The organism is Pseudomonas sp. JE3303 (assembly GCF_056312565.1).
In genome coordinates, this window is sequence record NZ_JBWGIF010000010.1 from 1 (window position 1) to 225,238 (window position 225,238).

General features: G+C 64.0%; 205 protein-coding genes, 2 pseudogenes and 1 riboswitch (1 of these 208 cut by a window edge). Of the genes and pseudogenes, 129 read left to right on the forward strand and 78 right to left on the reverse strand.

Annotation, left to right across the window (positions count from 1 at the left end; translation table 11 throughout):
- Both AC0ZZU_RS15175 and AC0ZZU_RS15180 read left to right on the forward strand, forming a co-directional pair.
- A partial coding sequence (locus tag AC0ZZU_RS15175; RefSeq protein ID WP_476341791.1) for a hypothetical protein occupies positions 1-356 on the forward strand: 356 nt, incomplete at its 5' end.
- Positions 353-631 carry a tail fiber assembly protein gene (locus AC0ZZU_RS15180; protein ID WP_476341792.1) on the forward strand — a complete coding sequence of 93 codons (279 nt, stop codon included), beginning with the start codon at positions 353-355 and terminating at the stop codon, positions 629-631. The genes AC0ZZU_RS15175 and AC0ZZU_RS15180, both read left to right, overlap by 4 nt.
- Before the next feature lie 26 nt (positions 632-657).
- Here the strand turns inward: AC0ZZU_RS15180 and AC0ZZU_RS15185 are convergent, their stop codons facing one another.
- Positions 658-1,779 (reverse strand): acyltransferase family protein, encoded by a 1,122-nt coding sequence (locus AC0ZZU_RS15185; RefSeq protein WP_476341794.1) that lies wholly within the window; start codon positions 1,777-1,779, stop codon positions 658-660.
- 101 nt (positions 1,780-1,880) lie between these two features.
- Here AC0ZZU_RS15185 and AC0ZZU_RS15190 point away from each other — a divergent pair, with 101 nt between their 5' ends.
- The 6 genes from AC0ZZU_RS15190 to AC0ZZU_RS15215 all read left to right on the forward strand — a co-directional run bounded on the left by AC0ZZU_RS15190 (position 1,881) and on the right by AC0ZZU_RS15215 (position 4,667).
- Positions 1,881-2,327, forward strand: coding sequence for a structural protein P5 (locus tag AC0ZZU_RS15190; RefSeq protein ID WP_476341795.1), 447 nt, complete (start codon positions 1,881-1,883; stop codon positions 2,325-2,327).
- Entirely contained in the window at positions 2,324-2,707 is a 384-nt protein-coding gene (locus tag AC0ZZU_RS15195; protein ID WP_476341796.1) for a hypothetical protein, read from the forward strand. The genes AC0ZZU_RS15190 and AC0ZZU_RS15195 overlap by 4 nt, the downstream gene beginning before the upstream one ends.
- A complete protein-coding gene (locus AC0ZZU_RS15200) occupies positions 2,704-2,991 on the forward strand; it encodes a hypothetical protein (protein WP_476341797.1) in 288 nt (95 codons plus the stop codon). The genes AC0ZZU_RS15195 and AC0ZZU_RS15200 overlap by 4 nt, the downstream gene beginning before the upstream one ends.
- Before the next feature lie 47 nt (positions 2,992-3,038).
- Entirely contained in the window at positions 3,039-3,326 is a 288-nt protein-coding gene (locus AC0ZZU_RS15205) for a hypothetical protein (RefSeq protein WP_476341798.1), read from the forward strand.
- A gap of 685 nt (positions 3,327-4,011) precedes the next feature.
- The gene (locus AC0ZZU_RS15210) at positions 4,012-4,371 is read left to right on the forward strand and encodes a LexA family protein (protein ID WP_476341799.1); all 360 of its coding nucleotides are present in this window, start codon (positions 4,012-4,014) and stop codon (positions 4,369-4,371) included.
- 2 nt (positions 4,372-4,373) lie between these two features.
- A complete protein-coding gene (locus AC0ZZU_RS15215; RefSeq protein ID WP_476341800.1) occupies positions 4,374-4,667 on the forward strand; it encodes a hypothetical protein in 294 nt (97 codons plus the stop codon).
- A gap of 331 nt (positions 4,668-4,998) precedes the next feature.
- Here AC0ZZU_RS15215 and AC0ZZU_RS15220 read toward each other — a convergent pair whose 3' ends face one another.
- Positions 4,999-5,448, reverse strand: a complete 450-nt coding sequence (locus AC0ZZU_RS15220; protein ID WP_476341801.1) for a response regulator — start codon at positions 5,446-5,448, stop codon at positions 4,999-5,001.
- Positions 5,449-6,045: 597 nt separating this feature from the next.
- Between AC0ZZU_RS15220 and AC0ZZU_RS15225 the strand changes: the two genes are divergently transcribed.
- Positions 6,046-6,498, forward strand: a complete 453-nt coding sequence (locus AC0ZZU_RS15225) for an RcnB family protein (protein ID WP_476341802.1) — start codon at positions 6,046-6,048, stop codon at positions 6,496-6,498.
- On the opposite strand, the gene AC0ZZU_RS15230 is transcribed toward AC0ZZU_RS15225, so the two are convergent.
- Complete coding sequence (locus AC0ZZU_RS15230; RefSeq protein WP_476341804.1) at positions 6,485-6,580, reverse strand: DUF6434 domain-containing protein; 96 nt, start codon at positions 6,578-6,580, stop codon at positions 6,485-6,487. The genes AC0ZZU_RS15225 and AC0ZZU_RS15230 overlap by 14 nt on opposite strands.
- A 508-nt stretch (positions 6,581-7,088) precedes the next feature.
- Here AC0ZZU_RS15230 and AC0ZZU_RS15235 point away from each other — a divergent pair.
- The 5 genes and pseudogenes from AC0ZZU_RS15235 to AC0ZZU_RS15255 all read left to right on the forward strand — a co-directional run bounded on the left by AC0ZZU_RS15235 (position 7,089) and on the right by AC0ZZU_RS15255 (position 11,375).
- Positions 7,089-7,448: a hypothetical protein gene (locus tag AC0ZZU_RS15235; protein WP_476341805.1), complete on the forward strand. Its 360-nt coding sequence runs from the start codon at positions 7,089-7,091 to the stop codon at positions 7,446-7,448.
- A gap of 241 nt (positions 7,449-7,689) precedes the next feature.
- Positions 7,690-7,875 (forward strand): annotated as a pseudogene (locus AC0ZZU_RS15240) (cysteine hydrolase); the annotation flags it as partial.
- A 187-nt stretch (positions 7,876-8,062) separates the two neighbouring features.
- Positions 8,063-8,596 carry a sigma-70 family RNA polymerase sigma factor gene (locus AC0ZZU_RS15245; RefSeq protein WP_476341806.1) on the forward strand — a complete coding sequence of 178 codons (534 nt, stop codon included), beginning with the start codon at positions 8,063-8,065 and terminating at the stop codon, positions 8,594-8,596.
- A gap of 149 nt (positions 8,597-8,745) precedes the next feature.
- A complete protein-coding gene (locus tag AC0ZZU_RS15250; protein WP_476341807.1) occupies positions 8,746-9,561 on the forward strand; it encodes a FecR family protein in 816 nt (271 codons plus the stop codon).
- 95 nt (positions 9,562-9,656) lie between these two features.
- Positions 9,657-11,375: a TonB-dependent siderophore receptor gene (locus AC0ZZU_RS15255; RefSeq protein WP_476341809.1), complete on the forward strand. Its 1,719-nt coding sequence runs from the start codon at positions 9,657-9,659 to the stop codon at positions 11,373-11,375.
- Positions 11,376-11,425: 50 nt separating this feature from the next.
- On the opposite strand, the gene AC0ZZU_RS15260 is transcribed toward AC0ZZU_RS15255, so the two are convergent.
- Positions 11,426-12,592, reverse strand: coding sequence for an MFS transporter (locus tag AC0ZZU_RS15260; RefSeq protein WP_476341810.1), 1,167 nt, complete (start codon positions 12,590-12,592; stop codon positions 11,426-11,428).
- Positions 12,593-12,686: 94 nt separating this feature from the next.
- On the opposite strand from AC0ZZU_RS15260, the gene AC0ZZU_RS15265 reads away from it, so the two are divergent.
- The 6 genes from AC0ZZU_RS15265 (at position 12,687) to AC0ZZU_RS15290 (ending at position 23,069) form a co-directional block, all read left to right on the forward strand.
- A complete protein-coding gene (locus AC0ZZU_RS15265; protein WP_476341811.1) occupies positions 12,687-13,580 on the forward strand; it encodes a LysR family transcriptional regulator in 894 nt (297 codons plus the stop codon).
- 177 nt (positions 13,581-13,757) lie between these two features.
- On the forward strand, positions 13,758-17,894 hold the full coding sequence (locus AC0ZZU_RS15270; protein ID WP_476341812.1) for a CheR family methyltransferase: 4,137 nt from the start codon (positions 13,758-13,760) through the stop codon (positions 17,892-17,894).
- Between the two features lie 232 nt (positions 17,895-18,126).
- Positions 18,127-19,095 carry an XdhC family protein gene (locus AC0ZZU_RS15275; protein WP_476341814.1) on the forward strand — a complete coding sequence of 323 codons (969 nt, stop codon included), beginning with the start codon at positions 18,127-18,129 and terminating at the stop codon, positions 19,093-19,095.
- Positions 19,096-19,168: 73 nt separating this feature from the next.
- Positions 19,169-19,846, forward strand: coding sequence for a (2Fe-2S)-binding protein (locus AC0ZZU_RS15280; RefSeq protein WP_476341815.1), 678 nt, complete (start codon positions 19,169-19,171; stop codon positions 19,844-19,846).
- A complete protein-coding gene (locus AC0ZZU_RS15285) occupies positions 19,846-20,841 on the forward strand; it encodes an FAD binding domain-containing protein (RefSeq protein ID WP_476341816.1) in 996 nt (331 codons plus the stop codon). The genes AC0ZZU_RS15280 and AC0ZZU_RS15285 overlap by 1 nt, the downstream gene beginning before the upstream one ends.
- A complete protein-coding gene (locus AC0ZZU_RS15290) occupies positions 20,838-23,069 on the forward strand; it encodes a xanthine dehydrogenase family protein molybdopterin-binding subunit (protein WP_476341817.1) in 2,232 nt (743 codons plus the stop codon). The genes AC0ZZU_RS15285 and AC0ZZU_RS15290 overlap by 4 nt, the downstream gene beginning before the upstream one ends.
- 86 nt (positions 23,070-23,155) lie before the next feature.
- Here AC0ZZU_RS15290 and AC0ZZU_RS15295 read toward each other — a convergent pair whose 3' ends face one another.
- Entirely contained in the window at positions 23,156-24,874 is a 1,719-nt protein-coding gene (locus AC0ZZU_RS15295) for a cation:proton antiporter (RefSeq protein ID WP_476342070.1), read from the reverse strand.
- A 252-nt stretch (positions 24,875-25,126) separates the two neighbouring features.
- On the opposite strand from AC0ZZU_RS15295, the gene ppk2 reads away from it, so the two are divergent.
- The 8 genes and pseudogenes from ppk2 to AC0ZZU_RS15335 all read left to right on the forward strand — a co-directional run bounded on the left by ppk2 (position 25,127) and on the right by AC0ZZU_RS15335 (position 31,071).
- Positions 25,127-25,948 (forward strand): polyphosphate kinase 2, encoded by an 822-nt coding sequence (gene ppk2 / locus AC0ZZU_RS15300; RefSeq protein WP_476341819.1) that lies wholly within the window; start codon positions 25,127-25,129, stop codon positions 25,946-25,948.
- 173 nt (positions 25,949-26,121) lie between these two features.
- On the forward strand, positions 26,122-26,424 hold the full coding sequence (locus AC0ZZU_RS15305) for a type II toxin-antitoxin system HigB family toxin (RefSeq protein WP_476341820.1): 303 nt from the start codon (positions 26,122-26,124) through the stop codon (positions 26,422-26,424).
- A 6-nt stretch (positions 26,425-26,430) separates the two neighbouring features.
- Positions 26,431-26,802, forward strand: coding sequence for a helix-turn-helix domain-containing protein (locus AC0ZZU_RS15310; RefSeq protein WP_476341822.1), 372 nt, complete (start codon positions 26,431-26,433; stop codon positions 26,800-26,802).
- Positions 26,803-26,998: 196 nt separating this feature from the next.
- Positions 26,999-27,895 (forward strand): serine hydrolase domain-containing protein, encoded by an 897-nt coding sequence (locus AC0ZZU_RS15315; protein WP_476342072.1) that lies wholly within the window; start codon positions 26,999-27,001, stop codon positions 27,893-27,895.
- 684 nt (positions 27,896-28,579) lie between these two features.
- The gene (locus AC0ZZU_RS15320; protein ID WP_476341824.1) at positions 28,580-28,813 is read left to right on the forward strand and encodes a hypothetical protein; all 234 of its coding nucleotides are present in this window, start codon (positions 28,580-28,582) and stop codon (positions 28,811-28,813) included.
- A 118-nt stretch (positions 28,814-28,931) separates the two neighbouring features.
- A complete protein-coding gene (locus tag AC0ZZU_RS15325) occupies positions 28,932-29,222 on the forward strand; it encodes a DUF3077 domain-containing protein (protein ID WP_476341825.1) in 291 nt (96 codons plus the stop codon).
- A gap of 148 nt (positions 29,223-29,370) precedes the next feature.
- Positions 29,371-30,252, forward strand: coding sequence for an AEC family transporter (locus AC0ZZU_RS15330; protein ID WP_476341827.1), 882 nt, complete (start codon positions 29,371-29,373; stop codon positions 30,250-30,252).
- Between the two features lie 203 nt (positions 30,253-30,455).
- Positions 30,456-31,071, forward strand: a pseudogene (locus AC0ZZU_RS15335) (GAD-like domain-containing protein).
- 114 nt (positions 31,072-31,185) lie between these two features.
- On the opposite strand, the gene AC0ZZU_RS15340 reads toward AC0ZZU_RS15335, so the two are convergent.
- A complete protein-coding gene (locus tag AC0ZZU_RS15340) occupies positions 31,186-32,334 on the reverse strand; it encodes an MFS transporter (RefSeq protein WP_476341828.1) in 1,149 nt (382 codons plus the stop codon).
- Between the two features lie 157 nt (positions 32,335-32,491).
- Here AC0ZZU_RS15340 and AC0ZZU_RS15345 point away from each other — a divergent pair, with 157 nt between their 5' ends.
- Positions 32,492-35,092 (forward strand): PAS domain-containing protein, encoded by a 2,601-nt coding sequence (locus AC0ZZU_RS15345; protein ID WP_476341829.1) that lies wholly within the window; start codon positions 32,492-32,494, stop codon positions 35,090-35,092.
- A 77-nt stretch (positions 35,093-35,169) separates the two neighbouring features.
- Here the strand turns inward: AC0ZZU_RS15345 and AC0ZZU_RS15350 are convergent, their stop codons facing one another.
- From AC0ZZU_RS15350 to ydcS, 8 genes are all read right to left on the reverse strand, one after another.
- The gene (locus AC0ZZU_RS15350; protein WP_476341830.1) at positions 35,170-36,147 is read right to left on the reverse strand and encodes a DUF3618 domain-containing protein; all 978 of its coding nucleotides are present in this window, start codon (positions 36,145-36,147) and stop codon (positions 35,170-35,172) included.
- Positions 36,144-36,578 carry a phage holin family protein gene (locus AC0ZZU_RS15355; RefSeq protein WP_476341832.1) on the reverse strand — a complete coding sequence of 145 codons (435 nt, stop codon included), beginning with the start codon at positions 36,576-36,578 and terminating at the stop codon, positions 36,144-36,146. Before AC0ZZU_RS15355 ends, AC0ZZU_RS15350 begins: the two co-directional genes overlap by 4 nt.
- Positions 36,578-37,243: a hypothetical protein gene (locus AC0ZZU_RS15360; protein WP_476341833.1), complete on the reverse strand. Its 666-nt coding sequence runs from the start codon at positions 37,241-37,243 to the stop codon at positions 36,578-36,580. The genes AC0ZZU_RS15355 and AC0ZZU_RS15360 overlap by 1 nt, the downstream gene beginning before the upstream one ends.
- A 479-nt stretch (positions 37,244-37,722) precedes the next feature.
- A complete protein-coding gene (locus AC0ZZU_RS15365; protein ID WP_476341834.1) occupies positions 37,723-39,441 on the reverse strand; it encodes an amidase in 1,719 nt (572 codons plus the stop codon).
- 136 nt (positions 39,442-39,577) lie between these two features.
- A complete protein-coding gene (locus tag AC0ZZU_RS15370) occupies positions 39,578-40,387 on the reverse strand; it encodes an ABC transporter permease (RefSeq protein WP_476341835.1) in 810 nt (269 codons plus the stop codon).
- The gene (locus tag AC0ZZU_RS15375; RefSeq protein WP_476341836.1) at positions 40,377-41,306 is read right to left on the reverse strand and encodes an ABC transporter permease; all 930 of its coding nucleotides are present in this window, start codon (positions 41,304-41,306) and stop codon (positions 40,377-40,379) included. The genes AC0ZZU_RS15370 and AC0ZZU_RS15375 overlap by 11 nt, the downstream gene beginning before the upstream one ends.
- Positions 41,306-42,337, reverse strand: coding sequence for an ABC transporter ATP-binding protein (locus AC0ZZU_RS15380; protein ID WP_476341837.1), 1,032 nt, complete (start codon positions 42,335-42,337; stop codon positions 41,306-41,308). Before AC0ZZU_RS15380 ends, AC0ZZU_RS15375 begins: the two co-directional genes overlap by 1 nt.
- Positions 42,338-43,489: a putative ABC transporter substrate-binding protein YdcS gene (ydcS, locus tag AC0ZZU_RS15385; RefSeq protein ID WP_476341838.1), complete on the reverse strand. Its 1,152-nt coding sequence runs from the start codon at positions 43,487-43,489 to the stop codon at positions 42,338-42,340.
- Between the two features lie 195 nt (positions 43,490-43,684).
- Between ydcS and AC0ZZU_RS15390 the strand changes: the two genes are divergently transcribed.
- Positions 43,685-45,658, forward strand: coding sequence for a BCCT family transporter (locus AC0ZZU_RS15390; RefSeq protein WP_476341840.1), 1,974 nt, complete (start codon positions 43,685-43,687; stop codon positions 45,656-45,658).
- 109 nt (positions 45,659-45,767) lie between these two features.
- Here AC0ZZU_RS15390 and yghU read toward each other — a convergent pair whose 3' ends face one another.
- Positions 45,768-46,607: a glutathione-dependent disulfide-bond oxidoreductase gene (gene yghU / locus AC0ZZU_RS15395; RefSeq protein WP_476341841.1), complete on the reverse strand. Its 840-nt coding sequence runs from the start codon at positions 46,605-46,607 to the stop codon at positions 45,768-45,770.
- A gap of 174 nt (positions 46,608-46,781) precedes the next feature.
- Between yghU and AC0ZZU_RS15400 the strand changes: the two genes are divergently transcribed.
- The 9 genes from AC0ZZU_RS15400 to AC0ZZU_RS15440 all read left to right on the forward strand — a co-directional run bounded on the left by AC0ZZU_RS15400 (position 46,782) and on the right by AC0ZZU_RS15440 (position 56,001).
- Positions 46,782-47,006, forward strand: coding sequence for a DUF2188 domain-containing protein (locus AC0ZZU_RS15400; RefSeq protein WP_476341842.1), 225 nt, complete (start codon positions 46,782-46,784; stop codon positions 47,004-47,006).
- Positions 47,007-47,015: 9 nt separating this feature from the next.
- On the forward strand, positions 47,016-47,750 hold the full coding sequence (locus tag AC0ZZU_RS15405) for a DUF72 domain-containing protein (protein ID WP_476341844.1): 735 nt from the start codon (positions 47,016-47,018) through the stop codon (positions 47,748-47,750).
- A gap of 85 nt (positions 47,751-47,835) precedes the next feature.
- The gene (locus tag AC0ZZU_RS15410) at positions 47,836-50,412 is read left to right on the forward strand and encodes a bifunctional diguanylate cyclase/phosphodiesterase (protein WP_476341845.1); all 2,577 of its coding nucleotides are present in this window, start codon (positions 47,836-47,838) and stop codon (positions 50,410-50,412) included.
- Between the two features lie 164 nt (positions 50,413-50,576).
- Positions 50,577-51,428 (forward strand): STAS domain-containing protein, encoded by an 852-nt coding sequence (locus AC0ZZU_RS15415; protein WP_476341846.1) that lies wholly within the window; start codon positions 50,577-50,579, stop codon positions 51,426-51,428.
- Positions 51,429-51,432: 4 nt separating this feature from the next.
- Positions 51,433-51,795 carry an STAS domain-containing protein gene (locus AC0ZZU_RS15420; RefSeq protein ID WP_476341847.1) on the forward strand — a complete coding sequence of 121 codons (363 nt, stop codon included), beginning with the start codon at positions 51,433-51,435 and terminating at the stop codon, positions 51,793-51,795.
- Positions 51,792-52,196 carry an anti-sigma regulatory factor gene (locus tag AC0ZZU_RS15425; protein ID WP_476341848.1) on the forward strand — a complete coding sequence of 135 codons (405 nt, stop codon included), beginning with the start codon at positions 51,792-51,794 and terminating at the stop codon, positions 52,194-52,196. Before AC0ZZU_RS15420 ends, AC0ZZU_RS15425 begins: the two co-directional genes overlap by 4 nt.
- Entirely contained in the window at positions 52,193-53,206 is a 1,014-nt protein-coding gene (locus AC0ZZU_RS15430; protein ID WP_476342074.1) for an ATP-binding protein, read from the forward strand. Before AC0ZZU_RS15425 ends, AC0ZZU_RS15430 begins: the two co-directional genes overlap by 4 nt.
- Entirely contained in the window at positions 53,199-54,068 is an 870-nt protein-coding gene (locus tag AC0ZZU_RS15435) for a sensor histidine kinase (protein WP_476341850.1), read from the forward strand. Before AC0ZZU_RS15430 ends, AC0ZZU_RS15435 begins: the two co-directional genes overlap by 8 nt.
- The gene (locus AC0ZZU_RS15440; protein WP_476341851.1) at positions 54,058-56,001 is read left to right on the forward strand and encodes a response regulator; all 1,944 of its coding nucleotides are present in this window, start codon (positions 54,058-54,060) and stop codon (positions 55,999-56,001) included. Before AC0ZZU_RS15435 ends, AC0ZZU_RS15440 begins: the two co-directional genes overlap by 11 nt.
- 68 nt (positions 56,002-56,069) lie before the next feature.
- On the opposite strand, the gene AC0ZZU_RS15445 is transcribed toward AC0ZZU_RS15440, so the two are convergent.
- The gene (locus tag AC0ZZU_RS15445) at positions 56,070-56,837 is read right to left on the reverse strand and encodes an NAD(P)-binding domain-containing protein (RefSeq protein WP_476341853.1); all 768 of its coding nucleotides are present in this window, start codon (positions 56,835-56,837) and stop codon (positions 56,070-56,072) included.
- Between the two features lie 253 nt (positions 56,838-57,090).
- Between AC0ZZU_RS15445 and katG the strand changes: the two genes are divergently transcribed.
- The 7 genes from katG to AC0ZZU_RS15480 all read left to right on the forward strand — a co-directional run bounded on the left by katG (position 57,091) and on the right by AC0ZZU_RS15480 (position 65,652).
- On the forward strand, positions 57,091-59,343 hold the full coding sequence (gene katG, locus AC0ZZU_RS15450; protein ID WP_476341854.1) for a catalase/peroxidase HPI: 2,253 nt from the start codon (positions 57,091-57,093) through the stop codon (positions 59,341-59,343).
- 126 nt (positions 59,344-59,469) lie between these two features.
- A complete protein-coding gene (pssA, locus tag AC0ZZU_RS15455; protein ID WP_476341855.1) occupies positions 59,470-60,798 on the forward strand; it encodes a CDP-diacylglycerol--serine O-phosphatidyltransferase in 1,329 nt (442 codons plus the stop codon).
- Positions 60,799-61,120: 322 nt separating this feature from the next.
- Positions 61,121-62,356: a Na+/H+ antiporter NhaA gene (nhaA, locus tag AC0ZZU_RS15460; protein ID WP_476341856.1), complete on the forward strand. Its 1,236-nt coding sequence runs from the start codon at positions 61,121-61,123 to the stop codon at positions 62,354-62,356.
- A 176-nt stretch (positions 62,357-62,532) separates the two neighbouring features.
- A complete protein-coding gene (locus tag AC0ZZU_RS15465; protein WP_158461741.1) occupies positions 62,533-62,997 on the forward strand; it encodes a hemerythrin domain-containing protein in 465 nt (154 codons plus the stop codon).
- A gap of 104 nt (positions 62,998-63,101) precedes the next feature.
- Positions 63,102-63,455: an NUDIX domain-containing protein gene (locus AC0ZZU_RS15470; RefSeq protein WP_476341857.1), complete on the forward strand. Its 354-nt coding sequence runs from the start codon at positions 63,102-63,104 to the stop codon at positions 63,453-63,455.
- Positions 63,456-63,552: 97 nt separating this feature from the next.
- Entirely contained in the window at positions 63,553-65,079 is a 1,527-nt protein-coding gene (locus AC0ZZU_RS15475) for an MFS transporter (RefSeq protein WP_476341858.1), read from the forward strand.
- 18 nt (positions 65,080-65,097) lie between these two features.
- Complete coding sequence (locus AC0ZZU_RS15480) at positions 65,098-65,652, forward strand: TetR/AcrR family transcriptional regulator (protein WP_476341859.1); 555 nt, start codon at positions 65,098-65,100, stop codon at positions 65,650-65,652.
- Positions 65,653-65,684: 32 nt separating this feature from the next.
- Here the strand turns inward: AC0ZZU_RS15480 and AC0ZZU_RS15485 are convergent, their stop codons facing one another.
- Complete coding sequence (locus AC0ZZU_RS15485) at positions 65,685-65,894, reverse strand: hypervirulence associated TUDOR domain-containing protein (protein ID WP_476341860.1); 210 nt, start codon at positions 65,892-65,894, stop codon at positions 65,685-65,687.
- Between the two features lie 246 nt (positions 65,895-66,140).
- On the opposite strand from AC0ZZU_RS15485, the gene AC0ZZU_RS15490 reads away from it, so the two are divergent.
- Positions 66,141-67,247 (forward strand): Gfo/Idh/MocA family protein, encoded by a 1,107-nt coding sequence (locus AC0ZZU_RS15490; protein WP_476341861.1) that lies wholly within the window; start codon positions 66,141-66,143, stop codon positions 67,245-67,247.
- Positions 67,248-67,292: 45 nt separating this feature from the next.
- Here AC0ZZU_RS15490 and AC0ZZU_RS15495 read toward each other — a convergent pair whose 3' ends face one another.
- The 3 genes from AC0ZZU_RS15495 to AC0ZZU_RS15505 form a co-directional block, all read right to left on the reverse strand.
- Entirely contained in the window at positions 67,293-69,047 is a 1,755-nt protein-coding gene (locus tag AC0ZZU_RS15495; protein ID WP_476342075.1) for a glycoside hydrolase family 15 protein, read from the reverse strand.
- 216 nt (positions 69,048-69,263) lie between these two features.
- The gene (locus tag AC0ZZU_RS15500; protein ID WP_158461747.1) at positions 69,264-69,659 is read right to left on the reverse strand and encodes a VOC family protein; all 396 of its coding nucleotides are present in this window, start codon (positions 69,657-69,659) and stop codon (positions 69,264-69,266) included.
- Positions 69,660-69,767: 108 nt separating this feature from the next.
- Positions 69,768-70,541, reverse strand: coding sequence for a ParA family protein (locus tag AC0ZZU_RS15505; RefSeq protein ID WP_476341862.1), 774 nt, complete (start codon positions 70,539-70,541; stop codon positions 69,768-69,770).
- A gap of 450 nt (positions 70,542-70,991) precedes the next feature.
- Here AC0ZZU_RS15505 and AC0ZZU_RS15510 point away from each other — a divergent pair, with 450 nt between their 5' ends.
- The 3 genes from AC0ZZU_RS15510 (at position 70,992) to AC0ZZU_RS15520 (ending at position 74,894) form a co-directional block, all read left to right on the forward strand.
- Positions 70,992-71,711 (forward strand): gluconate 2-dehydrogenase subunit 3 family protein, encoded by a 720-nt coding sequence (locus AC0ZZU_RS15510; RefSeq protein WP_476341863.1) that lies wholly within the window; start codon positions 70,992-70,994, stop codon positions 71,709-71,711.
- Between the two features lie 37 nt (positions 71,712-71,748).
- On the forward strand, positions 71,749-73,518 hold the full coding sequence (locus tag AC0ZZU_RS15515; protein ID WP_476341864.1) for a GMC family oxidoreductase: 1,770 nt from the start codon (positions 71,749-71,751) through the stop codon (positions 73,516-73,518).
- 86 nt (positions 73,519-73,604) lie between these two features.
- The gene (locus AC0ZZU_RS15520) at positions 73,605-74,894 is read left to right on the forward strand and encodes a c-type cytochrome (RefSeq protein ID WP_476342077.1); all 1,290 of its coding nucleotides are present in this window, start codon (positions 73,605-73,607) and stop codon (positions 74,892-74,894) included.
- Between the two features lie 22 nt (positions 74,895-74,916).
- Here AC0ZZU_RS15520 and AC0ZZU_RS15525 read toward each other — a convergent pair whose 3' ends face one another.
- The 3 genes from AC0ZZU_RS15525 to AC0ZZU_RS15535 all read right to left on the reverse strand — a co-directional run bounded on the left by AC0ZZU_RS15525 (position 74,917) and on the right by AC0ZZU_RS15535 (position 77,031).
- On the reverse strand, positions 74,917-75,951 hold the full coding sequence (locus AC0ZZU_RS15525; protein WP_476341865.1) for a UV damage endonuclease UvsE: 1,035 nt from the start codon (positions 75,949-75,951) through the stop codon (positions 74,917-74,919).
- Complete coding sequence (locus AC0ZZU_RS15530; protein ID WP_476341866.1) at positions 75,948-76,427, reverse strand: hypothetical protein; 480 nt, start codon at positions 76,425-76,427, stop codon at positions 75,948-75,950. Before AC0ZZU_RS15530 ends, AC0ZZU_RS15525 begins: the two co-directional genes overlap by 4 nt.
- A gap of 79 nt (positions 76,428-76,506) precedes the next feature.
- Positions 76,507-77,031 (reverse strand): N-acetyltransferase family protein, encoded by a 525-nt coding sequence (locus AC0ZZU_RS15535; protein ID WP_476341867.1) that lies wholly within the window; start codon positions 77,029-77,031, stop codon positions 76,507-76,509.
- A 183-nt stretch (positions 77,032-77,214) separates the two neighbouring features.
- Here AC0ZZU_RS15535 and AC0ZZU_RS15540 point away from each other — a divergent pair, with 183 nt between their 5' ends.
- On the forward strand, positions 77,215-77,940 hold the full coding sequence (locus tag AC0ZZU_RS15540; RefSeq protein ID WP_476341869.1) for a hypothetical protein: 726 nt from the start codon (positions 77,215-77,217) through the stop codon (positions 77,938-77,940).
- Between the two features lie 84 nt (positions 77,941-78,024).
- Positions 78,025-78,546, forward strand: a complete 522-nt coding sequence (locus AC0ZZU_RS15545; protein WP_476341871.1) for a GNAT family N-acetyltransferase — start codon at positions 78,025-78,027, stop codon at positions 78,544-78,546.
- A gap of 144 nt (positions 78,547-78,690) precedes the next feature.
- Here the strand turns inward: AC0ZZU_RS15545 and AC0ZZU_RS15550 are convergent, their stop codons facing one another.
- From AC0ZZU_RS15550 to AC0ZZU_RS15580, 7 genes are all read right to left on the reverse strand, one after another.
- Positions 78,691-79,314 (reverse strand): LysE family translocator, encoded by a 624-nt coding sequence (locus tag AC0ZZU_RS15550; RefSeq protein ID WP_476341872.1) that lies wholly within the window; start codon positions 79,312-79,314, stop codon positions 78,691-78,693.
- A gap of 252 nt (positions 79,315-79,566) precedes the next feature.
- Positions 79,567-80,916: an OprD family porin gene (locus AC0ZZU_RS15555; RefSeq protein WP_476341873.1), complete on the reverse strand. Its 1,350-nt coding sequence runs from the start codon at positions 80,914-80,916 to the stop codon at positions 79,567-79,569.
- Positions 80,913-81,347, reverse strand: a complete 435-nt coding sequence (locus tag AC0ZZU_RS15560) for a pseudoazurin (protein ID WP_476341875.1) — start codon at positions 81,345-81,347, stop codon at positions 80,913-80,915. Before AC0ZZU_RS15560 ends, AC0ZZU_RS15555 begins: the two co-directional genes overlap by 4 nt.
- Before the next feature lie 17 nt (positions 81,348-81,364).
- Positions 81,365-82,156 carry an ABC transporter ATP-binding protein gene (locus tag AC0ZZU_RS15565; RefSeq protein ID WP_476341876.1) on the reverse strand — a complete coding sequence of 264 codons (792 nt, stop codon included), beginning with the start codon at positions 82,154-82,156 and terminating at the stop codon, positions 81,365-81,367.
- Positions 82,153-83,169: a FecCD family ABC transporter permease gene (locus tag AC0ZZU_RS15570; protein WP_476341877.1), complete on the reverse strand. Its 1,017-nt coding sequence runs from the start codon at positions 83,167-83,169 to the stop codon at positions 82,153-82,155. The genes AC0ZZU_RS15565 and AC0ZZU_RS15570 overlap by 4 nt, the downstream gene beginning before the upstream one ends.
- Positions 83,166-84,179: an ABC transporter substrate-binding protein gene (locus AC0ZZU_RS15575; RefSeq protein ID WP_476341878.1), complete on the reverse strand. Its 1,014-nt coding sequence runs from the start codon at positions 84,177-84,179 to the stop codon at positions 83,166-83,168. The genes AC0ZZU_RS15570 and AC0ZZU_RS15575 overlap by 4 nt, the downstream gene beginning before the upstream one ends.
- 136 nt (positions 84,180-84,315) lie before the next feature.
- Positions 84,316-84,512: riboswitch (cobalamin riboswitch) on the reverse strand.
- 31 nt (positions 84,513-84,543) lie between these two features.
- Positions 84,544-85,710: an acetyltransferase domain-containing protein gene (locus AC0ZZU_RS15580; RefSeq protein WP_476341880.1), complete on the reverse strand. Its 1,167-nt coding sequence runs from the start codon at positions 85,708-85,710 to the stop codon at positions 84,544-84,546.
- Between the two features lie 183 nt (positions 85,711-85,893).
- Between AC0ZZU_RS15580 and AC0ZZU_RS15585 the strand changes: the two genes are divergently transcribed.
- Positions 85,894-86,637, forward strand: coding sequence for an outer membrane beta-barrel protein (locus tag AC0ZZU_RS15585; RefSeq protein WP_476341881.1), 744 nt, complete (start codon positions 85,894-85,896; stop codon positions 86,635-86,637).
- Between the two features lie 35 nt (positions 86,638-86,672).
- On the opposite strand, the gene AC0ZZU_RS15590 is transcribed toward AC0ZZU_RS15585, so the two are convergent.
- The 3 genes from AC0ZZU_RS15590 to AC0ZZU_RS15600 form a co-directional block, all read right to left on the reverse strand.
- A complete protein-coding gene (locus AC0ZZU_RS15590) occupies positions 86,673-87,419 on the reverse strand; it encodes an enoyl-CoA hydratase-related protein (protein ID WP_476341882.1) in 747 nt (248 codons plus the stop codon).
- Positions 87,416-88,708: an MFS transporter gene (locus tag AC0ZZU_RS15595; RefSeq protein WP_476342078.1), complete on the reverse strand. Its 1,293-nt coding sequence runs from the start codon at positions 88,706-88,708 to the stop codon at positions 87,416-87,418. Before AC0ZZU_RS15595 ends, AC0ZZU_RS15590 begins: the two co-directional genes overlap by 4 nt.
- Before the next feature lie 71 nt (positions 88,709-88,779).
- Positions 88,780-89,763 carry a flavin reductase family protein gene (locus AC0ZZU_RS15600; RefSeq protein ID WP_476341883.1) on the reverse strand — a complete coding sequence of 328 codons (984 nt, stop codon included), beginning with the start codon at positions 89,761-89,763 and terminating at the stop codon, positions 88,780-88,782.
- Between the two features lie 199 nt (positions 89,764-89,962).
- On the opposite strand from AC0ZZU_RS15600, the gene AC0ZZU_RS15605 reads away from it, so the two are divergent.
- The 5 genes from AC0ZZU_RS15605 (at position 89,963) to AC0ZZU_RS15625 (ending at position 97,324) form a co-directional block, all read left to right on the forward strand.
- Positions 89,963-91,399: a coniferyl aldehyde dehydrogenase gene (locus AC0ZZU_RS15605; protein ID WP_476341884.1), complete on the forward strand. Its 1,437-nt coding sequence runs from the start codon at positions 89,963-89,965 to the stop codon at positions 91,397-91,399.
- A gap of 39 nt (positions 91,400-91,438) precedes the next feature.
- The gene (locus tag AC0ZZU_RS15610) at positions 91,439-93,013 is read left to right on the forward strand and encodes an amidase (protein WP_476341885.1); all 1,575 of its coding nucleotides are present in this window, start codon (positions 91,439-91,441) and stop codon (positions 93,011-93,013) included.
- Positions 93,014-93,152: 139 nt separating this feature from the next.
- Positions 93,153-94,883: an FAD-binding protein gene (locus AC0ZZU_RS15615; RefSeq protein WP_476341887.1), complete on the forward strand. Its 1,731-nt coding sequence runs from the start codon at positions 93,153-93,155 to the stop codon at positions 94,881-94,883.
- Positions 94,870-96,555, forward strand: a complete 1,686-nt coding sequence (locus AC0ZZU_RS15620; protein WP_476341888.1) for an FAD-binding protein — start codon at positions 94,870-94,872, stop codon at positions 96,553-96,555. The genes AC0ZZU_RS15615 and AC0ZZU_RS15620 overlap by 14 nt, the downstream gene beginning before the upstream one ends.
- Before the next feature lie 10 nt (positions 96,556-96,565).
- Positions 96,566-97,324, forward strand: a complete 759-nt coding sequence (locus tag AC0ZZU_RS15625) for an SDR family oxidoreductase (RefSeq protein WP_476341890.1) — start codon at positions 96,566-96,568, stop codon at positions 97,322-97,324.
- Positions 97,325-97,340: 16 nt separating this feature from the next.
- Here the strand turns inward: AC0ZZU_RS15625 and AC0ZZU_RS15630 are convergent, their stop codons facing one another.
- Positions 97,341-98,126, reverse strand: a complete 786-nt coding sequence (locus AC0ZZU_RS15630) for an enoyl-CoA hydratase (protein WP_476341892.1) — start codon at positions 98,124-98,126, stop codon at positions 97,341-97,343.
- Between the two features lie 134 nt (positions 98,127-98,260).
- Between AC0ZZU_RS15630 and AC0ZZU_RS15635 the strand changes: the two genes are divergently transcribed.
- From AC0ZZU_RS15635 to AC0ZZU_RS15680, 10 genes are all read left to right on the forward strand, one after another.
- On the forward strand, positions 98,261-99,046 hold the full coding sequence (locus AC0ZZU_RS15635; RefSeq protein WP_476341894.1) for an SDR family oxidoreductase: 786 nt from the start codon (positions 98,261-98,263) through the stop codon (positions 99,044-99,046).
- Between the two features lie 52 nt (positions 99,047-99,098).
- Entirely contained in the window at positions 99,099-100,082 is a 984-nt protein-coding gene (locus AC0ZZU_RS15640; RefSeq protein WP_476341896.1) for a bifunctional MaoC family dehydratase N-terminal/OB-fold nucleic acid binding domain-containing protein, read from the forward strand.
- Entirely contained in the window at positions 100,067-101,200 is a 1,134-nt protein-coding gene (locus tag AC0ZZU_RS15645; protein ID WP_476341898.1) for an acyl-CoA dehydrogenase family protein, read from the forward strand. Before AC0ZZU_RS15640 ends, AC0ZZU_RS15645 begins: the two co-directional genes overlap by 16 nt.
- Positions 101,172-101,591 carry a MaoC family dehydratase gene (locus AC0ZZU_RS15650; protein ID WP_476341900.1) on the forward strand — a complete coding sequence of 140 codons (420 nt, stop codon included), beginning with the start codon at positions 101,172-101,174 and terminating at the stop codon, positions 101,589-101,591. Before AC0ZZU_RS15645 ends, AC0ZZU_RS15650 begins: the two co-directional genes overlap by 29 nt.
- A gap of 16 nt (positions 101,592-101,607) precedes the next feature.
- Entirely contained in the window at positions 101,608-102,786 is a 1,179-nt protein-coding gene (locus AC0ZZU_RS15655; RefSeq protein WP_158464605.1) for a lipid-transfer protein, read from the forward strand.
- A 10-nt stretch (positions 102,787-102,796) separates the two neighbouring features.
- Positions 102,797-103,966 carry an acyl-CoA dehydrogenase family protein gene (locus AC0ZZU_RS15660; RefSeq protein WP_476341902.1) on the forward strand — a complete coding sequence of 390 codons (1,170 nt, stop codon included), beginning with the start codon at positions 102,797-102,799 and terminating at the stop codon, positions 103,964-103,966.
- Positions 103,967-104,046: 80 nt separating this feature from the next.
- Positions 104,047-105,252, forward strand: coding sequence for an acyl-CoA dehydrogenase family protein (locus AC0ZZU_RS15665; protein ID WP_476341904.1), 1,206 nt, complete (start codon positions 104,047-104,049; stop codon positions 105,250-105,252).
- On the forward strand, positions 105,249-106,403 hold the full coding sequence (locus tag AC0ZZU_RS15670; RefSeq protein WP_476341906.1) for an acyl-CoA dehydrogenase family protein: 1,155 nt from the start codon (positions 105,249-105,251) through the stop codon (positions 106,401-106,403). The genes AC0ZZU_RS15665 and AC0ZZU_RS15670 overlap by 4 nt, the downstream gene beginning before the upstream one ends.
- A 16-nt stretch (positions 106,404-106,419) precedes the next feature.
- Positions 106,420-108,108, forward strand: coding sequence for a class I adenylate-forming enzyme family protein (locus AC0ZZU_RS15675; protein WP_476341908.1), 1,689 nt, complete (start codon positions 106,420-106,422; stop codon positions 108,106-108,108).
- Positions 108,109-108,188: 80 nt separating this feature from the next.
- Entirely contained in the window at positions 108,189-109,571 is a 1,383-nt protein-coding gene (locus AC0ZZU_RS15680; protein WP_476341910.1) for a DUF1329 domain-containing protein, read from the forward strand.
- A 78-nt stretch (positions 109,572-109,649) separates the two neighbouring features.
- Here the strand turns inward: AC0ZZU_RS15680 and AC0ZZU_RS15685 are convergent, their stop codons facing one another.
- Positions 109,650-110,990, reverse strand: coding sequence for a spinster family MFS transporter (locus tag AC0ZZU_RS15685; protein ID WP_476341912.1), 1,341 nt, complete (start codon positions 110,988-110,990; stop codon positions 109,650-109,652).
- A gap of 245 nt (positions 110,991-111,235) precedes the next feature.
- Here AC0ZZU_RS15685 and AC0ZZU_RS15690 point away from each other — a divergent pair, with 245 nt between their 5' ends.
- The 11 genes from AC0ZZU_RS15690 to AC0ZZU_RS15740 all read left to right on the forward strand — a co-directional run bounded on the left by AC0ZZU_RS15690 (position 111,236) and on the right by AC0ZZU_RS15740 (position 125,821).
- A complete protein-coding gene (locus AC0ZZU_RS15690; protein ID WP_476341914.1) occupies positions 111,236-112,318 on the forward strand; it encodes an alkene reductase in 1,083 nt (360 codons plus the stop codon).
- Positions 112,315-114,171 carry a long-chain-acyl-CoA synthetase gene (locus AC0ZZU_RS15695; protein ID WP_476341916.1) on the forward strand — a complete coding sequence of 619 codons (1,857 nt, stop codon included), beginning with the start codon at positions 112,315-112,317 and terminating at the stop codon, positions 114,169-114,171. The genes AC0ZZU_RS15690 and AC0ZZU_RS15695 overlap by 4 nt, the downstream gene beginning before the upstream one ends.
- Positions 114,164-115,252: an MBL fold metallo-hydrolase gene (locus tag AC0ZZU_RS15700; protein ID WP_476341918.1), complete on the forward strand. Its 1,089-nt coding sequence runs from the start codon at positions 114,164-114,166 to the stop codon at positions 115,250-115,252. The genes AC0ZZU_RS15695 and AC0ZZU_RS15700 overlap by 8 nt, the downstream gene beginning before the upstream one ends.
- A gap of 68 nt (positions 115,253-115,320) precedes the next feature.
- Positions 115,321-116,988: a DUF1302 domain-containing protein gene (locus tag AC0ZZU_RS15705; RefSeq protein WP_476341920.1), complete on the forward strand. Its 1,668-nt coding sequence runs from the start codon at positions 115,321-115,323 to the stop codon at positions 116,986-116,988.
- 10 nt (positions 116,989-116,998) lie between these two features.
- Positions 116,999-118,210, forward strand: a complete 1,212-nt coding sequence (locus AC0ZZU_RS15710) for a thiolase family protein (RefSeq protein ID WP_476341922.1) — start codon at positions 116,999-117,001, stop codon at positions 118,208-118,210.
- Between the two features lie 5 nt (positions 118,211-118,215).
- On the forward strand, positions 118,216-119,157 hold the full coding sequence (locus tag AC0ZZU_RS15715) for a bifunctional OB-fold nucleic acid binding domain-containing protein/MaoC family dehydratase (RefSeq protein ID WP_476341924.1): 942 nt from the start codon (positions 118,216-118,218) through the stop codon (positions 119,155-119,157).
- Between the two features lie 184 nt (positions 119,158-119,341).
- The gene (locus tag AC0ZZU_RS15720; protein ID WP_476341925.1) at positions 119,342-120,313 is read left to right on the forward strand and encodes a WD40/YVTN/BNR-like repeat-containing protein; all 972 of its coding nucleotides are present in this window, start codon (positions 119,342-119,344) and stop codon (positions 120,311-120,313) included.
- A 10-nt stretch (positions 120,314-120,323) separates the two neighbouring features.
- On the forward strand, positions 120,324-122,747 hold the full coding sequence (locus tag AC0ZZU_RS15725) for an efflux RND transporter permease subunit (RefSeq protein WP_476341927.1): 2,424 nt from the start codon (positions 120,324-120,326) through the stop codon (positions 122,745-122,747).
- A 150-nt stretch (positions 122,748-122,897) separates the two neighbouring features.
- Positions 122,898-124,133: a helix-turn-helix transcriptional regulator gene (locus AC0ZZU_RS15730; RefSeq protein WP_476341928.1), complete on the forward strand. Its 1,236-nt coding sequence runs from the start codon at positions 122,898-122,900 to the stop codon at positions 124,131-124,133.
- Between the two features lie 69 nt (positions 124,134-124,202).
- Complete coding sequence (locus AC0ZZU_RS15735) at positions 124,203-124,970, forward strand: SDR family oxidoreductase (RefSeq protein ID WP_476341929.1); 768 nt, start codon at positions 124,203-124,205, stop codon at positions 124,968-124,970.
- Between the two features lie 11 nt (positions 124,971-124,981).
- Positions 124,982-125,821: an SDR family NAD(P)-dependent oxidoreductase gene (locus AC0ZZU_RS15740; RefSeq protein ID WP_476341930.1), complete on the forward strand. Its 840-nt coding sequence runs from the start codon at positions 124,982-124,984 to the stop codon at positions 125,819-125,821.
- A 69-nt stretch (positions 125,822-125,890) separates the two neighbouring features.
- Here AC0ZZU_RS15740 and dmpG read toward each other — a convergent pair whose 3' ends face one another.
- The 4 genes from dmpG to AC0ZZU_RS15760 all read right to left on the reverse strand — a co-directional run bounded on the left by dmpG (position 125,891) and on the right by AC0ZZU_RS15760 (position 129,535).
- Complete coding sequence (dmpG, locus tag AC0ZZU_RS15745; RefSeq protein WP_476341931.1) at positions 125,891-126,919, reverse strand: 4-hydroxy-2-oxovalerate aldolase; 1,029 nt, start codon at positions 126,917-126,919, stop codon at positions 125,891-125,893.
- A 10-nt stretch (positions 126,920-126,929) separates the two neighbouring features.
- On the reverse strand, positions 126,930-127,859 hold the full coding sequence (locus tag AC0ZZU_RS15750; protein WP_476341932.1) for an acetaldehyde dehydrogenase (acetylating): 930 nt from the start codon (positions 127,857-127,859) through the stop codon (positions 126,930-126,932).
- A gap of 39 nt (positions 127,860-127,898) precedes the next feature.
- Positions 127,899-128,690, reverse strand: a complete 792-nt coding sequence (locus tag AC0ZZU_RS15755; RefSeq protein WP_476341933.1) for a fumarylacetoacetate hydrolase family protein — start codon at positions 128,688-128,690, stop codon at positions 127,899-127,901.
- 71 nt (positions 128,691-128,761) lie between these two features.
- Positions 128,762-129,535: a glucose 1-dehydrogenase gene (locus AC0ZZU_RS15760; protein ID WP_476341934.1), complete on the reverse strand. Its 774-nt coding sequence runs from the start codon at positions 129,533-129,535 to the stop codon at positions 128,762-128,764.
- A gap of 223 nt (positions 129,536-129,758) precedes the next feature.
- Between AC0ZZU_RS15760 and AC0ZZU_RS15765 the strand changes: the two genes are divergently transcribed.
- The 5 genes from AC0ZZU_RS15765 to AC0ZZU_RS15785 all read left to right on the forward strand — a co-directional run bounded on the left by AC0ZZU_RS15765 (position 129,759) and on the right by AC0ZZU_RS15785 (position 136,629).
- Positions 129,759-130,946 carry an acyl-CoA dehydrogenase family protein gene (locus AC0ZZU_RS15765; RefSeq protein ID WP_476341935.1) on the forward strand — a complete coding sequence of 396 codons (1,188 nt, stop codon included), beginning with the start codon at positions 129,759-129,761 and terminating at the stop codon, positions 130,944-130,946.
- Positions 130,947-130,993: 47 nt separating this feature from the next.
- Positions 130,994-132,016 (forward strand): 2Fe-2S iron-sulfur cluster-binding protein, encoded by a 1,023-nt coding sequence (locus tag AC0ZZU_RS15770; protein ID WP_476341936.1) that lies wholly within the window; start codon positions 130,994-130,996, stop codon positions 132,014-132,016.
- A gap of 20 nt (positions 132,017-132,036) precedes the next feature.
- Positions 132,037-133,659, forward strand: coding sequence for a FadD3 family acyl-CoA ligase (locus AC0ZZU_RS15775; RefSeq protein WP_476341937.1), 1,623 nt, complete (start codon positions 132,037-132,039; stop codon positions 133,657-133,659).
- 77 nt (positions 133,660-133,736) lie between these two features.
- Positions 133,737-135,380, forward strand: a complete 1,644-nt coding sequence (locus tag AC0ZZU_RS15780; RefSeq protein WP_476341938.1) for a DUF1302 domain-containing protein — start codon at positions 133,737-133,739, stop codon at positions 135,378-135,380.
- Between the two features lie 16 nt (positions 135,381-135,396).
- Complete coding sequence (locus tag AC0ZZU_RS15785; RefSeq protein WP_476341940.1) at positions 135,397-136,629, forward strand: NADH:flavin oxidoreductase; 1,233 nt, start codon at positions 135,397-135,399, stop codon at positions 136,627-136,629.
- 49 nt (positions 136,630-136,678) lie between these two features.
- On the opposite strand, the gene AC0ZZU_RS15790 is transcribed toward AC0ZZU_RS15785, so the two are convergent.
- On the reverse strand, positions 136,679-137,512 hold the full coding sequence (locus tag AC0ZZU_RS15790) for an alpha/beta fold hydrolase (protein WP_476341942.1): 834 nt from the start codon (positions 137,510-137,512) through the stop codon (positions 136,679-136,681).
- A 244-nt stretch (positions 137,513-137,756) separates the two neighbouring features.
- Here AC0ZZU_RS15790 and AC0ZZU_RS15795 point away from each other — a divergent pair, with 244 nt between their 5' ends.
- The 3 genes from AC0ZZU_RS15795 to AC0ZZU_RS15805 are packed head-to-tail and all read left to right on the forward strand — an operon-like array spanning position 137,757 to position 139,921.
- Positions 137,757-138,500: an SDR family NAD(P)-dependent oxidoreductase gene (locus AC0ZZU_RS15795; RefSeq protein WP_476341943.1), complete on the forward strand. Its 744-nt coding sequence runs from the start codon at positions 137,757-137,759 to the stop codon at positions 138,498-138,500.
- A gap of 12 nt (positions 138,501-138,512) precedes the next feature.
- On the forward strand, positions 138,513-139,286 hold the full coding sequence (locus AC0ZZU_RS15800) for an SDR family NAD(P)-dependent oxidoreductase (RefSeq protein WP_476341944.1): 774 nt from the start codon (positions 138,513-138,515) through the stop codon (positions 139,284-139,286).
- Complete coding sequence (locus AC0ZZU_RS15805) at positions 139,286-139,921, forward strand: nuclear transport factor 2 family protein (RefSeq protein ID WP_476341945.1); 636 nt, start codon at positions 139,286-139,288, stop codon at positions 139,919-139,921. The genes AC0ZZU_RS15800 and AC0ZZU_RS15805 overlap by 1 nt, the downstream gene beginning before the upstream one ends.
- 48 nt (positions 139,922-139,969) lie before the next feature.
- Here the strand turns inward: AC0ZZU_RS15805 and AC0ZZU_RS15810 are convergent, their stop codons facing one another.
- Positions 139,970-141,157, reverse strand: a complete 1,188-nt coding sequence (locus tag AC0ZZU_RS15810; RefSeq protein ID WP_476341946.1) for an acyl-CoA dehydrogenase family protein — start codon at positions 141,155-141,157, stop codon at positions 139,970-139,972.
- Positions 141,154-142,323: an acyl-CoA dehydrogenase family protein gene (locus AC0ZZU_RS15815; RefSeq protein WP_476341947.1), complete on the reverse strand. Its 1,170-nt coding sequence runs from the start codon at positions 142,321-142,323 to the stop codon at positions 141,154-141,156. The genes AC0ZZU_RS15810 and AC0ZZU_RS15815 overlap by 4 nt, the downstream gene beginning before the upstream one ends.
- Before the next feature lie 191 nt (positions 142,324-142,514).
- On the opposite strand from AC0ZZU_RS15815, the gene AC0ZZU_RS15820 reads away from it, so the two are divergent.
- The 17 genes from AC0ZZU_RS15820 (at position 142,515) to AC0ZZU_RS15900 (ending at position 158,874) form a co-directional block, all read left to right on the forward strand.
- Positions 142,515-143,405, forward strand: a complete 891-nt coding sequence (locus AC0ZZU_RS15820; protein ID WP_476341948.1) for a VOC family protein — start codon at positions 142,515-142,517, stop codon at positions 143,403-143,405.
- An 11-nt stretch (positions 143,406-143,416) separates the two neighbouring features.
- Complete coding sequence (locus tag AC0ZZU_RS15825) at positions 143,417-144,292, forward strand: CoA transferase subunit A (RefSeq protein WP_476341950.1); 876 nt, start codon at positions 143,417-143,419, stop codon at positions 144,290-144,292.
- Between the two features lie 13 nt (positions 144,293-144,305).
- Positions 144,306-145,103 carry a CoA-transferase subunit beta gene (locus AC0ZZU_RS15830; protein WP_476341952.1) on the forward strand — a complete coding sequence of 266 codons (798 nt, stop codon included), beginning with the start codon at positions 144,306-144,308 and terminating at the stop codon, positions 145,101-145,103.
- Between the two features lie 17 nt (positions 145,104-145,120).
- A complete protein-coding gene (locus AC0ZZU_RS15835; protein ID WP_476341953.1) occupies positions 145,121-146,020 on the forward strand; it encodes an enoyl-CoA hydratase in 900 nt (299 codons plus the stop codon).
- A complete protein-coding gene (locus tag AC0ZZU_RS15840) occupies positions 146,020-147,144 on the forward strand; it encodes an NAD(P)H-dependent flavin oxidoreductase (protein ID WP_476341954.1) in 1,125 nt (374 codons plus the stop codon). Before AC0ZZU_RS15835 ends, AC0ZZU_RS15840 begins: the two co-directional genes overlap by 1 nt.
- Positions 147,141-147,893, forward strand: coding sequence for an enoyl-CoA hydratase family protein (locus AC0ZZU_RS15845; protein ID WP_476341955.1), 753 nt, complete (start codon positions 147,141-147,143; stop codon positions 147,891-147,893). Before AC0ZZU_RS15840 ends, AC0ZZU_RS15845 begins: the two co-directional genes overlap by 4 nt.
- A gap of 9 nt (positions 147,894-147,902) precedes the next feature.
- A complete protein-coding gene (locus AC0ZZU_RS15850; protein ID WP_476341956.1) occupies positions 147,903-149,066 on the forward strand; it encodes an acyl-CoA dehydrogenase family protein in 1,164 nt (387 codons plus the stop codon).
- 9 nt (positions 149,067-149,075) lie between these two features.
- Positions 149,076-150,134 carry an acyl-CoA dehydrogenase family protein gene (locus AC0ZZU_RS15855; RefSeq protein WP_476341957.1) on the forward strand — a complete coding sequence of 353 codons (1,059 nt, stop codon included), beginning with the start codon at positions 149,076-149,078 and terminating at the stop codon, positions 150,132-150,134.
- Positions 150,135-150,137: 3 nt separating this feature from the next.
- A complete protein-coding gene (locus tag AC0ZZU_RS15860; RefSeq protein ID WP_476341958.1) occupies positions 150,138-151,289 on the forward strand; it encodes an acetyl-CoA C-acetyltransferase in 1,152 nt (383 codons plus the stop codon).
- Between the two features lie 14 nt (positions 151,290-151,303).
- The gene (locus tag AC0ZZU_RS15865; protein WP_476341959.1) at positions 151,304-152,182 is read left to right on the forward strand and encodes an SDR family oxidoreductase; all 879 of its coding nucleotides are present in this window, start codon (positions 151,304-151,306) and stop codon (positions 152,180-152,182) included.
- Positions 152,183-152,268: 86 nt separating this feature from the next.
- On the forward strand, positions 152,269-153,054 hold the full coding sequence (locus tag AC0ZZU_RS15870; protein WP_476341960.1) for an SDR family oxidoreductase: 786 nt from the start codon (positions 152,269-152,271) through the stop codon (positions 153,052-153,054).
- Between the two features lie 10 nt (positions 153,055-153,064).
- Entirely contained in the window at positions 153,065-153,535 is a 471-nt protein-coding gene (locus AC0ZZU_RS15875) for a MaoC family dehydratase (RefSeq protein ID WP_476341961.1), read from the forward strand.
- A gap of 8 nt (positions 153,536-153,543) precedes the next feature.
- Positions 153,544-154,758 carry an acetyl-CoA C-acyltransferase gene (locus AC0ZZU_RS15880; protein WP_476341962.1) on the forward strand — a complete coding sequence of 405 codons (1,215 nt, stop codon included), beginning with the start codon at positions 153,544-153,546 and terminating at the stop codon, positions 154,756-154,758.
- Positions 154,759-154,776: 18 nt separating this feature from the next.
- Positions 154,777-155,985, forward strand: a complete 1,209-nt coding sequence (locus AC0ZZU_RS15885; protein WP_476341964.1) for a helix-turn-helix transcriptional regulator — start codon at positions 154,777-154,779, stop codon at positions 155,983-155,985.
- 86 nt (positions 155,986-156,071) lie between these two features.
- Positions 156,072-157,475: a DUF1329 domain-containing protein gene (locus tag AC0ZZU_RS15890; RefSeq protein WP_476341965.1), complete on the forward strand. Its 1,404-nt coding sequence runs from the start codon at positions 156,072-156,074 to the stop codon at positions 157,473-157,475.
- Positions 157,476-157,602: 127 nt separating this feature from the next.
- Positions 157,603-158,643 (forward strand): 3-ketosteroid-9-alpha-monooxygenase, oxygenase component, encoded by a 1,041-nt coding sequence (locus AC0ZZU_RS15895; RefSeq protein WP_476341967.1) that lies wholly within the window; start codon positions 157,603-157,605, stop codon positions 158,641-158,643.
- 78 nt (positions 158,644-158,721) lie between these two features.
- A complete protein-coding gene (locus tag AC0ZZU_RS15900) occupies positions 158,722-158,874 on the forward strand; it encodes a hypothetical protein (protein WP_476341969.1) in 153 nt (50 codons plus the stop codon).
- 7 nt (positions 158,875-158,881) lie between these two features.
- Here the strand turns inward: AC0ZZU_RS15900 and AC0ZZU_RS15905 are convergent, their stop codons facing one another.
- From AC0ZZU_RS15905 to lpxO, 3 genes are all read right to left on the reverse strand, one after another.
- Entirely contained in the window at positions 158,882-159,451 is a 570-nt protein-coding gene (locus AC0ZZU_RS15905) for an N-acetyltransferase family protein (RefSeq protein ID WP_476341971.1), read from the reverse strand.
- Between the two features lie 70 nt (positions 159,452-159,521).
- On the reverse strand, positions 159,522-159,860 hold the full coding sequence (locus tag AC0ZZU_RS15910) for a carboxymuconolactone decarboxylase family protein (protein ID WP_476341972.1): 339 nt from the start codon (positions 159,858-159,860) through the stop codon (positions 159,522-159,524).
- Between the two features lie 75 nt (positions 159,861-159,935).
- Positions 159,936-160,835, reverse strand: coding sequence for a lipid A hydroxylase LpxO (lpxO, locus tag AC0ZZU_RS15915; protein ID WP_476341973.1), 900 nt, complete (start codon positions 160,833-160,835; stop codon positions 159,936-159,938).
- A gap of 156 nt (positions 160,836-160,991) precedes the next feature.
- Between lpxO and thpR the strand changes: the two genes are divergently transcribed.
- Positions 160,992-161,549, forward strand: coding sequence for an RNA 2',3'-cyclic phosphodiesterase (thpR, locus tag AC0ZZU_RS15920; protein ID WP_476341975.1), 558 nt, complete (start codon positions 160,992-160,994; stop codon positions 161,547-161,549).
- 109 nt (positions 161,550-161,658) lie between these two features.
- On the opposite strand, the gene AC0ZZU_RS15925 is transcribed toward thpR, so the two are convergent.
- Positions 161,659-162,564 carry an AraC family transcriptional regulator gene (locus AC0ZZU_RS15925; protein WP_476341977.1) on the reverse strand — a complete coding sequence of 302 codons (906 nt, stop codon included), beginning with the start codon at positions 162,562-162,564 and terminating at the stop codon, positions 161,659-161,661.
- A gap of 178 nt (positions 162,565-162,742) precedes the next feature.
- On the opposite strand from AC0ZZU_RS15925, the gene AC0ZZU_RS15930 reads away from it, so the two are divergent.
- Both AC0ZZU_RS15930 and AC0ZZU_RS15935 read left to right on the forward strand, forming a co-directional pair.
- Complete coding sequence (locus AC0ZZU_RS15930; RefSeq protein WP_476341978.1) at positions 162,743-163,795, forward strand: NAD(P)-dependent alcohol dehydrogenase; 1,053 nt, start codon at positions 162,743-162,745, stop codon at positions 163,793-163,795.
- A 158-nt stretch (positions 163,796-163,953) separates the two neighbouring features.
- On the forward strand, positions 163,954-165,138 hold the full coding sequence (locus tag AC0ZZU_RS15935; RefSeq protein ID WP_476341980.1) for a sugar transporter: 1,185 nt from the start codon (positions 163,954-163,956) through the stop codon (positions 165,136-165,138).
- A gap of 18 nt (positions 165,139-165,156) precedes the next feature.
- On the opposite strand, the gene AC0ZZU_RS15940 is transcribed toward AC0ZZU_RS15935, so the two are convergent.
- From AC0ZZU_RS15940 to AC0ZZU_RS15950, 3 genes are all read right to left on the reverse strand, one after another.
- The gene (locus AC0ZZU_RS15940; RefSeq protein WP_476341981.1) at positions 165,157-165,750 is read right to left on the reverse strand and encodes a LysE family translocator; all 594 of its coding nucleotides are present in this window, start codon (positions 165,748-165,750) and stop codon (positions 165,157-165,159) included.
- Between the two features lie 51 nt (positions 165,751-165,801).
- Entirely contained in the window at positions 165,802-166,638 is an 837-nt protein-coding gene (locus AC0ZZU_RS15945; protein ID WP_476341982.1) for an AraC family ligand binding domain-containing protein, read from the reverse strand.
- 120 nt (positions 166,639-166,758) lie between these two features.
- Positions 166,759-167,121, reverse strand: coding sequence for a DUF2784 domain-containing protein (locus tag AC0ZZU_RS15950; RefSeq protein ID WP_476341983.1), 363 nt, complete (start codon positions 167,119-167,121; stop codon positions 166,759-166,761).
- 98 nt (positions 167,122-167,219) lie between these two features.
- Between AC0ZZU_RS15950 and AC0ZZU_RS15955 the strand changes: the two genes are divergently transcribed.
- Positions 167,220-167,933 (forward strand): YebC/PmpR family DNA-binding transcriptional regulator, encoded by a 714-nt coding sequence (locus AC0ZZU_RS15955; protein WP_476341984.1) that lies wholly within the window; start codon positions 167,220-167,222, stop codon positions 167,931-167,933.
- A gap of 95 nt (positions 167,934-168,028) precedes the next feature.
- Here AC0ZZU_RS15955 and AC0ZZU_RS15960 read toward each other — a convergent pair whose 3' ends face one another.
- Genes AC0ZZU_RS15960 through AC0ZZU_RS15975 form a run of 4 tightly spaced genes read right to left on the reverse strand, consistent with a single transcriptional unit; the run spans position 168,029 to position 171,952 of the window.
- Positions 168,029-169,177: an ABC transporter ATP-binding protein gene (locus AC0ZZU_RS15960; protein WP_476341985.1), complete on the reverse strand. Its 1,149-nt coding sequence runs from the start codon at positions 169,175-169,177 to the stop codon at positions 168,029-168,031.
- Positions 169,178-169,196: 19 nt separating this feature from the next.
- Positions 169,197-170,006 carry an ABC transporter permease gene (locus tag AC0ZZU_RS15965; protein WP_476341986.1) on the reverse strand — a complete coding sequence of 270 codons (810 nt, stop codon included), beginning with the start codon at positions 170,004-170,006 and terminating at the stop codon, positions 169,197-169,199.
- Between the two features lie 6 nt (positions 170,007-170,012).
- Complete coding sequence (locus AC0ZZU_RS15970; protein ID WP_476341987.1) at positions 170,013-170,930, reverse strand: ABC transporter permease; 918 nt, start codon at positions 170,928-170,930, stop codon at positions 170,013-170,015.
- Entirely contained in the window at positions 170,927-171,952 is a 1,026-nt protein-coding gene (locus tag AC0ZZU_RS15975; protein WP_158458410.1) for a polyamine ABC transporter substrate-binding protein, read from the reverse strand. Before AC0ZZU_RS15975 ends, AC0ZZU_RS15970 begins: the two co-directional genes overlap by 4 nt.
- A 348-nt stretch (positions 171,953-172,300) precedes the next feature.
- On the opposite strand from AC0ZZU_RS15975, the gene mnxG reads away from it, so the two are divergent.
- Positions 172,301-178,111, forward strand: coding sequence for a manganese-oxidizing multicopper oxidase MnxG (mnxG, locus tag AC0ZZU_RS15980; protein ID WP_476341988.1), 5,811 nt, complete (start codon positions 172,301-172,303; stop codon positions 178,109-178,111).
- A gap of 85 nt (positions 178,112-178,196) precedes the next feature.
- Positions 178,197-180,170, forward strand: a complete 1,974-nt coding sequence (locus AC0ZZU_RS15985; protein ID WP_476341989.1) for a cytochrome D1 domain-containing protein — start codon at positions 178,197-178,199, stop codon at positions 180,168-180,170.
- A 21-nt stretch (positions 180,171-180,191) separates the two neighbouring features.
- Here the strand turns inward: AC0ZZU_RS15985 and ribBA are convergent, their stop codons facing one another.
- On the reverse strand, positions 180,192-181,313 hold the full coding sequence (gene ribBA, locus AC0ZZU_RS15990) for a bifunctional 3,4-dihydroxy-2-butanone-4-phosphate synthase/GTP cyclohydrolase II (RefSeq protein WP_476341990.1): 1,122 nt from the start codon (positions 181,311-181,313) through the stop codon (positions 180,192-180,194).
- A 77-nt stretch (positions 181,314-181,390) separates the two neighbouring features.
- Here ribBA and AC0ZZU_RS15995 point away from each other — a divergent pair, with 77 nt between their 5' ends.
- Positions 181,391-181,684, forward strand: a complete 294-nt coding sequence (locus AC0ZZU_RS15995; RefSeq protein ID WP_476341992.1) for a DUF1330 domain-containing protein — start codon at positions 181,391-181,393, stop codon at positions 181,682-181,684.
- An 8-nt stretch (positions 181,685-181,692) separates the two neighbouring features.
- On the opposite strand, the gene AC0ZZU_RS16000 is transcribed toward AC0ZZU_RS15995, so the two are convergent.
- The 9 genes from AC0ZZU_RS16000 to AC0ZZU_RS16040 form a co-directional block, all read right to left on the reverse strand.
- Complete coding sequence (locus AC0ZZU_RS16000) at positions 181,693-182,256, reverse strand: NUDIX hydrolase (protein ID WP_476341993.1); 564 nt, start codon at positions 182,254-182,256, stop codon at positions 181,693-181,695.
- A 2-nt stretch (positions 182,257-182,258) separates the two neighbouring features.
- The gene (locus tag AC0ZZU_RS16005) at positions 182,259-183,011 is read right to left on the reverse strand and encodes a GntR family transcriptional regulator (protein WP_158458404.1); all 753 of its coding nucleotides are present in this window, start codon (positions 183,009-183,011) and stop codon (positions 182,259-182,261) included.
- Positions 183,012-183,101: 90 nt separating this feature from the next.
- Entirely contained in the window at positions 183,102-183,491 is a 390-nt protein-coding gene (locus tag AC0ZZU_RS16010; protein ID WP_476341995.1) for a carboxymuconolactone decarboxylase family protein, read from the reverse strand.
- Between the two features lie 94 nt (positions 183,492-183,585).
- A complete protein-coding gene (locus tag AC0ZZU_RS16015) occupies positions 183,586-184,071 on the reverse strand; it encodes a flavin reductase family protein (RefSeq protein ID WP_158458402.1) in 486 nt (161 codons plus the stop codon).
- A 12-nt stretch (positions 184,072-184,083) separates the two neighbouring features.
- Positions 184,084-185,565: an aldehyde dehydrogenase gene (locus AC0ZZU_RS16020; RefSeq protein WP_476341996.1), complete on the reverse strand. Its 1,482-nt coding sequence runs from the start codon at positions 185,563-185,565 to the stop codon at positions 184,084-184,086.
- Positions 185,562-186,395: an alpha/beta fold hydrolase gene (locus AC0ZZU_RS16025; RefSeq protein WP_476341997.1), complete on the reverse strand. Its 834-nt coding sequence runs from the start codon at positions 186,393-186,395 to the stop codon at positions 185,562-185,564. The genes AC0ZZU_RS16020 and AC0ZZU_RS16025 overlap by 4 nt, the downstream gene beginning before the upstream one ends.
- A 68-nt stretch (positions 186,396-186,463) precedes the next feature.
- The gene (locus tag AC0ZZU_RS16030; protein WP_119141396.1) at positions 186,464-187,054 is read right to left on the reverse strand and encodes an amino acid synthesis family protein; all 591 of its coding nucleotides are present in this window, start codon (positions 187,052-187,054) and stop codon (positions 186,464-186,466) included.
- A 242-nt stretch (positions 187,055-187,296) separates the two neighbouring features.
- Positions 187,297-188,340, reverse strand: a complete 1,044-nt coding sequence (locus AC0ZZU_RS16035; protein WP_476341998.1) for an LLM class flavin-dependent oxidoreductase — start codon at positions 188,338-188,340, stop codon at positions 187,297-187,299.
- 94 nt (positions 188,341-188,434) lie between these two features.
- Positions 188,435-188,920 carry a flavin reductase family protein gene (locus AC0ZZU_RS16040; protein ID WP_476341999.1) on the reverse strand — a complete coding sequence of 162 codons (486 nt, stop codon included), beginning with the start codon at positions 188,918-188,920 and terminating at the stop codon, positions 188,435-188,437.
- Positions 188,921-189,237: 317 nt separating this feature from the next.
- Here AC0ZZU_RS16040 and AC0ZZU_RS16045 point away from each other — a divergent pair, with 317 nt between their 5' ends.
- Positions 189,238-190,641, forward strand: a complete 1,404-nt coding sequence (locus tag AC0ZZU_RS16045; RefSeq protein ID WP_476342001.1) for a purine-cytosine permease family protein — start codon at positions 189,238-189,240, stop codon at positions 190,639-190,641.
- A gap of 272 nt (positions 190,642-190,913) precedes the next feature.
- Positions 190,914-192,161: an RNA-guided endonuclease InsQ/TnpB family protein gene (locus AC0ZZU_RS16050; RefSeq protein WP_476342079.1), complete on the forward strand. Its 1,248-nt coding sequence runs from the start codon at positions 190,914-190,916 to the stop codon at positions 192,159-192,161.
- Positions 192,162-192,318: 157 nt separating this feature from the next.
- Here AC0ZZU_RS16050 and AC0ZZU_RS16055 read toward each other — a convergent pair whose 3' ends face one another.
- Positions 192,319-193,524 (reverse strand): NAD(P)/FAD-dependent oxidoreductase, encoded by a 1,206-nt coding sequence (locus AC0ZZU_RS16055; RefSeq protein ID WP_476342003.1) that lies wholly within the window; start codon positions 193,522-193,524, stop codon positions 192,319-192,321.
- Positions 193,525-193,703: 179 nt separating this feature from the next.
- On the opposite strand from AC0ZZU_RS16055, the gene AC0ZZU_RS16060 reads away from it, so the two are divergent.
- Positions 193,704-194,246: an RrF2 family transcriptional regulator gene (locus tag AC0ZZU_RS16060; RefSeq protein ID WP_476342004.1), complete on the forward strand. Its 543-nt coding sequence runs from the start codon at positions 193,704-193,706 to the stop codon at positions 194,244-194,246.
- 7 nt (positions 194,247-194,253) lie between these two features.
- On the opposite strand, the gene AC0ZZU_RS16065 is transcribed toward AC0ZZU_RS16060, so the two are convergent.
- The gene (locus tag AC0ZZU_RS16065) at positions 194,254-194,940 is read right to left on the reverse strand and encodes a GNAT family N-acetyltransferase (RefSeq protein ID WP_476342005.1); all 687 of its coding nucleotides are present in this window, start codon (positions 194,938-194,940) and stop codon (positions 194,254-194,256) included.
- A gap of 162 nt (positions 194,941-195,102) precedes the next feature.
- Here AC0ZZU_RS16065 and AC0ZZU_RS16070 point away from each other — a divergent pair, with 162 nt between their 5' ends.
- Positions 195,103-196,038, forward strand: a complete 936-nt coding sequence (locus tag AC0ZZU_RS16070; protein WP_476342006.1) for a 5'-nucleotidase — start codon at positions 195,103-195,105, stop codon at positions 196,036-196,038.
- Positions 196,039-196,044: 6 nt separating this feature from the next.
- Here AC0ZZU_RS16070 and AC0ZZU_RS16075 read toward each other — a convergent pair whose 3' ends face one another.
- Both AC0ZZU_RS16075 and ppnN read right to left on the reverse strand, forming a co-directional pair.
- Positions 196,045-196,695 (reverse strand): TIGR04211 family SH3 domain-containing protein, encoded by a 651-nt coding sequence (locus tag AC0ZZU_RS16075; RefSeq protein WP_476342008.1) that lies wholly within the window; start codon positions 196,693-196,695, stop codon positions 196,045-196,047.
- 170 nt (positions 196,696-196,865) lie between these two features.
- Positions 196,866-198,239 (reverse strand): nucleotide 5'-monophosphate nucleosidase PpnN, encoded by a 1,374-nt coding sequence (gene ppnN / locus AC0ZZU_RS16080; protein ID WP_476342010.1) that lies wholly within the window; start codon positions 198,237-198,239, stop codon positions 196,866-196,868.
- A gap of 115 nt (positions 198,240-198,354) precedes the next feature.
- Between ppnN and AC0ZZU_RS16085 the strand changes: the two genes are divergently transcribed.
- The 4 genes from AC0ZZU_RS16085 to AC0ZZU_RS16100 all read left to right on the forward strand — a co-directional run bounded on the left by AC0ZZU_RS16085 (position 198,355) and on the right by AC0ZZU_RS16100 (position 200,976).
- Complete coding sequence (locus tag AC0ZZU_RS16085; protein ID WP_476342012.1) at positions 198,355-198,756, forward strand: hypothetical protein; 402 nt, start codon at positions 198,355-198,357, stop codon at positions 198,754-198,756.
- Positions 198,757-198,854: 98 nt separating this feature from the next.
- Positions 198,855-199,079, forward strand: a complete 225-nt coding sequence (locus tag AC0ZZU_RS16090; protein ID WP_476342014.1) for an MbtH family protein — start codon at positions 198,855-198,857, stop codon at positions 199,077-199,079.
- A gap of 10 nt (positions 199,080-199,089) precedes the next feature.
- Positions 199,090-199,842: a thioesterase II family protein gene (locus AC0ZZU_RS16095; protein ID WP_476342015.1), complete on the forward strand. Its 753-nt coding sequence runs from the start codon at positions 199,090-199,092 to the stop codon at positions 199,840-199,842.
- A gap of 54 nt (positions 199,843-199,896) precedes the next feature.
- Positions 199,897-200,976, forward strand: coding sequence for a DUF1615 domain-containing protein (locus AC0ZZU_RS16100; RefSeq protein WP_476342016.1), 1,080 nt, complete (start codon positions 199,897-199,899; stop codon positions 200,974-200,976).
- A 17-nt stretch (positions 200,977-200,993) separates the two neighbouring features.
- Here AC0ZZU_RS16100 and AC0ZZU_RS16105 read toward each other — a convergent pair whose 3' ends face one another.
- Entirely contained in the window at positions 200,994-201,719 is a 726-nt protein-coding gene (locus AC0ZZU_RS16105; protein ID WP_476342017.1) for a DUF899 domain-containing protein, read from the reverse strand.
- A gap of 120 nt (positions 201,720-201,839) precedes the next feature.
- Positions 201,840-202,496 (reverse strand): HAD family hydrolase, encoded by a 657-nt coding sequence (locus AC0ZZU_RS16110; protein WP_476342018.1) that lies wholly within the window; start codon positions 202,494-202,496, stop codon positions 201,840-201,842.
- A 93-nt stretch (positions 202,497-202,589) separates the two neighbouring features.
- Between AC0ZZU_RS16110 and lexA the strand changes: the two genes are divergently transcribed.
- From lexA to AC0ZZU_RS16130, 4 genes are read left to right on the forward strand one after another with little or no spacing between them, the layout of a single operon-like run.
- Positions 202,590-203,207: a transcriptional repressor LexA gene (lexA, locus tag AC0ZZU_RS16115; protein ID WP_476342019.1), complete on the forward strand. Its 618-nt coding sequence runs from the start codon at positions 202,590-202,592 to the stop codon at positions 203,205-203,207.
- Positions 203,207-203,827 (forward strand): translesion DNA synthesis-associated protein ImuA, encoded by a 621-nt coding sequence (gene imuA, locus AC0ZZU_RS16120; RefSeq protein ID WP_476342020.1) that lies wholly within the window; start codon positions 203,207-203,209, stop codon positions 203,825-203,827. The genes lexA and imuA overlap by 1 nt, the downstream gene beginning before the upstream one ends.
- A 6-nt stretch (positions 203,828-203,833) precedes the next feature.
- Positions 203,834-205,252 (forward strand): Y-family DNA polymerase, encoded by a 1,419-nt coding sequence (locus AC0ZZU_RS16125; RefSeq protein WP_476342021.1) that lies wholly within the window; start codon positions 203,834-203,836, stop codon positions 205,250-205,252.
- A complete protein-coding gene (locus tag AC0ZZU_RS16130; protein ID WP_476342023.1) occupies positions 205,249-208,323 on the forward strand; it encodes an error-prone DNA polymerase in 3,075 nt (1,024 codons plus the stop codon). The genes AC0ZZU_RS16125 and AC0ZZU_RS16130 overlap by 4 nt, the downstream gene beginning before the upstream one ends.
- Positions 208,324-208,372: 49 nt before the next feature.
- Here the strand turns inward: AC0ZZU_RS16130 and AC0ZZU_RS16135 are convergent, their stop codons facing one another.
- Complete coding sequence (locus tag AC0ZZU_RS16135) at positions 208,373-209,194, reverse strand: aldo/keto reductase (protein ID WP_476342025.1); 822 nt, start codon at positions 209,192-209,194, stop codon at positions 208,373-208,375.
- Positions 209,182-210,087, reverse strand: coding sequence for a LysR family transcriptional regulator (locus tag AC0ZZU_RS16140; protein WP_476342026.1), 906 nt, complete (start codon positions 210,085-210,087; stop codon positions 209,182-209,184). The genes AC0ZZU_RS16135 and AC0ZZU_RS16140 overlap by 13 nt, the downstream gene beginning before the upstream one ends.
- Positions 210,088-210,224: 137 nt before the next feature.
- On the opposite strand from AC0ZZU_RS16140, the gene AC0ZZU_RS16145 reads away from it, so the two are divergent.
- From AC0ZZU_RS16145 to AC0ZZU_RS16160, 4 genes are all read left to right on the forward strand, one after another.
- On the forward strand, positions 210,225-210,923 hold the full coding sequence (locus tag AC0ZZU_RS16145; RefSeq protein WP_476342027.1) for a CoA transferase subunit A: 699 nt from the start codon (positions 210,225-210,227) through the stop codon (positions 210,921-210,923).
- 36 nt (positions 210,924-210,959) lie between these two features.
- Positions 210,960-211,619, forward strand: a complete 660-nt coding sequence (locus tag AC0ZZU_RS16150) for a CoA transferase subunit B (RefSeq protein ID WP_476342029.1) — start codon at positions 210,960-210,962, stop codon at positions 211,617-211,619.
- 156 nt (positions 211,620-211,775) lie between these two features.
- Positions 211,776-214,004, forward strand: a complete 2,229-nt coding sequence (locus AC0ZZU_RS16155) for a TonB-dependent siderophore receptor (protein WP_476342030.1) — start codon at positions 211,776-211,778, stop codon at positions 214,002-214,004.
- A gap of 240 nt (positions 214,005-214,244) precedes the next feature.
- Complete coding sequence (locus tag AC0ZZU_RS16160; protein WP_476342032.1) at positions 214,245-215,816, forward strand: TerC family protein; 1,572 nt, start codon at positions 214,245-214,247, stop codon at positions 215,814-215,816.
- On the opposite strand, the gene rarD is transcribed toward AC0ZZU_RS16160, so the two are convergent.
- A complete protein-coding gene (rarD, locus tag AC0ZZU_RS16165) occupies positions 215,779-216,666 on the reverse strand; it encodes an EamA family transporter RarD (RefSeq protein WP_476342033.1) in 888 nt (295 codons plus the stop codon). The genes AC0ZZU_RS16160 and rarD overlap by 38 nt on opposite strands.
- A gap of 49 nt (positions 216,667-216,715) precedes the next feature.
- Entirely contained in the window at positions 216,716-218,287 is a 1,572-nt protein-coding gene (locus tag AC0ZZU_RS16170; RefSeq protein WP_476342034.1) for an EAL domain-containing protein, read from the reverse strand.
- A gap of 305 nt (positions 218,288-218,592) precedes the next feature.
- Here AC0ZZU_RS16170 and hppD point away from each other — a divergent pair, with 305 nt between their 5' ends.
- Positions 218,593-219,669 carry a 4-hydroxyphenylpyruvate dioxygenase gene (hppD, locus tag AC0ZZU_RS16175; RefSeq protein WP_476342036.1) on the forward strand — a complete coding sequence of 359 codons (1,077 nt, stop codon included), beginning with the start codon at positions 218,593-218,595 and terminating at the stop codon, positions 219,667-219,669.
- 13 nt (positions 219,670-219,682) lie between these two features.
- On the opposite strand, the gene AC0ZZU_RS16180 is transcribed toward hppD, so the two are convergent.
- Both AC0ZZU_RS16180 and AC0ZZU_RS16185 read right to left on the reverse strand, forming a co-directional pair.
- Complete coding sequence (locus AC0ZZU_RS16180; RefSeq protein ID WP_476342037.1) at positions 219,683-220,498, reverse strand: CSS-motif domain-containing protein; 816 nt, start codon at positions 220,496-220,498, stop codon at positions 219,683-219,685.
- A gap of 114 nt (positions 220,499-220,612) precedes the next feature.
- The gene (locus AC0ZZU_RS16185; protein WP_476342038.1) at positions 220,613-221,323 is read right to left on the reverse strand and encodes a type 1 glutamine amidotransferase domain-containing protein; all 711 of its coding nucleotides are present in this window, start codon (positions 221,321-221,323) and stop codon (positions 220,613-220,615) included.
- 144 nt (positions 221,324-221,467) lie between these two features.
- Between AC0ZZU_RS16185 and AC0ZZU_RS16190 the strand changes: the two genes are divergently transcribed.
- On the forward strand, positions 221,468-221,920 hold the full coding sequence (locus AC0ZZU_RS16190; RefSeq protein ID WP_476342039.1) for a nucleoside deaminase: 453 nt from the start codon (positions 221,468-221,470) through the stop codon (positions 221,918-221,920).
- Here the strand turns inward: AC0ZZU_RS16190 and AC0ZZU_RS16195 are convergent.
- From AC0ZZU_RS16195 to AC0ZZU_RS16205, 3 genes are all read right to left on the reverse strand, one after another.
- Complete coding sequence (locus AC0ZZU_RS16195) at positions 221,917-223,569, reverse strand: ATP-binding protein (protein WP_476342040.1); 1,653 nt, start codon at positions 223,567-223,569, stop codon at positions 221,917-221,919. The two genes, AC0ZZU_RS16190 and AC0ZZU_RS16195, sit on opposite strands and share 4 nt — an antisense overlap.
- Positions 223,570-223,678: 109 nt before the next feature.
- Complete coding sequence (locus AC0ZZU_RS16200) at positions 223,679-224,734, reverse strand: tetratricopeptide repeat protein (protein WP_476342041.1); 1,056 nt, start codon at positions 224,732-224,734, stop codon at positions 223,679-223,681.
- Positions 224,735-224,975: 241 nt separating this feature from the next.
- Positions 224,976-225,238, reverse strand: the end of a protein-coding gene (locus AC0ZZU_RS16205; protein ID WP_476342042.1) for an efflux transporter outer membrane subunit. 1,153 nt of this gene lie beyond the right edge of the window; 263 of the gene's 1,416 nt are visible here — the last part of the coding sequence; its start codon lies beyond the right edge, outside the window; its stop codon occupies positions 224,976-224,978.

Below are 225,238 nucleotides of genomic sequence, written 5' to 3' on the forward strand. Positions count from 1 at the left end.
ACCGCAATCGGCAGGAAATTCTAATCATGAAAATCATTCTTTCCCCGGTCCGCATGGAAGAAACCCTGGCAGTCGCTCGGCAGGGCGATACCCTGACGGTGAACGGTGAAGCATTCGATTTCTCTCCGCTCACTGATGGCGCAACGTTGCCGCGAGAGGCGATCAGATCAGAATGGTTCTATGGCCCTGTCGAGCGCATAGATGGTGAGCTGGTTGTCACTCTGCGCCTGCCGCATGGACCAAGCGCGCCGGACACCACCCGGTTTCCACAGCCGGTGTTCGTCATAAACGACGGTCCCGTGCACCTTCCCATCTACGACCTGCCGGCTGCGCTGGCTGAGGTGCAGCCAGAATGAACAATATCGACTGGTCCCAAATGATCACCGCTGAGATGAAGGCTGCCCAGGCTGCAGTCGACATGCTTGCCAGAACTCAGTCCGAGGCTGCGCGTCTGCGTAGGCTGGCTGATGACGCCATTGCACCGCTTCAAGATGCTGTCGATCTCGACGAGGCGACCGAGGCCGAGGCAGCGCTGCTGAAGGAATGGAAGCGATACCGCGTGGCGCTGAATCGCCTGCCGGACCAGGAGGGTTACCCCTCCGATTTTGGCTGGCCCATTCCCCCGGGCTAAAACCGCAAAGAGCTAATAGATGGAAATTAATCCGCCGTGTTTTCCGGGCGGGGCGCCGTTTGAACTGAATTATTAGATTTGAGAGCTCTGCGTATACGCCAAGACAGCGGCTTCTCGATTAATTGATTTATCGCATATGAAAGAAGTATCATTATTGCGATCGCGCCCCAGAAAAGAAGATGAATGTTTATGTCGTTGTACATGAGGTTGAAAAGCAGGTAGCCTCCGACTTGGTGTAGCAAGTATAGAGGGTAAGTCAGTGCGCCAATAGTGCCCCAATTCAGCCGGCCTACAATGCCAGCTTTACGCGCGGCAGATATTGTCATAACAATGAAGAAGCTTGCGATTATAGCGGTCACGATCGTTGGGCTAACTTCGGATTTAAAAACTCCGGTCAGAGCTTCGGCTTGCTTAAATGCCTGATAAGCTGCGAGCAGAAAAGATAGCCCGATAGTTGACGCGCGAAGCACAGAGAAGCCTTTGCTCCATACCATGTAAAGCGATGCGCCTGCAATAAATAAAGCCGCATAATCAGCTATTAGGTAAATAGGGAGATGGCCGCCGCCACCGAACAGGGCGATTTTTGCCGAGTAGATGAGCCAAGCAACCATGATGTACTCAGCATTGTGCATTTGCCTGAGAACGAGTAGTACCGCGACCAGCAAATAGAATCTGATTTCAATAAAAATTGACCAGTAAGCGCCATCAATCGGCGGTGATCCTATGAAGTCGCTAAGCATGGTCATGTTTATTGAGTACTGAGGCAGGCTTGCTGTAAAGCTTGGGTCATCAATTAATAATATTGCGAGAAAAGTTATCGTGCAGCATGCCCAAAATGCGGGGTAAAGTCTTGCAGCTCTTGATGCGATAAATGAACGCAAGCTGGCATTTGTGGCGGTCATGAAGATTACGAATCCGCTTATCATGAAAAATAGATGGACACCTAAATAGCCATATTTGGCGAATGGTGTTAGCCATGGGTAGGACATTACGGTTAGATCATCGTAAGCATGTCCTCTAAAAGCATAGTGAAAAAATATCACCGCCATTGCTGCGAGAAACCGCAGCAAATCTATTTCGTTGATGCGTTCTGTTTTCATATATGTGTTGGCGAGCCCTAGCGGACTGTCTGTCATTTTGGCGCGCATCGTACCCTACGAATGAGCAACACCCAACGCCCCCCGATCATTTTCAACCACTCCCAAACCTAAGGCCCCTTGTGGGGCCTTTTATCTGCTTGGAGAAAGCTATGGCGACCCCCCGCGGTGTACGTAACAACAACCCTGGCAACATCGATTTCAACCCCCGCAACGACTGGGTAGGGCAGTTGGGCCTGGAGCAGGGAGTGGCCAAGCCCCGCTTTGCCCGCTTCGACTCCCCCGAGAATGGCATCCGCGCTCTGGGTAAGCTGCTTATCAACTATCGCGGCAAGGACGGCATGCCTGGTGTGGGCGGGAAGGGCATCGACACCGTGCTCGAAACCGTGAACCGCTGGGCGCCGAGCAGCGAGAACGACACCCAGGCCTACGCCTCGGCCGTGGCCAAGCGCTTGGGCGTGACGCCAACCGACCCGATCAACATCAAGGACCCGGCCACCCTGCGCGGGATGGTGCTGAGCATCATCATCCATGAGAACGGCGGCAACCCGTACAAGGCGGCGGTGATCGATGAGGGTGTGCGGAGGGCGCTGGCATGATTGCGATGACGGCCGTCGCCGGTCGGTTGCTGGCGACGCTGGCCGGCTGCGCGCTGCTGATCGGCCTGGGCGCTGCCGGCGGTGTGTGGCAGGCGTCCCGGCATTACCGACCGCTGCTGGATGCCTCGGCCGGGGAGGCTGCCACCTGCAAGGCTGCTCGCGACAACCTGGTCTGTCTGGCCACCGAGCAGGGCAAGGCGCTGGGCGACCTGCAGCTGGCTGTCCAGAAACGCCAGGCGCAGGCCGAGCAGACGGTCAAGGTGGCGCGAGTCGAGGCGCAGGCCGACTATGCCGCAGCGAACCGCTTGCAACAGGAGCGCATCGGTGGTGACCAGTGCCAGGCCGCCGCATCAGTCATCGATCAGGAGCTTGGTCTGTGAGCAACAAAACCGACTGCAAAATATTCCAAGGATTATTCCTGGCTGGGCTGGCGTTGCTATCTGGCTGCGCAGGCAAGGTCGAGTCCGAGGTCCGAACCGTCCGCGTCGAGGTGCCAGTCCAAGTGCCGTGCCGTGCCCCCGAGGTCGCCGTGCCAGCATGGGCGACCGCCGGACTCCACAATTCGGACATTCTTGAGGTTAAGGTGCGGGCTTTGCTGGCCGAACGTCGGCAGCGGATCGGTTACGAACGCGAGATGGTCGCTGCCGTGGCTTCCTGCCGCTGACTATACTTCTCCGGTTGATGTCTGAAGAAGCTATCCGGAGGCGGGGTATGAAAAGCGCAGTTTTGTTTTTCGCATCCATCATCTTGCTTTCCTCATGCGCCGTCGCGAAGCAAACCTATATGCCTGATGGGCGTGCGGGCTACACAATCGACTGCTCGGGTGCTTCGCTTACCTGGGCATCGTGCTACCAAAAAATAGGCGACGTATGCGGGAGTAAAGGCTACGACGTCCTGGCCCAAGGCGGTGATACAGGCAGTACGATGAGTTCAAACCAATTCGGAACCTATGGCGGGATGGTCGTCACCCGCAACCTGATCGCTGCATGCAAGCCGTAAATATGCAGCGAGCGCCGCATCCTTATGCACGTGGGAGAGATGGCGAAAGCGAAAGGTTAGATGAAATCTGGAGGCGTTGATTGATTGAGCAACACGGAACCAGCTGGCACACTTCATGTATCAATGGAGTGTCGGCATGAGAAAATATCTCGCAAGTATTTCTTTCGTTTTTCTAGCTGGGTGCGCAAATCATCCCGCGGACTGTGCAATCGGTCTAATTGCTTGGGACGATTGCTTACCAGGGACCAAAGGATACGAACTCAGGCTAAGGAAGCTCGCCAACTTAGCCCAGCAAAAGATTGAGAAAGAAGCTCTAGATGATTCTCAGTGTAGATCGTATGGCGCGTTACCTGGTTCTGATGCATATGTGAACTGCAGGGTGCAGTTGAGTCGATCGCAGCGATGATGTTCCTCTCTGTCAACGGACTGCTGGTCCGCCCCGGGAGGATCCTGCCGGAAAAATCATCAGGGATCGCGACAGATGATCCTTCAATTACTTCAGCTTCACGACGAGTCCAGCGGAGCACCGTCGCAGCCATTATTGTTGAGCGATTACCACACAGCGCTCAGCGGGTCTCAGACTGGAGTTCACAAACGCTGCATTGAGCCGCCCGCTGGACGGGTATTGCCGCTAAGCACATCGAGTCATACGATACTGTCTTTATGTACAGTATCTGGGCCCACCATGATCAGCCTTAACCCTTTCGACACCGACGCTTCAATGCCTCTTTCCCTTGATCAAGCACTGAGGATTCGCGAGGCCAGCGTTTACCTGGTGCGCATCGATGGCGACAGCATGCAGGGCGCAGGGATCTTTGATGACGACATGATCGTGGTCGACCGGTCGATTGAGCCACGGCACGGGCACATCGTGGTCGCTGCCGTGAATGGCGAGCCAGTGTGCAAGCGGCTGTACAAGCTGCGCGGGGAGGTGGCCTTGCTGCCGGAGAACTCTGGCTACCCCAAGCGGTACATTCTTGAGGGCGACGACTTCATGATCTGGGGAGTGGTGACGCACAGCCTGCGCAGCCACGGGCAGGACTGATCATGCGCTTTCTCATCGTACGGCGCCGTGCTCTCGGCGTGGCCATTCCAAACGAGCAGCTGCGCAAGATCGAGCCGGTTTTGGGCGACATCCATATAAATGAAAGTCACAGCCTGGCGCTTGGTCGGCTGACGACTCAGGCCTGGGTTTTCAGCTCGGCGCCGGGTGCGGTCGTCATCCCAGCGTTGCTGGATGCCCATGTGAACGGCATGGCCCAGCGCGGAATGAACATCACTGGAGTGGAAGAAGTCGACGGAGCTCTGTTCGCGCAGTCGTGGTGGTGCAGGGAGGAGTAGGGGCGGGACGCAAGCGTCGGAGTTCATGGAAGGTACGGCCCACATGATCGTTGGATGCAGACACATAGCTACACCTGATTGGAATCGCCCTCTTGGCATTGCTTACGGTAAGGCATGTCTTCAGCGGTTGGCAGGAGGGCCAGACGTTATCATTGTAAACCGCACTGCAGCTAAAGGTGTGCAGCATGGCGGCAGCGCGTCTGGATAGGATCACCACATGCAAAGCCGGCTGCCTATGACGGGGCACGGATTGCTAATCCGGATAACCGGTCGGAAGAGGGATATTGAAGGGCTGTCGCTTAGCTCTGCTGACTGGGCTCGACCAATCCGGTCACATTAGCTTCTGCATAGGGGCAGGCGGTGGTTCGTTTAGCAAGGCCCAGAACAGGCCCAACTCCGTTACTGCTGAGACGAACTCTTTAAAGTCGACCGGCTTCACGACGTACGCATTCACTCCTAATTCATAAGCCCGGCCAACGTCACCTTCCATCTTGGAGTTAGTGAGCATCACGACTGGAATGGTGCGAAGATCCTCAATGTCTCGAAGCACCTCAAGCACCTGATGACCATCTATTCGCGGTAGCTTCAGATCGAGCATAACGAGTGCGGGATGGCCCGGCGCTCGGTTGGCGTAAGGACCTCTGAGCAGTAAGTAGTCTAGGGCCTCGACGCCATCTCGCGCGACGATAACTTCGTTTGCAAGCGGTGTCTTCTCCAGAGCCATCAGGGCGAGCTCTAAGTCACGTTGGTTGTCTTCGACGAGTAGAATAGGTTTTGGCATAATGACATCACGGAAAAAAAACGCCGACACACTACCAGATCTGACGCCTCATCACACTGTTGGGTATTGCTCCCAGATGTGAGGTGAGTGAGAGATGCTTACTCAATTAGGGGGAGTGACGTTCAGTAGAACGCCGCAGCCGGATTGAAAATCGGTGGCAAGGCTGCGCAAAACCCAGGCTGCAGGCCGCGTGTTTCCGTTTGCAAAACGGCGGAAATCCATTTTTTTGGGCACGCTTGTATAGGCTATATTCCTAGTAAAATCATAGACTTAGCCGACTCTGATCCGCTGCATGGGGTGCAAGGGGTCGAGTGTTCGAATCACTCCGTCCCGACCATTATTTTCAATGACTTAGCCCAATCTTCTCAGGTTGGGCTTTTTCATGCGTGTGGACTTTCCAAGTGACTTCGCTTTTCTGGTCACCGAGTCCTCTCGACTTCTTTCTCTCATGTGATTCTTTACCGGATCTTTACCTCCACCCAGAGATTACAAGTCGAAAAAGGCTGTCTGAATCATTAACCGCACCGAGCGGTCCGAGCGCGGAATAGAAAGCGCCAAGCACATCCGGCAACGTGAATTTGGATAGGAACAGCTTTGATGAAAAAAAACCTGACTGTGCTCTGCGCTACTTTGATGCTCGGCATGCCTCTGGCCAGCTTTGCTCAACCAGGCGATGGCCCGCAGAACCACAATGGCGGTAACCAAGAGCGCCCGCAGCAGGACCATCAGCAACAGGGCCACCAGCAACAGGGCCAGCCAGACCGCCGTCAGCAGCATGGCAACAAGGGTAATAATGGCAATGGAGGCCATAAGGCCTACCATGACTCCAATTACCGGCCCCAAGCTGGCATGCCGGTACCGCACCAGCAATGGCAGCGTGGCCGTGTCGTTGAGCCGACGTACCGCAGCGACCGCTACTGGGTCACCGACTGGCGCGCACGCCAGCTGTCCGCCCCACCACGCGACCACCGCTGGTTGCATATCAACGGTGACTACGTATTGGTAGCCATTGCCACTGGCGTGATCACTCGCATCATCACCGGTTACTAAGCGGGCGCTGGTTTGTATTGCGGTAGTCGTTGTCTACCGGGGTTGCGCGAGTGATCGGGCCTGCGTGCCAGTCGAAGCTCATTACCTGTTCCTTGGATGGCGATACTTGCGCGAGCGTAGCATGTGAGATGACTGCTGATTTCCCTGGAGCGCGTCGTTGGCGATTCCATGGAATCGGTTAGCTGCGGGCGCAGGTTACCTGCGCCCGTGCATGTTGGCGGGCTCATGTGGTTGAATGAAGTTCAACAAGGAGGATTGATGTGGTCAAGGAAAACAGAAAGTCTTTCGGTTACGTCGCTGTCTCATTGATACCCACGGGGCTTGGGTTCGCCATCGGCGGTACCCTGCTTGGTCAACCTGCATTCGTATATACCGGCTTTGGATTGCTCATCCCAGGGGCGGTACTGGCTGCGGTTCACTTCTGGACGATGCGTCGGCGGGCTTAAGCCGTAGGGGAGTGGTGGTTACTCGGCCACTTCGTGGCTAGATGGAACGCGAAAATCGAAGCATTGCGAAAGCCTGGCATGGGGTTAGGCTTCTCATGGTAATGGCTTTTTGCTATATTCCGCGCCCTCACCTTGGAGGGACCCATGAAAAAGACCGTACTCGCTGTAATCGCCACTGCTGCCATCGTTTCTGGTTGCACTGTTCGCGTGGCTGACATGACTGTCGCCAGCACCAAAAACTACAACATCAATGCCTCGAAGTTCGTGAAAGGCCCTCGAGTCATTGGTGAAGACAAATACCCTGTCATCTTGTTCCCGTTTGGTATCCCGAACATGAAGACGGCGATGGATGATGCGATTCAGAAGGACAAATGCGCTGTCGGTCTCTCGGATGTTGTCATGAGCCAACTCAACCACTCCTTCATCATCGGCACCATCGGTTACCGTGTTGAAGGTGATCTGATCATCGACACTACTGCCCCAGGCTGCGGACTTCGAGGGTAAGCACTATTTACAGCGGATAGAACGCTGATCCTTGAAGCCCCCTTGCCACCAAGTTGCATCATTGCTAGTGTCGACGCATGACTACCAACCGCCTCACCTCGACCACCACCACGACCGCTGCAAGCGGAGCGTGCGAAGTGTCGTGAGCCGGTAGCAGACACACTTCAAAGGCCCGCCAGCAATGGACAGGGCCTTTTTTCTTGGCCTTGTATCGCTGGCTCAGATGCAAGGAGATGCATACAAGTACTGCGTCGACAGCACCTGCCGTGCTGCGCGTGACCTGGGCTTCGATGCTGTGCTGGTTGCCGACGGTCATACCTGTTCAGACACGCCGGCAATGAAAGCCCGGGACATCACTGCTCATCACAATGCGACGCTTGATGGACCGTTCTGTCAACTGGTCCAAGCGCAGGCGTGGTCCTTCTAGCCAAGCCCGCCTGCTCGCCAATGCGCATGGCCTGCTGTCAGCACAGCGCCTTGCGCATTGGCGAGCAGGCGGGGCGCAAGAAGCAACTTCAACGCTGCAAGTCTCGGCCTTCGTGAGGTTGCCCCCTCGCTTACCATGGATTATCTTGATAAGAATTCTCATTTACACTTATCTTGCACGGTCTCCCATGACTCACTCCATCGCCTGCGCCCATCGCGCCAAAGTGGCAAGCCTCTATGTGGAAAACCACAGCTGGATCCAGCAATGGATAACCCGCCGCCTGGGCAATGCGAGTGACGCTGCGGAGCTGGCCCAGGATGTCTTCGTGCGCATGCTGGCCAAGCCGCGGGAGTTCGAAAGCGACGAACATGCCAAGGCTTACCTGAGCCGCGTTTCCCTGCACCTGTGCGTGGACTTCCTGCGGCGCAAACGCCTGGAAAGAGCGTGGGCCGAAGCCTTGGCGCAGTTGCCGGAGAGTCATTGGCCGTCCATGGAGCACCAGGCGATCGTCCTGGAAACCCTCGGGCAGCTGCAGGACATGCTGGAGCGCCTGCCGCCCCAGGTGGCCGAAGCGTTCAGCCTGTCTCAGTTGCACGGCCTGGGCTACGCCGAGATCGCCCGGCGGTTGGGGGTGTCGGTACGTACGGTCACCAAGTACATCGCCCAGGCGATGTTCAATTGCGCATTGCTCGAGGCCGAGCTCGACGGAGTGTTGCTGTGAGCGAGCGGGCGGGCTTCGACCATGCCACGCTGGAGTGCGCGGCGCTGTGGTTCTCGCGCCTCTAGGCCGCACCCGGCGATCTGGAACTGCGCGCCCAATGGCAGCAATGGTTTGAGCAAGGCGAAGCGCAGCAGCTTGCCTGGAGCTACGTGGAACGGATCTGCCAGCGCTTTGGCGGCATGCGCCAGCAGGGGCCTGCCGCCCACCAGGCGTTGGCCGGCATGCGCGCCGACAAGCACTCGCGGCGTCGCTTGCTGAGCCAGCTCGGTGTGCTGGCAGGCATCGGCATGCTCGGCTGGATGGGCTGGCGCGGCACCGCGCTGGACAGTCTGCAGGCCTCGCGCGCCCAGTACCGTACTGATTTCGGAGAGCGACGCAGCTTGCGACTGAGCGACGGCACACAGTTGTGGCTGAATGCCGACACCTCGCTCGACGCGCACTTTGATGTCAGCCGTCGTGAACTCGTTCTGCATGCCGGTGAGGTGCTGGTCGAGACGGGCCATGGCGACAGTCGGCCGTTCCAGGTACGTACGCGTGCAGGCCTGCTGCAACTCCTGGGTACGCGTTTCAGCGTTCGTGACGGGCCGGGCACCCAGCTCAACGTCTACCAGGGCGCGGTGCGCATCACTTGCCGGGACAGCGGGCGAGGCTTGACGTTGCAGGCCGGCCAGCGGGTAACGTTCGACGCCGACGGCGCAGCGGGCGTGACCCGCGCCGAGGCCCGGCGCGAGGCGTGGAGCCGGGGCCTGTTGCTGGCCGAGGACATGCCGCTGGCACAGTTCATCGAGGAGCTGGGCGGTTACCGTCGAGGCTACCTGGGGGTCGACCCGGAGGTGGCGGGTCTGCGGGTCATGGGCAGCTTTGCGCTGGATGACACCGACCAGGCGTTGACGCAACTGGAGGAAGCGCTGCCGGTACGGGTGCAGCGGCGATTCGACTGGTGGGTAAGCGTCGTGCCGCGCTAGCGGCAAAAAATAATCTGGCGCGGTGTTCCGGTTTTTGATCCTGCTTCGGATTAACAGGAAACACTCCTGTTCACCGGACCCAGCAAGGAAGCGGCATGTCGCGCCAAGCCCAGCACTTTCCCAGTCAGCAAACGCCATTGTTTTTCGCCATTGCCTTGAGCCTGGCTGCCGTCGGCCCGCTCACCGCCCCGTGCGCGGCCGTCGCCGGCGAGGCCCAGCGCCAGGCGTTCGACATACCGGCTGGCCCCTTGGCGCGACAACTCAATGAGTTGGCTGCGCAGACCGGGCTGCTGCTCGCCGCCGACGCCGACCTGACCCGCGACCGCCAGGGCGACGCCGTAGTTGGCTACCACAGCGCGCAAGAGGCTCTGGACCTGATGCTGACGGGCAGCGGCCTCGCGGCCCTGCGCAATGGTGAGCGCTACCAGCTGGTGCTGGTTCCCGGGCAGGGCGGGGCGATGGAGCTTGGCGAGACCACTATCATGGGGCAGGGCATGGGGCAGGCGACCGAGAATACCGGCAGCTACACCCCAGGCTTGACCAGTGCAGGGTCCAAGACCCCGACTTCGCTGAAGGAAACCCCCCAGTCCGTTTCGGTGATTACCCGCCAGGTCATCGAAGACCGCCAATTCACCGACATCAATGATGCGATGAAGGCTGTGCCGGGCGTTACCGTGCAGAGCAACACCTTCCGTATCCAGGACTTCTACTCGCGCGGCTTCCCGATCCAGAACATCCAGCTCGACGGCGCCGCGCCCATGGCCTTGGGCACCACCGCAGGCAGCTTCTACGCCTCGAACATCTACGACATCGCCGAGTTCGACCATGTGGAGGTGCTGCGGGGCACCAGTGCGCTGTTCGGCGGTACGGGTGACCCGGGCGGCATCATCAACCTGGTTCGCAAGCGCCCCCTGGATTACAACCAGCTCAAGTTCACCGCCTCGGCGGGCAGCTGGGACAACTACCGCAGTGAGCTGGACGTGACCGGCCCGCTGGGCTTCGATGGCAAGCTGCGCGGCCGCCTGGTGCTGGCTTACCAGGACCGTCAGTACTTCGTCGATAACCGCGCCACCGACAAGCCGTTCGTCTATGGCGTGGTCGAAGCCGACGTCACCGACGACACCATGCTCACGGCCGGCCTGCGCTACAACAACGTCCACGAGACCGGCACCGCCTCGGCGCTGCCGCGCTACAGCAACGGCGCCGACCTCGGGCTCGCGCGGCATACCGGGCTGTCCACCACCTGGGCCTACGCTGACGGCTTTTCCCGCGAGTACTTCGCCAAGCTCGACCATCGCCTCAACGACGACTGGAAGCTCAACCTCAGCTACACCAACATCTACGACACCATCGATACCAACAATGCCACCACGCTGGGCTCGGTGAACCCGGTCACCGGCACGGGCGTAACCCGCTACGGCACCTATATCACCCAGTGGAGCGAGCAGAACCTCTGGGATGGCAACCTCTCCGGCGACTTCAGCCTGCTCGGCCTCGACCACCAGCTGGTCGTGGGTGCCGACTACCAGGAAATCGACAGTCGCTGGCGCGGTACAGGGCGTTTCACCACCGCAGGCGGCGCGGTCAACGTGTTCGACGCCGATGCCACGCCGTGGGACGGTCCGGGCGCGCGGCCAATCCTCAGCCGCGACTACAAGCCGAACAGTCAGACCCAGTACGGCCTGTACTCGAGCTTGCGCCTGCAACTGGCCGAGCCGCTGCATGTGATCATCGGTGCGACAAGAAGTATTACCAGACGGTCGGGATGTCGACCTATGGCAACTACTACGGTGATCCTCGCAACTTCATGCTGACGGTGCGCGCCACGTACTGAGAGAGCTGCTGCCGGGGCAGCGTGGAGAGCCTACACCGCCGCAGCCAGAACAGCCCTGGAGCGCCAGGCGAAGGCCAGGACCATCAGCAGTCCCAGGCCGGCCATGGCGGCTCCAGCCAGGGAGATCGCCGGGTAGCCCAGGCCGGTGTTGATCACCGCTCCGCCGAGTGCGGCACCAATCGCATTGCCGAGGTTGAACGCACCGATGTTCACCGCCGAGGCCAGGTTGGGCGCGTCCTTGGCGGCTTCCATCACACGCATCTGGAGCGGAGGTACCAAGGCAAAGCTGGCCACGCCCCACACCAGGATGCTCACGGCCGCCGGGACCGGCCACCGCATCAGCAGCGTGAACGCCAGCAATACAAGAATCAGCACGCTCAGCGAGACGATCAGGGTGCGGTCGATCGAACGGTCGGCAGCCTTGCCGCCCCATACGTTGCCCAAGGTCAAGCCCACGCCGAACAGCACCAGCATGGCGGTGATAAAGGTCGTGGATGCGTGGGTCTCGCTGCTCAGTATCGGCGCGATGTAGGTGAAGACGGTAAACATCGCACCCGAGCCGACCACGGTCAGGGTCAGCGCCGCCAGTACCGGCCCGCGGCCCAACACGCGGATTTCGGCCAGCACACCGTCGCTTTTCGGCAGCGGTACGTTGGGCAAGGCAAACCACAGCGCGGCCATGGTCACCAGGCCGAGGCCGGCGATGCCCCAGAATGCGGTGCGCCAGCCGAGCAACTCGCCAAACCAGGTAGCCAGTGGCACACCTCCGATAGTGGCCAGTGTCAGTCCCATGAACATCGCGGCGACTGCCCCTGCACGTTTGTCCGGCGCGACCACGCTGGCCGCTACGATGGCACCGACGCCAAAGAACGCGCCGTGATTGAGCGAGGTGACGACACGCGCGACCAGCAGGCTGTAGTAATCGGTCGCCAAGGCTGACATCAGGTTACCCAGCGTGAAAATTGCCATGAGCCCGATCAGCAGATAACGCCGGGGGATCTTGCCAGTGGTCAGGGTCATCAGGGGCGCGCCCAGTAGCACCCCGATGGCATAAGCGCTGACCAACAGGCCAGCGGCGGGAATGGAAACGCCCAGATCGGCAGCGATGCCTGGCAACATGCCCATGGGGGCAAATTCGGTAACGCCAATGCCGAAGGCACCTGTGGCGAGTGCTAGAAGGGGTGGGTTGATACGCATGGGAAACTCCTGATTTATGCCGCAAATTTTACAATCCTGCAGTTGGCGCCGGTAGACTGGCTTGCGGACAAACACCTTTGCGTAAGAGGCATAAATGGAGTTCAGTGGCAGGTCGGGAGAGATGGCGGTATTCGCCACAGTGGCGCAGGAGGGCAGCCTGTCGGCCGCCGCGCGGGAACTGGGCCTGACGCCCTCGGCCGTCAGCCGGGTCATCGCGCGTACTGAGCAGCGTCTCGGCACCCGCTTGCTGCTTCGTACCACCCGGGCGATCAGCCTCACCACCGAGGGCGAGACCTACCTGCGTGGCGCCCGGCGGATCCTGGCCGACATGGCAGAGGTCGAGGAAGCCGTCGCTGATCAAGGCGTACCAAAAGGCCGGTTGCGGGTCAGCGCCGCTCTTGGCCACGGGCGCTTGGCCATCGTGCCACTGGTGGCGGCATTCAGCGCGCGCTATCCGGACATCACTGTCGACCTCAGCCTGGGCGACGAAGTGGTCGACATTCTTGGCGGCGAGGCCGATGTGGCGGTGCGCTTTGGCCACCTCCCAGACAGCCCCCTGTCCGCCCGGCGGCTCGGCGACACCGGCCAGGTGGTGGTAGCCTCACCTGAATATCTTCAGCGCCACGGCACGCCCCAGGAACCGGAAGACCTGCTGCGGCACAACTGCCTGCGCTTCAACTTCCGCCGCGCCGAACCCAACTGGCCTTTCATGCGGGACGGCAGCGAGTTTTCTCTCAAGATCAGTGGAAATATCCAGTGCAGCAGTGGCGAAGCGCTGGCGCAACTGGCTCGGGTAGGTGCGGGTATCGCGCGCATTGGCGAGTTCTCCGTGGCCGAGGACTTGCAGCGCGGTGATCTGGTGCCTTTGCTGGAGGCTCGCAACCCCGGCGACAGGGAACCGATCAATGCAGTGTTTGTAGGCGGTCCGGCCATGCCGGCGCGGGTGCGGGTGTTCGTGGACTTCCTGGCGGAGCACCACCAGGTCTAGGCAGTCGCCGTAGTTTCGCGGGCAAGTCCACGCCTGGTGCATGGCGCCGGTCCTGAGATTGCGCTGTCCCTGCCGAGACGCTCCGACCGGCCCGTATTCACGCGGGGGGATGAGATCTATACTCAGCTTGATCTTATGAAAGAGCTGCGTGAAGCCAGATATGTACGGGATTACGAGATGAAAACGAACAACAAACGTCCCACATCGGTACCCGAGAGAAAGGGGATTACGCCGAGTCATCTGCCTTTTCCAGTGGTGGGGATCGGTGCATCCGCAGGCGGCCTGGGGGCGCTCAAGACGTTTTTCGAGCAGATGCCGGTTCACAGCGGCATGGCGTTTGTCATCGTTCTTCATCTCTCGTCCAAACACGAAAGCGTCGCCGACCAGATTATTCAGGGGTCGACAGCGATGCCGGTACTGCAGGTAAATGATGCCTGCCCCATAGAGCCGAATCATGTCTACGTGATATCGCCTGCCAATCAACTGGCAATGAATGATGGCTACCTTCGTGTAATCCCTGCTGACCGGCCAGTCGGAAACCATGTCGCTATCGATCTGTTCTTCCGTGACCTTGCCGATGTCCACAAGGAATATGCCTTCTGCCTGGTGCTTTCAGGCACTGGCAGCGACGGCGCGGTCGGGCTGTCGCGGATCAAGGAGCAGGGCGGCGTAACCCTCGTACAGGCGCCCGATGACGCAGAATTCGACGGAATGCCACAGGCGGCCATTGCCACGGGCATGGTAGACGTTGTGCTGCCGGTGGCGGAGCTGGCGCACAAGCTGGTCGAGCTGTGGGGCAACTCCCAGCAGATAAAGCTGCCTGCCCCCCATGACATGCAACTGCCCAACTCGCCGGAGCGTGACCGAGCTGCCGCTGAGCACGTGTTGCACGACATCCTGCTCATGCTGCGCACCCGGACCGGCCACGACTTCAAGCACTACAAGCGCGCCACCGTATTGCGGCGGATCGAACGGCGCATGCAGGTCACGGCACAACCTGACCTTCCGGCCTACTACCGCTACCTCGAAGAAAACGCAGAGGAAGCCAAGGATCTGCTGGGTGACATGCTGATCGGCGTGACCAACTTCTTCCGCGACCGAGAGGCGTTCGAGTCACTGGAACGTCACGTTCTGAGCGTCCTCATGGGTAACGAGCGGGGCACTGCGAGGCATGATCAGGTCCGTATCTGGTCGGCAGGCTGTTCCACCGGTGAAGAGGCCTACAGCCTTGCCATCCTGTGTACCGAGCACCAGAAGCTCGAGACCAATCCGGTCAAGCTGCAGGTCTTCGCCACAGACATCGATGAGCGGGCAATCGCCGCTGGCCGCGCCGGGCTGTACCCTGAAGCCATCATCACCGACGTGCCACCCACGCGTCTGCGCCAGTACTTCGTCAAGGAAAGTCAGCACTACCGGGTGCGCAAGGAAATCCGCGAGAGAATTCTGTTCGCCAAGCACAGCCTGCTGTTCGACCCGCCGTTTTCCCAGATCGACTTGATCGTCTGCCGCAACCTCCTGATCTACCTGGACCGTGAAATCCAGCGTGAGATCTTGCAGATGTTCCACTTCGCGCTGCGTCCTGGCGGTTATCTTTTCATGGGCTCGTCCGAGTCTGCGGATGTATGCCCGGACCTGTTCACGCCGGTTGACAAGCGCAACCGGATCTTTCGCGCAAAAGTGGGCCCTGGCGCCAGTCGACGCCCGCCAACCATGCCGCGCGGGGGATTCACGCTGTCCAACGTGCCCGCCCAGCCGCCGCTGGTACAGGTCCCCCGCAAGGTCGCCTATGCCGACATCCATCACCGCGCGCTGGAGCAACACTCGCCACCGAGCATGATCGTCGACTCCAACGCCGATATCCTGCACATGAACGAAGGGGCCGGCCGCTTCCTGCGCTATGTGACCGGCGAAGTCGGCCGAAACCTGCTGGCGCTGATCTTGCCGCCGTTGCGGCTGGAGCTGCGTACCACGCTGTTCCAGGCACAGCAGAGCGGCAAGACGGTGATCTCGAGAAAGGTGCGCCTGCAGGAATCGGAGGGTGATTGGCTGGTCGATATTACCGCTGAGCCGTACAAGGATATCCCTACCGACCAGGACGTGCGGCTGATCGTTTTCGGCGTATCGCCACTCGATGTCGGGTTGGCCGCCAGCGAGTCGGACCAGCAGACTGAAAACCAGGTGCTCAACAGCCTCGAAAACGAACTGCAGCGCACCAAGATGCACCTGCAGGACACGATCGAGCAGTCCGAGGTCTCCAGCGAGGAGCTCAAGGCCTCCAACGAAGAAATGCAGGCCATCAACGAAGAGCTGCGCTCGGCCACCGAAGAACTCGAAACCAGCAAGGAAGAATTGCAATCGATCAACGAGGAACTCCTGACCGTCAACTATGAGTTGAAGACGAAGGTCGAGGAAACCGACAAGATCAATGATTACCTGGCCAACCTGATCGCTTCCACGGACATTGCCACCGTGTTCGTCGACCGCAACATGCACATCCGCTGGTTCACTCCGCGCGCAACCGAGATCTTCAGCATGCTTCCGGTGGATACCGGCCGCTCGCTGCTCGACATCACCCACCGCCTGAAGTACTCGGAGCTGGCCGAAGATGCCGCCGCCGTCTTCGATTCCTTGACCATGATGGAGCGCGAAGTCAGCAGCATCGACAACCGCTGGTATATCGCCCGGCTGCTGCCTTATCGGTCCAGCGAAAACCATATTGACGGGACTGTGCTGACCTTCATCGACATCACCAAGCGCCGCGAAGCCGAGGAAGACTTGCGTCTAGGCCAGGAGCGCATGCGCCTGGTGGCGGAAAGCACTCATGATTTCGCCATCATCATCCTCGATGAGCAAGGGCGTATTACCGATTGGAACACTGGAGCCGAGCTGATATTCGGCTACCGCAGCGCAGAGGTACAGGGCTCTTATTACGACCTGATCTTCTCGCCTGAGGACCGCAGCGCCGGCATCCCCGAGAGCGAGTTGCGCCAGGCTCGCGAACATGGACGTGGCGAGGATGAACGCTGGCATGTGCGCAAGGATGGCAGCCGGTTCTTCTGCAGCGGTGAAATCACCTTGCTGCGCGCCGAAGCCGTTATGGGCTATGTGAAGATTGCCCGGGATCTCACCGGCCACAAGCGCCTGCATGAAGAGCAGAGCAAGAAGCTGGCAGAGACCGAAACCAGCAGCCATATGAAGGACGAGTTCTTTGCGGTCATGTCTCATGAGCTGAAACATCCGCTCAACCTGATTCAGCTCAACGCCGAAATTCTTCGTCGGTTGCCGGTGATCAAGAATGCTGACAAGGCGAGCAAGGCGGTGACCACCATTCATGAAGCTGTCGCTAGCCAAGCCCAGATCATTGACGATCTGCTCGATGTTGCACGAATCCGCACCGGAAAGCTGAAGCTCAATACGCGTCCGCTGGACCTGGCGTCCCTGCTCGGGGAAATCCATGCCGTGGCATGCGAAGAGTATCCAGAGGCCAGGCTCACATTGGACGTGCCGTCGCTGGAGGCACCGCAGATAGTCGTGGACGGGGACTCAGCGCGCCTGGAACAGATCATCTGGAACCTGCTGCACAACGCCTTGAAATTCAGCCCGGTAGACGCCCAGATACATGTTGTTCTCCGCCGAGCCGAGGATCAGGCGCATCTCGACATTATCGACAACGGCATTGGCCTTTGCGCCGGCGATCTCGAACACGTGTTCGATATGTTTACCCAAGCCCCTTCCAAGGTAGGCAGTCATCAGCGGGACGGCCTGGGTATCGGTTTGTCGCTGGTCCGTCAGCTGGTGCAAGCCCATGGTGGCACGGTCAACGCGCGCTCCGCCGGATTGGGCCATGGCTGTACCTTTACCATTTTGCTGCCTCTTACGGCCCAGACACCCAAGCCCAACGAAAATGAGCCTGTAGCCGAGGAGAAGGGAAGACTCAGAGGTCTCAAGGTAATGCTCGTGGACGACTCTCCAGAGATCCTGGAGGTCATGCGGGTTTTGCTGGAAATGGAAGAAGCGATGGTCAAGAGCTTCAGCGAGCCTCTGGAAGCACTGAAAAACGCGGCCGATGAGCATTACGATGTCATTCTTTCCGACATCGGCATGCCGGTGATGGACGGACATGAGCTTGTCCAGTCGTTACGCCGGACCAAGCTTCACCAGTTCACCCCAGTCATCGCGCTCACGGGCTACGGCGCAAGCCATGACCCCCACAAGTCCCGCGATGCCGGCTTCGACCGGCATCTGACCAAGCCAGTGCAGTATGAGGAGCTGGTAGAGACGATAGAGGCCTTGTGCGGCAGCGCCTTGCAGTGAACACCGCTCCTACACAGGTCGTTCAAGCTTCGTGAATTGAGCAAGACATTCCGTCACCCGCGCTTGAGTAGGAATAGGCAATAACCTGCTCCGATCAGGCAATCCCACCCGTGGATTCGGATCACATACTGCATCGGGCACTCACGCCCCCGCAGCGCGGCTTATCCGCCTGTGTGTTCCACGGCCCCTCCGTCAGGGAAGGGGCCTGCCAGAGATGCGGACCGTACGATCCATGAACAATCTCGACCTCCAAGTCGTCCAGCGTGGACTACAGTGGCTTCAGCAAGGACAGTGCGTATGGCTCTGCACGGTCCTGTCCACCTTTGGCTCCGCGCCTCGCGGACCGGGTGCCATGCTTGTCGCACTGGCAAACCGGGAGTTTTGCGGCTCGTTATCGGGGGGCTGTGTGGAGGATGACTTTCTCGAGCGCCTGGCCCAGGACGAATTCGGCCACCATAACCAGATTGTCCGATACGGCGAAGGTGGCGTAGCACCTTCGCTCGAGCTGCCCTGCGGAGGCGTGTTGAATGTGTTACTTGAGCGATTCGATGCAGGGTGCGATGCACTTGAGCATTTTTCGCTGATGCTGCGCGCGCTCGAAGGGCAGCAGCGGATCATCCGCCACATTTCGCTGGGAACCGCCACGCGCACGCTGGACTCTACCGCTGCGACGGGTGCCACTGTGCTGGTCTCTGACGAGCATGTCTCGATCCGTATTGGTGCCGCACGGCGGCTGTTGATAGCAGGTCTGTCACCGGTAGCTGAGTTCTGTGCAAGTTTTGCACTGGCACTGGGTTATGAAGTCATCGTGTGCGATCCGCGCAGCGAATTGACGTCCAGGTTTCACCTCGCGGGCGTGAAAGTCATCGAGCAACTGCCTGCTTCATTCATCGCTGGCGGTGGCTGCCACGCTTCCACGGCAGTCGTCGCATTGACCCATGACCCCCGGCTGGATGATCTGACCCTGCTCGAAGCAGTGCGAACACCCGCGTTCTACATTGGTGCCATGGGCTCGCACCGTACCAGCGAAAAACGCTTGGAGCGCGTTCGCCGTATCGGTGGCCTGGACAATGATGCAATGGCACGTATCAGCGCACCTGTCGGCTTGCACTTGGGCAGCAAGACGCCGGCAGAGATCGCGCTGGCTGTCATGGCCGACGTCGTACGAGTCGGCAATGGAGTCTGCCGCAACTCGCTTTGAACCGCTTCCCGCCAGGGCGCCCATCGAAGGCAGCCCGGTGACTTCAAACCGTATGACCGATGAGGGCTGCATCATGAGCGATTCGAGTGAAAAGGATGGTCCCGGCAAAAAGGCCGAGGATCCGATGTTCCACGAACTGGTTACCCCATCACGACGCAATTTCCTGCGCACTATCGGTATATCCGGCATGGCTGCGGCCACTGCCCCCGTGTGGGCGCAAGCCGCGCAGTTGCAGGCCTCCATCGATGACAGCGAAACGCCGCTGGCCAAGGGCGAGCAGCGCATCACACTCAAGGTGAATGGGCAGGCACATACGCTCAACGTCCCTGGCAATGCGGTACTGCTTGACGTGCTGCGAGACCGCTTGCAACTCACGGGCACCAAGAAGGGCTGCGACCATGGCCAGTGCGGGGCGTGCACGTTGCATGTCAATGGCCAGCCGGTGAACAGTTGCCTGTCGCTTGCGGCCATGCACCAGGGTGACGAGATCACCACGATCGAGGGCCTTGAGCAGAACGGTCAGTTGCATCCCATCCAGGAAGCGTTCTGGGCCCACGATGCGTTTCAGTGTGGCTACTGCACCTCGGGGCAGATGATGACCGCTGCAGCGATCATCAAGGATCCGAACATCGGCGCTGACGATGCCAGTGTCCGTGAGGCCATGAGCGGGAACATCTGCCGCTGCGGTGCCTACAAGAACATCCTGGCCGCCGTGCAGGATGCCCGTGCCAAAGTACAAGGAGTCAGCTGATGAGAGCCTTGGAATACTCCCGTGCCACCAGTCCGGAGCAGGCGATTTCCCTGCACTCCCGTAGCGAGGCCACCGCCTTCCTGGCCGGCGGCACAACGCTCCTCGATCTCGTCAAGCTCGACATCATGCAGCCCGACCGGGTGGTCGATGTACACACGCTGGGGCTGGACCGGATCGAGACCTTGGCGGACGGGCGCACGCGCATTGGCGCCATGGTCACCAATACCGAGCTGGCCTACCATCCGCGAATCAGGAGTGACTACGCCGTGCTGTCGCAAGCGCTGCTGTCCGGCGCGACCACGCAACTGCGCAACAAGGCCACCACAGGCGGTAACGTGATGCAGCGCGTGCGGTGCAACTATTTTCGCGATGGCGTCTCGCCCTGCAACAAGCGCACGCCGGGCTCGGGTTGTGCGGCTATCGGTGGTCATAACCGCAGCGTGCATGCGGTGCTGGGCACCAGCGATAGCTGCATCGCCACCCATCCTTCCGACATGTGTGTCGCCATGGCGGCCATCGGTGCCACGGTGGAGGTCCAGGGCCCGGCAGGCAAGCGGGAGATCGACTTTCTGGAATTCCACCTGCTGCCCGGCACCACGCCCTGGAAGGAACATGCACTCAAGCCTGATGAACTGATCACCCACGTGACATTGAGCGCACCGCTGCGGGGCAACACGTCTGGCTACCTGAAACTGCGTGACCGCGCCTCCTATCAGTTCGCCTTGGCCTCCAGCGCCGTGATCCTGCTGATGGATGGCCAGGTCATACGCGAGGCACGCATCGCACTGGGCGGCGTGGGGACCAAGCCATGGCGCGCGCTCGAAGCAGAGCGCGCATTGCGGGGAGCCGCCGCTACCCTGGACAACTTCTCCAAGGCAGCCGCGATCGCCCTGCAGGGTGCGGTGCCTTATTCGCACAACGGCTACAAGATCCCGCTGGGACAGCAGGCCATCGTGCGCAACCTGACGACACTGTCCACCGGAGGTGCAGCGTGAACGACACCATCATGGGGGCGCCCTCACGCCGCGTCGATGGGCGCCTGAAAGTTACCGGCCAGGCGCACTATGCGGCTGATCAGCATCCCAAGGGCATGGTGTTTGCCTACGGCGTCTACAGCACCGTGGCGAGCGGCTCGATCACGTCGCTGGATATCGAAGCCGCTCGCCGCTCGCCGGGCGTGATCGACATTCTTCACCATGGCAACTTCCCCCAGGCCTTCCATACCTCGCCCGTGCCGTTTTCACTGGCCGGCGTCCTCACGGGCTCGCGGACCGACGAGAAGCGCCTGCCTTTCGAAGACAATGTCATTCGTTACGCTGGGCAGTTCGTGGCCCTGGTGATCGCGGATACCTTCGAGCACGCCCGTGAAGCGGCCTATAAAGTGAAGGTCAGCTATGCCGATAGCCCCTCGTTCGCCAACCTGGAACAGGGGCTCAAGCGAGGTGCTCCGGCAGACGGTGGGCAAGGCCACAAACGGGGTGATCCAGGCGCAGCCTTCGATCGCAGTACGCGAACACTCGATGCGACCTACACCACCCCGGTCGAAACGCATAACCCGATGGAAATGCACGCCACGGTCGCGTTGTGGGAAAACGGCAGACTGGTGGTTCATGAGTCCACTCAGTCGGTCGTCGTCCACCGTAATACCCTTGCCCAGGCGTTCGGGCTGCCGGCCGAGCATGTGGAAGTCAGGGCGCCGTTCATTGGCTCCGGCTTCGGCGGGAAGCTCTGGATGTGGCCTCACTCCGTGGCCGCTTGCGCCGCCGCCAAGGTGGTAGGCCGACCGGTGCAGCTGGTCGTGCCGCGGGCGCAGATGTTCACCACGGTAGGGCATCGCCCGGAAACCCGGCAACGCATGCGCCTGGCCGCGGACTCTGCGGGCAAACTGGTATCCCTTCGGCACGAGTCGCTCAACACGGCCGGTTTCGGTGACCGATATGTCGAGAACTGCGGCGGCATGAGTGCCAGTCTTTACTCCTGCGCCAACGTTGAAATCACCCACGGCATCGTCCAGGTGAACCGTGGCGCACCGACATCGATGCGTGCGCCTGGCGCAGCGCCCGGATTGTTCGCGCTGGAGTCCGCCATTGATGAGCTGGCCGAAAAGTGCCAGATGGATCCGCTCGCTTTCCGCCAGCTCAATTGGGCCGAGCAGAACGAACAGGAGAACCTGCCGTGGTCTGGCAACCACTTGCGTGAAGCGTTGACTCAAGGCGCCGAGCGCTTCGGATGGGCCAGCCGCACACCGGGCATCGGCAGCATGCGAGCGGGCCACGAGGTCATCGGCTACGGCATGGCCCAGTGCAACTGGGATGCCTTCCGTACCCCCGCCAAGGCTCGCGTGTCATTGAAGGCCGATGGCCGTGCTGAAGTGTATTGCGGTGCTCAGGACATCGGCACGGGAACCTACACCATCATCGCCCAGTGCGTCGCAGACATTACCGGCTTGCCGCTGGAAAGGATCACGGTAGAGCTGGGCAACTCGTCCTACCCACCCGCGCCCGTCTCCGGTGGTTCGTGGCTGACAGCCAGCGTACTGCCAGCGGTTGCAGAGGCTGCCCGTGCGGCGCTGACGCAACTCAAGAGCTTCGCTGCGTCGGCGGAAGGCGGGCTGGCCAACGCCAAGCCGGAAGCGATCAAGGTCAGCAATGGCCGGCTGGAGGACGGTACTACCAGCCTCGGCTTTGCCGATGTCCTCAATCGACTGAAAATAGCCAGCGCCGAAGGCGAAGCGCACACCGGCATGGCTGACACCGCGAAGCATGCGTTCAGCTCATTTGGCGCTCACTTCGTGGAGGTGCGCTGGGATCCGGGCATTTCGCGGCTACGGGTGTCGCGAGTGGTCAGCGCCATCGATGTCGGTAAAGTCATCAATCCCCTGACAGCGCGTAACCAGGTCGAAGGCGCGATCGTCATGGCCATCGGCATGGCGCTGTTCGAAGCGACGGACTACGACGAACGCAACGCAATGCCCGTCAACAACAACTACGCCGAGTATGTCGTGCCGGTGCATGCAGACCAGCCGGAGATCGACGTCATCTTCCTGGACTATCCGGATTACAACCTCAATGAGTTTGGTGCCCGTGGGGTAGGGGAGATTGGCGTGACCGGCCTTGCTGCGGCAGTCGCGAATGCGGTGTATCACGCGACCGGCAAGCGTGTGCGGGACCTGCCCATCAGCCTTGAGAAGCTGATGGACGAAGTGCCGACTGCCAGGGCTTGATGCGGGGTTGCCGCGCCGGGGTCGACTGCGCGCCGGGCATGGAGCAACAAGCGACGACTCTGACTGATGAGGTGCTAGCTCAGCATTCATCGGGAAGGGTCGTTGTCCTCCCTACTGGAGGAAAGACCTCGCAGCAAGTGATAGCGGTCCCTGCGTATCTGGTTGGCGCGTGCCTCCACCTGATGCGCAGGCACACCCAACAGCACCAACGCGTGGGACGCCAGCATCAGGCTCGACTCGAGTAATTCAGGAACCACTTCACTGGCGCCAGCGGCCTTCAGTTCCGCCAACTGGCTGTCATCGCGGGTACGCACCAGGATAGGCACGGTGGGATTGATCCGGCGCGCCTCCTTCAGCACCCGCAGGGCGGTGTCCGAGAGGTCCACCGCGATGACCAGCAACCTGGCACGTTCCAGGCCCACGGCGACCAGCAATTCACCACGACGTGAATCCCCGTAGTAGACATTTTTGTCCATGAGCGCGGCTTCCTGGACCCGGGCAGGGTCCGTGTCCAGCGCGATATGGGGTTGCTCGGCGCTGTAGAGCGCGCGTCCGATGGATTGCCCGACCCTGCCGTAGCCGCAGATGACCACATGATCGTGCAGTTCGGCGTTGGATGCGTTGAATGCCTCGAGCTCCGTCGCTTCGTGGGGTCTGCGATGCAGGCGCCTCGCAATGTAGGGCGCGGCTCGCAGCAAGGGTGGCGTGACCACCATCGAGCAGAAGACTGCGGTCAAAACCAGTGCGCCAAGATCGGCGGGCAGCATGTCGAGTTGTTGCATCTGGGCCAGCAATGCAAAGCAGAACTCACTGCCTTGGGCCAGTGCCAGCCCGCTGCGCCACGCAGTTTCATTATCCTGCCCACGCCATTTGACCAGCAAGGCAACCACGCTCGCCTTGATCAGCAGCAGTCCAAGCGTCATGCCAAGAATGAGCAAGCCGTCACTGGCAAATACCCGCAAATCGATCAGCATGCCGACACTGATAAAAAACACCCCGAGCAGGATGTCCCGAAACGGACGAAGGTCGGCTTCGATCTGGTGCCGATAATGGCTCTCCCCAAGCAACATGCCGGCGAGGAAGGCACCCAGGGCGCTGGAGAGGCCCAGCAGATGGGTAAGCCCAGCGGTCAACAGCACGATGACCAGTGCGAGCAGCACGAACAACTCCGCGGATCGAGCACCGGCCACCTCATGGAACAGGGGAGGCAGAATCCAGCGACTGGCCAGCATCAAGCCGGTGAACAGGAGCATGGTCTTGCCCAGAGTCAGTGGCAGCGCCCAGTACGAGGCCTCATCGCCGCTTCCGGCGAATGCTGGCAAGAGCGTCAACAACAGCACCGCAACAACATCCTGGAGAAGCAGAACAGCGATGGCATTCTGGCCGTGGCTGCTGAAAATTTCACCGAGGCTCGCCAGCTCTTTGCTGACCACGGCGGTGGAGGACAATGCCAGGCCTGCGCCCAGCAGGCATGCGGGAACCGCCGGCACGTCCATGGCCATCAACACGACACCCAGCGTAAGTGCAGTGAGCAGTACCTGGAGACAGCCGAGGCCAAGTACCACGCGTCGAAGAGAAATCATCTTCGACAATGAAAACTCCAAACCGAGGGTAAACAGCAAGAACACCACGCCCAGTTCGGCGAAGAGCTGCAGCGCCTCACTCGATTTGATCCAGTCGAGCGCTTTGGGCCCGACCAACAGGCCCACAAACAGATAACCGAGCACAGGCGGCAATCGAAGTCGCCGAAACAGGGCTATGACCACCAGGGAAGTGGACAGGAGGATCAATAGGTTTACAAACATTCCACCTTCCGCGATAGGGCGCGTTGCGCGGGTGGTCATTGGGTTCGTTGCTGATACAACAGAATGGTTCGTAGTCGGACATGCGTCAAAAGGACCGGTTATACGAATTGCATCTGAGCGTTATGCCGAATCCATAGAAGAGACAGCCGTACGTATTGGCTCATAAACACCGCGGGTCCAGGCTTTCAACTAAACTTCAACGCTGCCAGGCACGGGACACTTGAAAATCACTTGAACTAGTGAGGTCTGGTCATGGCAAAGAGAAAAGCGAAGGCTCTCGACAATGATCCCGCTGACCGCCCGAAACTGAAGAACAAAGTGTATCTCGCCGAGCTGCGCCGGCTGCATGTCGAGATGGTCAAGTTGCAGGAGTGGGTGAAGCTTGAAGGCATCAAGATCTGTGTCATCTTCGAAGGCCGCGACGGCGCAGGTAAAGGTGGGACGATCAAGGCACTGACCGAACGGGTCAGCCCGCGCGTATTTCGCGTGGTGGCGTTGCCTGCGCCGACTGATCGAGAAAAGACCCAGATGTACATCCAGCGCTACCTTCGGCACATGCCTGCGGCCGGCGAAGTGGTGATCTTCGATCGCAGTTGGTACAACCGCGCTGGGGTGGAGCGCGTGATGGGGTTCTGCACGGAAAAGCAGGTGCAGAAGTTCCTCGATTCAGCGCCTTGGGTGGAGCGCGCCATCGTGGAGTCCGGCGTGATTCTGCTCAAGTACTGGCTGGAGGTCAGCCAGGAAGAACAGACCCGGCGCCTTGAGGCGCGGATCGAGGATGGGCGCAAGATCTGGAAGCTGTCGCCCATGGATCTCAAGTCCTACGGACGCTGGTATGACTATTCGCGCGCCCGCGACGAAATGTTCAGGGCAACCGACACTGACTACGGGCCTTGGCTCGTGGCTGACTCGAACGACAAGCGACGCACCCGCCTGAATATCATCTCCGACCTGCTGAGCCGCATCCCCTACAAGAGCGTCCCACGCGAGAAAGTGACATTGCCCAAGCGGCAGAAACCCGGTAATTATCGCGAACCGGATTTTCCGCTCAGGCGGATTCCCGAGAAGTTCTGACAGCTCAAGCGGATCTGGGCGCGTCAAGCCATCACGCAGGACCTGGGCTGGAATGGAATCCAATCATCGCCATTGCCAGGCGACTCTCCTGGCGACAACGAGATCACCTTGAGCCTGTTGAACGCTCCGTCAGCCCTTGCCTTTAGTCCCGCCATGGGACTACACTGGCAGCTATGAAAATCATTGCCATCAGCCAGCTCAAAGCTTTTTGGGAAAACAATCCAGACGCTGGACAGCCGCTACGCGCATGGATCGACGAGGCCAGGAAAGCTACCTGGCCTAGCCCAGACGCTATAAAGGGCCGGTATCGTAACGCGAGCATCCTTAAAGGGAGGCGTGTCGTTTTCAACATCAAGGGAAACGACTACAGGCTGGTGGTCGCCATTGCGTACCGCTTTGGCGCGGTCTACATAAAATTTTTCGGTACTCACAACGAGTACGACAAGATTGATGCAAACATTGTTGAGATGGAGTGACCATCTATGAACATTCGGCCAATCCGCACCGATGAAGAGTATCGGACAGCTCTCAAAGAGATTTCTCCGCTTTTCGAGAATGAACCTGAACCGGGCACTACCGAGGGTGATGCCTTTGAAGTCATGATCACCTTGATCGAGGCTTACGAGGCAAAAAACTTTCCGGTGGACTTGCCAGATCCAATTGAGGCCATCAAGTTTCGCATGGAGCAGTCCGGCCTCACGGCAGCCGATCTTGCTCGAGCCATCGGCAAGACCAACCGGGTCTATGAAGTACTTAACAGGAAGCGCTCGTTGACGCTGCCAATGATTTGGAAACTTCATGACCTATTTGGCATACCAGCAGAAAGTCTGATCAAGCCGGTTAAGGCGGCTTGAGACTCTCTTGCAGGCAGGGGCAGATGCGCGCGCGAAGACTATGAAGCTGAACAGCAGACTGCTCACGCTTGAGTGCTCTTTGAACGTAAAGGCCCGGCTCAAGTCGGGCTTTTACGCTCTGGCCAAACCAATATGATTGCAGCGGGGCCGATTCAGGTCGCCAAGCTGGCTCGGGCCGTCTCTACAACAAGGAAGCATTGGTATGTCCTGTTCGATCATAGTGAATGGCCAGCAGTCACCCATGGAGTATTCGCATGAAATCGTCCCTTGGTGGAGCTTCACCAAAACGGTACTGGCCGCAGCAGCGCTAACGCTCGTTCGCGATGGCCTGATCGAGCTTGATGACCTTGTTCCCGGCCGCCAGTTCTCGCTGCGAGAGCTGCTCAAGCACCAAGCCGGTCTGGCGGACTATTCCGAGCTGAAGGAATACCACGCGGCAGTTGCCGGGCAGCAGACTCCGTGGCCGGCCGAGGAAATGATGCGGCGACTCGAGGGCGAGAGATTGCGCTACGCGCCGGGGACTGGCTGGCGATATTCCAACGTCGGCTACATGCTCGTCTCCAATCTGATTGAGCAGGTGACTGGCCTCTGCATCGATGAGGCACTGGCTCAGCGCGTATTTTCGCCCCTCGGGCTGACCCGTGTCCGGCTCATGAAAAGCCGCGAGGACCTTGAGGAGGGTTATCTCGACTCCATTGGCGCTTACGATCCCGGCTGGGTCTATCACGGCCTGCTAGTAGGCCCGGTGTCCGAAGCCGCGCTGTTGCTGCATGGATTGCTGACCGGAGACCTGTTGCCCGGCCCCTTGATGAACGAAATGCGTGATCCAATTCTGCTGGGCGGGCCGCTTGCGGGAAGGCCTTGGGCGGCTCCTGGATATGGCTTGGGATTGATGGTCGGCAAAACCCACAGCGGGCATCTGCTGTTTGGCCATACCGGAGTGGGACCGGGCAGCGTGATCGCGGTTTATCACTGTGCAGATGCAGATCACGAGGTGACCTGCGCTGTGGCCGGTATAGGCGCCGAGGAAGGGCAGGTCGAGGGCTATGTGGCAGAACGGCTCATCGCCGCCTTGGGCTCGATCAGTCAGTAAGTCTCAGCGTCAGTCAGGCGTGGGTTTTTCCTTCTTCCGCGCACTGCTGCCTGGAAGTGACTCGACCCATTTGCGGTCCTGTTGCGCGGCGCATTTGGGGCAGGCTGCTTCGCCTGCTTTCAGGTCGCTGGATTCGGGGATTTCTGCTTGGCACTTTGGACATTTGGCCATTCTCGTTTCCTCCATTTCTTACGTGATGCGTGTCTCTAAGCCATAGCCCATCTTCAGGTATCCGGCCATTCACGGATTGTGCGCCTGTCCGCGCAGGACGCGAACGGAGAGCAGAGTGTCGTTTCTGGTGGCCTGCCGAGTGATAAACACTGCTCGCTCGTTCCCGTTTAATACGCCCTGCAGAAACGAGGAACTGGTCGACAAAAATGCAAAAATTTTCAGACTTATTCTCTATCGTGTAGGACATTTCCGAATTATCCTGCCACCGCCTTCGAGCGCTTGCGGTGATGATATTGCGGGTCTAGTCTCGGCCGGTCGTTGCAATTCAACGATCGGTTTTGACAGGCCGGATTCATCTACAGGTCACGTGCGCTCCATGCTATGGCGGCTGTACGTGGGGCACTTCTGTGCGCCGGTTCTCCTGTTGCCGGTCTGTCAACCCGCGTATAGCTGCCACCTTTCTGTTTGACAGCAGATGTGTGTTGGCTCCAGACAACCAACAGGAGCTCCATCATGTTGAAGATCGTTCCAGATCCTCCTTTTGAAACAGATTCAAGCCCCTCCATCGAAACCCTGCTTCTCCAGACTTCCGAATACCTGGTCTGCGCCCTTACTGTTGCGCAGCAGACGGTGCTGCTCCATCCCAAACCTGCTGGGCAGGTGATGACCTTGGCGGCGATGCATGAGATTGAAAATGCTCACACCTTGGTTGAGATGGCGCTGAGTCGGGTGCGGGCTGTGTACTGATCCGGGTCCGAATTGGATTTATCGCGGCGGTTCGGCGTTCCGACAAGCCCGCTCCTACTGGAGAAGGCGTGCGGCGGGGTAGAGGTGTCTGCTCTGGGCGCACGTCTGGAGGTTAGGTATGAGCAGCAGCATGAAACTGAAAGAACTGAAAACTTCTGGCATTGGCACGTTCGGCGAGGGCGTCGGCGGGAAGATCGCGGACCGGTTGTTCAAAGTCCAGCCGGGACACGACGCCGAATATGCGCTTGAGCAGGCGTCAGCGCTCTTGGACTGCGTCTACAAGATGACCCTTGACGCCGGCGTCGATGGCAACGGCCAGATGGTCTGGGGGGCGCATTACCTCAGCGGGATGGCCAAGGCGCTGGTCGAGGACGTGGCGCACGGGATGATGACGGGGCCCGTGCGTTAGATCTGGCAGACCGGCGAGCACTCAGTAGATACAAGAAAGGGTCGCCATTGCGGCCTTTTCTTGCATATGAAGGGTCTAGCCCATTATTCGTCTTGCAACATCCTGCAATCAGCTTCTAGGATGGCCGTTTTCCTGGAGATGCACTGCCATGCTGGCTGAGTTGTTCGCGGTACTCGCTCCCGTCTTCATCGTCGCCGGCATCGGTTACGCCTGGGCCCGTAGCGGTCATGCCTATCCCACCGATTTCATCGCGCGCCTGGTCATGACCATTGGCACGCCGAGCCTCGTGCTTTCCACCCTGGCGCGCACCGATCTCGATGCCAAGGCGTTCGCCAGCATGGCGGTTGCCTGCATGCTGGCGATGGTGAGCATGGGCATTCTGGGCACAGTGTTGAGCCGGCTGTTTCGCCAGGACTGGCGGGTGCTGGTGCCGGCGTTCATGTTTCCCAATACGGGCAACATGGGCCTGCCGATCAGCCTGTATGCCTTCGGCGAACATGGTTTGGCACTCGCGGTGGCGTTTTTCCTGACGCTGTCGATCTTCCAGTTCACTGTGGGCATCGCGCTTTCAGGGGGAGCCACTTCGGCACGGGACCTGGTCCGCAATCCGATCGTGATCAGCCTGGCGATTTCACTGCCGGTGATCTTCCTGGACCTTGAACTGCCACGCTGGCTGGGCAACACGGTCGACTTGCTGGGTGGAATGACAATCCCATTGATGCTGCTGACGCTCGGGGTGTCACTGGCAAGTATCAAGCTCAATCATGTAGGCAAGGGCATGCTGCTGGGTGGCGCCCGGATTACCCTCGGCGCCGCGGTTGGGTGGGGGCTGGGTCTTGCACTGGGGCTGGAGCCGCTGGCGCATGCGGTGCTGGTGGTGCAGTCGTCGATGCCGGTGGCGGTGTTCAACTACCTGATGGCAGTAAGGGCCAATCGCTCGCCCGAGCAGGTGGCGAACCTGGTGATGTGTTCGACAGTGCTGTCGTTCGTGCTGTTGCCGGTGATTCTGGCGGCGTGGCTGGCGCCGTGAATCTTGCCTTGCATTGAGGCTTTTGACCGACGAGCTAGGCTCTGTCTGAAAAAGATGTCGCAGGCACCGCTATATCATACAGAGCCTGGGAAGACCTTCGGATGGTGTCACTAAGCGATTGAGAAAAGTTACCTCCATCGATCCGTCAATCCACATTACTTAATGTTAGGCTACATAAATGCTAAGTAGTGAATGGGCTTTAAATGGATAGAGTTTTCGCTAGGTTCCTGGAGAAGTTCGGCGGGCCTGTATGTCGACAGGAAGTGCCACTGTCGAGTATAGAGCGCTATAAAGGAAAGCTGCCCGATCAGTTGTTAGAGTACTGGCTGGAGCATGGTTGGAGCGGTTACGGCGACGGCATTTTCTGGATGGTCAATCCTCAGGAGTATGAAGGGGTAGTAGCATCGTGGATTGCAGGGACGGGGCTGGAGGAGCGTGACAACTATCATCTGATTGCGCGTGGCGCATTCTGCGACCTTTATCTGTGGGGCGAAAAGACAGGCCCGTCTCTCGATATAATCAGCTGCATTTCCCGTTATTCGACAAGCGATTCCACGGCAGCGGGGAATGATATGGATAAGACGCTGCGAAATTTCTTGCTGTCGACGGAGATCGAATACAATGATTACGGGAACCTTTTCAAGCCGGCAAGAAAAAAATTGGCCCTCTGGGACATGACGAAATGTACGGCTTCGTCCCCGCACTGATGTTCGGCGGCCCTGATACCCTCGATCACCTGCAAAAAGTGAAGGCTGTGGAGCATTTGATTCTTCTGCCCAGATTGCCGAACTCAAGCCCTACAGTCTTTCGGATCTCTAGAGCTGTCGAAGTTAACTTCGACATCCAGGAGCAAACGTCAGCGCTAGCAGGTTTTTGATGAAGCACTTTTCCTCTCGTTGCAGCTCGTAGGAGCGGTCCCGTGATCGGCAATGCTCACGCCGACTCCAGCCCCCGGGTAACCGCCGTCCGGGCCAGCATGCACAGCAACAGCAGGGTCCCCGCCAAGTACCAGAACGCCGTGTGCAGAGAGGTCAGCTCGGCGATATGGCCAATAAAGCCGGGACCGAGCAACACGCCCAGGTAGCCCAGGGTCGCAACCGCGCTGAGGCTGCTGGCGGCGGGCATCCGGTTCTGCTGCAGCGCCGCGCGGAACAGCACGGGCACCGCGTTGGCCAGGCCCAGGCCGGCGAGCGCGAAGCCTGCCAGGGCGCCGCTCAGGGGAAGGGTTTGCGCCAGTACCAGCCCGATCAGGGCAATGACCGCGCCGCCACCCAGCAACAGGGTGTCGCCTAGCATCCGAGCCAATCTGTCGCCTACCAGGCGTGCGCAGGCCATCGTCAGGGTAAACACGCTGTAGGCAATCCCCGCGCTGTCCAGCGGCACGGCATGCACGCCCTCCAGGTACAGCGCGCTCCAGTCCAGCATGGCGCCCTCGACCAGCAGGCAGACGAACGCCAGCACGGCAATCAGCATGACCACGCCCCTGGGCCACTTGAACCCGGCATTGTCGAGCGCATCCAGGTGCCGGATCTGGTAGCGCCAGGCCAAGGCCAGGAAGAGCACGGCGATGGTCGCTGCGCAGGCGGCTGCCTGAATAGGCGCAGCACCCTGGTTCAGCAGCAGGGTCACACCAGCGGCCCCCACAAAGGCACCTACGCTGAAAAGGCCATGAAAGCCAGACATCAAGGGTTCGCTCGCAGCTTTTTCAACCATGGCGCCTTGCAAGTTGACGCAGATGTCTCCTACGCCCAGGCAGGCGCCGAAGACGAACAACGACAGGGCGAAAAGCCAGGGCGACGACACCACGCTCAGTGCCAGCAGTGCGGCACTGAAGCACACGCCGGCCGTTTGCATCAGTCGGCGCAGCCCGATGCGCTTGGCGATGCGCCCGGCGAACGGCATGCTCACCAAGGAGCCAAGCCCGATGCACAGCAGCAGACTGCCAAACAGGCCATCGCCAAGCTCGAGCCGTTGCTTGGCATAGGCCACCAGCGGTGCCCAGGCGGCCATGGTAAAGCCGACCGCGAAAAAGGTCAGGCGTGTCGAGCGGCGGTAGGCAGCGGCTGCGTAGGTTGCAGGCATGAATTCTCCTTGAAGAAAAAAGCCCGCCTGTATGTGCAGGTGGCCTTGACCGGTTGCCGGGAATCTGACCACGTCTTTCCCGGCAAGATCCGATCGAGCTCCATGGCGGCCCGCAGAAAAAACGATTAACTTTATCGCCAGTATCACTCACGCACGGATGGGCCTGTTTCTGAAACATCTTACCCGGGAAGAACTTGAGGCAGAGGTCGCGCGTCTGCACTCCGTTCTTGCAGACGCAGGCATCGATGCGCAACGTGCGGGGCAACCCGATCCCTCTTCGCAATGGGTGCCATCGGCCATCAATGAGCGCATACAGGCGCATGTGGCGGGCCTCGCGGTCGAGCAGACCCAGGAGCGCTATCGCCTGGCCGCCAAGGCCACCAACGATGCGATCTGGGACTGGGACCTGAGCAGCAATCAGGTGCTGTGGAACGACGCGCTGGGAGAGGCTTATGGACACCGCCTGGCGGACGCCGACATGTCCGGCGAGTGGTGGATCGCCAACATCCACCCCGAAGACCGTGAGCGTATCTTCACCTCCATCCATGCGGTGATCGATGGCGACGGCACGGCCTGGACCGATGGCTACCGTTTCCGCCGCTGGGATGGCTCGTACGCCGAAGTGCTGGACCGGGGTCATGTGATTCGCGACGACAAGGGGCGGGCCCTGCGCATGATCGGAGCGATGCTTGACTTCACGCGGGTGCGTACGGTCGAAAACGCGCTGCGCAAGAGCGAGGAGCGCTACAAGGCGATCGTGGATTCGATCGAAGCGGCATTTGCCATCGTCGAGGTCAAGTTCGACGCCGATGATCATCCGGTGGACTACCGCTTCGTCGAGGTCAACCCGGCGTTTGAGCGCCAGTCGGGCGTGGATCTGCGCGGCAAGTGGGTTACGGAGTACGCACCCGACCTGGAGCCGTTCTGGTTCGAGGCGTATGGGCACGTTGCCAAGACCGGCGAGCAGGCCAATTTCGAGAACTATGCCGAGGCGTTCGAGCGCTGGTTCGATGTGCGCGCCGTGAGGGTTGGCGACCCTGTAGAGCGGCAGATCGGCCTGTTTTTCAGCGATGTCACCGAACGGCGAAATGCCCAGGAGCGCCTGCGCGCGAGCGAGGCGCTGGCTCGCGAGAATGCCGAGCGCGTCCAGCTGGCCCTGGCGGCCGGGGCCATCATCGGCACCTGGCACTGGGATATGCCGGGCGATCGCTTCACGGTCGACGAAGCCTTCGCGCGCGCTTTTGGTTTTGATCCGGAGTTGGGCCGCGACGGCATCAGCCTGGGGCAGGTGGTCGAGACGGTTCACCCTGACGACCGGGACGCGTTGATCGTGGCCATCAATGAGGCTGCGGCCCGGGGCGGCGCCTATGCGCACCAGTACCGGGTCAGGCGGGAGGACGGCAAGTATTACTGGATCGAGGCCAACGGGCGGGTAGACCAGGCAGAAGACGGCACGCCGCTGAGTTTTCCGGGCGTGCTGATCGACGTGCAGGACCGCCGCGTGCTGGAAGCTGAACGTGACCGCGCCACTGCCGCGCTGCGGGCGATCACCGAGACCCTGGAGCAGCGCGTGGCCACGCGCACGGCCGAGTTGATGCAAGCTGAAGAGAAGCTGCGTCAGTCGCAGAAAATGGAAGCCGTCGGGCAACTCACTGGGGGCCTGGCGCACGATTTCAACAACCTGCTGGCGGGTATCTCCGGCTCGCTCGAGCTGATGGCCATGCGAATCCGCCAAGGGCGGCTGACGGAGGTCGACAAGTACATGGCGGCGGCCCAGGGCGCTGCCAAGCGTGCCGCATCCCTGACCCACCGCCTGCTGGCGTTCTCGCGCCGACAGACGCTCGACCCACGGCCCACCGACGTCGCCGCCCTGGTAGCCGGCATGACCGAGATGATCCAGCGCACGGTAGGGCCGGGCATCGTTGTCGAGACCGTCAACTCCCCGGGCCTGTGGCCGATCCTGGTGGATGCGAGCCAGCTTGAGAACGCGCTGCTGAACCTGTGCATCAATGCCCGCGATGCCATGCCGGACGGCGGGCGCATCACCATTACCTCGGCCAATCGATGGGTCGATGCTGCGGCCGCGCATATCTATGACATACCTGAAGGGCAGTACCTGTCGCTGTGCGTGGCCGATACCGGCATGGGCATGCCCCCCGAGGTGATCGCCAAAGCCTTCGATCCCTTCTTCACAACCAAGCCGATCGGGCAGGGGACGGGGCTCGGCCTCTCGATGATCTACGGGTTCGCCCGGCAGTCAGGCGGACAGGCACGGATTCAGTCCGATGTCGGGAAAGGTGCAACGGTCAGCATCTATCTGCCGCAGTACACGGGTGTGGCGGCTGAAGAAGAGCGCGATACCCAGGCTCCTCTGACGACGCTCGTCGACCGTGGCGAGACGATCTTGATCGTAGACGATGAGCCCACGGTGCGCATGTTGTTGGCGGACGTGCTGGGGGATCTGGGCTATACGGTGATCGAGGCCAACGACAGCCTCGCCGGACTCAGGGCACTGCGCTCGGATGTTCGCATCGATCTGCTGGTGACGGATGTGGGGCTCCCGGGTGGGATGAACGGCCGGCAGATGGCGGATGCAGGGCGGGAGATCCGCAAGAGCTTGAAGACTTTGTTCATCACGGGGTATGCCGAGAGTGCCGCGGTTGGGCACGGGCATCTGGAGCCGGGAATGCGGGTGCTGACCAAGCCGTTCACGGCCGATGCATTGGTTGCGCGGGTGAGTGAGTTGCTGGGGGAGTAGGGTGGTCTGGGGTGTCCATCAGGGCCTCATCGCGGCGGTTCGGCGTCCCGACAAGCCGCCGCGATGATTCACTGCCGTTATTTCTCGTTGAATCCCAACCCCGACGACAGATCAGTCCCACCTGCCCCCGTAGTCGAGCTACCTGGCCCGGTCGGGCTGCTGCCTGGCCCAGAGGTGGTGCTCCCGGGCCCAGTCTGACTACCCGGCCCGGTACGAGGCGGCTCGTTGTCGGTGTTGACCGTCTGCTTCACCGTCTCCTTGGCCTGGCTGTAGACCTCCTCACCCTTGGCCTTGAGCGTACCCGTCAGCTTGTCGCTGGCATCGCCCAGCAGTTCGTCTTCCTTGCGGGTGGAGGGTAGCGCGGCACCGATCGCGGCGCCCAATGCGATTCCCAGGGCTGCAAGCACCAAGGGCTGCTCCTTGAGCAGATAGTCAAACTGGCTTTTCACGACGTCGGCTCCATGGTTGATCTGGTCACGGGCATCATGCGCGCTGCGGCGCATCGACTGGGTGGTCTGTCCCAGCGAGTCGCTGGTGCTGTGGGTCAGGTCGCTGGCCTTGTCCTTGAGACCGGTAGCCTTGTCCTTGAGGTCATAGGCCTTGGCCTTTGCGCTGTCGGTGGCACTGTGCAGGCGGTCACCGGCATGCGAGAGGGCGTCCTTGGCGCTGTCGGTAGCACTGTGCAGTCGATCCCCCGCCTGCGAGAAAGCGCCCTTGACGGCGTCGACCGCCCCACTGAGCGTGTCGCCGAGGCCAGGTCCATGGCTTGCAGGACCCGGATTGAACGGACGGTTCTGGTTCATCGCCAACCATGCCAGGCCTACGGCAGTCAGCGCGGTGGGAACGGGGTTGTTTTTCAGGGTAGTGCCCAGGTTGCCGAAGAACTCACCGCCATTGCCCTTGGTATAGGCCAGCGCCTGGTCGAACAGCTGGCCCGGACTCAGGCGGCTTTCAAGCGAGTCGACGATATCGCTGATGCGCTCGCGCTTGGCATTGATCTCTTGCTCGAGCACATCAGGGTCTTTCTGTGATTCATGATCGATCGAGGTACTCATGGCAGTTTCCTCTTCAAGGCTTCCTTGTCTTGCTGCATGGCATTGAGGGTGCGGTCAGGGGTGAGGTGCGACGGCTCGAACTGTTTCTTGCCCGACTGCAGCATGATGAAGCCCACTATCAGAGTCACCACGCCAACGATCAGCGCGGCCAACCATGGCGCAAGCACCGTGGCCAGGCCGTACACGGCCGCCAGCAGCAGGATGATGAACCCGGCCAGAACGACGATCGCGCCACTGGCCACGGCGGCTGTACCCGCCTTGAGCGTATTGAGATTGTGCTGCAATTCGGACTTGGCCAGCGCCAGTTCCTTGGTGAACAGCTCGGGCACCTCGTGCATCAGCTGACGCAGCAGGCCGCCAATCGAGCCATTGTCATGGGCGGCGGGGCTGTCCAGCGGAGCGCCGGGATTGTTGAGCGGGTCGCGATTCATTACACACCTCCTTTGTAAGGATCGTTCTTGACCGGCCCGTCACTTGGCGCGCCCACGCCCGTGCCCAGCGGATCAACCGGTGTGAACGGCTCATGTGTCGACACATCGCTCGATCGGCCCGGGTTCACCTGCGGCGTTTTGGGGACTGGCGACTGATAGGGCTTGGTGGCGCCATAGGCGCTCGGTGGAGAGGACGCTGAAGCCCCGGATGACGAAGAACCGCTTGATGACGAAGAACCGCTGGAAGACGGCCCGTGGCTGGAACTGGCCCGCAGGAATCGCGAAAGCCCGAATCCGATAGCTACGCTGCCGGCGAGAAACACCGCTGGATTATCTCGCGCCAGTTGCGTGCCCTTTTGCAGCAGCTGCTCGGCGCTCTGGTCGCGAACCTGATGGGAAAACTCGCCCAGGTAACGGGCCAGGTCACCAAGGTAGCTCGATAGGCCGAGACTGTCCTTGCCCTCCAGCGCGGATGCGGCCGACTGCGCGCCCTCCACCAGCGTGTCGAGTTGTTCGGCAGCAAAGTCCCGATAATGCTCGAACTGCTCGCTGCCTTGTTCCTTGGCTTCGGTGAGCAACGAGTTCGCCTCACCGGCGATGTTCTGCAGATGGTCCTTCGCGGCATCGGTAGGTGGCGATGACACTGGATGGTCTGTCTTGTCCATTACTGTCTCCCTGTTGCTGATAGGACGCAGGCATACAACGCAGATTGCCCAGCGACGGTTTTTTAGGTGTTCATTAGGGGGACGGGGCAAGCGGTGAAAGAGTTCAATCGAAGGGATAAGCGTGCACAGGCGGGGGCCAGGCGGCATGGGGGTGGTCTGCGGAAGACTGGCTGATACCGCGCGCATGCCGAGATCCCGCCCGGCAGTGCCGGGCAGGATCAGGCGGGTATTGCTCAAGGGAGTCGGGTCAGTGCTGGTAAACCAGCTGCCGCGGCTTCTGCGCGCGGGGACGTCGCACCAATGGTGGCTGGTGCCACCGCATGATCCGCATTACGCCCCATAACATTGCCAAGGCTACGGAAAACCAGGCGGCAATCAGGCTGAAGAGGGTCATTGCAAGGCTCATGGATTACCTCCGTTGCGTTGGCTTCTTCCTGCTCTCCCTGATAGTGACCACTGGCCATTGCCGATGATTCAGATCAATTTCCCTTGACCCCTCCCAGTGCCGGCGTACGCGGCGGTACCTGGCGCCGCGAGCCGGTGGCCTCGAATGCCGCGGCATAGCGCAGCAGCGCGGAGTCATCGTACGCTCGGCCGGCGAAGGTCAGGCCGGCTGGCATGCCGATGTCGGCCATGATGCCCATGGGTACGGTGACGGTCGGCACCCCCAGGTGGCGGATGGCGAGGTTGCCGTTGGCCACCCACACGCCATTGCTCCAGGCGATGTCGGCGGACTGCGGGTTCACGTCCGAATCCGCAGGCGCCACGTCGGCGACGGTGGGGAACAGCACGGCGTCCAGACCCAGCGTCTGCATCCAGTCCTCGAGGTCGATGCGGCGGGTCTGCTCCAGGCCGCGCAGGCCGTCGGGCAGGGTCGGGATCTCATTCCACGGGGTGATGCCCCGCTCGGCCATGCGCACATACTCGTCCATGCCTGCCGCCAGGTCGCCTTCGCGGTTGGGCAGGGTGCCAGGGTCATGCGGGAAGATCTTCGCCCCGTCGACGTCGACCAGGCGGTTGAGCTTGGGGTCGCCGTTGGCGCGCAGGAAATCATCGAAGGCCCAGGCCGACAGGTCCCACAGTTCATGGTGCAGAAACGCTTCGGACACCAGCCCGCGATTGAATACGGTCGGGGCTCCTGGGCGGTCGCCCTCGCAGTTCGAGACCAGCGGGAAATCCACTTCCAGCACTTCGGCACCGGCCGCCTCAAGGGCTTGGCGCGCCTGCTCCCAGAGGGTGATCAAGGTGGGGCGAGTATGGATGCGCTGCCCGGTCGGGCCGCCAATGCCAGGCGTTTCGCTGGTGCCAGCCTGTTCGTCCTTGTTGATGAACATCCGCGGCACGCCAAAGCGCTTGCCCGCCAAGGCGTCAGGCTTGGCCGCGAGTTCCAGATAGGATGGCGGACGCACCGACGACGCGCTGGGGATCGGCACCCACGGCTGCAGACGCCACAAGTCGCCACGGGTATCAGCGTCGTCGGCGACGATCACGTCCAGCACTTCGAGCAGGTCGGTCATGGTACGGGCGTAGGGCACGACCACATCCATGGTCGGTGTCAGCGGCCAGTTGCCACGCACCGAGATCACTCCGCGCGAGGGTGTATAGGCGCACAGTCCGTTGTTCGAGGCAGGGCCGCGGCCGCTGGACCAGGTCTCTTCGGCCAGGCCAAAGGCCGAGAAGCTGGCGGCGGTGGCGGTACCGGCACCGTTCGACGAACCCGAAGCGAACGGGGCGGTCAGGTAACCGGCGTTGTACGGGCTCTCGGCGCGGCCATAGACCCCACGCTGCATGCCGCCATTGGCCATCGGCGGCATGTTGGTCTTGCCCAGGCAGATGGCGCCGCCAGCACGCAGGCGCTCGATGGTGAAGGCGTCGCGTTGTGCAATCAGTTCGGCGAAGGCCGGGCTGCCGGACGCGGCGGTCAGGCCCTTGACCAGGTAGCTGTCCTTGGCGGTGTACGGGATGCCGTCCAGCGGGCCGAGGGCCTGGTCCTGGGCACGGCGGGCGTCGGACGCCTCGGCCTCCTTCAGCGCTTCGGGATTGCGCACGATCACTGCATTGAGCGCGGTGGCGGTGCCGGGTGCGTCGTAGGCATCGATCCGGGCCAGGTAGGCCGTGACCAGCTCGACCGCAGTGGTCTGGCCGGACTCGAGCGCGGCACGCAGTTGGGCGATGGAAACCTCGGTGACTTCGATCATCTTGCTTCTCGTATCTGTGTTCGTGGCGCGGCAGTGCGCGGCAGGTGCTGGATTAACAACTGTGGCGGCCGATTTTGCAACCGTCGCAGCCGTGCATCCGTGCAAGTGACCCCAGGCTGCGCCGCATAGCCGATCGTTACTTGCCGCCGCTGCCGGCCACGCTCTCACCGCCCCGGGTGAGATAGTAGGCGCCGAGGATCGGCAGCATGGTCACCAGCATCACCAGCATGGCCACCACGTTGGTCACCGGCACATCGCGCGGGCGGCTGAGCTGGTTGAGCAGCCAGATGGGCAGGGTCCGCTCATGGCCTGCGGTAAAGGTGGTGACAATGATCTCGTCGAACGACAGGGCGAACGCCAGCATGCCCCCGGCCAGCAGCGCTGAGCCGAGGTTGGGCAGGATGATGTAGCGAAAGGTCTGCCAGCCGTCGGCGCCCAGGTCCATGGACGCTTCGATCAGGTTGTGCGAAGTGCGGCGCAGGCGGGCGATGACGTTGTTGTAGACGATCACCACGCAGAAGGTCGCATGGCCGATGACGATGGTCAGCACGCCTGGCTCGATCCCCAGCGCCTTGAATGCCGACAGCAGGGCGATGCCGGTGACGATGCCGGGCAGGGCGATCGGCAGGATGAGCATCAACGACAGGCTCTCCTTGCCGAAGAACGCCCGCCGGTACAACGCCGCCGCTGCCAGTGTCCCCAGCACCAGGGCCGTCAGCGTGGCGATGCAGGCCACCTGCAGCGACAGCACGATGGCGTCCAGCACATCGCTGCGCGCGAAGGCCACCGCGAACCACTTCAAGGTCAGCCCCTGGGGCGGAAAGCTGAACGCGGCATCCTCGGTGTTGAAGGCGTAGAGAAAGATGATGAAGATCGGGAAATGCAGGAACAGCAGCCCGCCCCATGCGGCGATGCGCAGCCCCATCGAAGCCTTGTCAGAGTGCATCGAAAGCCCCCAGGCGCTTGACGATGGATAGGTAGACGGCGATCAGCAGGATCGGCACGACGGTGAACGCCGCAGCCATGGAAAGGTTGCCGATGGCGCCTTGCTGGGCATAGACCATGCTGCCGATGAAGTACCCGGGCGGGCCGACCAGCTGAGGGACGATGAAGTCGCCCAGGGTGAGCGAGAAGGTAAAGATCGACCCCGCAGCGATGCCCGGCACCGACAACGGCAGGATCACCTGCACGAACGTCTGCCAGGGTCGCGCGCCGAGGTCTGCCGAGGCTTGCAGCAATGACGGCGGCAGGCGCTCGAGCGCGGCCTGGATCGGCAGGATCATGAACGGCAGCCAGATGTACACGAACACCAGGAACCGCCCCAGGTGCGAGGTCGACAAGGTACTGCCGCCCACACCCGGCACGCTTAGCAGCCACTGCAGCACGGTTCCCAGACCCAGCTGCTGGACGAACCACTGCGCCACGCCACCCTTCGCCAGCAGCAGCGTCCACGCGTAGGCCTTGACGATGTAGCTGGCCCACATCGGCAGCATTACCGCGATATAGAAAAACGCCTTGGTCTTGCCGGTGGTATGGCGCGCCATGTAGTAGGCGATCGGAAAGGCCAGCACGGCGCTGGCGATCGACACTGTCACGGCCATGCCGAGGGTGCGCAGGATGATGTCCAGGTTCGACGGGTTGAACAGCGCGACGAAGTTGGCCAGAGTCAGGTCCGGCGTGACCGTCATGCTGAAGTCGTCGAAGGTATAGAAACCCTGCCACAGCAGGCCCAGCAGCGACCCCAGGTAGATCACGCCGAACCACAGCAGCGGCGGCACCAGCAGCAACGACAGGTAGAGGTTGGGCCGACGGTACAGCAGGTCCCACAGGCGCCGCGACGGGCGCGCTGGCGAGGCGGTGTTCATCAGGGCGAGGCCTCGCTGTCACGCAGGGCAGTCATGGCTTCGCGCGGCCAGCGGGCGGTCAGGCGCTGGCCGGTGCGCAGGGGACTGGCCGCTGTCTGCCATTGGTCGTTGGCGAGGCTCACCGCGAGCAGTTGGCCGCTGTCCAGGCGCAGCTCGAAGCGGGTCGAGCTGCCCTGGTATTGAACGTCGTGAAGGACGCCGTCCACCCTTATCTCATGTTGCACGGCTGCCTCGCCGAAGCGGATGTGCTCCGGGCGGATCGAAAACGGCTGGTCGCTGCCACTGAGCTCCCGGGCGAGCTCACCGCGCAGCACGTTGGAGCTGCCGACGAACTGGGCGACAAAAGTAGTCGCAGGTTTCATGTACAACTCGCGTGGACTGTCGACCTGCTCGATGCGGCCCTTGTTGAATACCGCCACGCGGTCCGACATCGACAGTGCTTCGGTCTGGTCGTGGGTCACGAAGATGAAAGTGATCCCCAGCTGGCGCTGCAGCTTCTTCAACTCGCCCTGCATCTGCTCACGCAGCTTGAGGTCCAGCGCGCCCAAGGGCTCGTCCAGCAACAGCACCCGCGGCCGGTTGACCAGCGCCCGCGCCAGGGCCACGCGCTGGCGCTGCCCACCGGAGAGCTGCACCGGTTTGCGCTGCCCGTAGCCGGCCAGGGCAACCATGGCCAGGGCTTCCTCGGCGCGGCCAAGGCGCTCGGTCCTGGCCACGCCTTTCACCTTCAGGCCATAGGCGACGTTGTCGAGCACGTTCATGTGCGGAAACAGGGCATAGTCCTGGAACACCGTGTTCACATCGCGCTGATAGGGCGGCAGGCCGGCCGCCTCGGCGCCATGGATGCGGATGGACCCGGCACTGGGCTGTTCGAACCCTGCGATCAGGCGCAGGCAAGTTGTCTTGCCCGAGCCTGAAGGCCCGAGCATCGAAAAGAACTCGCCGTCCTCGATGTCGATCGACACCTGGTCGACGGCCTTTACCTCGCCAAAGACCCGGGACACCCCGGTGAACTGGACGGCCAGGGGCATTCAGCGGCCACCCATGATCGCAATGTAGTCCTGGGTCCAGCGGCTGTAGGGCACGAACTTGCCGCCCTCGGCCTGCGGCGTCTTCCAGAAGGCGATCTTGTCGAACTGGTCGACGCCGTTGGCCTTGCAGCCCTCGGCGCCCAGCAGCTCGTTGCCCTGGCATGCTGCCGGCACCGCAGGCAACGAACCGAACCAGGCCGCCACGTCGCCTTGCACCTTGGGTTGCAGCGACCAGTCCATCCATTTGTAGGCGCAGTTGGGGTGGCGTGCGTCGGCGTGCAGCATGGTGGTGTCGGCCCAGCCTGTGGCGCCTTCCTTGGGGATGGTCGAGGCCACGGGCTGTTTTTCGGCCTTGAGGCCGTTGACCATGTAGGCCCACGAGCTGGTGGCGACCACGCCTTCGTTCTTCACATCGCTCATCTGCACTGTCGCATCGTGCCAATAGCGGTGGATCAGCGCATGCTGGGCGCGCAAGAGTTCGAGCACGGCCTTGTACTGGGCTTCATTGAGCTCGTAGGGGTTCTGGATGCCCAGTTCGGGCTTGGTGCTCTTGAGATACAGCGCTGCATCGGCGATATAGATCGGACCATCGTAGGCCTGTACGCGGCCCTTGTTAGGCTTGCCGTCGGGCAGGTCTTGCGCATCGAAGATCACGCCCCAGCTGGTGGGCGGCGTCTTGAAGGTGTTGGTGTTATAGAGCAGCACGTTAGGGCCCCACTGGTAGGGCGTGCCGTACGTCTGCTGGTTGACGGTGTACCAGGGTGCGCCCTTGAGGCGGGGGTCGATGCTGTCCCAGCGTGAGATCAGCGCGTTGTTGATCGGCTGGACCCGCTTGCCGGCGATCAGCCGCAGCGAGGCGTCGCCGGAAGCGGTGACCAGGTCGAAGCCGCCCTTGGTCATCAGGCTGACCATCTCGTCGGAGGTGGCGGCGGTCTTGACGTTGACCTTGCAACCGGTCTCTTTTTCAAAACCGGTGACCCAGTCGTAGCTCTTGTCGCTCTCGCCCCGCTCGATGTAGCCCGGCCAGGCGATGATATCCAGCTGCCCCTCACCGGCGCCGACCGACTTGGGCAGGTCGGCGGCCTGCAGGCTGGCGCTGGCAAGCAGGGAGAGGGTCATGGCGCTGAGCAGCGCGGTGGTGTGCTGGTGCATGGGAAACCCTCGTTTTTTGAATTGTCGGGGCATACGCCAGGCCGCGCCTACAGGGGCGGGGCTGTGGAAGCCAGTGTAGATGCTTTCAGGGCTCCTCGACGCCAGCGGCTAAACCCTGGCGGCCATCGCCTGTCAGAGGATAGGCTGGAGCGATTCCAGGGAATGCCTGCAACACTGTCGAGGAGACTCCCCTACATGCCCAACAAGAATGACCTTGAAGCCACACCGTCTACCGTCAACCCGCCGGTCTTCTGGATCTCGGCGATCCTCTTGCTGCTGCTGGTGGTCTACGCCAGCGTCTTCCACGAAAGCGCCCAGGCGCTGTTCAGCGTGATCCAGGACTGGATCATCACCAATGTCAGCTGGTTCTACATCCTTGCCGTGGCGGTCATCCTCTGCACCGTGGTGTTTCTAGGTGTCAGCCGTTATGGCGATATCAAGCTGGGCCCGGACCACAGCACCCCGGACTACAGCAGCACCACCTGGTTCGCCATGCTGTTCTCGGCCGGCATGGGCATCGGCCTGATGTTCTTCGGCGTGGCAGAGCCGGTCATGCACTTTCTCAAGCCACCAATAGAAGACGGCGGCACCGTGGCCGCGGCGGGCGAGGCGATGAAGATCACCTTCTTCCACTGGGGCCTGCACGCCTGGTCGATCTACGCCATCGTCGCGCTGATCCTGGCCTACTTCAGCTTCCGCCACGGCCTGCCACTGACCCTGCGTTCGGCGCTCTACCCGCTGATCGGCGAGCGTATCCATGGCCCCATCGGCCATGCCGTGGACATCTTCGCGATCATCGGCACCGTGCTGGGCGTGGCCACTTCGCTGGGTTTTGGCGTGGCACAGATCAATACCGGGCTCAATTCGCTGTTCGGTGTGCCGGTCTCGGTACCGGTGCAGATCGCGCTGATCATCGGCACCACCGCGCTTGCCACGCTGTCGGTGGTGTCGGGGCTGGACAAGGGCATCCGCCGGCTGTCCGAGCTCAACCTGAGCCTGGCCGTGCTGCTGATGCTGATGGTGATCCTGCTCGGCCCGACCGTGCTGATCCTGCAGACCTTCGTGCAGAACACCGGCGGCTACCTGAGCGAGATTGTCAGCCGCACACTCAATCTCTACGCCTACCAGCCCAGTGACTGGATCGGCGGCTGGACCCTGTTCTACTGGGGCTGGTGGCTGGCCTGGTCGCCCTTCGTGGGGCTGTTCATCGCGCGCATCTCGCGGGGGCGCACCATCCGCGAGTTCGTCACCGGCGTGCTGCTGGTGCCAACGGCCTTCACCCTGCTGTGGATGACTGTTTTCGGCAACACTGCGATCCACATGATCCTCACCGACGGCTTCAGTGACCTGGCTGCGGCGGTCGAGCAGGACACCTCGCTGGCGTTGTTCGCTTTCTTGCAGCACTTCCCGTTCTCAAGCGCGATCAGCGTGCTGGCGGTGGTGATGGTGGTGGTGTTCTTCGTGACCTCGGCTGACTCGGGCGCCATGGTGGTCGACATGCTGGCTTCGGGCGGCGAGGAGAACACCCCGGTGCGCCAGCGTATCTTCTGGGCGTCGAGCATGGGCCTGGTGGCGATCGCCCTCCTGCTTGCCGACGGGCTCAAGGCCTTGCAGACGGCGACCATCGCCAGTGCGCTGCCCTTTACCATCTGCTTGCTGTTCAGCATGCGCGGCCTGCTCAAGGCGCTCAAGCTCGATGCCACCAAGCGCGGCCTGCGCCATCAGGCGCTGGCCATATCGCCCACCGCCTCACGCGGCGCGGGCAACTGGCAGCGGCGCCTTCGCACCCTGGCGATGTTCCCGCGGCGGTCCCATGTCGAGCGCTTCATCACCGAGGTCGCGCGGCCGGCGTGTCTGTCGGTGGCCGAGGAATGGCGTCGGCAGGGGTATGACTGCACGGTGGAGGACGGCGAAGAGGGCAGTGTCAGCCTCAAGGTCGGACCTTCCGAGGAGCAGTTCATTTACGAGATCAGGCCGCATGCGTATGCCACGCCAAGCTTTGTCATGAGCGATTCGCCGAACGAAGAGCGCAAGTACTTCCGTGCCGAAGTGCACCTGCGTGAGGGCGGGCAGGATCATGATGTGATGGGCTGGTCGAAGGATGAAGTGATCGGCGACATTCTGGATCACTACGAGCGGCACATGCATTTCCTGCACCTAGTGGGGTAGCTCCCACGCGGCGCGGACCGCTGTGTGTGGCGACGTACCTATACGCCACACAGCGCATGACCGCCACACAGCGTAGCGCAGCCACACAGCGAGCCGCGTGGCACTTGGATCAGCTATCCAGATCCCGCGCCCCATGCCGCTCCGGCACCTGGCGTTCTTCCTCTCCCCAGGTCCTGTTCACCCGCTGCCCGCGCTGCACAGCCGGCCGCTCGGCGATCTCGTCGGCCCAGCGCACCACATGCCTGTACGACTGGGCATCGAGGAATTCCGCCGCTGAATACACGTTGTTGCGCACCAGCTGCCCATACCAGGGCCATACCGCGATGTCGGCGATGGTATAGGCATCACCCGCCAGATACCGGCTTTCGGACAGCCGCCGGTCAAGCACATCCAGCTGGCGCTTGGCCTCCATGGTGAAGCGGTTGATCGGGTACTCGAATTTTTCAGGGGCATAGGCGTAGAAATGCCCGAAGCCGCCGCCCAGGTAAGGCGCCGCGCCCATCTGCCAGAACAGCCAGTTGAGCGTCTCGGTGCGCCCGGCCGGGTCCTTGGGCAGAAACTCCCCGAATTTCTCAGCCAGATACAACAGGATCGAGCCCGACTCGAACACTCGCTGCGGCGGCTGCACGCTGTGGTCAAGCAGCGCCGGGATCTTTGAGTTGGGATTGACCTCGACAAAGCCGCTGGAGAACTGATCCCCCTCGCCGATGCGGATCAGCCAGGCATCGTAGTCAGCCTCGGTGTGCCCCAGCGCCAGCAGCTCTTCGAGCAGAATGGTCACCTTCACGCCATTGGGCGTGGCCAGGGAATACAGCTGCAGCGCATGCTCGCCGACGGGCAGGTCCTTGTCGTGGGTAGGGCCGGCGACCGGGCGGTTGATGCTGGCGAACTCGCCGGTGGCGGGGGTGGGCTTCCAGACCTTGGGCGGTACATACGGGGTCTTGCTCATGAACGAACCTCCTGGTTAGACGGCGACACGGTACATCACGCACAAGCCTTTGGCCGGTCAATCCGCAAAGCGTTTCGTTCAGCCTGCGGATTTTTCGAAACCCCGGCGGCATTGGCGCTGTCACTGCTTATGCAGCATCTGTTCGTGAAGACTGATGAAATAAAGGAGCAATACATGGATTCCTATCACGTCACTCATACCGAAAGCGGCTGGACCTTGAAAAAGACCGGAGCCGAACGGGCCTCCAAGCAAGCCGCCACCAAGGATGAGCTGCTCAACATGCTCCCGGCCTTTTTCGAAGGCAAGACTGCCTCGGTGAAGATTCACCTCCAGGACGGCACCATCCAGGAAGAACGCACCTACCCGAGGTCGGCAGACCCCCGGCAGACCAAGGGGTAGGGCCTATCGATGAGCGGCAAGGCCGCTCTTCACCTCGGCTGCGCGGGCTGGAGCCTGTCGCGCGCCTATCTCGCAGCGTTTCCCGAGCAGGGTTCGCACCTGCAGCGTTACGCTGCAACCTTGCCTGCGGTAGAGATCAACACCTCGTTCTACCGCCCGCACAAACCTGAGACCTACCGCCGCTGGGCCGACGCCGTGCCCGAGCACTTTCGCTTTTCGGTGAAAGTGCCCAAGGAGATCACCCATGTCCAGCGCTTGGTCGATTGCGACGCCTTGCTCCAGGCATTTCTTGACGAGTGCGGCGAACTGGGTGATCGGCTGGGCTGCCTGCTGGTGCAGCTGCCGCCCTCGCTTGCCTATGTACCCGCCGAGGCGGGCAGATTCCTGCGAGCGTTGCGCCAGCGCTATATCGGCGGCGTTGCGCTGGAACCGCGTCATCCTTCCTGGCTCCAGGCCGCGCCGTTGCTCACCGACCTTCATATCGCCCAAGTGGCCGCAGACCCTGCACGGTTCGGTGCCGACAGCCTGCCCGGGGGCTGGTCCGGCTTGCAGTACTGGCGTCTGCATGGATCGCCGCGCATCTATTACAGCGACTACGACCCTGAGTTTATCCGGCGGATTGGCGATCAATTGCGGGTGAGCATCGAGGCAGGTATTCCCACCTGGTGCATTTTCGACAACACGGCAGCGGGCGCGGCGCTGGGTAATGCGCTGCAGGTGCAGTCTGAAGTGGCGCCGGCCTGAAGGCTGCGGCGCCTCTCGTCAGTTGCCTTGAGCACGTGCGCCTTGTGCCGGTCAACCCCAGGACAGCAAGGGCATAGGTGAACGAATGGAAGCAGTAAGCGGGAAGCGCGCGTCGAGTCGTCAAGTGGTCACACGACGATTGATCCTGATTTTCGCAGGACTGATGGGCCTGGCCCTGGCGGTGGGCGTCGCATCCTTGTACCGCATCGCTGGCACGCTGGATGAGCGCGAGGCCAGGCAGAGCCGCTTCTACGCCGAGTCGGCGCTGCAGGGACTCCAGAAAACCCAGCAGGCGTTTCTGCTCAGCTATGCCTTCTGGCAGGTGGGATACGATCACCTCGAGGGTACGATCAACCGGCACTGGGCCTACGACGAAGACAATGTTGGTCCAACGCTCTACAACAACAGTGGCTATGAAGGTGTATTCGTCATCGATGACGGCGAGACCGGCTACGCGATGGTCGATGGCCAGCTCAGTGACGCACCGATCGAACAGTTCACCGGGTCCAAGGCGCAGATCCTCCAGCAGGCCCGGCTGGCATCGCAGCGCGATCAGGCCACTTCCGGTTTCGTGATGTTCCGAGGCCAGCCGGCGCTGTTTGTCGCCGCGGTCATCCGTCCGCCCGCGATGCCACACCACCTCCCGGCGCCCCGCTCGGTGTTGACCTTTATCCGCCCCCTGACCCCGGCCTTCCTTGAACCGCTGGGCGACAGCGTGGGCCTTCGAGGGTTTGCGGTGAGTGTCGCCGGCGATGTTGCGCCTGACCGGGGCTACCTGGCCCTGGCAGACACCGGCCATGGACTGAGCTGGCAGATCCATCGCCCCGGCAGCGAGCTGGTGTGGGCCGTTGTGCCGCCGCTGGCCGTGGCCCTGGCATTCATTCTGGTAATGATGAGCGTGCTGGGACGCTATGCGGTGCGCAGCAGTGCCCGCATCGACCGCAGCTACCATCAGTTGGCCGAGTCGCGGGATGCGCTGGAGATCAGCGAAGAGCGCTTCAAGGCCGTGGCCGAAAGCGCCTCGGACTGGATCTGGGAAACTGACGAACAACTGCAGATCACCTACCTGTCGGCACGCTTCGCGCAAGTGACCGGGCACCCCGTCGAAGCCTGGATGAACCGCTCCATCAAGGACCTGCTCGAATGCGATACCGGGCGGGTGGCGCACTGGTTGCAGCAATTGGCGGTGTCCGGCGCGGCTGGCAGCCTGCGCTGCCAGTACCACGACAGCCTGGGGCAACTGCGCATTTGCCGAATCTCGGCGCGGGCGATCCTGCGTGGCGGCGAGCACGAAGGGTTTCGCGGTACCAGCACGGACATTACCGACGAAGTCGCGGCCCATGCGCAGATCCAGCACCTGTCCCAGCACGACGCGCTTACCGGCCTGCCCAACCGCAACAAGCTGTTCCGGTTTATCGAGCAGGCCATGCAGACCGGAGAAGATCCTCAGCTGGCGGTGCTGATGCTCGATCTCGACAACTTCAAGCCGATCAACGACACCTTGGGCCATTCAGCCGGCGACGCGGTGCTGATCGAGGTGGCAACACGCCTCAACGGCGTGACGCGTGGCGCCGACCTCGTGGCGCGCCTGGGCGGTGACGAGTTCATCGTGGTGCTTACCCAGCCGGGGTCGCGCGAGTCTCTGGACCGGTTCTGCGAACGGCTCATTCAAAGCCTGCGGGCGCCACTCGTGCTGGAGGACCAGCAGGTGCGCATCAGCGCAAGCCTGGGCCTGGTGCTGTCGCGCGAACATGGCGGCCAACCGGCCGACCTGATCAAGTACGCCGACCTCGCCTTGTACAGCGCCAAAGCGGCAGGAAAGGGCACCTGGCGCTATTTTTCGGCGCAGCACAACGAAGCGTTGCTGGACAAACGCAACCTGGAGCGCGAGCTGCGCGACGGGATCGCCAGGGGGCAACTGGTGCTGCACTTCCAGCCCCGCTTCAAGGTGGACGGAGTCACGGTGGCTTCAGCCGAGGCGCTGGTTCGCTGGCAGCATCCGCAACGCGGCCTGATGCGCCCTGACGAGTTCATCGCGCTGGCCGAGGAGTCCGACCTGATCGTGCTGCTGGGCAACTGGGTGATGCGTGAAGCTTGCACGCGGGCCCGCGACTGGCCGCTGGAGGTGATGGTCTCTGTCAACATGTCGCCGGCCCAGTTCAGCCGCAGCGACGTGGTCAGGGACGTGCGCGAGGCGCTTGTCGAAACCCAGCTGCCGGCCCACCGCCTGGAACTCGAGATCACCGAGAACGTCATGCTCAACGACATCGAAGGCGCGCTGCATACCATGAACGCCCTCAAGGAGCTGGGCGTGCGCCTGAACATGGACGACTTTGGCACCGGTTACTCCTCGCTTGGGTACTTGCGCACCTACCCCTTCGACAGCATCAAGATCGACAAACGCTTCGTGCAGTCGCTGGGCAAGAGCGAGAGCGATCGCAGCGTGGTACAGGCCATCATCAACCTGGGCAATGCCATGGGCATGACCGTTACCGCCGAAGGCGTCGAGACCGAGGACCAGCTCAACCTGCTCAGTGCCGACCAATGCCATGAAGTGCAGGGCTTCCTGCTCAGCAAGCCGATAGACAACGATTCGCTGGTGCGGCTCATGGGCAGGGTAAAGATCGGTGCAGGTGCGCATTCGACCGCGCAGGCGCGGTAACGCTTGCGTACGGTGAAATCATTGTGCTACCTAGCACCAGCTTTTCCGCACAGGCGAAATTTCCTACACCGCCTGAACAACTATTCTCACTGACAAATGTCACTGTTTCCCGAACCGGACGATTTCTGGGTGCCGGTTCGAATACGTTCAGGAGCAAAACGCACATGGCAGCACTGCAGAACAGCACGCTGGAAGCAATCAAAGGCAACCAGGCACAACTGCTCAGCGATTGGATCAGCGGCCAAGAAGCCGCTGGCGCTACCCGCAATCTCAAGGCCGACGAGCTCAAACAGCAGACCGCCGACTTCCTGCGCCTGCTGCTGCAGGCCATCGAGACCAACAGCGGCAGCAATATTTCGGCCCCAGGCTGGGACAATGTCCGGGTGTTCCTTGAAAAACTGTCCACCAGCCGCGCGCTGCTTGGCCACGATTCGCACCAGACCGCCTACTTCATCTTTGCACTCAAGGGCCCGCTGTTCACCCTCCTGCAAAGCCGCTACAGCGACGAGCCGGCACTGCTCACCGACCAGTTGATGCAGGTCTCCGAACTGCTGGACACGCTGGGCATGCACACCGTGCGCACCTTCCAGAAGTCCCGCGAGTCGGTGATCAAGCGCCAGCAGGAAGAGTTGCTGGAGCTGTCGACTCCCGTCGTCAAGCTGTGGGACGGCGTCCTGGCGCTGCCAATGATCGGCACACTGGACTCGCAACGTACCCAGGTCGTGATGGAATCGCTGCTGCAGCGCATTGTCGACACCGGTTCGGAAATCGCCATCATCGACATCACCGGCGTGCCGACCGTGGACACCCTGGTCGCCCAGCACCTGCTCAAGACCGTGACCGCCATCCGCCTGATGGGCGCGGACTGCATCATCAGCGGCGTGCGTCCGCAGATTGCCCAGACCATCGTGCACCTGGGGCTGGACCTGCAGGGCGTGACGACCAAGGCAAACCTTGCAGACGCCCTGAAACTGGCCCTGGCGCGACTTGGCGTGAGCCTGAGCAAGGCGAACTGAGCCTATGGAGCGCATCCCGATTTTGCAGATGGGCGACTTCCTGCTGGTGACCATCCAGGTCGACATGCATGACCAGCTCGCCCTGACCTTGCAGGACGATCTGTCCGAACGCATCAGCCGCACCTCCGCACGCGGCGTACTCATCGATATTTCAGCGCTGGACATGGTCGACTCGTTCATCGGCCGCATGATTGGCACCATCTCTGGCCTGTCCAAGATCATGGACGCCGAGACCGTGCTGGTCGGCATGCAGCCCTCGGTGGCGATTACCCTGGTGGAGCTGGGGATGACCCTGCCCGGTGTGATCACGGCGCTCAACGTGGAGCGGGGCATGAAACTGCTTCAGGACCGGGTACGCGCGCAATGAACCTGCGCAGCAGCGGTACCCAACCGGTCCGCATCGAGCAGGACGTGGTGCTGGCGCGCCAGACGGCGCGCAAGCTGGCCACCGAGTGCGGCATGCGACTGGTCGACCTGACAAAGATGGTGACCGCAGTCAGCGAGCTGGCCCGCAACACCGTGGTCTACGGGGGTGGCGGCGACATGGACTGGGAAATTCTCGACGATCATGGCCGGGTTGGCCTGCGCCTGCTGTTTCGCGACGAAGGTCCCGGCATTGCGGATCTCAAGCTGGCGATGACCGACGGCTGGACGTCGGGCGGTGGCCTGGGCCTTGGCCTGACCGGCGCCAAGCGGCTGGTCGACGAGTTCGAACTGGACACGACCCCAGGCCAGGGCACGCGGATAACGATCACACGATGGACATGAGTATCAGCGGGACCCTGACCCAGGTGCTCGACATTGACGACCTCAGTCAGGTTGGCCACGCACGGCGCACCGCGCAGCGCCTGGCCGAGCAGCATGGTTTCGACGAGCGCGATGCCGGTCGGGTGGCCCTGGTGGCGACGGAGCTTTCAAGCAACCTGCTCAAGCACGCCGGGCGCGGGGAGATGCACCTGCGGGTACTGCCGCGCCCGCATGGCGGCTTTGGCGTCGAGATGCTGGCCGTTGACCGGGGGCAGGGCTTCGATCTGCAGGCATGCCTGACGGATGGCTACTCCACCGGCGGCACCCAGGGCATCGGCCTGGGCGCGATATCCCGCCAGGCCGAGGTGTTCGATGTGTATGCCGATGCCCGCGGCGCGGTGTTGCTCGCGCGCTTTTTCCCCCGCAGCGATCGCGAGCCCGACATGCGTTTTGGCGTCAGCCAGCATTCACTCCACGACGATCCGGCCTGCGGTGACGTCTGGCACCTGGCCATCGACAACAGGGGCTTCAGCGCCCTGGTGATCGATGGCCTTGGCCATGGCGAAGAAGCCGAACGTGCCGCGCGAGCAGGGGAGGTGGCGTTCGCCCAGGCACCGTTTGCCGACTCGCTCACGGCGCTGGCCGACATGCACCACGCCATGACCGGCACCCGTGGCGGCGCGCTGGCGCTTGCCCAGTACGGCGCTGCCAGCGGCGCCTTGGGCTTCACCGGGATCGGCAATATTTCCGGCACCTTGCTCAACGCCGAAAAGTCCCGCGGCCTGGCCTCGCAGCCGGGTATCGTCGGTGGCCAGTACCGGAAAGCCCAGCGCTTTGACTATGCTCACGTAGACGGACACCTGTTGATCATGCACAGCGACGGCCTGCAATCGCGTTGGAACCTCTCGCAGTACCCCGGCCTGGTCCACCGCCACCCTTCAGTGATCGCCAGCGTTCTGCACCGGGACTTCTCCCGCGGCCGCGACGATGTGACGGTGCTGGTCATTGCCCTGGAGCCTGCCCATGGCTGAGCCCGAACCTACCCTGCAGCACGCTGCCCTGGCCGCCCGCCTGGAGGCGGAAAACGCCGCTTTGCGCGACGAGCTCGAGGAAACCAACCAGGGCGTGCTCGCGCTCTATGCCGAGCTCGACATCCAGGCTGAACAATTGCGCCAGGCCTCGGACCTCAAGAGCCGGTTCCTGTCGTACATGAGTCACGAGTTCCGTACCCCGCTGGGCTCGATCCTGAGCATCACCAGCCTGCTTTCAGACGAGCTGGACGGGCCCTTGAGCCCTGAGCAGCACAAGCAGGTGGCCTTTGTCAGTACCGCGGCGCGCGAGCTCAGCGACATGGTCGACGACCTGCTTGACCTGGCCAAGATCGAGGCCGGGCGCATCACCATTTCGCCGGCCTGGTTCGACATGTTCGACCTGTTTGCCGCGCTGCGCGGCATGTTCCGGCCGATTGTCGATGCCACCGCCGTGGACCTGATCTTCGAAGAACCGGTGGGCCTGCCGCGCCTTTACACCGATGACCAGAAGCTTGCGCAGATCTTGCGCAACTTCATCTCCAATGCCTTGAAGTTCACCACGCGCGGCGAAGTGCGCGTGTCGGCGCGCCTTGAAGGCAGCGATCATGTCCGCTTCGCCGTCAGCGATACTGGCATCGGCATCGCGCCCGAGCTCCACGCGAGCCTGTTCGAGGACTTCACCCAGGTCGACTCGCCATTGCAGAAGCGCCTGCGCGGCACCGGCCTGGGGCTGTCGCTGTGCAAGCGCTTTGCCGGCCTGCTGGGTGGCAAGGTAGGGCTGGAGAGCTCGCCGGGCATGGGCTCAATCTTTTTCGTGATCATTCCGCTGGCCATTGCCCAGGAGCCTGCCGATGAAACGTGACATGCGCTTGCTGATCGTCGATGACAACGTCGCCACCCGCTATGCCCTGCGCCGGCGCCTGGAGCAGCACGGTTACCAGGTCGCGGAGGCGGGCACCGGCCGTGACGGTCTGGCGATGATCGCCGCGCAGGCCCCCGACGCGCTGATCCTGGACGTCAACCTGCCCGACATGAGCGGCTTCGATATTGTCCGCACCTTGCGGGCCGAAGGCCGCACCGCATTGCTGCCGGTGATTCATGTGTCGGCTGCCTCGATCCAGACCGGCGACATCATCACTGGCCTCAACGCTGGCGCCGATGCCTACCTCATCCACCCGGTAGACGCCGACGTGCTGCTCGCGACCTTGCGCACGCTGCTGCGAGTGCGCGACACCGAAAACGCCCTGCGCGAGAGCGAGGCGCGTTTCCGCGAGATTTTTGTCAATGTCTCGGCACCCATCGCCGTGCTCGATGCTGGCTTCAAGGTGCATGAATGCAACCAGGCATTTACCCAGCTGATCCTGGACAACCGCGACCCGGAGCGTCTGCGCGAGTGTTTCGCGGCCGACCAGCAGGGCGTGCTGGATGAGCTGCGGCTGCGCCTGGAGGCGGGCGAGCGCTGGCAGGGCACACTGAACATGTGCGTCGAGGGGCTCACCCGGGAGACCGAGTGGCAGCTTTCGCCTTACCGCACGCCGGGGCTGAGCCTGGTGTTTGTCGAGGACGTCACCGAGCACCGCCACCGCGAGCGCTCGCACCTGGCGCGCCTGGACGATGCCACCACCCAGCTGGCCAAGGAAGTGGCCGAACGGGCGCGTACCGAGGCGCAGCTGCTGCAGGTGCAGAAGATGGACGCCCTGGGCAGCCTGACCGGTGGTATTGCCCACGACTTCAACAACCTGCTCACAGGCATCATCACCAGCCTCGAGCTGACCCAGAAGCGCATTGCCGACGGACGATATGAAAAGGTCCAGGGCTATACGGAGGCTGCCCTCAGCTCAGCCATGAGCGCTGCTTCGCTGACCCACCGCCTGCTGGCGTTCGCCCGCCAGCAGCCCCTCGATACCCGCCCGGTGGACATCAACGAACATGTGCGTTCGCTGGAGGAACTGCTCTCGCGCACCATCGGGGAGCGCATCGCGCTCAAGCTCGAACTCACCAACAAGCCCGCGATTGCCCTGGTCGACCCGATCCAGCTGGAGAGCGCAGTGCTCAACCTGGTGATCAATGCCCGCGACGCGCTGCCACTGGGCGGCAATATCTGGGTCAACACCTACTCGGCATGGACCAAGGGAAACCCGAACCTGGCCGACGGACCCTACGTGGTGCTGACGGTGCGAGACGACGGTACCGGAATCGATCACACCCTGCTCGACAAGGTATTCGACCCATTCTTCACCACCAAGCCGCTGGGGCAGGGCACTGGTCTCGGCCTGTCGACCATCTACGGTTTTGCCCGCCAGTCCGGCGGCTACGCCAGTATCCGCAGCGTGGCCGGGCGCGGCACCGAAGTCACCCTGATGCTGCCAGCCAGCAGCGATCCGGCCATGGTCGAGACCGCGCGCGAACTGGAACACCACCAAGGGGCTGGCGAGCACCTGCTGATCGTCGAGGACATGGCCTCGGTGCGCATGTTCGTCAATGAAGTGCTGGTAGATGCCGGGTTCCGCTGCACTGCCGTGGAAGACATCGACGACGCGCTTGACTGCTTGCGCAACGACCCTACCATCGACCTGCTGCTCACCGACGTCGGCCTGCCACGCATGAACGGCCGCGAACTCGCCGATCATGCCCGCCAGCATCGCCCGAAGCTGCCGGTCCTGTTCATGACCGGCTACGCCGAAACGGCAACCAACCGGCAGCTGTTCCTTGATGAAGGCATGGACATGCTGGTCAAGCCGTTCCAGATCAGCGAGTTGCTGGAGAAGGTGCGGCGCAGCCTGGCTGAGAATTGAGCCATGCAGTGCCGCTTGCGCCGGCCCGGCCGCGCAATCAGTGGGCGGGCCGGGATTGATCCGAAGCCCTAGCGGCTGCTCGACAACCCGTCGAGCACCACTTCGCACGCCGCATTCCAGCTCGCGCCGACTGGCTGGTGGTTGAGCACCTCCAGGCCATCGGCCGTGAACGTGCCGGGGGTTGCGATGGCCTCGCCCAAGGCTTTCAGGCTCTGGCCAGGTTGATGCTGGGCACTGGCGACGCAGTCCTGCAGGTTGCCCAGCACCAGCGCGCGGGCCTGCTCGGCCGGCAGGCCTTTGTCGGCCAGCCATTGCTGCAGGTCATGCAGCAGGAAGTAGAACCAGCCATTCATGCAGGCCGCGACGGTAGCGAGCTCGAAGGCGCTTTCGTCCTCCAGCACGACCAGCGTGCCCAGCGGGCCGAGGCGTTCTTCGCAGGCTGCGTCGGGAGGGCAGACCACCACGGTGGACTGGTTGTACTGCGCGGCGTAGGAGAGCATCGCGCGAATGCACCGGGCCTCTGGAAAAGCCCTCGCCAGACGCTCCAGGCCAACTCCCGCGGCAAGTGAAACCAGGCGCTGGCCTGGCATGAAGCTGACCTGCGCGGCTACCTGCTCCAGCACCTCTGGACGCACGCCGAGCACTACCAGTTCGGCCTGCTCGACCACGGCCTGGTTGTCGTCCATCACCTGGCACCTGCAGTCCTCGGCCAGGGCGCTGGCGCGTTGCGCATTGCGCGGTGACAGCAGGATCTGGCCTTCAAACCCACTGCGGCGCAGGCCGCGTACCACTTTTTCGGTCAGCTCACCGACGCCGAGAATGCCCACAATATTCATGGATGTGTCCTTGGTTTTCAGTTGGAGTGAACTGTGACATTGGGCGGGGCGTTGCTCCTATAACGTGCGGGACAAGTCATGGAAGATCGCTGCCGAGGGCGCTCCGTTACCCTGTATCGCCTGACAGACTCAGCCTATCAACACCTAATAGCGGCTCTATTAGAACCCGCCACTGGCTGAACTATCCTTACCGTTCGCAGGCCCACGCCGGCGCAGACTGGCGCTCGTGAAACCGACCTAAAGGTACCAGCAGATGTCGACCGAATCGAAATGCCCATTTCATCAAGGCGCAGGCGGCGGGACCACCAATCGTGACTGGTGGCCCAACCAGCTGAACCTCAAGATTCTCCACCAGCACTCATCCCTGTCTGATCCGATGGACCCGGATTTCGACTACGCCAAGGCATTCAAGAGCCTGGACTTCCAGGCACTCAAGGCAGACCTGCGCGCCTTGATGACCGACTCCCAGGACTGGTGGCCAGCGGACTTCGGCCACTACGGTCCGCTGTTCATCCGCATGGCCTGGCACAGCGCGGGCACGTACCGCACCGCTGACGGGCGCGGCGGGGCGGGGACCGGCCAGCAGCGTTTCGCGCCGCTCAACAGCTGGCCCGACAACGTCAGCCTGGACAAGGCACGCCGGCTGCTCTGGCCGATCAAGCAGAAGTATGGACAGAACATCTCCTGGGCCGACCTGATCGTGCTCACCGGCAACGTGGCCCTGGAATCCATGGGTTTCAAGACCTTCGGCTTCTCTGGTGGGCGCCCGGACGTGTGGGCACCCGACGAGGACGTGTACTGGGGTTCGGAAAAAACCTGGCTGGGCGGCGATGTGCGGTACGCAGGTACTGGCGATGGCCCGCTGGTGGCCGAGCCTCAATTGCATGGCACCGAGGAAAGCCGCAACGAAGCCCCGGGCCGCGACCTTGAAAGCCCCCTGGCGGCAGTGCAGATGGGCCTGATCTACGTCAATCCGGAAGGCCCCGAAGGCAATCCCGATCCGGTCGCGTCCGCCAAGGACATTCGTGAAACCTTCGGCCGCATGGCCATGAACGATGAAGAAACCGTGGCGCTGATCGCCGGCGGGCACGCCTTCGGCAAGACCCACGGGGCAGGGCCCGCCACCGCCGTCGGCGCCGAGCCCGAGGCTGCGGGCATTGAGCAGCAGGGCCTGGGGTGGCGCAGCAGCCATGGCAGCGGCAAGGGGCCGGACACCATCACCAGCGGTCTTGAAGTGACCTGGACCTCGACCCCGACCCAGTGGAGCAACGAGTACCTGGAAAATATCTTCAAGTTCGACTGGGAACTGACCAAGAGCCCGGCCGGTGCCAACCAATGGAAGCCGAAGAACGGCGAGGGCGCCGGACAGATCCCCGACGCTTTCGACTCGAGCAAACGCCACGCCCCGTCGATGCTCACCTCGGACCTGGCACTGCGCTTCGACCCCATCTACGAGCCGATTGCCCGGCGCTTCAAGGACAATCCAGAGCAACTGGCCGATGCATTTGCCCGCGCCTGGTACAAGCTGATCCACCGTGACATGGGCCCATTGTCGCGCTATCTGGGTCCGGAGCTGCCGCAGGAAGAACTGCTGTGGCAGGACCCGCTGCCTGATGTCGATCACCCGCTGGTCGATGAAAGCGACATCAGCGGGCTCAAGGCCAAGCTGCTGGAGTCGGGCCTGAGCGTGCCGGAACTGGTCTCGACCGCATGGGCGGCGGCTTCGAGCTTCCGTGGTTCCGACAAGCGCGGTGGGGCTAACGGTGGACGCCTGCGGCTGTCCCCCCAGCGTTTCTGGCAGGCCAACCAGCCAGAGCAGCTGGACAAGGTCCTAGGCGTTCTGGAGCGTATTCAAGGTGAGTTCAACGGTGCGCAGGGGGGTGGCAAGAAGATATCCATCGCCGACCTGATCGTGCTCGCGGGCAGTGCCGCGGTGGAGCAAGCCGCCAGGAATGCCGGTCACAGCATCAGTGTCCCGTTCACCCCCGGGCGTACCGATGCCACCCAGGAGCAGACCGACGTCGAGTCGTTCGGATTCCTTGAGCCGGCCGCCGATGGCTTCCGCAATTACAGCAAGGGCAAATACCGTTACTCCGCCGAGTCGCTGTTGATCGACAAAGCCCAGCTGCTGACCCTCAGCGCGCCAGAGATGACCGCGCTCGTGGGTGGCTTGCGGGTGCTCGGCGCCAATGCCCGTGGCAGCCAGCACGGGGTGTTCACCGACCGGCCGGGTACCTTGAGCAACGATTTCTTCACTCACCTGCTCGACATGGGTGTGGAATGGAAACCGACCGAGGAAGACCCGGACGTCTACCAGGCAAGCGGCCGCAGTGGCGGGCAGCCGAAGTGGACGGCCACCCGTGTCGACCTGGTATTCGGTTCCAATGCCCAGTTGCGCGCCTTGGCAGAGGTGTATGCCAGCCGTGATGGCAAGGACAAGTTCGTGAAGGACTTTGTCGCGGCCTGGGTGAAAGTGATGGAGCTGGACAGGTTCGACCTGAGATAGATCCTTGCAAACGGGGCGAAACGGCTTGTGGAGTGGGTAGGGGAAATGTTTCAACATGAGTATCACCCGACAGTCGGCCGCCAGACAGCTATTCTGGCAAGCAACCGACATCCGAGGTCATCCACGTTGAAACCAGCCCCTACGCTCGCCACTCTCGAAGGATTCAGCCTCTCGCCCCAGGCTATCCAGGTCATTCCCAGCGCCGCGGCCTACCGCGCCTGCCTGCTCGATCGCATCGAGGCGGCGCAGCGGCGGATCGTGATCGTCGCCTTGTACCTGCAGGAAGACGAGGCAGGGCAGGAGATTCTCGATGCGTTGTACCGCGCGAAGGCGGCGCGTCCGACGCTGGATATCGTGGTGGTGGTCGACTGGTTCAGGGCGCAGCGCGGCCTGATGGGGCAGGCCAAGCAGCCAGGCAATGCTGCCTGGTACAACGCCGAGCGCCAACGCCATGCGCTGGAGGTGCCGATTCACGGCGTGCCAGTGCAGTCGCGCGAGCTGTTCGGGGTGCTGCACCTGAAAGGCAGCATCATCGATGACAGCGTGATCTACACCGGTGCCAGCCTGAACAACGTCTACCTGCACCGTTTCGACAAGTACCGGCTAGACCGCTACCACCTTCTCGATAGCAAGCCGCTGGCCGACTCCATGGCCAACCTCGTGTACAACATGCTGGACTCGCAGGCCACCCACCGCCTGGACCTGCCGAACCTGCCTGCCACCCGCGTCCTGCGCGATGACATCCGGCGGCTGCGCGCCCGCCTGCGCGACACGCAATACGACACGGCTGTTACCGAGCCTACGGCTGGCCTGAAGGTCACCCCGGTGCTGGGCGTGGGCCGGCACAACCCGCTCAACCGGGTGATCTGCGAGCTGATCGCCGCCAGCCAGACGCGCATCACGCTGTGCACGCCTTACTTCAACCCGCCCAAGGTGTTGCTGCACGAGATCGAGCGTGCGCTGCAACGCGGTGTCACCGTCGACATCATTGTCGGTGACAAGACCGCCAACGACTTCTACGTCGCACCCGACCAGAAGTTCTCGGCCAGCGCCGTGCTGCCCTATCTGTACGAAAACAACCTGCGTGCTTTTGCCCGGCGTCATCAGGTCGCGATCATCCGCCGCCGCCTCAACCTGCTGCTCTGGAACGATCCGGGGCACAGTTTCCACTCCAAAGGCATCTGGATCGATCAGCGCTACACCCTGCTGACCGGCAACAACCTCAACCCCCGGGGCTTCAGCCTGGACCTTGAGAACGCATTGCTGATCGACGACCCGCAGGGGGAATGGCAGGCCTCGCGTGACGCCGAGCTGAACGCGCTCAAGGCCGGCGTTCAGCGCATTTCACTGTTCACCGAGCTCGAGGCTGCCCGCAGCTACCCCAAACTGGTGCGTCGATTCCTGCGCAGGCTGCGCTACACCCGCCTGGAGCGCCTGCTCAAGCGCATGCTCTAGCCGCCAGCGCCAGGGGCTTGCCGCGCAATCGTGCATTTTGCTAGGCTTGCCGCTCGGCGTGTGCTGCGTGCGCCCGGGGATCATCCCCGTATACGGAGAACGTTCATTCGTTTTCCGTGAGGCTTCCCATGGCTGCTGCAGCGTCCCTGCGTCAATTCCTATGCCCGGTCCTGTTCCTTGCGAACAGCGTCCTCGCTACGACCTCCCTGAATTTCTTGCCCGGATGGGCCCGAGCCGATCGGCTCAGGCGTCTTGTCGTCCGCATGTCTGCTATCCAAGACCTGTACGCCCCGGGCAACCCTTTGCACGAGGCGAAACATTCATGACCGCTCCACAACCCCCACTGTCCTTGACCTTGCAGCGGTTTCTCGCCAGTGAGACCGCTGGCGGGATCCTGCTGATGATCGCTGCCGCCCTGGCGCTGATCATCGCCAACAGTCCCCTGGCAGAGGCGTACCACCATCTGATCCATGCCTCCACTGGCGTGACCCTCAGCGAAAAGCTCGGCCCCATGAGCGTGCACCTGTGGATCAACGACGGCCTGATGGCCGTGTTCTTCCTGCTGGTGGGCCTGGAGATCCGCCGCGAGCTGGTAGATGGGCGCCTCGCGTCCTGGCAGCAACGCCGCCTGCCTGCCGTGCCAGCGCTGATGGGCATGGCCTTCCCGGCGCTGATCTACCTGTACCTGGCCGGTGGCGACGCCGAGCTTGCCAATGGCTGGGCAATCCCGGCGGCAACCGATATCGCCTTTGCAATCGCCGCCCTGGCGCTAATGGGAAAGCACGCGCCGTTGTCGCTCAAGCTGATGCTGGTGGCAGTGGCGATCCTGGATGACATGGGCGCGGTGGCGATCATCGCGGTGTTCTATACCGCCTCGCTCAACCTGGTCGCGCTGGCCGCTGCCGGGGCGGTGATAGTGGCCATGCTGCTATTGCGCCGGGCGCGGGTCTTCACCCTGTGGCCGTACATCATCGGCGTGGCACTGTTGTGGTACTTCACCTTGCTGTCGGGTGTGCATGCCACCGTGGCCGGTGTGGTCGGGGCATTTCTGCTGCCGTACTGGGCAGAAGAGGAGGGTCGCGAGCTCTCGCCGCTGCACCGGCTCGAGCATGCCATCTCGCCTTGGGTCGGGCTCATCATCGTGCCGGTGTTCGGCTTCGCCAATGCCGGCGTGTCGTTCGGCGGGCTGAGCTGGAGTGATGTCTTCGCGCCGTTGCCCCTGGGCATCGCCGTGGGCCTGTTCCTGGGCAAGCAGCTGGGTGTGTTCTGCGGTGTGCTGCTGGCGGTCAAGTCCGGCCTTGCGGCCAAGCCACAGGGCGCGACCTGGGTGCAGATCTATGCGGTCTCCATCCTGTGCGGCATCGGTTTCACCATGAGCCTGTTCATCAGCGGACTGGCATTTCCGGCGCACCCGGAGCTCGTCGACGAGGCCAAGATCGGCATCCTGCTCGGCTCGCTGGTGTCGGCGGTGGTGGGTTGTCTGCTGATGCGCGTGGCGCCGAAGGCCCGCGAGGCCGACGACGTGTCACCCGGCGCGAGCGACTCCGTGCGCGGTTGATCTCAAGTCTTCCAAACTGCATGGCAGCGGCAGGTTGATCGTGCAAACTGCACGATCAACCCGCGCCGGAAGAACGCTCAAGTCATTGATATTCCAGAATATTAAGTTTTGAGCCGAGCTGGCACCGAAGGTGCAGCTACCTGATGGAATAAGGTCCGAACCATCAGGAGTCAACCATGAATGCCATCGAACTGCTCGTAGCCGACCATGAACGCGTGAAGGGTATCCTTGCCCAGCTCAGTGAATCCACCGAACGTGGGGTGAAGAAACGCACTGATCTGCTGGCCAAGCTGGAGATGGAGCTGACGCTGCATACCAAGCTGGAGGAGGAGATTCTCTATCCCGCGTTCAAGGAAGCCGGCGGCAAGGACCAGGCCATCATGTACCACGAGGCCAAGGAGGAGCACCGCACCGTCGACAGCCTGGTGCTGCCCGACCTCAAGAATACGGATCCAGCGACCGTGGAGTTCACTGGGCGGGTCAAGGTGGTGAAGGAACTGCTCGAACATCACATCGAGGAAGAGGAAGGTGAGATGTTCCCTCAGGCCCGCAAGTTGATGAAGAAGGAAGAGCTTGAGGCACTGGGTGAACAAATGGAGATGTTCAAGGCGACCTTCATGAAATCCCTTGCCAGCCAGTGATCACCAAGCTGGCCATTCGTGGCGCAAGGATGCGCACGGCGGCTGAACCCTTGGTGGGTGGGACCGTCAGATGTCAGGTGGACTCACCAGGGGCGCCTCAACGGATGAAAGAACTGAAAAAACGAGCCACGGTGCTCTGCTATCAAGGCAAGAAGCTGCTCTGCGTGCGCAAGCACAAAGCGGACTGGACCTTGCCTGGCGGCACCATAGAGGCGGGTGAAAAGCCCATGGAGGCGGCGTTCCGCGAGCTGCGTGAGGAAACCGGCATCAAGGCCCGCAGCATCCGTTTCGTCAAGCGCTACCGCTCGGCCCGCCGCGAACACTACATCTATCGTGTCACGCTCGGCGGTCGTGTTCGTGCCCGGCCGCGCAATGAAATTGCACAGTGCCGCTGGTATGGACGTGATGACATGAACCGCGTGAAAAGCGAAATCAGCAAGTTGCTCGCCTCACTCTGAACACACCCGATACGCTGGTCGGGCAAGCCCTGCAAAGTCGTTGTAACTATACATTCTAGAATGTATAGTTTGCTTCGTCCCAGCGAGGTGCACGGCCATGCAGAACACGCAGCTCACGCCACTAACGCAATGTCGACGCTGGATCGTGCTCGCCACGGTCGGGGCGGCGTTGCTGCTCATCACCCTTGATCACTCTGTGCTCTATACGGCATTGCCTACGTTGCTGCGCGAGCTTGATGCCAGCACTGCCCAAGGACTGTGGATCATCAATGCCTATCCGCTGGTCATGGCCGGGCTGCTGCTCGGCGCAGGCACCTTGGGCGATCGCATCGGGCACCGGCAGATGTTTCTCAGCGGGCTGCTGGTGTTCGGGCTGGCTTCGCTCTGCGCGGCCTTCGCGCCCACAGCGCCGTTTCTGATTGCCGCGCGAGCGTTTCTTGCCGTTGGCGCGGCTGCCATGATGCCCGCGACGCTGGCGCTGATCCGCATCACCTTCGAGGACGACCGCGAGCGCAATGTAGCCATTGCGGTCTGGGGCTCCCTGGCGGTCGTCGGCAGTGCCCTCGGCCCGATCCTCGGCGGTCTCTTGCTGGAGCGTTTCTGGTGGGGCTCGGTGTTTCTGATCAATGTGCCTGTGGTCGTGGTGGCCTTTGCCGTAGGCGTGGCCGTGACTCCGCACAGCGCAACGGACGCGTCGCGCCCTTGGGACCTGACTTCGTCGCTGCACGCTCTGGTAGGGCTCTCTGGACTGGTCTACGCCATCAAGGAAGCCGTCAATGCCCAGCCATCCTGGCTGATGGCCGCACTGGCAGGGGGACTGGCGATCGTCGCTGGTGGCTGCTTTTCCCGGCGCCAGCGCCGCTTGACGTATCCGTTGCTGGACGTTGCCATTTTCCGCAATCCCGCCTTTCTAGCGGGTGTGCTCGCTGCCGTATTCACGTTGTTCGCCATGAGCGGCGTGCAGCTGATCACCACCCAGCGCTTCCAGCTGGTCGCAGGCTTCAGCCCCTTGCAGGCGGGCCTGCTGGTGTCGGCGTCGGCGCTCGCATGCCTGCCCAGTGCCCTGCTCGGGGGTGCGCTGCTGCACCGTGTCGGGCTGTTGCCGCTGATTGGTGGAGGCTTGCTGGTCGCCACGGTGGGAGTGCTGGTCGCGAGCCAGGGACTCGAGCTCGGCTTGTCCTGGGTCGTCGCCGGCCTGGCGCTGCTGGGCCTCGGACTAGGGGCAGTCATGTCGGTAGCCTCCAGTGCCATTGTCGGTAATGCACCTGCCAATCGCGCAGGCATGGCCTCGTCGGTGGAGGAGGTGGCCTACGAGTTCGGCAGCCTGTTCGCCGTCGCGCTGCTGGGAAGCCTCCTCGGGGCGCTGTATTCAGCCAACGTGCAACTGCCAGCAGGCACGGTGGACGCAGCCCGCGTGGGGATCGCCGAGGCGATGCACCTTGCCCGCGCTGATGGCGTTGACGGGGCAGCCTTGGCCAAGGCCGCCTCGCAGGCCTTCGACCATAGCTACCGGATGGTGATGTACGTCATAGCCGGGGTACTGGCCATCGGTACGCTGGTGACATCGCTGCTGCTGCGTCGTCATGGTCCGGGCTCGCATGCCTACACGGCCGCCACCCATTGACCGCCAAGGAGCCTGACCATGCGCGTGAGTAACCGCGACAAGATCCTCGAAGCCGCCATCCGAGTCATCGACCGGGACGGCATCACCGCCGTGACGTTCGACTCGGTCGCAGGCGAGGCCGGCGTGACGCGCGGCGGCATGATGTACCACTTCAAGTCGCGCGATGCGCTGATCCAGGCCATCAACCAGTACCTGGCCGATCGATGGGAAGCGAGCCTGGTGGCGAACGCCGGCAAGCGGGCAGAGGCCGCGACACCGACAGAGCGTTACGTCGCTTTCGTGCGTAATTCGGCCCGGCTCGCGACCCGTGCCGAGCTGCTGTTCTGCCTCGAAGGCGCCAAGAATCCCGAATTGACGCCACCTTGGGACCGCCTCCTCGATACGTGGGCGGCTCCCGCGCCGGACGACCTCGATGATCCAGCGGCGCTGACGCGCTTCATAGCCCGCCTTGCCGCGGATGGCTTGTGGATGTACGAAGCCTTGTCGAACAAACCGATGCCCGAGGCTGTGCGCATGCGCGTGGCGGAGACCATCAAGGGATTGTTCGACGCCGACACTGGCGAGGCTCCGTAGTAATTACGCCCTACGTCCCTGGGGATGCCGGCCTAGCTGTGCTTCAGCGCGTCCCCGTAGTGCATGGCATGGTGGCCAGTCTTTTCGCTTTCGACCTCGTACTGGGGCTTTTCCTTGGAGGCATGCCGTTTGCGGCCTTTGAACTCGACTTCCTGGGTGTGGACCTTGGTGATCTTGCCGTGGATGACACCGGCTTCGGAGTTCCAGCTGACGGCGTCGCCCACTTTGAATGGAGTGGTCATGAGGTGCTCCTCGGGATTGTGAGTGTGTTCAAGTAAGGAGCGCTGAGACGGCGGGATAATTCCTTCAGGGTTATCGGGTGTGCAGGTTTCACGGCCCCTGTGGGGCCGATCACAGGCAAGCCAGTTCCTACAGGTTGGTTGTAGGGGCGGGGGAGCCGCGACCACACAAAATGAACTCACAGCGTGTCGAACGGCCAACCCTGAAGGGGCAGTCAGTCGTCTGCCCATCGACAAGGAGATTCCCGAATGCCTGATTCCGAAGGCAGGATTCGTTACGCCGTTGTCGGCGGCGGTTCGATTTCCCAAGGCGCTTTCATGCCCGGCGTCGGACAGACGCAGAACTCGGTCATCACTGCCCTGGTGACCGGCGACCCAGAGAAAGCCGACAAGCTGGCCAAGGCTTACCGGATCAAAGGCTACCGCTACGAGGACTACGCCACGCTGCTGGGCTCTGGCGAAATCGACGCGGTCTATGTGGCCACACCGAACTTCCTCCACCGCGAATTCGTCGTGCCGGCCCTCGAGGCCGGCATCCATGTGCTGCTGGAAAAGCCCATGGCCACAAACGAGGATGACTGCCAGGCCATGATCGAGGCCGCCGAAGCCTCCAGCGCCAAGCTGATGATCGCTTACCGGCTGCATTGCGAGCCGGGTACCCTGGAGATGATCCAGCGTGTGCAGAAAGGCGATTTCGGCGATCCTCGGTTGTTCACCTCGACCTTCACCCAGACCGTCAAGCCCAGCAATCACCGTACCGAGCATGGCTTTGCCGCGGGGCCGGTGACCGACATGGGCCCCTATCCGTTGAACATGGTGCGTCAGCTGTTCGGCAGCGAGCCGATCGAGGTCAGCGCCCTGGGTACCAAGGTCCCTGGCAGCAAGATGCGCACCTGGGACACGGTTACCGTCTCCCTGCGCTTCCCCGGCGAGCGCCTGGCGCAGTTCACGGTCAGCTACACCTTGCCCGACAGCGAACGCTTCCAGTTGCTCGGGTGTGGAGGCCAGATCGACGCGTCGCCTTGCTTCGGCTATGGCGAGGGCGTTTCCATCAGCTATCGCGCAACCATCGGCGATGACACCCAGGAGCATGTCCACCCGGTGGTGGACCAGTTCGCCGGCGAGACGGCCTACTTCTCCGACTGCATTCTCAACGACGTGCCTCCAGAGCCAGACGGCGATGAGGGCTGGCGCGACGTGCGGGTGCTGATAGCCATCGAAAAGGCGCTGGAAACAGGCAAGGCCCAGCCGCTGGAACCCTTGCCTGCGAAGCGCCGCGCCAGCCTTGACCAGCAACGGCAGTTCCCGCTGGCGAAGAAGCCGGACTACGTCGACACCGAAGATCCTACCGAGTAACGCCCTGGCGGAGCTGTCAGATTGCAGCTCCGCCACGCTTTCCCTTCAGCGCTGGCGGCTGCAGCCCGACAGCGTGCAGGCCGTGCCCAGCAACGCCAGGTGCGTCAAGCCTTGGGGCAGATTGCCCAGGTATTGCAGCGTATAGGGGTCGACCATTTCCGAGTAGATGCCCACTCCACGGTTCAGCCCCTCGACCGCGTCCAGGAACATCGCCGTTCCCCGCTCCTTGCGGCCCAGTAGTACATTGGCCTCGGCCAGCCAGAAGGTACAGGCCAGGAAGCAGCCTTCCTCCTTGTGCACCTCGCTGTAGCGGTAGTGGAATGCCCCACAGGCCAGTTCTTCTTCGATCGCCTCGACGGTGGCAAGCAGCCGCTCATTGCGCGGAAAACCAAAACGTACGGCCATGGCGATGGAAGCATCCAGCCGCTCGCTGCCGGGATAGAACGCGTAGGCCTGGCGTTTTTCACACCAGCAATGCTCGTCGATCCACTCGAGAATTCGCTGGCGCTCGCGGTTCCAGCGCTCGCAGCAGGTGGTGGGCAAATGTCCGCCTTCGGCCAGCTCCACCGCGCGGCTAAGCGCCTGCCAGCAGCTGATCTTCGACATCGTGTAGTGCTGCTTTTCGGGCAGCTCCCAGATGCCGGAGTCCTTGAGTCGCCAGCCGTCTGCGCACTTGTCGGCCAGCTCCGCCAGGATCATCGCGCTACGCGAGTCGAGAATGTTGCCCGAGTCGATGAAGCAGCGAGCGGTCTCTAAGATATCGCCATAGATCCCGTGCTGCATCTGGTCCACTGCGTCGTTGCCCTTGACCGGCGGCGAGTGCTTGTATCCTGGCAGGTCGAGTTTTTCCGAGACCGTTCCAAGGCAGCCGTCCAGGGTGTAGCAGACGTGCGGGCCATGCTCGCCCAGGCGATGGATCAGCCAGGTGAACGCCGCCTTGGCCTCAGGCTGCGCGCCAATGCTCAGGAATGCCTCGATGGTATAGCCCGCATCGCGGATCCAGGCGAAGCGGTAGTCGTAGTTCTTGTCACCACCGATGCGCTCGGGCAGCGAGGTGGTGGCCGCGGCCATGATCGAACCGCTGGGCGAGGACAACAGCAGCTTGAGCGCCAGTGCACTGCGCGTGACCAGGGCTTTGTAGTCGCCGTTGTAGGTAAGGCCTTCGCTCCATTGCCGCCATTCGCGGTCCGAACCGTCGATGCGCTCATCGATCAGCTCAAGCGGCGGCACCACCAGCGGCTCGTCGCGGCCGGCGACCATCGCCACGATTTCCCGTTGTCCGGCACCGATGTGCAGGCGGGCGCGCACCCCCAGGTCGTCCTGTCGCTCGACCTGCAGGCGATCACTGTGCAGGAACATGCCGAGGATCTTGCCGGCGTGAAATACACAGCCGTTATCGTTCGGCGAAAGATAGGGACAGACCTTGTCCGCTTGCGTGCCGAAGTCGATGTTCACCTTGAACACCACCTCGCCCTCGATGCCCTCGAGGCGGCGCCCGAGTTCAGCCCAGGGCAGGCGGCCCGCCGGTCCGCTGTTCAGCGACTCGACCATCCGTGCGCGGCCGCCGGCGGTGGTGAAGACGGTTTCCAGCACGTTGCTGTCAGGACGATAGCGGCGCTCGACCGTGTACGGCTGCTCGGGGCACACCTGGAAGAAGCCGCCCGAGTCCGGTGCCAGCAAGCGGTCGAACAAGGGCGGAGAATCCATGTGCGGTACGCACCACCAGTCGATCGAACCATCCCATCCGACCAGAGCCACCGAACGCCCATCCCCTAGCGCGCCATAGCCTTCCAAGGGCAAGTAGCCGTCTTCGTCACGCACAGGCGTGCCTTGCTGATGTGAAAGCACTAGCGGTTTATTCATGGGACCCCACGTTTGAACGGTTCGACAGCAGGGCAGTGCCCAGCGGGCAGACCCCGCTGGCACAATGCCCCTCTCTAACTACCGACTCCGCGTGGTGGGCGTTGGTTCGAGGTTTCTGCCCTTACAGCCTGTTGGCATCTACCTGGTAACGGCTCAACGATGCACGTGCTTGTGCATGATCTGAATTAGATTGCCGCACGTGTCATCGAACACCGCGACCGTGACCTGCCCCAGGTCAGTCGGGGGTTGGGTGAAATGCACGCCGGCGGCGCACAGCCGCTCGTACTCGGCCTCGACGCTCCTGACGCCAAAGGAGGTGTAGGGAATGGAATCGGACTTGAGCGCCGCCTTGAAGGCCTTTGCCGCCGGGTGGGTGTCGGGCTCGAGCACCAGCTCGACACCCCCCGGGTCCGCCGATGAGGTGAGGGTGATCCAGCGATGCTGGCCCATGGGAATATCCTGCTTGATGTCAAAGCCCAGCACGTACCGGTAAAAGGTCAGTGCCTTGGCCTGGTCGTCGACCAGTACGCTCGTCATCACGATCTTCATGCAGCTCTCCGCCAGTACAGATTCCCTGAGCGTAGACCAATGCCAGGCTCTACACCGCCAGAATCCCGCGTTGGGTGAGTGTGTGCAGCGGCGCCCGGGGTGGGAACATCAGGCGGCGCGCTCAAGCGCGCCGAGCAAGTCCACGAACTCCAACGACAGTTTGTGCCGCGGCGCCAGATGTACCAGGGGCACCGAGGCCTCATGCGATTCGCGCATCTTCACCGAGCTGCTCAAGTACACCGGCAGCACGGGCAAGCCTTCGGCCAGCAGCTCATCCACCAGTCCTTGGTGCAAGCTGGTACGGGAGGTGAACTGGTTGACAACCACCCCTTCGATCTCCAAGTGCTCGTTGTGATCCTGGCGCAGATCGTCCACCTGGGCGATCACGCTCAGCAGGGCCTGGCGCGAAAAGCTGTCGCAATCGAACGGAATCAACAGGCGGTCGGCCGCCACCAGGGCACTGAAGGTGTAGAAGTTGAGTGAAGGCGGGGTGTCGATGTAGATACGCTCGTAGTCCTCGGACAGGTCCACCAGCAACTTGCGCAGTTTGTTGATCTTGAACTTGCTCTCCAGCTTGGATTGCAAGTCTGCAAGCTCGGGGCTGGCGGTGATCAGGTCGAGGTTGTCGTAGCCGGTGGCGGTAATCGCCACGCGGTGTTTCTTGCCAGCGGCATTGCTGGAGAGGGTCTGCTTGAAGAAGTCGGCGATACCGGCCGGGATGTCGTCGTTGGCCAGCCCCGTGAGGTACTGGGTCGAGTTGGCCTGGGGGTCAAGATCAACCAGCAGCGTCCGGTAGCCTTCGGCAGCACTCACCGCGGCCAGGTTGCAGGCGATGCTGGACTTGCCCACGCCACCTTTCTGATTGAATACGACACGACGCATGAGACGGTTCATCCATGTAATAAGGCTCTAAGGCCGACCGGGGAAATATGTGTCAGAGTTGAGTCAATCGTATGTCTGAAAAGTTACAGTTTTAAGTCAGGGAAGTCTGACGCCACGCTTGGAGGCTGCGACAATTGTCACCTTGACAAAACACCTGAAACGAATTGTTACATTGCACCTCAAAGCTGATACGATTCCGGTCCCGTGACGAGCAGCCGGTACCTGACGGTATCGCGCCCTCCATGCAGAGCTGGTCTACCAGCCGCCCCGTTGCACAACCACTACAAGTAGAGCAGCCAGCAAGGCTCGCCAGCCCCGGTCCCGACGCGGACCACGCACGCCAGAAACATCCCCCTGTGACTTGGGTGATGTCGGCTGCGCTCAGGGTTTTGCAACGGATTTGCCATGCTTGTCCCGGGTTTTCTGTGAGCAGTCATAGGTGACCTCTACATGCTGTTGTCCAAGCCAACATCACGAAGAAAGTTTCTGCTTTCTTCCCTGATCGCCCTGCCTGCGCTGGGCGTGACCGTCAAGGGCCTTAGCGCGGCCATGGCCGCCGATATGGTGGCCCCGAGTCTCGAAGGCTATTCGCCGACCTTCTTCAGCCCTGTCGAGTGGCCCTTCATCCTGTCGGCCTGTGATCGCCTGATCCCGTCCGAAGGCCGTGGCCCCGGCGCGCTGGAAACCAACGTACCGATCTTCCTTGACCAGCAGCTCGCCAGCGACCTGGGCAGCGAGATCTACCTCGAAGGCCCGTTCGACGTCAAAGCCCCGGCGACCATGGGCTACCAGCTGCCCTACCTGCCTCAAGAGATCTACCACAAGGGCATCGCCGCCACCGAAGCCTGGTGCCAGGCCACCCACGGCAAGCGCTTCGCGCTGCTCGAGGCTGCCACCCAGGACCAGGTGCTCAAGCAACTGCAGGCCGGCGAGGTGAACTTTGCCGCCCATGGCGAGGACATCCTCAACTGCAAGGCTTTCTTCAGCGAGCTGCTCAACCATACGCGCCAGGGCTACATGGCCGATCCGATCTACGGCGGCAACAAGGGCATGAAGGCCTGGATCGCCATCGGCTTCCCGGGCGCGCGTGCCAGCTACCTGGAATGGGTCGCCCAGCACAACGTCCAGTATCCACTCGGGCCAGTCAGCCTCAGCGGCGATCGCGGCTGACCATTCGCCTCGCGCCAGAGCCAAGCAAAGGTTTTTTATGTCGAACATTACCAATGACGAAGTCGATGTCGTCGTAGTCGGCCTCGGTTGGGCTGGCTCGCTGATGAGCATCGAGCTCGCTCAGGCAGGTCTCAAGGTCCGCGCCCTGGAGCGCGGTGAAGACCGCAACAACGCCGACTTCACCCATCCAAAGCCCGCCGACCAGTATGCCTACGGCGTGCGTAACAAGATCATGGTCACACCCAAGGACGGCGCGCTCACCGTGCGCCACAACAGCAGCCAGACGGCACTGCCGACCCGCCAGTGGGGCGCCTTCGTGCCCGGTACCGGCGTCGGCGGCTCGGGCCTGCACTGGACCGGCGTGCTGATCCGGCCCACGCCGACCGATATCAAGCTCAAGACCTACGCCGACCAGGCCTACACCCGTGGTCAGCTCGAAGAAGGCATGCAGATCCGCGATTACCCCTTCACCTGGGAAGAGATCGAGCCGTACCTGGACAAGTTCGACAAGATCTGCGGTCTGTCGGGCAATACCGGCAACCTGCAAGGGCGCATCATCGAAGGCGGTGACCCGTTCGAAGGGCCACGTTCCAATCCTTTCCCGCTGCCCGCGCTGGAAGACACCCTCAACAACACGATGTTCGCCGAGGCCGCGCGCAAGCTGGGGTACCACCCGTTCCCCAACCCGTCGGCCAACGTTTCACGCGCCTGGAAAAACCCCTACGGCAACCAGATCGCGCCGTGCAACTACTGCGGCTATTGCAGCAAGTACCCGTGCCTGAACTACTCCAAGGCCTCGCCGCAGACCGCGGTGATGGACTCGCTCAAGCGCATGCCCAACTTCGACTACCGCACCCACGCCAACGTGCTGCGCGTCGACCTGCATGCCGACGGCAAGACCGCCAAGGGCGTCACCTATGCCGACGCGCAGGGCAATGAAGTGTTCCAGCCCGCGAAGATCGTCGTGCTGGCGGGCTTCCAGTTCGTCAACGTGCGCCTGATGCTGCTGTCTGGCATCGGCAAGCCGTACGACCCGCTGACCGGCACCGGCACCATCGGACGCAACTACGCCTTCCTGAGCGTTGGCGGCAATACGCTGTTCTTCAAGGACAAGCAGTTCAACCCGTTCGCCACCGCCGGCGCCACCGGGCAGATGTTCAACGACATCTCCCCAGGCAACTGGGACGGTCCGGCCCACGGCGTGATTGGCGGCGCCAAGATCCACAGCTCCCAGGCCACCGGCACGCCGATCGGCACCGCACTGCCAGGCGGCACCCCGGAGTGGGGCCAGGGCTGGAAGGAGGGCATGCAGGACTGGTACGGGCACTCGATGAAGATCAGCATCTCCACCGGCTGCATGTCGTACCGCGACCACTACCTGGACCTCGATCCGAACTACAAGGACCCGTGGGGCCAGCCGCTGCTGCGCATCACCTTCGACTGGAAACAGAACGAGCTCAGGCTGCAGCAGTACCTGCGCACCATCGTCCAGGACATCACCAAGGAGCTTGGCCCGGACAGCTACAGCGAGAGCTTCCTGTCGATGGACTCGCACTGGGACATCACCAAGTACGTTTCCACCCACAACGTGGGCGGCGCGATCATGGGTGACTCGCCGGAAACCAGCGCGCTCAACCGCTACCTGCAGAGCTGGGACGTGCACAACGTGTTCGTGCCGGGCGGCAACGCCTTCCCGCAGAACTTCCAGGCCAACCCAACCGCGCTGATCGGCGCGCTGACCCTGTTCGCCGCCCAGGCGATCAAGGATCAGTACATCAAGAACCCTGGTCCGCTGGTGCAGGCATGAGGAGCGCGCAGATGAAATCCAAGCCCCGTTCCGTACTGCTGGTCTTGCTGGTGCTGGCCGTACTGGTCGCGCTGCTGGCCTGGGCGATGAGCTTCGTGCTCAACCGCACGGGCGACGCCACCGCACAGCTGACCCAGCCGATCACTCCCGAGCTGGTGAGCAAGGGTGAATACCTGGCGCGCGCAGGTGACTGCGTGGCGTGTCACACCAGCCACGATGGCGGCAAGCCGTTCGCTGGCGGGGTGGGCATCGAGTCGCCTATCGGCACGATCTATTCGACAAACATCACCTCGGACAAGGCCACCGGCATCGGCGGCTGGACCTACGGGGAGTTCGAACGCGCCATGCGCCGCGGCATCGGCCATGACGGCAGCGCGCTGTACCCGGCGATGCCGTATCCGTCCTACGCCAAGGTCAGCGATGCCGACCTGCAGGCGCTGTATGCCTACTTCATGAAAGGCGTGGCGCCGGTCGAGCAGGCCAACAAGGCCAACGACATCCCTTGGCCGCTGTCGATCCGCTGGCCGCTGGCCTACTGGCGCAGCCTGTTCTCGCCGCTGCCAGCGTCCGAGACCACTGCCGCCAAGGCCGATGCCGACGCGCAGCTGGTTCGCGGTGCCTACCTGGTGCAAGGCCTTGGCCACTGTGGCTCGTGCCACACGCCACGCGCCCTGACCATGCAGGAAAAAGGCCTCGACGAAAACGCCAGCGGCTATCTGACCGGCGCCGAACTCAACGGCTGGGCGGTGCCTGCGCTGCGCGGCATGCAGCACTGGTCCGAGCAGGACATCGTCGAGTACCTGGGCAGTGGCCGCAACAGCAAGGCTTCCGTCGCCGGTGAGATGAAAGACGTGGTCGTCAACAGCACCTCGCACATGAGTGACGAAGACCTGCTGGCCATGGCCGTCTACCTCAAGTCCCTTGCCGCGGACGGCCAGCCCGTCAACCCGCATGTCCCCGAGCGCAGCGAAGCCACCACTCGCAAGCTCACCGCTGCCAAGGACCTGACCTTGGGCGAGCGGCTCTACATCGACAACTGCGGCGCATGCCACTTTGTGGCAGGACAGGGCGCGGAGCAGGTGTTCCCTCGCCTGGACGGTGCTTCTATCGTCAATGCCGAGAACGCCACCGCCCTGGTCCACGTGATCCTGGCTGGCGCGCAAACGCCCTCCACCGAGCGGGCGCCGTCGGTACTGCCGATGCCTGGGTTCGCCCAGCGTCTGGATGACGCGGAAGTGGCCGAGCTTGCCACCTTCGTCCGCCAGGGCTGGTCGAACAACGGCTCGGCCGTATCGCCTGAACTGGTGCATGCCGTGAGGGAAAAGCTGGGTGAGCATGACATCGGCGAGAAGGCGCTGAAGCCCAACGACGAGTAAGGGTGTACTGCCGGACCGCTGCTCAGCGGTTCGGCAGCGCCTCGCCGTAGCGCAGGTAGAATTCCAGCGTCGCCAGGTTCTTGTCCTTGGCCTCGAACATGATGTCGAAGCGATCGAGGAATTCGAGGGCGTAGCGGTTGGTCCAGTCGTTCCACATGCGCGCGCTGTGCAGGTAGAGGTCACGCTTGTTGACCTTTTCCAGCAGCGCAGGCATCTCCAGCTTCTGCTGCGCCGTGAAGCCTGCATCCATCAGTGACTCGGGTGGCTGGGAGAAGTGCATCACCGGGCGCTCGCCGCGCCAGCTTTCGATGATGCGTGACACCCGTGGGTCATCCGGAGCGATGTAGTCGTTCTCGTTGATCCAGCAGTGATGGATGTCCAGCACAACCGGCGCAAGGTCGGCCAGTTGCAGGCAATCGTTCACGCCGTAGGTCTTTTCTTCATTCTCGAAGGTAATGGTGTTGCGCGCCTCCTGCGACAGCCGTGGCCAGATCGCGCGCGTGCCTTCGGCGCCCAGGCGTCCGGCGATGTGCACGTTACATTTGAAATCCTGGAAGCGCTGGCCGTAGCCTATCATGCGGATCATGTCCGCGTGGTACTCGAACTCGGCGAGGCTGTTTTCCACCACCTGCGGTTTGTCCGAGCCCAGCACGCAGTACTGCCCCGGATGAAACGACAGGCGTATGTCCGCGGCACGGGCACGTTCGCCGATGGCAGCGAAGCCCGCCTGCAGGCGCGCTTGCATGGCAGGGTCCTGGTAGAAATGCGCCACGTCCGGGTGACTGTAGAGCGGAAGCAGGTCGCTGCTCAGCCTGAGCATGTGCAGCACAGGCGGCAGGCCTGCCACGTAGTCGATCAGGCGCAGCTGCGACTCGAGGTTATGCTCGACCAGCTCGATCAGCTTGGCCTTCGCGGCTCGCACGCTCACACCCGATAGCCAGCGCAGAGTAGTGGTACGCGGATTGAAGGCTTTTTCGATCACCTCCAGCTGCTTTACCGACAGGCTGTGCAGGCTGTGGCGGTATTTGCAGGCAAAGCCCAGGCGAGGGTGGGTCATGGGGCAGCCTTCTCGAGCGCTGCCAGGTCTTTCTCGACCTCCTGCATGCGCATCGTCGCTTCGGCCTGGGTCTTGGGATCCTCGGCGCTTTCGATCATCAGCTTGGTGAGCTTGGTGCTCAGCTGCTTGCCTTCCTCGGTGCTGTTCAGGTCACGGGCCTTGACCGGGTCGTGGGTGACTTCGACGATGGTATCGAACTCGGCATCGGTGAAATTCTTCTCGCTGTAGAGCTCGAACAGGTCGCGGTGCTGGTCCTGCACAGTCAGGTGACTGCGCAGCACCTCCTTGATCTTTTCCTTCGGCACGCGCGGGTGGGTCTCCTCCAGCACGGTTGCCATTTTCTCGACGTTGTTCTCGTAGGCCTGCTGGATGGGCAGGTTGGCGATGATCTTGTCCTCGCGGTTTTCTTTCTGATCGCACGCGACCAGGGCACCGGCCATTAACAGAGGCAGCAGCAGTTTGGCGAAACGTTGCATGGGTGAGGCCTTGTGTGATCAGAGGGGAGGGTATTGATTGAGACTTCGGCCTAGGGCTAAAGGTGCCCTGGAATCGCCATCATGACGGGCCAGGCGTTACAGGCTTGCCTCTGAAGGAAAATACCGCGAATTCGCTGCCCTCATGGGTAAACGTGGCGACCTCCCGCATGCCCATTTTCAGGTGCGCGTGCATCGAGGCCTCATTGCTCTTGCCCACGAACAGAATGCCCTCCCGGTCGGGCTCCAGGCGGCACAGTTCATCGAACATTACCTGGGCCAGGCCGTGGCCGCGCTCGTGTTCGGTAACGCAGATCGGGCCGTAGATGTAGGTGTCGGAGGACGCGGGATAGGCTTCGAGCATTGCCTTGACCAGCGGGTAGTCATCGTTCATGTCACGGGCGGCAGTGAGCAGGAAGCCGATGATTTCGTCACCGTCGCGGGCCACTATCAGCGGCATTTCCAGCAGCATGGCCAGGATACGTGCGGGTGACAGGCTGGAAGCCAGCGAGCCGCCGTGGTCGAGCTGGTTCTCCGCCTGCAGCTGGAGGATGCCACTCAGGTCCGCCTCGGTGGCGCGGGTGACGGTTAGGTTGTGAAGGGTCATCTGTCTGCGCTTCCGATGTCTGGGGGAGTGCCGGCGTTCGATCCGGCCCATGAAGGGGTGGACCGCCAACGGCATGGCACGGTTCCGGCCCCACAGCCGTCCGTAACTTTAGGAAATTTCCTGCATACTTTGTGGGGATGCATCCCGTAGCGTCCCCCTTTCACATACAGGGAGCTGGAGCCAATGCATCAACAGTGGATGAACATCAATCGAGCCTATGTGCAGGCCAACCGAGCCGTCAGTCCGGTCAGGTTGTGGCGAGGTGGGCCGCGGCGCGAACTGGTGCCGCTGGTGCTGACGTTCGCGCTGATGGTTGCCGTGGCGGCCTCGGTTTCCCGTGTTGCCTTGCCGGTATGGCCAGTGGTCTGCATCCTGGCCGTCTCGGTACTGATGCTGATGTGCTTCAGTTGCATGGACCGCATCGCCGCGCGGCGGTATTCCCATGAGTACGCCCAGTACAGTATCTCCCGCCAGCCGTTCTCCAAGCGCCTGGATTTTCTCTGCTATGCGTTGTTCAGGCAGCAAATGACGGAGGAGGGGTATACGGTCGCGCAGTTGAAGGCGATCGCCGACTACGCGCAAACGCTGGGGCCACTGCCCAAGCCCTTTCAGATCAACCAGCATTTCCTCACGCTGGCGCTGAGCTCGGTGCTGATCGGGTTGTTCATCAACTATCTGCAAGGCACCACCGATTGGGCCGAACGGGGCCTCGTCTATATCTGGGCGGTAGCCTCGATCACCGTCATCGTCACCCTCGTGCTCGACGGGATTCGCACTGCGCAGTCGCGGGATATCCGGATACAGCGGTATCTGAAGCGAACGTGGATCGAACTGGAGTATGAGCAGATGGCGCGAAGCGAACTCGTCGAGGGCGATGCGGATGTTGTTTCTGAGCTCTGGCAGCGATAGTTGTAGGTCAGTCGAATGATGTGTTGAACTTGCCAGCGAAGATGCCACCCGCCACGACCTGAATCCCGGAGCCTGTCCGCCGCAATGCCAGTCGCCATCATCCGCGCCGCCCCTGAAGCAGCCGACGAGATCGTCGCCTTCACCAACACCGCCCGCCGCGACCTCTTCCCGATGCTCGCCGCCTCCCCGGTCCCCGACGACCTGGCCCGCTTCCCCGCCGTCTACCTCGACGGCCCCGGGTGCTGCCTGACCGCCCGAGACCAAGGCAAGCTTATCGCCGTGATCGGCTACCTGCCATACGACCACCGCTTCGGGCAGCTCGACTACCGGGACGCGAAGGTAGTGGAGGTTGTGCGTCTCTTCGTCCTCCCCGAATACCGCCGAGGCGGCCTGGCGGCGAGGTTGTTCGGCGCATTGAAGGATCATGCCCAGGACCAGGGCATCCAATGCCTGTACCTGCACACCCACCCCTTCCTTCCAGGCGCGATTGCCTTCTGGGAGCGGCAAGGTTTCGAGATTGTGGATGTGGAAACCGATCCGCTGTGGCAGACGACGCACATGGATCTCTGGCTCGACGCCCAGCCACCTACTGCATACCCCCTGTAGGAGCGGGCTCGTCCCGCGAACGGCCGCATAGCGGTCGTAAAGCCTGCCCATGCGATCTGGCTGATACATCGCAATTGCCGATTCTACGACTGCTTCGTAGCCGATCGCGGCACAAGGCCGCTCCCACACAGAACAATCGAACCTTCAGGCCTTGCGCCCCACCAGCAACGCAATCCCGGCAACACCCAGCAGCGACCCGCAGATCCTGTTGAAATACGTCTGAGCCCTCGGCGTCGCCAGCAGCCGTTGCAGGTGCAGCCCTGCGTACCCATAAAAAGCGATCGCCACCCACTCCAGCACCAGAAACACCAACCCCAGGTGCAGGAACTGCATCCCGACCGGCCGTTCCTGCGAAACGAACTGCGGCAGGAATGCTGTGAAAATCAGGATAGCCTTGGGATTCCCTGCCGCGACGATGAACTCCCGGCGCATCAGCTGAAATATATTCGCTTTGGCCCTCTCCAGCTTCGCGTCAGCTCCCGTCGTGGCACTTCTCCAGAGCTGGATCGCGATATAGAGCAGATACACCGCCCCCACGATCCGGATGGCATTGAAGAGAGTTTCCGAGGCAACGATCACTGCCGCAAGCCCCGCTGACGCCAGGCCGATCATTGCCGCAAAAGCAAACAGCCTCCCGATACCTGCAAGGCAAGAGGCTCCGAAACCGTAGCTCGCCGCATTGTTCAGGGACAGCAGGTTGTTCGGTCCAGGCGCGAGATTCAGGGCAAAGCAGGCCGGTACGAATATGAGCAGAGTGGCAAAGTCCATCGTGTTGAGCGCTCGCAGTTGGTGTTGTGAGTATTGTGCAGAGACTATTAACCCACGACTGACGAGCAGAGGCCAGGTGCTCAGCGGACCCAGACCTGAATGAAGCCGTGCAGTGGCGCGGCGGCGATGAAGAATTTGAATCAACTTGCGCACCACCCTAGGCTGTGTCAGTAGTCCGTCAGGCTTCAGCCGAACCATGATCTCCCGCAGCTACAACGAGGAGTCACGAATCAACCTGGCAACGCCGTACGATCAGAGCCCCCCACTAAACGGCCACTCCACCGCCACCCGCACCTGATCCCCATCCAGCTCCGCCTGCGCCGTGTTCCCGCGATGCACGTTATGCCTCACCGAGAACGCCAGCCCCTTGGCCTTGCCGCCCTGCACCACATACCGCGCTTCCAGATCCCGCTCCCAGTGCTTCCCATCCTTGCCATACCCCAGGTACGCATACCCACCCGTGGGATCGACATGCGTTCCATCAATATCGAACCCTCGCACATACAGCGCCGTCAGCGTCAGCCCTGGCACGCCGTAGGCGCTCATGCTGAGGTCGTAGCGGGCCTGCCAGGACTTCTCGTTCGGCGCATTGAAGTCCGACATCTGTACGGCGTTCGCGATGAAGATGGCACCACGGGTCACATAGTCGAACGGGGTGTTGCCATCCACTTCCTGGTATCCGACGCTGAACCCGTGCGGCCCTTGGTTGTAACGCGACACCAGGCTCCAGGTGGTGTTGTCGATACGCCCGGACAATGCCTTGCCGGTGTCGGTCGTGCGGTACAGGTTCAGGTCGAAGGTCAGGCTGCGCTGGTCATCGATGACCTGGGTAAAGGTGCTGCCCAGGTAGTGTTGATTCCAGCTGTCTTCATAACGCGAGGCGTAGAGGCTGGCGCTGAAGTTGCTGGTGGGGCTGTACACCGCGCCGGCCAGGTCGAAACTGTCGCCCTTGCGCCCGTTGGAATAGTTGACCACGAACCCTTGGTCATGACTGCTGGCGTTGCGGTCGGTGCTCTCGTTGAAGTGGCCGGCGACGAGCCTGAGCTTGTCGATTTCACTGCTGGTCACGAAAAACCCGGTGGCCGTTTCAGGCAACAAGCGGCTGTCGGACGAGCTGAACACCGGCGTCTTGACCCGCTGCTCGCCGTAGGAGAGCACGGTGTTGGACATCCGCAGCTTGAGCGCCGCACCACCGCGGCTGAACTCGTTCTTCGGATGACCGTCATTGTCCAGCCCCAGCAGACGCGCCTTGCCCGCCCGGCCGCCGCCGCTGTCGAGTTGCGCGCCGAGGTAGGCATGGGCATCGACGCCGACGCCGATCAAGCCTTGGGTGAACCCGGACTGGAATGTGCCCATGAGCCCGTACGCCCATTCCTCGGCCTTGCCGTTGCGCTCGCTGCGCGGCTTGTAGGCGTTACGCGCGCCGCTGTTGCTGGCGCCGTGGCGGTAGTCGCGCTGGTCGAAGACGCTGCGGTTGAGCACGCTCCAGGAACTGTCTTCGACAAAACCTTGGGATCGAGACTGTGCCGACTCGCCAAAAGCCAGCGGGCTGGCGCCGAGCAAGGCGAGCAGCAGGACGGAGCGCTGCGGCGGGGCGATCATTGACCCGCCTCCAGTTGCTTGAGCTGCGCGCTGAACCGCTCCTGAGCGCGGGGCGGCAAGCCGCTCGGCAGGGACGCAACACCCGGATCGCCCACCTGGATCAGCATCACCATGCCCATGGCCAGGTGCGGAATGCACTGGATGCCGTACAGCCCAGGCACGCTGAAGGCCTGCTCCAGCGGGTGGTTGATCTTGCTCTTGAACGCCTCGGCGCCGGCCGGCAGCAGCGCAGGCAGGCTGGCCGCGTTGTGGCCGCTCTGGGTCGGCAGGAAGCGGACCGTGTCGCCGGGGGCGATGCGCAGGTGGTCGGGCTCGTAGACCATGGCGCCGCCCGGTCCGCGGTTGAGCATTTTCACTTCATGGACATCGGCCAGCGCGGCGGGGGCGAGCAGGGCGGCGGACAGCAGCAGGGCAAGGTGGCGCAACGGCATCGGTCAGGCTTCCAGCATCAAGGGGCGCGAAAGCGCAGGATGCGCGCGCCGTCGAAGGGGTCTGTCAGGTAGTGGGCGTGTACGCCAAACGTGCTCAGCAGGCGCTCGGGGGTAAGCACCTCCAGCGGCTTGCCGAGGGCGACCAGGCGGCCTCGGTCGAGCACGGCGAGGCGGTCGCAGGTGAGCGCCTGGTTGAGGTCGTGCAGGGCGATCAGGGTCGTCACCGGAAGCGCTTGCACACGCTGCAGGATGCTCAGCTGGTGCTGGATGTCCAGGTGGTTGGTGGGTTCGTCGAGCAACAGCAATTGCGGCCGCTGGGCCAGGGCACGGGCGATGTGCACGCGCTGGCGCTCGCCGCCGGACAGGCTGCTCCAGGTACGCTGGCGCAGGTGAAGGGCGTCGACGTCGGCCAGGGCCTGGTCGACGATGCCGGTGTCTTCGGCCGAGAACGGCGACAGAGCCGACAGCCACGGCGTGCGGCCGAGGGCCACGGCGTCGAACACACTGATGGCATCGTTGGTGTCGGCTTGCTGCTCGACCAGGGCGAGGGTCTGGGCGACCTGGCGCCGGGGTTGGCGCGCCAAGGGCTGCGCGAGCAGCTGCACGCGGCCGCTGCTGGGCGTGCGCAGGCCGGCAAGCAGCTTGAGCAGGGTCGATTTGCCGGAGCCGTTGGGACCGACGATGCCCAGGGTTTCGCGGGGATTCACTGCCAGGTTGATGTCATACAGCAGCTGGGTGTCGCGCACGCGAAAGCCCAGGCCCTGGCAACTGAGCAGGGCGGCCTGCAGGGGCGGGGTCATGGCATTCATCGTTGACTCCTGCGGCTGATCAGGATCAGCGCGAACACGGGGGCGCCGATCAGCGCGGTGACCACGCCGACCGGGATCACCTGGCCCGGGATCAGGGTGCGCGACAGTACGTCCGCGGCAATCAGGAACAGCGCGCCGCCCAGCGCACTGGCCGGCAGCAGTCGGCTGTGGCTGCCGCCAAGCAGCAGGCGCAAGGCATGGGGAATGACCAGTCCGACAAAGCCGATGGCGCCGACGATCGATACCATCACCGCAGTCACCAGTGCCGCGCACGTGATCAGCAGCAATTGCACCCGGCGCACCGGGATGCCCAGCGATGCGGCGGAGTCGGCGCCGAAGGTAAAGGCATCGAGCGCGCGCCGATGCCACAGGCATACCAGCAGGCCAATCACGGCCACCGGCACGGCCAGCCAGACCGAAGGCCAGCGCACGCCGCTGAGGTTGCCGAGCAGCCAGAACAGAATGCCGCGCGCCTGTTCGGCACTGGCCGACTTGGTGATCAGGAACGCGGTGAGGGCGTTGAACAGCTGCGAGCCGGCGATCCCTGCAAGAATCACCTGGGCGTTGTTGCTGCTTGGGCCGCTGGCACGGGCCAGCAGCAATACCAGCGCGAACGCCGCCAGCGCGCCGATGAAGGCGCCGCCTGACAGGCTCAGCGCGCCAGCGCCGAAGCCGAGCAAGGCGACCATCACCGCGCCGGTCGAAGCGCCCGCCGACAGGCCGAGCAAGTAGGGTTCGGCGAGCGGGTTGCGCAGCAGCGCCTGCAGGATCACTCCGCAGGTCGCCAGGCCCGAGCCGCAGGCGGCCGCGACCAGGGTGCGGGTCAGGCGGTAGTTCCAGACGATGCCCTGGTCAATGGGGTCGACCGTGTAGCCGGCATTCCAGAGCTGGTTGGCCAGTACCTGGTAGACCACCGTCGGCGACACATTGGCTTCGCCGATGGCGACACCGGCGAGCAAGGCCGCGATGAGCGCGGCCAGTGCCAGGGCGTAAAGGGGCAGCAGACGCATCATGGTTGTGGCGCTTTACCGGAAGCGAAGGCCTGGGACAGGGCGTCCAGGCCGCGGAACAGGCGAATGCCGGCCTGCATGGCGTCGGCGTCGAGCACCACGATGCGGTTGTGCTTCACCGCTTCCATGTTCTTGGTCACAGGGTCGTTGCGCAGAAATTCGAGCTTCTTCTCGAAGTCGTCGGCCGGGAAGCGGCGACGGTCCATGCGGGCGATGATCAACCAGGTCGGGTTGGCCTTGGCCAAGGTCTCCCAGCCAACCGTCGGCCATTCCTCGTTGGACTCGACCACGTTGCGCACGCCCAGGGTTTGCAGCATGTAGTCGGCGACGCCTTTGCGGCCCGCGACGTACGGGTCGATGTCCAGGTCGGCACTGGAGAACCAGAACAGCGCGGACGTATCGCTCAGGTCCTTGCCGGCCAGGCGTGCCTTGGCAGTATCCAGGCGGCTCTTGAGGTCGGTATTGAGTGCGGCGCCTCGTTCCTGCACGTCGAAGATCGCGGCCAGCTGGCTGACACTCTTGTAGATGCTGTCGACCTGGAACGGCTGCAGGCGGGTGCCGTCGGCGCCGACCAGGTTGTCCTTGCCTTCGCAGTCCGACGGCAGCAGGTAGGTAGGAATCTTCAGCTCATGGAACTGCTCGCGGGTGCCGACCACGCCCTGGGCGCCGACCATCCACTCGAACTGCACGGCCAGCAGTTGCGGGCGCTTGCCGATCACCGACTCGAAGCTTGGGTCGTTGTCGGCCAGGCGCTCGACCTTGGCGTTCAGCGCCTGGTACTCGGGGAGCACATTGTTGAACCACAGCGAGGTGCCGACCAGCTTGTCGCCCAGGCCCAGGGCGTAGAGCATCTCGGTGCCGGCCTGGCCGATGGTCACCGCGCGCTCGGGAGCGTGCTCGAAGGTCTGCGGCATGCCGCAGTTGTCGACCGTCAGCGGGTAGTGGGTGGCGGCAGCCTGGGCAAGGCCGCTCAGGCCGAGGCCGGCGAGCAGGGTGACGAAACTGGGCAGCATGATGGGTCGATCTCCTATCGGACAGTACACGGAGGGTACGCACGGACAGGCATCGCCCACCCTGCGCGCAGGCAGGGCAGTACCGGGCGCGGGCGAGCCGCGCACAGTGAAGATGGCCATCCCGGACACCCCGCCGGTTGGTGATTGTTTGCCGGCAGGTCTCCTGACTGGTGCGTCACGGCCCGGCTCCGGCCTTCCCGGGGATCAACCCAGTGGCATCGATGGAGCGGGCTCGGCACTTACAGTTGCGGGGGCAGTTCCGTTTGGCCCGCGCATGGCGGGCCGGGGATTCCCTGTTAGTTCCGTGTGGAAACCGGCGGCGGCATGGTAGACCATCCGCCCTCCGGAAGGGAATGGCCTGGGCTCAGAAGTACTTGAGCCAGGCGATGTCGGGTCGGCGCGCCTTGAGCCGCGCGAACCCGCGCACCGGCAGATACAGCGCGACGCTCAGCAGCACCGCCACCAACCACACGCCGCCGATGCCATCAAAGCCGAAATAGTCGCCCTGGTCGAGGCCGAACAAGGCAACGCTGGCCAGGTACATCAGCTTGAGCACGTACAGGTGCAGCAGGTAGAAGAACATCGGCGCTGCGCCAAACACGGCCAGGGCCGTGACCCAGCGGGCTGGCCCGGCGCGCTCGAACGCGCGCAGCAGCAACAGGCCGGTGCCCAGCGTCAGTGTCAGGAACAGCAACGACGGCGGATACTTGGTGATATTGAAGAAGCTCATCAGGGTCTGCATCGCGCTCGGGTAACCCGACCACGGCGCCTCGCCATAGCCATTGACCATGCGCAAGGCGACAAAGCAGACCAGGGCGCTGGCCCCGAGCAGCAGTAGCCGGTGCTGTCGCTCGGCGGGCGGGCTGGCGCGGGTGAACCAGGGGCCGAGCACGTAACCCAGGCTGATCACGCCGATCCACGGCAACACCGGGTAGGACGTGCGCAGGCGCAGACTGTCGGACACGTCCAGCCAGCCACGGTCATGCAGGATCGCCCAGGGCACGTGCATGGCCGACCCCGGCTCGAAGTGCAGCCCGTCGAGCAGGTTGTGGCCAGCGACGATTGCCACGCCGATCGCCAGCAGCCAGGCACGCGGCAGCCAGACCAGGCCGGCGAGGGCGATCATGCTGACGCCGATCGCCCAGATCACCTGCATGTAGATCACGTTGGGCGGCAGCTGGAAGGTCCAGGCGAAGTTGACCAGGGTGAATTCGAGCAGTACCAGGAACAGGCCGCGCTTGAACAGGAAGGCCGAGACATCGCTGCGGCCCTGATGCTTTTCACCATAGAGATAGGCCGACAGCCCGGTCAGCAGCACGAACACCGGCGCGCAGAGGTGCGCCAGGGTGCGGCTGAAGAACAGCGTCGGGTCGGTGGTGTCGATCACCATTGGATCGCTGACCTGACGGTGCAGGAAGAAGGTTTCTCGAACGTGGTCCAGGAGCATGAACAGGATCACCAGCCCGCGCAGGGCGTCGATGCTCTGCAGGCGCTGGGTAACCAGGGTAGGGGTGGCGGAGGCGCTTGTCATGGAGGGGATCGCAGGCAAGGGGTTGGCGTCAAATGAAACGTTATCTTATAACTATTTCATTTGCCTGCGAAAGGTCCGACGCGAAAAAACGATTTTTTCACATTCTTTTCAGAACTTTTTCAAAGGCCGTGTTTCGAACCGTTTGCATTTGACTGCCACTTTCTATCATGGAGATACCTGCGAATGGCTACTCGCAACCTGCTGCGCAACACCTGCATCCTGGCCCTGGCGGGCGCACCGCTGAGCGCTTTTGCCGCGCCGCCGACCGATCCGATCTTCACGCTGGGCCTGCAGGGCAGCTACAGCGAATTCAAGTTCGAGGGCGGGAGCGACTCCGACAAGGACGATCTGGGCCAGGGCGGTGTGTTCGCCACCTTCGGCAACAAGATGACCGCCGAATCAGGCCTGATCTACCAGGTCGGTGCCGAAGCCAAGTACGGCGAAAAGGACGACAACAAGCTCAAGGAAGCCCAGGCTGATCTGGATGTCGGTTTCCGTGCTGCGCTGGACGCGCGCAACTTCGTCGACCTGACCGTGGGTGGCGGCTACTCGTGGACGCGCTACGAGCCTGAGATCAACGACCTCGACACCCGCTTGACCGCCAAGTCGCCATTTGCGAAAGCAGCAGTGGGCTACAACCACCAGTTCGACAACTCGACCCTGCGTGTCGAAGTGGGCGCCCGTCACACCATCGACGGCCGCGCCCGACTGAAAGTCGATGATTTCGGCAGCGACAGCGTCGATCTCAAGGACCGCACCAACCCGTACGCCGAAGTCAGCCTGCTGATGAACCAGAAAGGCATGCCGATTCACGCCGGTGTCTACTACACCCGTACCGAGTACAAGCTCGACGAAGACTCCGATGTGGCGGACAACACCAAGCTCAAGCGTGACGAATACGGCTTCAAGGTCGGTCTGGCGTTCTGATCAGACTGCAGGCGCGGCACGGTCCGCGCCTGCAGTCATGCCGGTACTTTCGATACCCCCAGCGCTGCTTTCGCCTCACTGCCTTGCAGCTGTTCGATCAGGCACTGCCCTTCGCGCAGCATCGCCGCCGCCAGCTCGGCCTGGCAGCCCTCCTTGATCAACCGTTTGCTCAGCCTCAGCGCGTGCTGTGGCAGCTCCTTGAGCCGCAGGGCCATGTGCCGCGCTGCGTCCAGGCAGGCGTCGGCGTCTTCATGCAGCTCATTGGCCAGCCCCCAGTCGAGGGCTTGTTCTGCACTGATCCGCTCGTTGCACAGCAGCATTCGGGCAGCTCGCACCTGGCCAATGCGGCGTGCAAGCAACAGGCTCGAGCCGAATTCCGGACACAGGCCAAGCGCCACGAAGGGCATCTGCAGACAGGCGGCGCGGTTGACGAAGACCTGGTCGCAGTGCAGCAGCAGCGTGGCCCCGATGCCGATCGCCGGGCCGCAGACGGCGGCGATCAAGGGTTTGTCCAGCGCGGTCACCGCCGCCATCAGGCGGAACAGCGGCGCGTCCAGGCATTGCACGGGACGCATGCGCAAGTCAGCGAGATCGTTGCCCGCGGTAAAGCACTTCGGACCGCCTGTGACAAGCACCACGGCGACCAACGGGTCATGAGCCGCCGCCTGTATCCAGTCTGCCAGTTGCGCGTACATCTGCTCGTCCACTGCATTGAGCCTGGAAGGACGGTTGAGCGTGAGGGTCAGTACGCCATCGTGCACTGTGCGAAGCACGTCGTTCATGAGCTACCTTTTTCTTCCGGAACCTGCGCGGGGAACACGGGCGTCATGGTACGCCCGTAGTGAGTGGGGCTTGCATGCACCGCCGTGCGCAGCAGCAGGGCTACCGACCCGAGCAGCGGCAGGCTGACCAGCAGCAGGGCATGGCGCAGCGCTTGTTCGCCCAGCAGCGGCGTCAGCGCGTCACTGAACGCGCCGGTCAGCAGCGGGCCGATCCCGACACCCAGCAAGGTGCTGACGATGGTCTGCAGCGCCATCGCCGTGCCGCGGCGGCTGGAAGGAACCAGTTGAGTGACGAGGTTGAAGGACGGCGCCACCCACCACACCACGAAAAAACTGTACAGCGCGCACCAGAGCATGGCCTCGGGCACCGGCACGCCAGCGACATGGGCCACGATGCCCGCAGGCCACAGCAGGTAGATGACCAGGGCGAGCAGCGCGGTGAGATTGCCCAGCACGGGAATGATGACCTGCCAATGCGCGCTGCGCGGGCTCAGCCGGTCGTTCAGCCAGCCAGCGAACAGCCCGCCGATGCCCGCGGCAACGCCGCAGATCACCCCGGCCAGCATGCCCGCGTGCTGCAGTGACAAGTCGTGGGAGCGGATCAGAAAACTGGTGTTCCACATGCCGATGGCATAGGAGCTCAGGGTGGTCAGCCCGCCCGCCAGGATCAGGCAGCGATAGGCCGGCAGGGCCCACAGCTTGCGCGCTTCAGTGCTCAACCCCAGCAGCGGCGCGGCCGGTGCGGCGCTGGGCACATCCCAGCGGCCGCGCAGTGGGTCGCGGGCCAGGGCCAGCAGCGCGCTGAACAGCAGCGCCGGCACGCCCAGCGCAAAGAAAGCGCTGCGCCAGCCAAAGTGCTCGACCACCCAGGCGCCCAGGCTCAGGCCGATGATCGAGGAAAAGGTCGGCGCCGCCGTAAAGCAGCTGATGGCGAATGAGCGCCGCTGCGGCGGATACAGGTCGGCGATCAGCGACAACGACGCCGAGGTGGTCGGCGCCTCACTGACCGCCACCAGCATCCTCGCGACCGCGAGGGCGATGAAGCCGCCCGCCAGGCCGCAGGCCATGGTCGCCAGCGCCCATAGCAGGCATGACAGCGCCAGCAGGCGGGTGCGCGGCACGCGGTCCACCAAGCGTCCGGCGGGCAGGCCCAGCACGGCATACACGGCGGCGAACGCCAGGCCGGAGATCAGCCCCATGGCGGTGTCGCCGACGCCGAACTCGGCCTTGATCGGATCGATCATCACCGCCAGGATCTGCCGGCCGACGAAATTGTCGGCGAACGCCATGGCCAGCAACAGCAGCAATCCATGGCTGCGCCAGCCGGCGCGGGCTGGCGGCAGCCCAGGTGCTCCGGCGTTCAACGTGGCGCCCACAAGTCCGGCAGGCCGGGATCACTGACCATGATCAGGCGCTTGAGCAGCACCTTCAGCGCCTGTGCATCGGCCGCGTCCAGCTTGGCGGCCAGCTCTTCCTCCACCATCTTGGCCAGTGCCAGTTGATGCAGTGAGGCCTCGCGGCCCTTTGCCGTGAGCACGAAACGCGGCTGCCCCGGTTCACCCTCGATGGCGAGCAGGTTCTGCCGTTCCAGGAAGCGCATGCTCGGCAGCGTCACCTCGTGGCCGGTATAGCTGACGAAGGTATTGATCTCTTCCAGGCTGAGGTTGTCGCGTATGCACAGCACTGAAAGTATGTAGAACGCCTGTTCGTCCAGTTGCTGGTTGTCGAGCAGGCGGCGCAGGGCGTTGAGCAGCTGGTAATGCGCGCGTCCCAGCAGGTAGCCGAGCAGGTCTTCGGTGTAGCTGCATTCAGGCGGCGGCGGGGTGGTGGCCAGGCGCAGTTCGCTGCGAGGCTTGCGCATGGCCAAGGCGTATTGACCGCTCTGGAATGCCAGGGGCGCGCGCTCGCTGTGATCGAAGGCAAGCACTTCGCCCACGAAGATCACATGGTCGCCGCCCTCGTACTGGAACGCGGTGCGGCATTGGAAGCGTGCCGTGCAATCCTGCAGCAAGGGGGCTTCGCTGACCCCATTGTCGAACGGGATCTCGGCGAACTTGTCCTCGCCCTGGGTCGCGAAACGGCCCGACAGCGACTCTTGCTCGGTCGACAGCACATGCACGTTCCAGTGCTTGCCACCGCTGAACACTGGCAGGCTGCGGGCCTTTTTCGACAAGCTCCAGAGCACCAGGGGCGGGTTGAGCGATACCGAGTTGAAGCTGTTGGCGGTGATACCCACCGGCGAGCCGTCCTCGGCCTGGGTGGTGATGATCGTGACCCCTGTGGTGAAAGTGCCTAGCGCGGCCCGAAAGGCCTGGGGGTCGAAACCGGTGTTGGGCGTTGCCATGACGGACCTCATGGGGTGGTGTTTTCGTACTCGCAGTATCGGCGTCCAGCCCTTGCCACACATCGTCTCAACGGACTAACGCGCTCGCTCGATTCTCGTCCGATCGGACGAGGCGCGGGCGCCCCCGCCACGCTAGTGTCGGAGCCTGCCGTCACGGGCGCCGCCCGGACATCCGACCCGTCTGAGCAAGGGAAGAACAATGCATTCAAGCTGCCCGACCGTAGATGAGCTGAGCTGCGTGCTGGCCCGTCAGAAAGCCGCGTTCAACGCCGAGGGCGCGGTTGACGCTGCCACCCGCCGCCAGCGCCTGCAGCAGGTGATCGAGCTGCTGGTCAGCCACCACGCCGAGCTGACCGAGGCCATCGACCTGGATTTCGGCGGACGTCCCGCCGGGTTCTCGCTGATGAACGATGTGCTGGGCGCCCTGGGCTCGCTCAAGCATGCCCGCGACCATCTGCAAGGCTGGATGCAGGACGAGCGGCGCCAGCCGTTCGCGCCCTACGACCTGCTCGGCGCCGAAGCCTGGGTTATGCACCAGCCCAAGGGCAGCGTGGGAATCATCGGCACCTGGAATGCGCCGCTGTACACCTTGCTCAGCCCCTTGGCCTCGGCGCTGGCGGCGGGTAACCGGGCGGTGCTCAAGCCCTCCGATGTGGTGCCGCGCACCGCCGCGCTGCTGCAGCAGCTGTTCGCGCGGTATGTCGATCCCTTGGTAATTGCGGTGATCACCGGGGACTCTTCGGTTGCCAAGGCGTTTTCCGGCCAGCCGTTCGATCACCTGGTGTTCACCGGCAGTACCGAGGTGGGTCGCTCGGTGATGCGTAATGCGGCGCAGAACCTCGTGCCGGTCACCCTTGAACTGGGCGGCAAGTCGCCAGTGATCGTCGCGCCCACCGCCGACCTGGACCGCGCCGCGTTCAGTATCGCCGCCGCCAAGGCCAGCAATGGCGGCCAGATCTGTATCAACCCGGATCTGGTCTATGTGCCCGAAGCCCAGCTGGAGCCGTTTCTGGCCAGGCTGCGCAGCGCGTATTGCGAACTCAACCCCACCGTGCCGGGCAACCCCGATGTGGTCGCGGTGGTAAACCAGCGGCATGTGGATCGAGTCGAAAGCTATGTTCAGGAAGCGAGGGACCTGGGCGTCCGGGTCGAGTGCCTGCCCGAAGCCGTGCCCGTCGACACCCAGGATCGCAGGCGGCCGTTGCAGGTGGTGGTCAACCCGCCGCGTGACAGCCTGATCATGCGCGAGGAGATCTTCGGCCCGGCGCTGGTGGTGCTGACCTATCAGGCCCTCGCCCCGGTGCTCGCCGATATCAACGCACGGCCCCGGCCACTGGCGCTCTATTACTTCGGCGCCGACCCCGACGAGCAGCGCCATGTGCTGGAGCACAGTCTCTCCGGCGGGGTGACGATCAACGAGGTGATGATGCACGCCGCCATGCACGACGCGCCCTTTGGGGGTGTCGGCGCCTCCGGACTGGGGCACTATCACGGCCGCGAGGGTTTTCTCGAGTTCAGCCACATGCGCACCGTGTTCAAGGCCCCGGCCCATGATCCGCGTCGGGAGTGGGGTGTTTTGCCTCCCTATGGCGAGCACTATCTGGCGGCCATGATTGCCATGGTCACGGCCGACTGATACCTCCGTCACATTTCCCCAATACTTCAGGACGCAACCATGACCGATCACACCTTGCCCGCCCCAGCCTCCGAGCAACCTGCCACCTGGCCGCGGCGCGGCGTTCTCAAGGCGGGCGTCCTGGCGGTCGGCGCCGGTCTGCTGGGACGATTCGCCGATGCACGCACTGCCGGCCTGTCGCCTGAGGAGTACCAGAACCTCGATGCCTGGGCCATGGGCGAAGCGGTGCGCAAGGGCGAGCTCAGCGGCCAGGACCTGCTCGCCGCTGCCCTCGCGCGCTGCGCACTGGTGAATGGCAAGGTCAAGGCGGTCAATATGTTGCATGAGGAGTACGCGCACGCCTTGCTGAGACGGCGCGTCCAGTCCGGCACCCAGAGGCAGGGCGCATTGGCGGGCGTGCCGTTGCTGATCAAGGACCTGAATACCTATCTGCAAGGCACCACGACCAGCAACGGCAGCCGACTGTTCAAGGATGCACCGCCCGCCGCTCGCACCAGCACGTTGATCGACCGCTATGAACAGGCTGGCGCGGTGCCGTTCGGCAAGACCACCTGCCCCGAGTTCGGCCTGACCACCACCACCGAATCGCTGCTCTGGGGCCAGACCCGCAACCCCTGGAACCTCGAGCACAGCGCCGGCGGCTCGTCCGGTGGCGCGGCCAGCGCCGTGGCGGCCGGGATCGTGCCAGTGGCCCACGCCACCGACGGTGGCGGTTCGATCCGGATTCCAGCGTCGTACTGTGGGCTGGTTGGCTTGAAACCCAGCCGCTACCGCACGCCGAGCGGACCGGGCCACTTCGAGGGCTGGTTCGGGGCCAGCGTGGGCAATGTGGTGACGCGCAGCGTGCGCGACGCGGCGCTGTTTCTCGACGCGGGCCAAGGACACGAAGCGGGCAGCCCCTACTGGTCCGCACCCCTGCAGCGTCCGTATGTCGAGGAGCTGAAACGCGATCCCGGTGTGTTGCGTGTCGGGGTGGTGCGCCAGTCGCTGACCGGTGCACCCCTGGATCCGGCGATCGCTTCAACCCTCGAGCAGACGATCAAGCAGCTCACCGGGCTGGGCCATGAACTCGAGGAACTGTCGCTGGCCGTCGATCCTAGGCAGCTGTTTGGCGCCCATGGCACCGTGATAGGCACCGCGCTGACCACCCTGGTGCGTGACCGCGAGCAGGCGCTGGGGCGGGCGGTCAATGCGCAGGACCTGGAGCAGATCACCCAGGTGGTGCTGGAGCGGGCGCGCAGTACCACGGGGGAGGGGCTGTATCGCGCGCGGCAGGCGTTCGAATCCATCGGTGCGGTCATGGAAAGCCAGTTCGAGCGCTTCGACCTGATCCTCTCGCCGGTGACTGCCACCGTCACGCCGCCTATCGGCCTGTTGACGCTCGACCAGGCATGGGACAGCTACGCCCGGCACGCCATGGGCAGCGCCGGCTTCACCGTGCTGGCCAACGTCAGCGGGCAGCCGGCGATCTCGCTGCCGCTGGGCTGGAGCGAGCGGGGGTTGCCGGTGGGCATGATGTTCACTGCCCGGCTCGGTGCCGAGGATGTGCTGCTGCGCATGGCCCGGCAGCTCGAGCAGTCGCAGCCCTGGGCGGGCAAGCGGGCGCTGATCTGATCTCGCCCGGCACCGTGCATGTCTAGTCCGCTTTGACGATGAAGCCCCGCCAGCCGCCGCCCGATCATGAGACACATCGCCCGCACGCGCGAAAGGCTGCCGGCGATCTCTCTGACCCTCAGCGAATGGCATAACAACAATGACGGCTCAAGTTCAGACTCACAGCGCCTATGACGTGATAGTCGTCGGCTCCGGTGCCGGTGCGATGGCCTCGGCGGTTTTTCTCAGCGATCACGGTCTAAGCGTGCTGATCGTGGAAAAAAGCGACAAGTACGGCGGCACCTCAGCGATTTCCGGGGGTGGCATCTGGATCCCGAACAACCATTTCTTCGCGCGCAAGGGCGGCCATGACAGCGCCGAACTGGCGCTGCAATATCTCAAGGCCGCCGCCGGCGACGCGGTGGACGAGAGCCGCCTGCAGGCTTATCTGGACAATGCGCCGAAGATGATCGAGACGCTCACCCGGACCAGCCGGGTGCGCTACGCGGTCGCTGAAAAATACCCCGACTACTACCCCCATCTGCCAGGCTCGCTGCCCGGCGGGCGGACCCTGGACCCGGAACTGTTCGATACCAGCCTGCTTGAAGACGAACTGGACAACCTGCGCAAGCCCTCGCCCTCGACCCTGCTGATGGGGCGCATCGCCTGGACCGCCCGCCACGCGCACAAGGCCATGGCCCGCGGGCTGGGCTGGCAGTTGCTGATTCTGGGACTGATGCTGCGCTACAAGCTCGACCTGAAGTGGCGGCGCAAGAGCAAGCAGGACCGCCGCGCGGCCCTGGGCAGTTCGCTGGTGGCGGCACTGCGCCGCTCGCTGATGGACCGCGGCGTTCCACTCTGGCTCAACACCGATTTCACCGGCCTTCTGAGCGACCAGGGCCGCGTGACCGGCGTCAGCGTGATGCGCGATGGGCGCGAGCACACGCTGCAGGCGCGCCATGGGGTGATCCTGGGCTCGGGAGGATTCGAGCAGAGCCAGGCGCTGCGCGAACGCTATCTGCCACAGCCCACCCGGATGGCCTGGAGCGCGACGCCGCCCGGCAACAACACCGGCGCAGCGCTGCAGGCCGGCATGGCCCAGGGCGCCGCGACCGCATTGATGGACTGGGCCTGGTGGGCACCGACCATCGCCGTGCCGGGCGAGGACAAACCGCGCGGTATCTTCGCCGAGCGTGCCTTCCCGGGGGCCATCGTGGTCAACGGCGCAGGCCAGCGCTTTGTCAACGAAGCCGCCCCTTACCTCGAATTCGTCGACGCCATGTACCGCGATAACAAGGTCACCGGCGGCAAGAGCGTGCCGGCCTGGGTGATCTTCGATGGGCATTTCCGCCATCACTACGCCATGGGCCCGCTGATGCCCGCCCAGGTCGTGCCAGACAGCCGGCTGCGCAAGGAATGGCGCAACGCGTTGTACTGGAAAGCCGACACCCTCGCCGAACTCGCGCAGCTGATCGGCGTCGATGGCGCCGGCCTCGAGAGCACCGTGGCCAAGGTCAACGACTATGCCCGCACCGGCATCGATGCAGACTTCGCCCGCGGCGGCAACGTATTCGACCGTTATTACGGCGACAGCAATGTGAAACCCAACCCTTGCCTGGCACCACTGCGCAAGGGGCCGTACTACGCCATGCGCATGGATGCCGGCGACATTGGCACCAAGGGCGGACTGTTGACCAACGCCGATGCCCAGGTGGTGCGCGACGATGGGCTGCCCATCGCCGGCCTGTACGCCATCGGCAACTGCTCATCGTCGGTGATGGGCACCAGCTATCCGGGGGCCGGCGGTACCCTTGGCCCTGCGCTGACCTTTGCCTATGTCGCTGCCAATCACCTCGCTGCCAAGGCCGGGAGGCATCATGTCCAGTCCTGATGCCTGCACCAGCGTCCTCGGCGCCTTGCGCGTGGCAGACGGCCAGGCGCTGCAGTGGGATGCGCACTGCGATGTGCTGGTGATCGGCTGGGGCGCGGCAGGGGCCTGCGCCGCGCTCGAGGCGCGCGCCGCGGGCGTCGACGTACTGGTCGCCGATCGCTTCACCGGCGGCGGCGCCAGTGCCAAGAGCGGTGGAGTGGTCTATGCGGGCGGGGGTACGCCCCAGCAGCAGGCAGCCGGCATCAGCGACACGCCCGAGGCGATGTTCGACTATCTCAAGCATGAGACCTGCGGGGTGGTCGGCGATGCCACCTTGCGGCGCTTCTGCGAGCAGAGCGTAGCCAACCTCGAGTGGTTGCAGGGCCATGGCGCGCCCTACGGACACACGATGCCGCCAGGCGGCAAGACCTCGTATCCGGCCGATGGCTATTTTCTCTACTACTCGGGCAACGAGCTGGTGCCGTCCCACACCGGGCGCCACCCACCGGCGCCCCGTGGCCACCGCACCGTGGGCAAGGGCCAGTGTGGCGCGGTGCTTTACGGCCACCTCAAGGCAGCGTGTCTGCGGGCAGGCGTGCGGCCGTTGCTGCAGGCGGCGGCCAAGCGGCTGATTCAAGACGCACAGGGGCGCGTCATCGGCGCCGAGCTGTGGCGCCTGCCACCGGCCAGCAAGGCCGCCCGCACCCACGCGCGGCTGGCCGCGCGGGCCGAGCGCTGGCAGAACCTGGCGCCAGGCTACTGCGACACGCTGCGCCAGCGCCTTGCCAGGCTCGAACAGGAACATGCACGTATCTACCGGGTACGCGCGCGCGAGGGCGTGATTCTGAGCACCGGCGGTTTCATCTTCAATCGGGACCTGGTGCGCCAGCATGCGCCCGCGTTTCGCCGCACCTTCAAGGTCGGTGCCACCGGTTGCGACGGCAGCGGCCTGCGCCTGGGACACAGCGTCGGTGCCGCCAGCGCAGGCCTTGCGCGGGTCTCGGCGTGGCGCTTCATCAATCCGCCGCACTGTTGGCCCAAGGGCATCGTGGTCAACCGCGACGGCCGGCGCTTCTGCAACGAGGAGGTGTACGGCGCGACTTTGGGCCAGCCGCTGATGGAAGAGCAGGGCGGTCATGCCTGGCTGGTGCTCGATGCCCGCCTGCGCCGCAAGGCCATCGGCCAGGCACTGTTCGGCGGTTACTGGTGGTTCCAGAGCCTGCCAGCGCTGGTGCTGATGCTGTTCAAGCTGCGCAGGGGCAAGACACCCGCCCAGCTGGCACAGGCCACGGGCATGCAGCCCGGCACCCTGTCCGAGGCGCTGCAGGCCTACAACGCCGCCGCGCGGGGCGAGCAGGAAGATGCCTTCGGCAAGTCCATGGGCAGTCGCCAGGCGTTGGACCAGGGGCCTTGGTACGCCTGCGACATCTCGGTCACCAACCCGGTGTTTCCGCTCGGAGCCCTGACCCTGGGCGGCTTGAAGGTCGATGAAACCACCGGCGCCGCGCTGGACGAGCATGGCCAGGCGATTGCCGGCCTGTATGCCGCCGGACGCACGGCGCTGGGTATTCCTTCGCATCTTTACATCAGCGGTCTTTCGCTGGCCGATTGCGTGTTTTCCGGCCGCCGCGCCGGTGCCGCGATCGCCCACGCCATGCAGGTCCGCCTGACCCGCAAAACCGTCAACCTGTGAGGAGCAGAGCATGAATGCACGCGTGGAAGGCAAGGTCGCCCTGGTGACGGGCGGGGCCAATGGCATCGGGCGCGCCTGCGCGCGGCTGCTGGCGGCGCAGGGCGCCAGAGTGTTGATCAGCGATATCGATGATGCGGCCGGGCAGGCCCTGGCGGCAGAAATCGGCGTCTCGGCCTCGTTCATCCATCACGACGCCAGCAGTGAATCCCAGTGGCAGAGCGTCATGACCCATGTTCGGGCGTGCTATGGGCGTCTGGACATCCTGTTCAACAATGCCGGGATCCTGCGCAGTGGTTCGATCGAGGACACCGGCCTGGCGGATTGGCAGAAGCTGCTGCGGGTCAACAGCGACAGTGTGTTCCTTGGTTGCCGCGAAGCGATCACGCTGATGAAGGCCACCGGCGGCTCGATCATCAACATGTCCTCGATCGCCGCCCTCGGTGGACGCGGCGACTACCTGGCGTACAGCGCATCGAAGGGCGCGGTGGCAGCCTTGTCGCGCTCAGTGGCGGTGCACTGCCGCCAGCGCAAGTACCGCATCCGCTGCAACACCCTGCACCCGGACAGCGTGCTGACCGCCATGACGCGCGCCAGCTGGCCCGAAGGCCTCGATCCTGAACGCATGACCATCGACAGCGACCCCATGCAGCGCATGTGCCTGCCCGAAGACATCGCGGCCAGCGTGCTGTTTCTGGCCAGCGACGAATCCCGCGCCATCAACGGCATGGAACTGCGTATCGACAGCGGCCAGTTGCTGATGAGCATCTGAAGGGCCGGCGAGGGGCTCAATGCCCCTCGAACCGCGCAGGGCGCTTGTCGATGAACGCCTGCATGCCTTCCTTCTGGTCGCGCGAGGCAAACAACAGGGCATTGGCCTTGCGCTCCAGGGCCAGCCCGGTCTGCAGTGGCGCATCCATGCCGGCCAGGATGACTTCCTTGATCTGCTCGGCCGCCAGCGCAGGCATCGCGGCGATAACGGCGGCCAGCTCCAGTGCCTTGGCCTGGACCTGATCATCGTCCACCAGGTCGCTGACCAGTCCTGCGACCCAGGCCTCTTCAGCGCTGATCGGCTGCCCGGTCAGCGCCATGCGCATCGCCTTGGCCTTGCCCACCGCCCGCACAAGGCGCTGGGTACCGCCGATGCCTGGCATGATGCCGATGCGGATCTCCGGCTGGCAGAAGCGCGCACCGCGCCCCGCGACGATCAGGTCGGCGAGCATCGCCAGTTCGCAGCCGCCGCCGTAGGCATAGCCGCACACGGCGGCGATCACCGGTTTCGGACAGTCCTGGATCGGTGCCCAGAGCCGCTCGGTATGGCGCTTGTAGATATCGATCGGACCCACGCCGGCCATGCTGGTGATGTCACCCCCGGCAGCGAACACCTTGTCCCCGCCCGTGAGCAGGATGCAGCGCACCTCGCTGGACTGGCCCAGGTCGGCGAAATGCGCCGAGAGCTCAGCCTGCAGCGCCAGGCTCAGCGCATTGGTGGCCTGCGGCCGGTTCAGGCGCAGGCGCGCGACCCCCGGCAGCGGGTGGTCGAGCAGAACCGGCGGAGCGTTGGAATCGATCATGCAAAGCCTCGTGCGCGCAGGTGGGGAGCGCCCAGTGTCGTGCGCCGATGGCAGCGATTCATCGTCCGTTCAGACGAAGTTTGCCAGCGGGCTTGGCCCTAGAGTGACCCTTGTCAGTGTACGAGGAGCACAGCATGGGGCAGCACACAGGGTTGGACTTCAGCGGCAAGGTGGTGCTCGTCACCGGCGGCACCAAGGGCATCGGCGCGGGCATCGCCAGCGCATTTCTGGCGGCTGGCGCACAGGTGATCGTGTGTGCCCGGAACGCGCCCTCGGAGGTGCCGACACATGGCGACAAGCGTGCGGTGTTCATTGCCGCGGATGTACGCGACAGCGACTCGCTGCAGGCGCTGTTCGAGACTGTCGCCCTGGAGCACGGGCGGCTCGACGTGCTCGTCAACAATGCGGGCGGCAGCCCGAACGCGGACGCCGCCGAGGCCTCGCCGCGTTTTCACGAAAGCATCATCCGGCTCAACCTGATCGCCCCCTTCAATGTCGCGCAGCAGGCCAACCGGTTGATGCAACGGCAAGCGTCGGGCGGCTGCATCCTGTTCATCGGCAGCATCAGCGCACTGCGCGCGTCCCCTGGCACCGCGGCATACGGCGCGGCCAAGGCCGGGGTACTGGCGCTGGTGCAGTCGCTGGCGGTGGAGTGGGCGCCCAAGGTGCGCGTGGTGGCGGTCAGTCCGGGGCTGGTGCTGACCGAGCAGGCGCACCTTCATTACGGCAGCGAGGCGGGTATCGCCGCGGTGAGCGCCGGTATTCCAGCCGGACGCATGGCCGCTGCCGAAGACATCGCCAACGCGTGCCTGTACATGGCTTCGCCGATGGCCGCCTATGCCAGCGGCTGCAACCTGCTGCTGCATGGTGGCGGCGAACGCCCGGCATTTCTCGACGCGGCCCAGGTGCAGCCGGCCTGACCGATCCGGCAGCGCGCGGGTCGGCGCTGCCCTCACTTTGCAGGAGACGACTGTGGCAGATCCACAATTGCTGTCCAAGGTAAGTGCCCTGGTGGGGCGCCAGTACGGGCGGGTGTATGCCTGGGATGAGGTCAACGCACCGATGATTCGCCAGTGGTGCGAGATCATGGGCGTGGACAACCCGCTCTACACCGATCCCGCCGCCGCGCTCGCGAGTGTTCACGAGGGCCTGATCGCGCCGCCGGCGATGCTTCAGGTCTGGACACTGGAGGGCTTCCACGCCAACAACTATCCGCCAGGCTCGACCGACGAGAACCCCTATGAAGTGCTCAAGCTGTTCGAGCAGCATGGCTACCACTCGGTGGTGGCGGTCAATTCCGAACTGAGCTTCACCCGGCCCCTGCGCCTGGGCGAGAAACTCTACTACACCACACGCCTCGAGTCGGTCGGTGACGAGAAGACCACGGGCCTTGGCACGGGCTTTTTCGTCACCCTGGTGATGAGCCATTTCGTCGAGAAGCCTGGTGGCGACGAACCGGTGGGCGAGCTGTTGTTCCGCGTGTTCAAGTTCCGTCCGGCCAACCCCCAGGCGCCCGCGCCCGATGCCCCGGTCAAGGCCACGCGGCCACTGCCCGGCATCAGCGACGACACTCGCTTCTTCTGGGAGGGCTGCGCCAAGGGGCAGTTGCTGATCCAGCGCTGCACGTCCTGCGCGACCTTGCGCCATCCGCCGGCGCCGGTGTGCATCGGCTGCCACAGCTTTGACTGGGACACGGTGCAGGCCAGCGGCCGCGGCACCCTGTACTCCTTCGTGGTGATGCACTACCCGGTGGTCGCACCCTTCGAGCACCCCAACCCGATCGGGCTGGTGGAGCTGGAAGAGGGGGTACGGCTGATCGCGGGGCTGGTAGGCGTAGACACGTCCCGGTTGCAGATCGGACAGGCGCTGCAGGTGGAGTTCCAGACCTTCGATGAGCAACAGACGTTGCCGCTGTTCCGGCCTGTCGCCGCGGAGGCCCCATGGACTTCAAACTGAGCGATGACCAGCGTGCCATCGCCGAGATGGCCGATGGCCTGTTCGCCGACCATTGTGACGACGACGACCTGCGCCAGTGGGAGCACGGCGGCGAGCCCATGATGAGCGCACTCTGGCAGCTGTGCGTGGACACCGGGCTGCATGCCCTGGCCATTCCTGAACAGGCCGGCGGCAGCAATCTGGGCATGACCGAGCTGATGCTGGTGCTTCGGGCCCAGGGCCGCAGCCTGGCCCAAGTGCCGCTGTGGCGTCACCAGCTGGCGGCGGCGACCCTGGCGCACTTCACCCTTGGCGAGGGCGCGGCATGCGCCGCCCGGGCTGGCGCGGCAGAGCAGATCCTGAGCCTGGGTATCGACGCCCGCAGCAGCGCCTGCGGGATCGAACTGAAGGCGCACCCTTGCGAGGGCGGCTGGCTGCTGACGGGCCGCGTGTCGGCCCTTGCCTTCGGCCTCCAGGCGCAGGCGGCACTGGTGCTGGCCCAAGCCGAAGGCCAACCCAGGCTTGTCCTGCTGGACCTCGCCGCTCCCGGGATCCGCCGCATACCCGGCGTGCTCAGCCATGGCGAGCCGGTTGCCGAAGTGGAGGTCGAAGGCCTGCGCATCAGCGCCGAGCAGCTGTTGCCGGGCACTGCCCTGGACTGGCTGGAACCTCGCGCGCAGGCCGCCCTCGCGGCGCTGCAGCTGGGCGTCAGCGAGGAGCACATCCGGCGCACCGTGGCCTACGTCAATGAACGTGAGCAGTTCGGTCGGCCGATCGGCAGCTTCCAGGCGGTGCAAATGGGCATGGCCGATGCCCACATCGCGCTTGAAGCCTTGCGCAGTGCGCTCTGGCAACTGTGCTACCGGCTCGATGCCGGCCTGCCGGCCCCAGCGCAGGCCCTGGCCACGGCCTACCTGGCCTGCGAAGCCGGCCACCGCATCGGTCACAACGCGCAGCACGTGCACGGCGGTATCGGCGTGGACGTGACGTACCCGATCCACCGCTATCTCTACTGGAGCCGTGCCCTGGGTCTTGCCCAGGGAGGATCGGCTGCATGCCTGGAACGGCTCGGCGACTGGCTGGGCGACAACGACAAGCTGGGATGGAAATATGACCTCGAAGAACACCAAGCGCTTTGAAGACGTACGCCCCGGCGACGCGCTGCCGGAGCTGGTGATACCGATCACCGTGGGCCTGATCGCCGGCGGTGCGATCGCAACCCGCGACTACTTCCCCGGGCATCACGACCTCGCGGCAGCCAAGGCATTGGGCTCGCCGGACATCTTCATGAACATCCTCACCACCAACGGCCTGGTGCAGCGTTACGTCGAAAGCTGGGCCGGGCCACTGGCGCAGTTCGTGTCGCTGAAGATCAAGCTCGGCGCGCCCAACTATCCCGGCGACAGCATGACCTTCAACGCCAGCGTGACCAGCCACGACCCTGCGTCCTCCACGGTCCAGGTGACCCTCAGCGGCAAGAATTCCATGGGCAATCACGTGACCGGTACGGTCGCGCTGATCCTGCCCTGACAGGCGGAGACTGAAGATGACCGATTCATCGTTTAGCGGACGTGCCGCCATTGTCGGCCTCGGCGCCACCGAATTTTCCAAGAACTCCGGGCGCACCGAACTGCGCCTGGCCCTCGAAGCCACCCTCGGCGCCCTCAAGGATGCCGGGATCGATCCGTCCGAGGTCGAAGGATTCAGCTCGTACTCGGTGGACAAGGTGCCCGAATACGAGATCGCCCGGCTGCTGGGCTGCAAGGACGTGAAATTCTTCTCCCAGGTGCCCCATGGCGGCGGCGCCGCCTGTGGCCCGGTAATGCATGCCGCCATGGCGGTGGCCACCGGCGTGGCCAAGGTGGTAGTGGTCTACCGGGCGATGAACGAACGCTCCTGGTACCGCTTCGGCACCGGCACCTACGGCTTTGCGTCGACGCCGATCTTCGAGAACGTCAACTACGGCTGGTACATGCCGCACGGTTTCCACACCCCGGCCGCCTGGGTCGGCATGTTCGCGCAGCGCTACATGCACACCTATGGCGCCACCTCGGAAGACTTTGGCCGAGTGGCGGTGGCGGTGCGCGACTTCGCCGCGACCAACCCGGCGGCGTTCTTCCATGGCAAGCCGATCACCCTTGAAGAACACCAGGCCTCGCGCTGGATCTGCGAGCCCCTGCACCTGCTCGACTGCTGCCAGGAATCCGATGGCGCCGTCGCCATGGTGATCACCTCCGCCGAGCGTGCCCGTGACCTGCCGAACAAGCCCGTGGTCATCAAGGCTGGCTCGCAAGGCATCACCAGCGGCCAGCAGATCATGACCTCGTTCTACCGCGACGACATCACCGGCCTGCCAGAGATGGGCGTGGTCGCGCGCGAGTTGTACCGCCAGTCCGGCCTGGCCCCGGACGACCTGCAGACTGCGGTGATCTATGACCATTTCACCCCGTTCGTGTTGCCCCAGCTGGAAGAATTCGGCCTGGTCCCACGCGGCGAGGCCAAGGAGTTCATCCGCGCCGGGCATCACGCCCGTGGCGGCAAGTTGCCGATCAATACCCACGGCGGGCAGCTGGGCGAGGCCTACATCCATGGCATGAACGGTGTCGCCGAAGCGGTTCGCCAGGTGCGTGGAAGCGCGGTCAACCAGGTCGACGATGTGCGCAACGTGCTGGTCACCGCCGGTACCGGCGTGCCCACCAGCGGCCTGATTCTTGGCGCAGCCTAGGAAGATAACCATGTTTGTCGATCTGACTCCCGAGCAACACGCACTGCGCTGCGAAGTGCGCGATTACTTCCAGGCCCTGATGACCCCGCAATTGCGCGAGCAGCTGCGCGGCCAGGAGGGTGGCGAGCTGTTTCGCCAGACTGTCCGCCAGATGGGCCGAGACGGCTGGCTGGCGGTGGGCTGGCCTGAAGAGCATGGCGGGCAGGGTTACGCCGCGACCGAGCAGTTGATCTTCTTCGAAGAAGCCAACATCGCGGGCGCGCCATTGCCCTTCGTCACCATCAGCACCGTGGGCCCCGCGTTGATCGCCCACGGCAGCGCACTGCAGAAAGAACGATTCCTGCCGGGCATCGCCGGTGGCGAGATCATGTTCGCCATCGGCTATTCGGAACCCGGCGCGGGCAGTGACCTGGCCGTGCTCAAGACCACCGCGCGGCCCGAGGATGGACATTTCGTGGTCAACGGCAACAAGCTGTGGACCTCCGGCGCCGAATCGGCCGACTTCATCTGGCTCGCCGCGCGCACCGATCCGAACCTGGCGCGGCACAAGGGCGTGTCGATCCTGATCCTGGACACCCAGTTGCCCGGCTTCTCCAGCACGGTGATCCCGACCACCAGCAACCCGACCGCTGCCACCTACTACGACAACGTGCGCGTCCCCGAGGACATGCTGGTGGGCGAGCTCAATGGCGGCTGGAAACTTATCACCGCGCAGCTCAACCACGAGCGCCTGGGCCTGGGGTCCTGGGCGGACAAGGTGGCGGGGCTGTTCCGCCGCGTCTACCTCTGGGCGCGCAACCGCGACGAGCAGGGACGCCGGGCGATGGACAAGACCTGGGTGCGCACGTCACTGGCCGAATGCTACACGCGCCTCGAAGCCATGCGCCTGATCAACTTCCGGATTGCCGCTGACCTTGAGCAGGAGCACATCGATGTGGCGCTGGCTTCGACTACCAAGGTGTATGGCTCGGAATCAGCCATCGAGATCCTGCGCCGACTCGCCGCCGTCGTTGGCGCCAACGGGGCGCTGCGCAGCGGCTCGGCCGCGGCCTTGCTGCACGGCGAGCTGGAGTACGAAGTGCGTGCCTCGGTGACGATGACCTTCGGAGGCGGCACCAATGAAATCCAGCGCGAACTGATCGCCCAGTTCGGCCTGGGCATGCCACGGCCGCAGCGCTAGGGTCCACGCGGCCCGCTCGCACCGACATAACAACAAGAGGACCCCTCCGGCATGCCCGGGGGCGGGCCGAGGACATGATCATGAGCACCATCGAGCAATTCAGGCACGACACCCGGGCGTGGCTTGAGGCCAACTGCCCGCCATCGATGCGCACCGCCATGGGCGAGGGCGATGTGGTCTGGGGCGCGCAGCAGCCCACGTTTCCCAGCGAGGATGCACGCCGCTGGTTCGAGGCCATGCGCGACAGGCGCTGGTTCTGCCCCGACTGGCCCGAGGCCTACGGCGGCGCCGGGTTGAGCCCGGAACAGACAGCGGTGCTGCTGGATGAAATGCGCCGCCTGCGGTGCCGCCCGCCACAGATCAACCTGGGCGTGTGGATGCTTGGCCCGGTCCTGCTCGAATTCGGCAGCGAGGACCAGAAGCGTGACTTGCTGCCGCCGATGGCCCGTGGCGAGGTCCGCTGGTGCCAAGGCTTCTCCGAGCCCAATGCCGGCTCCGACCTTGCCAGCCTGAAGATGAGCGCGCGCGATGGCGGTGATCACTTCATCGTCGATGGCAGCAAGATCTGGACGTCCTACGGTGACAAGTCGGACTGGATGTACGCGCTGGTGCGCACCGATCCGTCCGCGCCCAAGCACGAGGGCATCAGCCTGATCGTGCTGGACATGCGCAGCCCCGGGGTGAATGCCGTGCCGATCGACCTGATCAGCGGCAAATCGGCCTTCTGCCAAGTGTTCTTCGATGCGGTGAAAGTGCCCCGGCACCAGTTGATCGGGCCGCTCAATGGCGGCTGGAACCTGGCCAAGCGCTTGCTTCAACACGAGCGCAAGGCAATGTCCACCTTTGGCGAGATCAGCCTGCCTTCGCATGTCGACCTGCTGGCCCTGGTGCAGACCTACCTGCCCGCGCCGCACGGCCAGGGGGAGCACGCATTGCGCGCGCGCGCCGTTGCCTGCGCGATGAACGAGCGCTGCTACGGCCTTACCGTGCAGCGCATGGCGCAGTGTGCCCAGGCGGGCGACGACACCAGCGGCCTGATGGCGATCATGAAACTGGTGCACACCGAACAGGAGCGGGACAAGTTCGAAGTGCTCCTCGATCTCATGGGCGGCCATGCCATGGGCTGGGAGAGCGAGACCTTCAGCGATCAACAGCTGGCCATCACCCGGGGCTGGCTCAACAGCTATGCCCTGACGATTTCCGGCGGTGCGTCGGAAGTCCAGCTCAATGTGATCGCCAAGCGTGTGCTTGGCCTGCCCGATGCAAAGAAAGGAGTGATGCAATGAACCTGGTCTATAGCGACGAGCAGCGTCTGCTGGCCGACAGCGCCCGGGACTTTCTCGCTGCCCGAAGCCCGGTCGCTGCCCAGCGTCGCCTGCGCGACGAGGCCAGCGTCCAGGGCTACGATCCTGACGTCTGGCGCGATGCGGTGGCCCTGGGGTGGAGCGCCATTCCGTTTCCCGAACAGTTCGGCGGGCTGGACTTCGGCTGCATGGGGCTGGGACCGGTATTCGAGGCAATCGGCCGCAACCTCTCGGCCACGCCCCTGCTGTCCAGCGTGGTGGTCAGTGGCTCGCTGCTTCACCTGTGCGGGACGCCCGCGCAGCAGGAGCAGTGGCTGGTGCCGAGCATCAGCGGCGAGCGGCGCCTGGCGCTCGCATTGGACGAACACGCCCGTCATGACCCACGCGGCACGACGCTGCTGGCCCAGGCCGATGGCGATGGCTATTGCCTGCAGGGCGACAAGTACTGGGTGCTCGATGGCGTGGGGGCGGATGCCTATGTGGTTGCCGCCCGGGTCTCGGGTCAGGCGGGCGACGCGCAGGGCATCGGCCTGTTCCTGCTGCCCGCCGACACGCCGGGGCTCTCGTGCAGCAGATTGCCTCTGATCGACGCACGCAATTGCGCGCGCCTGCACCTGGAGCAGGTGCGGGTAGGGCCACAGGCATTGCTCGGCCAGCCGGGCCAAGGGTGGGCTGACCTCGATCTTGCGCTGGACCGTGGCCGCGCCTGCCTGGCCGCCGAGCTTCTGGGCGCTGCCGAACATCTTTTCGAGACCACCCTCGAGTACCTCAAGACCCGCGTCCAGTTCGACACCCCGATTGGCAGCTTCCAGGCCCTGCAGCACCGCTGCGCGCAGCTGCATGTCGACCTGGCGCTGAGCCGCAGCGCGGTCATGGCAGCGCTCGCGGCACTGGACGACTGCAACCTCGACGCCTCATCGCGGGGACGGCTGGTCAGCCTGGCGAAATGGAAGACCGGTGATACCGCGCTCAAGGTCAGCAACGAAGCGGTGCAGATGCACGGCGGGATCGGCGTCACCGATGAGCTCGATGTCGGGCTGTACCTCAAGCGTATCCGGGTTGCCCAGGCAAGCCTGGGTGATCGCGATTTCCAGTGTCAGCGCTACGCCGACCTGACCCTGGCCTGCGCCTGACGATAAGGAGAACAGCATGACCGAGCAACGTTGGCACAGTGCCTGGGCGCAGTTGATCGCGCCGGGCTCGCCCTTCGAAGTGGTGGCGCCCGCCGAGGGCGGGCCGCGCCATTTCCGTCACACCGCCCCTGACCTGCTCAGTGTCCTTGAAGCAGGGCGCGTGCATGGAGATCGGGAATTTCTGGTCTGGCAGGACCAACGCCTGACCTTCGCCGACTACTTCGAACAGGTCGACCGCCTGGCGGGGCAACTGGCCCACACGCTCGGCCTGAAGCCCGGCGAGCGCGTGGCCATCGCCTTGCGTAACCAGCCGGCCTGGCTGGTCGCGTTCGCGGCCGTGCAGCGGTGCGGCGCGGTGTGCGTGCCCCTCAACAGCTGGGGGCTTCGGGACGAGCTGGTCCACGGCCTGGAAGACAGCGGCGCGCGCCTGCTGGTATGCGATGACACCCGCAGGCAGGTGCTGGTGACGGACCTGGACACCCTGGGGCTTCCCACGATCGTCGTCGGGGCCGCCCCTCGGCAGTCGCTGCCAGCCTACTGCCACCGCTACGAGTACCTCCTGGCCGCCGAGTGGCTGCCCGTGCCGGCGCTGCAGCCAGACCCCGACAGCGCGGCGCTGATCCTCTACACCTCGGGCACCACCCGGCGGGCCAAGGGCGTGGTGTCCAGCCACCGGGCGATCTGCCAGGCGCTGACCGCGCTGGAGTTCCAGGGCGCGTTCTGCGCGCTGAGTTCTCCCGAGCGCATCGGCCCGGTGATCAACAGCGGCCTGCCTCCCACGACATTGATGGCAGTGCCGCTGTTCCACGTCAGCGGCTTGCATGCGCAGTTCCTGCTGGCCCTGCGCGCGGGCCGGCGCCTGGTACTGATGTACAAATGGGAGGTCGAGCGCGCGCTGGACCTGATACGCGACGAGCGCTGCACCCAGTTCAATGGTGCGCCGGTCATGATGCAGCAGCTGCTTGCCTCGACGCGCTTTGGCGGGGCCGACACCATCAGTCTGTTCGGGCTGGGCCTGGGCGGTGGCGCATCTTCAAGCACGCTGCTTGCCGGCATGATCGAACGCAAGCCGGACGCCATCGGCGGCAGCGGCTACGGCCTGACGGAGAGCAACGGGATCGGCGCAGCCATTGGCGGCGACCTGTTTGTCTACAAGCCTGGCAGTTGCGGCTGGCCCTTGCCGATCGTTGACCTGCGCATCGGCGATCACCCAGGGCGCCCGCTGCCTGCGGGGCAACCCGGCGTGATCTGGCTGCGCTCGCCCACCCTGATGGCAGGGTACTGGAACCTGCCTGAAGAAAGCGCCGAGACGTTGTGTGATGGCTGGCTCGATACCGGAGACACCGGCTATGTCGACGACGAAGGCTTCTTGTACATCAGCGGCCGGGTCAAGGACTTGATCAACCGGGGTGGTGAAAAGGTGTCGGCGGCCGAGGTCGAGGCGTGCGTCTGCGAGATGCCCGGCGTGGAAGAAGCCGCGGCATTTGCCATCCCCGACGTGCAACTGGGCGAGGCGGTGGCCTTGGCGGTACGCGCGCAGCCCGGGCTCGACGAAGCGTCGATCCGCGATTTCATCGCTCGGCGGCTGGCGGGCTACAAGGTCCCGGCCCGGGTGTTCATGCAGACCCGGGCGCTGCCACGCAACGCCACCGGCAAAGTGCTCAAGGCCGAGCTGCGAAAAGTTGTCGATGCCATGGATTCTTAGTCTTTCCAGACGATGAATGCCCTGCCAGAACCCGAAGAATGAGGCTCACTTGAAAGCTTTTTCAGCGAAGGAGGCAATACATGAAAATAACAACAACAGGTGTCGTGCTCGCAGCCACGTTAGTGGCCAATACCGGACTGATCAGCAGCGCAGCGGCCCAGGTGTCGCCGCAGGAGGCGGAAAAGCTGGGCAAGGAACTGACCTGTGTCGGTGCCGAGCAGGCGGGTAACGCCGCAGGCACCATTCCTCCCTACACCGGCAAGTATCTGGGCGAGGTGCCGGGTTGGAAGCATGTGAAGTTTTCCGGCGACCAGCCGGTGGACCCCTACGCGGCCGAGAAGCCCATCGCGGTGATCACGGCGCAGAACATGGCGCAGTACGAGGCCCACCTGACCGAGGGCCAGAAGGCCCTGCTCAAGAAATACCCCAGCACCTACAAGATGAATATCTATCCTGGGCATCGCGATTTCCGCTACCCGGATTACGTCTGCGAGCGGGTCAAGTACAACGCCCTCAACGCCAAGCTGGTCAACGACGGCCTGGGCATCGAAGGCCTTGGACAAGTCCCGTTCCCGATCCCCAAAAACGGCATGGAGGTGCTGTGGAACCACCAGTTGCCAGCGCGCGCCTACACCGAGGAGAAGATCAGTGACCTGGCATCCGTGCTGCCTAACGGCAGTATCGGCTGGGGACGTGCCCATGCGCGCAACCTGTCGCAGGCCAACTCGCCGACCAAGGAGCCCAGGACCGAGGACAAGATCCAGGCGATGAGCTACAACACCACGCTCAAGCCGGCCCGTGACAACGGCGTGATCAGCATTGCCCATGAGCCCTACAACTTCGCCACCGAAGCGCGCCAGGCCTGGAACTACAGCCCGTCTACCCGGCGTGTGCGGCAGTTGCCAGGCTACGGTTACGACCAGCCCATGATCGGCACCAACGGCACGATGATCGTCGACGAAGACCGGCTGTTCAATGGCGGGCCAGAGCGCTACACCTGGAAGCTGATCGGCAAGCGTGAAATCTACAGCCCGGCCAATGCGTTCAAGGCCAACGGGGCGGGGATCAAGTATGCCGAACTGTTGACCCCCAACCATCCCAACCCGGAGTTCCTGCGGTTCGAGCTGCGTCGGGTCTGGGTGGTCGAGGCCCAGTTGAAGGAAGGGTTCCGCCATGTGTATGGCAAGCGCGTGCTGTTTGTCGATGAAGACACCTGGAACGCGGTGATGGCCGACAACTACGACAGTCGTGGGCAGTTGTGGAAGCATGCGCTGATCAACTACTACTACCACCCTGACATGAGTGCCTGGCAGGCCGGTTCGCAGTTCTTCATGGACCTCAACTCCGGGCAGTACACCGGCTACGGGATGACCAACGAAGCGAAGAAGGGGCCGATCCTCAACGAAGCCAAGTTCACCCCGGACATGTACACCTCGGATGCAGCGAGGGCGATCGGGCGTTGATGGTGTTGTAAGCAAAACGCCCGGCCAATTGGCCGGGCGTTTTCGTATGGGGCTTGTCAGCAACCGCTGGGTCTTGGCCTAGGCCACCGTTGCCGCCCGCGCAGCCACTACTGCCACCCCCACCGGCTGTGCCAGCTGACGCCGATACCCCGGCAATGCCAGGCCCAGGAAGATTGCCGCCAGCACCAGCATCGAGACCGACGCCGCCAGCGCATAGCGTAGCGATTCGGCACCCAGGGTCGGCAAGAACAGGTCACTCAGCAGCCCGATCAGCAGCGGCCCGATACCCACCCCGAGCAAGGTCATTGCCATGACGAAGATCGCTGTGGCCTGGGCAAGTCGGGTGGCCGGGAACAAGTGGGTGATCGCGCCCAGGCAGGGCGTTGCCCACCACACGCCAAAGAAGGCGAACATGCTGTAGAAGACGAAGGCCTGGGGCACCGCGATGCCGCTTATCTGCAGCACCGGGCCTGCTGGCCAGAGGAAATAGGCCAGGGCAAACGGAATACTGATCAGCGTGCCCAGCAGCGGCACCCCGATCTGCCAGCCTGCATCGCGCCGGGCCATGCGGTCGGTAACGATGCCGCACACCAAGGTACCCAGCGTCGCGCCGGTGCCGCCGACCACGCCGACCAGAAAACCGGCTTGCTGCACATTCAGCCCATGGGACCGGATCAGAAAGCTCGGGCTCCAGGTGCCGATGGCGTAGCCAGCGATCGCAGCCGTGCCACCCGTGAGCACCAGCCACAGGAACGAGGGCGTCTTCAGCAGCTCCAGCAGTGTCTGCAACCAGCCTTCGCGGACCTCGGTGCCGTCCGGGTGCGTGGGCAGGGCCGCTGGCTTGGCGGTGCGCACGGTGAACAGCAGGAGCAGCCCGAGAAAGATGCCCGGCGCGCCGATCAACAGGAACGCGAGCCGCCAGCCATGGTGCTGGGCAATCCAGCCACCGAGACCGAGACCGACGATGGCGCCCAGGCTCGAGCCGAGCATCAGCACCGCCAGCGCAGTGGAGCGTCGCCGCGCCGGATACAGCTCCGACACCATGGCCACCGACGGGGCCGTGCCCCCGGCTTCCCCCACCGCCACGCCAATGCGCGCCAGCACCAGCATCAGGAAGCTGCCGGCCAGCCCGCACATCATGGTCATCACGCTCCAGGCGATACAGCTCAGGGCGATCACCGGCTTGCGGCCTATGCGGTCGGACAACCGCCCGAGCGGGAAGCCGAACACGGTGTAGAACACTGCGAAGGTGACCCCCGAAAGCAGCCCGATACCGGTGTCGGAAATGCCGAATTCGAGCTTTACCGGCTCGATCAGGATCGCCATCAGCTGGCGGTCGATGTAGTTGAAGACGTAGATGGCGGCGAGCACGAACAGCGCGTAGTGCGTTCGCCAGGTTACTGGGTTGGAAGTGTTCACTGCGGGTTGCTCCCGGTCTTGTTTTGGTGTGCGTGATCGTCTGCCCGCTCCGGCCAATTTTCATCGTCCGTTCAGACCAATTGCGCAGCGCGGGACAAGGGGCTGCGAAACCTAGTCTCGACGGACGATGTTTCGGCAACGTCTGGCATCAATCATCTGCTCATCACCGGTAGCACGGCTTCCCTTGTCGCCGAGCGGCTGGATTCTGGCATGTCCGGGAAATCCCAAGAAGTGAAGGAGCTGAAATGAGCATCTTGTTCGAGCCATTGGCCCTGGGCGACCTGCAACTCGCCAACCGTATCGTCATGGCGCCGATGACCCGCAGTCGCGCTGGCGGCGACGGTGTGCCCAGCGCGGAGATGGTCGAGTATTACCGTCAGCGCGCCAGTGCCGGGCTGATCGTTGCCGAGGGTACTGCGCCGTCCGCCGCAGGGATGGGTTATTGCCGCACCCCGGCAATCTACAGCGCGCAGCAGATCAGCGCCTGGCGCCGGGTCACCCAGGCCGTGCACGGGGAGGGCGGTCGCATTGTCCTGCAACTGATGCACGTCGGCCGCGCCGCCAGTCATCACAACAAGCCAAAGGGCGCGCACACCGTGGCCCCTTCGGCACGGCGCGCGCGCACCCGGCTGTTCACCGATACGGCCGGCATGGTGGATGCAGACGAGCCGCAGGCCCTGACGCTGGCAGGTATCGAAGCGGTGGTCGAGGAGTATCGCCAGGCTGCGGTCAACGCGCGAGAAGCGGGCTTCGACGGCGTCGAGCTGCACTGCACAAGCGGCTACCTGCCCATGCAGTTCATGGCCTCGGGCAGCAACCTGCGCGAGGACCACTACGGCGGCAGCGCACAGAACCGTGTGCGCTTCGCCCAGCAGGTGCTCGAGTCGATGGCGGGCGCGATCGGCGCTCGCCGCGTTGGCTACCGCCAATGCCCGGGCAACAGCTACAACGATATCGAGGACGCGGACCCTGCCGCGACGGCCGCCGCCCTGTGCGCCGCGGTTTCGCCCTTGGGCCTGGCCTACCTGCACATCATGCGTTCGCCTGTCCCGGGGCTCGATGCCTTCGCGTTGGTGCGCGGGCACGGCGCGGCAGGGCTGATCCTCAATGACGGCTTCGATGGTGAGTCGGCCGCGGCCGCGCTGGCAGCGGGGGCGGGCGATGCCGTGTCGTTCGCCCGGCACTTCATCGCCAACCCGGATCTGGTCGAGCGTCTTCGCGAGGGCCTGCCCCTGGCCGGTTTCGACCGGCATACGCTCTATACCCCCGGGGCCCGGGGCTATTCGGACTACCCCGCATACCAGGGCACCCTGGAGGTGACGCCATGAACGCGGCCCAGCCAGCCCAGGCCGCGCTCGCCGGTGTTCCGGTCGCGCGTGAGCACACCCAGGCGCTGCTCGATCGCCGCGCGGCCGCCAGTGCGAAGATCAAGCCCCGCGACTGCTGCACCTTGGCCGACCGCCTTGAAGCGCAGGCGCGCCTGCATGCCGACAGGCCTTTCCTGATCTACGGCAACGAGCGGCTGAGCTACGCCCAGGTGGACGCCAGGGCCAATCAGATGGCCCACACCTTCTATGCCAACGGCCTGCGCGCGGGCGATGTCTGCGCTTTGCTGGTGGAGAATCGCCCCGAATTCTTCTGCACCTGGTTCGGCCTGGTGAAGCTCGGAGTGGTGGTCGCGTTCATCAACACCCAGGTCAGCGGCAAAGCACTGCTGCACGCCTTGCAGACAATCGCCGCCAAGTGCGTGGTGGTCGGCGAGGAATGCCTGGCCAACCTGCAGGCCACCTCACCGCTGCCGCAACTGGCGTTCTGGTTGCTGCCTGATCCGCAGAATCCCTGGCCGGGCGCGCTGCCGGGCGGCGTCGACGGGCACTTCGCCGCGCGCCTGGAAAGTGCGCCTGCCAGCGCCTTCCCGCGAGACATGCGCGCGGCGGTCCAGGCCCAGGACACGACCCTGCTCATCTTCACCTCCGGCACCACCGGGCTGCCAAAGGCCGCCCGCTACAGCCATATGCGCTGGATGTCGTCAGGCGACGTGATGCAGGTGACCCTGCCCGCCACCTGCGAGGACGTGTTCTATTGCTGCCTGCCGCTGTACCACGGCGCTGCTGCCACGTCCGTCACGTCCACCGCGCTGAGCGCCGGTGCCAGCATCGTGGTACGTCGCAAGTTCAGCGTGCGGGCGTTCTGGGAAGACGTTCGCCTGCACCGGGTCAGCGTCTTCCAGTACATCGGTGAAATCTGCCGGTACCTGCTCAATCAGCCGGTGGTCCCAGGAGAGCGTGACCACGGCTTGCGCTGCATGCTGGGCGCTGGGCTGACCCCCGAGACCTGGCAGCGCTGGACCGAACGCTTCGGTCCGGTGCAGATTTTCGAGGGCTGGGGCGCCACCGAGGCCAACACCAACCTGATCAACGTCGACAACTACCCAGGCGCCTGTGGCCGGGTGCCGGACTGGAGCCGCACCAACCTGCGCCTGGTGCGCTACGACGTCGAGAACGACTGTCACCCACGCGACGCGCAGGGGTTCTACCAGCTCTGCGAGGTCGGCGAGGTCGGTGAAGCGATGGGCTTGATCATCGATCATCCGGACATCGGCGGCGGGCGCTTCGAAGGCTATACCTCCGCCGAGGCCAGCGAGAGCAAGATCCGCCGCAATGTCCTGAGTGCGGGGGATGCCTACTGGAGTTCAGGTGATCTGCTGCGCCAGGACGCCGAGGGCTACTGCTACTTCGTCGACCGCATCGGCGACACCTTCCGCTGGAAAAGCGAGAACGTCTCGACCCAGGAGGTCGCGGCTGCCCTGGGTGACTTGCCGGGGCTCGAGCTGATCAACATCTACGGGGTACAGGTGCCTGGCCATGAAGGCCGTGCCGGCATGGCCGCGGTGCTGATGCAGGCAGGCGTGGCCTTCGACCCGCAGGCACTGTTCGCCCTCAGCGAACGTTGCCTTCCGCGCTATGCGGCGCCGGTGTTCGTGCGGGTCAGCGCCGCTGCCGACCTGACCAGCACGTTCAAGTTGCGCAAGGTCGACCTGCAACGCCAGGGCTATTGCCCCGTCAGCTGCCAGGACCCGCTGTTCGTACGCGACGAGCAGGCCCGCACCTACCTGCCGTATTCGCTGGAGGCGCTGCAGCGCGCGGGCTTGCAGCCCTGCGAGAGTGCCCGCCATGACTGACCTCGATGCCCGCCGTGCCGAGGGCGAGCTGCGCGACGGCCTGCGCTACCCCTGGCCGCAGCCGCCGGCCGGTGGCCAGGTGCTGGAAGTCGCCAGTGGCGTGTGGTGGCTGCGCATGCCCCTGCCGTTCCGCCTTGATCACATCAACCTGTACCTGCTGCGCCACGAGGCGGGATGGGTGGTGGTCGACACCGGCATGAACACTGCCGAAACGCGCGCCACCTGGACCCATGTACTGACCGAGGCGTGTGCAGGAGAGCCCGTGCTCGCGGTGATCTGCACCCACTTCCACAGCGATCACGCGGGGCTTGCGGCCTGGCTCACCGAGCGTTTTCGCTGCGCGTTGTACATGACCGCTGGCGAGTTCCAGTGGCTTCACGTGCGCGCGCCCGATGGGGAAGCGTCCTGGGCGTTCGTGGACTTCTACCGCAAGGCGGGGTTCGACCAGGAGCGCATCGATGCGCTGCACGCCGCGATCCAGAACACGCACTTTCGCCCTCTGCCGTGCACCGGTTTCCGGCGCCTGCGCCAGGGCAGCCGGCTGCGCATCGGTGGGCGCAACTGGACGGTGCAGGTGGGCAGCGGCCATTCGCCTGAACATGCCTGCCTCTACGCCGCAGGCGATGGCCTGCTGATTTCCGGCGACCAGGTACTGCCGCGGATCACCTCCACCGTGGGCGTCCAGCCCACCGAACCCGAGGCCAACCCGCTGCAGGACTGGCTGACGTCGATCGAGCAGTTGCGCGCGGTGCCCGACACCGTGCTGGTCCTGCCGGCCCATGAGCGGCCTTTCTTCAATCTGCATCAGCGCCTGGATCAGTTGCAGGCCCATCACCAGGGTCACCTGGCGCGGATGCTGGCCCACTGTGTCGAGCCGCGCAATGCGCTCGACCTGATGGCGCTGCTGTTTCCCAGGGCGTCAGGCAGCTTCGATGAGCTGATGGCCCTGGGCGAGACCTTGGCGCATGCCAACTACCTCATGGCCGAAGGCGCCCTGGTGCGCGAGGAACGCGGGGGACTGCTGTGGTACCGGCAGGCTCCGACGGGGGCCTCGGCTCCCGATCCGCAAGCAGTGTTCTGAGCGCACCCGGGCAACGGCCGTGGTGAACAGTCCAGGCAACCTGGCGGTTGCCTATCAGGAGAGTCCGTGTGAACGACAAGAACAACAATAATTGTACTGGCATGGGCGGCCACGGGTTCCAGGCCGCTGGGCTTGCCGTTGCTGTCGCGCTCGCGGCAGTGCCCGCATGGGCGGGTGAAACCATCGAGTTCGACAACGGCGCGACCCTCGACTGGTCGGTGACCACCAGCTACGGGATGGGGGTGCGGCTGGGCAAGCCCAGCGACCGGCTGATGACGCCCAACGCCGATGACGCCAACCGCAACTTCAACGAGGGCAGCCTGACCACCAACCGCATCGGCGCGCTGGGCGAGATGATCCTGCGCAAGGACAACTACGGGGCAGTAGTGCGCGCCAGCACCTTCTACGACGATGTCTACCACCAGGACAACGACAACGATTCACCCGCGACCGTGAACAAGGACGGGCGCAACGACGAATTCACCAGCCGCACCCGCTACTACAGCGGTGGCCGTACCCGCTTGCTGGACGCCTATGTCTTCGGTGGCTGGCGCTTCGACAACGACACCATGCTCGACGTCAAGGCCGGGCGGCATATCGAGTCCTGGGGCGAGAGCCTTTACTACCCTGGCGTCAATGGCGTGCAGAACCCCTCCGATGCGGTCAAGGCTGCCCAGCCTGGGGTCGAAGTCAAGGAGATCCTGCTGCCGGTGGGGCAGTTCTCCGCCTCCTACCGGCTCAATCCGCAGATCACCTTTGGCGCCTATGTGCAGTATGAATGGAAGGGCACCGAGCTGCCGCCGGTGGGTAGCTACCTGTCCGGCAGCGACGTGATAGGCCCGGGCCGCGAGTTCATCCGCACCGCCACCGGGATCGTCCCGTACCAGGGCACCGACGAGCCGCGCGACAGTGGGCAATGGGGCGTGCAGCTGCGCTATCGGCCGGTACCGGCCATCGAGCTGGCGCTGTTCCATGTCAATTACCACGACAAGAACCCGGCCACCGCACTGGTGGGCTACAACCCCGTGCCGTTGGGCAATGGCCAGTTCGCGTTCGCCACCAACGGCTACCGCGTGCAGTACTTCGAGGACATCAAGCTGACCGGCCTGAGTCTGTCGACCAAGCTGGGCGACACCCAGATCGGCGCCGAATGGTCGTACCGCGATGGCGCACCGGTCATGGTCAACACAGGACTGGGGCCGGTGCCGGCCCGGGGCAAGGGCCAGCAGATGCAGCTCTCGGCCATGCGCATCCTGGGCGATCGACCCTGGGCCAGCCAGACCACGCTGACCGCCGAAGTGGTCCACGTGCGCGTGGACAGCGCCGACTCGGCCTCGGCGGCCGGAAACCTGCAGGGCGTGAACCTGCTGCCTTCCCTTGCCCCGCTGGTGGGAGATTCCGATGACTACACCTACGACACCGGTTCAGCCTGGCGCAGCAGGAGTTCCAGCGCCTACACCCTGGGGGCCTCGTTCAGTTATCCGGGAATTTTCCCGGGCTGGGATCTGGAGGTGCCGCTGCGCTTCTCCAGCGTGTTCAGCGGGGCGTCACCCATGGCCGGCAGCATCGCCGGCGTGCAGGGCGACCGCCGCTACAGCGTCGGTACCACGTTCAAGTACCTGAGCAACCTGGAAGTGGCGTTCGCGGTGGTTGGCTACCTGGGCTCGCCTGACCCGCTGAAGCGGCCGATGGCTGACCGCGACTACGCCACATTCTCGATGAAATACACCTTCTGAAGGAGGCACCATGGGACTCAAAGGACAGGCCGCGATCGTCGGCTGTGCTCAGTACAAGCCTGAAAAATACGCCACGGCGCCGCGCATGTTTCACCTGGAACAGGTGGCCGACCTGGCCGCCCAGGCATTGCGCGATGCAGGCCTCAAGGCAACGGACATCGATGGCCTGGTGATCAATGGCCCGCAGTTCCACGAGGCCTCGGTGTTCGTGCCGGCCATGGCGGCCGAGTACCTGGGGCTGACCCTCAACTTCGCCGAGGTGGTCGACCTCGGGGGCTGCACCTCGGTGGGCATGGTCTGGCGCGCGGCGGCCGCGATCGAGCTGGGCCTGTGCCAGGCGGTGCTCTGCGTGCTGCCGGCGCGCATGGCGCCGCTGGGGCCGGACGAAGACCCGAGCTGGATGGCGCGCGCCATGCGCTTCGGGGGGCACAGTACTGCCTATGGCGCGCCGGAGGCCGAGTTCGATCTGCCTTATGGGCACATGGGCCAGAACACTGGCTACGCGATGATCGCCCAGCGTTATGCCGCGCAGTATGGCTACGACCCCAGGGCCATGGCCAAGATTGCCGTGGACCAGCGCAGCAACGCCCAGGCCAACGACCAGGCGATGTTCTTCGGCCAGCCGCTCAGCATCGAACAGGTGCTGGCCAGCAAGCGTGTGGCTGACCCGCTGCATGTGCTGGAGATCGTCATGCCGGTGGCTGGCGGTGCAGCGCTGATCGTGACCTCCCGCGAGGTGGCGGCGCGCACTCGCAAACGCCCGGCATTCATCACAGGGTTTGGCGAGCACCTTGCGTTCAAGTCGCCGTCCTACGCCAAGAACATGCTGGACACCCCGATAGGACCGGCCTCGCGCCGCGCCTTCGGCATGGCCGGCCTGAGTCCTGCCGACATGCACGCGGCGCAGATCTACGACTGCTACACCATTACCGCCTTGCTGACCCTCGAAGACGCCGGCTTCTGTGGCAAGGGCGAAGGCATGGCCTTCGTGCGCGAGCACGACCTGACCTGGCGCGGTGATTTCCCCATGAACACCCACGGTGGGCAGCTCAGCTTCGGCCAGGCCGGTTCCGCCGGTGGCATGTCGCAGGTCATCGAAGCGGTGACCCAGATTGCCGGTACTGCCGGTGAACGCCAGCTGGCGCGCTGCGACAACGTCTACGTCTCCGGTACCGGTGGCGTGATGAGCGAGCAGGGCGCATTGATTCTCCAGGGAGCCTGATCACCATGTCGAACAACAAACCAATGCCACTGGCCACCGAGATTTCCGCGCCGTACTGGGAAGGCCTGAAGGCCCGGAAGCTGCTGATCCAGCAATGCAATGCCTGCGAGGGCTGGATCTTCTATCCGCGCCGGCATTGTCCGAGCTGCCTGGCCCACGACTTGAGCTGGCGCGAAGTGCGTGGGGCCGCGACGTTGTACAGCTACACGGTGACGCGTATCGCCACCCTGCCTGACTTTGCCGACGAGATGCCACAGATGCTGGCGGTGGTCGAGCTGGATGAAGGGGTGCGGATCAACACCAACCTGGTAGGGCTGGCGGAGGAAGAAATTCATGTAGGGATGCATCTGCGGCCGGTGTTCGCGCAGGTGGATGAGCAAGGCACGCGCCTGTTGCGCTTTACCGGTGTGGACAAGGATCCGTTGACCCTGGAGGCCCAGCGCACCACGGCCCCCGTGCCGAGCGCCGTGCAAACGGCAGTGCGGCAGGTGGCCCTGGATGACCTTGAGGGGCTGCAGGCGCTGGTCAGTGAGCACTTCAGCGAGTGGAGCAACAGTGTGCTGGTGGACCAGGCGCTGATCGACGCGTTCGCGGAGCTCAGTGGGGATGACTACTGGATTCACACCGATCCGCAGAAGGCTCGGTTGCAGAGTCCTTTCGGCGGGACCATCGCCCATGGGGCGCTGGTGCAGGTGCTGCAATCGCGCATGAAGCTTGAGTTGGGGTTCGAGATCACCGGGTTTACCACTCAGATCAACTACGGCTCGGACCGGCTGCGGTTTCCGGCGCCGGTGCCTGCGGGCGCGCGGATTCATGCGCGGGCACGGGTGAAGTCGGTCCAGGTGCAGGGGCGGGGGACCCAGGTGGTTCTGGAGTTGCATACGCATGTGGTGGGGCAGGAGAGACCTTCGGTGATCAATGATCTGGTGATTCTCTACCAGGGGTGATCGGCGCAGGGGCGGGAGATCGAGCGCCGCCGGTGCGGCGCATCGCGGCGAAACCCCATAACCCATTTGGACGATGTGTCCTAGGCGTCTGAACGTGACTATCGGGTCCAGGCCCCGAAAATAACAAGAGGATTGGCCCCATGAATGTCGTTGTCTACCTGCGTCATGACACGGAGCCGTGCCTATGCGCTCTCTGATGGGTTACGCGGTCTGCCTGGTGGTGGCTGTGACCATTGCCTTCGCCTTTTCCCCTCGCGCTGTCCCCCAGCCCGGCGACGAGCCACTTCGCCCTGACCGGGTGCAGGTCAACGCCTTGCTCAAGCAGGGCAGCCGGGTGGTGGCGGTGGGTGAGCGGGGCAGCATTCTGCTCAGCGACGATCAGGGGGTGAGCTGGCGCTCCGCCTCTGTGGAACCTCAACGGGACGCTGCCCTGACGGCGCTGATCGATCTGGGCAACCAGCGCCTGCTGGCCGTGGGGCACGACGGGTGGATCCTGCGCTCGGACGATGCGGGCGGCCGTTGGCAGGAAGTCCGCCATGACGCCAGTCTCGGGGAACCGCTGCTGGGCGCGTGGTCGGCAGGCGGGGAGCGAGTCCTGGCCTACGGCAGCTTCGGCAAGTTCTACCAGTCCGATGATGCAGGCCTGTCCTGGCGCAGCCTGGAGCTGGAAGTGGACAGTGCGCACCTCAACGGCATGGACGGGGGCACGGACGGCCAGCGGATGCTGGTTGGGGAGCAGGGCCTGGTGCTGCGCAGCCATGACGGTGGCCAGCACTGGCAGACGCTGCCGGCCTTTTACCAGGGCTCGCTGTTTGGGGTGGTCCGGCTCGATGCCGGCCTCTGGGTGAGCTATGGCATGCGCGGCCATGTCTTTGTCAGCCGTGATTTCGGGGACAGTTGGCGCCAGCTCGAGGTGGGCAACAAGCAACCTCTCTACGGGCACGCGGTCGTGCCCGATCAGGGTGGCCTGCTGATCGTCGGGGCTGGCGGGTCGCTGTTGCGGCTGAACGGCCAGGGCGAACTGGTAAGCGTCAGCCGCCTGCCCGGTGCCGGCACGCTGACCTCGGTGATCATGCTTGGCTCGCGGCTGCTGCTCGGTGGCGAACGAGGCGTATTCCAGGATTCGGGTGGCAACGTTGCCGCCCTGAGCAAGTGAGAGGCGGGCAATGAATCAAGCTAAAAGCCGGGTGACGCGCAGCGTCGAATGCATCGCCGACTGTCTGATGGCATGGCGCAAGGCGCTGCTGCTGCTGTTTGTGCTGATCACGCTGGGCCTCGCCTACAGCGCCACGCATACCCGCCTGGATCCCGGCTTCAGCAAGCAGATCCCGGTGCGTCATGAATTCATGGTCAACTTCCTGCGTTTCAGCCAGTACTTCACCGGCGCCAATCGGTTCCTGGTCAGCGTGCAGTGGAAAGGCGAGGGCGATATCTACAATGCCCAGTTCCTGGAAACGCTGCGCAAGGTCAGCGATGAGGTGTTCTTCATCTCCGGCGTCAACCGTGCCAGCGTGACGTCGTTGTTCACCGCCAACGTGCGCTACATCGAGATCACCGAAGAAGGGTTCTTTGGCGACGTGGTGGTGCCGCCGCGCTTCGACGGATCGGCCCGCGACCTGGCCCAGGTGCGCAGCAATGCCGCGGCTTCCGGCCAGGTGGGCGCGCTGGTGGCCAATGACCTCAGATCGGCCATGGTGCGTGCCGACCTGCAGGACCTGGACCCCAGGACCGGCCAGCCGGTGAACTATGCCGAGGTCGCCCAGCGCCTGGAGGATATCCGTGCGCGCTACGGCAACGAGCAGATCGAGATCAATATCGTCGGCTTCGCCAAGCTGGTGGGCGATGTGGTCGAAGGGCTGACCACGGTGATCGGCTTTTTCGTCATCGCCTTTCTGATCACCGGCCTGCTGTTGTGGCTGTACTCGCGCTCCTGGCGCCTGACCCTGGTGGCGCTGGTGGTCGCCTTGCTGCCAGTGGTGTGGCTGCTTGGCCTGTTGCCCCTGCTGGGCCTTGGCATCGACCCGATGTCGATCCTGGTGCCGTTTCTGATCTTCTCCATCGGCGTGTCCCATGCGGTGCAGATGACCAATGCCTGGAAGCAGGAGGTGCTGGCGGGGCGCGATTCGGTGCAGGCCGCGCATGCGGCGTTCTGCAAGATCTTCATCCCGGGCTCCCTGGCGTTGCTGATGAACGCCCTCGGCTTCGCCGTGATCATGATGATCGACATCCCTATTGTCCACGAGCTCGGCGTCACGGCCTGCATCGGCGTGATGCTGATGATCGCCACCAACAAACTCATGTTGCCGGTGATCATTGCGTATCTTCGACTGGAACCCGCGGTGCTGAAGCGAGGCCAGCGCCGCGACGGCGCCCGTCATCGCGTGTGGTGGCGGCTGTCGGCACTGGCCGAGCCTGGACCGGCCTTGAGTGTGTTCGCGATCAGCCTGCTGCTCCTGGCCGCCGGGGCCTACAAGTCCCGCGACCTGGCCGTGGGGGATATCGGCCTGGGGGCGCCGGAGCTGCGTGCCGACTCGCGCTACAACCTGGATAACCAGAAGATCGTGAGCAGCTATTCCATCGGCTTGGACGTGCTCTCGGTGTTCGTCGAGGTCAACGGGATCGAGGAGGGCTGCCTGTCGCCTGCGGTGATGCGTTCGGTCGAGGCCTTCGATTTCCGCATGCGCGCGGTCAGCGGCGTGCAGTCGGTGCAGAGCGTGGCCGGCATGGGCAAGCGGGTGATCGCCGGAAACAACGAAGGCAACCCGCGCTGGGCGGCCATCCCGGGTTCCGCGCGCGGCCTGAGCCAAGGCGCGCGCGCCTACATGCCGGATGACGGCCTGGTCACCGAGGGCTGCCAGCAGATGCAGATCCTGGTGTTTCTCACCGATCATGAAGGCGCCACCGTCAGCCATGTCCTGGGCGAGGCGCAGCGGATCATCGAGCAAGTCGGGGCTCCTGAGCTGACCTTCTACCTGGCCGGCGGCAACGTCGGGGTGATGGCGGCATCCAACGAAGCGGTCAAGCACGCCGAGGTGTTCATGCTTGCGGCCTTGTTCGGCTCGGTGGCGCTGTTCTGCTGGGTGACCTTCCGCTCGATCCGCGCCGTACTGTGCATCCTGGTGCCGCTCGCGATCGTGGCCATCCTGTGCAACGCGCTGATGGCGCTGCTGGGCATCGGCCTAAAGGTCGCCACCTTGCCGGTGATGGCGCTTGGCGTGGGCGTCGGGGTCGATTACGGCATCTACCTGTACGAGCGTATCCAGCACGAGATGGAGGACGGCGCCGACCTGCGCGAAGCGTTCTACCAGGCCATGTGCCAGCGGGGCACGGCGGCGGTGTTCACGGCCTTGACCATGTCCATCGGTGTGGTCACCTGGGCCTTCGCACCGCTCAAGTTCCAGGCGGACATGGGGTTGCTGCTGTCGTTCATGTTCCTGGTCAATGTGCTGGGCGCGATTTTCCTGCTACCGGCCCTGGCCGCCTGGTTCAACCGAGGGCGTCGGCTGGTACCTGCCCGGCCGCTACCGCCGCCCGCCGCCCAAGGTCAATACAACCTGCGGACCAACCCCGCCGCGCGGGATGTACATTGAAACAAAATTAAACATCTCCAGCCTCTTGTGCCGGTGAGGCGTCGATTGGAGACTGGCCAGCGTTGCAGTGCCAAGGGGCTTGGGCCCCAGCCGGAACAATAAAAACAATAAGGGAGGCCCCAAGGGCCTCACCCGAGCAAGGAGACGACTGTGGAAAATTGCGTACTGAACCACGCTGCGCTGGCCGAACAGGGCCTGGACCTCGCGGGCTACGACCGTCTGGTTGGCGATATCTACGACGGCGCGCTGGACCCCAAGCCGATGGCGCGGACACTGGCGAACCTGCGCGAAGCCTTCCGCGCCAACTACGTGACGTTGATCCTGCGGGTGCCCGACCAGCCGGACATGGGGGTGATGATCGTTGCCGGCGACATCGAGGGTGAGGGCGAAGTCATCTACATGGCCTACCCGCAGACCAACACCCCATTCGCCAACCAGCCCCTGGACCAGGTCTTCACCGTCGACGACATCATGACCTCGACCCAGTGGGAGCACAGCGCCTACTTCAAGATGTACTGCGGGCCGCAGGGTGTCTATCACGTGATGGGCGCCGATATCTCCACGCCTGATGGCGGCAAGCTGCGTTTTCGCATCACCCGGCCAAAATCGTCGCCGGGCTTCTCGAGCAACGACCGGGCGCTGTGCGCGATGTTCCTGCCACACCTTCGGCGCGCCCTGAACATCCACAACCTGCTGGACCGCAGCGAGTCGCTCAGCGAGCTCTACGCCCAGGCGATCAGCCGCCTCTCGGTCGCCACCCTGGTGCTCGACGAGAGCGGCAGCGTGCTACGCATCAACCCCGTGGCGCAGGGGATCCTCTCCACGGGCGATGGCCTGAAGCTGGTCGGCGGCCGGCTTGAAGCCACCTACCCGAGCGACAATCGTGAGCTGCAGCGGCTGATTCGTGGCGCCTTCTCCCAGGACACGCTGAAAACCGCCGAGGCGATGTCGGTGACCCGTCCGTCCGGACAGGTCAACCTTGGCCTGGTCGTCGAGCCGATACCGTCGATGGACTGGGCGGACGAAAAGGGCAAGCCCGCCGCGCTTGTGTACATCCGTGATGCGGCGAGCAAGTCGCTGGCCAGCGAGGTGGTGACCAAGCAGCTGTTCAACCTGACCAAGGCCGAGACGGCCCTGGCCATGGAGCTGGCCAACGGCCTGTCGCTCGAAGACGCCGCGCAGTTGCTCAATATCCGCCGCAATACCGCGCGGGCGCATTTGCGCTCGATCTTCTCCAAGACGGGTGTGCGCCGCCAGACCGAGCTGGTACGCATCCTGCTCAACAGCGTGGTGGCCCTGGGCAAGCCCCAGGTGCCACTCAAGGTAGGCGCCAAGCCCACCGTACAGGTGCCTCCCCTGACCCTCGCGGCACGCCGGCAGGCGTAGTCTGTCCGGACGATGCCCGGGTTGACCGGGGCTGTGGATACTGCTCCTCCCCATTGATGGAGATTTCCCATGCCAGTTACAGCGATCAGCGGCAGCGCCTCGGGTATCGGCGCTGCAGTCAGCAAGCGCCTGCGCGAGGCAGGACACCAGGTGATCGGCATCGACCGGTCTGATGCCGACGTCATTGCCGACCTGTCCACGGCCGAGGGCCGCGCCGCAGCGGTCGCGGCGGTGCTCGACCGCTGCGAAGGCGTTCTCGATGGCCTGGTGTGCTGCGCCGGCATCGGCGTCACTGCGCCCTCGAGCGGCCTGATTCTGTCGGTCAACTACTTCGGTGTCAGCGCTCTGCTCGAAGGTCTGGCGGACGCCCTGGGCAAAGGCAGTCAACCGGCCGCGCTGGTGATTGGCTCGGTCGCCGCGACCCAGCCTGGCGCCGAGCAGCAGCCGATGACCGAGGCATTGCTGGCCAATGACGAAGCCGGCGCTTGCGCACTGGCCGAAGCGCTGGCTCAGCCCCATGTCGCCTACGCCTGCTCGAAATATGCCATCACCCAGCACGCACGCCGCGTGTCCAAGGCCTGGGCAGCTCAAGGCATCCGCCTCAACGTGGTGGCGCCGGGCGCGGTGCAGACGCCCCTGCACCAGGCTTCCCTGGACGACGCGCGGTTCGGCAAGGCGGTGCGCGAGTTCGTCGCGCCGCTTGGCCGCTCCGGGCATCCAGAGGAAATCGCCGCCCTGGTCGGGTTCCTCCAGTCGGCACAGGCGGCGTTCATCCACGGCAGCGTGGTGTTCATCGATGGCGGCATGGACGCCATGGTCCGCCCGCAACGCTTCTAGAAGGAAATCCCATGAACAAAGTGGCATTCATTACCGGCGCCAGCCGTGGCATTGGCCGTGAGACGGCGCTGGCATTTGCGCGCGCGGGCTTCGACGTGGCGATCAGTGCCCGCACCGTCGAGGAAGGCGAGCAGCACCGGCATGCCCTGCGCGATGCGGCAGGCGAGCCACTGGCGGGCAGCCTGAACAGCACGGCCGAGGCGATCCGTGAGCTGGACCGCCGGGTATTGGTCGTTCCCATGGACCTGCTGGACAGTGCCTCGGCGCTGGATGCCTGTGGCAAGGTCATCGCCGAGTTCGGCCGCATCGATGTGCTGGTCAACAACGCGATCTACCAGGGGCAGGATCTCAACAGCGGGTTCCTTGCGCTGCAGCCGCAGACCCTCGAACGGGTATTTCAGGGCTATGTGCTGACCCCGTTCCTGCTGACCCGCGCGGTGGTCGAACAGATGATCGGGCAGGGTGGAGGGGTGGTGATCAACGTCACCTCCGGCGCCGGTGAGAGCGATCCTCCGGTGGCGGCCGACAAGGGCGGCTGGGGGTACGCGTATGGGGCCGGCAAGGCGGCGGTGTCGCGCCTCTCCGGAGTGTTGGCAGTGGAACTGGGAGAGCAGGGCATTCGTGCCTACACCCTCAACCCCGGGGTGGTCAGCACCGAGGCGCTGAAGGCGACCATTGGCGACCAGGGCGTGATTGCACTGCGTGCCGGGATCGCACCGCCCCAGGTACCGGCCGCAGTCATGCTGTGGTTGGCCACTTCGCCCGAGGCGCCGCGGTATCAGCGGCGGACCCTTACTGCCCAGGCGTTTGCGCTGGAGCACAAGATCGTGGCGGACTGGCGGGAAGGGTAGCGCGCAATCCCCCGCGACCTGTCGCCGGCGCTGCCGGCGACTGGTGATGCCAACGACTTCAACGAGGCGTCAGGTAGTGGCCCGCTGGCGCGCCAGGGTCATTGCCGTATCCTCGATCATGTCCTCCTGCCCGCCGACCATCCCGCGCCTGCCCATCTCCACCAGGATCTCCCGGGCCGGCACGCCGTACTTCTGCTCGGCACGCTTGGCAAACAGCAGGAACGAGCCATAGACCCCTGCATAGCCCATGGTCAACGCATCCCGGTCGCTGCGGATCGGGAAGTCCATGATCGGCACCACCAGGTCTTCTGCCACATCCTGGATACCGAACACGCTCACCCCGGTCTCGATGCCCATGCGGTCACACACCGCGACCAGCACTTCCATGGGTGTGTTGCCGGCACCGGCCCCCAGCCCCGCGCAGGCAGCGTCGATGCGCGTGGCGCCCGCCGAGATCGCGGCGATGGAGTTGGCGACGCCCATCGACAGGTTGTGATGGCCATGGAAACCGATCTCGGTCTCCGGCTTGAGCGCTGCACGCATCGCGGTGACCCGGGCGCCCACGTCGTGGGGCAGCAGGTAGCCGGCCGAGTCGGTGAGGTAGATGCAGTTGGCGCCGTAGCTTTCCATCAACAGGCCCTGCCGGACCAGGCCCTCCGGACTGTTCATGTGCGCCATCATCAGGAAGCCGACGGTGTCCATGCCCAGCTTTCGGGCGTGGGCGATGTGCTGCTCACTGACATCGGCCTCGGTGCAATGGGTCGCCACGCGAATGGTGTTGACCCCCAGCTCGTAGGCCATCTGCAGATGGTCCACGGTACCGATGCCGGGCAGCAGCAGCGCCGAGACCTTGGCCTTTTTCATCAACGGAATGACCGCCGACAGGTACTCCTCGTCCGTGTGCGCGGGGAAGCCGTAGTTCACCGAGCTGCCCCCCAGCCCATCGCCATGGGTGACCTCTATCAGGGGCACACCAGCCTGGTCCAGGCCGCTGGCGATGCTTTTCATCTGCTCCAGGCTGATGCGGTGCTGCTTGGGGTGCATGCCGTCGCGCAGGCACATGTCGTGAACGGTGATTTTCTTGCCGCGAAGTTCCATGGGCATTCCCTCAGGCGGTGGCAGGTTGGGCGGTGGAGGCGCGCAGCAGCCGGTCGCCCTTGAGGATGTCCTCGGCGAACAGTTCGGCGGTGCGCGCCGCAGCGGCGGTCATGATGTCGAGGTTGCCGGCGTACTTGGGCAGGTAGTCACCCAGGCCTTCGACCTCCATGAAGATCGACACGCGGTTGCCATCGAAGACCGGGCCGTTGACCAGCTTGTAGCCCGGCACGTAGCGCTGCACCTCAAGGATCATGGCGTCGATGGCGGCGCGAATGGCGCCTTCGTCCGGTGTCTGGGCGGTGATGCAGTGCACGGTGTCGCGCATGATCAGCGGCGGCTCGGCCGGATTGACGATGATGATCGCCTTGCCCTGTTTCGCGCCCCCCACCTGTTCCACCGCGCGGGCGGTGGTGCGGGTGAACTCGTCGATGTTCTTGCGCGTCCCCGGGCCCACCGATTTCGACGCTGCGGTCGCGATGATCTCGGCGTAGTCCACCGCTTGCACGCTCGACACCGCGGCGACCAGGGGAATGGTCGCCTGGCCACCGCAGGTGACCATGTTGACGTTCATCTCGCCACGCGCCAGGTTGGCCTCGAGATTCACCGGCGGCACGCAGTAGGGGCCGATGGCGCAAGGGGTAAGGTCGATCATCAGCACACCGAGGGCGTTGAGCTTGCGCGAGTTCTCGGCATGGACATAGGCGGAGGTTGCGTCGAAGGCGATCTGCACCTGGTCTTCGAGCACATGCGGCAACAGGCCGTCGACGCCCAGTGCGGTGGTTTTCAGGCCCAGTTCGCGCGCGCGCTGCAGGCCGTCGGAAGCGTCATCGATGCCCACCATCCAGACGGGCTCGAGCACCTCGCTGCGCATCAGTTTGTAGAGCAGGTCGGTGCCGATGTTACCCGGGCCGATCAGCGCGCATTTGATCTTCTTGCTCATTGTCGATCACTCCAAAGGAGGGGGAAGGGGTGGGCCGGCTCAGGCAGCGAAGCGCAGGCTGGCATTGCCCAGGCCGCTCATCGACAGCGTGATGCGGTCGCCCGGCACCAGCGGTATCAGGGGCGCCAGGGCTCCGGACAGAATGATTTCGCCCCGGCGCAAGGGCATGCCCAGCTTGCCCAGTGTGTTGGCGAGCCATGCCACGGCTTTGCAGGGGTGGCCCTGCACTGCCGAACCCAGGCCACTGCCGGCCGGTTGGCCGTTTTTCAGGATGTGCATCTCGACCCGGGCCAGATCCAGCTCGCGCGGATCGACGCGCGCCTCGCCGAGGGAAAACACCCCGCAGGAGGCGTTGTCGGCCACGGTGTCCTGGATACGGATCTGCCAGTTGTCGATGCGCGAATCGACGATCTCGAAGCACGGCGCCACTGCCTGGGTCGCGGCCAGCACGTCCTGGGCACTGATCCCGGGGCCTTGCAGGTCGTCGCCGAGAATGAACGCGATCTCGCCTTCGGCGCGGGGCTGGATGAGCTGATGACGGGCGAAGCTCACTTCGCTGCCATCGGGCACCTGCATGGCATTGGTGAGAAAGCCGAAGTCGGGCTGGTGCACGTCGAGCATCTGCTGCACGGCGCGGCTGGTGACACCGATCTTCTTGCCCACCAGCTGTTCGCCCAACGCCTCGCGGCGCTGCAGGATCCGCAGGGAGATCCGGTAGGCCTGCTCCAGGCTGATGTCCGGATGGCGCTGGGTCAGGGGGGCGAGGGTGGTTCGCCCCCGCAATGCATTGAACAGTTCATCGCCCAGGGCGGTGATCAATGAGGCATCCATGGTGGCTTCGCTCGTGGCATGGGGAAAAAAAAGCCGGGCCCAAGGGTCCAGGGCGCCGGCGAGAAAAGGGTTCAGCCCGGCCACACGCTGCTGTCAGCGCCGCCGTCGACATCGATGATCTTGCCGGTGACCCAGCCAGAGGCGGAACTTGCCAGGTACAGGGCTGCCGCGGCGATATCTTCCGGGCTGCCCAGGCAGCCGAGCGGCGTATTGGCTTCCATGGTCTGACGCATGGCCGCAGGCATCACTTTGTTCAAGGCCTCGGTCAGGGTCGGACCGGGCGCTACCGCGTTGACCCGCACCTGGGGCGCGAAGTCCTGGGCGAGCAAGCGCGTCAGGTGGCTCAGCGCCGCCTTGGCCGTGCCGTAGGCGCTGAAATGGCGTTGCGCATAGCGCGCCGCTACCGAGCTGACGTTGACGATATTGCCGCCTCCCGCCTCGCGCATCAGTGGCACGCACAGCTGGCACAGGGCATAGGCGCTGGACACGTTGAAACGCAGGATGTCCTCGAACTGCTCGGGGCTCAGGGCAAGGGCGTCGTTGGGGCCGCCGCCGCCAGCATTGTTGACCAGGTGGGTGATGCGCCCGAAGTGCTCCTGGCTGCGCCGGACCAGGGCCTGGCGCTGCTCAGCGTCGTTGACATCGCAGGCGATGGCCAGGGCACCTCGCCCGAGCCTGCGCACCTCTTCGGCGACCTGTTCGATGTCCTCGATGCTGCGCGCGCTGCACACCACGTCGGCGCCCGCTTCGGCGTAGGCCAAGGCAATGGCGCGGCCAATGCCACGCCCGCTGCCGGTGACGATGGCCACACGGCCGGGTAACTGGAAACGTTGCAGGATACTCATTCGACTCATCCTTCCTTAAGCCTGGGCAGACCCATGGGGCATTCGATGTGTCGAGTATTTCCCCTGGCCAACGGGGCGGCATCGTCTCAATGGACTAACGCCGCGCCCCGCCCGCCGAGGCCTGCGCTGCTCTAGTCCGCATTGACGATGATCCCCAGGCGCTGCGGCCGGATGATCGGTCATGGCTCGCGCATTGGCGCAACGAGATCGGGAGAACAGAAGGATGCACAGCATGCGAGAAAAGACCGCGGACGAAATCCAACTGCTGGAGCGGGCACGCCAGCTGCTGCCCGCCCTGCGCGGACGCTCGGCGCAAGGTGACCGCGAGCTCAAGGTCGCCGACGACACCATCGCCGACCTGAAGGCCGCAGGGTTGCTGCGGGCGTTGCAGCCTCGCGCCTTTGGTGGCTTCGAGGTGGACCCACGGACGTTTTTCGAGATCCAGATGATCCTGGCCGAAGGCTGCATGTCGACCGCCTGGGTGTACGGGGTCATGGGCGTGCACCCTTGGCAGCTGGCGCGCTACCCGGTCGAGGCCCAGCGCGAGGTGTGGGGGCAGGACCCTGACACGCTGGTGTCCTCCACCTATATGCCGACCGCCAAGGTCACGGTCGTGGAAGGTGGCTACCGGATCAGTGGTCGCTGGGGCTTTTCCAGTGGCAGCGAACACTGTCAGTGGGCGTTGCTGGGCGGGATCCTGCCGGCGGACGGGGAGCAGGCCGCCGAGCACGGCACGTTCCTGCTGCCGCGTAGCGACTACCGCATCGAACGCAACTGGGACGTGCTGGGACTGCGCGGTACCGGCAGCCACGACATCCTGGTCGAAGACGTCTTCGTGCCCGCGCACCGCGTCCAGCGCACCAACAACTGCGCCCTGGAGGCCACCCCTGGACGGCTGGTCAACACCAACCCTATCTATGCCATTCCCTTTGCCCAGGTGTTTTCCAGGGCTGTATCGACCTCGGCCATCGGCGCCCTGCAGGGCGCGATCGATCTGTTCCGCGCCAATGCGGCCCAGCACATCGGCAAGCACGGCTCGCGCACGGCCGACGATCCGGCGGCGCAGACGGCCGTGGCCGACGCCACGATCACCGTCGACAGCCTCAGGCTGGTGCTCGAACGCAACTATGAGCACCTGATGCAGTTGGCGCGTGCCGGGGAAATGCCCGATGTGGAAACCCGCCTGCTGTACCGCTACCAGTCGGCGTACGTCACCAACCTGTGCGCCGAGAAGGTCAACGAACTGTTGCGCTGCATGGCCGCCTCCGGGCTCTACAACACCAACCCGGTGGCGCGCCTGTTCCGCGACCTGCACCAGGCGCGCGGGCATATCGCCAACAACTTCCAGGCCTATGGCCGCACCTTGGGCGCGGTGCAGTTGGGCTTGCCCAACCCGGATCCGTACGTTTGACGCCTTTGCCCGCCTGTCACGGGGCGGGCACCTTGAGAGCTTGAGCCATGAATGACTTTCTTGCCTTGCGCGTGGCGCGGGTGGTCGAGGAAACGGCCGATGCCTGCTCGCTGATCTTCGATGTGCCCGAGCACCTCGCCGAGCGCTTTCGCTATCAACCTGGGCAGTTCCTGACCCTGCGCATCCCCTACGCAGATGACTGGCTGCCGCGCTGTTATTCGCTGTCGAGCACGCCGTTGCTCGATGAGCCGTTGCGGGTGACGGTCAAGCGGGTCCGCGATGGACGCGCCTCGAACTGGCTGTGCGGCCAGCTTCAGGAAGGCCAGACCCTGCAAGTGCTGCCGCCGGCAGGCGTGTTCGTGCCGCGCAACCTGGATGCCGACCTGCTGTTGTTCGGCGGTGGCAGCGGCGTGACACCCGTACTGTCGATCCTGCGTTCGGCGCTCTTGGCCGGCCAGGGACGGATCCTCCTGGTCTACGCCAACCGCAATGAAGCCTCGGTGATTTTCCGGGACGAGCTGCAGCTGCTCGCCAGCGCCCACCCCGAGCGCCTGCAGGTGGTGCACTGGCTCGATGCGGTCCAGGGCATACCGTGCGCGCAGCAGTTGGCGACGCTGGCCCGGCCTTTCATTGACGCCGAGGCGTTCATCTGCGGCCCTGGGCCGTTCATGGACACCGCGGTCAGCGCTCTGAAGAGCCTGGGTGTTCCGGCCAATCGGGTGCATGTGGAGCGCTTCGTCTCGTTGCCGGGAGAGGGGGAGACGGTGCAGGTGCACGCCAGTGAAGCGGCGGTGGCAGCACAGCTTGCCGTGCGCCTGGACGGCGAGGATCACCAGCTGGACTGTGCCAGCGGCGAAACCGTCCTGGCGGCCATGGAACGGGCCGGCCTCAAGCCACCCAGTGCCTGCAGGGTGGGCGGTTGCGCCTCATGCATGTGCACCCTTGAAAGTGGCGACATCGAACTGCTGCTCAACGATGCACTGGAGGCCGACGAACTGGCCGAGGGCTGGATCCTGGCCTGCCAGGCCGTCCCCACCAGTGCGCACCTGCGTATCCGATTCCCCGAGTGATGCCTATGAACGACCCAGTCATGACCCCAAGCGTGAGCAGTGACCTGAGCCCGGCTGCGGTGCCGGCTACCATCCCCCGGCTGCTGTTCGACAGCGCCCAGCGTTTCGCCGGCCGTACCGCGATCGAGGACGACGGCATCTGCATCGATTACGCGCAGCTGCCGGCGCTGGCGCTGGAGGTCACGCGCGGCCTGATGGCGCTGGGCATCCAGCCAGGCGAGCGGGTTGGCGTGTGGGCGCCCAACGGGCGCGACTGGATCATCACCGCCTTGGGCATTCATTGCGCGGGCGCCGTGCTGGTGCCGCTCAATACCCGCGCCAAGGGGCCCGAAGCTGCCGATGTGCTCGCGCGCAGCGGTTGCCGGGTGCTGTTCGTCCAGCAACGCTTCCTCGACACCGACTATCCCGCGATGCTGCAACCCTTTCGTCCCCACAGCCTCGCCCACCTGGTGGTGCTCGGCAGCGATTCACCGCGTGAGCACTGCGACCTGACCTTCGAGCAGTTCAAGGCCGGGGCCGTGACGGTCGAGGCGCTGACCGCCCAGCGCCGGGCCCTGTCCATCCAGCCGGAGGCGGTCTGCGACCTGTTGTTCACCTCGGGCACCACGGGCAAGCCCAAGGGCGTGATGAGCGGGCATGGCGCCTGCCTGCGTGCCTTCAGTGAGTACGTGCGGGTGATCGGCCTGGTGCCGGGGGACCGCTACCTCATCGTCAACCCGTTCTTCCATGCCTTCGGCTACAAGGCAGGCTGGCTGACGTGCCTGCTTGCCGGCGCGACCATCCTGCCGCATGCGGTGTTCGAAGCCGACGCGGTGTTCCAGCGGATCGCCCGCGACCGCATCAGCGTGTTGCCCGGCGCGCCAACCTTGTACCTGTCGTTGCTGGCGCATCCCCGCTTGCGCGAGACCGATCTGTCGAGCCTGCGCATCGCCGTGACCGGCTCGGCCAGCATTCCCCCGAGCCTGATCGAGCGGATGCGCGGCGAACTGGGCTTCAGTTGCGTGATCACCGCCTACGGCCTGACCGAGTGCGGCGGCCTGGCAACACTGTGCGATCCCCGGGACTCGGCCGAGACCATCGCCACCACCAGCGGACGGGCGCTGGCAGGCACCGAAGTGAGTATCCGCGACCCGAGTAGCCAGGCGCTGCCCACAGGTGAAACCGGCGAGATCTGCCTGCGCGGCTTCCATGTGATGCAGGGGTATTTCGAGGACCGCGCAGCGACCGCCGAGGCCATCGACAGCGAGGGCTGGCTGCACACCGGGGATGTCGGGCGCCTGGACGTGTCGGGCAACCTGATCATCACCGACCGGCTCAAGGACCTGTTCATCGTGGGCGGTTTCAACTGTTACCCGGCGGAGATCGAAGCCACCCTGATCGATCACCCGGCGATCGCCCAGGTGGCGGTGGTGGGCGTGGCCGACGAGCGGATGGGCGAAGTGGGGTGTGCCTGTGTGGTACTGCGCGAAGGCCAGCAGCTGCAGGCCCAGGAGCTGGTCGCCTGGAGCCGCGAGCGCATGGCCAACTACAAGGTGCCCCGGCAGGTGCGCTTCATGGCGTCGTTGCCGCTCAATCCATCGGCGAAGGTGGCCAAGAACGAGCTGCGCACCTTGCTCGCAGCGAGCGCCAGCCAACCCGCCTAGGCCAGATGGATGATGCCTGCGCGCCGCCGGCGCTCCACGCTGCGCCGGCGACCCACAACAAGAACAAGGAAACCTGCATGGCTAGGCACGACTCACGTATCTGCAAGGACGTATTCCCCGGCGCGGCGTTGCTGACACTGGCAGTGGCCTGCACCCAGGCCAATGCCGGTCCGCGGCTGGAACTGGGCGAGAACACCACCCTGGATACCTCCCTGACCGTCAACTACACCGCCTCGATGCGCACCGCCAAACCTGCCCAGCAATACCTCGGCGACCCGAACAACGATGACGGCTCGCGCAATTTCAAGCGGGGCTCGCTGGTCAACAATCGCGTCAGCGTATTCGGCGAGATGCTGCTCAAGCACGACAACCTCGGGGCGGTGTTGCGCGGCAGTCACTTCTACGACGACGTCTACCACGACCTCAACGACAACGACTCGCCCGGCACGGTGAACAAGATCGGCCGTGCCAACGGCTTCAGCGAGGACACCCGGCACCTGAGCGGCAGCAAGGCGCGCCTGCTGGACGCCTATGTCTACGGCAACTTCGACGTCGCCGACAACCAGTACCTGTCGCTCAAGGTCGGCCGCCATCTGGTCGCCTGGGGCGAGAGCCTGTTCTGGGCCAACATCAGCCAGGGCCAGGCGCCTGTGGATGCCACCAAGTTCAACGTTCCGGGGACCGAAGCCAAGGATGCCTACCTGCCGGTTGGCCAGGTGTCGGCGTCCTGGTCGCTCAACGAAGACCTGACCCTGGTCGGCTTCTACCAGTACGAGTGGGAAAAGACCCAGCTGAACCCGGTCGGCGACTTCTTCGGCAGCGATACCTTTGGCCCTGGCGCCGAGTTCTACCGGCTCGGGGCTGGCGTGGTCGACAGCCTGCCCGCGGCGCAGGCCGTGGCCTATGCGGGCGATGTCGAGCCCCGCGACAGCGGCCAGTGGGGCCTGGGTGTGCGTTATCGAGTGACCGACAACACCGAGGTCGGCCTGTTCCACTATCGCTACCACGAGCGCGTGGGGTCCCTGTTCTTCGACTTCAGCGGGCAGACCCAGTATTCATCGCTGGACGACATCGGCCGTTATGCCAGCGCAGGCAGCGGCCCGGTGTATCGCCTGGGGTATCTGGACGATGTGGAACTGACCGGGGTGAGCTTCAGTTCCAAGCTGGCCGATTCAGTGCAGTTCGCGGGCGACCTGAGCTACCGCGACGGCGCGGCTGTGTACCTGGACAACGGCGCACCCGCGCGGGGCCAGATCTGGCAAGGCAACCTCAATGGCAGCTACATCCTCGGCCCAAGCTTCCTGGCCCAGCAGACCACCTTCATGGCCGAGGTAGTGCACCAGCATATCCAGGGCGTTGATACCGTGCACATCAGCGGTGGCGGCCCGGGCGTGGACGGCAGTTTCAATCGGTTCGAGTCCGCCACCCAGACCCGCGGCCAGACCTTGCTTGGGGTCAGCGCGTACATGGAACACCCGGGCATCGCCGATGGCTTCGACCTGATCACGCGCGTGTCCTGGACGCAGAATCTCGACGGCAGTGCCTATCAGGGACTGGGCCGCGATGAGAAACGCCTGACCGTGGGTGGCGACATCAAGTACCTGGGCAACTTCCAGGTCGGCCTGACCTACGTGGCCTACCTCAGCTCGCCGGACATTGCCCAGGGACGCCTGCTCGCGGACCGCGACTACGTGTCGTTCAACACCAAATACACTTTCTGATAACAAGGGCCCTGCCATGCACACGTCCCCGTTCAGCCCGATTACCCTGGGCCCGCTGACCCTCAAGAACCGCTTCATCAAGGCCGCCACCAACGAAGGCATGAGCACCCAGGGCCTGCCTTCGCGACAGTTGGTCAAGCTGCATGCCGACCTTGCCCGTGGCGGCGTGGCGCTGACCACCGTGGCCTACTGCGCGGTCAGCCAGGATGGCCGCACCTTGCCCAATCAACTGTCACTGACCCGTGAGAGCCTGCCGCATTTCAAGGCCCTGACCGATGAGGTTCACCGCGAGGGAGGGTTGGCCAGCGCGCAGATCACCCACGGTGGCTGCTTCACGTTCATTCGCGAGCGCGCCACCCGCTACCCGCTGTCGGCCAGCGGCGGCTTCAACAAGATCGGCATGATGAGCGGCATGTTCTTCAAGCAGGCCATGACCGAAGACGACATGCGCCAGGTGGTGCAGGACTTTGCACAGGGCGCTCGCACGGCCCGCGAGGCAGGATTCGATGCCGTGGAAATCCACATGGGCCACGGTTACCTGCTCAGCCAGTTCATCTCGCCGATGTACAACAAGCGGCGCGACCAGTACGGCGGCAGCCTGGAAAACCGCTTGCGCTTTCCGCGCCGTGTGCTGCGGGCCGTGCTCGATGCGGTCGGCCGCGACCTGGCGGTGATCTGCAAGTACAGCGTCACCGAAGGCGTGCGGGCCGGCAACAGCGCCGAGGACGGCGCACGGATCGCGCGCATGCTCGAACAGGAGGGCGCCCATCTGCTGGTGCTCAGCGCAGGCATGAACGCCGAGTCGATCACCACCATGTTCGGCTCCTCCTTCCCCAAGGAAAACCGCGTCCAGCAGAAGAACCCGGTCATCGCCCTGGCGATGAAGATCCAGCGCCTGCGCGACCCGCAGGTCGAGTTCCGCGAACTGTACCTGCTCGAGCACGCACGCAAGGTGAGGGCGGCTGTGAAGATGCCGCTGGCGTACCTGGGCGGTGCCAGGAGCTTGCAGAGCATCGAGCAGGTGCTGGCCGAAGGCTTCGACCTGGTCGCCATGGGCCGCGTGCTGCTGGCCGAGAAGGACTATGTCGAGAAGCTTGCCAGCGGCGCCAGCAAGGACTCGATCTGCACCGCCTGCAACCGTTGCGTGGCGATGATGTACACCCCGGGCGGGACGTCCTGTGTGCTCGGCAAGCCAGGTGATGCCGAACTCAACCGGCAACCGGCCGGGGTCGTCCTGAAGGCTGGCTGAAGCCCGGCAGGCATCGCCGGTTTCGCCGGCGATGCCTGCCTTTCAGGTTTCAACCGTGGCGCAGGAACTCCAGGCAGCTGCGGTTGAACAGGTCGCGATGTTCCACCTGCACCCAGTGCCCGCAGCGGTTGAGCACGATGAAGCGAGCGTGCGGCGCGCCGTCGATGATGCGCTGGGCACCGCCGACCGGGTTGAAGTTGTCGTTGCTGCCCCAGAAACCGAGGATCGGGCACTGCAGCTCGCCCAGGCGCGATTCCATGTTCGGTACCTGCATGGTACTGAACAGAGTCTTCGGCTGGGTGCGCGCGACCGCCACGCGTTCGAGCAGCAGGCTCTGCGGCAGGATCGAGTCATCGAACAGCTGCAGGCGCATCATGCTGCGCATCTCTTCAAGCCCGACGGGGCCTGCGTTGAACAGGCTGACCATGCGCACGATGCCTTCCATCCTGAAGTACGTCTCGCGCTCCTCGACACCGCCGGGTGCCAGCAGGATCAGGCGTTCGATTCGCGAGGGCAGGCGCAGCGCCATGCCCAGGGCAATCGCGCCGCCCAGGGAATTGCCGAGCACGGTGCAGCGGTCGATGTCCAGCGCATCGAGCAGCCCGGTCACGCTGTCGATGAAAAACGCCAGGTCGTACTGCACGTCCTCGGGCTTGTCGGAACGCCCGAACCCGGGCAGGTCGACCACCAGGTTGCGGTAGCCGGCGTCGGTGAACTGCGGATAGTTGCCCTTGAAGTTGCTGAAGCCGCTGGCTCCTGGGCCGCTGCCGTGCAGCCACACCACCACCGGGCCTGTGCCCTCGTCCAGGTAGTGAAGGCGCAGGCCGCTGGGCAGCGTCAGGTAATGGCCGGTAGGTAGCGGCAAGTCTTCGGGTTGGCTCATGTCGGGTCTCCGGATCGGCTTGAAGAGGGGCGAAGGTCCGGCCCGGATGAGCGGGTCGCGGTGCCTGGGTCGCGCCCCTGGATGATCCGTTTCATGAGGTGGGCCCGGCATCGTCCGTTCAGACCACGGCCCGGCGGCGCGGCGTTAGTCCTATCGGACGATGCCTCGGGCGCTGGCACGGCCAATCATGCAGGCGAACGGCCTGTCGCTGTCGCCAGGCTTCAACGCACTGCAGGAGAACGCTATGAAGTTGCTGAACAAAGTTGTGTTTGTCACGGGGGCGGCGCAGGGCATGGGGCAGGCCATGGTACGCCGCTTCGTGGCCGAGGGCGCCAGGGTGGTCGCGGTCGATCTCGACCAGGCGGCCCTGGTCGAAAGCCTGGGCGATCTCGCGGACCTGCAGGACCGTGTCCTGGCCCTGGCCTGCAATGTCGCGGACGGAGCCTGTGTCGCCGATGCCATGGGCCAGGTCGAGACGCGCTTTGGCGGGCTGGATATCCTGGTCAACAACGCCGGCGTCGGTGCCTTCGACAGCTTCCTGGAAACCTCGGACGAAAGCTGGGCACGCGTGCTTGGAGTCAACCTCGGCGGTACCTTCCTGTGCTGCCGTGAAGGCGCGCGCCTGATGGTCAAGGGCCAGCGCAAGGGGGTGATCATCAACCTCTCGAGTACCGCCGCGCTCACCGGCGAAGGACCAAGCCACTACTGCGCCTCGAAGGCCGCAGTGATGGGCCTGACCCGCTCGATCGCCCGGGAACTGGCGCCGTCGGGTATTCGCGTGAACACGCTGGTGCCGGGCCCGACCAACACCCCGATGATGGCCGGCGTCGCCGAGGAGCACATGCAGGCGATGCTCAGGAATGTGCCCCTGGGCCGGCTGTGCGAAACCGATGAGATCGCCAGCGTGGCGGTCTTCCTGGGCAGCGACGATGCCAGTTTCATCACCGGGCAGAACATCGCCGTCAACGGCGGCATGGCCTTCATCTAAGGGGAACGCACGATGAGCAGACGACTGCAGGGCAAGATCGCTTTCATCACCGGCGCAGGTTCCGGGATCGGCCAGGCCACGGCGTTGAGATTTGCCGAGGAGGGCGCCATCGTGGTGCTCTGCGGGCGGCGCGCACAGCCTCTGGAACAGGTGCTGGAGCGGATTCGCGCGGCGGGCGGGCAGGGCGACATCGCCGTGGCCGACGTGAGCGACGAGCATGCCTATGTCGGCGCGCTGGAAGCCGCCGCGCAGCGCCACGGGCGCCTGGATATCCTGGTCAACAACGCCATGGCCTACACCTGGGGCGGCATCGACAGCCTGTCCACCGCTGACTGGCACGCCAACTTCGCCACCACCGTCGATGGCACGTTCTGGGGTACCCGTACCGCCATGCGCCTGATGAAGGACCAGGGCGGCGGCGCCATCGTCAACATCGCCTCGATCTGCGGCCTGTTCGGCACCGCCTGGATGGCCGGCTACTCGGCCGCCAAGGCCGCGGTCATCAACTTCAGCCGCGCGGCGGCCAGCGAGGGCGCCTGCCATGGGATCCGCTGCAACGTGGTGATTCCCGGGGTGGTCGACACGCCCGCCACGGCAGGCATGCTCGGCGATGAGAAAACCCGCGCCAACACCGAGAAGGTGATCCCCATGAAGCGCGTTGGGCTGCCGGTGGAGCTTGCCAACGCGATCCTGTTCCTGGCCAGCGATGAAGCGTCCTATGTCACCGGCGCCAGCCTGGCGGTGGATGGCGGGCGCAGTTCGGACCTGTACACGGTGCTCGAGTGATGAGCCTGGAGACGGTTTCGCTCGAGGCGCGCATCGACCGCCTGGAGTCGCTCGACGCCATCCGGCAGTTGGCGGGCAAGTACGCGCTGGCCCTTGACATGCGCGACATGGATGCCATGGCCAACTGCTTCGTGCCTGATGTGAAAGTCGGCCGGGACAAGCACGGCAGGGTACACCTCAAGGCCTGGCTGGACGACACCATGCGCCGCCAGTTCCACGGCACCTCGCATCACCTGGGCCAGCACATCATCGAGTTCACCGATGCCGACCATGCCACCGGCGTGGTGTATTCGAAGAACGAGCATGAGACCGGGCCTGAGTGGGTGATCATGCAGATGCTCTACTGGGACGATTACCAGCGGGTCGACGGCCGCTGGTGCTTCCGTCGCCGCTTGCCCTGCTACTGGTATGCGACGGACCTCAACAGGCCGCCCATTGGCGGGATGAAGATGCGCTGGCCGGGACGGGAGCCTTATGCCGGCAGCTTCCATGAGCTGTTTCCCTCGTGGGATGTGTTCTGGGCGCAGCGGCCAGACAAGGACAGCCTGCCGCAGATCGCCGAGCCCGCGCCTGTGGAGCGGTTCCTGGCGACGATGCGCCAGGGGGCAGGAGATCCCCGGATACGCGTCAGGTAACGCTGGCAGCGGGGTAGCGGGGCAGCCCAGGCTGCCCCGCTGTCTTGCTCAGGCGCGCGGTTCGCGAGGCATTCCCAGTGCCCGCTCCGCAATGATGTTGCGCTGGATTTCATTACTCCCGCCGTACAGCGTGTCGGCCCGGCTGAACAGGAACAACGCCTGCAGCCGGTTGAGCTGGTACGGCTCGCCTTCGAGCAGTTCTGCTTCATCGCCCAGCACATCCATGGCCAGCTTGCCCAGTTCGGCATGCCAGTTCGACCAGGCCAGCTTGTAGATCATCGCCTCGCGCCGCAGGCTGCCATCCTGGGGGCCAGACAACATGCGCAGCGAGTTGTAGCGCAAGACTTTCAAGCCCGCCCACGCCTGGGCAATGCGTTGGCGCAGGAGTGGGTCGCGCGCCGCGCCGTTGCGCCGTGCCACCTCGATCACCTGCGCGAGCTCGTTGTGAAACTGCATCTGCTGCCCCAGGGTCGAGGCGCCGCGCTCAAAGCCCAGCAAGGCCATGGCGATCTTCCACCCTTCGCCGGGCTGGCCGACCATGTTGTCCACGCCCGTGCGCGCCTGGTCGAAGAACACTTCGTTGAATTCGCTGCTGCCGGTCATCTGCTGGATCGGTTGCACGCGCACCTGCGCCTGGTCCATGGGCACCAGCAGGAACGACAGGCCATGGTGACCACGGCTGCCGGGCTCGGTGCGCGCCAGCACGAAGCACCAGTCGGACTCATGGGCCAGTGAAGTCCAGACCTTCTGCCCGCTGACCAGCCAGTGCTCGCCGCGCTCATCGAGGCGCGCGCGGGTCTGTACATTGGCCAGGTCCGACCCGGCACCAGGCTCCGAATAGCCTTGGCACCAGTACTGCGTGCCCGACAGGATGCCTGGCAGAAAGCGTTGTTTCTGCGCTGCGGTGCCGAACGCGGCAAGCGTCGGGCCCACCAGGCCCTCGCCAATATGCCCCATGCGTCCCGGGCCGCCAGCGCGGGCGTACTCTTCATGGAAAATCACCTGGCGAGGCAGGCTCAAGCCCCGGCCGCCGTCCTCTTCGGACCAGCCCACGCCAACCCAGCCGCCCGCCGCCAGTTCGCGTTCCCAGGCTTTGCGTTCGCTGGAAAAGCTGTGTTCGTCGCCCGGCCCGCCGCGAAAGCGAAGGGCGGTGAAATCACCGCGCAGGTGTTCGCTCAGCCAGTGCGCGACCTCCTCGCGAAAGGCTTCATCCTCGGCGTTGAATCCGATTTTCATAGTGAGTCTCCAAGAATCCGCGCCGCCAGGCGCTCACGGTGCAGCGCCGGGCTACCGAGCAGTTGCTCGCTGGCGCGAGCGCGTTTGAAATACAGATGGGGGTCGTATTCCCAGGTAAAGCCGACCCCGCCGTGCAGCTGGATCGACTCGGCCGCGCAGTGGAAAAACGCCTCGCTGGCGTGGATCTGCGCAGTGGCGCACGCCTCCAGCAGTTCTTCGGCCACGGCGGGGTCGCCTTGCGGGTCGAGGCGCTCCTGGGCCACGCAAGCGGCGTACCAGCTGGCGGAGCGCGCGCACTCGAGCTCCAGCATCAGGTCGGCGCAGCGATGCTTGACTGCCTGGAAACTGGCGATCGGACGGCCAAACTGCTGGCGCTGGGCGGTGTAGGCGAGCGTCAGGTCCAAGGCGTGCTGAGCCCCACCGGTCTGCTCGGCGGCAAGGCCGATCCCGGCGATCAGCAGCGTGTCACGCAGCGACGGCCACCCTTGGCCTGCGCTGCAGAGCAACTGCGCTTCGCTGACGGCCACGTCCAGGAACTCCAGGTTGGCCAGGCGGCGGGTCTGGTCGAGGGTGGGCAGCGTGCGGCGAGTGATGCCGGCACTCTCGGCGGGCACGGCGAACAGGCTGATGCCGGCCTGACCCTCGCTGCCCGGCGAACGTGCGGCAACGATCAGCAGCTGGGCATCACCGCCGTCGAGTACCTGAAGGTACGTGCCGCTCAGGCGGTAACCACCTTCACCGGGCACGGCCAGCGCCTGCACGCTCTCGGCTTCAAGCCCCGGCTGGCTGGCGAAAGCCAGCGTGGCGGTGGTGCCGGCGACAATTTCGCCGAGCCAGCGTTCCTGTGCCGAAGGATTCCCGGCCAGCAGCAGCGCCGGCGTGGCCAGGCACGTGGTGGCCAGCAGCGGCCCGCACAGCAGATGGCGGCCACTTTGCTCCAGCAGGATCGCAAGGTCCACGAACCCTTGTCCCAGTCCGCCAAAGCGCTCGGGAACGATCAGCGCCGGCCAGCACAGCTCCTGCGCGATCTGCTGCCACACCTGCCGGTCATGTCCCTCGGGCCGGGCCATGGCCGCGCGCACCGCCTGCGAATCGCTGGCCTGGGCCAGAAAGCGGGCGGCGCTGTCCTGAATCATCCGTTGTTCTTCGTTGAATGCGAACTCCATAAGCGTTGGTCTCTGGTACGGCGGAGGAAGACCCGAGTCTAGGAGCGCTGCTCTGGCGGCCGAATCATTGAAACGGACTAGACCCCCGCCAGGTCGGGGGCCTGGGCTGCGTAGTCTCAACGGACGATGAGGGCAGTGGTCGTGATTCGCACAATGGCGGCATATCCACTCTGCCAACCAGGAGCAGCGGCATGATCGAGATTCGCGGTTTGAGCTACTTCGTCGCCCAGTGCGCAGACCTCAGCCAGTGGCAGCGCTATGCCGTGGAGGTGTTGGGCATGCAGGTGACCCCGGCGCCAGCGGGCGGGCTGTACGTGAAGATGGATGAGCGTCCGTTTCGGATGCTGATCGAGGAAGGCAGCGAACCGCGTTACCTGGCCTCGGGCTGGGAGCTCGCCTCGCAGGCGGCGTTCGAGACAGCCCTTGCCCATCTGGACGCCTGCGGCATCGAATGGCAAGCGGGCAGCGCCGAGCAGATCGAACAACGCGGCGTGCAGGCACTGGTCGGCCTCACCGACCCCTCCGGCAACCGTCATGAGCTGAGCTGGGGACATCGCTCCGACTGCCAGCCGTTCACCTCGCCCCAAGGTGTGCCGCGCTTCATCACCGGCGACATGGGCCTGGGGCACACGGTGCTGCCAGCGCCCCAGTTCGACGCCACCCTGGCCTTCGCCAAGGACGTGCTCGGCTTCGAACTTTCGGACATCTTCAACTTCCGCCCCGACCCTTCGGCCGCGCCGATCCGCATCCATTTCCTGCATTGCCGCAACGCCCGCCATCACAGCCTGGCGCTGGCCGAATACCCGGTGCCCTCGGGATGCGTGCACGTGATGGTCGAGGTCGACTCGATGACCGAGGTCGGCCGCGCCCATGACCGCCTGCTTGCCCATGACGTGCGCCTCTCGGCAACCCTGGGCCAGCACCTGAACGACCGCATGACCAGCTTCTACATGAAGACCCCGTCGGCGTTCGACCTGGAGTACGGATTTGGTGGCCTGCAAGTCGACTGGGCCGAGCATTCGGCTTTCGAATTCACCCGCGTGAGCATCTGGGGCCACGACTTTTCGGTCGGCCAACAGTAAGGAACCTGCACATGAACAAACAACTGACGGCGGCGGACGCTGTCGCGCAACTGCGCGATGGCATGACCATCGGCTTTGGTGGCTGGGGGCCCCGGCGCAAGCCGATGGCGATTGTCCGCGAGATCCTGCGCTCACCGCTCAAGGACCTCACCGTGGTCGCCTACGGGGGGCCGGAAGTGGGCATGCTGTGCGCCGCCGGCAAAGTGCGCAAGCTGGTCTTCGGCTTTGTCACGCTCGACGCCATTCCACTGGAGCCTTACTACCGCAAGGCGCGCGAGGCGGGCGAACTGGAGCTGCTGGAGCTCGACGAGGGCATGTTCCAGTGGGGCCTGCGCGCCGCGGGCATGCGCTTGCCGTTCCTGCCTACCCGGTGCGGCCTGGCCACCGATGTCACGCGGCTCAACCCCGCCCTCAAGACCGTCGCCTCGCCCTATGCCGACGGCGAAGTCCTGCTGGCGATGCCGGCGCTTGAACTCGACGTGGCGTTTCTGCACGTCAACGTGGCCGACCGCCTCGGCAACTGCCTTGTCAGCGGCCCCGACCCGTACTTCGATCACCTGTTCGCCCGCGCTGCCCAGCAGTGCTTTGTGTCCTGCGAGCGGCTGGAGGAGCGCTTGTCCCTGACGGCCGAGCAGGCGCGGGGCAATACCTTCGAGCGCTACCTGGTGACCGGTGTGGTGCATTCGCCGCTGGGCGCGCATCCGACCTCCTGCCCGTCGGACTACGGCTGGGACATGTCGCACCTCAAGGCCTACGTCGCCAGCAGCCAGCAAGAGCAGGGCTGGGCTGAGTACGTGGAGACCTACGTGGCCCCGGGCGAACAGGCCTACCAAGACGCCAATGGTGGCGCTGCACGCATGGGCGCGCTGCCCCTGCCTGTGTTCTGAGGAGAATTGAACAATGTCTGCCAACTGTGAGTTCACCCTCGCCGAACTGATGATCGTCGCAGCGTCCGAAGCCTGGCGCGGCGATGGCGAAGTGATTGCCTCGGGCCTTGGGGTGATCCCGCGCCTGGGTGCAAGCCTGGCCAAGCTCACCCACAGCCCGCACCTGCTGATGACCGACAGTGAAGCGTTTCTGGTCGAAGAGCCGGTACCGTTGGGGCCGAGGGAGGGCGAGCCGCCGCGCTATTCAGGCTATCTGTCGTTCGAGCGGGTGTTCGAATGCGTCTGGGGCGGGCGCCGTCACGCCATGATCGGCCCCAGCCAGGTGGACCGCTGGGGCCAGACCAACTTGTCCTGCATCGGCGACTACCAGAAACCCAGGACGGCGATCCTCGGTGTGCGCGGCCTGCCGGGCAACAGTATCAATCACCTCAATTCCTTCTTCGTGCCCAATCACAACACCCGGGTGTTCGTCTCGGGCGAGGTGGACATGGTGTCGGGCGTCGGCTTCAAGGCCGAGCGCTGGCCCGAGGGTGTGCGGCGCGACCTGATGGACATCCGCTGCGTGGTGACCGACCTCTGCACCCTGGACTTCGACGGCCCTGAGCGCGCGGCGCAGGTCCGCACGCTGCACCCTGGGGTGAGCTTCGACGAGGTCCAGGACAAGACCGGCTTCCCCTTGCTGCGCTCGCCAACGCTGCAGGAAACCGCGCACCCGAGCGCCGAGCAGCTGGCGCTGATCCGCCGGCTCGATCCGCATGACTACCGTGGCGCCGCGATCAAGGGCAACCCGCCCGGCATCCGCACCGCCTGAACCCGAGGAGCGCCATCATGCACAGCAGCGACAGCCCGTTCGTGGTCCGCGAGGACCGGGCGGTCTACGAGACCGACGCCCCCGTGCTCTACAGCGTGAGCGAGCACATCGCCACGGTGACCCTGAACCGCCCTGAGTTCCACAACGCGCAGAACTCGCAGATGACCTACGCGCTGGATGCCGCGCTGCGCCAGGCGGTAGACGACGACCAGGTCAAGGTCATCGTGCTGCGGGGCGCCGGCAAGCATTTCTGCGCCGGGCACGACATCGGCACGCCCGGGCGGGACCTCGACAAACCGTTCGAGCGCGCCCACCTGTGGTGGGACCACACCAACAAGCCGGGTGGCGAGCAGCTGTACGCCCGCGAGCAGGAGGTCTACCTGGGCATGTGTCGGCGCTGGCGTGAATTGCCCAAGCCGACCATCGCCATGGTTCACGGCGCGTGTATCGCCGGAGGGCTGATGCTGGCCTGGGTCTGCGACCTGATCGTCGCAAGCGACGATGCGTTCTTCCAGGACCCGGTCGTGCGCATGGGGATCCCGGGTGTGGAGTATTTCGCGCATCCCTACGAGCTCAACCCGCGTATCGCCAAGGAGTTTCTGTTCACCGGCGATCGCATGACCGCGGCACGTGCCCATGCGATGGGCATGGTCAACCGGATGGTCCCGGCCGCCGAGCTCGAGGCCGCCACCTACGCCCTCGCCGCTAGCGTCGCACGCCAGCCGCGCATGGGCCTGGCGCTGACCAAGCAGGCGATCAACCATGTTGAAGACCTGCAAGGCAAGCGGGCGGGCATGGAAGCGGCGTTTGCCTGGCACCACTTCGCCCATGCACACAACGAGCTGCTGTCCGGCGACAAGCTTGGCGGTTTCGATGCCAAGGCCATGGCCCAGGCCAACCGCCAGGAGCGTTCGTGATGGGTGCCTGGATGCACACGGCGCTCACCGAGGCCCTGGGTTGCCGTTACCCGATCGTGCAGACGGCCATGGGCTGGGTGGCCGATGCCAACATGGTGATTGCCACCACCCACGCAGGCGGTTTCGGCTTTTTAGCGGCGGCGACCTTGGCCAGCAAAGACCTCGAAGGCGAGATCCGCAAGGTCCTCGATGCCACCGGGGGCAGCAATTTCGGCCTCAACTTTCACATGTTCCAGGACAACGCCGCGCAGTGCGTGGACCTGGCCATCCGTTATCGCCTGCGCGCGGTCAGTTACGGGCGGGGCCCGGATGCCCAGACCATCGCCCGCTTCAAGGCCGCCAAGGTGCTGTGCATCCCCACGGTCGGGGCGCTCAAGCACGCGCTCAAGGCCCAGGCGCTGGGCGCCGACCTAATCACCATCCAGGGCGGCGAGGGCGGTGGCCATACCGGCGGCGTGCCCAGCTCGATCCTGCTGCCCCAGGTGCTCGATGCAGTCGAAGTGCCGGTGATCGCCGCCGGTGGCTATTCCACCGGCCGCGGCCTGGCCGCGGCCCTGGCGGCGGGCGCGAGCGGCATCGCCATGGGCACGCGCTTTCTCATGACCCGCGAATCGCCCACCCCGGCCGCGACCCTGGCGCGTTACCTGGCGGTCGCCGACCCCCAGCACGTACGGGTGACCACCGCGGTAGACGGCATGCGTCACCGAATGATCGAAAACCCATTCATCAACCGCCTCGAACAGGCCGGATCCTTCACGCGCCTGCGCATCGCCCTGGGCAGTGCCTGGCAGTGGAAGCAGCACACCGGCATGAGCGCCGGCCATCTGTTGAAGGTGCTGTTGCGCGGCCTGCGCGAAGACCCCGCCGCCCTGTCGGAGCTGGTCATGGCGGCGAACCAGCCGGTCTTGCTTCAACGCTCGATGGTCGACGGCTTGCCCGATGAAGGCATCCTGCCGAGCGGGCAGGTGGCGGCGGCCATCGATGAACTGCTCAGTTGCGCCGACGTGATCGAAGGCATCGCCCGCGATGCCGGGCGTTGCCTGGACGCGCTGATGGCCCGGCGCGGGCCGGTGTGTGAACCCTCATTGTCCGTTCGCCTGGCGAACACTGGAGAAGCCTTGTGAATGCCGCCTTTACCACTGAACTGAACGCGGGCGTCGCCGAGCTGGTGATCGCCAACCCACCGGTCAATGCGCTGGACAGCCAGCAATGGCAGGCCCTGGCAGAGCAGATCGACGCACTCGGCGCCGATCCCGAGGTGCGCGTCATCGTGATTCGCGCCGAAGGCCGCGGCTTTTGCGCCGGCGTCGATATCAAGGAGCTCGACGCCCATCCCGAGCGGATCGTTGCGGTCAATGCGGGCAACTACGCAACGTTCAAGGCCGTGCACCGCAGCCCGGTGCCGGTGATCGCTGCCGTGCACGGTTATGTGCTGGGCGGCGGCATTGGCATCACCGGGGCTGCGGACATCGTCGTGGCGGCCGACTGCGCCACGTTCGCGCTGCCGGAAGTCGACCGCGGCGCCATGGGCGGCGGCGCCCACCTGCAACGGCTGTTCGGCGTGCAGAAGGTGCGCTACCTGTTCTTCACCGGCGACAGCATCGGCGCCCAGGAAGCCAGCCGCTACGGCTTCATCGAGCGGGTCGTGCCGCGCGAGCAGTTGCGCGAGACCGCGCTGGAAATCGCGGCGCGTATCGCCAGCAAGAGCTCAGCCATGATCCGCATCGCCAAGGAAGCGCTCAACGGCATCGAGGAGGGCAACCTGGAGGACAAGTACCGCTGGGAGCAGGGCTTCACCTTGCAGGCCTACAACAGCCCGGATTCGGCGGAGACGCGCCGGGCCTTCGTCGAAAAACGCGACGCGAAGTTCTGAGGGCGCGCCATGCAGCTTACCTATACACCTGAACAGATCGCCTTTCGCGCCGAAGTGCGCGCCTGGCTCAAGCACAACCTGCCCAAGCAGCCCTTGGCCAGTTATGACACCCGTGAGGGCTTCGAGCAGCACCGTGCCTGGGAGGCCAAGCTGTTCGAGAGCCGCCTCTCCATGGTGATGTGGCCGGCCGACCTTGGCGGGCGTGGTTGCGGCCTGATCGAATGGCTGATCTTCGAGGAAGAATACTACGGCGCCGGCGCCCCCATGCGGGTCAACCAGAACGGCCAGTTGCTGCTCGGCCCGACCCTCATGGAGTTCGGCACCCAGGCGCAGAAACAGCGCTTCCTGCCCCGCATGGCGGCCAGCCTGGACATGTGGGCCCAGGGCTGGTCGGAGCCCAACGCGGGTTCGGACATGGCTGCGATCACCAGCAAGGCGGTGCTCGACGGCGACAGCTATGTGCTGAGCGGGCAGAAGACCTGGTCCACCCGGGCGACCTTCGCCGACTGGCTGTTCGGACTGTTCCGCAGCGAGCCGGGTTCGAGCCGTCACCACGGTCTGTCGTTCCTGATGGTGCCGCTGGATGCCCCAGGCGTGAGCATCCGCCCGATCAAGGCCCTCAACGGCAAGGACGCTTTCGCCGAAGTGTTTTTCGACGAGGTGCGGGTGCCGCTGGAAAACCGCATTGGCGCGCAAGGCGAAGGGTGGCACGTGGCAATGGCCACGGCAGGCTTCGAGCGCGGCCTGCTGCTGCGCTCGCCCGCGCGTTTCCAGTACACCGCCCGGCGGCTGGTGGAACTGTACCAGGCGCACCGCGACAGCGCCGACCGTGATCCGGGCCTGCGCGACGCTGTGCAGGACTGCTGGATGGCAGCCGAGGCCTATGCCCTCAGCGCCTATCACACGGTAGGACGCCTGAGCCAGGGTGCGCAGATCGGCGCCGAGTCGAGCATCAACAAGATCATCTGGTCGGAGCTGGACTTGAAGATGCATGACACGGCCATGCGCCTGCTCGGCGCGCGCGGCGAACTGCTCGCCAGTGCGCCTGCCGCCGGGGATGCGGCGGGCTGGCTGGAAGGTTTCCTGTTTGCCCAGTCCGGGCCTATCTACGCCGGCACCAACGAAATCCAGCGCAACATCATTGCCGAGCGGATGCTCGGTTTGCCGAAGTAGGAGCAGGCCATGGACTTCACTTTCAGCGATGACCAACTCACGTTTCGCGAGGCCATCAGCCGTTTCCTGATGACCGAAGCGGCCCCGGAGATGCTCCGGGAGATCTGGGACACCGACGCCGGCCGCTCGCCGGACCTGCGCAACAAGATCGCCGCCCAGGGCCTCACTGCCTTGTCGGTCCCCGAGGCCGAAGGCGGGCTGGGCATGGACGATGTGGCCTGGTCACTGATGACCCAGGAGCTGGGCTACTACGCCATTCCCGACTCTCTGGCCGACACCGCCTATGTCGCGGCGGGGCTCCTGAGCGCACTGGAGCCCGGCCATCCGGCGCGTTCGCGTCTGCTGCCACGCATCGCCGACGGCAGCGTGCGCATGGCGGTCGGCCATCCGGTCAATCCGCTGGTGAGCGACGCTCAGCTGGCCGAAATCCTGATTCTGTTCGAGGGCGATGCCGCGCATGCGGTGCCCCGCAGCGAAGTGGATGTTCAGGCCAATCCGAGCATCGACGCGTCACGTCGCCTGGGCAAGGTGAGCTGGCGCCCGAGCCCCGCCACCTTGCTGGTCGGCGGCGAGCAGGGCAGGGCGTTGCAGGCGCGCATGCTCGACCGCGGCGCCTTGTCGGTGGCCGGGCAACTGCTGGGTCTCGCCCAGCGCATGCTGGACCTGTCCGTGGACTACGTGGCCCAGCGCAAACAGTTCGGCAAGCCCATTGGCAGCTTCCAGGCGGTCAAGCACCACCTGGCTGACGTCGCCCGGCAGATCGAGCACGCCAAGCCGGTGCTGTACCGCGCCGCCCATGGCCTGGCGCAAGACGAGGCGAGTGCCGGGCGCTGGGTGTCCCAGGCGCGCCTGGCCTGCTGCGAAGCCAGCTGGCTGGCGGCGCGCAAGGCGATCCAGGTGCACGGCGCCATGGGGTACACCTGGGAGGTCGACCTGCAGATGTTCATGAAGCGCGCGTGGTCGCTGGATGCGGCCTGGGGCGATCGTGGCTTCCATAAATCCCGTGTCGGCGAGTACCTGTTCGCCGCTGCCGCCCGGCTTGGCCCGGGCCATACCTTCGAGGACTGAACCATGGCCCAGGCCTATATCATCGATGCCCTGCGCACCCCGACGGGCAAGCGCAAGGGGGCGTTGTCCGAGGTTCACGCCATCGACCTGGGCGCGCATGTGCTCAAGGCTCTGGTGGCGCGCAACGGTATCCCTGCCGAGGATTACGACGATGTGATCTTTGGCTGCGTCGACACCGTCGGCGCCCAGGCGGGTGATATCGCCCGCACCAGCTGGCTCGCTGCGGGGCTGCCCCTGTGCGTGCCGGGCACCACCGTGGACCGTCAATGCGGTTCGTCGCAACAGGCGTTGCATTTTGCCGCCCAGGCCGTGATGAGCGGCACCCAGGATGTGATCGCCGTGGGTGGTGTGCAGACCATGACCAGCATTCCCATCGGCGCCGCGATGCTCGCGGGCCAGCCACTGGGCTTTGCCGATCCGTTCAGCGGCAGCGCCGGTTGGCGCGCCCGCTTTGGCGATCAGCCGGTGAACCAGTTCTACGCCGCCCAGCGCATCGCCGAGCATTGGCAACTGAGCCGTGATCACATGGAAGGCTTTGCGCTGGAGAGCCATCGGCGCGCCCTTGCGGCGGTGCACAGTGGCCGCTTCGACCGCGAGATCGTGGCGTACCAGGCGTTGCGCCAGGACGAGACACCGCGTCAGACCAGTCTCGAGAAGATGGCCGGCCTGGAGCCGGTCGATCCACGCTATCCGCTGATCACCGCGGCCGTATCCAGCCAGACCTGCGATGCCTCGGCGGCGTTGCTGATCGTCTCGGAGGCGGCGCTCAAACGCTACGACCTGACGCCACGGGCGCGCATCCATCACCTCACGGTGTTGGGCGATGACCCCATCTGGCACCTCACCGCGCCGATCGCTGCGACCCGCAAGGCATTGCAGAAGGCGGGCCTGAGCATGAGCGACATCGACCGGGTGGAAATCAACGAGGCCTTTGCCTCGGTGGTGATGGCCTGGGCCAAGGAGCTGGACTACGACCCGGCCCGGACCAACGTCAATGGCGGCGCCATCGCCCTGGGGCACCCGTTGGGCGCGACCGGGATACGGCTGATGACCACGCTGCTCAACGAGCTTGAATGCAGCGGTGGCCGCTACGGCCTGCAAACCATGTGCGAAGGCGGTGGCCAAGCCAACGTCAGCATCATCGAACGTCTCTAGAGAAGGAGTGCCGTATGGCAATGTGTAGCGGTCGTACCGTCATCATCACCGGGGCCGGGGGCGGCCTGGGCCGTGCCTACGCTCTGGCGTTCGCCGCCGAAGGCGCCAATGTGGTGGTCAATGATATCCGCGGCGAAGCAGCCCGCGACGTGGTCGGGCAGATCCACGCCAGCGGGGGCCAGGCCCTCGCCAACAGCGACGACATCACCACGCTGGCCAGTGCCCAGCGTATCGTCGAGGCCGCATTGGCCGCCTTCGGCGAAGTGCACGTGCTGGTGAACAACGCGGGCGTCCTGCGTGACCGGTTGTTTCTCAGCCTCAGCGAAGAGGACTGGGACACGGTGATGCAGGTGCACCTCAAGGGGCATTATTGCCTGGCCAACCTGCTGGCCCGGCGCTGGCGCGACCTTGCCAAGGCAGGGACGGTGGTCGGCGGACGCATCATCAACACCAGCTCCGGTGCCGGCCTGCAGGGCTCGATCGGCCAGTCCAACTATTCGGCGGCCAAGGGCGGGATTGCCGCGCTTACTCTGGTGCAGGCGGCGGAACTCGCACGCTACGGCGTGACCGCCAACGCCTTGGCTCCGGCCGCACGCACCGCCATGACCGAGGGCGCGATGCCCGAGTTGGTGAAAAAACCCGAGGACGGCAGCTTCGATGCCTGGGCGCCGGAGAACGTCGCACCCCTGGTGGTCTGGCTCGGCAGCGCGGCGTCCGCGCATGTCACCGGCCAGGTCATTGAAAGCCAGGGCGGCAGGATCTCGCTGGCCGATGGCTGGCGCACCGGTGTCACGCGCGACAAGGGCGGACGCTGGCAGGTGGAGGAGGTGGGCGAGGTGCTCGATGCCCTCGTGGCGCAAGCACCGCCGGCGCAGCGCGTCTGGGGCGGTTGAGCACCCGACACGTCCGTTTTGACGATGCCGGGCTGTGCGGGGCACGGTTATATCTGGCGCTGTCTTTTCCTGCGAGGTAACGCCAAGTGAAACACGCTCCCCCTTATGTCCCCGGGCATCAGTTGCTGGCTGGCAAATCCGTGCTCATCACCGCCGCCGCCGGTGGCGGTATCGGTTACGCCGCTGCCCGGCGAAGCGCCGAAGAAGGCTGCCGGGCGCTGATGATCTCCGACGTCCACCCGCGCCGCCTGGAAGAGGCGGTGGAACGCCTGAAGGCCGAAACCGGACTGCAATCGGTCTTTGGCCAGTTGTGCGATGTGACCCAGGAAGAACAGGTCCAGGCACTGGTCGCAGCCGCCGAGGACTGCCTGCAAGGCGTGGACGTGCTGATCAACAATGCCGGCCTGGGCGGGCAGAAGGCGCTGATCGAGATGACCGACCAGGAATGGCTGCGGGTGCTCGACGTGACCCTGACCGGTACGTTCCGCATGACCCGCGCCATGCTTGGGCCGATGCAGCGGCGCGGCGCGGGCGTGATCGTCAACAACGCCTCGGTGCTGGGCTGGCGCGCACAGAAGGAGCAGGCCCATTACGCCGCGGCCAAGGCCGGGGTCATGGCCCTGACCCGCTGCAGCGCCCTGGAGGCCGCCGAGTTCGGGGTCCGGATCAACGCCGTGGCGCCTTCGATCGCGCTGCATGACTTTCTCAAGAAGGCCGCCAGCGAAGAGCTGCTGTCCAGCCTGGCACAGCGCGAGGCTTTTGGCCGTGCCGCCGAGGTGTGGGAGGTGGCCAATGTGATGATGTTCCTGGCCAGCGATTATGCCTCCTACATGGTCGGCGAAGTGCTATCGGTCAGTTCCCAACAGGCGTGAGGAGACCTTCATGACCCATGTATTCACCAGCGCGCAGGCGCTGCTCGAAGCGCCCGGACTGGACCTTGGCGCCACCGACTGGCTGGGCATCAGCCAGCAGCGCATCGATCTTTTCGCCGAAGCCACGGGGGACCACCAGTGGATTCACGTCGACCCGCAACGCGCGGCGGCGGGTCCCTTTGGTGCCTGCATCGCACATGGCTACCTGACCCAGGCGCTGGCCAACCTGTTCATGCCTCAGCTGATGCGCGTCGACAACCTGGCCATGGGCGTCAACTACGGTTGCGAGCGCGTGCGCTTTCCCGCCCCGGTGCGGGTGGGCTCCCGGGTGCGGGGGCGTGGCGAGGTGCTGCGCGCCGACGCGGTCGGCGCCGCGGTGCAGCTGGTGGTGCGCATCAGCGTGGAAATCGAGGGCGAAGACCGCCCTGGCTGTGTGGTCGACACCATCAGCCGCTACACCTTCAATTCCGTCAGCGAGTGAGTCTTCCCATGGATCAGCAAGAAGTCGTCATTGTCGCCACCGCCCGGACGGGCCTGGCCAAATCCTTTCGCGGTTCGTTCAACGACACCGAGGCGCCGGTCCTGGGTGGCCACGTGGTACGCGCCGTGCTCGACCGCGCCGGCATCGAAGCTGACGCGGTCGAGGACGTGATCATGGGCGCGGCGGTGCAGCAGGGCACCCAGGGCTACAACATCGGGCGCCTGTGCGCCTACACGGGCGGGCTGCCTGACAGCGTCCCGGGCATGGCACTGGACCGCATGTGCGCGTCGGGGTTGATGAGTATCGGCGTCGCGGCCAAGGGCATTCTCGCCGGCGAGATGAACATCGCCATCGGCGGCGGCGTGGAATCGCTGTCACTCACCCAGAACAAGCACAAGAACAGCTACCGTGCGCGTTCCGAGGCGGTGCTGGAGGTCATGCCCAGCGCCTATATCCAGATGATCGAAACCGCCGAGATCGTCTCCCGGCGCTACGGCATCAGCCGCGCTGCCCAGGACGAGTACAGCCTGCGCAGCCAGCAACGCACCGCGGCCGCTCAGCAAGCCGGCCTGTTCGACGAGGAAATCGCCGGGTTGCAGGTCAACAAGCTGTGCCTGGACAAAGAGGGCAAGCCGGCCGGGCACGAGTCGGTGTGGGTCGACCGGGACGAATGCAACCGTCCGGGGACCCGGCTGGAGGACCTGGCAACGCTCAAGCCGGTCTGGAAGGACGGTCAGTGGATCGAACAGGGCGCCTACGTGACGGCGGGCAACGCCTCGCAGTTTTCCGACGGCGCTTCGGCAAGCCTGCTGATGAGCCGCGCCGAGGCCCGCCGGCGGGGCCTGACGCCGCTGGGTATCTATCGCGGGATCGCCGTGGCGGGCTGCGCGCCCGAAGAGATGGGCATCGGCCCGGTAGTGGCCGTGCCCCGGCTGCTCAAGCGCTTCGGCCTGAGCGTGGCTGATATCGACCTCTGGGAGATCAACGAGGCCTTTGCCTGCCAGGTGCTGCATTGCCAGGACGCGTTGGGCATTGCGCCTGACCGGTTGAACGTCAATGGCGGCGCCATCGCGATCGGGCATCCGTTCGGCATGTCGGGGGCGCGCATGGTGGGCCATGCCCTGCTCGAAGGCCGTCGGCGCGGTGCGCGGTATGTGGTGGTGGCCATGTGCATTGGTGGTGGCATGGGCGCAGCCGGATTGTTCGAATTGCCCGGTCGCTAGACCTACAGGAGCATGCCCATGCAAAGCCACATGTCGAATGCGCAGGCACTGGCGCTGATGGGTCTTGACCTGGAAGCCTATGAGGAACTCATCGGCAATCTCTACGAGGGCGCGCTGGATACCCGCAGGGTTGCGCACTCCCTGCGGCGGCTCCAGGAGATTTTCCAGGCCAACATCGTCACCCTGATCCTGCGTGCGGTGGATGAGCCGTATCTGTCGCCGATGCTTGCGGTGGGAGACGTGAGCGGCGCCGGGGAGATCCAGCACTACGCGTACTACAGCAAGTCCACGCCGTTCAACAGCCTGCCCCTGGACCGCGTGTTCACCATCGAGGACCTGATGAGCGAGGAGCAATGGCTGGGCTCCTCCTTTTACCTGCTGTATTGCCAACCTTACGGGTGCTTCCAGATGCTCGGCGCCGATATCAGCATGCCCGACGGCGGCAAGCTGCGTTTTCGGGTCAACCGCCGGCGTGAACAGCCCAGGTTCTCTGAGGCGGAACGGGCGTTCTGCGCGATGTTGCTGCCGCATCTGCGACGGGCCCTGCACCTGCATGCGCTGCTGGACCGCAGTGAATCGCTGGGGAGCCTGTATTTCCAGGCGATCAATCGGTTGTCGGTGGCGACCATCGTGCTCGACGAGAGCGGCAGCGTGCTGCAACTGAATCCGGTGGCCAGCAATATTCTCGACAGCAATGACGGGCTCAAGCTGGTGGGCGGGCGTCTTGAAGCAACCTACCCCAGTGACAACCGCGAGCTGGCGCGCCTGGTGCGCAACGCGTTCCAGCGGGCGAGACAGAGCCCTGCCGAAGGCTACAGCGCCGAGGCGCTGTCGATCTCGCGTCCCTCCGGGCAGGTCAGCCTGGGCGTGGTGGTGGAGTTGATTCCTTCGCAGGAGCGGGTGGAGGGCAGGGGCCAGCCCACGGTAGTGGTCTATGTGCGCGATGCCGTCGGCAAGTCCCTGGTCAGCGGCATGGCCACCGCCCAGCTGTACAACCTGACCCCTGCGGAAACCGCGCTTGCACTGGAGCTGGCGAACGGCATGTCCCTTGAGGAAGCGTCCGAAGTGCTGGGTATCCGGCGCAATACGGCCCGTGCCCATCTGCGCTCGATCTTCTCCAAGACCGGCGTACGGCGCCAGACCGAACTGGTGCGCATCCTGCTCAACAGCGTGGTCGCCCTGGGCCCACCCGGCGCCGTGCCGGCCGGGATGAAGACGGCGGTCTGAATGCGGTAGTCCGAGCAGACGATGCCTGGCTTTTGCCGCGCTGACGATACTGGGCCACCGCTATCGGAAAACCACGGAGAACAACAATGACCGAGCGTACAGACCGCGCTTGCAAGCCTCACGATGACCGTCGCCAGTGGGTACTCGTGGCGTTGCTCCTGGGCAGCCTCGCTGCCGGCCCAGGTCACGCGGCACCGGAGGACGTGGCGCGTCTTGGGGAAGAGCTGACCTGCGTCGGTGCCGACAAGCAGGGCAACGCGGATGGCAGCATCGGGCCGTATGTCGGCCAATGGCTGGGCGTGCCCCCGCATGTGGAGTTCAAGGGGACCGGCCATCATCCGGTCGATCCCTATCCGCAGGAAAAGCCGTTGTTCGTGATCACGGCGGCGAACCTCGCAGACCATGCGGACTACCTGTCCGACGGCCAGAAAGCGCTGTTCAAGCTGTACCCAGACACCTTCAAGATGCCTGTCTACCCGACGCACCGCGACTTCCGCTTTGCCGATTCGGTCTGCCAGGCCACCCGCGAGAACGCCAAGGTCGCCAAGTTGGTAGATGACGGCGAGGGGGTCGTCGGCAAGACGGGCGGGGTGCCTTTCCCGGTACCGCGCAGCGGCCTTGAGCTGCTGAAGAACGCGTCCACCTTCAGCCTGCGCGCCTGGACCGAGGAGTACATTTCCGACAACGCCTACGTGTTGAAGAACGGCAACGTCAACTGGGGTCGCGTGCATTCGCGCAACCTGGCCCCGGCGCTGCAACCGGGCAAGATCGGCGACACGGTGGGCAACTCCTCGTTCTACCTCAACGAAACCCTGCTGCCGCAGCGCGACAAGGGCGAGATCAACACCGGCACCGAGTTCTGGAATGACAAGACCGAGCCCCGCCAGAGCTGGCGCTATGACCCGGGCACGCGCCGCGTACGCCAGTCGCCGGGCTATGGCTTCGACATGGCATTCCCGGGTTCCGGGGGCTCGATCACCGTGGACGAGGTACGGCTGTTCAACGGCTCCGGGCAGCGCTACGACTGGAAGATCGTCGGCAAGCGGGAAATGTTCATCCCCTACAACACCTACCGCCTGCACCAGGGCAATCTCAAGTACGCCGATCTGCTCACCCCAGGGCACATCAACCCCGAAGCCATGCGTTACGAGCGTCACCGGGTGTGGGAGCTGGAAGGCACGCTCAAGCCGGGTTACCGCCACCTCTATGGCAAACGCAAGCTGTACATCGACGAGGACACCTGGTTCCCGATGCTCGCCGACAACTACGACACCCGCGGCGAGCTGTGGCGCACCTCGATGCTCAACTACTTCTACGCCTATGAAAGCCAGGTACCGCAAGCCGGGGTAGGGCTGTATCACGACCTCAACGCGGGCAGCTACCTGGCCTTCAACCTGATCAACGAGCAACGCAATGGCTACGTGCTCAACAAGGGGGGCTTCACCCCACGCGACTTTGGTCCGGAAGCTGCCCGCCGGGCGGGCCAATAGCGAACAGGCACCGGCCTAGTCCATTTGAAGGATGAGCAGCCCGATGGGCTGCTCGATCATGCCGGACATGGGTTTGCCGCGCATGCACCGCGCGACCCAGAGTTTCCACCCGAGGAAGAACAAGAACATGACGAAACTCGCACAATTGAGCATCGAAAGCACCCAGCGTACCCATCGCTATGCGCGCGGCTGGCACTGTCTCGGTGATGCCCATGACTACCGTGATGGCAAACTGCACACCCTGAATATCTTTGGCACGCGCCTGGTGGCGTTCGCCGACAGCCAGGGCAAGATCAGCATCCTCGATGCCTTTTGCCCGCACATGGGCGCGGACCTGTCCCAGGGAACCATCGAGAACGACACCGTGGTCTGTCCCTTCCACCACTGGAAGTACGACACCAGCGGCAAGTGCGTGGAGATCCCGTACTGCAAGCGAATACCGCCCAAGGCCAAGACCCGCAGCTGGTTGACCTGCGAGCAGAACAACCTGTTGTTTGTCTGGAACAACCCCGAGGGCCGGCCGCCCAAGGAGGGCGTGATCATCCCGCACCTCGAGGAGATGGACGACGATGAGTGGATCCATGAGTGGAACATCGACACCATGCTCATCGAGACGAACCCGCGCGAGCTGGTCGACAATCTGGTCGATGCCCAGCACTTCGGCCCCGTGCACGGCACCCCGACCAAGTATTTCGCCAACGTCTTCGAAGGCCATATCGGGCGGCAGATCTTCCATGGCGACTCGGAGCGCCTGGGTGGCGATCTGATCGCGCCCTCGGCCTACTACGGGCCGGCCACCCATTTCACGCACCTGAGCTCGATGTTCGGCGACGCCCGGGTTCACGCCATCCTGCTCAACAGTCACGTGCCGGTGACGCCCGACAGCTTCCAGCTGCGCTTTGGCTGCATGGTCAAGCGCGTCCCCGGCTGGAGCGAGGAGCAGAACCGCGAAGTGGCCCAGGCCTATGTGATGGGTAACCGGGCCTCGTTCTACCAGGATGTCGATATCTGGAAGCACAAGATCCGCATCGACAAGCCGGTGCTGGCGGAGAACGACGGCCCGGTGTACCAGCTGCGCGAATGGTACGAGCAGTTCTTCACCGATGAAGACATGGTGCCGGCGAGCATGGCCGAGCGTCGCGAGATCGTGACCGTCGACGAACGCTGAGTCGACGGGCAGGCCGGTTTCGACTCCCACCTGTCGAGGCCGGCATGCTCCTTTTGGTGGACCTCAGGAGTGCCGATAATGAAAACAAGAATCCGCCGCGCCTATTGTGTACCTGTTCTGACGTTGCTGATCGTGCTGTATACCTCGCTGTCGGCGGCATGGCCGGCCGCCGGGCAGTGCCCGTCATGTGCCGTGATGCCGAGCTTCCAGGGCCTGCAGGCGCTTCGTTGAGGCGGCGTCAGCGCCCGCGCTTGCGCGACACCTTCGCCTCGATGTTCTTGCGCCCGATCAGCAGGCTGGGCTTTTCGGTCACCGGCTCGTCGGCGAGCCACTTGTACATCACCAGGCAGTCCACCAGCCCCAGCCGGGCATGGCGGTAGGCGCGCGGCAAGCGCCCGACCGTCTCGAAGCCGAGCTTGTGCCACAGGGCCACGGCCACTTCATTGCTCGACACCACCGAATTGAACTGCATCGCCAGGAAGCCTTCCTGGCGCGCCAGCTTTTGCGAGTGCTCGCACATGAGCCTGGCCACTCCGCGCCCGCGCGCCGCTTCACAGACCATGTAGCCGCAATTGCTCACGTGCCCGCCAGGCCCGGCTGCGTTGGCCTTGAGGTAATAGGCGCCAAGCAGTTCGCCATCGGCCTCGGCCACGCGTGCGTGCAGGGGCATCCCCAGCCATAGCTGGCGCGCCTGCTCGATGCTCAGCGAGGGGTCAAGGGCATAGGTTTCGCGGGCCTGGACGATGGACTGGAAGGTTGGCCAGAAGCGCTCGAAGTCGGCGTCGGTCATGGGGCGGATGTGGATCATGGGGGCTCCCTGGTGCGTGAGCCCCGAAGTGTGAAAGCCTTGGGTGCAAGGCGCAACTGTTTCCCTGGGTTCAGGCCTTGTCCAGCGCATCCAGCGCGCGCGCGGAATAGACCAGCGCGGCGCCGGCGTTCATCGCCACGGCCACGCCCAGGGCTTCGGCGATCTCCTCGCGGGTGGCACCCTGCTTGAGCGCCTGCGCCGAATGCACGGCGATGCAGCCATCGCAGCGGGTGGTCACGGCCACGGCCAGCGAGATCAGTTCGCGGGTCTTGGCATTGAGGTGGTTGGTCTTGGCGCCTGCGCCGCTGGCGGTCATGTAGCCGGCGACCGTGTCGGGCGACAGTTGGCTGATGTCGCCAATGCCGGCCATCAACTGCTTACGGTAGGCGTCCCAATCGAGCATGCTCATTGTCTTCACCTTGTCGGGTTGTCAACAGGAGCTTTCAGGCTAGACCAGGATGAGCCGCCGACACATGCCGCTCGGTCAGATGTAGATGAACAGCAGCACCAGGGCCGCCACGAACAGCCACTTCTCCAGGTAATACCGCGCCCGGTTGCGCTTCTTCAGCGCCTTGCCGCGGGCGCGAATCCTGTAGAGGCGAGTGAACAGGCGGTTTATGCCGCCGGTCTTGTCATTGGCGTCGTTGGGTGCCGCGGCGGCCGCCATGACCTTGCGGCTGAACCAGCGGTTGAATGAAGAGGCCCAGCGGTACTTGAGCGGCCGCTCGATGTCGCAGAACAGGATGATGCGGTTGTGTTCGGTGGTATTGGCGGCGTAGTGGATGTAGGTTTCGTCGAAGACCACCCCCTCGCCATCGCGCCACGAATACTTCTGGCCATCCACGTCGATATAGCAGCCATCGTCGTTGGGCGTGTCGAGGCCCAGGTGGAAGCGGTAGGAGCCGGCATACGGATCGCGGTGACGCACCAGCTTCGCGCCGGGCGGCAGGGTAGCGAACATGGCCGCCTTGACGGTGCCGATACCCTGCAACAGCTCGGTGGTTCGAGGGCACAGCTTCATCGCCGAAGGATGGCTTTCGCCGTACCACTTCAGGTAGAAGCGCTTCCAGCCGCTCTTGAAGAACGAATTGAAACCTACATCGTCGAAATTGTCGGACTTCTTGATCTCGCCGACGTGCAGCAGGGCCTGGGCCTCGGCGCGGATCTCCTGCCAGTTGTCCTTGAGTGGCTGCAGCTCGGGGAATGCCTCCACGGGAAGGTAGGGCCTGGCCGGCAGCCGCGAGCAGAGGTAGAGCAAGGTATTGATCGGCGCCAGGAAGCTGGAGTGGTCGCCGAGTTGGCGCGTCAGCTTGTGGCGTACCCGGCCGCGCAGGTGCACGTAGGCGATCGAGAAGACGAAAAGGAGGACAAGTGCGATTTTCATGAGCGAATACTGGGTGAGTGCGGCGTTGCGCCGTGGCATTAGGCAGCCAGCATAAACAATCGCATCCGGGGTTTGTACTAAATGTTATGTCATTGATGTGAGACATTGGTGCTAGTCGCAAAGGTTTGCGGTGTACTTTGAAAAGGGAGCGAGGCCATGGCATTGCCGTCACGGGACAAGGGCGAACCCTTCAAGCGCCTGTTCTTCGCATTGGATTGCGCCGAATCCCAACGCAGGGCGATCGCCCAGTGGCGGCGTGACCTTGGCCTGCGCAATGGCAAGCCGGTACCGGCTGAAAACTTCCACCTGACCTTGCTGTTCCTGGGGGATGTCGAGACCGCGCAGGTGCCGGCGATCTGCGCAGCGGTCGATGGCCTCAAGCTGCCACCCGCGCCGCTGCGGCTGGTGCTGGACCAGCTACAGGCCTGGAAGCGCTCCGACGTGCTGGTGCTGGCGCCCGAGCAGACGCCGCCGGCCTTGCGCCAGCTGGTCTACGCGCTGCAGCAGGCATTGTTGCCGTTGGGCTTCATCGAGCAGGCGCGCGAGTTTCGCCCGCACCTGACCTTGTCGCGGGATTTTCGCGGCGAGGTGCCGGAGGCGGCAGTGGCGCCGGATTTCTTCCTGGCGGCGCGGCACTTCACTTTGTTCGAGTCGCGCAAGGGGCGTTACTGGCCGCTGGGGCAGTGGGTGTTGGGGGGGGGCGCTGAACTGTAGCTTATGACAATGGGTATGTTGCGGTCTGGGATTGCTGTGTGGGTCTTGGGATTTTGGGGCCGCTTTGCGGCCCTTTCGCGCGGTCCGGCGTCCCGGCACGAGGCCGTTCCTACACTGGCAAACTCTGGTAGGGCTGCTCTTCCCCGGGGCTGCGCTCGAACTGGCGCTTGTACTCGCGGCTGAACTGCGAGGTGCTCTGGTAGCCCACCCGGTGCGCTACCTGGGCGACGCCCAGGCCTTCGCCGATCAGCATCTGCTGGGCCTTGAGCAGGCGCAGGCGCTTGAGATACTGCATCGGCGCCATGTCCGTGCAGCGCTTGAAGTGCTCGTGAAACGTCGAGACGCTCATGTTGGCGCGGCTGGCGAGCCCATCCACGCCCAACGGTTCGGCATAGTGCTCGCGCAGGTGGGCGAGGGCGGCGCCGATGCGGGCAAAGTGGCCTTGCTGCTCCACCAGCGCCCGCAATACGCCTGCCTGGGGGCCGCGCAAGGCGGTATAGAGCACTTCGCGCACCCGGCCCGGGCCGAGAACCTGGGCATCAAGCGGATGTTGCAGGCATTGCAGCAGGCGCTCGACGCTGTCGCGCATGGCAGTATCCAGCGCGGCCGAGGTCATGGACTGAGGGGTCTGCGCCTGCACGGCCGGATCAGGTGGCAGGCCCATGCTCTGAACCAGCTCGCCGAGCACCGCCCGGTCGATGTCCACTGCGACCCCGAGCAGCGGCTCTTCGGGGGTGGCGAAGGTTTCGCACATGAACGGCACCGACAGCGCCTGCACCAGATAATGCCCAGCGCCGTATTCCAGCGTGCGCGGGCCCAGCCGCGCGAGCTTGCTGCCCTGGGCGAGGATCATCAGGCTGGGCTCGTAGATCTGCGGGCTGCTCGCCACATAGTGGCTCCACGACAACACCTGCACGCCGGGCAGGGCGGTGTCGACGAAGCCCTGGCGCGTGGCCAGAGGTTCGATGAGGGCGCAGAGGGCGGCGTTGGCATCGAGATGACGGGTCAGGTGCATGGCAGCTCTGGACAGAGAATCAGACAGTTGCATCATCGCAGACTTGCCGCCTGCTGGCAGCCGGCTCCGACAAGGTTCGGAGAATCAGGCATGACTGCCGGAGAATCCGCTGTGGGCCTGGATACGCCTCGCGCGCACAATGCGCCGCCTCGATTATTCACGCCTTGCGAGGTTCTGCATGTACACAGCCATCGGTTACGCCGCCCAGTCGCCCACCGCCCCCCTGGCGCCCATGACCTTCGAGCGCCGCAGCCCGCGTGCCGACGACGTCGCCATCGACATCCTCTACTGCGGCGTCTGCCACTCCGACATCCACCAGGCGCGCAACGAGTGGGGCATCGCGGTCTACCCGCTGATGCCGGGTCACGAGATCGTCGGCCGGGTAACCGCGGTCGGTTCCAGCGTCAGCCAGTATCAGGTCGGTGACCTGGTCGGCGTCGGCTGCATGGTCGACTCCTGCCGCCACTGCGAGGCCTGCGCCGCAGACCTGGAGCAGTACTGCCTCGAAGGCCCGACCATGACCTACGCCACCCCTGACCGGGTCGACGGCAGCAACACCATGGGCGGTTACTCGAGCAGCATCGTGGTCAGCGAGCATTTCGTGGTGCGCATTCCTGCCGCCCTCGACCTGCCAAGCGCCGCGCCGATCCTCTGCGCCGGCATCACCACCTACTCGCCGCTCAAGCACTACGGCGTCAAGCCGGGCCACAAGGTCGGCATCCTCGGCATGGGCGGCCTGGGTCACATGGGCATCAAGTTCGCCAAGGCCATGGGCGCTGAAGTGACCCTGTTCACCCGCTCCCAGGCCAAGGCCGAGGAAGCCCTCCGCCAAGGCGCTGACCATGTGATCGTGTCCACCGATGCGTCGCAGATGCGTGATGCGGCCGGTCGTTTCGACTTCCTGCTCGACACCATCCCGGTCCAGCATGACCTGAACCCGTACCTGGAAACCCTCAAGTTCGACGGCGTGCACATTCTCGTCGGCCTGATCGAACCGGTCGACCCGGCCCTGCATGCCGCCAACCTGGTAATGAAGCGCCGCGTCCTGGCAGGCTCGCTGATCGGTGGCATCGCCGAAACCCAGGAAGTGCTGGATTTCTGCGCCGAGCATGGCATCACCTGCGACATCGAGATGCTCGACATCCGTAACATCAACGAAGCCTACACCCGCATGATCGCAGGTGATGTGAAGTACCGTTTCGTGATCGACATGGCGACGCTGAAGGCCTGAGCCATACGCTCCAGCTGAAGGCTGAGGTTGTGAGGCGGGAGGGGGGCGCGTAACATGCCGGCCATCCTTCCAATAATCAACCGACGCTCGCCTGCCCTGTCTCCGGACGTGGCGGCGAGCGTTTGCCTGTCCTGTTTCCGGAGTCTCCAGCGCAAACCATGAACAGTTCCACACCCGCCCACGCCGGAAGCTGGCTGAGCGTCATCGCCCTGGCTCTCGCCGCGTTCATCTTCAATACCACCGAGTTCGTCCCGGTGGCCTTGCTCAGCGACATCGGCCGCAGCTTTGACATGACCACGGCCCAGGTCGGGCTGATGCTGACCATCTATGCCTGGGTGGTGGCGCTGGCCTCGCTGCCGATGATGCTGCTCACCCGCAACATGGAGCGCCGGCGCCTGCTGATGCTGGTGTTCGGGGTGTTCATCGTCAGTCACCTGCTGTCGTGGCTGGCGCAGAGTTTCGCCATGCTGCTGGTCAGCCGTATCGGCATCGCCTTGTCCCATGCGGTGTTCTGGGCCATCACGGCCTCGCTTGCCGTGCGCGTGGCGCCGGCGGGCCAGCAGTCGAAAGCGCTTGGCCTGCTGGCCACCGGCACTACGCTGGCCATGGTCCTGGGCATTCCCCTGGGGCGTGTGGTGGGCGAAGCGTTGGGCTGGCGGGTGACCTTCCTGTGCATCTCGGGCGTAGCGCTGGCGACCATGCTTTGCCTGCTCAAGTCGCTGCCCCTGCTGCCAAGCCAGAATTCGGGATCGCTTCGCAGCCTGCCGATGCTGTTCAAGCGGCCGGCGCTGGTGACCGTGTATGTGCTGGTGGCGCTGGTGATTACCGCGCAGTTCACCGCCTACAGCTACGTCGAGCCGTTCGCGCTGCATGTCGCGCACATCAGTGGCGACCGCATCACGCTGTTGCTGTTGCTGTTCGGCGGCGCCGGGCTGGTGGGTTCGGTGCTGTTCAGCCGCTACAGCGACCGCTTCCCGCAGGGCTTCCTGATCGGTTCGATCGCCGGGCTGGCGGCGTGCCTGCTGTTGCTGCTGCCGCTATCGGCAAGCTTCTTCAGCCTGGCAACCGTCAGCGTGTTCTGGGGCATTTCCATCCTGAGCTTCAGCCTGGCGTTGCAGTCGCGCACCCTCAAGCTCGCGAACGATGCCACGGACGTGGCCATGGCGCTGTTCTCGGGCATCTACAACATCGGCATCGGTGGTGGCGCGCTGCTGGGCAGCATCGTCAGCAGCCAGATCGGCGTTGCCAATATCGGACTGGTAGGCGGCGCACTGGCGGTAGGCGGGTTGCTGCTGTGCCTGAGCGCCAGGCGCCGCTTCGCAGGGGCGGCGCAGGAGGGCTGAACCCTCTCGCCCCTCGGTTCAAAGCACCATTGCCATCCACGCGGATGCCAGCAGCAGCATGGCCAGCACCTGATTGAACCGCCGCAATCGCTGCGGCGACTGCAACCAGCGGGCGCTGCCGACTCCCAGCAGCGCCCAGGCGGTCATGCAAGGCAAGGCCATCAGCAGAAAGATCAGCGACAGCTGCAGTACTCGGGTGCTGCTGTCCGAATGACCTGCGAACACGCCGATCACCGCGACCGCCATCAACCAGACCTTCGGGTTGACCACCTGCAGCAGGGCAGCGCCCACGGCGCCCAGGTTTCGCTGCCGTGCCGCCTGCAGGGGCTCGCCCGCAACCCGCCACAGTTGCCAGGCCAGCCAGCTGAGCCAGAGCACGCCCAGCCAGCTCATCACCTGTTGCACCCGCGGGTAGCGCAGCAGCACTTCGCCGAGCCCCAGCCCGACCATGAGTACGATGGCGGCGGCGGCCAGGCATGCGGCGAGCACCAGCGGCAAGGTGGCACGCAGGCCGAAGCGCGCGCCATGGCCGAGGACCAGCAGGTTGGTCGGCCCCGGCGTGAGCGAGGCGACCAGGGCGAAGAGGGTAAAGGGCAGGAGATTGGGCAACATGACAGGCTGGCTCAAGGGAATGAGCCTGCCATGTTGAAGTCGGCTTCACGCTCAGTCTGGAAGCTTTGAGCAGCGGCGGCGGTAGTCGGCCGGGGTCAGCTGATAGGCGCGGCGAAACCAGCGGCCCAAGTGGCTCTGATCAGCGAAGCCAAGCGCCGTGGCGACCTGGGCCGGGCTCTCGCCGCGTGCCAGCCGCTGGCGCGCATGGGCCAGGCGCAGCTGGATGAGGTACGCGTGCGGCGCCAGGCCGAAGGCGCTCTTGAACGCACGGCTCAGGCGAAAACGATCGACTCCGCAGGCGTCTGCCAGTTCGTCCAGGCCGATATCCCGATCGAGATGCGCGTGCAGGTAATCGCGGGCCACCTGCGCGACCCTTGGCAGTCGCGGGTCGGGGTTCAGGCGTTTGCGCCAGTGCAGGTGCTGGGTGAGTGTGACGAGCAGCGCGTCCAGGGCCGCCTGGCGGACCATGCGCGGCTCTTTCCCGTGCAGTGCCTGGAATGCGTTGAACGTGGCGGCTGCCAGTTGCCCATCGCGCAGCAGGGTGGCGCCGAAGCTGGGCAGGGCATCGGTCGGCGCCTGCTCGAACAACGCGCGCACCTCCCGCTCCAGCCAGTTCGGGTCGAGGTAGAGCATCGAGTAGGTGAAGCCGTCCTCGGTCGGCGCCCGGCCGTCGTGGAGTTCGCCCGGCTCGAGCATGAACACCTGGCCTGGGGTGCTGTTGTGCCGTTCGCGCCGACAGTTGAATTGCTGGACGCCCTGTTCCGTGATTCCGATCAGGTAGCTGTCGTGCCAGTGTGGATCGTACGCGTGCCCGGTGAAATGCGCGCGCAGCGACTCGATGCCGGTGTCGGCGTCCTGGCTGAGGTCGATCCAGTTGCGCGAAGGCACGGTCGGGGCTCCGGGTGCGTGGGGGGTGAGAGGATACCGCGCCAGGAACCAGGAGATTTAGAACATTTGAGCAGCGTCATGGGTTGGCTGTGGGATCGACTGGTCTGTGATCGCGTCCCGTCAGCGGCGCCAGCGCCAGATGACATAGCCGTAGACGCCCAGGTTGAACAGCAGCACGAATGCGCCCAGCAGCACCTGGATCTGCGGCGTAAGGCCGGCCGGGTAGATCAGCGGCCATATGTAGTGGTCGACGAACCCGCCCTGATAGCCCGCCTGGCCCGCGGCCAGGCGGGTGCGGTTTTCCCAGTCGGTCAGCGGGCAATCCAGGTGCAGGCACTCCACCGCCATTCCCCAGGCCAGGGCGGGAAGATGGACGAACACCGCACCGCGCCATCTGAGTACCAGCAGGCCGCCGAACAGCACCAGCAGGATGAAGGCCAGGTGCAGGAGCACAAGCGCGTCGGCGGTGAGGCGGATCAGCATCGTGGGCTCCTCGCAGTAGGCGAAATCCTTACCAACGATTAAACTCCACTACTTTGCCGGTCGCTTCCTGAACCGGCACCAGGAGCAAGAGAACCGAGATGGGCGCACAGTGGAAAGCCAAGCATAGAGAAGCCGCAGCCAATGCCAAGGGCAAGATCATGGGCAAGCTGGCCAAGGAAATTCAGATCGCCGCCAAATCCGGCGCCGATCCTGACATGAACCCGCGCCTGCGCCTGGCCGTGGAGCAGGCCAAGAAGGCCTCGATGACCCGCGAGACCCTGGAGCGTGCGATCCGCAAGGGCGCCGGCCTGGACGGCGACCAGGTGCAATACACCGCCGTGACCTACGAAGGTTTCGCGCCGCACCAGGTGCCATTGATCGTCGAATGCCTCACCGACAACGTCAACCGCACCGTCGCGCAGATCCGCGTGCTGTTCCGCAAGGGCCAGCTGGGTGCCAGCGGTTCGGTGGCCTGGGACTTCAACCATGTAGGCCTGATCGAGGCTAGCCCTGAAGCCGCCGATGCCGATCCTGAGCTGGCCGCCATCGAGGCCGGCGCCCAGGACTTCGAGGCGGGCGAAGAAGAGGGTTCGACGCTGTTCATCACCGAAACCACCGACCTGGATGCCGTGCAGAAGGCACTGCCTGAATTCGGCTTCAAGGTCAGCGCGGCGAAGATCGGCTACACCCCGAAGAACCCGGTCAGCGCGGGCAGCCTGACGGCCGAGCAGTTGGCGGAAGTCGAAGAGTTCCTGGGCAATATCGACGACAACGATGATGTGCAGAACGTCTACGTCGGCCTGTCTGACTGAGTAGAATCACCTTGGGGGGCGGCTGTCTTGCACCCAGGTCATCGTAGGAGCCAGCCATATTGGCTCCTACATGGATCTGCGGTGATCCCACAGGATCAATGCGCGCCGGCGGCCTTGCTGAGGTCGCTTTCGGCCCATTCGGTATACACGCAGGCATCCGCCGTTGCCCAGCGCACCTTCACGGTATCGCCCGGCTGCATCGGCATCCCCGCCGCCGACAGCGCCTTGACCGTCATCTCGGTCCCTCCAGCCGTCATCACGTGGCAGGTCTGGCTTTCACCCAGGAACAACACCTCGCCAACCTTGGCCGACACTTCGTTCCAGCCGGCCGGCAGCGGTTCGCGCGCGGCTTGCTCGACGCTCAGGGCCAAGGCTTTCTCGGGTCGTACCATCAGCAGCACGTCCTGTTGCGCCGCCAGGCCCGGGGTCAGGCGGATCGACACCGGCTGGCCTTCGAAGCTGGCCGCACCGTTGCTGTTGGCCTTGATGCGCAGGAAGTTGGAGTTGCCCAGGAACGAGGCGACGAAGGCATTGGGCGGACTCTGGTAGAGGTCATAGCCACTGCCCAGGCCGACGATCTTGCCATGGCTGAAGATGGCGATGCGCTGGGACAGGCGCATGGCTTCTTCCTGGTCATGGGTCACGTAGACGATGGTGATGCCCAGTCGACGGTGCAGCAGGCGCAGCTCGTCCTGGAGGTCCTCGCGCAGCTTCTTGTCCAGGGCGCCGAGCGGTTCGTCCATCAGCAGAATGCGTGGTTCATAGACCAGCGCGCGGGCGATCGCCACGCGTTGCTGTTGCCCCCCGGACATCTGCGAGGGCTTGCGGTGGGCGAACTTCTCCAGCTGCACCAGCTTGAGCATGGCGTCCACGCGCTTGTTGATCTCGGCGGAGGCCAGTTTGCGAATGGCCAGGGGAAACGCAATGTTGTCGCGCACGTTGAGGTGCGGGAACAAGGAATAGCGCTGGAACACCATGCCGATGTCGCGCTTGTGCGGTGGCACGTTCACCAGCGACTGGCCCTCGACCAGGATCTCGCCGCTGCTCGGGGTCTCGAAGCCGGCCAGCATCGACAGGGTGGTCGACTTGCCCGAGCCGCTGGAGCCTAGAAAGGTCAGGAACTCGCCGTCCTGGATCTCCAGGTCGAGATTGTCCACGGCGGTAAAGTCGCCGTAGTGCTTGTTCAGGCCGCGCAGGCTGACCAGGGTCTTGTTGTGCGCGCTGTCTTTGATCATTGCACTCATTGTTGTTCTCTCCGCGCGCTCAGGCGTTGACTTCGGTGCGCCGGCGCAAGGCGGCGGCAATAACCATGACAAGAAGCGACAGGCCGATCAGCAGCGTCGAGGCGACGGCAATGACCGGGCTAAGGTCCTGGCGCAGGGTGGTCCACATCTTCACCGGCAGGGTCTGCAGTTCGGGGCTCGCCATCATCACGCTGAGCACCACTTCGTCCCACGAGACGAGAAAGGCGAACAGGCCGCCGGCAATCATCCCCGGGCGAATGGCGGGGAACGTCACCTTGAAGATCGCCTGCAGGCGAGAGGCACCACAGATCACCGCGGCATCCTCGATCGACTGGTCGAACAGCTTGAGCGAGTTGATGATCGAGATGATGGTGAAGGGCAGGGCGACGATCACGTGGCTGACCACGAAGGCGAACAGCGTGCCGGTGTAGCCAAGCTTGAGGAACAGCGCGTACACCGCGACGGCAATGATCACCAGCGGCACGATCATTGGCATGGTGAACAGGCCGTAGAGCATCTCGCGGCCCGGGAAGCGCCCGCGCACCAGCGCGAATGCAGTGGGCAGGCCCAGTAGCACGGCGGCGACGGTGGTGAGCACGGCGACCTTGAGGCTGGCCAGGGCGGCATCCATCCACTCGGGGTTGGAGAAGAACTGGCCGTACCACTTGAAGGTCCAGCCCGGCGGCGGGAATACCAGCCACTGCGAGGAACCGAACGACAGCAACACGATGAACACCACGGGCAGCAGCAGGAAGGCGGCGATGATCCCGGTGGTCACGTACAGGCCCGTACGCAGCGGGCGACCCATGGCATTGGGTGAAAGGAGCATGGCGGATTACCTCGCGTTGCCGACCGGGGATTCCGGCTGCAGCTTCAGGTACAGGTAGAAGAGCACCAGGGTGATCACCACCAGCAGTGCGGCGGCGGCGCTGGCCAGGCCCCAGTTGAGGAACGACTGCACCTGCTGGATGATGAACTCGGGCAGCATCATGTTCTGCGCGCCACCGAGCAGCGCCGGGGTCACGTAGTAGCCGAGCGACATCACGAACACCATCAGCGCCCCGGAGAACAGCCCCGAGCGGCACAGCGGCAGGAACACCTTCCAGAAGTTGGTCCAGGGGCTGGCGCCGCAGATGGAACCGGCCTGCAGCACCATCGGGTCGATGGCGTGCATGGTCGCCTGCAGCGGCAGCACGATGAACGGGATCATGATGTAGCTCATGCCGATCACTACGCCGGTCAGGTTGTGCACCATTTCCAGCGGGGTATCGATGATCCCCATTGCCATCAACGCCTTGTTGATCACGCCCGAGCTCTGCAGCAGCACCAGCCAGGAGTAGGTGCGGGCCAGCAGGCTGGTCCACATCGACAACAGCACGATGTTCAACAGCCAGCGTCCCCAGCCGTTGGGCACGAGGGTAATCGCCCAGGCCAGCGGGAAACCCAGAAGCACGCTGATCAGGGTTACCACACCGGCCACCGAGAAGGTGTTGAACAGCACGCGGGCATAGGCCGAGTTGGCGAACAACTGCTCGTAGTTGCCCAGGCCGGGCACGGGCTCCAGCACTCCGCGCAGCAGCAGGCCGATCAGCGGGGCGAAGAAGAACAAGCCAAGAAACAGCAGGGCCGGCAGCAGGTTGCGGCTACCTTTCCAGCGTTGGCTCATGCTGACGCGGCGTGGGGCCGTTCCCGGTGCGCCGGCGCCCGTGGGGGCACCTTGCGCGTTTTGCAGGGCGTTGATGGCGACTTTCATTTGACCAGCCACTCATTCCAGCGCGCGGCGATGGCCTGGCCGTTCTTCGCCCAGTAGGCGAAGTCCAGGGTCACCTGGTCCTGGGCGTAGGCGGTCGGCAGGTTGGCGGCAAGGTCGGACTTGAGCTTCGGCACGCTGTCCAGGTTGACCGGCGCGTAGGCCGTGAGGTTGGCGAACTCGGCCTGGCCTTCGGGGCTGCTGGCGTTGGCCAGGAACTTCATGGCCGCATCCTTGTTCTTGGCGCCCTTGGGGATGACCAGGAAATCAGCCATGACCAGGTTCTGCTTCCAGCTCACGCCGACCGGCGCACCATCCTGCTGCAGGGCGTACACCCGGCCGTTCCAGAATTGACCCAGCGACGCTTCACCTGAGGCCAGCAGCTGCTGCGACTGCGCACCGCCGCCCCACCAGACGATGTCTTTCTTGATGGTGTCGAGTTTCTTGAAGGCTCGGTCCAGGTCCAGCGGGTAGAGCTTGTCGGCGGCTACGCCGTCAGCCAGCAACGCCAGTTCCAGCACGCCAGGGCTTGGCCATTTGTAGAGCGCGCGCTTGCCAGGGTAGGTCTTGGTGTCGAACAGCGCCGACCAGTCGACGGGCTTGTTGGCACCGAGCTTGCCTTCGTTGTAACCGAGGACAAAGGAGAAGAAGAACGAGCCGACGCCATGGTCGGACACGAAGCGCGGGTCGATTCGGTCGCGCTTGATGGTGTTGAAGTCCAGCGGTTCGAGCAGGCCTTCGGCGGCGGCGCGCAGGGCAAAGTCGGCTTCGACGTCGACCACGTCCCACTGCACGTTGCCGCTCTCGACCATGGCCTTGAGCTTGCCGTAGTCGGTCGGACCGTCCTGCACGACCTTGATCTTGCTGCTGTCGGTGAACGGCTCGGCCCATGCCTGCTTCTGGGCGTCCTGGGTGGAGCCACCCCAGCTGACGAAGTTAAGGCTGTCGGCGGCCAGTGCGGCCTGGCACGACAGGGTCAGCAGGCTGGCGGACAGCACTGCGCTTACACGTTTGCTCAACAGCATGGTTACGCCCTCGTTACTTTTGTTATTCGAGGCGGGTGTCTGTCACCCGCCATGTGTTCGGGGAGCAGCTTTTACAAAGTGTCTGGTGGCCGTTGTGATTGTAGATGCCGGCCTGCAAGTTCAAGGTCTACGGGATATCATATTATGGTATTCCAAGATTTTGGCAAGAGGTGTTGAGTGACCGGCTATCACCCTACCTTGCCCACCACTGGGGAGTGGGGGGGGATAAGACGCGGCTATTCACGTCGATTTACACAAGCTTATGAATCAAAACGAATTTTTATGTGGCATGGAGCTTGCTAGCTGTCTGTGTATTCCAAGGCATGAACGACCTGGAGGACACAAGCAATGGGTAGGCACGCGCCTCATGGCTGGGTTATCAAAGGCAGTAACGTTGGGTTGAAACTGCCGTTCCTGGCTGGGCTGATCGGTGCCCTGGGGCTTGTAGCCATCCCCTCGGCGCATGCCGAGGTCCAGTGTCAGCGAACATTGGTAGCGAATGTGGTGGCCATGGACCAGCCGCTGATGTTCAACCGGCTCGGGGCGCAGAACGTCAATGGCATGATGTACGCCTTGCGCCAGGATGTCGTGGACACCAATGGGGTATTGCTGACCCAGGGCGGCGCGGCGGTTCCAGGGCAGGTCATCCTGCGCGCGGACAAGCGCCCAAGGCCCTTGGTACTGCGGGTCGCCGCGGGTGATTGCCTCAAGGTCAATTTGCAGAACCTGCTGGCCTTCGAGGCCAATCCAAATGGCGAAGATCACCCGGAGGGCGAAGTCGGCGGGGAGCTACACGTCGACAACCAGGTGCTGGACCGCCATGTCGGCTTTCAGGTCACCGGCCTGCAGGCTGTAAATTCGATCAATGACATCGCTGCCAGCACCGGGCGCAATGACAACACGTTGCTCGCACCGGGTGAAAGCCGAAGCTATACCCTCCATGCCGAGCGCGAGGGCACTTTCGTGGCCACCAGCTACGGCGCGACCTTCGGCGGAGAGGGAACGGCCGGCAACGTGAGCAATGGCCTGTTTGGCCAGTTGGTGGTCCTGCCCAAGGGGGGACGTGCCTACCGCAACACGGTGACCGAGGAAGACATGCGCCTGGCCACGCGCGGGCGCACACCCGCCGGGCAGCCGATCATCAATTACGAAGCGCGCTACCCGACCCGTGAGCCGTGGGTGTCGGAAGGCCGGGCCGGCAAGCCGATTCTCAACATGGTCGATGGCAGCGAGATCATTGCCAGCAATGCTGATGCCGTGGTCATGGGCCCGAATAGCGACGGGCGTTTCCCCGCGTCTACCTATCCGCTGGAGAGCCAGGGCAAGCGCAATCCCTCGATTCCCAACCGATTGGAACCGTTCCGCGACTTTGCCTCAGCGTTCCATGACCAGTCGGCTGTGGTCCAGGCATTTCCCGGCTATTGGGCCGACCCGGTATTTGGCCAGATGCTCGACCCCGCTCGCGATGCGTTCATGGTCAACTATGGTTCTGGCGGCATGGGCGCCGAGGTGATTGCCAACCGCCTGGGCGTCGGGCCGATGCATGACTGCCTGTCCTGCTCTTACGAAGAATTCTTCCTCAGTGCACACACGGTGGGTGATATCGCCATGCTGGTGGACGTGCCGGCCAACGTCGGTCTCGAACGGCTCGCCCCTGGGCAGGTGCCAGCGGCGCAAAGCGTTGGTATCAAGGCAAGCATGGCGCTGTATCCGGCCGAACCCTCCAACGTCAATCACAGCTACCTGGGCGACGCGGTCAAGTTCCGCAATATCAGCGTGGGTTACGAGCAGCATGTGTTCCACCTGCATGGTCACCAGTGGTTGTTCAACCCCAACGATGACAACTCCGACTACATGGATGCCCAGGGGATCGGGCCGGGGTCGGGCTATACCTATGAAATCGCCAACGGCGGGTCGGGCAACCGCAACCGCGTGGTGGGCGATGCCATCTACCACTGCCATTTCTACCCACATTTCGCCCAAGGCATGTGGGCAATGTGGCGCATCCACGATGTCTTCGAGGAGGGCACCCGGCTGGCCGTCAGCGATGACGGCAAGAGGGGCTACCATGAGGAACCCTTTGGCTTGCGCAGCGGCCTTCCGGCTCGGCAATCGCGAGCCCTGCCAGATGGCGAGATTGTCGCCGGCACGCCAATCCCCGCCATTGTGCCGTTGCCCGGCAAGGCCTTGCCGCCGATGCCTGGCAAGGTTGTGGTGGTTCCCAAGTTCAGCACCGAGCAGGTCGCAGGTGCCGAACCTGGCGAGGATGGCCAAGGGCGTGTTGTCGGGTCGTTGGCATTGGTCGAGCGCAACGACGCCAACCGCAATGCCGATGGCAGCCTGAAAAACCCCGGTTATCCGTTCTGGATCGGTGGCCTGGAAAGCACCGTTGGCCAACGACCGCCCACGCCGCCACTGGATATGCTCGACGCGCAGAAGGCCCAGTCGTTGCGCGATTCAGGCAAGGCCCTCTGGGCAGCGCTCGACCCTGCCCAGGCAGGTGGCTGGGACGGTGGCCTGCCTCGGCATGCACTCGATGGCTGGGCGGCCGGGGGCGAGGCGCACGTGGCAACCAGTGCGCTGGACATGAGCAAGGAAGTGCTTCGCGCCAAGCCTGTTTATTTCCCCGAGGAGGGCACCGAGGTCGAGCAATCCGCGATGTCGTTCCACGCACAGCCTGCGCATGCCAGCTACGCCGCATTGCCTAACGGCGAATTGCAGGCGCGCAATTTCCTCACCAACGGCGCGCCGCCGGTCGCAGGGGCGCCATTTTTCGAGCCGTGCATGGATGATCGGCAAAAGCGCATGACCCGCAGCGCCGGGGCAGGCTTCTTCAACAGCGGCGAGCGGCTGGACGGTCAGTCCTTCACCGGTTTCTCCACCTACAGTGCCGACCATCCGCGCGTGTACAAAGGGGCCAACATCCAGTTCGACGCGGTGTTCAACAAGGTCGGCTATCACTTCCCGCAGACCCGGATCCTGACGCTGTGGGAAGACGCTTGGCCAGTGATCAACAAGCAGCGTCCACCTGAACCTCTGGTCATGCGCATGAACACCTTTGACTGCACCATGTACCAGCACACCAACCTGGTACCGGCGGTGTACGAGATGGATGACTACCAGGTCCGCACCCCCACCGACATCATCGGCCAGCACATCCACCTGCCAAAATGGGACCTGACCTCCGCCGATGGCGCGGCCAATGGCTGGAACTATGAAGATGGGGTGCTATCGCCCTCAAGCGTTGTCGAACGTATTCATGCCATCAGGGCCTACAACGGTTGCACCACTGGCGATTCACGCGAGGCGACGCCAGATTGTCCAGTCGCCAAGGCCCACCCGTACTTCGGGCAGTTCAACCGCGCTGACTGGCTGGGCGCGCGCACCACCCTGCAGCGATGGTTCGCCGACCCTGTAGTGAACGCCCACAACATCGACCGTGGCCTGGGCAACATTTTTACCCATGACCATTTCGGCCCCTCCACCCATCAGCAGATCGGCCTCTATGCCACTGTGCTCGCCGAACCCGCCGGTTCCACCTGGTTCCACGCAGAGACGGGCGAGCCTTTATACAACGGCGGTGGTCGCCAGGACGGCGGTCCGACTTCCTGGCAAGCAGTGATCTCCACCGGCGATCTCAACGGCGATGGCAAGAACGACAGCTTCCGCGAGTTCTTCCTGGAATACAGCGACTATCAGCATGCCTATGAAGCAGGGGTGTATGTGGGTGCAGGCCCTGATGGGATCCCCAACCCGGCAGCCTACCCGGCCACTGCGGACAGCTTCCGCTTTGCCATCAACCCACCGGGACGAATCAACGCTGCCAACCTGCTCGACTCGGTATTGGAGGCTGCCAGTGGCGAACTGCTGACGTGCCCACTGCGGCCTTGCCCGCAGGCTATCTCGGCCTCCGACCCAGGCATCTTCGTGGTCAACTACCGGCATGAGCCCTTGGGGATGCGCATCTATCATCCAGGTAAAACGGCGCCCGATGGCAAGCCCGGCATGCAGGCCGATGGCCTCGGTGGCGACCTCGCCCACGCCCTGCAAAGCCGTACCGACCGCGTGATCCCTGCGATGAACATGGCACCGAGCAAAATCACCGAGGCGACGGGGCCGACCGGCGGCAGCACGCGATTCCCGCCCCACGTCAACCGTGGCGACTTGCCGGGCGATCCGTTCACGCCGATGTTGCGTACCTATTCAGGCGACAATGTGCGGTTGCGGATCAACGCCGGTGGCCACGAGGAGGAACACAACGTCACGCTCCACGGCGTGAAATGGCTGCATTCCGGGAGCGGTTTCGGCAACAGCTCCAATACCGGTTGGAAGGCCGCGCAGATGGTGGGCATCTCCGAGCAGCTCGGCTTCATGGCTCCGGTCACGATGATGTCCAGCGCCAGTCAGGATACCGGAGACTACCTGTATTCCATGGACGCTTCGCTCGAGGGGTACTGGAGCGGGTTGTGGGGCGTCATGCGCAACTACACCCTGCCGCGCAATGACCTGTTCCCGGTGCCCAACAACCCACGGCCGGTAGTGGGGCGCAATACGGTGAGTTTCAACGGCGTGTGCCCACGGAGCACGGCCAACGCCAACGGCGTCGGTACCCGGCCCACCGTGCAGCGCGACTATGAAATCGTCGCGGCGCTGGCCAATGACATTCTTGCCAACCCGTTGAACCTGACCGTCGGCGATCCGGCGGGAGCAGGCCAGCACGTCGGCGGGCCGCTCGATCCCCAGGGCGGTACGCTGGTCTACAACCCTCGGCCGGTGACCATTCCCCAGGTTACCGTCTTCGATCCGGAGGATGGCGAGACCTTCACCATTGGCGGGCAATCCGGCCCGCTGCACGATCCGACAGCGATCCTCTATGTGCGCAAGGCCGACCTGGACCCCGTCACTGGCAAGCTGAAGCCAGGCGTGCCCGTGGAGCCTCTGGTATTGCGCGCAGCGGCGGGCGACTGTATCAATATCACCCTGGAAAACCGCCTGCCGGTGGTCATGCCCGACCTGCCCAACTTCGCGGTGATGCAAGGCACGGTGAAACGCGATCGCCATGGCGCGCAAGGCTCGACCACCTTCAACAACAACCTGATGCGTCCCTCCAGCCATGTCGGCTTGCATGCGCAACTGTTGACCTACGACGTCACCAGGTCGGACGGCTTCAACGTCGGCATCAACCCGGTGCAGACGGTTGCACCGCGCCTGGGCAACAGCGGTGCCTGGCCAAGCCGTACCTACCAGTACTATGCCGGGCATTTCGAGCGCGCCGGCCAGCCGGTGGCCTCGCAGCTGGGGCGCAACGTCGACAACATCGAGGCTACCGCCATCGAGTACGGCGGTCTGAACCTCATGCCGGCCGACCCGATCAAGCAGCCGCAGAAGGGGCTGGTGGGCGCCATGTCGATCGTGCCTCAGGGGGCAAGCTGGCAAGAGGATGCGCGCTCGCGTGCTTCTGCAACGGTGAAGCCTGTTGGCGCGAGCGCCTACCGTGACTTTGCCATGGTCTGGCAAAAATCCTTGAACATGCGCTGGGCCAGCGGCCAGCCGGTCGAGAACATGTCGTCGGAGGGGCCGGGCATCCCGAACGATCCGAAGGACAACTCGGACATGGCCATCAACTACAAGACCGAGCCCCTCTGGTATCGCTTCGCCCGGGCGCCTAACGCGCCGTTCGGTCTGGCTGGCGGCAATGGCCTCGGTGCGGTGCCCAATGCGCACCTGGCCTACAGCAACGCCTTGGTCGGTGGCGATCCGGTAACGCCGATCCTGAGGGTCAAGCCGGGTGAGCCGTTCCGCACCCACGTGATGATGCCTTCGGGCGGTAGCCGTGGTGCGACCTTCCAGCTGGATGGCCACATCTGGGCGTTCAACCCGTTCCAGGCGCAGCGGGTCGATCTCTCCGGTTATCCAGTGCGCGACCCAGGCATTGGTTCGGTACGGTTCGGTTTCAACCCGCTGGCCATGTACATCGGTGCCCAGGAAAGCGTATTGCCGGCCGCGCACTTCAGCTTCATGTTCCCCTCGGCCGGCGGCAGCAACGCGATCCCCGGTGACTACCTGTACCGGGACTACGCCGCCTTTGGCAACGTGGGTGGCATGTGGGGGCTGTTGCGGGTGAGTGATGAACCGGAGCCGCCACCGGCTGCTCAGTAGCGGTGGACTATGACGCGCCCCTGGTGATCCAGGGGTGCGGGTGAGCACGGAGGAGCGAGCGATGAGCGCTGCAGGAAAACGTTGGATGGCTGTGATCGTTGCCGTCATGCTTCTCTCGGGGGCGGGCTTTTATGCGGCCTTGCGCCAGCTTGGCGCATCGTCCACTGCGCCGGGTGAGGCATTGACGGGCGAACATCAGCACCTGGAGCGCGACGGCGTGGCGGTCGACTTCCAGTTACTGGCGCTGAGCCCCGACGGGCAACTCGTCGAGGGCACGCTGGCGGATGTACGCTTTCAGATCCGCAGCGCCGTGACCGGCCAGCCACTGGCGGGCCTGGCCCCAGGGGCCTGGATGGACCCGGCCCTGGTGCGCGAAGTCGGCACGCGGGATGGCCGGCAGCTGGACTGCAAGGCGCGTGTTGGCGTGTACCTCAAGGGCGTCATGGGCGCGCGTCCGCTGCTCGATCTGAACAGCTATTACCTGCTCCTGCTCAACAAGGATCCGAGTATCTCGGTCATCGACCCGTCTATTTCGGTGGGCGGCATCACCAGCACCCTGAGCCGCATTGCACTCAAGCGCATACCCATGGACTGGACGGCCAGCCAGGCCGGCAAGCGCCTGTATGTCACCCTGCCGGACGCCGATGAAATCGCAGTGATCGACACGGAGAGCTTCCAGGTATTGCGCTACATCGGTGCCGGGCGCAACCCGGTGCGTGTGGCCTTGCAACCGGACGGCCGCTATCTGTGGGTGGGCAACAATGCGGCTCAGGATGCCGATAGCGGCGTGACGGTCATCGACACCGGCACGCTGGAAACGGTCTTGAGCGTACCCACCGGGCGCGGCCACCATGAGATTGCCTTCAGTGAGGATTCCACCCGTGCGTTCATCACCAATCGCGACAGCGGCACCTTGAGTGTATTCGACGTCGCCAACCGGCGGCATCTGCTCGACATCACGACAGGCCCAAGCCCGCTGTCGGTCGCTTATTCATCGCTGTCCAAAGCGGTCTACGTCACGGACGGCAAGGCCGGCACCATCAGCGTCATCGACGCCCGCAGCCTCGGCGTGCGCAAGGTGATCGAGGTTGGCCAGGGGGCGGGGCCGATGCGTTTTACTCCGGACGGGCGTTATGGCGTGGCGCTCAATCTCCTGGAGGACAGCGCCCAGGTGATCGATGCAAGCAATGACCAACTCATCCACACCTTGCAGGTCAGCGCCGAGCCCTATCAAGTGATCTTCACCCGGGCCTTCGCGTATGTGCGGGGTCTGGCCTCGTCACGGGTGAGCATGATCAACCTCGCCTCGTTGGGGCAAGGCAAGCAGCCCATCGTGCAGGCGTTCGATGCAGGCCCATCCGCGCCCAAGCTTGCAGGCAATCTGCCGCTGGCCGACAGCCTGGCGCCTGCACGGGACGAGGCGGCTGTGTTCGTCGTCAACCCGGTGGACAACACCGCGTACTTCTATATGGAGGGGATGAATGCGCCGATGTCGGGATACCTCAACCGCGGCCATAGCTCACGTGCAGCCATGGTCATCAATCGAAGCTTGCGCGAAGTGAGCCCCGGCGAATTCACTGCGCGGGTCAAGCTGCCGGCAGCCGGCCGGCTTGATGTGGCCTTCATGCTCAACCAGCCGCAGATGACCCACTGCTTCACCGCCGAGGTCCAGCCCAATCCCGAACTGGCGAAGCTGCGCGACCGTGCTGAAGTCGAGTTCCTGTTCGATTCGCCGAGCGTGCCGGTGGGCAACGAGCCGGTGATGGTCCGGTTAAGGGTTGCCAAGGGCGCTGGCGGCGAACCCTTGCGCGGGATCGAAGACTTGCAGATTCGCTACTTCCTGGCCCCCTCGGCCCGGCCGCAGCAGGTCCTTGCCAAGGAAATCGGGGAGGGGATCTATGCCGCGCCGCTGTCCCTGCAAAAATCCGGCGCCTACTACCTGCATGTTCGTTCGGCCTCGCTGCAGCTTGATGGGGATGAGCGAGCTTATGCCAGCTTGCGGGTTCTGCCGGCCGTAACCAAGGAGGGCGGGCGCGAGCGGACAGGGCTCCCGAGATGAAACGACGGCAGGACGACCCGCTTACGTCGGCATCGGGGGCTCGAACGGCACGCTTTGGACGACTTCCAGCTCATACCCCGCCAACCCTGCATATTTGAGCGGCGGGCCGAGGTGGCGCAACTTGCCCACGCCCAGGTCCTGGAGAATCTGCGCGCCGGTCCCGACCTCGGAGTAGATCTTCGACTGCCCGCGCTGATACGGCCGCGGCGGCTGGGTCAGCTGGGGCACGCGCTCCAGCAGCGCCTGGGACGATTCGTGGTTGGCGAGCACCACGACAACGCCCTTGCCTTCGGCGGCGACCTTCTGCAGCGCTGCCCACAGCGTCCAGTTTGCCGGTCCGGCATATTCGGCGCCGACCAGGTCGCGCAGCGGGTCGATCACATGCACGCGCACCAGTGTCGGTTCTTCGCGCTTGATATCGCCCATGACCATGGCCATGTGCACGCCACCTTCGATGCGGTCTTCATAGGTCACCAGGCGGAAGTTGCCATGTACGGTGGGCAGCTCGCGTTCGCCGATGCGCTTGACGGTCTGTTCGGTGCTGAGGCGGTAGTGGATCAGGTCGGCGATGGTGCCGATCTTGATGCCGTGGCGTGCAGCGAACACTTCGAGATCAGGGCGGCGGGCCATCGTACCGTCGTCGTTGAGCACTTCGACGATCACCGAGGCGGGCGTGAAGCCGGCGAGGCGGGCGAGGTCGCAACCGGCTTCGGTGTGGCCGGCGCGGGTCAGCACGCCGCCTTCGCGGGCGCGAAGGGGGAAGATGTGGCCAGGTTGGACCAGGTCCTCGGCGCGCGCGCCCGGGGACACGGCAGCGGCGACGGTGCAGGCGCGGTCGGCGGCGGAGATGCCGGTGGTGACGCCCTGGGCGGCCTCGATCGACACTGTAAAGGCCGTGCTGAAGGCGCTGCCGTTGGCGGGCACCATCTGCTCGAGGCCCAGGCGCTGGCAGTGGTCGTCGGTCAGGGTCAGGCAGATCAGGCCGCGCGCTTCGCAGGCCATGAAGCTGATGGCCTTGGCATCACAGCGCTCGGCGGCGATCAGCAGGTCGCCTTCGTTCTCCCGGTCTTCGTCGTCCACCAGGAGGACCATCTTGCCTTGGCGGTAGTCCTCGAGGATTTCTTCGATGCTGTTGAAAGCCATGCTGCACGCTCGCTGTGGTGATGAATTTTTTTGTGGTATACCATAATACACAATAACCCATCGCAGGAGAGAAGCGGATGAAGGCTTACTGGATCGCCCACGTCGACGTCACCGACCCCGAGCAATACCAGCAGTACACCCAGCGGGCCCCGGCGGCGTTTGCCGCCTTTGGCGGCAAGCTGCTGGCCCGTGGCGGCCGCAGCGAGGCGATGGAAGGGCGGGCCACCCCGCAACGCAGCGTGGTGATCGAGTTCGAATCGTATGAGCGGGCGGTGGCGTGCTACCGGTCGGAGCAGTATCAGGATGCGTGCAAGCATCGTCAGGGCGTGGCCAAGGCCGAGGTGATCATTGTCGAGGGCTACGAGCCCTGATCTGCAGGCTACCGGATGAAATGGACCTTGCCGGTATCGTCATTACCCATGTAGATGCCATACACCCCCGCCAGCCGCTCTGAAATGTACCGCTCCAGAATCTGCCGGATAGCCGGATAGTAGATCTCGTCCCACGGGATCTCGTCCGGTGCGAAAAACCGGTAGTCCAGTGTCTCCGGCCCGAACGAGCCCGTCTCTTCGATCACGCTGGCGCGGAAGATGATGTACACCTCGCTGATCTTCGGCACGCTGAAGATCGAATAGGGGCACACCACATCGGCACGCACGCCGGTCTCTTCCCACACTTCCCGCAGGGCCGCGTCTTCGGTGGTCTCGCCGCTTTCCATGAAGCCGGCCGGCAGCGTCCAGGTACCAGGGCGCGGCGGGATGGCGCGCTGGCACAAGAGGTACTTGCCGTCGCGCTCGATGATGCAGCCGGCGATGATCTTCGGGTTGATGTAGTGGATATAGCCACACCCGGGGCAGAGCAGGCGCTCGTGGGTGTCCCCGGCAGGTGTGCCCCGGGCGAGCTCGACAGTGCAATGCGGGCAATAGCGCGGGGCGATGGGCATGATCAGCGACCTATGCGAGGTTCTTTGAGGGCAATGGGGGCGATGATGTCGCGCACCTTGCTGTTGTCATCCTGCTTCTGGCGCAGGTAGTCCAGGGCGACCTTGGCGGCGGCGCGGACGTGATCGACAGAGGCCTGGTGGGCAACGAGCGGGTCGCCGCCCTTGATTGCCTCGACGATCTTTTCCATTTCACGGTTGCTGGCGCCGCGGCGGTTTTCCTGGGAGACCGACGTGGCACGCAGGTAGCTGATGCGTGCCTGCAACTGGCGCAGCTGGGTGGCCGCGACATGGTTGCCGGAGCCTTCGAGCAGCACGTCGTAGAAACCCTGCACCGAGTCGAGCACCTGCTGCAGCTCACCTTCTTCGAGCGCCTCGCGGTTTTCCTCGAGGGCGCGCTCGAGGGCGCGGATGTCCTTGGCCTTGGCGTTGAGGGTGAACAGCTGGACGATCAGGCCTTCGAGCACACAGCGTAGCTCATAGATGTCGCGGGCATCCTCAAGGGTGATGATCGCCACGCGCGGGCCCTTGGCGTCGGCGAATTCCACCAGGCCTTCGGATTCCAGGTGACGCAGGGCTTCACGGACCGATGTGCGGCTGACACCGAGGCGGTCACAGAGGTCGCGCTCGACCAGGCGGTCGCCCGGCAGCAGGTGGAAGTTCATGATCGCGCCGCGCAGCTTGTCGAGCACGATTTCACGCAGGGTTACGGGGTTGCGGTTGACCTTGAAGCTGTCGTCGAGTGGCTGGCGTTTCATCGTGTGCGCTCTGAGTGAGGCTGTTGCGCCATACCCGCAAGAGCACCGCGAACCTGAGGTGCTCCATGCAAGGGTTCGAACAGCCCGGTGTTAACGGGTTGACTCCGCATCGGCCTCGGCGAAGGCTTCGCGCGCCAGGCGGAAGCTGTCCACCGCCGCGGGCACGCCGCAATAGATGCCGACCTGGAGCAGTATTTCGCGAATCTGTTCACGGCTCAGGCCATTACGCAAGGCGCCACGGATATGCAGCTTGAGTTCGTGGGGACGGTTGAGCGCGGAAATCATGGCCAAGTTTATCATGCTGCGCTCTTTGAGCGACAAGCCGTCACGGCCCCAGACATGTCCCCAGCAGTACTCGGTGACCAGATCCTGCAGCGGCTTGGTGAACTCGTCCGCATTCTCGATCGATTTCTGCACGTAGGCCTCGCCCAGCACTTGCGTGCGGATCGCCAGGCCTTTCTCGTACTTTTCGTTGCTCATTGACGTACTCCTTGGTGAGCGCATACAGGCCCGCAAAGAAAAAGGGGGCCGCAACCGAGGGTGAAGAACGGCGCAGCCCCCATAAAAGGGAAAATCAGCCCAGCGGGGGCAGGGCCCCCAGCTTGCCCCGGTGGTAGACCATCGGGGTCACGGGGTTGTCGGGCAGCACCAGGTTCTTCACTGCGCCGACGATGATCGCGTGATCACCGCCATCGTACTCGCGCCACAGCTCGCACTCGATGATCGCCGTGGCCTTGGGTAGCAGGGGGTTGCCCAGCTCGCTCAGGTGCCAGTCGATGCCCTGCGCCTTGTCCTTGCCCTTGCCAGCGAAGGCATAGGCCTCGGCGGTCTGGTCGGCGGACAGCAGGTGTATCGCGAACTGCTTGCTGTCACGCAGGATCGGGTAGGTGTCCGATGCGTAGTTGGGGCAGAACAGCACCAGCGCCGGGTCGATCGACAGCGCGCTGAACGCGCTGGCGGTGATGCCGACGATGGCGCCCGTCGGGTCAAGCGTGGTGACCACGGTGACGCCGGATGGAAAGGAGCCCATCACGTCTTTGTAGATGCCGGGTTCGATCATGGCGCAGGTCTCCTAACGCATGACAAAGGGGTCGGGCATGGGCGCGGTGGACAGATTGATCCACACGGTCTTCAGCTCGGTATAGGCCAGCACCGAATCGATGCCGCTCTCACGGCCGTAGCCGCTGTTCTTGAAGCCACCGATCGGCGCCATGGCCGACACGGCACGGTAGGTGTTGACCCAGATGATACCGGAGCGCACGTCTCGGGCCAGGCGATGGGCGCGGCCCAGGTCGCGGGTCCAGATGCCAGCGGCCAGGCCGAACTGCGAGTCGTTGGCGATCGCCAGGGCCTCTTCCTCGGTCTTGAAGCGGATCACCGAGGCCACGGGGCCGAACACTTCTTCCTGCATGATGGTCATCGAGTTGCTGTCGCACTCGAACAGGGTCGGCTCGTAGTACCAGCCTTCGCCCTCGACCTCGGCGCGCTTGCCACCCAGGTGCAGCTTGGCGCCCTCGGCCTTGGCCGCGGCGACCAGGCCTTCGACCACGCCCAGTTGCTGGGCCGTGGCCATCGGGCCCATCTCGCTCTGCTCATCCTGCGGGTTGCCGATGCGGATGCGCTTGGCGCGCTCCACCAGGCGGGCGACGAACTCGTCGAAGATCTCGTCCTGCACCAGCAGGCGCGAGCCGGCCACGCAGCTCTGGCCGGAGGCGGCATAGATGCCCGCTACCGCGCCATTGACGGCGCTTTCCAGGTCGGCGTCGGCGAAGATGATGTTTGGCGACTTGCCGCCCAGCTCCAGCGACAGCTTGGCGAAGTTCTCTGCGCTGCTGCGCACCACGTGACGGGCAGTGGCTGCGCCGCCGGTGAAAGCGATCTTGCGTACCAGCGGGTGGCGGGTCAGCGCGGCGCCGGTGGTGGGGCCGTAGCCGGTGACCACGTTGACCACACCAGCCGGGAAGCCGGCTTCAAGCGCCAGGCGGGCCAGCTCGAGGATGGTCGCCGAGGCATGCTCGGACGGCTTGAGCACGATGGTGTTGCCGGCGGCCAGGGCCGGAGCCAGCTTGATCGCGGTCAGGTACAGCGGGCTGTTCCAGGGGATGATCCCCGCTACCACCCCGATCGGCTCGTGCACGGTGTAGGCGAACAGGTCCGGCTTGTCCAGCGGCAGGGTGCCGCCTTCGATCTTGTCGGCAAGGCCTGCGGTGTAATGGAAGAACTCAGGCAGGTAGCCGACCTGGCCGCGGGTCTCGCGGATGAGCTTGCCGTTGTCGCGGCTTTCGAGCTGGGCCAGGTGCTCCTTGTTGTCGGCGATCAGGTCGCCCAGGCGGCGCAGCAGCTTGCCCCGGGCAGTGGCGGTGATACCACGCCAGGCCGGGCTTTCGAAGGCGCGCTGGGCCGCCTGCACGGCGAGCTCGACGTCGGCTTCGGCGGCGTCGGGCAGTTGCGCCCAAGGCTGGGCGGTAGCCGGGTTGAGGCTGTCAAACGTCTTGCCGCTTTGCGCATCGCACCATTGGCCGTCGATGCACATCTGGAAATGGTGGAGGGTCATGCAACAATCCCCTTTGCGGAATCGGAGAGGTTACGGGCGTGGCCGAGGAAGTCGAGCAGCATGCGGTTGACTTCACGCGGCGCTTCGACCGGCATCATGTGCCGTTGCTCGGCGAGAACCACGCACTCGGCGCCGGGAATGCGCGCGGCGAGCTGGCGGGTCATGGCCGGGGTCGAGCCCGAGTCGAGTTCGCCGGTGGCGATCAGCGTCGGCACCTGGATGCTTTCCAGGTCGTCGGCGCGATACATGTCCTGGGTGGCGAACAGCGAGTAGGTGGTGTGGTAACCCTGCGGGTCGTTGCCGGCCAGAATCTGGCGGATGGCGGCAACCTGGGCCGGGTTGGCGGCCTTGTACTCGCGGCTGAACCAGCGGTCCAGGGCGGCATCGACGTTGGCGTCGGGGCCGAGTTCGGCAGCCTGGGCAGCGCGGGCGATGACACCGGCGCTCTGCTCCGGGGTGCGGTTGAACACGCTGTTGAGCACCACCAGCGCATTCAGGCGCTGCGGGTAGTGCAGGGCAAAGGCGCGGGCGACCAGGCCTCCCATCGAGAAACCGATCACCGTGGCCTGCGGGATCTGCAGGTGGTCGAGCAGTTCGGCCAGCTGCGCGGCGTAGCCTTGCAGGTCGGTACCGGCATCCGGACGCGGACTCTGGCCGTGGCCGAGCATGTCGTAGGCGATTACCCGGTAGTCGCTGGAAAGGCCGACGAACTGGCCGCCCCACATTTCCTTGTTCAGGCCCACGCCGTGGATCAGAACCACGGGCTGGCCTTGGCCGAGTGCCAGGTAGCTGGTCCCGGCGGGTGTACGTTCAGCTACAGGCTGAATCATGGATGGGCGCTCCTGGAAGGTCGGGCGTGGCGCTTCACACGGCACGCCCCGGCCCGTTTACGTTGTTGTTATTGAGCTTTTTCGGCTGCCAGTTCTTCAAGGTCGATGTAGCGGTTGCCGATACGCGGGTGCAGGCGGCCGCCGTCGGCAGCGCCCAGGACCACAACGATCTCGTCGGCACGCGGCGCGTCTTCGATCTGCATTTCCAGGGTGATGTAGTGCGAACGCAGGCCTTCGTCGTCCTTCTGCATCATCGGGATCTGGATCGAAGTGCCTGGGCCGCCGCGCTTGTTGGTGAAGCTCAGGTAGCTCTTGGCCTGGACCGCTTCACGGTAGTGGTTGCCGAAGCGCAGGGTATGGATCACGGCGGAAGCGTGCTCGATCTCGCCATCGGCGCCGACGACTGCGGCCTTGCCGTAGGCTTCGATCTTGTCGGCACCGCCGATGGCGGCGATCAGGCGCTCGACCATCAGCGCGCCGAGCTCGGAGCAATTGGCACGGATTTCAGGCTTGAGGTCATCGACGAAGCCACGGCCAGCCCATGGGTTCTTGATCACGACGGCCAGGCCAACCATGGTCACCGGCTTGTCGGTGGCCTTGCCGCCTTCGATGCGGGTTTCTTCGGAGTAGGTGACGATCTTGCGGATTTCGAAACTCATGGACGGCTCCTGGGTAGGTGATCAGGTCTTGTTGTCTGATGGTATACCATAATATTTGTTCTGCAATACCCTTGGGAGAAAATCCCTGTCCCGAAGACGAAAGGCATGCTTTCAAGCGCCGTAAACGACTGTAGGAGCGGGCTTGCCCGCGATTGCGTCCGCGCCGACGATACAGGTCGATGCTGCTAACGCTATCGCGGGCAAGCCCGCTCCTACAGGGGCACGGCCGCTAAGGGAGGGGCTCAGCTGAACGCTGGCACCACTTCCTTGATGAACAGCTCCAGCGACTTCTTCTTCTCTGCATGCGGCAGGCTGTTGTCGCACCAGAAGCTGAATTCGTCGACGCCCAGTTCCTGGTAGTACTTGATGCGCGCGATGATCTCTTGCGGGGTGCCGATCATGGTGTTCTTGCGGATGTTCTCCAGCGCGAAAGCCGGGACTTCGGCGAACTTCGACTCCGGGCTTGGCTCCAGGAAGCCGTTGGCCGGGACGGTCTTGTTGCCGAACCAGGCATCGAAGGTGCGGTAGAAGCGCGAAATGGCCTGGGCACCGACTTTCCAGCCTTCCGGTTCGGACGGGCTGTGCACGTGGGTGTGGCGCAGCACCATCAGTTGCGGGCGCGGCACATCCGGGTTGTTGTCCAGGGCAGCCTGGAACTTGTTCTTCAGGTCCAGCACTTCTTCATCACCCTTCATCAATGGGGTGACCATGACGTTGCAGCCGTTCTTGACCGCGAAGTTGTGCGAGTCCGGGTCGCGGGCGGCGATCCACATCGGTGGCATGTCCTGCTGCACCGGCTTCGGCACACTGGTGGAAGTCGGGAAATTGTAGATTTCGCCTTCATGGGCGTAATCGCCTTTCCACAGCTGGCGTACCGCCGGGACCATCTCGCGCAGTGCCTTGCCGCCGTCGGTCGCGGGCATGCCGTTGGCCATGCGGTCGAACTCGAACTGATAGGCGCCGCGGGCCAGGCCCACTTCCATGCGTCCGTTGCTGATCACGTCGAGCAGGGCGCATTCGCCCGCCACACGGATCGGGTTCCAGAAGGGCGCGATGATGGTGCCGGCACCCAGGCGAATCTTCTCGGTGCGCGCGGCGAGGTACGCCAGCAGCGGCATCGGGCTTGGCGAGATGGTGTATTCCATCGCGTGGTGTTCGCCGATCCACACGGTGCTGAAACCGCCGTTCTCGGCCATCAGGGTCAGTTCGGTAAGGTCTTCGAACAACTGGCGGTGGCTGACCTGTTCATCCCAACGTTCCATGTGCACGAACAACGAAAATTTCATGGGGCATTCCTCGGATCTGAAAAGTGTCGCCTGTTGATGCCGGCGACCGGAGTCTCGACGGGCGGCCGGCACCCGTCACACGGATAGATAAGTGTCAGGCGAAAACCGGGAGGCTGGCCATCTTGCCGCGGCAGTAGATCATCGGCCGTGGGGCCTGCTCGGGGACAATCAGGTTCTGCACCGCGCCGACCATGATGGCGTGGTCGCCACCTTCGTACTCGCGCCACAGCTCGCACTCGATGATGGCGGTGGCATTGGCCAGCAGCGGGTTGCCCAGCTCGCTCAGGGTCCACTCGATCCCTTGCGCCTTTTCCTTGCCCTTGCGGGCGAACGCATAGGCCTCGGCCTGTTGTTCGCCAGACAGCAGGTGGATGGCAAAGCGCTTGTTGCGGATCAGGACAGGGTAGGAGTCGGAGCTGTAGTTGGGGCAGAACAGGACCAGCGGCGGGTCCATGGAAAGAGAGCTGAAGGCACTGGCGGTCAGGCCGACGATCGAGCCGTCGTCGTCCAGCGTGGTGATCACCGTGACGCCGGACGGAAAGGAGCCCAGAACGTTCTTGTAGACGGTTGCGTCGATCATGGCGTGGTCCTCGGAAGAGCAGCGGTGGTCCGCGTTTTTATCGTTGATGTGTCTGATGGTATACCGTAATACTCGATTTGCAAGCGGAATTTTCCTACAGCGGCGGAACGCGATGAACGGCTCAAAGCCCCGTATTCATTGGCCTGCGTGCATGCCAAGGACGGAGGGATATGGATTGCAGGCAGTGCAGATGGGCTTTTTAAGTGCGGATCAGTGTTGTCAAAAATTTGGAATACCATAATATGGTCCGCAGCTGAGAGGCCGCCTAGATGCGGTTTCCTACAAAGATAAAAACAGAACCTTTCGAGCTCAGACCTATGTCCCAATCGTCGTCGCAAAACCAGCTTGTCGAGAACAATACGATCGAATACGTTCCACCCGCCCAGCGCCATGGGAAGGCGCGGGATCTGTTCACGCTCTGGTTCAGTACCAACATCGCTCCTCTGCCGATCGTCACCGGCGCCATGGTGGTCCAGGTGTTCCACCTGAACCTGCTGTGGGGCCTGATCGCCATCGTCCTCGGGCACCTGCTCGGTGGCGTTGTGATCGCGCTGGCGTCAGCCCAGGGCCCACAAATGGGCATTCCGCAGATGGTGCAGAGCCGCGGCCAGTTCGGGCGCTACGGTGCCTTGCTGATCGTGTTCTTCACCGCGCTGATCTACGTCGGCTTCTTCATCTCCAATATCGTGCTCGCCGGCAAGTCGATCCATGGCATCGCGCCGAGCGTGCCCATGCCCACGGCAATCGTCATCGGCGCCCTGAGCGCCACGGCCATTGGCGTGATCGGCTATCGCTTCATTCATACCCTCAACCGCATCGGTACCTGGGTAATGGGTTCGGCGCTGCTGGCAGGGTTCGTGATGATGTTCGTACAGGACCTGCCGGCCGACTTCTTCAGCCGTGGCAGCTTCAACCTGTCGGGCTGGATCGCCACCGTGTCGCTGGGAGTGATCTGGCAGATCAGCTTCTCGCCTTACACCTCCGACTACTCGCGCTACCTGCCGCGTGAAGTCGGCATCGCCAAGCCGTTCTGGGCCACCTACTTTGGCGCCACCCTGGGCACCATCCTGTGCTTCAGCTTCGGCGCCATCGCCGTGCTGGCGGTGCCGGAAGGGACCGACGCCATGGCAGCGGTCGAGCAGGCCACTGGCTGGCTGGGCCCGATCCTGATGGTGCTGTTCCTCCTCAACATCATCAGCCACAACGCCCTCAACCTGTACGGTGCGGTGTTGTCGATCGTGACCGCGATCCAGACCTTCGCTGCCAAATGGACGCCGAGCATCAAGGTACGGGTGGTGTTGGCCACGGTGATCCTGGTGGGTTGCGGGCTGGTTGCGCTGAGTGCTTCGGCCGATTTCATCTCGCAATTCATCGGTCTGATACTGGCGCTGCTGGTGGTTCTGGTGCCATGGGCATCGATCAACCTGATCGACTTCTACCTGATCAAGAAGGGAAACTACGACATCGCCTCGATCTTCAGTGCTGATGGCGGGATCTATGGAAGCTTCAACAGCCACGCGATCATTGCCTATGCCTGCGGGATCCTGGTGCAGCTGCCGTTTGCCAATACGGCGTTGTATGCAGGGCCGTATTCGAACCTGGTGGAAGGCGCCGACCTGTCCTGGGTGTTTGGCCTGCTGGTGACCTGCCCACTGTATTACTGCCTGGCGACCCGTGGTCAGCGGCAGAAGGCTGCTCGGGTGGTCAGCGTGAACGGCTGACACGAGCGACGGTGTGCTTGCAGGCAAGGCCGCTCTGGTTGGACAGAGCGGCCTTGTCGTTTCCGGGGCGCCAGGTCGGGAGTATCTTCGAAGTCCGGGGCAGTGGTGGGCTTCCGGTTCGCTGGCAAGCCAGCTCCCAAAGGTACCAAGCGCCACCGCAGCAACGGATATTCACCAATAGCGCGGGAAGCTCCGTCCTTCAGGGCGGGAAGGGATGGCGCTCACCGCGAAGCGGTGATATGGTTTAACTGTATATCCAAACAGTATTCATGATGAAGCGTCTTCAGGCCTATAAATTCCGACTCGAACCCACATTCCAGCAGCGAATTCTCCTCAGGAAATTCGCCGGTTGCGTTCGTGTGGTCTGGAACAAAGGCCTGGCCCTTCAGCAGGCCAGACATGAGGCACGCGAGAAAAAACTGGGTTATGCGGGGCTCTGCAAAGCGCTCACAGCCTGGCGCCACGACCCTGATACTCCATGGCTTGCCGAGGCTTCAGTCGACGTCGAGCAACAGATTTTGCGCGACCTCGAAACCGCCTACAAACGCTTCTTCGACAAGCTTTCTGACTTCCCGAAATTCAAGAAAAAGGGCACTCGAGACAGCTTTCGATTCCCTCAGCCGAAATCAATCAAGCTCGACCAGGCTGGCGAAAGAATCCTTCTGCCGAAGCTCGGTTGGCTGAAATACCGAACCAGCCGCAAGGTTCTTGGTCTGGTCAGAAACGTCACAGTCAGCCTGAAAGCTGGCCACTGGTACGTGTCCATCCAGACGGCGCGAAAAGTGGCAGAGCCCTGCCATCCAGCCGCCACAGCGGTTGGCATCGACATGGGCATTGTCCGCTTCGCCACGCTTTGGGACGGCCAGAAAGAGACCGTGATCCAGCCGCTGTCGAGCTTCAAGCGACATGAAGTTCGGCTGGCCAAGGCTCAGCGTCAGATGAGCCGCAAGGTCAAATTCAGCAGCAACTGGAGGCGCGCCAAAGCCCGCGTCCAGCGCATCCACAGCCAGATTGCCAACTCCCGAAACGACTTCCTGCACAAGACCTCACACGTCATCAGCAAAAACCACGCGATGGTTGTCGTCGAGGATCTGCAGGTCAAAAACATGAGTCGTTCGGCCAGCGGTACCCTGGCAGCACCAGGTCGGAACGTCCAAGCCAAATCAGGCCTGAAGTCGATCCTGGATCAGGGCTGGGGCGAATTCCGCCGCCAGTTGGACTACAAGTCCGCTTGGCAAGGTGGTTGGCTGGTGGCAGTTCCACCGGCGAATACCAGTCGTGAGTGCCCGGTCTGTGGCCACACTTGCGCTGAAAACAGAAAGCGCCAAAGCGTGTTTCTATGCGTGGCCTGCGGGCACACCGAGAATGCGGATCTGGTGGCTTCGAAGAATATCCGAGGGCGTGGATTGAATAGCCCAAAGGCCAGGACAATTGGCCGGATCGCCTGTGAAGTGAGTGGTGTTTCAGTGCCGCCAGCAGCAGGAACCCATCGAAGCGAGCAGCCGGCTCACGCCGACTGACGCAGTAGGGAATCCCCCTCCTTTCTGGCGAAAGCTGGCGCCTATCAAGGCGAGGTGGGGGAGGATGTCAACCTTCAGGTATTTTTTGTGGGATGATGCCATGATGCCACTATCCATACCTAGCCATTCAAGGCCATGAAGCGATGCAGGTACCGGGTCAGGCGACGATCGGGATCAAGGGGTCAGCGGCGGCCAGCGCGAGGGCACGGTCGGCGGCAGGTGGGTAGATCCATTCGGTGTTGATCTGCCGCTTCAGCGCCTTGCCTTCACGGCCATGCAGCTTGAGTTCCCGCTCCCAGCCTTCGCTGTAGGCGGCACCCCAGTCACCGAGGTCCAGGCAGGTGACGTACTTTGGCTGGCGGTAGACCACCGGGGTTACGCCAAGCAGGTCGGCGACTGCGTTGTTGCCGCTGTGGCGGCCCAATGGAATGGCATGCTGGCAGGTCATCAGGGCATGGTTGCCCAGGTCGTCCGCGGCTGCCCAGGCCACATCACCGCTGGCATAGATGTGCGGCTGCCCGATCACCTTCAGGTGTGGGTCGACTCGTAGACGGCCTTGGCTGTCACGCTCGCCGGGGATCTGTTCGGTCAACGTGCTCGCCCGGACGCCTACGGTCCAGATCACGGTATTGGCCTCGATGCGTTCGCCGCTGTCCAGCGTCACGCCGCTGGCATCGACGCCGACTACCGAAGTGTTGACCCGCCACTGCACGCCACACTGCTCTGAAGCGGCGATGATCGACGGGGTAATACCTTCACCCAGGGCTGCACCGACGTGCTGGCCACGATCAACGATGATCACCCTTGCAGGCGTCTCGCTGCCAAGAATGGCGCGCAGGCGTGCCGGCATTTCCGTAGCGGTCTCGATCCCGGTGAAGCCGCCGCCCGCCACCACTACGGTGTTGCGGGCGATGGAGTCTGGCTGGCTGGCGAGACTTGCCAGGTGCCGCTCGAGGCGTGCGGCCGATTCAAGCTGGTCGACATCGAAGGCATGGTCCGCCAGGCCCGGCAAGTTCGGGCGCGCGACGTTGCTGCCGGCGGCGAGGATCAACCGGTCGTAGTTCAGCTGCTGGCGCTGGCCACTGGGATCAACGTAGCTCACGGTCTTGCGGTCCACGTCGATGTGCTGGGCGCTCCCCTGGAGGAAGTCGACACCCACCGCCTCGAACAGCTCGCCCACCGGCGCCTTCAGGGTATGCACGTCGCTTTCGTAGAAGCGCGGACGAATGCGCAGCTCGGGCTGTGGCGCGAGCACGCTGACGACGACGTCGTTGCGAGCGTGCTGGTCGAGCAGGCGGGCGGCGCTCAGGGCGCTCCATACGCCAGCAAAGCCGGCACCGATGATCAGAATGTGTTGTTGCATGACGAGGTCTCCAACGGAATGGGAAGGGGCTGTCGAGCAACTCCGACTATATTGATCGTAGTTATTGGCCGCAAGTCTTTTCCCTGAAAAGCAGCCCATTGCGATAGATGGTCGGTCTGCATTTGTGGGGACGTGTAGAGGTGGGGTAGTATTTGCGACAAATACAGTCGGAGATAGACATGTCGCTTTACAGTGCGGGCGTCGAGTACGGCATCCACTGCCTGCTGTTTCTGGTCGACGAGCGTGGCGACAGCCGCGAGGCCAGCGTGCGCGACCTGGCCGAACTGCAAGGGGTGCCCCACGAATACCTGGCCAAGGTCTTCACCAAGCTTGCCCGGGCCGGATTGGTGGCGGCCACAGAAGGGGTGCGCGGGGGTTTTTGCCTGGCCCGGCCTTCGGATGAAATCACCGTGCTCGACATCGTCAGGGCGATCGACGGCAGCAAGAAGATCTTCGATTGCCGCGAAGTGCGCGAGCGCTGCGCGGTGTTCGACGGCACGCCGCCGCCGTGGGCAACCGAAGGCACCTGCGCTATCCACGCGGTAATGCTCACCGCGCAGAAGCGCATGGAAGAAGCGCTGGCCCAGCAGACCATCCTCGACCTGGCCAGACGCTTCGGGCGCAAGGCGCCAGCAGTGTTTGGCGAGCAGGTGAACGACTGGATGACCGAGCGCCGGGAAGGCAAGGGCGGGGATATCACTGTGCGGCAGGTGGAGCCATAGAAGTGCCTTAGTGCACCATGCGGCGCTGCCGCACGAACTCCTGGGCCTGCCATGCCAGCTGGTCGAGCCGCTGATCTCGCTCCTTCTCCGCCTCGACCATGGCCTCATCCCCATGCTGCTTGACCAGGTAGGCATGGATCTGGCCTACCTCCAGGGTGCGGTAGATCGGGGCGATATCCAGCCGTCCGATCAACGCGCCACTGGCCTTGCCGGTGCTGCTCATCAGCACCTGAGTGCCCGCTGCGGCAACCAGCTGCAGCCCCATGGCCTCGAACCACGGAACTTGCTGCACAAAGCAGTTGAGCTCGACACAGGCATGGCGCTTGCCGACCTCGGCCACCATGGCGCGGGCAATGCCCTGGCGTCGATGCGCAGGATCCACGGCTAGAAACGCCACGGCGCAGGCCTGCGGATCATCCTGGGCGGGCAGGGCGATGGCAAACCCGAGCAGGAGGTCGGGGGCATCGGCATCGAGGGCCAGCAGCACGTCCACTGCCAGGCCGCGCGAGCCGTCCATGGCCTGCAGGTACTGGTGTACTTCAAGGCCCACGCCATATTGATAGAGGGGATACAGCGGATTGCCCGGGGCAATGGCCACGCTGCTCAGCTCACTGACATGGTCGATCACCAGTTTGCGGATCTGGTTCTGGAAACTTTCCGGGGGCATGCCGTCGAGGCGGCGGAGGATGAACATCGGTAACAGGGCTCCGGCTGTTGAGGCAGCCCGCGCCAGGTCGGCGCGGGGTTGCACAGTCTAACCGGTTTTGCCGATCCGGCTCTGCTCTTGCAGTGCGCCAACAGAGATCGCGGCTTCGCGGTATCCTCAGCAGGCCATGACCTCAGCAAGGAACTTTGAATGCCCTATGAACTGGAAAACCGCCTGGTGATCGGTGTCGCCTCGAGCGCGGTGTTCGATCTGGGCGAATCGGACGCGGTGTTTCGCCGTGAAGGCGAGGCCCAGTACCGCAAGTACCAGGAACAACACCTGCATTCGCCGCTGGGCAAGGGCATCGCCTTTCCTTTCATCAAGCGCCTGCTGGCCCTGAACGACCTGTGCAGCGACCCTGAAGACCCGCTGGTCGAGGTGGTGCTGCTGTCGCAGAACGATCCGGACACCGGCCTGCGGGTGATGAAGACCATCGAGCACCACGGCCTGGGGATGACCCGGGCGATCTTCATGCAGGGGCGGTCGCCGTACGAATTCATTCCGGCGCTGAACATCGCGCTGTTCCTGTCCGCCAGCAAACCGGACGTGGACGCGGCGATCAAGGCCGGCTACCCCGCAGGCCAGGTACTCGACTCACAGTTCGATGACGATGAGGACGACCCCAGCCTGCGCATTGCCTTCGACTTCGATGGCGTGCTGGCGGGTGATGAGTCCGAGGCGGTGATGCAGAGCGCGGGGCTGGACAGCTTTCACGCCCATGAGGTGCTGAACGTCGCCCAACCGCACAATCCTGGCCCGCTCAAGGAATTCTTCGTAAGGATCGCGCGGATCCAGGCAGCGGAGGAGCAACACAAGATCACCAACCCCGGCTACGAGAACCGTCTGCGCGTGTCCATCGTCACCGCCCGCAGCGCGCCGTCGCACGAGCGCGCGCTCAATACGCTGAAAAGCTGGGGCGTGATGGCCAACGATGCATTCTTTCTTGGCGGCATCGAGAAGCGCCGGGTATTGCAGGTGCTCAGGCCGCACATCTTCTTCGACGACCAGTCGGCGCACCTGAAAAGCACCAGCACCGTGGTGCCGTCGGTACACATTCCATTCGGCGTGACCAATCAGGCCCGCTGAGCAGCCTCAGAACCAGCGGTCGTTGCGCTTGCGGCCGCGGGTGAGCAGCGGCAGGATCAGCCCGGCGAGCAGCCCTGCACCGGCGATGCCACCGCCGTAGACCATGTAGCGCATCATCACCTGCTTGTTCTCGTCGCCCAGGCGCGCCTGGGTGCTGCGCAGCTCGGACTGGGCCATGCCGAGCTCTTCGTTGAGCGATTTGTTGCGGGTTTCCAGCTCATCGATCAAGGCCTTGCGCGAATCCAGGGTCTCCTGCATGCCCTGCACGCGGGTCTTCCAGCTGTCGTCGATGGTCTTGAGCTGATCGCTCAGCTGCGCCACCTGGCTGTCGAGCTGCGGCAGGCGCTCGGCCTGGCCAGGAACCTCCTGCAGGTCGCTGGTCGAGATCCACACCACGCTGCCGCTCTCGCCGCGCACCTGGCTGTAGTTGCCCTGGGTGCCGATCAAGGTGACTTTCTGCCCAGACTTGAGGTTGCCGACAATCCGGTGACCATCGGTCGGGCCGCTGCGCACGTAGGTGCTCAGGCTGTCACTGACCCAGCGCGCATCGCTGGCGGCTTCTTCGGCGTGCAGGGGGCCGGCAAGCAGCAACAGCGCGCCGATCAGGCTGCCGCACAGGGCAGGGAAGGCAAGGATGGCGGGACGGGAATCAGGCATGGGTTCTTCGCATCTACAGGACAAATGTAGGCCCGAGGACGGGGCCGCTGAACCGGTCAGAAGATTTGACCGTCAGCCAAAGACCGCATTTATCGAGGCTGGTTCACTGACCAGTGTAGGAAAGATCCTGCGAAATGTTGCGGGCACAGGGCGTGCCCGCAACCCTGGGATCAAGTCGTGACCTGGTAGCACGGCACGTAGTCCGCACCGCCCGGCAGCTTCATCCGGTGCTGCTCGACAAACGCCTGCAGCAACCGGCCCAGCGGGTCGAGTACCGCGCTGTCGCCGCGGATCTGGTAAGGGCCGTGGTCTTCGATCAGGCGGATACCCTTGTCCTTGACGTTACCGGCGACGATGCCCGAGAAGGCCCTGCGCAGGTTGGCGGCCAGTTCGTGGGCGGGCAACTCGCGGCGCAACGCGAGGTTGGCCATGTTCTCGTGGGTGGGGTCGAAGGGGCGCTGGAAGCTTTCTTCGATCTTCAGCAGCCAGTTGAAGTGGAAGGCGTCGTTGCGCTCGCGGCGGAACTGCTTGACCTCCTTGAGCCCGTCGACCATGCGTCGGGCCACTTCGGCCGGGTCGTCGATGATGATCGAATAATGGCGCTGCGCTTCTTCGCCCAAGGTGGAACCCACAAAGTCGTGCAACTGCTGCAGGTAGGGCTCGGCGCTTTTCGGCCCGGTAAGCACGACCGGGAAGGGCAGGTCCTGGTTGTCCGGGTGCATCAGGATGCCGAGCAGGTAGAGGAACTCCTCGGCGGTTCCGGCGCCACCGGGGAAGATGATGATGCCGTGGCCGACGCGGACAAACGCCTCAAGGCGCTTCTCGATGTCCGGCAGGATCACCAGCTCGTTGACGATCGGGTTCGGCGCCTCGGCGGCGATGATGCCCGGTTCGGTCAGGCCCAGGTAACGGCTGCCGTGCATGCGCTGCTTGGCGTGGGCGATGGTCGCGCCCTTCATCGGGCCCTTCATCACGCCCGGGCCGCAGCCGGTGCACACGTCCAGCTTGCGCAGGCCCAGCTCGTGGCCGACCTTCTTGGTGTACTGGTATTCCTCGCTGCTGATCGAGTGCCCGCCCCAGCACACCACCAGCTTGGGCTCCACGCCAGGGCGCAGGGTGCGGGCGTTGCGCAGCAGGTGAAACACGTAGTCGGTGATGCCTTGGGAGCTTTCAAGATCGATGCGCTGGCTGGCCAGCTCGCTCTCGGTGTAGACGATGTCGCGCAGCGCGCTGAACAGCATCTCGCGGGTGCTGGCGATCATCTCGCCATCGACGAAGGCGTCCCCCGGCGCATTCAGCAGTTCGAGGCGCACGCCGCGGTCCTGCTGGTGAATTCGAACTTCGAAGTCCTTGTACGCCTCCAGGATGGTCTTGGCATTGTCGACATGCGCGCCGGTATTGAGAATGGCCAGCGCGCACTGGCGGAACAGGGTGTACAGGGTGCCGGTACCGACTTCACTCAGTTGCTGGACTTCACGTTGCGACAGCGTCTCCAGGCTGCCTTTGGGGCTGACGGATGCGTTGATGACATTGCGTTGGTGCATGCTGGGTTTTCCTGTGCGGGACAAACTTCCTACTTGGGCATCACCATACCGATAATCATGGGCTGCTGCATACAGGCCGATGTGGTCCCGGCTCCCTCAGGCTATGCTTGGCCTCATGAACGCCAACCTGCCGTTTCGCCAACAATGCCCACCCGGGGCCTGCAACTGCGGGCGCGAACGGCTGCACGACAGCCCGGGCGATGCCCAACGCATCCTGTTGCTGACCCGTGCTGAAGAAAAGCGCCTGCTTGATCGCCTTGAGAACATCAAGAGCCTGGACGACCTCGTGCGTCTGCAGCAGCGCCTTCATGAGCAATTGGGCATACGCGTGCGGATCGCCCCGGGGTTCAACGAAGTGCGCACCATGCGCGGCATCCAGATCGAGCTGGAAGAGCAGCCGGGCCTCTGCCGCAAGACCCGCCAGGCCATACCGGCGGCGATTCGCCGGGGCCTCGAGCGCAATCCCGAGGTGGCCTTCGGGTTGTTGAACGAGCATGACCTGTTGCGAGATGCCTGACCGGCTTTGGTAATTTTTTCCACATTCCTTTCGTCTTTGTCTGTAACCGCCGAACGCCCGTGGGCACTCGTGCGTACTTACCCTCAAGGAGACAGGCAATGACTTCCGTTTTCGACCGCGACGACATCGTGTTCCAGGTAGTGGTCAACCACGAAGAACAATATTCCATCTGGCCCGACTACAAGGCCATTCCTGCAGGCTGGCGCACCGTGGGCAAGAGCGGGCTGAAAAAGGACTGCCTGGCGTACATCGACGAGGTATGGACCGACATGCGTCCCTTGAGCCTGCGCCAGAAGATGGCCGAAACCGCAGCGGCCCAGTAAGGGCTTGCGCATGTCCGAATTGACGTTGCTGTGCCTGCCGTACTCCGGCGCGAGCGCCATGGTGTACAGCCGCTGGCGGCGCACGCTGCCCGCGTGGCTGCAGGTGCGCCCCGTCGAGCTGCCCGGCCGGGGGGTACGCCTGGGGGAGCCTTTGCAAACCGACATGCAGGCATTGGCCCGGCAACTGGCGGAGGAGCAGCGACTGAACGCCACTGGCCCATACGCCATCCTGGGCCACAGCCTCGGCGCTTTGCTGGCTTTCGAGCTGGCCCACGCGTTGCGTGCCCTGGGCTGCCCTGAGCCGGTGGCGCTGTTTGCGTGCGGCACCGCAGCGCCCACCCGGCGCGAAGGGTATGACGGCGATGGCTGGCGCAACCCGAAGGACGATGCCGAGCTGATCAATGATCTGCGCGAACTCAATGGCACCCCCGAAGAGGTGCTCGCCAACGAGGAGCTGATGAGCATCACCTTGCCGGTCCTGCGGGCCGATTTTCTGCTCTGCGGACGCTACACCTACCGCAAGCGGCAGGCATTGACCTGTGCGCTGCATGTGCTGGGTGGCGAGGACGATCGCGCCAGCGAGGATCAACTGTCGGCCTGGCGTCGCGAGACGACAGGTCGGTTTTCGCTGCACCTGTTCGAGGGTGGTCACTTTTTCATCCATGAGCAGGAGCAGCGGGTGCTTGAACGGTTGTCTTCTCTGCTCGTCGAAGGCGAGTCCCCAGCGATCATCCGGCAGAGTGAGCGCATGGAGCTGTCCTGAAACGCCCGTCGGCTGTTAGGGTGCGGCTATCGACAGCATCTGGAGGGAGTGGACATGGGGTGGCGTTCAGCGCTGGCGGGCGCAGCAATACTGGCATCGCTGCAAGGTTGCGTGAGCAGGCCGCCCGAGCCTGAGGCCGACCCCGCCAAGGTTCGCGCCGACCTGATGCGACTGCTGCCGGCCTCCACCCGCGACCGCGCAGGCTGGGCCAAGGATATCCAGACCGCCTTCACCACTCAGCAAATCACCCCGAGCAAGAGCAACCTGTGCGCGGTGCTGGCGGTGACCGAGCAGGAGTCGACATTCCAGGCCGACCCCCAGGTGCCAGGACTGGGGCGTATCGCCCGTGAAGAGATCGACCGGCGCGCCGCCCGCCTGCATATTCCAAAGCTGCTGGTGGACAGTGGCCTGAAGACCCGCTCGAGCAACGGCAAGACTTATCAGCAACGACTGCAGGCAGTGCGCAGCGAAAAGGAGCTGAGTGCCTTGTTCGATGAGCTGATCGGCACGCTGCCGCTCGGCCGCACCTTGCTCGGAGGCCTGAACCCGGTGCATACCGGCGGCCCCATGCAAGTCAGCATCGCGTTCGCAGAAGCACATGCCAAGGATTATCCCTACGCCGTCGACGGCACGATACGCCAGGAAGTCTTCTCCCGGCGTGGAGGCATGTATTTCGGGATCGCGCACCTGCTTGGGTATCCGACTCACTATTCGCAGCAACGCTACCGTTTCGCCGATTTCAACGCGGGCTGGTACGCCAGCCGCAATGCCGCCTTCCAGAGTGCGCTGAGCCGCGCCAGCGGCGTCAAGCTGGCACTCGATGGCGACCTCGTGGCGCCTGGGTCAATCATGCCGGGCACTACCGAGAAAGCCGCTCGCCGCCTGGGGCCGAAGCTGGGGCTGCGCAATCCGGTGATTCGCAACCATCTGGGGCAGGGCGATAGCCTCGATTTCGAAGACACTGACCTGTATCAGGGCGTGTTTGCCCTTGCCGATGGCGCCGCTGGCAAACCGTTGCCCCGTGCGGTGCTGCCAGGCATCGAACTCAAGAGTCCGAAGATCACCCGCAAGCTGACCACGGCGTGGTTCGCAGGCCGGGTGGACGAGCGCTACCAGCGCTGCATGAAGCGCTGAGTGCCCGGTACGGATGGTCAATCGTGGCAGCAATGCGCCTTGTCTTCGGCCCCTTCGTAGCGATCGTGGTACCGCACCCAGTCCATGGTTCCTTCCTCATTGCGGCCCAAGGGCATGAGATCGAGGAAGTTGTAGGTGCCGACCAGAATGTCCAGGCCTCGGGCATAGGTCGAGTACGTGTGGTAGATGACGCCGTCGTCATCGCGATAGAACACGCTGAGCCCGGGAAGCTCGCCTTCCTCTCCCTGGTAGGCCTCGTAGTTGTACTGGCCGCTGCCATCGGTGGGCACGCTTACCCCGAAGTCGCGGTTGAAGGTACTGTCATGGGCCGAATACCAGTCAAAGCGCCAGCCCATGCGTGACCTGAAGGCCTGGAATTGATCGTAGGGGGCCCCTGACACCGCTACCAGCGAGACGTCATGGTGAGCCAGGTGCAGGTTCGCGCCGTCGAAATGATCGGCGAGAAAGGAACACCCCGGGCACCCCTCGCTCCAGCCCTCGACGAACATGAAGTGGTAGACCAGCAACTGGCTGCGGCCGGCGAACAGGTCCCCCAGGCTCAGTTCTCCATCCGGTCCCTGGAAGCGGTAGGGCGTGTCCACCCTGAGCCAGGGCAGCGCCCGGCGCGCAGCAGACAGCTCGTCGCGCTCATGGGTGAAAGCCTTTTCGCGCAGCCACAACTGGCGGCGGGCAGCCAGCCACTCGTTGCGCGAGACCACTTCGGGTTTGTCTGGAGTGTCCATGGATGTCGCTCCACGCGGGGGATGTGCTCATGGTCGAACCGCATGGGACGGGTTCGACAGTGCACATCGGCTGGCCGACGAATGGATGGGCATCGCAGGGCGCATGGGACCCGGTATTGGTCAGCCGCGCATCTCGTCGATCAGCGCCCATAGCAACGGATCCTCGAAATCATCGATGACCAGTTGCGCACCCGCGGCCTGCAAGCGCTCGGCTGGCAGGCTGGTGGCCAGTCCCACGGTGAAGATCCCCGCATTGCTGGCGGCCGTGACGCCGGGAACCGAATCCTCGAAGGCAAGCGCCTGCCCGGCCGTTGCGTTCAGTCGTTGCAGCCCCGTCAGGTAGGGCAGCGGGTCGGGCTTGGCTCGAGTCAGCTCCTCGGCCACCACGACATGCTCGAAATGCCCGCCCAGGCCCATCGCGCTCAGCATGTGCTCGGCATTGTGGCGCGGGGCGTTGGTTACCACGCACACGCCGATCGCTTGCGTCTGGGCATGCTCGAGCAGGCGCAGCAGGCCAGGCATGGGCTCAAGCTCGGGCGACAAGTCGCGAAACAGTGCTTCCTTGCGGTCTGCGAGGGCTTTTTGCTGTTCAGGGCTGGACTGCGGAAACAGCTCGGCGAACAGCTCGCCATTGGCGCGTCCACTGACCTGGGCTTCGAACTCGGCCTGGCTCAGTGTGCGTCCGTGTTGATCCATCAGGTGGCGGAACGCTTGCAGATGCAGGGTATCGGTGTCGGTGAGGGTTCCATCGAGGTCGAACAGCAGGGCGTTCAGCATGGGGCATCCGTGTGATGAGAAAGGCCTGCGCGATGATACCGAAAAAAGCAGCGACGAAAGGGGGCTGGTCAGGTTTGGGCAAAAAGAGTACAAATGTTCTCCATGGACAGATTACCCCCCAAACGCCGCGCGATTCTCGAATTCATCCGCGAGCGTATCGCCGAACATGGCCAGCCCCCGAGCCTGGCCGATATCGCCAGCCGCTTCGGGTTCGCCTCGCGCAGCGTTGCGCGCAAGCATATCGTTGCCCTGAGCCAGGCCGGCTTCATCGATGTCACGCCCAACCAGGCGCGTGGCATCCGCCTGGCCGAGCCACTGCGCCGTCCGGAAATCCTCGAGATTCCGGTCCTTGGCCAGGTCGCTGCGGGTGCGCCCATCGCTCCCGACCTGGACATCCACGAACAGCTCCTGGTCGACCCGAGCTTTTTCCGTCGTACACCCGACTACCTGCTCAAGGTGCGTGGCGATTCGATGATTCTCGACGGCATCCTCGACGGCGACCTGGTCGGCATCCGCCAGCAGGCCGAGGCCAGCGACGGCCAGATCGTCGTTGCCCGGCTCGACGGCGAAGTGACCATCAAGCGCCTTCAGCGCGCCGCTGGCCGTTATCGGCTGCTGCCCCGCAACCCGGCCTTCGCGCCCATCGATGTAGGGCCTGAACGCGACTTCGTGATCGAAGGCGTTTTCTGTGGCCTGCTGAGGCGCGATTGATGGGCGCGGTTGTCGACCTCGACGGGCTGCTCGACCAGCGCCGGGTATGGCGCGGGCGTCAGGCCGAGTCGCGGCCGCAGGGCCTGCAGCCAACCGGGCATGCGGCGCTTGATGCCTGCCTGCCTGATGGGGGCTGGCCGGCTGCATCGCTGATCGAACTACTTCTGGCCGGCCCTGGATGTGGCGAGCTGCAATTGTTGTGGCCAAGCCTGGCGCGCCTGACCGCGGAGGGTGGGCGGGTGGTGCTGGTTGCACCGCCGTTCATTCCGTTTGCTCCAGCATGGCAGGCGGCTGGCATTGACTTGCGCTGGCTGGCCCAGGTCGAGGCGCAGCCGGGTGAAGTCCTGTGGGCGGCGGAGCAATGCCTGCGCTCGGGCAGTTGTGCGGCGGTGCTGTGCTGGCCCGAGCGCGCGGATGACCGCGCCTTGCGCCGGCTGCAGGTCGCTGCCGAGACCGGTCAGGCGCTGGCGTTCGCCTGCCGCCCACAGCAGGTATCGCTCAACCCGTCACCCGCTGCCTTGCGCATTGCCATCGATACCCGGCCCGCGCAATGGCGGGTGCTCAAGTGCCGGGGCGGCCTGCCGCCCAGCCAGCCTGTCGCTGCAAGCGGGCGGGGCTGATGCACCATGCTGTGGGCCTGCATTCTTCTGCCTCAACTGGCACTCGACACCGTTCTGCGCGCACGCGACAACCCTGAGGCACCTCTGGCACTGCTCGGTGGTCCGGCGCAGCGACGAATACTGCAGGCGGTCAACCCTGCAGCAGCGGCGCTGGGCTTGCGCGCCGGGCTAACGCTCAATGCCGCCCGGGCCCTGGCCGATGGCTTTGACTGCGTGGAGGCTGACGCCGCCAGTATCGAGCACATGCAGCAACTGCTGGCGGCTTGGGCGTATCGGTTCAGTGCCCAGGTCAGCCTGCATTACCCACGGGCTGTCCTCCTGGAAGTCGGCTCCAGCCTGCAGCTGTTTGGTCCCTGGCGGCTGTTCGAGGCGCGCTTGCGCGAAGAGCTGAGCGGGCTTGGCCTTCGACACCGAATTGTCCTGGCCAGTAATCCGGTCGCCGCGCGGATGCTCGCCAACGGGCATGACGGCCTGGCGGTGCCATCGCGTGAAGAGACCACGGCAGCCCTGGCGCGCATGCCCGTCGAGCGTGTCGGCCTGCCGCCGGAAGCGGCCGAGGCCTTCGCGCGCATGGGCTTGCGCCAGCTGGGGCAGGTCTTGGCGTTGCCTCGCGAGTCCCTGGCGCGACGCTTCGCTGCCCAGGTGCAGTTGCACCTGGACCAGTTGCTCGGGTTGCGCAGCCAGGGCCTGGCGTTCTACCAGCCGCCAGATCGCTTCGAGGCCCGGCTTGAGCTCAATTTCGACGTCGAGTCCCACCAGGCCCTGCTGTTTCCCCTGCGCCGCCTGATCAACGACTTGGCCGCCTTTCTCGCTGGCCGGGACTGCGGTGTGCAGCGTTTCGCGCTGTTGCTCGAGCATGCCGAGGGTTCCGATACCTGTCTGCAGGTCGGGCTGCTGGCTGCCGAGCGCGAGGCCTCGATACTGTTCGAGCTGGCGCGCGGGCGTCTCGAGCCGCTGCGCATCACGGCACCGGTACGCAACCTGCGTTTGCTTGCCGATGACCTGCCGGCCTTCGTGCCCCAGCACCAGGTGCTGTTCGATGCCCGGGCACAGCAGGTCCAGCCCTGGGCGCAGTTGCGCGAGCGCTTGCGCGCACGCTTGGGCGACGATGCCGTGCAAGGCCTGCAAGCCCGCGCCGACCATCGACCTGAGTACGCCTGGCAAGGGGCGAGCGAGGGCGGCCCGGGGCTCATGCCGGTGGCGCCGGACAGCCGTCCGGGATGGCTGCTGCCACAGGTGCAGCCCATTCCCGAGACCGGCCTGCGCCTGCTAGGGCATGCCGAGCGCATCGAGTCGGGCTGGTGGGATGGTGCTGACGTGCGCCGCGACTACTACCGCATCGAGACGCCAGCAGGCCAGCAGGGCTGGGCCTACCGTGACCTGATCGAGGCCGGGCCGTTGTGGCTGCAGGGCTGGTTTTCATGAGCACTCAGCGCTATGCCGAACTGCACTGCCTGTCCAATTTCAGTTTCCAGCGGGGGGCCTCCAGCGCCGATGAGTTGTTTCGCCGCGCCTCCGAGCTGGGCTACGACGCCCTGGCGATCACCGATGAATGCACCCTGGCTGGGATCGTGCGCGCCTGGCAGGCCGCGAAGGCGCATGACGTACGCCTGATCGTCGGCAGTGAAGTGCGGGTGCAGGAAGGCCCGCGCCTGGTCCTGCTGGTGCAGGACCTTGCCGGCTACCAGAACCTCTGCGCGCTGATCACCCGGGCCCGCCGCCGGGCGAAAAAAGGCGAGTACTGCTTGCTACCGGATGACCTCGAGGCCCATCACGCGGGCCTGCTGGCCTTATGGGTGCCCGACAGTCCCGAGGATCCTGCTCCCGGGCAATGGCTCCAGCAGCACTTTGGCGAACGCCTGTCTCTGGCGGTGCACCTGCACCGGGGCTGTGATGACGCCAGCCGCCTGCCGCAGTTGCTGAACATGGCCGAAGGCTTGGGAATCGCGGCCGTCGCCTGCGGCGATGTGCACATGCACGCCCGGGGACGGCGCGCCCTGCAGGACTGCATGAGCGCCATCCGCCATCACACCACGGTGGCCGAAGCCGGGCAGTTCCTGTTCGCCAATGGCGAGCGGCATTTGCGGCCCATGGTGCAACTGACCGAGCTGTTTCCGCCCGCGCTGCTTTCCCGCACCCAGGTGCTCGCTGGACTCTGCCAGTTCGACCTGAGCCAGTTGCGTTACCAGTACCCCCACGAAGTGGTGCCCGCAGGGCAGACCCCGACCACCTGGCTGCGTGCACTGTGCGAGCGGCATCTGCCCCAGCGCTGGCCTGGCGGGCCGAGTCCGGCGGTGCGCGAGACCCTGGAGCGGGAGCTGGCGCTGATTGCCGAGCTGGGCTATGAAAGCTATTTCCTGACCGTCCACGACATCGTCAGCTTTGCCCGCAGCCAGCACATTCTTTGCCAGGGCAGGGGATCGGCGGCCAACTCGGTGGTGTGTTTCGTGCTGGGGATCACCGAGCTGGACCCCATGCAGACCAAGCTGCTGTTCGAGCGGTTCCTGTCGCGTGAGCGCGACGAGCCCCCCGATATCGACGTCGATTTCGAGCACGACCGCCGCGAGGAATTGATCCAGTACGTGTTCCGGCGCTACGGCCGCCACCGGGCGGCCTTGACCGCAGTGGTCAGCACCTACCACGCCGCCGGGGCGGTACGCGACATTGCCCGCGTGCTGGGCCTGCCTTCCGATCAGATCGATGCACTGGCCAAGTGCTGCGGGCGCTGGACCGATCGCATCCCATCGCCCGACCAGTTGCAGGAGGCCGGTTTCGAGGCACAGAGCCCGTCATTGCGGCGCATTCTCGTGCTGGCGGGGGAGCTGATCGGCTTCCCCCGGCACCTGTCACAGCACCCGGGTGGTTTTGTCATCTCCGAGCAACCCCTGGACCAGCTGGTGCCGGTGGAAAACGCTGCCATGGAGGACCGCACCGTCATTCAGTGGGACAAGGACGACCTCGATGCGGTCGGCCTGCTCAAGGTCGATGTGCTTGCCCTGGGGATGCTCAGCGCGCTGCGTCGCTGCTTCGACCTGATCGATCGCCACCGTGGCCGGCGCCTGACCCTGGCGAGCATTCCGGCCGATGATGGCCCTACCTACGACATGATCAGCCGCGCCGAGACCATCGGTGTGTTCCAGATCGAATCTCGGGCCCAGATGGCCATGCTGCCCAGGTTGAAGCCGCGCGAGTTCTACGACCTGGTGATCGAGGTGGCGATCGTTCGGCCTGGGCCGATCCAGGGTGACATGGTTCATCCCTATCTGCGCAGGCGCCTCGGGAAAGAACCCATCACCTATCCCTCAGAAGCTCTGGAGGCGGTGTTCAAGCGCACCCTGGGGGTACCGCTGTTTCAGGAACAGGTGATGGAACTGGCCATGGTCGCCGCCGACTACAGTGCCGGCGAGGCCGACCAGCTGCGCCGCAGCATGGCCGCCTGGAAGCGTACCGGCGGGCTAGAGCCGCATCGGGTGCGGCTGATCGAAGGCATGTTGCGCAATGGCTATGAGGCAAGTTTCGCCGAACGCATCTTCGAGCAGATCAAGGGCTTTGGCAGCTACGGCTTTCCAGAGTCCCACGCCGCCAGCTTCGCCTTGCTCACCTATGCCAGCAGTTGGCTGAAGTGTCATGAGCCGGCGATCTTCATCTGCGCCCTGATCAACAGCTGGCCCATGGGCTTCTACACACCTGACCAGTTGCTGCAGGATGCCCGGCGGCAGGGTATCGAGGTTCGCCCGGTGGACGTCTGCCACAGCACCTGGGACTGCACCCTGGAAGGCGATGAGGTGCTGGCCATTCGCATCGGCCTGCGGCAGATTCGTGGCTTTGCCGAAGTTGATGCGTTGCGCCTGGTGCAGAGGCGGGCAGAGCGGCACTGGCGCGACATCGAGGACCTGTGCTTGCGCGCCGGGCTCGACAGCCGGGCCCGCGAGCTGCTGGCCGACGCTGGCGCCCTGCGCGGGCTTGCACGGGACCGGCATCAGGCACGCTGGCAAGTTGCGGCGGTGCAAGCGCAACTGCCGTTGTTCGCCCAGGTCGATGACGCGCCGGAGGTGGCGATCGAGCTGCCCACGCCCTCGGTCGGCGAAGACCTGGTCGCCGACTACGCCACCCTCGGCACTACCCTGGGGCCGCATCCACTGACCTTGTTGCGCCCACGCCTCGTGGCCCGCGGCTGCCGCAGTTCACACGAACTAGACGAAGTGCAGCATGGCGACAGCGTCAGCGTGGCGGGTATTGTGGTCGGCCGCCAGCGCCCAGGCACCGCGAGCGGCGTGACCTTCGTGACCCTTGAGGACGAGTTCGGCATGGTCAACGTGGTGGTGTGGCGCGACCTGGCAGAGCGCCAGCGCCGCGCGCTGGTAGGTTCACGGTTGCTGAAAGTGTTCGGACGCCTGGAGCATGAAAACGGCGTACGCCACCTGATCGCCAAACGGTTGGAAGACGTCAGCGTGTTGCTGCAAGGGCTGGATGTGCGCAGCCGGGACTTTCATTGAGAATGCTTCATGCACAGAGAAGAGGGTCACCCATGCATGAAGCATTTCATCAAACCATCGCCAACCTCTGCTTGCGCATCGGCGGCGCGAACGCCTCGTCCATAGCCCGCAAGTCGTCGCTCCCCAGCACCAACTCACCCGCCGCCGCATTGAGCCGTACATGCTCAGGCGAAACGGCCTTGGGTATCGCGATCACCCCATCATCCCGCGTCACCCACGCCAGGCTTACCTGCGCCGGGGTCACCCCATGGCGCTCGGCGATCTGTGAAAGCACCGGATGCCCCAGCAGTCTTCCTGCCTGGGCCAGCGGGCAGTACGCCATGGTCGGCAAGCCACGCGCCTGGCTCCACGGCAGCAGGTCGAACTCGATACCCCGCTGAGCCGGGTTGTACAGCACCTGATTGACCGCGCACTCCGGGCTGTCCAGCTCGACCAGGTCGTCCACATCGAAGTTGGACACGCCCCAGCGGCGGATCTTGCCCGCTTCTCGAAGACGCTCGAACGCTTCGACCGTTTCCTCGAGCGGATACTGCCCGCGCCAGTGCAGCAGATACAGGTCGATGCAGTCAGTGCCCAGGCGCTGCAAGCTGCGTTCGCACGCCGCCGGCACGCCCTTGCGGCTGGCATTGTGCGGATAGACCTTGCTGACCAGAAACACCTCGTCACGACGTCCTGCGATGGCCTCGCCCACCACCTCTTCGGCACCCCCCTCGGCATACATCTCGGCGGTGTCGATCAGGGTCAGTCCAAGCTCGATGCCGTGCTGCAACGCCGCGACTTCGCGAGCCCTCTGAGCAGGGTCTTCCCCCATGTACCAAGTGCCCTGGCCAATGGCCGGGACGCTTGAGCCTGCAAGTTTCACGGTACGCATGTCACCTCCTGGGAGCGGGTATGGGTCAGCAGCACGTCAAGCATCGCCTGGGCCGCGGTGGACAATTCATGATCGGCCAGCGAGATCACGCCGATGCGCCGCTCGACACAGGGTTCGATCAAGGGCACGCAACGCGCACCGAGTTCCTGCATCTGGCCGATGCACAGCGCTGGCACGGCACTCACGCCCAAGCCATTGGCAACCATGCGGCCGACGGTGGTGAGCTGGTGGCTCTCGAAGGCTACCGTCAGCTTGCCGTGCTCGACCGCCACCTGCTCCTCGAGCAGCAAGCGCACCGCCGATGGTCGTTGCAGGGCAATGAAATCCTCCGCCAGCAGCTCTCGCCACGTCACCTGCGCCTGCACGGCAAGGGCTGAATCCGCCGGCACCACCGCCACGAAACGGTCCAGGTACAGCGGCTCGAAGTGCAGCGCATCGCCATTGTCGGGTTCAAAGCCGATGCCCAGTTCGACGCGCCGGTGACGCACCAGTTCCTGGACCTGTTCGTTGATCACGTCGTGCACGGTGACATTGACCCGCGGATAGCGTTGGCGAAATACCTTGAGCGACGCCGGCAGCAGGTTGCCGGCAAATGCTGGCATCGCGGCGATGGCCACGCGCCCCAGCTGCAGGGTGAAGCGCTGGCGCAGCAGTTCTTCGGTGTCGTCCCAATCGACCAGCAGGCGCCGAGCCAGGGGCAGCAGCACTTCGCCTTCCGGGGTCAGGCTGACGCTGCGGGTGGTGCGGGTGAGCAGGGCACCACCGAGGTTCTCTTCCAGCGCCTTGATGGTGAGGCTCAAGGCGGGTTGCGAAATATGCAGGTGCTCGCCGGCCTGGGCGAAGCTCTGGTATTTGGCCACGGTGACAAAGGCACGCAGTTGCTTGACGTTCATGGCTGCTCGATCGTTGTTTTGGAAAAGTTATCAATCGATGAATTAATCAAAATTAACAAATTAGTCATCACGGGTGAAGATGCGCTCGACGCTCACCGACAGCCCTGTCGGTCCACAACTACAAAAGGCGAAACAGCATGGCCGGACTGGACAAGCGCGTAGCAACCTATGAACAGGCCCTCGACGGCCTGACCGATGACATGACAGTCCTGGCCGGCGGGTTTGGCCTGTGCGGCATTCCTGAAAACCTCATCGCCGAGATCCGCCGCCGCCGGGTAAAGGGGCTGACCGTAGTCTCCAACAACTGCGGGGTCGACGATTTTGGCCTGGGCGTACTGCTCAAGGACCATCAGATCCGCAAGATGGTCGCCTCCTATGTTGGCGAAAATGCCGAGTTCGAGCGCCAGTTGCTCAGCGGTGAGCTTGAAGTGGAGCTTACTCCGCAAGGCACCCTTGCTGAAAAGATGCGCGCGGGTGGCGCCGGCATCCCGGCCTTCTTCACTGCCACCGGCTACGGCACCCCGGTTGCCGAGGGCAAGGAAGTGCGCGACTTCAACGGCCGCAAGTACATTCTTGAAGAAGCCATCACCGGCGACTTCGCCATCGTCAAGGGCTGGAAGGCCGATTACTACGGCAACGTGGTGTACCGCAACACCGCGCAAAACTTCAACCCGCTGGTGGCCACCGCCGGGCGCATCACCGTGGTGGAGGTCGAGGAAATCGTCGAGCCTGGCGTGCTGCTGCCCAGCGAAATCCACACCCCGGGCATATTCGTCGACCGGGTCATCGTCGGCAGCTTCGAGAAGCGCATCGAAAAACGCACCGTCAAAGCCTGACCGGCCTTCGCACAGAACAACAAAGAGACCCAGACCATGGCACTGACCCGCGAACAAATGGCGCAACGCGTCGCCCGTGAACTCAAGGACGGTTACTACGTCAACCTCGGCATCGGCATTCCGACCCTCGTGGCCAACTATGTGCCGCCCGACATGGACGTGATGCTGCAATCGGAAAACGGCCTGCTGGGCATGGGCGAGTTTCCCACTGAGAAGCAGCTTGACGCCGACATGATCAACGCCGGCAAGCAGACCGTCACCGCACGCCGCGGCGCCTCGATCTTCAATTCCGCCGATTCCTTCGCCATGATCCGCGGCGGCCACGTGGACCTTACCGTACTCGGTGCCTTTGAAGTCGACGTCGAAGGCAACATCGCCTCCTGGATGATCCCCGGCAAGCTGGTCAAGGGCATGGGCGGCGCAATGGACCTGGTGGCGGGCGCCGAGAACATCATCGTGACCATGACCCACGCGTCCAAGGACGGCGAGTCCAAGCTGCTGAACCGCTGCAGCCTTCCACTGACGGGGGCAGGATGCATCCGCAAGGTGCTGACCGACCTTGCGTACCTTGAGATCGACAATGGCGCCTTCATCCTGCGCGAGACCGCGCCTGGGGTGAGTGTCGAGGAGGTTATCGAGAAGACGGCGGGCAAGCTGATCGTGGCGGATGATGTGAAGGAGATGACGTTCTTTTAAGCGAGGCGCGGACAAGCGGGCGACGGCGCCCGCTTGCCGGATGTTCCCTGTCATTCACTTGCCTTCGCTTAAATCCCTGACCCAGCCCTTCGTTCCTATCCCTGAGCCAAATTGGCCGAAACGGATTTCTCTCAGAGAACAAGGAACGCCCTCGCAATGCTTCCCCCCATCACCCGCTCCATGACCCTGACCCTGGGCCTTTGCGCCAGCACATTCGCCCCGCTGTCACTGGCCGACACCACCGCCGAATCCAGCTCCGAGGACGGCGTCCTGGAGCTGGGCTCCACCGAAATCCTCGCCCAGGGCCTGGGCACCATCACCGAGGACACCGGCGCCTACACCACCGGCAGCATGAGCACCGCCACGCGCCTGAACCTGTCGATAAAGGAAACGCCCCAGTCGGTCTCGGTGATCACTCGCCAGCAACTGGACGACTTCAAGCTGGGCTCGCTGTCGGAAGCCATGGCGCATGTGACGGGCATTACAGTGCAGCGCAACGATTCGGAGCGTCCGGCGTATTACTCGCGCGGGTATGCGATCAACAACTTCCAGATCGATGGGATGCTCAATACCTTTTCGGGGTTGAAATCGGACTCGGACCCGATCATCTACGACCGTATCGAAGTGGTGCGCGGCGCTACGGGGCTGACGACGGGGGCGGGGGACCCGTCCGGGACCATCTCCATGATGCGCAAGCGTCCGACCCATCAGCTGGCGGTGAGCTCTGGCATCAGTGGTGGCACCTACGACAACTACTACAGCTATGTGGACGTGGGCGGTCCGCTGGCGTTCGATGGCCGTCTGCGTGGGCGCACGGTGCTGGCGTATCGCGACAACAAGTCCTACATGGACCATTACCAGTCCCAGCGCGAAGTGGCCTACGGCATCCTGGAAGCGGACCTGACAGACAGCACCGTGCTGGCGGTAGGGTATGACTACCAGAACAAGCATGTGCAAGGTGCCTCGTGGGGCACGGTGCCGTACTGGAACGCCGATGGCAGCAAGGCCAACCTGCCACGCTCGACCAACATGGCGGCGTCCTGGTCGTCCTGGCCATTGAAGGACCAGACGGTGTTCGTCACCCTCGATCAGCGATTGGGCGACGACTGGCTGTTCAAGGCGGCCTACACCCATCGGGAGACTGATACCGATGGCAAGGTGTATTACGGCGGCAATGGTTTCCCGAATGCGGATCGCAGTGGCATGACGGCCTGGAAGAGCCACATGGCCGGCGGGGAAAAGATGGGTGCCGTCGATTTCAACCTGGCCGGGCCATTTCAACTGTTCGGGCGCAGCCACGAGTTCATGATGGGCTATGGCGAATCGGAGCGGCGCAACGACTCGCCCTACATCATCGCGGGCGCTGTGCCCCCCGGTTACACAACCATTGCCGACTGGAAGAACATGAGTTCGACGCCCAAGTTCTCGGACACCGTGACCAGCCGGGACCTGTCGCGTTCGAGTACCGAGCAGAAGGCCGGCTACATCGCTACCCGGCTGAACCTCACCGACAGCCTGCACCTGGTGATCGGCAGCCGTTATGGCAGCTGGGAGACCAGCAGCCGGTCGTGGAAGTACGACGCCGACCTCAACGTCACCGGCCAGACCTCCAGCAGCCAGGTCCAGAACGACCAGTGGACGCCCTACGCCGGCGTGCTCTACGACCTGACCGAACAGTTCACGGTGTATGCCAGCTACACCGATATCTTCAACCCGCAGACAGCCAAGGACGTCAACGAGCAGTACATCGAGCCAGTGGTAGGAAAGGTGTACGAGATCGGCCTCAAGGGCAGCCTCTTCGATGATCGCGCCAACCTGAGCACGGCGGTGTATCGCAGCAAGCAGGACAACGTCGCCGAGATCGATGACTCGATCCCGATGGGCCCCAATGGTGAGCAGTACTACAAGTCTGGTGGCAAGGGCATTGTCGTCGAAGGCTTCGAAGCGGAGATCGCCGGTGAGGTGATGCCGGACTGGAACATGAGCCTGGGCTACAGCTACACCCATGCCGCGGACGCCGAGAAGAAACGCAAGAACACCGAGCAACCGCTCAACCTGGTCCGTTACTCCAGCACCTACAAAGTTACCCCGGCGCTCACGGTAGGCGGCACCCTCGACTGGCAAAGCGCCAACTACCGCCTGGGTAATCGCCCGGTGGGGCGTGATGCCAGCGGCGACATCATCACCGTGCGCGACAGCATGAGCCAGCGGGCGTTCTCGGTAGTCGGCCTGATGGCCCGGTATCAGTTCGACGAGCACCTGGCAGGGTCGGTGAACGTGAAGAACCTGTTCGATGAGCACTACTACCACAATGTGGGGTTCTATAACGGGGTGTACAACGGCGAGCCGCGGACGTTGATGGTGAGTCTGGATTGGAAGCTTTGAGCTGAGGGGCTGCTCGAGGGCCCCTCAGGGCCCGATTTCGCAACGGGAGAAACCCAGGAGCATCTTGTTACAGGTTTTGTAATAATTTTCATCTGTAAGAAAAACCTGCTTCGATTGTAGGATCTCAATCCCAAACTTATATCAGGTAGACATGAGCACCTTCTCGGAGCCCCCCAGTAGCTGGCCGTCCCGGTCATCCTCTCCGCGTTCTTCTAACGCCCCCCGCATGAGTACCCGCCCATGGAATGGCTAGCCGACCCCACGGCCTGGCTGGGCCTTGCCACGCTGATCGTGCTCGAACTGGTGCTGGGTATCGACAACCTGGTGTTCATCGCCATCCTCGCCGACAAGCTTCCACCGCATCAGCGCGACCGCGCGCGGGTGATTGGCCTGACGATGGCGATGGTCATGCGCCTGGGCCTGCTGGCCAGTATCTCGTGGATGGTCACGCTGACGGCGCCGCTGTTCGAGGTGTTCGACAAGAGCTTCTCTGGCCGTGACCTGATCATGCTGTTCGGTGGTGTGTTCCTGCTGTTCAAGGCCACCATGGAGCTGCACGAACGACTGGAAGGCCATGTGGCCCAGGCCAGCGGCCCGGTGCGCCATTCGGCGTTCTGGCCGATCGTCGCGCAGATCGTCGTGCTCGATGCGGTGTTCTCGCTGGATGCGGTGATCACGGCCGTGGGCATGGTCGAGCACCTGTCGGTGATGATGATCGCGGTGGTCTTCTCGATGGGCATCATGATCGTCGCCAGCAAGCCGCTGACGCGCTTCGTCAACGCTCACCCGACAGTGATCATGCTGTGTCTGGGCTTCCTGATGATGATCGGCTTCAGCCTGACCGCCGAGGGCCTGGGCTTCCACATCCCGAAAGGCTACCTGTACGCGGCGATCGGTTTCTCGATCATGATCGAGCTGTTCAACCAGCTGGCCCGCGCCCGTCGCAAGCGCAGCGTGCAACAGCATCGTCCGCTGCGCGAACGTACCGCGCATGCCGTGCTGCGCCTGCTGGGTGGCCGGCGGGTCGAGGCTGACGAGGTAGGCGAGGAAATTGCCGACATGGTCGAGGGCAGCGAGGAGCACGTGCTGTTCGACCGTCGTGAGCGGGTGATGATCAGTGGTGTGCTGAACCTGGCCGAGCGGCCGATCCGTACGGTGATGACGGTGCGGACTGAAGTCGATGCCATCGAGCTCGCCCAGGGCGCCGAAGACATCGCCCAGGCGCTGCTGAACTCGCCGTACTCACGGCTGCCATTGATTCGCGGCGGCCGGATCGACGAGCCGGTGGGCTTTGTACACAAGAAGGAGCTGCTGCACGAGCTGCTGGCCGGTCACACGCCGGACCTCGAGAACATCGCCAAGGCGCCGTTGAACCTGCTGGAGAGTTTCAGCATCCTCAACGCGCTGGAGCAGATGCGCGCTCAGTCGACGCACATCGCCTTCGTGGTCAACGAGTTTGGCGACTTCACCGGCCTGCTGACCATGACCGACATTCTCGAGTCTATTGCCGGTGAGCTGCCCGACGCCAGCGAGGTGGAAGGTCCCGGCATCGTCAAGGACGCCGACGGCTTCGTGGTCAGCGGTGCCCTCAATCTCAGCCAGGTGCAGGCACAGACTGGTTTCGCCGCCCGTGCCACAGACGACTACCAGACCCTCGCGGGCCTGGTGATGAGTCTGCTGGACCGCCTGCCGGTGGTCGGTGACCACCTGTCGTGGAACGGCTGGGACATGACCGTGGTGGCGGTGGAGGAGCGCCGGGTACGCCAGGTGCGGCTTAAACCGCTCGACGATGCTGGCGCAGCAGGTGCTTGAACCCTTCGAGGATCAGCACCAGAACAGCGGCCCAGATGGGCAGATAGGTCAGCCACTGGTCGCGACTGATGGTCTCGCCCAGTAGCAGGGCCACGCCCACCAGCAGCACCGGTTCGACGTAGCTGAGCAGGCCGAACAGGCCGAACGGCAACAGGCGGCTGGCCAGCACGTAGCTGACCAGCGCCAGGGCGCTGATCACCCCAAGCAGCGGGATCAATCCGTACAGCGCGGGGTGGCCGGCCATGTCAGCGGCCGACAGCGGGCCGCTGATGACGAAATAGAGGGCTGGCGGCAGCAACAGGAACATGTCGCTCCACAGCCCGCCCAGGTTGTCGTTGCGGCACTTGCGCCGCAGCACGAAGTAGATCGGGTAACCCGTGGCGACCACCACGGTTTCCCAGGCAAAGCTGCCGTGCTGGTAGAACTCGTGCCCGACCCCGCATGTGGCGCACAGCACCGCGACTTTCTGCAGGTAGGACAAGCGTTCGCCGTATACCAGCCTGGCGGTCAGCACCATGGTCAACGGCAGCAGGAAATAGCCCAGCGACACTTCCAGGCTGCGCCCATGCAATGGCGCCCACAGGAACAGCCACAGCTGGACCCCCAGCAGCCACGACGTGCCTGCCATGCCCAGCAGCAACACGGGGTTTTCCCGCACCCGGCGCAGCAGCCTGCCCACCAGCGGCCAATCCTTGCTCAACAGCATGAACATCGTCAGGCAGGGCAGGGTCAGCAAGATACGCCAACCGAAGATTTCCTCGCCGTCCAGTGGTGACAGCAGGGAGGTATAGAAGTACATCACGGCGAACAGACAAGACGCCGCGACTGATGAAAGAATGCCTTTTGACACGTATGCCTCGGTTGCAGGGATTGGGCGGAGCGATCAACCGCGCATGATCTCAGGCGCGTGCCCCCTGCGGCAACCTCGAACTGCCGGGCTGTCCCGCCAGCGCCTTCAACAGCGCCTCGTAGGTCATTGGCCGGGCAAACAGGTAACCCTGCTGAAAGTCCACGCCATGACGCGCGAGGTAATCGCGCTGGACCCCTGTTTCCACTCCTTCGGCGACAATGCCCAGCCCAAGCTTGGTCGACAGCTCGATGATGCTGTCCAGAATGTGCTGGGACAGGGCATCGCTGCCGATCATGGCGACGAAGCTCTGGTCGATCTTGAGGTAGTCGATCTTGAACTGGCGCAGGTAGTTGAGGCTTGACTGGCCTGTGCCAAAGTCGTCCAGGGCGATCATCACGCCCAGGGCATGCAGCTTTTCGAACAGCTCGAGGGTGATGGGCGTCGCTTCGATCAGCTTGCGCTCCGTCAACTCCAGGGTCAGCACCACGCGACCTGGTGGGAAGTGCTCGAGAAAGCTCTGGCAGTCGTCGAGCAGCTCCAGGTCGCGGCAATGGTCGGCGGTGATGTTGATGCCGATGTGAAAGCCGTCATCGAGCAACGCAGCGTAGGGCGCGATCGCTTCGGCGGTACGCTGCATCAATGCGCGGGTCATGGCGACTATGTGGCCACTGTGCTCGGCATAGGGGATGAACAGGTCGGGGCGCACCAGGCCCTCGCGTGGATGTTGCCAGCGCATCAGCACCTCCACCCCGGACCAGCGATAGTCGCCCTTGCGCACCACGGGCTGGAAGTACGGCAGGAACTCCCCAGCTTCCAGTGCCCGTTGCAGCTCGGCCCGTGGCGACTGCGCCCGGCGGATCTGCCAGCGGCATGCCAGCCCGGCCAGCACCCCGAACACCAGCAGCAGACCGAGCAGCGCCGGGTATTGGCTGCGCATGAGCTCGCCCGGCTTGCCGGCCTCGAAGCCGCCGACCACGGTGAACGGGTAGCGCACCGACGCCAGGGCAATGGCCGCCGCGGCCGAGGAGGGTGCCGCGCCGTCGTGCACCTGACCGTTTTTGTCCATCCAGTGGTGACCCACCTGCAGGCGCAGCTCGCTGGCCGGGCCGATCAGGCGCAGTGCAGTGAGCAAATGGTCACCGTGGACCGCGGCTAGCGCGCCGCGACTGTCCTGGCTTGCCCGGTAGACCAGCAATGCACTGCCGGGGGTGACCAGGTTGCCCTCCATCAGCCACAGCAGGCCACCGGTGTAGTCCGCGGCGTTGACCGCTTCGTCGTAGTCGCCGAACAGCGAGCTGCAATAGAGCCTGTCGTTGTTGAACAGGGCGGTGGAGCGCACGAACGAGTTGCGCGTCACCTGCTCGCGCAGCGCCAGGGTGACCTCGCCGCAGGAGCGGCCGGCCAACGGCATCAGCGCAGCCGCGGCGCCAGAGACGTTGTCAAGGATGCGCTCGACCTGTGTCACTACCTGCTGGGCGGTCACGCGGCTGGCCTCCTGAAGATCGCGCTCAGATTGCCAGCGCGCCACGGCCAGCCCGCAGATCAGTGGGAGCACGCCAACGCACCAGGGCAACAGGGAGGGCCAGCTCCAGCGCGACGGGCGTTTTACCGTGAGAGGCATGCTGGCTACCCTTGTAGGAGGAATCGTGGCCAGAGGATATCCGTTCGTCGTACGCAATGGGTGAACTACACTGCGACAAACTGATTTACGCACTGTAGAATCGGGTTACGAATACAACAATAAGGTTCTCCAGGCCCTGGAGAAACCAACCGCCGAGACTGGGTCCTATGAAATGCCTTGGGTTCAAGCTGATCTACGGTGACTACCTTGCACGCAGCGTGCGGGGAATCCCCTGTGCACCCCCTGTGTCCCGCATCGATAGCAAACGTTGACCGTTTATTACTGCTTTTGATGAGGACACCTACATGGCTGATATCTACGAAAACCCGATGGGCCTGACCGGCTTCGAATTCATCGAGTTCGCTTCGCCGACCCCCGGCGTGCTGGAGCCGATCTTCCAGATCATGGGCTTCACCAAGGTCGCTACCCACCGTTCCAAGGATGTGCACCTGTACCGCCAGGGCGCGATCAACCTGATCCTGAACAACGAACCCAAGAGTATTGCCTCCTACTTTGCCGCTGAGCATGGTCCATCCGTCTGCGGCATGGCGTTTCGCGTGCGCAACGCCCATGAAGCCTACGCCCGTGCGCTGGAACTGGGTGCCCAGCCGGTCGAAATCGAAACAGGCCCGATGGAGCTGCGCCTGCCAGCGATCAAGGGCATCGGCGGCGCGCCGCTGTACCTGATCGACCGTTACGAGGAAGGCAGCTCGATCTATGACATCGACTTCAACTACCTGGAAGGCGTCGAGCGCCATCCCCAGGGCGCCGGGCTCAAGATCATCGATCACCTGACCCACAACGTCTATCGCGGGCGCATGGCCTACTGGGCCGGCTTCTACGAGAAGCTGTTCAACTTCCGCGAGATCCGTTACTTCGATATCAAGGGCGAGTACACCGGCCTGACGTCCAAGGCCATGACCGCACCCGACGGCATGATCCGTATCCCGCTGAACGAGGAGTCGTCCAAGGGTGCCGGGCAGATCGAAGAATTCCTGATGCAGTTCAATGGCGAAGGCATCCAGCACGTGGCGTTTCTCACCGATGACCTGGTCGACACCTGGGACCGGCTCAAGGCACTGGGCATGCGCTTCATGACCGCACCTCCCGATACCTACTATGAAATGCTCGAAGGCCGCCTTCCAGGTCATGGGGAGCCGGTTGACCAGCTTCAGGCCCGCGGAATCCTGCTCGATGGCGCGGCTGACTCGGGCGACAAGCGTCTGCTGCTGCAGATTTTCTCGGAAACCCTGATGGGCCCGGTGTTCTTCGAGTTCATCCAGCGCAAGGGTGATGACGGCTTCGGCGAGGGCAACTTCAAGGCCCTGTTCGAATCGATCGAGCGAGACCAGGTGCGCCGAGGCGTCCTGAGCGTCGAGTAAGCCGCGCGGCCGGTCAGTCCCGCGCCTCTGCAGGGGCGGCTGACCGGCGCCGTGGGGCTTGCCGGAACATGCCCCAATGGGCGATCCCGCTCGTCAGGATACCGACCAGAATCAGCGATGGCAGGGTCATGATGATCCACTGCTTCATCTCGCTTCGCGAGTGCCCGAGCGGGTAGCCAGCCTGTACCGAATAACCGAACTGCTCCGAGATGGCCCGCGCCCGGTGCTCGCGCTGATCAGGCAGCAGAGCGTCGGCTTCGCTGTGTTGCGGCCAGAGGTAGTCTTGACCGAATTCGAGTCTCAGCAGGATGCCATTTTCGAACCCTTCCAGTTCACCGACCAGCGTGCGGGCGTCTGCCTGTGCGATTACCCCATTGGGTTGCTCAAGCAGCCAGTAATTCAGGATCGGCGCGTCGGAGCCTTTGCTGTAGCCGTGTTCAAGCCATAGCCGGTGTTTTGAAAACCGCTTGGACTCGATGGGCTGGGACTGCTCGCCATCGACCGAATCGCAATAACGCGTAGTGCCCCTGGTCAGTGCCAGCGCGCGCAGATTGGGAATGGCAGCCACATGGCTGCGCAGCTGCTGCGCGACCTCAAGACAAGGCTGGCCGGCAAGGTGCAGGTTTCGGCTGCTGCTTTCGTGCAGCATGCTGATCACCTGATCGACACGGTGCACCGCTTCGATGGCGGCAAACCTCGAGAACTCGTCCAGCTTCCTGTCGGCTTGCATCACCATGATCAGCATGCCACAGAGCACCGGTGCCAGGCCGATCGCTATGAGCAACACAAGGTCCAGCAGACTGCGGCCCGCGCAACATTTGAAAGACATGACTTTCCCTCGCCAGCATGAGCCCCCAGGGCGCCCGGCCGTGGGAGGAGAGACTCAAGCTTAAGCGGGGGTCGTCGGACATGGCTGTAGTCCGGGTAGACCTGTGCCCAGGATTCAGGACGATGCAGCGTCAGCCCTGTCGTTGCTGTCGAGGGTCTGCAGGACTTTTTGCGCCACCAACCGCGCGGAAGCCGGATTCTGGCCGGTGACCAGCCGTCCATCGGCCACGGCAAACGCCGCCCAGGGTTCCTCCGCCTTGCAATACAGCCCGCCGCGGGCAACCAGCTCGTTTTCCGTCAGGTAGGGCACCACCCTGTCGAGTTCGGCGAGCTTCTCCTCTATGTTGGAAAAGCCCGTCACCTCGCGGCCTCTGACCAGCAGGCTGTGATCGCTGAGCTTGATATTGAGCAGGCCCACCGCGCCATGGCATACCGCCGACACCACGCCGCCCTGTTCGAAAATCTGCCGTGCCAGCTCCTGCAGTGCGTGGTTGTCGGGGAAATCCCAGACCACGCCGTGCCCGCCGGTGTAATAGATGGCGCAGTAGTCGGCAGCCTTGACCTGGCCCGGGCTCAGGGTACCGCCCAGACGGTTCATGAATGTCTTGTCGGCATACCATTGCCAGTCGATATCGGCCGCCAGTTGCAGGCTATGGGGATCGACTGGCACGTAGCCTCCTTCCGGGCTCACGTAATCCACTGCATGCCCCGCCTTTTGAACCTCGTCGACGAAGTGCACCGCCTCGCCCAGCCACAGCCCCGTGGCACGCTTGATCGTCGGGTACTTGGCCGTGTTGGTCAGCACCACCAGGAATTTCTTGCTCATGACCAGACTCCCATGACTGTGATGGTCCCGCCAGCTTCGGGGCGCGGGCGAAAGCCTAATCAGCATAGTCGTCGGCTGACGCTCTGCCTTGCCAGGCTGACGGTATGCTAGCCTGCGGAAAACGGACCCAGGTCGAGGATCAAGATGGACAGGATTACCCCGGATCAATTCATGCAGGCTGCGATCGACGAGGCCCGCCTGGGCCTGGAGGAGGGCGGCATTCCTATCGGCTCGGTGCTGGTGCATGAGGGCCGCATCATCGGCCGTGGGCACAACCGGCGGGTGCAGTCGGGTAGCGCGATTCTGCACGGTGAGATGGACGCGCTGGAAAACGCCGGCCGGCAACCTGCCAGTGTCTATCAGGCGGCTACGCTCTACACCACCTTGTCTCCCTGCCCGATGTGCAGCGGCGCGATTCTGTTGTACGGAATTGGCAAGGTGATAGTGGGTGAAAACCAGACCTTCCTCGGTGAAGAGGCGCTGCTGAGATCGCGAGGGGTGGAGGTCACGGTCGTGCAATCGCACGATTGCCACACGCTGATGCAGGACTTCATCGAAGCCCAGCCGCAGCTGTGGAATGAAGACATCGGTCGCTAGCGAGGAGGCGTCGGGCTTGGCTTGGCCTCAGTATTGCGTGGGCTGCCGATGATCCGCGCAACTGTCTCCTGCAGCAGGCTCAGCTCGAACGGTTTGCAGATGAGTTGCATCCCAGGGTCGAGGAAGCCGGTACGGGCCATGGCGGTTTCGGCGAAACCGGTGATGAACAGGATCTGCAGGTTGGGCCGCAGCTTGCGCGCGATCTCTGCCAGTTGCCGGCCGTTCATCCCCGGCAGGCCGACGTCGCTGACCAGCAGCGCGATCGGGCGCGTCGAGCGCAGCATGGGCAATGCCTCGCTGGCATCGCTCGCCACCGAGCACTGGTAGCCTTCTTCGCTCAGCGCCTGGTAGACGATCTGCCGGACTTCGGGATCATCCTCGACGATCAGCACTTCGCAGCTTGCCGACGGATTGATGGTCTTGGCGACCGCGCTGGGTCGCGGAACCTCCCCATGGAAACGCGGCAGATAAAGATCCACGCGCGTGCCGCGGCCTATCTCGCTGTGCAAGATCACATGGCCGCGTGACTGCTTGCTGAAGCCATAGACCATGGACAGGCCCATGCCGATGCCCTGTCCGACCGGCTTGGTGGTGAAAAACGGCTCGAACGCGCGGTCGAGCGTACTTTGTGACATCCCCTGGCCGTCATCGGTGATGCTCAGGCGCAAGTATTCCCCGCTTGGCAGGCTGTGATCGGCGAAGGTGTCATGATCGATGTGCTGGTTGCTCGCGGTGATCTGCAGATGGCCGCCGTTGGGCATCGCCTCGCAAGCATTGTGCAAGAGGTTGTCCAGCGCTACCTGCAGCTGCGGGCCGTCGGCTTCGACATGCCAGAGGCCGGGTTCCATCTGTACATCCAGGCTGACCGGGGTATCGGGGGTCTCGGTCAGTTTCTGGCTCAGCAGCATCGCATTGAGGTCGATCGCTTCGCTTGCCAGGGATTGTCGGCTGGAGAAGGCAAGCAGTCGATGGGTAAGTCGCGCGGCGCGGCCGACGGCATCCCTGCCCAGACCCAACAATGGTTGCAGACCCTCGGTCTGACCACGATCCAGGCGCTTGCCGATCAATTCGAGGCTGCCACCGATGCTGGTGAGCAGGTTGTTGAAATCATGTGCGACGCCGCCTGCCAGTTGACCAATGGCCTCCATCTTGCGCGTTTGATGCAGTGCCTGGGCTTCGGCTTTCAGGCGTTGGTTTTGCTCGTGCAGCAACGTCTGCAAACGTGCTTCCTGGTCACGGGCCTGATACTGGCGACGGCGGGCACGCAGGGCGCTTTCGGCCAGGTGGACCAGCTGCTGGGGATCGAGCGGAGAATGCAGGCGAAACAGGTTGCCCAGGGCTGCAACAGAAGACTCGCCATCGGCGGTCGTTGCGGGTGTGGCCAGTGCCAGCAGCAATACAGGAACATCCGACCATCGCGGCTGCTGCCGGATGAAACGATGAACGGGAGTCTGGTCGTTGGCCGGAAGGCATTCGTGCGCGATGATCGCCACACCGACGCCTTCTGTCAGCAGTTGCTCGAACTGGAGAATGTCAGTCGCGTGAAGGCTCCCGATGCCTGCGCTCAGCAAATGCCGAGAGGTCTCGCCCCCCAGGGTTGCTGGTGCAAGGATCAGGGCGCGTTCGTCCAGCGACAACGAAACGGCCAAGGTGAATCTCCTGTGATCATGGGCACGCCATATGCACGTGCTTTGGCTACTGCCATGATCTCTGGACCACAGGGCGGATGCTGCGGTTCAACCCTGTTTCCCGAGTGCGCTAAAGCCCTTGCTGGACCAGCGGATCGTCCGGGTTCTGCTGCTCCAGCTGGGCCAGCAGCACCTGGACATTCTGCAGTTGCCCGCTCTCTTTCCAGTACTCGATCAGCAATACCCGCGCCTGACGATTGGCCGGTTGCTGGCCGAGCACGGTCTCAAGTTGCCGCTGCGCCGCATCCAGCTGGTCCAGGCCATGCAAGGCGATCGCCAGCGCCTGCCGGTAACCGATATTGTCCGGCTCCAGCTCGACCGCGCGCGAAAACGCCAGCAGGGCATATTCATCCTGGTCATGGCGGGTCAGCCACAGGCCCAGCTCATGTTGCAGGAAGGCAGAGTCAGGCTGCAGCGCCAGTGCCTTGGCCAGTACCTGGCGCGAGGCATCGTGGTGGCCCTGGCGTTCCAGCAGCAGCACCTGGGTAGACAGCGCGTCCAGGCTGTCAGGGGCTGTGCGCAGGCTTTGCTGCAAGGCCGCCGCCGCCTGCTCGAAGTCATCGTCATGCAGGTACAACCGCGCCAGGTGCAATTGCGCTGCGGCGTCGTCCGGCTGCAATTGCAGCGCCTGCCGGTACTGCTCCAGCGCGGTCTGCAACGTGCCTATATAGAGGCCGATATCATCCGGACCCAGGCCCAGCAAGGCATCGACCCCGGCAAAGCGTACCCCCTGATCCTTGTCCTCCAGCATCGGGCCCAGTACCAGGCTGCGCTGCGCTTCGGGCAGCATGCGCGCGATGCAGGCGATGGCTGCGCGGCGCACCATTGGGTCATCATGCTCGAGGTCCTGGCTGGCCAGCTTCAGCGCTGTGGGTGAGGGATAGTTGGGCAGTTCGGCGTAGAGCGCCGCGCGGCGAATGGGCGTCAGGTCGGAGCGTTGCAGTTGCTGGTACAACACCCTCGCGGCACCGGGCAAACCGTCATGGGCCTGGCGCAGCGCCTTGCCATAGCTGTAGCTCGGCACAGTCGATGTGGCGGGACTGTTGTCGTCGAGCAGATAGGCGAACACGCACAGCCCCACGATCAGCGACAGCAAGGCGATCAGGTAGAGGCGGCGTTTAGGCATGAGGGCTTCCGCGCAGGAGGGAAGGCAGAGCTTGGGACAGGTGGGTGGGAAATGCAAATGGGCCGAGGATGGCGAGCCAACAGTGACATAGCGCAACATGCTTATGCGCGCGTCGTCAGGAATGGGCTCCTACTGGACGGCGCCATTCCCAAGATTGGCGCAGTACCAAGGAGCGGCGGTTCGAGGTCCCGACTTGCCCGCGAAGCGCCGCGAGCGGCGCTTCAGGAATCAGGACGCGCCTTTAATGCACCGCAACCGCGTCAGCCTGCCAGCCACCCCCCAGCGCCTTGTAGATCTCCACAATCCCCCGATACAGCTCGACCTCACCCAGCGCCTGGGCATCCTCCGCACTCAGGCGTTCGCGCTCGGCATCGAGCAGCACGAGATAATCGACAGTGCCTTCGCGATAGCGCACCGACGCCAGGTCGGCCGCCTTGCGGCTGGCGTCGCTCTGGCGCATCAGCGCGAGCAGGCGCTGCTGGCGCTTGCCGTAGTCGCTGAATG

Excerpts from the sequence above, each read along its gene's own strand:
- AC0ZZU_RS15180 (WP_476341792.1), top strand. The coding sequence starts at position 353 with ATGAACAATATCGACTGGTCCCAAATGATCACCGCTGAGATGAAGGCT.
- AC0ZZU_RS15185 (WP_476341794.1), bottom strand. The coding sequence starts at position 1,779 with ATGCGCGCCAAAATGACAGACAGTCCGCTAGGGCTCGCCAACACATAT.
- AC0ZZU_RS15190 (WP_476341795.1), top strand. The coding sequence starts at position 1,881 with ATGGCGACCCCCCGCGGTGTACGTAACAACAACCCTGGCAACATCGAT.
- AC0ZZU_RS15195 (WP_476341796.1), top strand. The coding sequence starts at position 2,324 with ATGATTGCGATGACGGCCGTCGCCGGTCGGTTGCTGGCGACGCTGGCC.
- AC0ZZU_RS15205 (WP_476341798.1), top strand. The coding sequence starts at position 3,039 with ATGAAAAGCGCAGTTTTGTTTTTCGCATCCATCATCTTGCTTTCCTCA.
- AC0ZZU_RS15210 (WP_476341799.1), top strand. The coding sequence starts at position 4,012 with ATGATCAGCCTTAACCCTTTCGACACCGACGCTTCAATGCCTCTTTCC.
- AC0ZZU_RS15215 (WP_476341800.1), top strand. The coding sequence starts at position 4,374 with ATGCGCTTTCTCATCGTACGGCGCCGTGCTCTCGGCGTGGCCATTCCA.
- AC0ZZU_RS15220 (WP_476341801.1), bottom strand. The coding sequence starts at position 5,448 with ATGCCAAAACCTATTCTACTCGTCGAAGACAACCAACGTGACTTAGAG.
- AC0ZZU_RS15225 (WP_476341802.1), top strand. The coding sequence starts at position 6,046 with ATGAAAAAAAACCTGACTGTGCTCTGCGCTACTTTGATGCTCGGCATG.
- AC0ZZU_RS15230 (WP_476341804.1), bottom strand. The coding sequence starts at position 6,580 with ATGAGCTTCGACTGGCACGCAGGCCCGATCACTCGCGCAACCCCGGTA.
- AC0ZZU_RS15235 (WP_476341805.1), top strand. The coding sequence starts at position 7,089 with ATGAAAAAGACCGTACTCGCTGTAATCGCCACTGCTGCCATCGTTTCT.
- AC0ZZU_RS15245 (WP_476341806.1), top strand. The coding sequence starts at position 8,063 with ATGACTCACTCCATCGCCTGCGCCCATCGCGCCAAAGTGGCAAGCCTC.
- AC0ZZU_RS15255 (WP_476341809.1), top strand. The coding sequence starts at position 9,657 with ATGTCGCGCCAAGCCCAGCACTTTCCCAGTCAGCAAACGCCATTGTTT.
- AC0ZZU_RS15260 (WP_476341810.1), bottom strand. The coding sequence starts at position 12,592 with ATGCGTATCAACCCACCCCTTCTAGCACTCGCCACAGGTGCCTTCGGC.
- AC0ZZU_RS15265 (WP_476341811.1), top strand. The coding sequence starts at position 12,687 with ATGGAGTTCAGTGGCAGGTCGGGAGAGATGGCGGTATTCGCCACAGTG.
- AC0ZZU_RS15270 (WP_476341812.1), top strand. The coding sequence starts at position 13,758 with ATGAAAACGAACAACAAACGTCCCACATCGGTACCCGAGAGAAAGGGG.
- AC0ZZU_RS15275 (WP_476341814.1), top strand. The coding sequence starts at position 18,127 with ATGAACAATCTCGACCTCCAAGTCGTCCAGCGTGGACTACAGTGGCTT.
- AC0ZZU_RS15280 (WP_476341815.1), top strand. The coding sequence starts at position 19,169 with ATGAGCGATTCGAGTGAAAAGGATGGTCCCGGCAAAAAGGCCGAGGAT.
- AC0ZZU_RS15285 (WP_476341816.1), top strand. The coding sequence starts at position 19,846 with ATGAGAGCCTTGGAATACTCCCGTGCCACCAGTCCGGAGCAGGCGATT.
- AC0ZZU_RS15295 (WP_476342070.1), bottom strand. The coding sequence starts at position 24,874 with ATGTTTGTAAACCTATTGATCCTCCTGTCCACTTCCCTGGTGGTCATA.
- ppk2 (WP_476341819.1), top strand. The coding sequence starts at position 25,127 with ATGGCAAAGAGAAAAGCGAAGGCTCTCGACAATGATCCCGCTGACCGC.
- AC0ZZU_RS15305 (WP_476341820.1), top strand. The coding sequence starts at position 26,122 with ATGAAAATCATTGCCATCAGCCAGCTCAAAGCTTTTTGGGAAAACAAT.
- AC0ZZU_RS15310 (WP_476341822.1), top strand. The coding sequence starts at position 26,431 with ATGAACATTCGGCCAATCCGCACCGATGAAGAGTATCGGACAGCTCTC.
- AC0ZZU_RS15320 (WP_476341824.1), top strand. The coding sequence starts at position 28,580 with ATGTTGAAGATCGTTCCAGATCCTCCTTTTGAAACAGATTCAAGCCCC.
- AC0ZZU_RS15325 (WP_476341825.1), top strand. The coding sequence starts at position 28,932 with ATGAGCAGCAGCATGAAACTGAAAGAACTGAAAACTTCTGGCATTGGC.
- AC0ZZU_RS15330 (WP_476341827.1), top strand. The coding sequence starts at position 29,371 with ATGCTGGCTGAGTTGTTCGCGGTACTCGCTCCCGTCTTCATCGTCGCC.
- AC0ZZU_RS15340 (WP_476341828.1), bottom strand. The coding sequence starts at position 32,334 with ATGCCTGCAACCTACGCAGCCGCTGCCTACCGCCGCTCGACACGCCTG.
- AC0ZZU_RS15345 (WP_476341829.1), top strand. The coding sequence starts at position 32,492 with ATGGGCCTGTTTCTGAAACATCTTACCCGGGAAGAACTTGAGGCAGAG.
- AC0ZZU_RS15350 (WP_476341830.1), bottom strand. The coding sequence starts at position 36,147 with ATGAGTACCTCGATCGATCATGAATCACAGAAAGACCCTGATGTGCTC.
- AC0ZZU_RS15355 (WP_476341832.1), bottom strand. The coding sequence starts at position 36,578 with ATGAATCGCGACCCGCTCAACAATCCCGGCGCTCCGCTGGACAGCCCC.
- AC0ZZU_RS15360 (WP_476341833.1), bottom strand. The coding sequence starts at position 37,243 with ATGGACAAGACAGACCATCCAGTGTCATCGCCACCTACCGATGCCGCG.
- AC0ZZU_RS15365 (WP_476341834.1), bottom strand. The coding sequence starts at position 39,441 with ATGATCGAAGTCACCGAGGTTTCCATCGCCCAACTGCGTGCCGCGCTC.
- AC0ZZU_RS15370 (WP_476341835.1), bottom strand. The coding sequence starts at position 40,387 with ATGCACTCTGACAAGGCTTCGATGGGGCTGCGCATCGCCGCATGGGGC.
- AC0ZZU_RS15375 (WP_476341836.1), bottom strand. The coding sequence starts at position 41,306 with ATGAACACCGCCTCGCCAGCGCGCCCGTCGCGGCGCCTGTGGGACCTG.
- AC0ZZU_RS15380 (WP_476341837.1), bottom strand. The coding sequence starts at position 42,337 with ATGCCCCTGGCCGTCCAGTTCACCGGGGTGTCCCGGGTCTTTGGCGAG.
- ydcS (WP_476341838.1), bottom strand. The coding sequence starts at position 43,489 with ATGCACCAGCACACCACCGCGCTGCTCAGCGCCATGACCCTCTCCCTG.
- AC0ZZU_RS15390 (WP_476341840.1), top strand. The coding sequence starts at position 43,685 with ATGCCCAACAAGAATGACCTTGAAGCCACACCGTCTACCGTCAACCCG.
- yghU (WP_476341841.1), bottom strand. The coding sequence starts at position 46,607 with ATGAGCAAGACCCCGTATGTACCGCCCAAGGTCTGGAAGCCCACCCCC.
- AC0ZZU_RS15400 (WP_476341842.1), top strand. The coding sequence starts at position 46,782 with ATGGATTCCTATCACGTCACTCATACCGAAAGCGGCTGGACCTTGAAA.
- AC0ZZU_RS15405 (WP_476341844.1), top strand. The coding sequence starts at position 47,016 with ATGAGCGGCAAGGCCGCTCTTCACCTCGGCTGCGCGGGCTGGAGCCTG.
- AC0ZZU_RS15410 (WP_476341845.1), top strand. The coding sequence starts at position 47,836 with ATGGAAGCAGTAAGCGGGAAGCGCGCGTCGAGTCGTCAAGTGGTCACA.
- AC0ZZU_RS15415 (WP_476341846.1), top strand. The coding sequence starts at position 50,577 with ATGGCAGCACTGCAGAACAGCACGCTGGAAGCAATCAAAGGCAACCAG.
- AC0ZZU_RS15420 (WP_476341847.1), top strand. The coding sequence starts at position 51,433 with ATGGAGCGCATCCCGATTTTGCAGATGGGCGACTTCCTGCTGGTGACC.
- AC0ZZU_RS15425 (WP_476341848.1), top strand. The coding sequence starts at position 51,792 with ATGAACCTGCGCAGCAGCGGTACCCAACCGGTCCGCATCGAGCAGGAC.
- AC0ZZU_RS15430 (WP_476342074.1), top strand. The coding sequence starts at position 52,193 with ATGAGTATCAGCGGGACCCTGACCCAGGTGCTCGACATTGACGACCTC.
- AC0ZZU_RS15435 (WP_476341850.1), top strand. The coding sequence starts at position 53,199 with ATGGCTGAGCCCGAACCTACCCTGCAGCACGCTGCCCTGGCCGCCCGC.
- AC0ZZU_RS15440 (WP_476341851.1), top strand. The coding sequence starts at position 54,058 with ATGAAACGTGACATGCGCTTGCTGATCGTCGATGACAACGTCGCCACC.
- AC0ZZU_RS15445 (WP_476341853.1), bottom strand. The coding sequence starts at position 56,837 with ATGAATATTGTGGGCATTCTCGGCGTCGGTGAGCTGACCGAAAAAGTG.
- katG (WP_476341854.1), top strand. The coding sequence starts at position 57,091 with ATGTCGACCGAATCGAAATGCCCATTTCATCAAGGCGCAGGCGGCGGG.
- nhaA (WP_476341856.1), top strand. The coding sequence starts at position 61,121 with ATGACCGCTCCACAACCCCCACTGTCCTTGACCTTGCAGCGGTTTCTC.
- AC0ZZU_RS15465 (WP_158461741.1), top strand. The coding sequence starts at position 62,533 with ATGAATGCCATCGAACTGCTCGTAGCCGACCATGAACGCGTGAAGGGT.
- AC0ZZU_RS15470 (WP_476341857.1), top strand. The coding sequence starts at position 63,102 with ATGAAAGAACTGAAAAAACGAGCCACGGTGCTCTGCTATCAAGGCAAG.
- AC0ZZU_RS15475 (WP_476341858.1), top strand. The coding sequence starts at position 63,553 with ATGCAGAACACGCAGCTCACGCCACTAACGCAATGTCGACGCTGGATC.
- AC0ZZU_RS15480 (WP_476341859.1), top strand. The coding sequence starts at position 65,098 with ATGCGCGTGAGTAACCGCGACAAGATCCTCGAAGCCGCCATCCGAGTC.
- AC0ZZU_RS15485 (WP_476341860.1), bottom strand. The coding sequence starts at position 65,894 with ATGACCACTCCATTCAAAGTGGGCGACGCCGTCAGCTGGAACTCCGAA.
- AC0ZZU_RS15490 (WP_476341861.1), top strand. The coding sequence starts at position 66,141 with ATGCCTGATTCCGAAGGCAGGATTCGTTACGCCGTTGTCGGCGGCGGT.
- AC0ZZU_RS15500 (WP_158461747.1), bottom strand. The coding sequence starts at position 69,659 with ATGAAGATCGTGATGACGAGCGTACTGGTCGACGACCAGGCCAAGGCA.
- AC0ZZU_RS15505 (WP_476341862.1), bottom strand. The coding sequence starts at position 70,541 with ATGCGTCGTGTCGTATTCAATCAGAAAGGTGGCGTGGGCAAGTCCAGC.
- AC0ZZU_RS15510 (WP_476341863.1), top strand. The coding sequence starts at position 70,992 with ATGCTGTTGTCCAAGCCAACATCACGAAGAAAGTTTCTGCTTTCTTCC.
- AC0ZZU_RS15515 (WP_476341864.1), top strand. The coding sequence starts at position 71,749 with ATGTCGAACATTACCAATGACGAAGTCGATGTCGTCGTAGTCGGCCTC.
- AC0ZZU_RS15520 (WP_476342077.1), top strand. The coding sequence starts at position 73,605 with ATGAGCTTCGTGCTCAACCGCACGGGCGACGCCACCGCACAGCTGACC.
- AC0ZZU_RS15525 (WP_476341865.1), bottom strand. The coding sequence starts at position 75,951 with ATGACCCACCCTCGCCTGGGCTTTGCCTGCAAATACCGCCACAGCCTG.
- AC0ZZU_RS15530 (WP_476341866.1), bottom strand. The coding sequence starts at position 76,427 with ATGCAACGTTTCGCCAAACTGCTGCTGCCTCTGTTAATGGCCGGTGCC.
- AC0ZZU_RS15535 (WP_476341867.1), bottom strand. The coding sequence starts at position 77,031 with ATGACCCTTCACAACCTAACCGTCACCCGCGCCACCGAGGCGGACCTG.
- AC0ZZU_RS15540 (WP_476341869.1), top strand. The coding sequence starts at position 77,215 with ATGCATCAACAGTGGATGAACATCAATCGAGCCTATGTGCAGGCCAAC.
- AC0ZZU_RS15545 (WP_476341871.1), top strand. The coding sequence starts at position 78,025 with ATGCCAGTCGCCATCATCCGCGCCGCCCCTGAAGCAGCCGACGAGATC.
- AC0ZZU_RS15550 (WP_476341872.1), bottom strand. The coding sequence starts at position 79,314 with ATGGACTTTGCCACTCTGCTCATATTCGTACCGGCCTGCTTTGCCCTG.
- AC0ZZU_RS15555 (WP_476341873.1), bottom strand. The coding sequence starts at position 80,916 with ATGATCGCCCCGCCGCAGCGCTCCGTCCTGCTGCTCGCCTTGCTCGGC.
- AC0ZZU_RS15560 (WP_476341875.1), bottom strand. The coding sequence starts at position 81,347 with ATGCCGTTGCGCCACCTTGCCCTGCTGCTGTCCGCCGCCCTGCTCGCC.
- AC0ZZU_RS15565 (WP_476341876.1), bottom strand. The coding sequence starts at position 82,156 with ATGAATGCCATGACCCCGCCCCTGCAGGCCGCCCTGCTCAGTTGCCAG.
- AC0ZZU_RS15570 (WP_476341877.1), bottom strand. The coding sequence starts at position 83,169 with ATGATGCGTCTGCTGCCCCTTTACGCCCTGGCACTGGCCGCGCTCATC.
- AC0ZZU_RS15575 (WP_476341878.1), bottom strand. The coding sequence starts at position 84,179 with ATGCTGCCCAGTTTCGTCACCCTGCTCGCCGGCCTCGGCCTGAGCGGC.
- AC0ZZU_RS15580 (WP_476341880.1), bottom strand. The coding sequence starts at position 85,710 with ATGACAAGCGCCTCCGCCACCCCTACCCTGGTTACCCAGCGCCTGCAG.
- AC0ZZU_RS15585 (WP_476341881.1), top strand. The coding sequence starts at position 85,894 with ATGGCTACTCGCAACCTGCTGCGCAACACCTGCATCCTGGCCCTGGCG.
- AC0ZZU_RS15590 (WP_476341882.1), bottom strand. The coding sequence starts at position 87,419 with ATGAACGACGTGCTTCGCACAGTGCACGATGGCGTACTGACCCTCACG.
- AC0ZZU_RS15595 (WP_476342078.1), bottom strand. The coding sequence starts at position 88,708 with ATGGCGTTCGCCGACAATTTCGTCGGCCGGCAGATCCTGGCGGTGATG.
- AC0ZZU_RS15600 (WP_476341883.1), bottom strand. The coding sequence starts at position 89,763 with ATGGCAACGCCCAACACCGGTTTCGACCCCCAGGCCTTTCGGGCCGCG.
- AC0ZZU_RS15605 (WP_476341884.1), top strand. The coding sequence starts at position 89,963 with ATGCATTCAAGCTGCCCGACCGTAGATGAGCTGAGCTGCGTGCTGGCC.
- AC0ZZU_RS15610 (WP_476341885.1), top strand. The coding sequence starts at position 91,439 with ATGACCGATCACACCTTGCCCGCCCCAGCCTCCGAGCAACCTGCCACC.
- AC0ZZU_RS15615 (WP_476341887.1), top strand. The coding sequence starts at position 93,153 with ATGACGGCTCAAGTTCAGACTCACAGCGCCTATGACGTGATAGTCGTC.
- AC0ZZU_RS15620 (WP_476341888.1), top strand. The coding sequence starts at position 94,870 with ATGTCCAGTCCTGATGCCTGCACCAGCGTCCTCGGCGCCTTGCGCGTG.
- AC0ZZU_RS15625 (WP_476341890.1), top strand. The coding sequence starts at position 96,566 with ATGAATGCACGCGTGGAAGGCAAGGTCGCCCTGGTGACGGGCGGGGCC.
- AC0ZZU_RS15630 (WP_476341892.1), bottom strand. The coding sequence starts at position 98,126 with ATGATCGATTCCAACGCTCCGCCGGTTCTGCTCGACCACCCGCTGCCG.
- AC0ZZU_RS15635 (WP_476341894.1), top strand. The coding sequence starts at position 98,261 with ATGGGGCAGCACACAGGGTTGGACTTCAGCGGCAAGGTGGTGCTCGTC.
- AC0ZZU_RS15645 (WP_476341898.1), top strand. The coding sequence starts at position 100,067 with ATGGACTTCAAACTGAGCGATGACCAGCGTGCCATCGCCGAGATGGCC.
- AC0ZZU_RS15650 (WP_476341900.1), top strand. The coding sequence starts at position 101,172 with ATGACCTCGAAGAACACCAAGCGCTTTGAAGACGTACGCCCCGGCGAC.
- AC0ZZU_RS15655 (WP_158464605.1), top strand. The coding sequence starts at position 101,608 with ATGACCGATTCATCGTTTAGCGGACGTGCCGCCATTGTCGGCCTCGGC.
- AC0ZZU_RS15660 (WP_476341902.1), top strand. The coding sequence starts at position 102,797 with ATGTTTGTCGATCTGACTCCCGAGCAACACGCACTGCGCTGCGAAGTG.
- AC0ZZU_RS15665 (WP_476341904.1), top strand. The coding sequence starts at position 104,047 with ATGAGCACCATCGAGCAATTCAGGCACGACACCCGGGCGTGGCTTGAG.
- AC0ZZU_RS15670 (WP_476341906.1), top strand. The coding sequence starts at position 105,249 with ATGAACCTGGTCTATAGCGACGAGCAGCGTCTGCTGGCCGACAGCGCC.
- AC0ZZU_RS15675 (WP_476341908.1), top strand. The coding sequence starts at position 106,420 with ATGACCGAGCAACGTTGGCACAGTGCCTGGGCGCAGTTGATCGCGCCG.
- AC0ZZU_RS15680 (WP_476341910.1), top strand. The coding sequence starts at position 108,189 with ATGAAAATAACAACAACAGGTGTCGTGCTCGCAGCCACGTTAGTGGCC.
- AC0ZZU_RS15690 (WP_476341914.1), top strand. The coding sequence starts at position 111,236 with ATGAGCATCTTGTTCGAGCCATTGGCCCTGGGCGACCTGCAACTCGCC.
- AC0ZZU_RS15695 (WP_476341916.1), top strand. The coding sequence starts at position 112,315 with ATGAACGCGGCCCAGCCAGCCCAGGCCGCGCTCGCCGGTGTTCCGGTC.
- AC0ZZU_RS15700 (WP_476341918.1), top strand. The coding sequence starts at position 114,164 with ATGACTGACCTCGATGCCCGCCGTGCCGAGGGCGAGCTGCGCGACGGC.
- AC0ZZU_RS15710 (WP_476341922.1), top strand. The coding sequence starts at position 116,999 with ATGGGACTCAAAGGACAGGCCGCGATCGTCGGCTGTGCTCAGTACAAG.
- AC0ZZU_RS15715 (WP_476341924.1), top strand. The coding sequence starts at position 118,216 with ATGTCGAACAACAAACCAATGCCACTGGCCACCGAGATTTCCGCGCCG.
- AC0ZZU_RS15720 (WP_476341925.1), top strand. The coding sequence starts at position 119,342 with ATGCGCTCTCTGATGGGTTACGCGGTCTGCCTGGTGGTGGCTGTGACC.
- AC0ZZU_RS15725 (WP_476341927.1), top strand. The coding sequence starts at position 120,324 with ATGAATCAAGCTAAAAGCCGGGTGACGCGCAGCGTCGAATGCATCGCC.
- AC0ZZU_RS15735 (WP_476341929.1), top strand. The coding sequence starts at position 124,203 with ATGCCAGTTACAGCGATCAGCGGCAGCGCCTCGGGTATCGGCGCTGCA.
- AC0ZZU_RS15740 (WP_476341930.1), top strand. The coding sequence starts at position 124,982 with ATGAACAAAGTGGCATTCATTACCGGCGCCAGCCGTGGCATTGGCCGT.
- dmpG (WP_476341931.1), bottom strand. The coding sequence starts at position 126,919 with ATGGAACTTCGCGGCAAGAAAATCACCGTTCACGACATGTGCCTGCGC.
- AC0ZZU_RS15750 (WP_476341932.1), bottom strand. The coding sequence starts at position 127,859 with ATGAGCAAGAAGATCAAATGCGCGCTGATCGGCCCGGGTAACATCGGC.
- AC0ZZU_RS15755 (WP_476341933.1), bottom strand. The coding sequence starts at position 128,690 with ATGGATGCCTCATTGATCACCGCCCTGGGCGATGAACTGTTCAATGCA.
- AC0ZZU_RS15760 (WP_476341934.1), bottom strand. The coding sequence starts at position 129,535 with ATGAGTATCCTGCAACGTTTCCAGTTACCCGGCCGTGTGGCCATCGTC.
- AC0ZZU_RS15765 (WP_476341935.1), top strand. The coding sequence starts at position 129,759 with ATGCACAGCATGCGAGAAAAGACCGCGGACGAAATCCAACTGCTGGAG.
- AC0ZZU_RS15770 (WP_476341936.1), top strand. The coding sequence starts at position 130,994 with ATGAATGACTTTCTTGCCTTGCGCGTGGCGCGGGTGGTCGAGGAAACG.
- AC0ZZU_RS15775 (WP_476341937.1), top strand. The coding sequence starts at position 132,037 with ATGACCCCAAGCGTGAGCAGTGACCTGAGCCCGGCTGCGGTGCCGGCT.
- AC0ZZU_RS15780 (WP_476341938.1), top strand. The coding sequence starts at position 133,737 with ATGGCTAGGCACGACTCACGTATCTGCAAGGACGTATTCCCCGGCGCG.
- AC0ZZU_RS15785 (WP_476341940.1), top strand. The coding sequence starts at position 135,397 with ATGCACACGTCCCCGTTCAGCCCGATTACCCTGGGCCCGCTGACCCTC.
- AC0ZZU_RS15790 (WP_476341942.1), bottom strand. The coding sequence starts at position 137,512 with ATGAGCCAACCCGAAGACTTGCCGCTACCTACCGGCCATTACCTGACG.
- AC0ZZU_RS15795 (WP_476341943.1), top strand. The coding sequence starts at position 137,757 with ATGAAGTTGCTGAACAAAGTTGTGTTTGTCACGGGGGCGGCGCAGGGC.
- AC0ZZU_RS15800 (WP_476341944.1), top strand. The coding sequence starts at position 138,513 with ATGAGCAGACGACTGCAGGGCAAGATCGCTTTCATCACCGGCGCAGGT.
- AC0ZZU_RS15805 (WP_476341945.1), top strand. The coding sequence starts at position 139,286 with ATGAGCCTGGAGACGGTTTCGCTCGAGGCGCGCATCGACCGCCTGGAG.
- AC0ZZU_RS15810 (WP_476341946.1), bottom strand. The coding sequence starts at position 141,157 with ATGAAAATCGGATTCAACGCCGAGGATGAAGCCTTTCGCGAGGAGGTC.
- AC0ZZU_RS15815 (WP_476341947.1), bottom strand. The coding sequence starts at position 142,323 with ATGGAGTTCGCATTCAACGAAGAACAACGGATGATTCAGGACAGCGCC.
- AC0ZZU_RS15820 (WP_476341948.1), top strand. The coding sequence starts at position 142,515 with ATGATCGAGATTCGCGGTTTGAGCTACTTCGTCGCCCAGTGCGCAGAC.
- AC0ZZU_RS15825 (WP_476341950.1), top strand. The coding sequence starts at position 143,417 with ATGAACAAACAACTGACGGCGGCGGACGCTGTCGCGCAACTGCGCGAT.
- AC0ZZU_RS15830 (WP_476341952.1), top strand. The coding sequence starts at position 144,306 with ATGTCTGCCAACTGTGAGTTCACCCTCGCCGAACTGATGATCGTCGCA.
- AC0ZZU_RS15835 (WP_476341953.1), top strand. The coding sequence starts at position 145,121 with ATGCACAGCAGCGACAGCCCGTTCGTGGTCCGCGAGGACCGGGCGGTC.
- AC0ZZU_RS15840 (WP_476341954.1), top strand. The coding sequence starts at position 146,020 with ATGGGTGCCTGGATGCACACGGCGCTCACCGAGGCCCTGGGTTGCCGT.
- AC0ZZU_RS15850 (WP_476341956.1), top strand. The coding sequence starts at position 147,903 with ATGCAGCTTACCTATACACCTGAACAGATCGCCTTTCGCGCCGAAGTG.
- AC0ZZU_RS15855 (WP_476341957.1), top strand. The coding sequence starts at position 149,076 with ATGGACTTCACTTTCAGCGATGACCAACTCACGTTTCGCGAGGCCATC.
- AC0ZZU_RS15860 (WP_476341958.1), top strand. The coding sequence starts at position 150,138 with ATGGCCCAGGCCTATATCATCGATGCCCTGCGCACCCCGACGGGCAAG.
- AC0ZZU_RS15865 (WP_476341959.1), top strand. The coding sequence starts at position 151,304 with ATGGCAATGTGTAGCGGTCGTACCGTCATCATCACCGGGGCCGGGGGC.
- AC0ZZU_RS15875 (WP_476341961.1), top strand. The coding sequence starts at position 153,065 with ATGACCCATGTATTCACCAGCGCGCAGGCGCTGCTCGAAGCGCCCGGA.
- AC0ZZU_RS15880 (WP_476341962.1), top strand. The coding sequence starts at position 153,544 with ATGGATCAGCAAGAAGTCGTCATTGTCGCCACCGCCCGGACGGGCCTG.
- AC0ZZU_RS15885 (WP_476341964.1), top strand. The coding sequence starts at position 154,777 with ATGCAAAGCCACATGTCGAATGCGCAGGCACTGGCGCTGATGGGTCTT.
- AC0ZZU_RS15890 (WP_476341965.1), top strand. The coding sequence starts at position 156,072 with ATGACCGAGCGTACAGACCGCGCTTGCAAGCCTCACGATGACCGTCGC.
- AC0ZZU_RS15895 (WP_476341967.1), top strand. The coding sequence starts at position 157,603 with ATGACGAAACTCGCACAATTGAGCATCGAAAGCACCCAGCGTACCCAT.
- AC0ZZU_RS15900 (WP_476341969.1), top strand. The coding sequence starts at position 158,722 with ATGAAAACAAGAATCCGCCGCGCCTATTGTGTACCTGTTCTGACGTTG.
- AC0ZZU_RS15905 (WP_476341971.1), bottom strand. The coding sequence starts at position 159,451 with ATGATCCACATCCGCCCCATGACCGACGCCGACTTCGAGCGCTTCTGG.
- AC0ZZU_RS15910 (WP_476341972.1), bottom strand. The coding sequence starts at position 159,860 with ATGAGCATGCTCGATTGGGACGCCTACCGTAAGCAGTTGATGGCCGGC.
- lpxO (WP_476341973.1), bottom strand. The coding sequence starts at position 160,835 with ATGAAAATCGCACTTGTCCTCCTTTTCGTCTTCTCGATCGCCTACGTG.
- thpR (WP_476341975.1), top strand. The coding sequence starts at position 160,992 with ATGGCATTGCCGTCACGGGACAAGGGCGAACCCTTCAAGCGCCTGTTC.
- AC0ZZU_RS15925 (WP_476341977.1), bottom strand. The coding sequence starts at position 162,564 with ATGCACCTGACCCGTCATCTCGATGCCAACGCCGCCCTCTGCGCCCTC.
- AC0ZZU_RS15930 (WP_476341978.1), top strand. The coding sequence starts at position 162,743 with ATGTACACAGCCATCGGTTACGCCGCCCAGTCGCCCACCGCCCCCCTG.
- AC0ZZU_RS15935 (WP_476341980.1), top strand. The coding sequence starts at position 163,954 with ATGAACAGTTCCACACCCGCCCACGCCGGAAGCTGGCTGAGCGTCATC.
- AC0ZZU_RS15940 (WP_476341981.1), bottom strand. The coding sequence starts at position 165,750 with ATGTTGCCCAATCTCCTGCCCTTTACCCTCTTCGCCCTGGTCGCCTCG.
- AC0ZZU_RS15950 (WP_476341983.1), bottom strand. The coding sequence starts at position 167,121 with ATGCTGATCCGCCTCACCGCCGACGCGCTTGTGCTCCTGCACCTGGCC.
- AC0ZZU_RS15955 (WP_476341984.1), top strand. The coding sequence starts at position 167,220 with ATGGGCGCACAGTGGAAAGCCAAGCATAGAGAAGCCGCAGCCAATGCC.
- AC0ZZU_RS15960 (WP_476341985.1), bottom strand. The coding sequence starts at position 169,177 with ATGAGTGCAATGATCAAAGACAGCGCGCACAACAAGACCCTGGTCAGC.
- AC0ZZU_RS15965 (WP_476341986.1), bottom strand. The coding sequence starts at position 170,006 with ATGCTCCTTTCACCCAATGCCATGGGTCGCCCGCTGCGTACGGGCCTG.
- AC0ZZU_RS15970 (WP_476341987.1), bottom strand. The coding sequence starts at position 170,930 with ATGAAAGTCGCCATCAACGCCCTGCAAAACGCGCAAGGTGCCCCCACG.
- AC0ZZU_RS15975 (WP_158458410.1), bottom strand. The coding sequence starts at position 171,952 with ATGCTGTTGAGCAAACGTGTAAGCGCAGTGCTGTCCGCCAGCCTGCTG.
- mnxG (WP_476341988.1), top strand. The coding sequence starts at position 172,301 with ATGGGTAGGCACGCGCCTCATGGCTGGGTTATCAAAGGCAGTAACGTT.
- AC0ZZU_RS15985 (WP_476341989.1), top strand. The coding sequence starts at position 178,197 with ATGGCTGTGATCGTTGCCGTCATGCTTCTCTCGGGGGCGGGCTTTTAT.
- ribBA (WP_476341990.1), bottom strand. The coding sequence starts at position 181,313 with ATGGCTTTCAACAGCATCGAAGAAATCCTCGAGGACTACCGCCAAGGC.
- AC0ZZU_RS15995 (WP_476341992.1), top strand. The coding sequence starts at position 181,391 with ATGAAGGCTTACTGGATCGCCCACGTCGACGTCACCGACCCCGAGCAA.
- AC0ZZU_RS16000 (WP_476341993.1), bottom strand. The coding sequence starts at position 182,256 with ATGCCCATCGCCCCGCGCTATTGCCCGCATTGCACTGTCGAGCTCGCC.
- AC0ZZU_RS16005 (WP_158458404.1), bottom strand. The coding sequence starts at position 183,011 with ATGAAACGCCAGCCACTCGACGACAGCTTCAAGGTCAACCGCAACCCC.
- AC0ZZU_RS16010 (WP_476341995.1), bottom strand. The coding sequence starts at position 183,491 with ATGAGCAACGAAAAGTACGAGAAAGGCCTGGCGATCCGCACGCAAGTG.
- AC0ZZU_RS16015 (WP_158458402.1), bottom strand. The coding sequence starts at position 184,071 with ATGATCGAACCCGGCATCTACAAAGACGTGATGGGCTCCTTTCCATCC.
- AC0ZZU_RS16020 (WP_476341996.1), bottom strand. The coding sequence starts at position 185,565 with ATGACCCTCCACCATTTCCAGATGTGCATCGACGGCCAATGGTGCGAT.
- AC0ZZU_RS16025 (WP_476341997.1), bottom strand. The coding sequence starts at position 186,395 with ATGATTCAGCCTGTAGCTGAACGTACACCCGCCGGGACCAGCTACCTG.
- AC0ZZU_RS16030 (WP_119141396.1), bottom strand. The coding sequence starts at position 187,054 with ATGAGTTTCGAAATCCGCAAGATCGTCACCTACTCCGAAGAAACCCGC.
- AC0ZZU_RS16035 (WP_476341998.1), bottom strand. The coding sequence starts at position 188,340 with ATGAAATTTTCGTTGTTCGTGCACATGGAACGTTGGGATGAACAGGTC.
- AC0ZZU_RS16040 (WP_476341999.1), bottom strand. The coding sequence starts at position 188,920 with ATGATCGACGCAACCGTCTACAAGAACGTTCTGGGCTCCTTTCCGTCC.
- AC0ZZU_RS16045 (WP_476342001.1), top strand. The coding sequence starts at position 189,238 with ATGTCCCAATCGTCGTCGCAAAACCAGCTTGTCGAGAACAATACGATC.
- AC0ZZU_RS16050 (WP_476342079.1), top strand. The coding sequence starts at position 190,914 with ATGAAGCGTCTTCAGGCCTATAAATTCCGACTCGAACCCACATTCCAG.
- AC0ZZU_RS16055 (WP_476342003.1), bottom strand. The coding sequence starts at position 193,524 with ATGCAACAACACATTCTGATCATCGGTGCCGGCTTTGCTGGCGTATGG.
- AC0ZZU_RS16060 (WP_476342004.1), top strand. The coding sequence starts at position 193,704 with ATGTCGCTTTACAGTGCGGGCGTCGAGTACGGCATCCACTGCCTGCTG.
- AC0ZZU_RS16065 (WP_476342005.1), bottom strand. The coding sequence starts at position 194,940 with ATGTTCATCCTCCGCCGCCTCGACGGCATGCCCCCGGAAAGTTTCCAG.
- AC0ZZU_RS16070 (WP_476342006.1), top strand. The coding sequence starts at position 195,103 with ATGCCCTATGAACTGGAAAACCGCCTGGTGATCGGTGTCGCCTCGAGC.
- AC0ZZU_RS16075 (WP_476342008.1), bottom strand. The coding sequence starts at position 196,695 with ATGCCTGATTCCCGTCCCGCCATCCTTGCCTTCCCTGCCCTGTGCGGC.
- ppnN (WP_476342010.1), bottom strand. The coding sequence starts at position 198,239 with ATGCACCAACGCAATGTCATCAACGCATCCGTCAGCCCCAAAGGCAGC.
- AC0ZZU_RS16085 (WP_476342012.1), top strand. The coding sequence starts at position 198,355 with ATGAACGCCAACCTGCCGTTTCGCCAACAATGCCCACCCGGGGCCTGC.
- AC0ZZU_RS16090 (WP_476342014.1), top strand. The coding sequence starts at position 198,855 with ATGACTTCCGTTTTCGACCGCGACGACATCGTGTTCCAGGTAGTGGTC.
- AC0ZZU_RS16095 (WP_476342015.1), top strand. The coding sequence starts at position 199,090 with ATGTCCGAATTGACGTTGCTGTGCCTGCCGTACTCCGGCGCGAGCGCC.
- AC0ZZU_RS16100 (WP_476342016.1), top strand. The coding sequence starts at position 199,897 with ATGGGGTGGCGTTCAGCGCTGGCGGGCGCAGCAATACTGGCATCGCTG.
- AC0ZZU_RS16105 (WP_476342017.1), bottom strand. The coding sequence starts at position 201,719 with ATGGACACTCCAGACAAACCCGAAGTGGTCTCGCGCAACGAGTGGCTG.
- AC0ZZU_RS16110 (WP_476342018.1), bottom strand. The coding sequence starts at position 202,496 with ATGCTGAACGCCCTGCTGTTCGACCTCGATGGAACCCTCACCGACACC.
- lexA (WP_476342019.1), top strand. The coding sequence starts at position 202,590 with ATGTTCTCCATGGACAGATTACCCCCCAAACGCCGCGCGATTCTCGAA.
- imuA (WP_476342020.1), top strand. The coding sequence starts at position 203,207 with ATGGGCGCGGTTGTCGACCTCGACGGGCTGCTCGACCAGCGCCGGGTA.
- AC0ZZU_RS16125 (WP_476342021.1), top strand. The coding sequence starts at position 203,834 with ATGCTGTGGGCCTGCATTCTTCTGCCTCAACTGGCACTCGACACCGTT.
- AC0ZZU_RS16130 (WP_476342023.1), top strand. The coding sequence starts at position 205,249 with ATGAGCACTCAGCGCTATGCCGAACTGCACTGCCTGTCCAATTTCAGT.
- AC0ZZU_RS16135 (WP_476342025.1), bottom strand. The coding sequence starts at position 209,194 with ATGCGTACCGTGAAACTTGCAGGCTCAAGCGTCCCGGCCATTGGCCAG.
- AC0ZZU_RS16140 (WP_476342026.1), bottom strand. The coding sequence starts at position 210,087 with ATGAACGTCAAGCAACTGCGTGCCTTTGTCACCGTGGCCAAATACCAG.
- AC0ZZU_RS16145 (WP_476342027.1), top strand. The coding sequence starts at position 210,225 with ATGGCCGGACTGGACAAGCGCGTAGCAACCTATGAACAGGCCCTCGAC.
- AC0ZZU_RS16150 (WP_476342029.1), top strand. The coding sequence starts at position 210,960 with ATGGCACTGACCCGCGAACAAATGGCGCAACGCGTCGCCCGTGAACTC.
- AC0ZZU_RS16155 (WP_476342030.1), top strand. The coding sequence starts at position 211,776 with ATGCTTCCCCCCATCACCCGCTCCATGACCCTGACCCTGGGCCTTTGC.
- AC0ZZU_RS16160 (WP_476342032.1), top strand. The coding sequence starts at position 214,245 with ATGGAATGGCTAGCCGACCCCACGGCCTGGCTGGGCCTTGCCACGCTG.
- AC0ZZU_RS16170 (WP_476342034.1), bottom strand. The coding sequence starts at position 218,287 with ATGCCTCTCACGGTAAAACGCCCGTCGCGCTGGAGCTGGCCCTCCCTG.
- hppD (WP_476342036.1), top strand. The coding sequence starts at position 218,593 with ATGGCTGATATCTACGAAAACCCGATGGGCCTGACCGGCTTCGAATTC.
- AC0ZZU_RS16180 (WP_476342037.1), bottom strand. The coding sequence starts at position 220,498 with ATGTCTTTCAAATGTTGCGCGGGCCGCAGTCTGCTGGACCTTGTGTTG.
- AC0ZZU_RS16185 (WP_476342038.1), bottom strand. The coding sequence starts at position 221,323 with ATGAGCAAGAAATTCCTGGTGGTGCTGACCAACACGGCCAAGTACCCG.
- AC0ZZU_RS16190 (WP_476342039.1), top strand. The coding sequence starts at position 221,468 with ATGGACAGGATTACCCCGGATCAATTCATGCAGGCTGCGATCGACGAG.
- AC0ZZU_RS16200 (WP_476342041.1), bottom strand. The coding sequence starts at position 224,734 with ATGCCTAAACGCCGCCTCTACCTGATCGCCTTGCTGTCGCTGATCGTG.